This window comes from Micromonospora sp. NPDC049523, from assembly GCF_040676775.1.
In the GTDB taxonomy this organism is placed as follows: domain Bacteria; phylum Actinomycetota; class Actinomycetes; order Mycobacteriales; family Micromonosporaceae; genus Micromonospora_G.
In genome coordinates this window covers 86,556-317,241 of sequence record NZ_JBFAPP010000007.1, presented here as the reverse complement: position 1 = coordinate 317,241, position 230,686 = coordinate 86,556, and the positions used below count along the sequence as shown (strand labels likewise).

Here is a 230,686-nt window from a genome sequence, read left to right as displayed (position 1 = left end):
GCCGTCTACGACGCCGATCCGAGGGTGGTGCCGCAGGCGCGGGAACTGCCGGTGGTGCAGCCGCAGGTGATGGTGGAGATGGCGTTCGCCGGGGCGCGCGTACTGCACTCCCGGTCGGTCGAGCTGGCCGTCGCCCGGGGGATCGAGGTGCACGTACGCAGCTCGTTCCGGCCGGGCCCGGGCACGGTGATACCGGGCGGGAGCGGCTCCGAGGGGCTGGAGGACCTGGGCATCGTCGCCGTCGTACACGACCTCGACGTGGTCCGGGTGCTGGTCCGCTCCGACCGGGGGCACGGTGACCCGGCGATCGAGGTGCTGAACCTGTTCGCCCACCATCACGCGCCGGTCGACCTGGTCGCCCGCTCCGGCCCGTACGAGGACGAGTTCCGGATGGGGTTGCTGATGCGGCGCAGCGACCTGCCCGCCGTACGGCCCGACCTGACCGCCGCCGTAACCGCGGGCGGCGGCTCGGTCCGGTACGACGAGGAGGTCGCAAAGGTCTCCCTGGTCGGCACCGGGCTGCTCAACCGCCCCCATTACACGGCCCGTCTGCTGTCGGCACTCGCCGCCGCCGGCATCGCCACGAACTGGGTCTCCATGTCTCAACTGCGGACCTCGGTCGCGGTCGCGGCCGAATGGGCACTCGACGCGGTGGCCGTCCTGCACGAGGAGTTCGGGCTGGGCCGACGCCACGCCGACCCGCCCCGGCTGATCCGCAACTGAGCGCCCGACACGGGAGGACACGTGCACATCAACAGTTCCTTCGCCCGCCAGGTACGGCTGCGGCGACTCTACCGGCATCGCGACGAGCGCCTGCTTGTCGTACCGCTCGATCACTCGATCACCGACGGACCGGTCACCGGTGGCCGCCGGGTCGACCGCCTGATCGGGCAGCTGGCCGCCAACGGCGTCGACGCCGTGGTGCTGCACAAGGGCGTGCTCCGGTACGTCGACCCGCGCTGGTTCGCCGACACCTCACTCGTGGTGCACCTGAGCGCCAGCACCGTCAACGCGCCCGATCCGGACGCCAAATACCTGGTCGCGACCGTGGCGGAGGCGCTCAGTCTGGGGGCCGACGCGGTCAGCGTGCACGTCAACGTCGGGTCTCGGGAGGAGGCGCGGCAGATTGCCGACCTCGCCGTGGTGGGGGAGGCGTGCGAGCGGTGGAACGTGCCGCTGCTCGCGATGATGTACCCGCGAGGGCCGAAGATCAGCGATCCGCGCCGGCCGGACCTGGTCGCGCATGCCGTGATCCTCGCCGCCGATCTCGGCGCCGACCTGGTCAAGACCGTCTACCCGGGCTCGGTCGACGGACTGCGCGCCGTCACCCAGGACAGCCCGGTGCCGGTGATCGTCGCCGGTGGCCCGCGCCGCAGCCGCGACGACCTGGCCGATTACCTCGACGACGTGCTGCTCGGCGGCGCTGCCGGGGTAGCGATGGGACGCAACGTCTTCGAGGCGGACGACCCGGGCGCGCTCACCGCCGAACTGGCCGACCGAATCCACCCGACCCGTACTCCGTCCGCCGTCCGCGAACTGCGGGTCGCGGTCTCCTGAACCCGAAACCACCGCCCGGCCATCCGGGCCCGGAAACCACCGGTTCGCAACACCGGCGCCGGAACACGTCCGGTCGCGTACCACTCACCCGAGGAGAGACAGAGTGAAGATCTGCTGGATGGACGTCCGTGGCCTACGGGACATCCGGACCACTGTGATCGAGGAGGCGGTGCACCAACGCGTCGACGCGGTTGTCGCGGCCGACCTCTCCGACCTCGACGGCCTGCCGCCGACCGTACGCAAGGTTCTGCTACCCGGCGAGGCGCCGCTGCCGGACGACCTGACCGGTGCCGACATCGTCATCGTCGACCCGGCGGTCCACGGTCGGATCGACGAGCTGACCCACACCCATCCCGAGATCGAGTTCGGTCGGTTCGTGGAGATCGTCGACGCGGCGACCCTCGACGAGGCGTGCGCCGCCGCCCGTACCGAACGGTGGAGCGTGCTGCTGTTCCGCGACCCCACGAAGATTCCGCTGGAGATCGTCCTGGCGGCGGCGGCCGGTGCCGACGGCAGCATCATCACCGTCGCCCACGACGTCGAGGAGGCGACGATCATCTTCGGCGTGCTGGAGCACGGCTCGGACGGTGTCATGATGCGACCCCGCGCGGTCGGCGACGTGACCGCGCTGAAGGCGGCCGCGCTGGACCAGTCGCCCGATCTCGATCTGGTGGAGCTGGAGGTGACCGAGATCCGCCGGGTAGGCATGGGCGAGCGCGCCTGTGTGGACACCTGCACCCACTTCCGCGAGGACGAGGGCATCCTGGTCGGGTCCCACTCCAAGGGCATGGTCCTGTGCGTCAGCGAGACCCACCCGTTGCCGTACATGCCGACCCGGCCGTTCCGGGTCAACGCGGGCGCCATCATGTCGTACACCCTCTCCACCGAGGGCCGGACCAACTACCTGAGCGAGCTGCGCTCGGGCAGCAAGGTGCTGGCGGTCGACGTGAAGGGCCGTACCCGCGTCTCCACCGTCGGCCGAGTCAAGATCGAAACCAGGCCGTTGCTGGCGGTCGACGCGGTCGCGCCGAACGGGGTGACGGTCAACCTGATCCTCCAGGACGACTGGCACGTGCGGATCCTCGGACCCGGCGGCGCGGTGCTCAACTGCACCGAGCTCAAGCCGGGCGACAAGGTGCTGGGCTACCTGCCGACGGCCGACCGGCACGTCGGCTACCCCATCGACGAATTCTGTCGCGAGCAGTGAGCACCGACGGTCTGGATCCCCGGCAGCCGGTGTTCGACTTCCACGTCCGGCTGGCGCCGCGACCGGGCGCCGCCGAGGCGCTGCTGAGGCTGCTCGACGATGCCGGCATCACCCGCGCGATTGTCTGCGCCGGTGGGACGATGGATCGGATCACGCTGTCCCGGCAGCTCACCGACGGCGGGCACGTCGAGACCGACGCCGACAACAATGCGGTGCTGGCGGCGGCGGCCCGGTCCGGGGGACGACTCGTCCCGTTCCACTTCGCCAACCCGCACCGGGGGCCCGAGGTCTACCGGGCGGCGGCCGCGGCCGTCAGCGGGCTGGAACTGTCCCCGGTCGTGCACGGGGTGGGGCTCGGCGACCCACGGGTCACGGCGCTGGTCACCGTGGCGGGGGAGTTCCGCCACCCGGTGTACGTCGCACCGCTGAGCCGCCCCGGCAGCGGTGTGGCCGACGTGGTCGCGCTCGCCGCCACGTTCCCCGCGGTGACGTTCGTACTCGGGCACACCGGTGTCGGCAACATCGACTACCACGGTCTGGACCTGGTCGCCGGTTCGCCCAACATCATGGTCGAGACCTCCGGCGGCTATACCGACGTGCTTCGGTTCGCAGTCGACCGGCTCGGCCCGTCCCGGCTGCTGTTCGGCACCGAGGCACCGCTGCAGCACCCCCGGGTCGAACTCACCAAGTACGCGGTGCTGGGGCTGCCGGCCGATGCGTGGCGCCGGATCGCCTGGGACAACGCCGTACGGCTGCTCGCACCCGGATCGGCCGGCTCGGCACCGGACCCGGCCGCGTCGACCCACGAAAGCGAAGGAGGAGGGAATGACCTCGACCATCAACCGGCTGCCGCAGATCGGTGACTGGCGGGACGCCGCCGAACTGACCGCGCTACAGGACGCCCAACTCGGACAGACAATGGACTGGGCCTCCCGGTCGCCGTTCTACCGGTCCCGCCTCACCGGCGCGGCCCGGACCCGAGCCGGGTTGACCGCACTGCCGCCGACCACGAAACAGGACCTGCGGGGCGCGTACCCGTTCGGCATGCTCGCCGTGGGGCGGGACCAACTCGCCACCTATCACGAATCCAGTGGCACCGCCGGAGCACCGACACCGTCTTACTACACCACTGACGACTGGACCGACCTCGCCGAGCGGTACGCCCGCAAGTGGGTAGGCATCTCGGCCGCCGACACCTTCCTCGTCCGGACCCCGTACGCACTGATGATCACCGGGCACCTGGCGCACGCCGCCGCCCGCCTGCACGGCGCCACGGTGGTACCGGGAGACAACCGGTCGCTGGCGATGCCGTACTCCCGGGTGGTGCGGGTCCTGCACGACCTCGACGTCACCCTGACCTGGTCGATGCCGACCGAGACCCTGCTCTGGGCCGCGGCGGCCAAGGCGGCCGGTCACCGGCCCGGTACAGACTTTCCCCGGCTGCGCGCCCTGTTCGTGGGCGGCGAACCGCTGAGTCCGGCCCGGCGGCGGCGGATCAGCGCCATCTGGGGCGTGCCGGTCGTCGAGGAATACGGCTCGACCGAGACCGGCAGCCTGGCCGGGGAGTGCCCACAGGGCCGGCTGCACCTGTGGGCCGACCGCGCGATCTTCGAGGTCTACCACCCGCGGACCGGTGAACTCACCCCCACCGGCGACGGGCAACTCGTGGTCACGCCGCTGTTCCGGGAGGCAATGCCGCTGCTGCGTTACCACCTGGAGGACGACGTCGAGGTACGCGACGACGGGTGCGACTGCGGCTGGGCGCTGCCGACGGTCCGGGTGCTGGGACGGGCCGGGTTCGGGTACCCGGTCGCGGCTGCCACGGTCAGCCAGAGCCGCCTGGAGGAGCTGGTCTTCGGTCTGCCCGAGGCGTACGGGGTGATGTTCTGGCGGGCTCGCGCGGAGCCGGACCTGCTGCGGGTCGAGTTCGAGGCCGAAGGCGCGGCCGGTGCCGCCGCGGCCGAGGCGCTGACCACGTCGATCCGGGCGGAGTTCGACGTGCCCAGCGATGTCGCCGCGGTGCCGCCGGGGAGCCTCGTGCCCGAACACGTCCTGACCGGCGTTCACGACGTGGTCAAGCCGCGCAGCCTGTTCGGTGCCGACGAGGACTGGGACCGGGGACTGCTCTACTACTGACCGCTGCCACGGGGGAGAGGACACGAAATGGCGGGTGGACAACCGCGGGTTGCGGTCGTCGGCGCCGGAATCGGTGGCTGCACCCTGGCGGTGGCGTTGTACGCCGCCGGGATCCACTGCACGGTTTACGAACAAGCGCCGGCCCTGAAACCGGTGGGCGCCGGCATCCAGCTGGCACCGAACGCGGTCCGGCCACTGCGTCGGCTCGGACTCGGCGAACACCTGCGGGCGGTCGCGGTCGATGTCACCGCGATCCACATGCGCCGGTGGAGTGACGGCGCCACGATCTCCCGGCTGCCACTGGCCGGGTGCGTCGAGATGTTCGGGGCGCCGTATTACACGGTGCTGCGCGCGGACCTGCACGACGGGCTGGTCGGACTGCTGCCGGCAGGTTCGTTGCGGCTGGGTCGGCGGGTGGTGGCCGTACACGACGCCGCGGACCGGTCCGAACTGGAGTTCGCCGACGGTGGACGGGAAGCGGCTGACGTGATCGTCGGCGCGGACGGCATCCACTCGGTGGTCCGGGCCGGTCTGCACCGTGACCAGCCGCGTTTCTCCGGGCAGCTCATCTTCCGGGGGTTGGTGCCGGCCGAGCGGGTCCCGTTTCTCACGGACGACCCACGGGTGCAACTGTGGCTCGGACCGGACCAGCACTGCGTCAGCTACCCGGTCGCGTCCGGTCGGCTGGTCAGCTTCGGCGCGACGGTTGCCGCGGCCGAGGGTCGGGCGGAGTCGTGGTCGGCGGAGGCGGACCCGGGTGAGGTGGCGCTCGCGTACCGGGACTGGCACCCACAGGTGCGGGAACTGATCGCCGCCGCGGACGCGGTGGGGCGCTGGGCTCTGCACGACCGGGACACGGTCACCGGGTGGAGCGGCCGGCGGACGGTGCTGCTCGGCGACGCGGCGCACCCGATGCTCCCGTTCCTGGCCCAGGGGGCCAACCAGGCGATCGAGGACGCGGTGACGCTCGCCCGGTGTCTCGCCGACGCCGATCCGGACGACGTCCGGCCGGCGCTGCGCCGCTACGAGGCAGTACGTCGTCCGCGTACGGACGAGGTGCACCTTCGGTCGCGGGCGAACAACCGGACCCTGCATCTGCGCGACGGCGCACTCGCTCACGAGCGGGACGAACGGCTGTCCCGCACCGTCGACCTGCGCGATCAGGAGTGGCTGTACGGCTACGACTGTGCGGGAGCCGTGGCCTGACCGGCGGCCGCAACCCGCGACCGCCGACGACCGGAGACAGGAGCGTGACATGACCCAGACAACCCACCGGTACGGCACCGAGCCGGCCGACGGCGAGTTCGCCGGAAAGGTGGTCGTGGTGACCGGCGCCGCCCAGGGCATCGGTCAGGCCGTGGCGGAGACGTTCGGCGTACGCGGGGCCCGGGTGATGGCCCTGGACAACAACGCGGACGCGCTGCAGAAGCTCGGCTCGATGGTCGACGCGGGTATGGACGTCGTCACCATGCCGGTCGACGTGCGCGATAGCCGGGCGGTCGAGGCGGCCGTCGCGTCGATCGAGCGGGAACAGGGGCCGATCGAGGTGCTCGCGAACGTGGCCGGCGTACTCGTCCTCGGCTCGGTCACGGAACTGACCGACGCCGACTGGGCCCGGGCGTTCTCGGTGAACACCGAGGGCGTGTTCTACCTGGCCCGCTCGGTCAGCCGGCGGATGGTCGAACGCAGGCGCGGCGCCATCGTGACGGTCGGCTCCAACGCCGCCCGGGTGCCGCGTACGCGGATGGCCGCGTACGCGGCGTCGAAGGCGGCGACAAGCTCGTTCATGCACTGCCTCGGGCTCGAACTGGCCGGCTACGGGATCCGGTGCAACATCGTTTCTCCCGGCTCCACCGACACCCCGATGCTGCGCGGAATGTGGACCGACGATGCCGCGGCGCGGGCGACCCTGCACGGCTCTGCCGAGCAGTATCGGGTCGGCATTCCGCTGCGGAAGTTGGCCAGCACCGCCGACGTCGCCGAGGCGGTGCTGTTCCTCGCCTCGTCCCGCGCCGGGCACATCACCATGCAGGATCTCCAGGTCGACGGTGGCGCCGCCCTGGGCAACTGACCGCAGGCCGGTCATCCCGTACCCGGATCCACCCGATCGGAGGCCCGTGAGTATCCCGATGATCACCTCGTACGCCCTGCCCGGCCGTACCGAGGTGCCTTCCAGTGCGCCCGAGTGGACCCCACACCCCCGGAGGGCGGCGCTGCTCATCCACGACATGCAGCAGTACTTCGTCGATTTCTTCCCGTCCGCCGAGGCACCGATTCCGGCGGTGATCGGTCACATCGCCGCGCTCCGTACAGCGGCGGTCGCCGCCGGCATGCCGGTCTACTACACCGCTCAGCCCGGCGGGATGACGGTCGAGCAGCGTGGGTTGCTGCGCAGTTTCTGGGGCGGTGGCATGAGCACCGACCCGGGGCACCGACGCGTGGTCTCACCGCTAGAGCCGGGCCCCGACGACGTCGTGCTGACCAAGTGGCGCTACAGCGCCTTCGTCCGGTCGGATCTGGAGCACCTGCTCCGCGACGCCGGGCGTGACCAGTTGGTTATTTGCGGTGTGTACGCCCACCTCGGCTGCATGCTCACCGCGTTCGACGCGTTCGCCCGTGACATCGAACCTTTCCTGGTCGCCGACGCGGTGGCCGACTTCACCCGGGACGAACACCTGATGGCGCTCGACCTGGTCGCCCGGCGGTGCGGCGTGGTGACGACGACCGACGCCGTGCTCGCCGAGCTGACCGCCGATGCCTCGGTGGCCCCATGATCGGCTGGTTGGCTGGTCGTCGGGTCGGGTTCAGACGAGGTGTGGGTCGTGCGGGTGGTCGTGCGTGCGCCGGTTCGCCGCGATGCCGGCCAGCGCGACCCGGGACGTGATGCCCAGTTTGCGGAACGTGTTGCGCAGGTGGTAGTTGACCGTGTGCGGTGACAGGAACACCCGTCGGGCGATCTCCCGGTTCGTCAGGCCGTCGCTGACCAGGACCGCGATGGTCCGTTCCGTGTCGGTCAGGCCGCACCAGGGGCACGCCGATGCGGTGGCGCCGACGCGCGGCTCGGCGCCCTGACCGCGACGGGGCGGGGCGGGGCGGTCGCCCGCCCCGGAGGCTTCGCCCGTCCCGCCGGACTCCAGGATGGTCCGCAGCAGCGCCGGCATGCTGTTCCGTACGGTCAGCCAGGCCAGCATGCTCCGGAACCGGACACACGATCCGGTCCTCTTGAGCAGGATCGAGGAGCTCTCTTGGTCGAGCACGTCCCGTTCGGCATTGCTCAGCCGGGCGATCGGGCAGATCATGAGCTGGTCTGCCCGTGTGCTGAGTGCGGCGGCTACCTGGAGCAGTTGCTGGTACGGCCGGGGCAGCGCCGCGAGTCGCCGCCGGACCAGCAGTTCGACCCGCTCGGACGGTACGGCGCGCAGCATCGCCGAGCGGCGGTTCACCACCCGGACCGCCCCCTCCTCCACCAAGCCCGTGATCAGTTCGGTCACCAGCAGCGGGTTGCCCTCGGCCTGCGCCGCGAACTGGGCGAGGTCGTCGGTTGGCGGCGCGCCGATCTGGCGGGTGATCAGCTCACGTACGGCGGTCTGCGTGAGTGGCTGCAACGACACCGTGGTGCCGTCGGCCGGAAGCCAGTCCGCGGTGCCGTCGTCGCGTTGGCGACCCGCCGCTACCAGCACCACCGGCGCCTGCGTGACTTCCTGTGTCCGTGCGTGCAGCGTGGTGAGTCGACTGGCGCTGGTGAGGTGTGCCTCGTCGACCGTGAGCAGGACCGGTGCGTCCTGCGGTACGGTGCCGGGCGCCTGACGTGCCATCGTGGTCAGTGCGTCCCCGCGGTCCGCCGCCCCGACTTGGTAACCCAGCCGGCGACCGATGTCCTTGGTTTCGGCCAGGATCCGCGATGTGCCGGAACCCTCGGTGCCCGCGATCGCGATGATCGGCACGTTCCGGCAACCCGGGGTTGCTTTCGCATTCGTCAATACTTCGACAATTGTGCCTAGCTCTCGGTCGCGTTCCAACAGGTCGTTGTTCATGTGATCCCCCGTGGTACTTCGGTCCATGAGCACGTCGACTGCCGTAACGATAACGCTGCTTTCTGCGAGGACGAGGTGAGGAACTTCACATTTGGGATTTCCGTCCAGTCTGGAGGGATTTCTTGCTCCTATCGGGATAGTGCCACTCCGTGCGACGAATATTGGCTTGACTGTGTGCGCGTTCCATGTCCGAGTGAAATGCCGGGCGGCCCAGGTGATCCACACCTCGGGACTGCTGCTGGGCGTCGGTGCAGGTGTGCGTGGTGGGACGTGGCGCGGCGGGACGAACGTGGCCTGCCGGGCAAGAAGTCGTCGAAACGACAGACTGTTTGTTGACTGTCAGTTGGCTGATCGAGTGGCGCCATCTGCTCGGTCATCGGTGGCCGGCACGCGTGGAATCGAGTTCGACCGGGCGTATGGTTGTCGTCCGCAGGTCCGTGTCGCCCGCGTGCGCGTCGAGCCGCGACGGGTTCCCAAGGAGCGGGGAGTCGGCGGGGCGCCGGAGCACATCTTCGACCCTCCGGTGCCGACTGTCGGCCATCGGCAATGCACGTCCTGGTTTGCCGATCCGCAATAGCTAGGTGTCTTCTTCGGCGAAGTCCGAATTGCCGCTCCGTGCACGGTCACGAATTCCGTACCGCTGTCACTGACGTCTTCCGAAGCTCGCAGGCAGTGTGCACCGGTACCGGGTCGGTAGCCCCCCGCACGCCCACGCGGCCGGGGTGAGGCCTTCCCGTGCCGAACGGCTGATCTTGCTGCTGTACGGGGAGCGGCGATCGTCGCGGGTGTTATCGGAATTCCCTCAGACGTTCATGATCCTCGATTAGTTTGGGGAGATGCGTCCGGCTGAACGAGGGAGTCCTCCCATGCGACGAGCATTGGTGGCGGTTATCGCCACCCTGACCCTGGCCACCGTCGGCACTGTGGCCGCCGGTCCCGCGTACGCCAAGGCGCCGAGGCCGGGCGCTCCCGGCATCGGCGACAGCTACTTCCCCGACTACGGAAACGGCGGCTACGACGTCACCCACTACGACATCCGGCTGCGCTATGACCCCAGCACCGACCGGCTCACCGGCACCACCACGGTCCTTGCCAGAGCCACCGCAGACCTGTCCCGGTTCAACCTCGACTTCCTGCTGGACGTCTCGTCCGTACGGGTCAACGGCTGGACCGCGGACCACTCCCGGTCGGGCGTACACGAGCTAGTGATCACGCCGGCCCGGCCGATCGCCGCGGGCCAGCAGCTCACGGTCGTGGTGCAGTACGCGGGGATCCCGTCACAGGTGCTGGTCGACGGCTACACCGGGTGGACCCGTACCGCGGACGGGGCGCTGGCCGTCAACGAACCGGAGATCGCCTGGTGGTGGTACCCGAGCAACGACCACCCGTTGGACAAGGCCACCTTCGACGTCTCGGTCGCCGTACCGGACGGGGTGGAGGTGATCAGCAACGGCGTGCAGCCCAGACCACCTCTGCGTGAGCTGCTGGGCTGGACCCGGTGGAGTTGGCGGTCGACCAAGCCCTCCGCCACCTACCTGGCGTTCCTGGCGATCGGGCAGTACGAGATCGTCAGCGACACCGCCCCCAATGGACAACCCGTGATCAACGCCTATCACGCCGGACTCGGTGAGCTGGCCGGCGCGGCGCGGGCGAGCATCGAACGCACGGCCGAGGTGATCGACTGGGAAACCGGCATCTTCGGTCCGTACCCGTTCGAGGCACAGGGCGGGGTCGCCGGGCCGACGGACGGTATCGGCTTCGCATTGGAAACCCAGACCCGCCCGGTGTACGGAGCCGGCTTCTGGCGCCGCGGGTCGAACCCGTACGTGGTGGTGCACGAGAACGCGCACCAGTGGTTCGGTGACTCCGTCTCGGTGGCCGATTGGAGCAACATCTGGCTCAACGAGGGCTTCGCCTCGTACGCCGAGTGGCTCTGGTCGGAGGCGCAGGGCGAGGGGACCGCGCAGGAGGTCTTCGACTTCGTCTACGCCTACTACCCCGCCGAGGACCCCTTCTGGCAGGTCCTGCCTGGTAACCCCGGGGCGGACCGGGTCTTCGACGGTGCCGTCTACGACCGGGGGGCGCTGACCCTGCACCAGTTGCGGGGGGCTGTCGGCGACGACGCGTTCTTCCAACTCCTGCGCACCTGGGCGGCCACCCGGCAGTACGGCAACGGGACCATCGCGCAGTTCCGGGCCCTCGCCGAGCAGATCTCCGGCCAGGACCTCGATGTCCTCTTCGACACCTGGCTCTTCACACCTGGCCGGCCGGAACTGACCGACCGGCCCGGGGCCCGACTCGCGGCAGCCGCACCGACGGAACCGAAGTCCTGGGTCAAGCTGCGCCAGACACGTGACCTGCTGACCCACTGACCGACACCTAGGTACGCAGACGCGGGGAGGCGGTACCGGCCGCCTCCCCGCCTCGTGCCCGCCGGCAGTACGTGATCAACGCACTGTTCATGCCGCCGTTGCATGCTGATCGCCGTCCCGGACGTGCGCGTTTCCTCGCGTTCGACAGAGTCGGCGGGATCCCCTGTCGCTATGAGAGCCGGAGCACCTCCTTGTCCCCATCCGGACGTTGTCGCCGTTTCGGCGCGGCGAGAGCCCTCACCCTGGCGATGTTCACCGTCGCCGCGTCCGTCATCGCCGTACCCGCCCCGGCGGTCGCGCATCCGTTCGGTGATCCGCAGACGGTTGCCATCGCGCTCGACGAGCAGCGACCCGACGTGGTGCGCGTACGGTGGCGGGTCGGCGGCCCCGACGACCTGACGTTGCTCGGGGTCTCGCTCGGCCTGCTGCCGGCCGACCGGGTTCTGCTCGACGGTGCGGTGGACTACCGGAGCACGGACCCGGCGCTGATCGGATCGTCCACCCAACTCGTGGCTTACCTACTTCAGCAGATCACGGTGGCCGACGGCGGACGGCAGTGCGTCGGCACCGTCGAGCCGCCGATGGCCCTGGCCCGGACCGGTGCGACCGTCGACTACACGTGCCCAGGGCCGGTCGGCACGGTCACGGTCGGGGTGCGCATGCTGACCGACCTCAATCCCGCGTACCGCTCGCTGGCCACCGGTCCGGACGGCCAACGCGCGCTGTACGACTCCAGCACGGACTCCCACGACTGGGTCCTGACCGGCGCGGCGCCCTCGGTCGACACCCGTCACGGGCGCGGTGCCGTGGTCCAGGTCGCTGCCGTCACGGGCGGTGTGCTGCTAGCTGTGCTCGCGGCGCTGCTGGTGGCACGGCGGATGCGTCGACCGCGCACCGTCGCTTGACCGGGATCACCGGCTCCGCCGGGCCGCTGTTGCGCGACCCGCTCGAAGTCCTGCGGCTCCGCTGCCCCGGCGGGGCCGGTTCCGGAACCTTAATTCGCCGGGGAGATCGGACCGCACCATTTTCGACACCGCGACGCGACCGCGTCGCGTAACGAATCGTGAAACTTCTTCGTGCTGATTCCTCGTGCCCGGCCGGTCGCTTGGTAAAGGTCCGCCCCGGTCTTTGCCCATGGTACGAATATGGCAGGACCGGCGAGACGGATGAGCTGTGGTGGGGACAGGGGTAGAGCGGCTCATACGAAAGCCAGGTTCGCGAGAGGTTTCCTTCCTCGAACTCTTCTTCGACCTGGCCATCATCTTCGCGCTCATGCAGCTCTCGCAGCGATTACTGAGCGGGTTCGGCTGGGAGAACAGCGTACAGACGCTGATCCTCGTGGCGGCGGTGTGGTGGATCTGGGTGGCGGCGGTCCGGACCGCGGACTGGTTCGACCCAGGCGCGCCGTACGTGCAGTGGATCATCACCATGGTGATGTTCGCCGGGCTGGTGGTGGCCGCTGCCGTACCCGGGGCCTTCGGCGACCACGGCATCGTCTTCGCCGGTGCGTACGTCGTGATACTCCTCGGGCGGCACCTGGCGATCATCCGAGCCCTGCAGAATCATCCGTTGCAGATCCGCTCGGTACGGGCCGCGATCTGGTTCGGCGCGGGCGGGATCCTCTGGGTGGCGGGAGCGTTGGTGCCCAGCACGCCGCGCCTGGTCCTGTGGTCGGCAGCGGTGATCGTGGACTATCTCGGTGTCGTGCTCGGCTGGCCGGTGCCGGGTTTGGATCGTGTGCCCGGTGCGCACCTGAAGGTGCTCGGAGACCACATCGCCGAACGTCACCGGCAGGTCTTCATCGTCGGACTCGGTGAGTTGATCCTCGCGGGCGGGATCAGTCTCGCCCAACAGCGACCTGACGCCCTCCGTACGGTTGCCTTCGCCCTTGCCTTCGTGAACGCGGCGCTGATGCTGTGGAGCTATCTCGTGCCGCGCGGACTCGACCTCGCGGACGTGCTCAACCGGCGACCGCCCTATGTCTCGGTACTCTGCTCCTTCGCGCACGGGCTGATGATCGCCGGAATCGTCGCCACCGCGATGGCCGACGACGTCCTGATCAGGCAGCCACTCGAAGACGCCCGGGACGCGTGGTCGGTCGCCCTCGTAGCCGGGCCGTTTCTCTACCTTGCCGGACGGACGATGCTCGTCTCGGTGGTGTTCCAACGCCCTGTCTGGCGGGCGCCGGCGGGAATGGTGGTCCTGGCGGCCGTGTCACCGGTCCTGCTCAGCTTGCCACTGATTGCCGGGGCAGCCGTCGTCAACGCGGTGCTGCTCGGCGTCATCCTCAGCGCCCGAATCGGCGAGCCCGTCGTACGACGCCTGGGCAGCCTGCAGGAAAGGCTCCTCCGCAAACGGGAAAGGTCTGATGCGGTCTCCTTCCACGAGCTTTTCTTCGATCTGGGCCTGATCTTCGCGCTGATCCAGATAGCGCAGCGGCTGCTGGGCGACCTCAGCGTGACCAACGCGGCGCAGACCACGGTTCTCTTCGCCGCGATCTGGTGGATCTGGGTCGCCACCGCCTGGTCCACCGACTGGTTCAACCCGGACGAGCCATACCTGCAGCGACTCATCATCGGCGTCATGTTCGCCGGACTACTCATGGCCGTTGCCGTCCCCCGTGCCTTCGGCGCGGACGGCCTCCTGTTCGCCGGGGCGTACAGCGCGATCAACATCGGCCGAGGCCTGGCGATCGTTCCCGTCCTGCGCGGCAGCCCGCTCCAGGCGCGTTCGGGGCGGGTCCTGATCTGGTTCAGCATCTCGGCCGTGCCCTGGCTGGTGGGCGCCTTCCTGCCCGCAGGTCCGCGCCTGATCCTGTGGGCGGTAGCGATCGTCGTCGACGGCGCCATCTCCTGGTTCGGCTGGCCGGTCCCCGGACTGAGCCGCGTACCAGAAAGACAGCTACGGGTGATCGGCGAGCACATCGCGGAACGCTACCGCCAGATCTACATCGTCGCCCTGGGCGTGCCGATCCTGGTCAGCGGCTTGAGCTACAGCGCCTCGGGCTTCGACTACGTGCGTACGTTGGCCTTCGCCATCGCCTTCGTGAGTGCCGTCATGCTGGTGTGGATCTATGTCCTTCCGCTCGGGCGGAACCTCGGCACCGTGGTCAACGCCAACGCCCCACGGGCCGCCATCGCCGCTTCCTACTCACAGGGGATCATGATCGCGGGAGTGGTCGCGATAGCGGTTGGCGACGCGCTACTCATCCGGCAGCCACTCGGCGAGACCCGTACGGCGTGGTCGGTCGTCATCGTCGGCGGAGTCGCGCTGCACATCACCGGGCGGATTCTGCTCAACCTGGTGTTCGGGGCCCACCGACCGTGGCGTGCGGTCGCCGCGCTGCTCGCGGTGGGGGCCATGACACCCGGTCTGCTCGTGGCGCCGCCCCTGGTCGTGGCGAGTGCGGTCAACACCGCGCTGGTTTTCATCGTCTTCTCCTACCGACGCCTCAACCGTCCGGCCCGGCCCGCGCCGACCTGACGTGTCATACCCTCCGCCGGTCGGCCGCCACCTCGGTCTGCTGGGGGTCTTCGGCCGCGACTGACCCAAGGCCGGATGACGCGCGGGCTGTCGCCTCCAGCCAGCTACTGCACAATGGACTGTCCGATAGCCGCACCGCCGTTGGTGATGCCGGCGGTTTCTACCAGTAGAAGGCACGGTCACTGTCGGTGAGCAGGTTTCCGGGACCTCTCGGCAACACCGACCAGCTCACCGACGGCGGCGGCCCGTCCTTCCTGCCCGCGGAGAACCGCGGCCCGGACTACGCCGAACGCACCGCCCGCGGGGACGGGCTGCCGCCGGGTGAACGTCGGATGGGGCACCTGTCGACCCTCCAGCGCAGCTCCCGGGCGCCGGACGGCACGCCGATGCACCTGTGGGTGGACGGTCCCGGCTTCGACTCGTTGGACGTACCGGACGGCAGCAGCCAACCAAAGCTGCACTTCAGTCTCTTCGTGCCGACCGCCGACGTCTTCACCCGGATGCGGCACAGCCAGGCCGCGGTGGACCTGGCCCGCAAGCACCGGGTGGCCGAGCAGGACAACGGTCCGAGGACTTGCACGTTCCTGCCCCGGTCGCCCACTCCGGCAGCCGCAGCAGCGTAAACACGTTCGTCTCATCCGGCTAGGCCGTTCGGCTGGTCCGCCCGTGTCCCGGGCCTCTGGGACGGCCGTCCCTGGTGTCTGGGTCCGCCCGCTGAGCAGACTCGTCCAGCGCCGTTCGGCCAGCCACCCGACAGGAGTTCGACCATGCCGCAGAGGTGTGCCGTCGCCATGCCCGACAGCACCTGCCCGCCGGGCCGGTACCCGACCGGAGTCTCCGGCTCCGCACCGGACGCTCTGTTCCGTCCCGCCATGCGGTGCCGCTCATGACCCAGCCGGTGCAGGCGATCCTCGTACAGCACGCGGTCGCGCTGCTGCGTCCGCTGAGCGACGCGGCCGGCGACGCCCAGGCCCGGGACCGGCTGGTCGAAGGCATGGGCTGGGACCTGTCCGCGCTGACCGGCTTCGAGTTGGACCCGTTCGTCGACTCGCTGCTCGAGTGCCGCGACATCGTGGCCCGGATCGCGGAGCGGATCGCCGAGGGTCTCGACGATCTCGCCGACGCGACGTACTGCGTGGGCGAGATCCGCAAGGGCGTCTCGGTCGTCTCGGAACTGTTCGACGGGTGGCGTCCGCCGCCGGGCCCCGGCGACCCCGCCCGGCCGGCCCCACCACACCACGACGCCGATCCGTACCTGCTCTTCCTCACCGATCTGTTCGGCTACCTGCTCGACGCACACCTGGTGCTCTACGCGCCGAACCTGCGGGTCGCCCTCGACGTGCTCGGCGTACGGCGGCTGGTCGAGGCTGCCGCACCGGTGACGATCAACGGGAAACAGGCCCGGGACCGGCGGGTGCGCCCGTACTTCACGGTCGGTCCGCTGGGACGGTTGCTGGTCGACCCGCTGGGTGTGCTCCGCGACCGGCTGTTCGGGCCGGACGGGCCACCGGACCTGCCCGACGAGATCGCCGACGCGATCGGTGCACCGATGGTGGGCTGGCTGACCGATCTCGGCATCCAGGCCTCGTACGGCACCGCGGGCGCGGAGGTGCCGGGCTCGGGGCTGACCCCGGCGCAGGTCGACGCCGCCCGACACCTGCTGCACCTGTCCTGGGTGGAGCCGATCGGCGATCCGGACGCGGATCCGCCGGAACCGACCGAGCAGGCGTCCGGACGGGCGGCGCTCCAACTGGCCGTAGGGCTGGCCCGGGACCTCGGGCACCACCCGGTCGACCCGCCGCTGGCGGTGGTGCTCGCTCCACAGGGGACTCTGGAGGCTCGCCTCGACCACGGCCTCTGGGCGGTGGAGAGCAAGCTCACCGGTGTCGTCACCCCGGCAGTGGTGACCCGGCACGGCGTACGTTTCGAGCCCGCGGACGGGTCACCCCCGCCGGCTGGCGCGGAGCTGACCGGTTCGATCGAGGTGCGCTACGGCAAGCCGACCCCCGACCATCCGGCCCTGCGGCTCGGCGCACCGGGCGGAACCCGGCTGGAAGTCGACCAGCTACGGTTCACCGCCCACGGCGAGCTCAACGACGCCGGACCGACCGGCGAACTCGTGCTCAGCCTCGACGGTGCCCGGCTGCTGATCGAGCCGGGCGACGACGGCTTCCTCGCCGCGATCCTGCCCGGCAACGCGATCCGGCTCGAGCTGGACGCCGGCTTGCGCTGGTCCCCGGAGCGAGGCCTGAGCCTCACCGGCTCGGGTGGGCTGGAGATGACGATTCCGGTCGGCGCCACCTTCGGCCCGCTCAGCGTCGACCAGCTCGCCGTCGGCCTGCGCGCCGGCACCACGGCACTGCCCGGCGGCGGGGCCGTGGCCACCGCCGGGACCGCCGGGGTCGAGCTGCGGTTGACCACCGACCTCACCGTACGACTCGGCCCGGTCACCGCCTCCGCCACCGGTCTAGGGCTGCGCGCCGCGCTGACCCCGGCCGAACGCGCCGGCAGCCTCGGCCCGATCGACCTGGACCTGGCCTTCCTGCGACCCTCCGGTATCGGTGTCGCGATCGACGCCGGGGCGGTCACCGGCGGTGGGTTCCTGCTCGCCGAGGACAACGGCCGGTACGCCGGCATGGTCCAGCTCAGCTTCCTCGGCCTGGCGCTGTCCGCGATCGGCCTGGTCGACACCCGGATGCCGGACGGCTCGTCCGGGTTCTCGCTGCTCGTCCTGATCTCGGTGCGGTTCCCGCCGGTCCAACTCGGGTTCGGCTTCGCGCTCACCGGGGTCGGCGGCCTGATCGGCGTGAACCGGGCGGTGAACGCCAAGGCGATGCGCGACGGGCTCGCCGACGGCGCGCTGGACAACCTCCTGTTCCCGGCCGACCCGATCGGAAACGCCCCCCGCCTGATCCGGGACCTCAACCGGTTCTTCCCGACCACCGTCGGCCAGCACGTGGTCGGACCGACCGTCGAGATCACCTGGGGCGCGCAGGGCGTGTTCACCGCCCGACTGGGCCTGTTCATCGAGTTCCCCACGCCGGTCCGGGTGGTGCTCGCCGGCCAGTTGCGGATCGCGCTGCCGCCGGCCATGGCCGAGCCGATCGTGCTGATCCAGGTGGACCTGGTCGGCGCGCTCGACTTCGGCGAGCAGACGTTGGCCATCGACGGGGTGCTGCGCGACTCCCGGGTGGCCGGCTTCACCCTCACCGGACGCCTCGCGGTACGCGCCAACTGGGGCGACCGGCCGTCGTTCCTGGTCTCGATCGGCGGGTTCAACCCGCGCTTCCCGCAGCCCGACAACGTACCGGTGCTGCCCCGGATGACCCTGTCGCTGGGCGACGGCAACCCTCGGCTGCGGCTGTCGTCGTACCTGGCGCTGACGTCGAACACCGTCCAGTTCGGGGCCCGGCTGGACCTCTACGCCGGGATCTCGATCCCGTTCGTCGGCACCCTCGCCATCGCCGCGGTGCTCAGCTTCGACGCACTGATCATCATGGACCCGTTCTCCTTCGCCGTCGACATCTACGCGATGGTCGCGTTGACCTGGGACGGCGATCCGGTCCTCGCGGTCGAGCTGGCGGGGTCCCTGACCGGACCCGGGACCTGGCGGGCGGTCGGCAGGGCGACCTTCACGTTCCTGGGTCGGCACTCGATCCGTTTCGACATCACCGTCGGCAAGCGACTCACCGAGCCCCCGCCGCCGCAGGTGGACCTGGCCTGCCGAATCCGTAGGGAGCTGGCGGCCCCGGCGAACTGGAACGCCGAACAGCCCGCGGGGAGCCCGCCGCTGGTGACCCTCGCCGAATCGGCGACCGCCGGCGCGGCGATCCTGGTGCACCCGCTCGGGTCGCTGACCGTACGGCAGAAGGTCGCCCCACTGGACCTGACCATCGACCGGTACGGAACCGCGGCCATCGCGGGTGACGTACGCCGGTTCACCGTCGACGGGGTGGCCCTGGACGGCGAGGACGTACGGGCGTCGTCGGTCGACGACCTCTTCCCGCCCGCGGAATACCTGGACATGGACGACATGGAGAAGCTGTCCGCGCCCTCGTTCGAACGCTGGACATCCGGCTTCACCGTCACCGACACCGGACTGACCGTCGCACCGGAGACCGCCTGGCGGCAGGTCAACGCCGAGACCCAGGACGAGGTGGTGACCCGTACGCCGGACGGCGGAACCGCCGTGGAGTCCAGGATCCGGCCGATCCCGCAGGACCGGATGAACCTCCAGGCCGGGGCCGGCGCGGCGGCGGTCAACGGCGCCGCCGCCCAGGGCGCGCGGGCGTTCGCCGCGCCGCCGCTCGGCATCGCGTTGGAGGAGCCGCTTTTCGCGGTGGTCACCGCGACCCCGCCGGCGGACGGCGCGCTCGCGGTGATCACGCCGGCCCGCCCGCCGGCCCGGTTCGCCCAGGCTCGTGAGGCGCTCGCCGGCACGGGTGGCGGCAGCCCGCTCAAGCTCATCGAAAACGACGACGTCCCCCGGGAGTGACCGTGTCCTCGACCTACCATTTCCTGCCCTGGGCCCGCGAGGGGTTGGCCAACCGGCTGCGCGCCCCGCGGGACGGGGAAGACCCACGGCGCGGCCACCTCACCGTGTCGGCCGCGCTGAACAAGGAGCCCCTCGACGACATCGCCGTCGAGATGCTCGGCCCCGGCGACGTGACCGGCCTCGCCCCGCACCAGGTGGTACGCGCCGAGCCCGCACCCGGCACCATCGGGTTCGAGTCGGACTACTACCCGACGCTGGACCTCGACTCGCCGACCCTGCCCTGGCTCTTCACCCCGCTGCCACCCGCCGACCGGCTCCCCCCGTGGCTCTGCCTGGTCGCCGTACGCCAACAGCCGGGCGTACGGCTGCGCACCGACGGGGTGCGTAACACCACGGTGCTGGAGATCGGCGCGCCCGCCGACGCCAGGGAGGAACTGCCCGACCTCGCCCAGTCCTGGGCGTGGGCGCACGTGCAGGTGGTCGGTCCGCTCGTCAAGGAATCCGCCGACCGGGTGCTGCACCCCGTCGCCCAGGAATCCGTCGAACGGGTACTGCCCCCGCCGCCGGAGCGGACCGTCGCCCGGCTGGTCTGCCCGACACCACTGCAACCCGGCCACCGCTACCACGCCTGCCTGGTACCGACGTTCGCGGTCGGCCGCGCGGCCGGACTGGACCTTCCGTTGCCCGACGGAAACGAACCGGCCTGGTTGCCCGAGGACCAGGAGGTGACCCTGCCGGTCTACCACCACTGGGAGTTCAGTTGCGGCGACGGCCACAGCTTCGCCAAGCTGGTCCGGGCGCTGCGGTTCCGGCCGGCGCCGGACGGGGTCGGCCGGCGCCCGTTCGAGGTGGACGGTGGCGGCCTGACCGCCCCCGCCGGAGCACCGCCGATGCCGCCGTTCGACGGCGCGCTGGTCCGCCCCGGCAGCCGCCACACCGACCCGCCGGCCTGGGTACGGCAGGCCCTCGCACCACTCGTCGGCGCTGGAGCCGGAGCCGCCGCACCGCTGTACGGCGGCGAGCACGTCGGTCGGCGGACGGTGCCGGCCGACGAGGTGGGCTGGTTGGCCGACCTCAACCTCGACCCGCGTTACCGGGGCGTCGCGGCGCTGGCCGCCGCCGTGGTCCGGGACCGGCAGGAGGACCTGGCCGCGGCCGCGTGGAAACAGGCGGGCGACGTCCGCGCGGTCAACCGGGTGCTCGCGGCGGCGGACGTGGCGAACGCCGTCAACGGCACGCTGCACGCCCGCCGGCTCACCGCGCCGTCGACCGACGGGCTCACCCTGCTCCAGTTGGCCACGCCGCTGGGGCTCGTCTCGGGGTCCGGTGTGGTCACCACCCCGGCGTATCGGCGGGTGAACCGGCGGCGCGGGCCGATCGCCCGGCGGGCCGCCCCGCCGGCACCGGTCACGATCGCGCCGGCCGACGTGGCGACCCTGACCGCCGCGCTCGAACCCGCCCGCACGGTCAAACAACGGGTGGCGAGCCGGATCAATGGCGTGGCGGCCGTTGCCGACGCCGCCGAACCGGACCGGACCGGGGTCGCACCCACCTTCCCCACCCCGATGGTCGGTGAACTCGCCCGGATCGCGCCGCAGTTCCTGCTACCCGGCGTGGAACGCATCCCGCCGGACAGCGTGGTCGCCCTGGAGACCAACCCGCGGTTCGTCGCCGCCTTCCTCGCCGGGCTGAACGTGGAACTCGCCGGTGAGCTGCGCTGGCGGGACTTCCCGCTGGCCGAGCGGGCCACCATGTTCCAGCACTTCTGGGACCAGCGCGGGCAGGGCGGCGGCGGTTCGCCCGACGTACCCCCGATCGAACAGTGGCCGGCCGACCGCCGCCTCGACCAGGTGGTCAGCGGCCAGGCGGCCCGGCTGACCCTGGCGGTCCGCGGCGAACTGCTGCGCCGCTACCCCCGGACCGGGGTGTACGCGGTACGGGCGGCGTCGCGTACCAAGGTGGCCGACGAGACGGTCGACGGGAACGTGTCCTACCCGATCTTCGGCGGGGGCATCGGCGCGGACCTGCGCTACTTCGGCTTCGACCTGACCTACGACCAGGCGATCGGGACGACGACACCACCGGGCTGGTTCTTCGTCTTCGCCGAACAGCCCACCGAGACCCGGTTCGGCCTGCCGAAGACCGGCGACCCGCTCGAGGGCACCGAGGTGACCGCCGCCGAGGTCGCCCGACGCACCCTGCGACCGCCGTTGCGGGTGCTGATCCACGCCGCCGACCTGCTCACCGCCGACTGAGGCCGGGAGAACGAGAACTCATGCCTGACATCACCACGATCCCGACCGGTACGCCGATCGCGCTGCTGCCGTACCGGATCGAGACCCGGTACGTTCCCGGCGCGACCGTGGGGCCGGACGGCCAGCCGATCCCTCGACCCGGCAGCGACCTGCTGGTCCGGATCTACCCCGACCAGATCCACTTCGACGCGCACGAGCCGGGCCTGACACAGGTCGAGAAGCAGGCCCGGGACGAGTTCGTCGCGACCGGCGGGCACGGCCCCGATCCGGACGCACCCGAGGTGGTCACCGCCTGGGCCCGGCTCGTCGAACAGTTCGGCGAGACCCGCGCCGCCTGGATCGCCCGCCGGCTCGCCGAGGGGGAGAGCCTCGGCGAGCGTCCGGCGGCGTGGTCCGAACCGGTGCGGGCCCGGATCCTGCCGGACCGGTTCGTGGTGCTCGGCTACCGCTTCGACCGGCTGGTCTTCCAACGGGAGACCTCCGTGGTTCCGCGTACCCTGGCGGTCAGCCCACCGCCGGACCAGCACGTCACGCCCCCGCCGCCGCCCGGCCCGGACGCCTCCGGGCACCTGCCCGACGGCTTCGCCGTGCCACCGGGTATGGGCTGGATGATCGACCCGGCCGAGGGTGCGGCGAACGGCATGCTGCTGCGCATCCCGCTCGGCCCCGACCAGCTGCAACTGGACCGACTCGTCGTGCTCGGGGTACGGGTCGAGACCAGGGCCGGCGAGCCCGGCGTCGCCGACCCGACGCGGGGCGCCGCCGACCTGGCCGCCCTGCTCGCCGCACACCGGTTCACCGACGGTCTCGCCCTGCTCGCCCAGGGCACGCCGACGAACAACACCGACCGGGCCCGGTCCGGGCTGGGCGAGCCGGGGCTCGCCGCCACCACCAGCCGCCGCGAACTGAAGCCCGACCGGGTGACCGGCGGCGACGGGTCCGACGGTGCCCGGCTCGCCGCCGCGCTCGGCGTGCCCACGACCGTGTTCGGCAAGGCCGAGGGGGCCGCCGGCCGGGAGTCGCGCGACGCGCAGGCGATGAACGCCGCCCTCTGGCCCGCCACCTGGGGTTACCTGCTGGACCGCTTCCTCACCGACGTCGGCCACACCGGGTTGGAGCCGTACCGTCGGCACTTCGTGGACTGGGTCCGCGGCCGGGGGCCGCTGGCCGCGCTGCGGATCGGCAACCAGCCGTACGGGGTGCTGCCGGTCGTCTCGCTCCTGCGCTACCAGGCCGATCCGGCAGACCCGGTCGGTGCCCGGGTGGCCGACCTCATCCGCCGCGTCCGGCAGAGATGGCTGTCGAGCGCCGTCGGCCCCGGCCGTACGCCGGTGCTGGAAACCCTGCGCCGCCGCCCGGTCTCCGACGGGTACGCGGTGCGCGGGGTGTACAGCTCGATCGACTGGCTCGGCACCGCGATCAGCTTCGAAGGGCTGGACCAGGCGCAGATCGGATACCGGGTCGAGCAGGCCAGGATCGAGGGGCTCGCCTACCAGGACCCGAGCGCGCCCTCCCGTACCCGGTTCAACGACATCGGCGCCTTCACCTCCGCGTCCAGTTGGCCCGGCGCGCTGCCCATGGTGGCCGCGGACCTGACCGCGGAGCAGGTGGACTGGCTCGCCGGACTGCGCGCCCGGATGCTGGCCACCCTTCCCACGGAGATCGAGGCCGGCGGCTGGCCGGCCAAACCGGCCGACTCGGTGCTCTACCTGCTGCTGCGGCATGCGGCCCGGCTCGTCGCCACCGGTCCCGCGCCGGACGTACGCGACTACCGACCCCGGGGCAACTTCGGCGACGCCCCCGACCCGCCGCCGCTGGACCGGTACGCCGAACTGGTCGCAGCCCTCGACGACCTGGCAAAGCGGCCGGCCCGGGTGGTCGACCTGGCCGCCCGCGAGACGCTGGACCTGGCCGGTTTCCGGATCGACGCCTGGGGCACCTCGGTGGCCAGTCGGCGGCTGGCCCGGCTGCGGGGCAACCCGCAGGCCGGACTCGTCCTCGGCGGCTACGGCTTCGTGGAGAACCTCGCCCCCGGCGGCCGGGACGTGCCCGTGCCCGCCGACCAGACCCCGTCCGGCGAGACCCCCGGCCTGGTCCGACGGGACAGCAACGCCGGCTACCTACAGGCGCCGAGCGTGGCGCATGCGGCGACCGCCGCCGTGCTGCGGGCCGGGCATCTCAACCACGCCCAGGACAGTGACGGGACCGGCACCACCCCGTTCGCCCTCGACCTCTCCTCACGCCGGGTACGGCTGGGCACCGCCGTCGTCGACGGGCTGCGTCAGGGGCAGACCCTGGCGGCCCTGATCGGCTACCGGATCGAGCGGGCGCTGCACGACACCGGGCAGGCGGGCGCCGTCCTGACCATCCGCCGTACCGTCGCCGAGCTGGCCGGTCGCGGCAGCGAGCAGGAGGTGGTCGACGGGGTCGCACTGCTCACCGAGCACACCGCCGGGCGGGTGCCGTGGGGCAGTGCCGGCCTGCCGACGCTGGCGGCCGTCCGGCCGGCGATCGAGGTGGCCCGGGAGAGCCTGGACGCGGTCGGCGACCTCTCCGTCGCCGAGGGGCTGCACCACACGCTCCAGGGCAACTACCAGCGGGCCAGCGCGGCACTCGCGATCGGGAAGGTCGACGGGGTGGTGCCGCCGGAACTGGAGGTGATCCGTACTCCGCGTACCGGCGCCGGGATCACCCACCGGGTCCTGCTCATGCTGGACGCGCCCGCGCTCGGCGGCGACCCCGACGGCTGGCTGGCCGGCCCGAGGGAGACCGCCGAACCCGCCCTCGCCGGCTGGGTCGCGGCGGTGCTCGGTGCACCGGACCGGGTGGTCGCCGACATCGACCTGCGGGATCCGGCGACCGGTGACGCGCTGGTCCCGGCCACCCGGGTCGCCGTCCGCGACGCGTTGCCGTACCCGCTGGAACTGCTGGCGTACGCCGACGACCCGGCCGGGATCGAGGCCCGGCTCGCCTCGTACCACCTCGACCCGGCCCGCCGCCCGGCCGGAGTCGGCCCGGACGCCCGGTTGCGGGTGCTGCCCGACCCGGCCAGCCCGCTCGCACCCGGCCGGATCTACCTCACCGACCTGCTGGCGGTGCTGCGGTCGATCGCCACCGCCCTGACCACCGCCCGGCCGCTGGCCGGACCGGATCTGGCACCGAACAGCGCCGCCGAAGACGACCCGGCCGGGGTACTGGTCGACGAGCTGCGCCAGCGGGCGCAGGTCGCGCACCTCGGCCTGACCAACCTCCGCGCCGCGCTGGACGCCGCGATCGGCGACCGGACCGCCGAGGAGCCGGTCGACCTCGCCGCGGCGGCGGCGCACCTGCTCACCGCCACCGCCTTCGGCATCCCCGGCGTAGTGCCGGTGGCCCGACACGCCCTCGACGCCACCGACCCGGACGGGCGACCGGCGAAGGACCTGATCGCCGCCGCCACGGCCACCCTCACCAACCAGGCGTTGGCCGGCCACGCCGAGGTACGCCGCCGGGCCGCGGCGGCGGACGCGATCGCGGCCCGGGCCACCCGGGCGGACGACTGGGTCGACCTGCTCCGGGCCGTCTTCGGCGAGGGCTTCCTCGTCGTACCCCGGTTCACCCCGGTCGAGCCGGCCGTGGTCGGCCGGGCCTTCACCGGCACCTCGGTCGCCCCGGCACCGGCCGGCCAGGAGCCACTTGCCTGGTTCGCCCGGATGGCGCGGATCCGCCCGGCGGTCGCCGCGATCGAATCGGTCGGCCGGTTCAGCCAGGCGCTGGCCACCCGCCCCGGCCTGGACCTGGCGATCGGCCAGGTCCCCGCGCCAGCCGCCGGGGAACCCGCCCGGCGCTGGGTCGGCCTGCCGCCGCTGGACCCGTCCGGCGCCGTGCCGACCGGGGTCACCTCGCTCGTCGTGGTCGGCGCCGGCCCGGCCGGTACCGGCTCGCTCGCCGGGCTGCTGCTCGACGAGTGGGGCGAGGTGGTGCCGGCCCGCCGCGAGACGACCGCGGTCGCTTACCACTACGACGCACCGGGGGCACAGGCTCCACAGGCTGTCCTGCTCGCCGTGTCGCCCCGACCGGCGGGCGGCAACTGGACCCTCGACGACCTGATCGCCACCGTCAACGAGACGATCGACATGGTCAAGGCACGGTCGTCGGACCGGGTCGACCTCGGCGCCGGCCATCTACTCGGGTCGCTGGCGTACCTGCCGCTGTGGCCGGCGAGCGAGCCCGGTGCAGTGGACGTGGCCCGGGTGGCGCCGGTGCCGGCGGATTTCGGGGTGCCGCACACTGCCGGCCAGCCCTGGATCGGCACCTTCAACGCCGAGCACAGCGGGGCACCGTTCACCGCGATCCGGCAGGGTCGGACCGTACGGATCAAGGTGATCGGGCGGAACCTGCAGAGCCCGGTCCAGGACAGCCGCTGGTCTGCCACCGACCCGGCACTGCGGATCCAGGTGGTCGGACAGGACCTGACGACCGCGACCCTGGACCTGACGGCGGGAACCTACCCGGCCTATCCGGCGGTCGGCGAACAAAAGCTTCGCCTGACCAACCGGGGCGGTTGGGTCGAGCAGGCCATCACCGTGACCCCGCGGATCGGGATCACCAGGGTCGCACCGACCGTGCTCACCCAGGACCAGTACGTCACGGAGGTCGAACTCCAGGTCGAGGGGCACGAACTGGTTCCGCCCACCGATGGGAACGAACGGCGCGAGTTCGTCTTCACCGTCCCGAACTCGCCGATCACGGTCGTCGCCGTCCGGCATCTAGAGCCACCCGGCCGGATGGGCGTGCGGGTGCGGATTCCGGCGAATCCGAAGCCGCCCATCGAATACGACCACCGGGGCAGGCCGATCAAGAAGGTCAAGACGTACACGTCGAGCCAGCTCGACCTGGCGGTCCAGGGACCGCTCGACCCCGGTGAGCCGGCTGCCGCGGCCTTCTACCGACTCGCCCAGGCCTTGACGTACGAGGCCCTGCACTGGACCGAAGCGCTGTGACCACGGAGGAACGATGACCACGCAGAACGGCTGGGTCCGGCTGGAGCCGGCGCCCCGGGAACGCAGCGGGGAAGAGGGATTGCAGGCGGCCACCGCCGATCCGCTGTGGCTGCTCACCCGACAGTGGCAGCTCGGCGAGTTCGCCGGCGAGGACGCCGGCACGCCGGTCTGGGCCCGGCTGCGCGGCACCCGTACCGGCCTGACCCGGCTGCGCCCGGGACCGCCGCCCACCACGCCCGGCGGTGCCGAGGGGACGCCGTACGACGTGACGACCGTACCCCTGGAGGCCCTGGTGGAATCGGAGCCGGCGGTGGTCGGCGTCGAGCCGACCCGGGACCTGGCGCTACGCGCCGGCTCGTACTTCCTCAGCCTGCTGGAGGCCGAGCGAAGGGTCGCCGGGCTGCCCACCGGTGCGCTGGCCGGATACACCGCCGGCCTGCTGACCGAGCACCCGAACCGCGCCGACGGCCTGCCGGCCGGGGAACGGCTGCTGGCGGCGCGGGTGCCGGACGGGGCGGCCCTGTTCGCCGCCCTCGACGCGACGCTGCGGCCGGCCGGCCCGGCAACCCCGGCGCTGCCGGCCGAGCCGCCGCTTGCCGGGGCGGACCCGGCGACGGTCCGGGCCGCGGCCCTGCGGTTCCTCGCCTGGTACGACGGCGCCACCGGCCGGGCCCTGCCGGACCTGCCCACCTGGACGCCGCAGCGGCTGGAGTACCAGGCGTCGCTGGCCGCGCCCGCCGCACCCGCACCGGCGCCGGCACCGGAGTTCGTCCTCACCACCAGTGAGTACGCCTCGGGCAGCCTCGACTGGTACAGCTTCGACGCGGTGCCGGGAGCCTCGTTGAAGGCCGCACCGAGCGACCCTGGCGGAGCGGTGCGTCCGTTCCTGAAGGCCGGCATCCCGACCCCGGTCACCTTCCGGGGGATGCCGGCCGCCCGATGGTGGGAGTTCGAGAACGCCGCGGTCGACTTCGGTACGGTCCGGGCCGCCGGCGACAGCATCGCCACCATGCTGCTGGTCGAGTACGCCACCGTGTACAGCAACGACTTCTTCCTGTTCCCGGTGGCCATGGACGTCGGCTCGATCTGCCGGGTCTCGTCGCTGGTCGTGCACGACTCGTTCGGCCAGCGGATGCTCATCCCGCCCACCCGGTCGGCGGTACGCGGCGCCGAGTTCTCCATGTACGAGCACAGCGTCTACGACGTCGCGAGCGCGGGCACCCGCACCAGCCCGCTGCGCGACAGTACCTTCACCCTCTTGCCCACATTGGACGGCGGTCACGACTCGGCTCCGGTCGAGGAGGTGTGGCTGGTCCGCGACGAGACCGCCAACCAGGTGTGGGCGGTGGAGGCGACCGCCCGTGGTGCCGACGGGACCCCGGTGGACCGGGCGGAGAGCCATGCCGCCGCGGTGCGCGCCGCGACCCCCGAGGGTACGACGGTCACCCCCTCCGCCGACCTGGACCTACCCCTGCGTTACCTGCTGCGTACCCACACCCCGGACCACTGGTTCCCGCTGAACCCGTCACAAGAGGTTGCCATGATGCTCGATGTCGGATCGGTCCCGCCGCTGGACGGGGCGCCCGCCCCGGCGCCCTGGGGCCGGTTGCTCTCCGAGATGAAGCTCCACCAGTTGCACCGCGAGGAGGTGACCCAGGCCGGCACCCACGTCGCCCGCGCCTGGCAGTACGCCCGCTGGACCGACGGACGCCAGCATCTCTGGCTCGGCCGGCGGACCAGGATCGGCCGCGGCGGCGGTTCCAGCGGCCGGTACCACGACGTGCTCTGGCCCGGCCCGGTCACCGCGCTCGGCCTGCCGGGCCCGCAGGGTCCCACCGGCCCGGTCGGCCCGTCGGGACCGGTCGGCCCGTCCGGGCCCACCGGCCCCGAGGGCGGCGATGGCCCGGTCGGCCCGTTGGGCCCGGACGGTCCAACCGGTCCGACCGGGCCCGCGGGTCCGGCCGGACCCGTCGGCCCGACCGGTCCACAGGGCCCGCAGGGGTCGGAAGGCGAGTCGTACGTCGTGGCCGCCGGCCGGTTCGACGCGGACGGTGTCGACTTCCCGGCCCCGCTGTTCTCCTACAACCTGCGGGCGACTCCCCGGGCCGGGATGCCGGGCGTCTACGACCTCCAGTCCGCCGCGTTCGACCACCTCGACACCATCGTGGTGCGCGGCTCGGTGATCAGCACCCTCAGTTCCCCGCCCTGCCTGTTCGAGGTGCTGAGCGGGGGCAGGGGGGTCGCCGTCCGGATCACCACGACGGCGGGTCAGCCGGTGGCGATGCCCTTCATGGTCGTGGTGAGCCGGTTCCCGCACGTCGTGGCCCCGCCATCGCCGCCCGTTCCCCCGGTCGAGCAATCATGACCGCGCCCGTCATCGGTGCCATCGACGCGCTGCGCGAACGCACCGACGAAACGTGGCCGTTCGGGCCGACCTGTCTCGCCGGGGAGCAGCGCGGCTACCAGACCGGTTGGCGCAGCTACCGGTCCTGGCTGGAGGCCGTGGAGCGGGGGAGCCACCAGCCGCCGTGGTCGCACCGCGAGGTGGTGCGCCGGATCCGGTTGCTGGTCGACGGGGCGGAGTCGGCGGAGACCTGGTCGCCGGGGGAGCTGGTCACCCAACCCGAGCCGTGGGCCGAAACACCGTTGACCACCGCTGACCTGCTCCGCTCGGCGTTGAACGGGCTGTATCGGACCAACCGGATCCAGATCGGGGTCGGCACCGAGGGCGAGCCGTGGGTGGTGGAGGCGTACCCGATCTGGTGCCTGTTGGACCAGCGGGTGGGCGTACCGACCGCGCTGGGTGCGGCGTACGGGGTGGCTTCGGTGCTCGGCTGGCCGGGACTGCTCGCCGAGGCGTGGCTCGGCTACGAACTGCGCCGCCGCGCCGCCGAGCGGGCGGTGCTCGCCGCCGGGGGCGACTGGGTCGAGGACCCGGCCGACCTGGACCGCCCGCGGCGGTGGCTGACCGAGTCGGTCGCCGAGCGGGCCGGCGTCGAGCGGCTCCGTGGCGTCGTCGACGGGCTGAACCTCGCCGCCGCCTGGGATCCCGCGACACCAGTTGGCAAACTGCTGGCCGACTACTACGACCCGGTCCGCCCGGCGCCCACCGAGCGGCGCGCGTCAAACCGCTTCCGCCTGCTGTACGACTCGGCCACGCCACCGATCCCCCGGGAGAGCGATCCGACCCGGCTGGCCGCGGCCCTCCGCCCGCCGGTGCTGCACGCGACGAGGTACCTGGTCGTCCGGCAGCACCTGGAGCGGGGCTGGGCCACCTGGGCGGTGGGGGACGCACTCGTGGCGCTGGAGAGCGCCTGGGGGTCGGCGATGCTGACCGAGGTGATCGACCGGTTCGTCGGCGTACTCCTGGCCGGGACGACCGGCGACGGCTGGGCGTCGGGTGCCTGGCCGGCCGCCCCGACGACGTTGGCCCGGTACGGCGGATGGCCACTGAGGTACGGCGACAGCGACGCCGAGCGCCGGTTCGGCGGGCAGGTCCGCCCGGGCCCGGTTCCCGGCGGTGCGTCGGACAACCCGGTAGCGCTGCTCCAGCGCGACCTCGCCGAGCTGGGCTTCGCCGTCCCCGGCAACGGACGGTTCGACGAGTCCACCGAGAGCGCGCTGCGCGAGCTGCAACTCGTGGCGTCGCACCGGGAGGTCTCGGTGCGCCGGGCCGGCACGGCCGAGGTGACCCGCCGCCCGGCGCACCGGCGCCACCTCGGACTGCCGCACGGCCGGCTGGACGAGGAGACCGCACGCACGATCGACCTCTGGCGCCACCCCCGCCGGTACGGCCTGCCGGACGTGCAGCAGATCGTCCGACCGACGTTGACCGGTCTGCCGGAGTCGACAGTGCTGGAGCGGACGGGTCGGGAGCTGTACCCGTGGTCGACGCTGGTGGCGGCCCGGGACGCGGCGCCGCTGGACGCCGCCGCCTGGCGACAGCTCGGTGACGCCCAGAAGGCGCTCTGGCGCCGACGGCTGATGGTGCGCGGCGGGTTCGCCGTCGACGAGGGCGGGGAGCCCCCGTACGTGCTGCACCCCGCCGACGGGAACCTGTTCGAGTTGGAGGCGGTCACCGAGTACTACCTGAACCTCGACGACCCCTGGTTGCCGCGGGGCGAGGTGGAGCGGGTGGGGCGCAACCTGCCGCGTCCGCCGGACGCCGAGGACTACCACCGGGTGGACCTGCTCGACCCGACCGGGCTCGCCGCCACGCCCGCGCCGCCACACCCGGCGAACCGCTTCCGGCTCCAGTTGGACGGTGACGCCGACCTGGCCGACGTGTGGCGGGCGCACGACCAGACGGCTGACGGTTCCCACCGAGACCTGCTCTACCTCGCCGCCACCGCGCCGAACACGCGGCGCTGGTTCCGGATCACCGACGTCGACCCGGTCAGCCGGACGGTGACCGTCAACGGCGTGCCGAACCTGGTCGGGACGGACCGGTCCTGGATCCTGCGGCGACGCCCGCAACTGGTGATGGTGGACCCGGCGGGCGAACGACCGAGCCTGGTCGGCGTCGGCGCCCGGCACGGCGGCGTGGCGAACCAGATCGTGCTCGACGGCGACGCCGACCTGACCCTGCTCAATCTCAACTTCGACACCGTCCACCTGCCCGCCGACGTGGCCCGCCGGTCGCAGACGTACCGGATCGTCGGTTGTCAGCTCGCGACCCGGACGCTGACCCTGGACGGTGAGCCGGCGCTGGACGGCGAGTCGTCGGCGTGGCAGATCCCGGCCGGGCTGGGCGGGCGGTTCGAGCCGATCCCGACCAACTTCACACCCCGGCAGCGTGGCACCGACCATTACGGCGGGGCGGTCTTCGTCGTCCACGGCGGTCGGCAGCGCGCGGCGTACTCGTTCACCAGCTTCTCGGCGTGGACCTACGCCGACAACAACGGGAACCGGTCCGCGGTCCGGGGAAACACCTGGTACGACTGCCTGTCGTACCGGTCCGGGGATGCCTTCAAGAACTACTCCTTCAGGGTGGTAACGCCGGGTGACCAAGATGACCACGTGGCCCATGGCCGCTTCTACCTGCAGAACATGAGCAATCCGCGGCCGCTGCCCGGCGCCGGGCAGCCCTGGCAACCGTTCGAGCCGCTGCTCCACGTGCCCGACGACGGCAACGGCAAGGTGCACATCCGGTTCCACGACGGGCACAACAACATCGACGAGGAGGATGCACCGGCGGGCACCGGATCGGCCGGCTGCATCGTCTCACCCGCGTACTTCGACCTCCGCCGACAGCTGATCGAGATCCACCAGGAGGAACGGGGGCTGCTCGGGGCGGAGCCGGACGCGCCGCTGGCCGACCTGGCACCGCTGGGGCGGACGGATTCGCGGAATCTGTGGACGCACAGCAACAGCACGACCCCCGGGCCGCTGCCACATGTCACGGCAGCCCAATGGGTGAACAAGATCGCCGCCCGGTTGTGGCTGGTCCGGCCGGACGAACGCCCGGCCGGACCGGCTGCGCTGTGAACCGGAGCCGGGCCGCGACCGGGGCTGCCCACCCCCGATGTCCGCTACCACCGTGGTCGGTCCCGACCGAGGGAGAGCAATGAGCACCGAGACGGCCGACCCGGTCGCTGTCGTACTGTCCACGGCGGTCCGGACCCTGCCGGAGGAGGACCGCCGCTGGCCGATGGGGCCGGTCCGCCTGGGCGGCGAGAACAAGGCGTTCAGCCCGAACCTGGACCAGTACCTGGCCTGGGTGGCCGAGGTCGAGTCGCGAGTGCGCGACAGCGCGGAGACGGTGCAGCGGCTCCGGATGCTGCACTACGGCCGCCACGGAAACTTCGCGCCCTTCGACTGGATCCTGTCCTCCCGCATTGCCCTGATGGGAACGCCGCTCACCCTCGCGCAAGGGCCGCAGGAGGCGCTCGACGGGCTGCTCACCACCGGTTCGGTCACGACGTTCACCGGTGACTCCAGCACCGCGATCCGCCCCGCGGTGGAGTTGTCGCACGTCTGGGTCTGCGCCGACGCGGCGCTCAACGGCCTGGGTGTCGCCAGTACGGCCGGCCTCGCCACGATGACCGATCCGTTCGGGGCGATCAGCTGGACGGCCGACCTCGCGTCGTGGTGGCAGAAGTACAACAAGGCCCGTCGGGTGGAGATGAAGGCGGCCAAGGACGCCGGTCGGGAGTGGACCGAGCCGACCGACCCGGCCGGGCTCGCGACACCGACCGGCTGGCTGGACGCCGCCGCCGGCAACTGCGCCGTCGACGACCTGCTCGGCGACATGGACGGCATCATCCTCATGTCCGAGCTGGCGGCACTCGACCCGAAACTGACCACCCCGCTGACCGACCTGCTGCGCCGGTACTACGGCCCCGGTCCGGCGGGCACCGGTGGCGCCCCGCCGGACCGGCGGGTCCTGCACTCCGACAACCGCTTCCACCTGTTCGTGCAGCGGTCCCAGCCGGAGATCCCGCACTGGTACGACGAGCCCACCGGCACGGTCATCCTGGATCCGCAGGCCGAGGCCACCATCCAGAAGGAGGTCCGCAGTTGTGCCGCCGCCCTGATCCTGGCCCTGGATCGGAGTGACCCCGAAGACGACCTCGACAGCCCGTGGGGCCGGGCCATGCTGGAACAGATCGTCGCGCGATTCGCCCAGTTCCTGCGCAACGGGCTGGCCACCGACGGCTGGAACGTCGGCTCCTGGCAGCAGGGCAGGCAGGCCCTCGACGCGTACGGTGGCCAGGTACTGCGCATCGGCGACAGCGACGCCGACCGCCGGTACGGGGGCGTGGTCCGCGCCGACGCGCCACGGCAGACCCACGTGCGCACCCTCCAGGACCAGTTGGCCCAGGTGGGCTTCCCGACCCTGGATGATCCGTCCGGGATCTTCGGTCCGCGCACGGCATCGGCGCTGCGCGAGTTCCAGATCTCGGCGCGGTTCGCGCGCGTGCAGAACGTACGGCTGGACGACGCGGGCAATCCGGTGGGCCAGGCGCTGGAGTCGGCGGTGCTCCGCTACCACGGCCGGATCCATGGTTGTCTGGACCGGGACACCGCGACAGTTCTCGCGGCCTGGCTCGACCCGAAGCGTGACCGGACGAAACGCACTCGCAACGCCGCCACGGTCGACGCGTACCAGATGGCGGGGACGGTGCCCGGTGCGGTCGTCGTGGCGGACCTCTGGCGCCCGGACGACGTCACCGATCCCACCCTCGGCGAGTACGCCACCGACCACCTGGAGCGCCATCCGATTCCGCCGGCCCGGCGGCTGCCCGGTGAGCCCGGCCGGGTCGCACTCGGCCGGTACGCCGTCCCGGACGGCGGGGCCGGCACACCCGGCGGCCCCGTGCTGGCCGGCTCGGCGCTCTGGCCCGAGGCGGCGCTCACCCCGGACACGCTTGTCCCCGCCCCGGCGCTGCCGGTGGGGACACCGCCGCCTCCGCCCACGTCGACGGAGTTGAGCACGTACCGGGTGCTTCGGGCGGTGGCCGAGGCTGGTGGTGGAACCCATTTCGACGCGGTCGACGCCAGCGGCGCCGACCGGCTGCGGCTGGGCCCGTTGCGGTGGGCGCTCGGTGCGGACGGTTTCGGCGAACTCGCCGCCCTGCTCGCCTACTACCAGTCCTGGGATCCCACCGGCTACCAACGCGACTTCGGCCGGTACGGGATCTGGCCGGAACAGCCGTGGCAGCCCGACGGAATCTGGTCGGCCGGGGACGCCGGCCACCGCTCCCGCCACCTCGGCCGGCTCGGCATGTACGGGCTGCGGGACGCGGCGGGCCGGGTGCATCCGGGCGCACTGCTGCCGCTCGGCCCCGCCGACGGGTACCTGCTCGACCACCTGCGTGGCTGGCACGCCCTGCATCGTCTGGTGATGACGCTGCGGACGACCGACGGGCTGCGTCGGGCGATGTGGCGGTTCAGCGTGGAGCGGATCGACCGGTTACGTCGACGCAGGTGGCGGGAGCCGGCCGGTGCGAACCCACCCGGCCCGCAGGTACGGGACCCGTCGGGTGCGCTGCGGGACGCCACCCTCGGCGAGGTCTTCACCAGTGAGCAGGCGGTGGCGGCGCTGCTGCGGTGGCACACCGGCGTACCCGAGCAGGTGCTGGGGGAGCACGGGGCCGAGCCCGGACTGCGGGCGGTGTTCGAGGCGGTGCACGGTCCCGGTCCGCAGACGTTGGGCCCGCCCACCGGTGACGAGGCGGACACGGCCCAGGTGGCGCTGGTGGCGAAGCTCGTCGACCTGGCACCGAGCCAGCCGGCCGGGTTCGGCGCCAGCGTGGCCACGGCGGCGGGTTTCGACGGGCTCTCGCCCTTCGCGGGCTCGTTCCGACTGGCGCTGTGAGGCGATCAAGGCGGTGGCGATCCGGGCCGGGGCGGCTAGCGACGTCCGAGGCCGTTTTCCCGGGCTCGGACGATCGCCTGGGCCCGATCGCTCACGCCCAGCTTGACCAGGATGTTCGACAGGTGGTTCCGCACGGTCTTCGGTCTGAGGGCGAGCCGCTGCGCGATCGTGGTGTTGTCGAGGCCCTGCGCGACGTGGTCGAGGATCTCTCGTTCCCGATCGGTGAGCTGCGGGAACGGCAGCGGCTCGGCGCCGCGGGTGAGGAAACCGACCGCCCGGGCACCGATCTCCGGCCCGAGCAGCAGTTCGCCGTTGGCGACCGCCCGCACCCCGCGTTCCACCTGCTGCGGCGACGCGCCCTTGAGCAGGTAACCGGACGCCCCGGCGCGCAGCGCGCCGAACAGCGAGTCGTCGTCGTCGAACATCGTGACCACCAGTACCGCGATCTCGGGGTGCCCGGACCGGATCAGCCGGGTGGCCTCCACTCCGGAGCGTTCGCCCAGGTGCAGGTCCATCAGGATGACGTCCGGCGCGTGGGTGGCGGCCAACTCCAGCGCGGAGGCTACGTCGACCGCCTCGCCGACGCACTCGATCCCGGTCAACGTGCCGAGCAGCGCGGTCATGCCGAGCCGGAACACCGGGTGGTCGTCGACGACCGCCACCCGGATCGTCCGGTCCGCCGGATCCGGGCTCATCGGGCACCCACGGGCAGCACGAGCCGGACCCGGGTGCCGGGGCGTACCGGCCGGGCCTGGGCCGGACCGATGGTGAGGTCGGCACCGATCCCCTCCGCGCGCTCCCGCATGGACCGGGTCCCGATCCCCACGGTCGCCTCCGGGCGGATGCCCGTACCCTCGTCCACCACGCACACCTCCAAGCCGTCGGGGCCGCTCGACACGTCGATCGTGCACCGGTCCACGTCGGCGTGCCGGTGCGCGTTGCGGACCGCCTCCGCCACGATGCCGTACACCGCGGTCGCCACCGGCTCCGGGAGGGTTACCTGCGGCGAGCGGACCAGCAGGGTGAGCCCCGCCGCGGCGTACCGCTCCCGTAGTCGGTCCAGTGCCGGCCGCAGCGCCCCGTCGTCGAGCAGCGGTGGCAGCAGGTCGCGGGCGAGGTCCCGGACACCCGCCGCCTGCCGGTCGACCTCGGCGATCAACCGGTGCAGCAGGTCGTCCACCGCCGCCACCTCGGGAAGCTGCCGGTGCGAGCGAAGCATGTTGCGGCCGGCGGCGAGCGCCAGCGCCACCCCGCTGAGCGACGGTCCCAAATCGTCGTGCAGGTCCCGGCGCAACTTGCGGCGTTCTTCGTCGCGGCCCCGGGCGAGTTGGAGCCGGGAGCGTTCCAGGTCCCGCTGGGCCACCGCCAACTCGGCGAGCGCGGTCACCACCGGGGCCAGGTCGGCCAGCACCGAGGCGGCCCGCCCGCCCAGCCGTTCGCCGGCCCGCGGCCACGCCCGCAGCACCCCGACCGACCGCTCACCGTTCAGCAGGCGTACCACCAGCGGGGGACCCGAGCCGGTGGCGGTGGGCGACTCGGCCGAGCCGTGGAACCGTTGCGGCGGCGCGGGTGCGGCCGGCGGGTCACCGGTCACCGTGATCGCCACCGCGGCCAGCCGCAGCGAGTCGGCGATCCCGTCGGCCACCGCGTCGAGCATCTGGGAGCCCCGGTCGGCGCCGCGTAGCCGGTCCGCGACCTGCCGGATCAGCGGCTGACCGCCGTCGCCGTGCACCAACCGGTCGACCCGGCGCTGCACCCAATGGCGCAGCGGCTGGAACGCCGCGGCCAGCACCGCGGTCACCACCACCTCCGGCACCGCCGAGGAGGCCGGCAGGACCGTACCCAGCAGCAGCACCCCGAGGGTGTACGCGCCGATCACCAGCCCGGTCATCAGCGCCCAGACCAGGGTCCGGCGGACCGTGAGCTCCAGCCCCCACAACCGCTGTCGCAGCACGACCACCAGCACCGACGCCGGGAAGAATGCCTGCGCGCCGAGCATCAGCAGTGGAGCGAACGGCACCGGTACGCCGATCGGCAGGACCGGGTTGAGGGCGAGCGGCAGGAACGCGAGCGCGAGCAGCAGGGTGCCGACGGCGAGCCAGCCGAGGCCGTGCCGCTGCCACGGCGGCACGGTACGGCGACGCACCAGTACCCCCGCCGCGGCGGCGAACCCGAGCAGCACGAGTACGGGTTCCAGCCACGGCTCGACCGCCGCGCGTACGGCGATCAGGGCCGGTTCGGTCAGCCGGATCGCGCCCAACTCGTCGGGATAGGTCAGCACGTACGCCTGTGCCACGACGATGAACGCGGCGCCGACACCGACGGCGATCCGGATGCTCCGGTCGATCGGTCGTACCGGCAGGAGCCACGGCAGGACCACGATGAGGGCGTAGAAGCCGGGCACCCAGGCCCAGTAGGCGCTGCCCCGTGGGAGTGTCGGCGCCCAGACGTCCGGCCACCGGTAGGCGACCATCGACCAGCACGCGGCGGCCGCCGAGATCGCCCCGCCCACACCGGCAAGCGCCATGATCCAGGCGGCCAGGTGGGTCCGGCGCAGCAGGGTCAGCCAGGCGACCACCCCGTAGATGGCGCCGACCATCAGGTCGACCAGGGTGTAGAGCATCCACGGGTGCCAGGGAGGGACGGAGACCACCCAGGCGATCACCGAGCCGAGGGTGAGCGCGCCGGTGAGGACGAGTACCAGCCAGCCCGCGACCGGGCTTCGTCGGTCGGTGCCGGTGCCGGACACCACCATCGCGTCCTTCACGGTTGGGCTGTCGGCGGGATCCGGGCCGGATCCGGTGAGGTCGACCAAGCCGCGCGCATCATCGCTCACCCGTCCGCCCTTCTCGGCATCGCGAGCCCGCTGGGCGCGCCGTCCACTGGGTCCTTCCTGTCCGTCTCGCCGGGCGAGTCTGTTCGCACGCGGGACCCGGGCGCCAGGGACGGCCGTCCCGGACGGTCGGGACACCGGCGAGCCAGGAGCGCGTCACCAGCCAGGACGTCCGGCCAGGGCCGGCTGATGACCGGCGGGCGGTGCCGTCGTACGCCGAGCGGGGCGCCCTGCAGACTCGGGACCGTGGGCTCGACCTGGTCGGGTAGCGGGTTGCGGAACTCGGCACCCCGGCAGGTACTTCCGGGTCGCCCGGGCGCGGAACGCTCGCGGTGATGTCGCCACGACGGACCGGGGCTTCGTCGGCACGCTAGCGGCGGCTGGCGTAGGTGCGCACCTTGGCGCGGTTGCCGCAGACGGCCATGGTGCACCAGCGCCGTCGGCCCCGGGGATCCAGGAACAGCCAGCCGCATCCCTCACCGGGACAGGCACGGACCTGGGTGCGCGCCGTTGACGTCAGCAGGTCGGCGGCGGCGGTGGCGACGGCGAGCAGGGGGAGTGCGGGCCCGATGCCGGGCGGTGGCACCCATCGGGCCACCCCGTCCGGATTGGCTTCGAGTACGGCGAGCCCGGCGGCCCGCTGGGCTTGCGTGGCGACCAGGGCGAACGCCGCACCGTCGGCGGGATCGAGCAGTACGTCGTGCAGCGCCGCACGCAGCGACCGCACCTCGGCGAGCACCTCGTCGGCAGCGAGATTCTGTTCCCGGCCGGCCGCGCGCAGTCGGGGCACGATCGCCGGGTCGAGCAGGCCGGCGTGTCCGGCCCAGACCGCCAGGTGGTCGAAGTCGGGCAGCCATTCGCCTCGTGGGTCGGTGGGCTCGTCCCAGCCGGCCCAGGTGTTGCAGAGTTCCAGCGCCGGATGCCCGGCGAGCAGGGCGGGCATCCGGTGGTCCTCGACCTCGATCCAGTGCACGCGCTCAGTATGCCTTGACTCTCCGTCCCTTAACCAGTAATCCTCTCCACACCGGTTAATCACCATCCACTGGTTAGGAGATGTCATGGGTCCGCGTACGGTGAAGCTGCTTCTGGTCGGGTTCCTCGCCGTCGTCTCGGTTGCGGCGTCGGCTACGCCTGCCTCGGCCGGCCCGAGGGGCTACCACCCGGAGCCGTGGCGCACCTGGGTTCAGCAGGAGTGGACCAGCGAGGCCGGCCGCTACTGCTCGTTCCCGCTCGGCGTGCGAGTGGTCTCCCAGGACGTACGGGTCCGGGTCGCGGCCCGCTACCCCGACGGCGCGGTACGGCGGGAGGAGTTCACCGGTCCGCTCCTCGTCGACTTCGTCGACGTCCACAGTGGACGAGCGGTACGCCGTGACGCGGGCGGCTCCGGCGCGGCGGAATACCGACCGGACGGGACCTGGATCCGCTACACCATCCTCGGCCCGGCCGGTTTCGGCTTCCGCCCGGGCGATCACTACCCGCGCGGCTACTACATCCTCGACGGCCTGCACACCATCACGTTCGAGCCGGACGGCACCCGGAAGATGGCGATCGCCGTCGGCCGACAGGACAACGTCTGCCGCGCCCTGGGTGACCCGTCCTGACCGAGCACCGGGCTAGGGCTAGGGCGCAAAGCCGGGAAGACTGATCCGAGTCGGTCCGCTCTTGTCTGCCGGGATGCCACAGGTCGCCATCGGTCGATCTCCTAATGCCTCGAACCGCCCATCGGCCGGGCTACCACTTTGACGGGAAGCATGTCCTCTGTCGATCTTTCCTCCTGTTGTTCGTGCGAGGGGGAGACCCGCGGGTGGTGCGCGGCCATGCTCGCTCGGGCGAAGGCCAAGCAAGATCACGGACGGGGCTTCGCGTTGATAACGCTCACGCTGAGGGGATTCGTGGCGTTGGCGCTAGTGCATTACTGAGATCGGTCGGCGCTGAAACAGGGCGGTAACCGTGCGCGCCGATACTGTTGGCGGCATCGACGCGAGCTGGACGGCGCCGACTGCTTCGAGGCGGGAGGCCAGCGGTGACGGAAACGACGTTCTCGCTGTGGCGCGCCGACCTCCGGCGCCGCACACATCAGAGCGCATGGACCCGCGGTCGCGTCGCCCACGGTTGGTTATCGCGGTACTGAGCAGCACTGAGCCCTGTCCTGGGAACTGTGCTGACAAGTCGGACGCGAATGCGACCAGTTGTGCCGGCCTCTGCTTCGGTTCTGGCGAGCTGCGGCGCTGACCAGGGCTGAGCCCGGCCGCCTACCTGCCCTTTGCCGTGGCGCTACGACGCCCACTGCCTCATCGGAGGTCCGATGACCATCGCCGACACCTCTCGCACTTCCCGAATCGAACAGACCAGGATCACGATCGCCGACCCTGTCGACGAATTGCCGCGTGACTGCACCTTCGACCCGGCCGACTGGGGCATCCTGGCCGCCCACTGGTATCCGGTGGCGCTGTCCCGCGACGTCGTCGCGGCGCCGGTTGCGGCGACCCTGCTCGACGAGCCACTTGTCGTCTACCGGGCTGGCGACACCGTGGTCGTGGCCAACGACATCTGCCCCCACCGTGGGGTTCCGCTGTCGCGCGGCACCGGCGACGGTGTCACAGTCGCTTGTGCCTATCACGGGATTCGTTTCGGTACCGGTGGAAGATGCGTCGCGGTCCCGGCGCACCCGACCGCGAACATTCCCAAGCGGCTCGCCCTGCGTACCTATCCTTCGGTCGAACGATATGGCCTCGTCTGGACCTGCCTGCGTCCCGACCCGGCGGTGTCACAGGTTTCGGCGGCGCCGATTCCCGCGATGCCGGGTTGGGACGACCCCCGATACCAGGCCGTGACGTGCCCGGCGTTCGACGTCGCCGCGTTTGCCGGTCGGCAGGTCGAGGGGTTTCTCGACGTCGCGCACTTCGGGTTCGTCCACGTCGACACGTTCGGAGATCCGGACAATGCCGAGGTGCCCGACTACCACCCGGTCGCGTCTGCCACCGGGTTCAGCGTCGACTACTGGAGTACCGTCGGCAACTACCCGCATGGAACTACGACCGCCGAACCCGGGTTCCGGTGGCTACGGCGCTTCGACGTGCACCTGCCCTTCACCGCGACGCTCGTCGTGCACTTCCCTGACAACGGGCGGCTGTGCATCATGAACGCCGCCTCACCCGTGTCGGCCCGGCGCACCCGCATGTTCGCCCCGATCGCGAAGAACTTCGCCACCGACCAGCCCGAGCAGGAGATCTTCGACTTCAACCTGCGCATCTTCGAGGAAGACCGAGTGGTCGTCGAGGTGCAGAAGCCGGAGAACCTCCCACTGGATCCGCGCATCGAGGTCAACATCGCCGCGGACCGTAGTTCCGTCGCCTACCGCCGCGGGCTGCGCGCCATGGGCCTGAGCCACTTCTTCACCGCCTAGGAGGCGGCATGGACCCCAGCACCATCGCCACGAACTTCAGTGCACGACTGCCGGCCTGGGTCACCGACGAGATCGCGTCCGTCGACCCGTTACTGCCGGACGTCGAGGATCGCATGCGACTCGTCCACCGCCTCGCCGAGCGCAACCACCGCGAAGGCACCGGGGGACCGTTCGCCGCGCTGGTCACCGACCCGGCGACCGGCGAGATCCTGTCCGTGGGGGTCAACCTGGTCCTCGCCGCGAATCTGTCGGCCATGCACGCCGAGATCGTCGCCATCTCGCTCGCCCAGATCAGACTCGGAACCTGGGACCTCGGCGGGCCCGGTGGCACCCCGACCGAACTCGTCGTCAACTGGCGGCCCTGTGCCATGTGCTACGGCGCCACCCTGTGGTCCGGCATCGAACGCCTCGTCATCGCCGGCGAAGGCGACGAGGTCGAACACCTCACCGGATTCGACGAGGGCCCGATGCGTACCGACTGGAAGGAACAACTCCAGCGGCGCGGGATCGACGTGACCACCGACGTGCTCCGCGACCAGGCTCTCGACGTCTTCCGCGGCTATGGCCAGCGCACCGACGCCACGGTCTACAACGGACGCCGGCAACAGGTCACGTAGGACGGCCCCTCGCCTGGCGCCGTCGCCGTACCCGGGGTGGCGGCGCCAGGCGAGCCACGTGGGGGGTGGCCGGGGCGGGTCTATCCCGCGAGTCGGGCCGTCAACCTCTCCTTGGCCGAGGGCCAGTCGTCGTCGACCATCGCGTAGAGCACGGTGTCGCGCCAGGTGCCGTCGGCCCGTTTCCGGTGTTTGCGCAGCACCCCTTCACGGACCGCCCCCAACCGTTCGATCGCCGCCTGCGACCGCTGGTTGTGGATGTCCGTGTGCCAGGCCACCCGAACCGCACCGAGTGTCTCGAACGCGAAGGTCATCATCAGCAGCTTCGACTCGGTGTTCAGACCGGTGCGCCACCACCGTTGACCGAGCCACGTGTAGCCGATCGACAACGCACGCAGGGCGGGGTTCAGATCCGCGAACGACGTCGTCCCGGCGAACTCGCCCGTACCAAGGTCGATCTGGGCGTACGGCAGCCTGGTGCCCTTGGCCCGGGCGGCGAGTGCCATGTTGATGTGGCCGGCCGCGTCCTCGACGGTGACCGGCTGGGCCAGTGCACCCCCAGGCGGGCTCTGCCAACGGAACACCTCGGCACCCTCGGCGTCGGTTCCGGCGGCGGCGAGATACCCGGCGGCGTGCTCGACAGTCAACGGCTCCAACCGGATCCGCCGACCAGCGAGGACCGGCAGCGCGTACCAGAGATCATCGTTCGTCACACCGGGCACGGTCGCACGGCGCGGCCGCAGCTGCCTTCGATTTTCCCATCGGCGGAGCTGACGACTCGCGACGTCCGCTGACGACGGTGCCGAGGTCGGCGTGCCTTTGTACGTCAGGGCTGCAGGCGCTGGTACGACCAGGTACGGCCGTCGTGCTCGTACCGCAGCCGGCGGTGCAGGCGGTCGGGGCTGCCGTACCAGAATTCGACCGCTGCCGGACGCAGCACGTAGCCACCCCACCCCGGCGGTCGGTCGATCGGGGTTCCGGCGGCGAGGAGGTCGGCGGCACGTTGACGAAGGTGCCCCTCGTCGTCGAGCGGATCGCCCTGTCTTGACGCCGCGGTGGTCGCTTTGGCTGCTTCGGGTCGCTCCGCGAACAGGGCGTCGGATTCCGCGCTGTTCAGGGGCTGTACCGGGCCGGCGACGTTCACCTGCTGCAATCGTTCGCGCCAGTAGAACGTGGCCGACCCGTACGGACGTGCCGCCAGGTCGCGGCCCTTGCGGCTGGCGTGGTGGGTGGTGAACACCAGGCCGGACGGGCGGAGTTCCTTCAGCAGCACCACGCGGCTGGAGACCCGGCCGTCGGAGTCCGCCGTGGCCAGCACCATCGCGCCGGGCTCACGGACGGCCGCGTCCACCGCGGCGTCGAGCCATTCGCGTAGCAGTGGGAGCGGGTCAGCCGGCGGTGTGTCGAACTCCGCCAACCGGAGTGTCGCGTCACCCGTCAACGATTCGGCCATCTCGCACCTCCACGATATCCGTCTCTGATGTCACGCGGTCGCACCGCTGTCATGGCGGTCGGCGCTCATGGGTGGCCGACGATGAGCCGCAGTGAGCCGACGAACTCGGGCTGGTTGCGGAAGGTGCCGTAGCTGGCGTCCCAGGCGCCGGAGTCCAGGTCCCGTCGGAGGTTGGTGACGGCGCGGGTGGTGGCGTCCTCGTCGACGAAGCCCCACGCCGACTGGGCCGCGCGGACCTGTGGGTCGAGGAACTGTTCCGGTCGGGCGTAGTACGCCTCGGTGAAGCCGTCGACGCAGTCGATCGGAATGGGCACCGGCTGTACCTGGGTGGTGGTGCCGATCAGTTCCCGGATGGCGTCGATGGCTGGGTAGCGGCGCCGTTCGGCGGCGACGAGTTCGGGTACGTACCGCGCCAGCCACAGCAGGTCGAGCGCGTCGCCGTCGAAGGTGAGTACGACAACCGGGCCCCTGGCGACCCGTCGTAGCTCCCGTAGTCCCTGCGCGGTGTCGGACCACTGGTGGACGGTCACGGTGGCCATCGCGGCGTCGAAGCTGTTGTCGTCGAACGGCAGCCGCTCGGCGGTGGCGTCGATCGCGGGTACGGCGCTGGCGGGGCGTTGCGCCCGCATCGCCGCCGACGGTTCGATCGCGGTGACGTACCGGTCGGCTGGTTCGTAGGAGCCAGCACCCGCACCGACGTTGATCACGGTACGGGCGTCGCCGAGCGCGGCGTGCACCCGCGCCGCGATGCGCGGGTCCGGGCGACGTACCGTCGCGTACCCGTGGCCGTGGGTCTCGTAGTCGAAGTCGCCGGCCAAAGTGCCTGTCATGAGCTTCCGCCTTCCCCTGTGTCTGCCGGCCAGAGTGGCAGAAAACAGCGGCGGTGCCACCGCGACGAACAACACCTTGACCCGTACCCCGGGGTGCGGGTTTAGGGTCGGCGGATGCGAGTGGGTGAGCTGGCGCGCCGGACCGGTACGACCGTGCGCGCCCTGCGGTACTACGAGTCGGCTGGGCTGGTCGTGCCGCGGCGGCTGGGCAACGGCTACCGCGAGTACGATCCGATCGCGGTACGTCTGGTCACGCAGATCCGCGAGCTGATGTCGCTGGGCCTCAGCGTCGAGGAGACCCGCCCGTTCGTCGAGTCGATCGCCGACGGCTCCGACGACACCGACGTGTGCGCGGCGGCGTTGGCGACGTACCGGAACACCGTCACCGTGCTGCAGGAACGCATCGGCAGGTTGACCGCCCAGCGCGACGCCCTCGACGCGCGTCTCGACGCGGCCGCGAGTCAGGTGGTGACCGGTGCCCCGGCAACCGGCGCCGACCCTCGCGACCTGGTCGGGAATCCGTTGCCGTCGCTGGGTTTCTATGCCACGGACGGACGGCCGGTCGATCTCGGCGCCCTCGGGTCCGGGCGCAGCGTGATCTTCGTCTATCCGCTGACCGGGCGACCGGGCGTCGACCTGCCCAACGGCTTGTTGGAAATCCACGGCGCGCGGGGCAGCACCGAGCAGGCCACCTGGCTCCGCGACCACCACGCGGAGATCCTCACCGCGGGAGCGGCACGCGTGTACGGGCTGTCCGCGCAGTCGACCGGCTACCAGCGCGAACTGGTGCACCGGCTGCGGTTGCCGTACCCGCTGATACCCGATCCGCGGTTGACCCTGGCCGCCGCGCTCAGGCTGCCCACCTTCGCGGCGGGCGACATGACACTCTACGAACGGCTGACCCTGATCGTCACCGACGACGTGGTCGAACACGTCTTCCACCCGATCCCGGATCCCGCGTCGCACGCACTGGACCTCATGCGGTGGCTCACCAAACGACGCCGTACCACCCGATGACCCGCACACCCATCGTCAGTGGCGATCGTCCTGCCCGCCCGGTACGGCGTGCAGGGCCAACTCGACCACCCGTTCCAGGTCCTGTTGGGTGGCGCCGGCGGAGGCGTGCACGGCGAGCCCCTCGGACACGGTCATGACGTAGCGCGCAAGATCGTCCGGGCTGTTGCCGGCGGGTAGGTCGCCCTCGTCGACCGCGCGCTGGAATCGGTCACGCATGGCCAGTTCCCCTGCCTTGCGGGCGCGGGCCAGGGTCGCGGTCACGTCGGCGTTCGCCGGGCCGCAGGCCAGGCCGCCCTGGATGGAGAAGCACCCGGCGGGCCGCCCCGGTGTGGTCACCGCCTTGGCGTTTTCGCGGAGGAAGGTCTCGGCGACCTGCCGGGCCGTGGGCTCGGCGAGCGCGGTACGGGCGTACGCCATGTCGATCTCGGCGTACCGGGCGAGCGCCTTGTCGAAAAGATCCCGTTTGTTGCCGAACGCGGCGTACATGCTTGTCTTGTTGATGCCCATCGCCTCGGTGAGGTCATGCAGCGAGGCGCCCTCGTAGCCCTGCCGCCAGAAGATCTCCAGGGCGCGGTCGAGCGCCCGGTCGGCGTCGAAGCCACGGGGTCGGCCGATGGCTGTTGGCTGGGTGGTGCTCATGCATCCATGCTAGCCCGCCCCAAACCGATCGGTACACAACTCGGCCGGGGCGTGCTACGGTCTACTTCAGTACCGATCGGTACCGAATGTGTTTCTGGAAGGACCTTCGATGGGACAACTGACTGGTAAGACCGCGGTCGTGACCGGGGCAACAAGCGGGATCGGCCTCGCCGTCGCCCAACGGTTCGCCTCCGAGGGCGCACACGTCTTCATCACCGGCCGGCGCAAGGAGCAGCTCGACGCGGCCGTCGCGCAGCTCGACGGCGACGTCACCGCGGTGGCCGGCGACGTGTCGGACCTCGACGACCTGGATCGACTGTACGAAGCGGTGGCGCAGCAGGGCCGCCGGGTCGACGTACTGTTCGCCAACGCGGGTGGGGGAGCGTTCTCCTCGCTGGAGCAGGTGACCGAGGAGCACTTCGACCAGACCTTCGACATCAACGTCAAGGGCACGCTGTTCACCGTGCAGAAGGCGTTGCCGCTGCTCAACGACGGCGCGTCGATCATCCTCTCCGGCTCCACCGCCGCCACCAGCGGCGCCGAGGCGTTCGGCGTCTACGCCGCATCCAAGGCCGCCATCCGTTCGTTCGCCCGTACCTGGGCCAACGAACTGCGCGGACGCGCGGTCCGGGTCAACACGATCATCCCCGGACCGACCGACACCCCCGGCATCACCGGACTGGCCCCGGACGAGGAACAGGCCGGACAGCTCAAGGGCTACCTCGCCGGGACGGTACCGCTGGGCCGGATGGCCCAGCCGGCGGAGATCGCTAACGCGGTCCTCTTCCTCGCCTCCGACCAGGCCAGCTTCGTCACCGGCACCGAACTGTTCGCCGACGGCGGACTCAACCAGATCTGACCCGGAGGGTCGCTCATGAAGCTGGGACGAACGGGCCTCTGGAGCGTCGAGCTACGCCTCGGCGACCCGGGCGAGATCACCGAAGCCGCCGCCGAACTGGACGAACTCGGCTGGGGCACACTCTGGATCCCCGGCCTGGGCGGCGGGGACATCCTCGGTGACCTGGCCCGGCTGCTACAGGCCACCCGCAACGCCACCGTGGCGACCGGGGTCGCCAGCATCTGGCGCCACGACCCGGACGACCTGGCCGCGGGTCACGCTGAACTGCGGCACAGGTACGGCGACCGTACGCTGCTCGGCCTCGGGGTGAGCGACCCGGGCACCGCCCGCGCCGCAGGCCATCCGTTCCGTCCGTTGGCCGCGATGAACGACTATCTCGACCGTCTCGACGCCGCCGGCAACCCGGTGCCGGCGGCCGAGCGGATACTGGCCGCCCTGAGTCCGGGGCTGACCCGGTTGGCCGGTACGCGCACCGCGGGGGTGCACCCGTTCATGGTCACGCCGGAGTCCACCGCGCTCACCCGGGAACTCCTCGGCCCGGGCCCGCTGCTCGCGCCGTACCAGGCGGTTGTCCTCGATCGGGACCCGGAACGGGCACGCCGCACGGCCCGTGACTTCCTCGGTGTGTTCCTGTCGATGGGGCACTACGAACGGAGTCTGCGACGGCAGGGGTTCACCGAGGCGGACCTGAGCGACGGCGGTAGCGACCGGCTCATCGACAGCGTGGTCGCCTGGGGGGACGTGACGGCGATCGAGAACCGCCTGCGGGCACATCGCGACGCCGGGGCCGACCATGTCTGCCTGCACGTGCTGACCGGCAGCACCGGCCTACCCCGTCGCCAGTGGCGCGAGCTGGCGCCACTGGCGAACCAGGCAGCCTGATACGAGGACCGGCCTCGACGGCTCACGCTGCCTGCGCATCGCAACCGACGTGCGCAGGCAGCGGCGCTCGGGGCTCCGCCTCGATCGAGGGTGCGGACCGGGACGCCATCGCGCGTCGAGCGGCGTGACACAGCAGCAACGACCACGACTTCCTGGGCTCGCGCTGTGCCCGCCGTCGCGAGCGGGTGACGTCCCGGCTCTCCTGGTCAGATGGCGAACAGCAGTGCGGCGTCGACGAGTACGACGACCGCGGTGGCGAAGTGGATACCGAAGGCGACCGCGCGGGTTCCGCCGTGACGCAGCACGATGGCGGTGTCGCCGAGTGGTGCCAGGGCGACGACGAGCATGAACAGGGCTACGGCGCGAGCGTCGGCGAAGGCGACCAGCGCGAGCCCGAGGATGCCGTAGCTGGTGTCGCGCAGTCCCTTGACCGTCAGGTATGCGTTCGGCTGGGCGGGCACACCGTAGCCGGCTGCCGCTGCCTGTGGAACCGCGAAGAAGCGGATGCCGACCACGATGATGAACAGGTTGAGCACGATGGCCAGCCCGTAGGCGATGACGTTGAGCATGGTCTTCACCGTCCTCTTGGCGGGTCACCCGAACAACGGCGGATCTTGTACCGTTCGATAATCGTGGGGTTATGGGTGGAGGCGGCCCGGCATGGAGTTGCGGGACATCGAAATCTTCCTGGTCCTGGCCGAGGAGCTTCATTTCGGGCGTACGGCACTTCGGCTGCACGTGTCGCAGGCGCGGGTCAGTCAGGCGATCGCCAAGCAGGAACGGCGGATCGGTGCCCCGCTGTTCACCCGTACCAGCCGTCGGGTGGAGCTCACCGAGGTCGGCGCCCGGCTACGGGAGGATCTGGGTGCGGGCTACCAGCGCATCCTCGATGGTGTGGCTACCGCGACCGCCGCCGGGCGCGGGGTGGTGGGCACGCTGACGCTGGGACTGCACGGTGCCAACGCCCACGAGTACGCCTCCGTCATCGGGCTCTTCCGCAGGCGACATCCCGACGTCGAACTCCGCTTCCACGAGATCCACTTCAGTGACCCCTTCGGGCCGTTGCGGGCCGGGGCGGTGGACCTGGCAACCACCTGGCTGCCCGTACGAGAGCACGACATCACCGTCGGCCCCGTCCTGGGCAGCGAACCGCTGCTGCTCATGGTCGCCGCCGGCCACCCGCTCGCGGGGCGGGGATCGGTGCTGATGGAGGACCTCGGCGACTGGCAGATGCCGGGTACGTTGCCATCCGTTCCGGACTACTGGGCCACCGTGCTGGCACCCACCCGTACGCCGTCGGGGCGGCCGATCCGACGTGGACCGAGGGTCACCACGCTGGAGGAGACGATGGCGGTGGTGGCGTCCGGCGACGTGATCTGCCTGGTGCACGGCGAGGCGACCCGTCACTACCGGCGTCCCGGGATCGTCTTCGTTCCGATCCGGGACGCCCCGACAGGTTCGTGGGCACTGATCTGGCGCCTGGGTGGGGAAACGCCCTTGGTCCGGGCATTCGCACAGGCGGCGAAGGACAGCGGACCGGTGGGGGTGGCCGCCGAAATCAATCCGGGGACGGCGCCAATTGCCTGATCCACCTGATCTAGCTGATCCGGCTCGTCTGGCTTGTCCCGTACGAGTTCCTGCCGCGCCGGTTCGACCTGCCCTCCTTGCCACTCGAAGGGCCGCCGAACGGCACACGGTCAGCCCTTGCCGCAGGCTTTGTCCACTGCCGCCTTGTCGTCGACGAGCCCGTTCGGACCCTCGCCCGAGCCCTCCTGTGCGGCCTGGCGCTGCAGCGAGTCGGCATACGCCTCGATCGCCTGGCGTACCCCGTCACCCTCCGCCTGTTCGGCCAGGAGCATGATCTCGCGGTGCCAGCCCTCGAAATGAAGGCGTCGTAGCCGGGGCAGGTCCGCGTACGCGACGCGGTCGCCGGTGTAGGCCGCCTTCAATGCGTCGGAGTACGCCTTCGCCTCGGGCGTCTCGTTGGCCAGGTACCGATCGTTGGTCGCGGTGAACTCGGTGCAGATCTGTGCCGAGGTGCCCGGTGCGTCCCTGCTCTCCGCCAGCTCCCCGCCGCAGCCCGAGGCGATGAGGACGACCAGCGTCAGCGCCGTCAACCTGACTGTCTGCCGCACTGGTTCCCCCAACTGTGGCCGCCGGACATCCATCGTGGACGCCCGTCGGATTCTATTGGCAGAGTGCGACCGGAGCGCAGCCGAGTGCGACCGGAGCGCAGCCGAGTGCGACCGGAGCGCAGCCGTCGACCGGACCGGACAAGGCCCGGCCGACAGGACGGCATGCGATACCGTCCACGAGCACACCGAGCCGACGTCCGTAGGAGGCGACCGGTGCCGGACAGGGAGTTCTTTTCGGTCGCCGCGACCCTGGGTGCACTGCTCTGGGTGAGCCTGCTGGTGGAGAGCCACCTGCACCCCGAGGCATTCCTGCTCGAGCGGATCAAAGCGGTCGGCGAGCGGGTACGCCGGCTGGAGGTGCAACGCGACGCCCTGCGGGCAACGGCTGCGTCGGTCGCCGAGCTACAACGGCGAGTCGGGGCGTTGACCGATGTCGATCGTGCAATGGCCGAGCACCTCGAACGGGTGGAGCAGCAGCGGCGCAGCGTTTCCGACGCACTGGAGCTGACCCGCCAGCAGATCAGCGACAACATCGGGCGGAGGTTCGCGATCTTCGACGGGTCGCGGCCGGCAGCGGAGGCCGCCACGGGCGACGACGAGTCACCGGATACGACGGCAGCGGCACCGGAGAGTTCGGCCGGCGGTGGCGGCGGTTCCGAGGCGACGGACCGCGGGTTCGTCGGTTTGCAGGCGCGTACGTTGTCCCTGCTCGGCCGAGCAGGCGATTTCGAAATCGACGCCCAGTTCCTCGCCCAGAACCGGTCGCTCGTGGCGAACCAGACGACGGCTTTGTACACCGAGTTGGCCGGGCACCAGCAGACACTCGCCGAACGTACGAAGGAACTGGAAGTCGAGCAGTGGCGGCTCGGCCGGCTGCGCGGGTTGCGGGTACGGCTCTACCGCTGGCTGCCGCCGCTGGTGAGCCTGGCCGGTGGCTGGACCGAGGCGACCGCGTTGACCGCGCTCTACGGCCGACCTACCCCGCTGGGCGCGGTCCTCGTCATATCCGGCCTTGCCATGTTGGCCACGATCTTTGCCGGTGTGCTCGCGATCCGGCTGTTCGCCACCGAGGAGAACACACCAGTCGGCCCTGTCGAACGATGGCTCTCCCGGATGGTGGTGTTGATCCTGCTGGTCACGCCGCTCGCCCTTGCCACCATCTACACCTCGGCCATCCTGCGCTGACTCGGCTAGTCGGTTTCCCTGGTCACCGGCCCGGGTACCAACATGCCATGGCCGGATGTCAACGCCTCGGGGCATGTTGACCACCGCCGGCTTTCATCGACTACGAAGGGACGGCGAGGCAGATGGCGGCGACCATGGCGCTGACGCTCTCCGGCGACATCCACGCCGCCTCGCACGCCCGTAGCCTCGCCGATCTCCTGCTGAGCAGGCTCGGCGTGACCGGGCAGTCCCGCGCCGACCTCACCCTCATGATCAGCGAGGCGTGCACCAACGCCGTCTCGCACGCCCGACAGCCCGGCGACATCGAGGTGCACATCTCCGTCGGGCAGGACGAGTGCGTCATCGACGTCGGCAACAGCGACGGCACCTTCGACGATGCCCAACTGCACGCCGACCTTCCGGACCCCTGCGCCGAGGGAGGACGTGGCCTGCCCATCATCACCGCCCTGGCCGACGCCGCTCGGACGGTGCACGAGCGATCCGGCTGGGTCGTGCTTCGCATGGTCAAACGCATCGTCAGGAACCCGGACTAGGCAGCCGCCGGACCTCTCCAGAACTGACCGGTTGTCACCCGCTCGGACCAGGGACGGTGTCGAGGCGCCGGCCAATGACTGGCGTCACTGCGACGACCCGCCGGGGGCGGAGACAGCCGGTGGTCCCGCGCCGACGAGCCGACGCGGGACCACATGTACGGACTGTCGGTCAGCTCGCGCAGACGGCGTACGCGCGCACCTTCCAGTTGCTGCTGAAGCCGTCCTCGTCCTCGACGGCGCGTACGGTGACCGTGCTCGACGAGGTGGGCCGCATTTCGGTCAGGCGTACCTGGCCGTCGCCGCCGACGATCTCACCGCCCACGCCGTGCACCCGCGTGCCCACCGGGCACGTCGCGGTGACCGACCGGCTGACCGTCGAGGTCAGGACGCTGTCGACGATCACGCGTTGTTCCCCGGGCAACGGGTCGGCGCAGATGACGGCGATGTCCATCGACCAGTCGCCCGCGAAACTGTTGCCGGCCTCGACGCCCGCCACCGTGACGCTGTTCTGGTTGATTCGTACGTCCTCCAGAAGCACCTCGCTCGACCCGGAGCCGAGTGCCAGGGCGGCGCCGCCGCCACCGATCGCACGCTTGCCCACCGGGCAGGACAACTCCCGGAACTTCGGATTCACGGAGTTGATCACCGAGTGACCGGTGACCACCTGGAGGCCCTTCGGGGCCGGAGCGCAGAGCGCACTGGCGGTGACCGCCCAGTTACCGGTGACGCCGTTCGCGTCCTCGCGGCCGGTCACCGAGTAGAGGTTGGCGTCGACCAGCGGCAGCATGATGTCCATCCCGACCTGGCCGAGGCCCGATCCGGTGATCGCGCCGCCGCCGCCGATGACGCTGGTACCCGCCGGGCAGATCGCGCTCTGCGTCTTGGCGACGCTGTTGCTCGGTCCGAAGGTCGTCCTGACCACCAGGCCGGGCACCGCGGCCACCGGCCCGACGAGGGCCACCTGCCCGAGCGTGACCGCACTCAGCGCGGTCGCACCCGCGGTGACGATCCGACGTGCCCACCGGCTGCGGTTCGATCCTTCTCGCATGGTTCTCTCCTTGGTTCGTTCGACTTTTGAATTGCCTGGTTCAGGGGTGTCTTGCAGGTGGACAGCCCAGTGGTCAGGGCGTGACCTGCTGGATCTCGACCGGTACGGAATCCACGCCGACCAGTCCGGTCGAGTCGAAGACCTCCAGCCACACCGACCACGTGGTGGTGCTGGTACCGCTGGCCAGCAGGCCCAGTTCCGCGGTGAACGCGGCGCAACTCTTCGGCACGACCTTGTCGTCGAGCGGGGCGCCGGTGGGCACCGCGCTGCCCTGGCAGAGCACCTTCTTGGCGCCGCCGTCGCCGTACGCGGTCCACCGGTAGCGGGTCCCGGCGACCGCGCCGTCCTCGGCGTCCGTACCGGCTCCGACCAGCGCGACCGACTTCGGCCCGGCGCCGATCGTGGTCAGCTTCAGTGCCGACTCCGGCTGGACGACCGTGGCGGTCGGCCGGGACTGCCCGGACGGCACGGCCGTCACGGTGAAGGCCCGCTGCACACTCGCGTCACCCGCCGTGAACGTCACGGTGTACGCCCCCGGGGTGACCGCGCCCGCCGGCAGCAGCTTCTGGTGGCCGGTCTGCTGGAACACCACCGTGTCGCCGCGACGGACCGTCCAGGACGCCTCCCCGTCGGGCACCGGTCCGAAGGCGTCGGGGTCGACGGAGGTGCCGACCAGGCTGACCGACTGACCGGCGGCGAGCGTCAGCCCGGCCGGGGGCGAGATGATGGCCGCGGTCGTCGGGCTGTCCACCACCGTGACGGTCACCGCCGCCGACCCGGTACGTCCCAGGCTGTCGGTGGCGCTGGCCGTGATGACGTGGGTACCGGCCGACAGCGACGGCACAACCGTGATCGACTTGTCGCCCAGCTCACCGTCGATGCTGCTGGTCCAGGTGAGCGGGATCTCCTTGCCGAGGAAGTCGGTCGCCGTACCCCAGAGGTCGACCGTCTGGTTCACGCCGAACTGCTGCTTGGTCTTCGGCGTGCTGATGCTGACCGCTGGCTTACCGACCTTGACACCGAGCGCCTTGGCGACCGCGGCCAGTGCGTCGATCCGGCGCTGGCTGCCGGTTACCTTCGCACCGAGCCCACCGACGTGGGCGGTGCTGTTGAGGATGTCGCGGACCTGCGCGGCGGTCAGCCCCGGGTCGGCGGCCATCACCAGGGCGGCGACGCCGCCCACGAACGGCGCGGAGACGCTGGTGCCGCAGGTGGTCTTCGTCGCGTTGACCCCCGGCTCGCCGGGGTCGACGAGACCCTGGACGCACATCGGGCCGTAGATCTCCACCGAGGTGGTGACGTCGCTGGTGCCGAAGTTCGATCCGCCCGACACGGTCGCGTCCGTGTTCATGCCGCCCACGCAGAGGACATGGGTGCTCTCGCACGGCACGAAGAGCGTGTCGGCGTCGATGTTCTTGCCGTTGTTGCCGGCGGCGGCGACGATCAGCGCCCCGGTGTCCCGGACGTGCTCCATCCGCCGGTCGGTCCAGGTACGTGCCCAGGCCTTGCCGAGGTTCACATCGCGGGTGAAGCTGAGGTTGACCACGTCCGGGTGGGTCGCCTCGGCGGCCTTCTCCAACCGGCGCAGGACCGTCCAGTAGTCGATGCCGTTGCGTACGGCGACCAGTTCATCGACCACCGGCCCGGCCGGCCCGGCGGTGCCGTAGTCGTTGTCGACCCGGCCCATCCCGGCGAGCGTTACCTCCGTGCCGTGCCACGGGCAGGGCGTGCCGTTCGTGCAGTCGTTGGTGTTGGTCGCACCCCACTCCGCCTTGTGCAGGGACACCTTGCTCGGGAAGTCGGCGTTGGACTGGAAACCGCCGTCGAGCACCAGGTACCTCACCTGCTTGGTCAGCTTGCCCTTGGCCTCGAGCAGTTGCCAGGCCGGCGCGACTCCGGTGTCCATCGCACCGCCGGCACGCATGAACGACCAGTCGAAGACGTTCTTCCCGATGCCGGGGGCTTCGAAGACCTCGCCGTCGACGATGCCGGAGGGCTCCACCAGCCAGTCGAGGACCAACTCGGTCCCTGCCCGCCACTCGGCCGCGGCCAGGGCGAGCAGCCGCAGCGCCCGCTCGTCGCCGACCCGGTACGCACCGGACTGACCCGGCTCGGCGGCGAGCAGGTCGTCGACGAGTCCGGCCGGGTCGGCGCGGTCGGCGTCCACCCGTACCAGATGGTCCTGACCCTGGTCGTCCGGGGCGAAGGAGTCGAGCACCTGGCCGCCCCAGCGGGTCAAGAAGGAGTCCAACTCGGTCTGGTCGGCGACCCGCACCATCACCTCGTCGAGCACCAGGCCTGCCGGTGCACCGTCCGGTGCGGCGACCACCCCGATCTCCCGGTCGGTGCCGATCCGACCGACGGGGTCGATCGCCAGCCGGGGTGCGGACAACCCGTGGTCGACCCGGAACTCCAGTGGTTCCGCACGGGTGGTGGCGGCGAGCCCGCCGGGAGCCGGCGCGGCGGCGGCGTCCACTCCGGTGCCTGCGACGAGTCCACCGGCGAGTACCGCGACTGCGGCGGTGACCAGGAACCGGCGTGGGCCGGTGACTGTTCGGCGGGCGGGACGAGTCGAAGTCATTGGTGTCTCCTCGGTGTCGGTGGGTGCGGTGACACCGGTAGGAGTGCGGACGGGTCGGCATGCCAACAGAAAGACCCCGGAAATCTTTTTCTTCGTTCTACTTGACCCGTCGACGAGCAGTGGGGGACACGGATGGACACGGCCGCACCGGACGACCGCACGCTCGTCGAGGCGATGCGCCGGGGCGATCGGTCCGGCCTGGAAGGCATGTACCGGCGGTACGCCGACCGGCTCTACACGTACGCCCGGGTGATGGTGCGTGAGCGGGAGGCTGCCGCGGACGCCGTCCACGACGGGTTCCTCAACGCCAGCCGGCACATCGGTCAGCTCCGCGACCCCGACCGGCTGCGCCCCTGGCTGTATGCGATCGTGCGCAGCGAATGCCTCCGGCAGTTGCGGGAGCGGTCCCGCTCCTCGCCCCTGGAGGAGGCGGGTGAACCGGTGGCCGACACCGCCGACCCGGGCACCGGCGTCAACGCCGAGCAGGTGCGCGACCTGGTACACGCCGCGGTCGCCGCCCTCAACCCCGGCGATCGCGAGGTGGTCCATCTGGCGATCCGCCACGACCTGTCCGCTGCCGAGATCGGCGCGGCCCTCGGGGTACCCGCCAACCATGCGCACGCCCGCCTGTCCCGTGCCCGTTCGCAGCTCGAACGGGCACTCGGCGCATTGCTCGTCGCCCGCAGCGGGGCACGGGACTGCCCGACGCTCGCCGAAGTGCTGGACGGGTGGCAGGGCCAGCTCACCCCGAGCCTGCGTAAGCGGGTCTCCCGCCACATAGACGGGTGCGCCGCGTGCGGGGTGCTCCGGCGCGAACAGCTCAACCCGGCGGCGCTGCTGTCCGCGTACACGGCACCGGCGTTCCTCGTCGCCGTCGACACCGTGTGGGCAAGACTGGTCGAGGTCGAGGTCGAGGTCGAGGTCGAGGTCGAGGTCGAGGTCGAGGCGACCGATGGCCAGGGGCAGGTGCCCGGCGGGGATGCGGGCGGCGGTCCAGCCGATGCGCCCGGCGGCCGGGCCGAGGTCGAGCAGCCGTCCGCTCCGGTGACCGGATCGCCGGCCTCAGCGGAGCCCACCGGCCCGGGGGACGGGCCCACCGCGAAGGCGAATGACGGACCGGCTGCCGGGCCCGCAGTAGCGGATGGTGTGGCGGTGCCGCGTGCCGCGGCCCATCCCGTCCGTCCGACATCGGTGGCGGCAACCCGGGAGCGGCGCCGACGACGGTTGGCCGCGACCGCCGGCCTGTTGCTGCTCCTCGTCGTGACCGGCATCTGGGCGTTCGCGCCCAGCCAACCGGCCCCCGAGGAGGTGGCGGCGACATCCGGCACGCCGTCCGGCGGGCTGTCGGTCACCGCCGTCGCTACCGGCCCTGTGGACCAGCCTGCGTCGACGACCGGACCGGTCGACGCTGCTGGCGCGACTGCCAGCCCGGCTACTCCGGGTAGCCCGGACGGGGTCGCCTCTGCCACCGACCCGGGCTCTGCCACCGACCCTGGCTCTGCGGGCGACCCTGGCTCTGCGGGCGGCCCGCGTCCGGCCGCCGCACCGACCGCCCCGCCGACGGCTCCCCGGCCGCCGGCGCCCAGGCCGTCCGCCGCGCCACAGTTGGCCATGCCGTTCACGGTGACGGCGAGTGCGCGCGTGCGCTGCGGCCTGGACACCTACAGCCTGGTCGTGCGGGCCACCGGCAGCGCGGCGCTCGACGAGGCAGAAGTACGGTGGACCCCCGCCGAGGGCGTCACGTCGAGTCGGGCGATGTCGGTGGACGGATCGTCCGCGCAGGTAACCGTGGGGCAGTTGCGCGCCTCGGCGCTGACCTGGTCGGTACGGGTGACCGCCGACGACGGCCGTACGGCACAGAGTCCGTCGTACCCGGTTACCGACCCGTGCGTCCGGCCGGGCTAGGTTCTGTCTCGCGGATCTTGCTGTCGGGTGATGTCCTCGTCCAGGGTGCCGCGGGCAGCGAGGGAACGGCCATCTCGGTCGGCCCAGCATCGATCCTCGTCGATGACGAGCACCTGAGGGTAGGCGGCGATCTGTGTCGCTTCGAGTCGGCGTCGCTTCGATCGACGTGGCAGCGACCGGTGCCCGGCTACGGGCAGCCCCCGCTCACCTGGGCCGATGTCGAACGACTCGTCGACCATTCGCTTGGACCGCGCTGGTTGTGCCCATCAAGGATGAGCGTCGGCGGTAGGTTTGTGATGAGACACCCCTTCCGTCCGTCGATCCGGTGGAGAGCATCCGATCGAGTATCCGGCGAAGGGACCGCATCCATGAGCGTCGGCGCCACTTCCACCTCCGCCGCGGAAGCTCCGATCCGCGGCCTGATCACCGTGCCCGGCTCCGCGTTCAAGCTCGAACCCGCCAAACGCACGATCGTCCGGGTGCTACGGGATGCCCCTGGGACCGGGTCGTGACCTCGAACCTGCTCGGCGATCCGATCGACCGGGTCGACGGTCCGCTCAAGGTCACCGGCGCTGCCGCGTACCCGTCGGACATCACCTATCCGGGCCTGGTGCACGCCGCGCTCGCACAGTCCACCATCGCGCCTGTTACGTTCCGCGCCATGGTTCCCGTGTGGCGGATCGCGAACTGGCACCGGGCCGCATCGCCCGTGACCCAGCCGATCACCAAGTTCGGCGGTCAGCCCACCTGGCTCGGACGGCCGCAATGGCCGCTCAGCGCCTCCCGGGGTACGCCGATGCGCTTCGTGTGCCAGATCGTGCTCCAACCCGAACTCTTCGGCGACGGCCCGGTACGGCTCGCCTACGTCTTCGTCACGCATGGCGAGCACGGCAGGGACGCCGAGGAGTTCGACCCGGACGTCGTCCTTCCCGACGGCGGCGAGAACGCGGTGGTCGTCCAGCCCGGCGCCTTCACCGGGCCAACCGCCTCGTCGACCAGCGGCCCGACACTCTACCACGAGGACGGTTCGCCTGCGGAGTACACGGTCGACCTGGTCCGCGGCGAGGATCCCGAACCCATGGTGTCCGAGGCGTACCTGGGACTGCCGGCCGACGAACGGGACCGCTACTTCCGTACGGTCGACCACGACAAGATCGGCGGGACCGCGCTGCCGCTCGACCAGCATGACCTGCCCGCGCCCGGGTCTTGGCGGCTTCTCCTGCGCCTGGCGACGAACTGGACGCCGTTCCACCTCAATCTCGGCGCCGCGCCAGTGGTCCTCGCCTTTCTCTCCACCGACGCTCGTGAAGGCCGCCTGCTCGTCGAGGACTCGTAGGCGTCAGGGTCGAACACGCGGACGACGAAGAAGGGTGGTGGGCCGGCGTCCACGCCGACCCACCACCCGTCATCCGAAGGCGCCGCTCACAACTTCGCGCAGTCGCCGCTCTTCGAACCGTTCACCTTGTTCGGCGCACCGAAGTCCGTCACCGGCGCACTGTTGCCCGAGCAGCTCAGCGAGCCGTTGAAGCGGTTGCCCACGAACAGCGGGCCGTAGGCGCCGGCGAGCCGGCTGTACCGCTCGTTCGCCGACACCTGCGTGTTGCCCGAGAACGCCAGCGCGCCGTTGAACGTGGTGCCGGCGATGGTCACGTCACGGGTGGTGCCCGTGATCTGGGCCGCGCCGTTCAGGCTGGAGCCGAACATCTGCACCGCCTGCGCGCCAGCGGACACCAGGTTCCCGTTGATCGAGCTGTCCTTGACCACCAGCGATGCCCCGGCGCGTACGGTGACCGAACCGTTGACCTGGGCGTTGGTCAGGCAGGTCACGCCCTGCTCGACGACGACCCGTGTCTGGCGGCCGGTCAGCGTGGTGGTGCACGTCGGCGAGGATCCCGGCAGTACGGTGGCCCGGTAGCTCTGCGCCGCGCCGATGTTGCCGGCCGGGTCGATCGCCCGGTGCTCGACCAGGTGGGTGCCGAAGCCTGGCACGAACCCGCCGCTCGGGTGGTCGTCCGGCAGGGTCTGCTCGAACGTGGCCCGGGACAGGCCGCCCGTGCCGAGGTTGCCGTACGTGAGCGCCTTCACGCTCGTACCTGAGTGGCGGAACTGGAACGGCGACTCCGGCATCGGCTGCTCCGGGAACCCGAAGTAGTTGAACCAGCCGTCGTTGTCCAGGCGGAGCTGGCCGACGACGTAACGCTTCTCGTCGTAGCCGGTCTGGTCATCGCGCGGGTCGAGGCGCATGTCCCAGCCGTCGAAGTACACCGGGTGTTCGATCGCGCCGGGCAGCGTGGTCAGCGGCGTCGACAGCGTACGCGGCGCGGTCGGCAACGCGTTGTCGACGGTCCACTCGGCCCGGTCGGAGACACCCGGTGCGGCCGGGTCGGTCACCGTCGCGACCAGCTTGTGCGTACCGGGCGTCAGCCTCAGCGCACCGAGGTCCAGGGTCCGGCTGTTGTACGGGTTCGGCACCGCCTTGCCGTCGAGTGACCAGTCCACGTCGAGTACGCGGTCGGTGGGGTGGTTCGTCTCGACGAAGACGACCTCGTCACCGGCGACCGGCTGGGTGGCGATCGTCGCGGAGGTGATCTCGGCGGCGGGTGCCGACGGGGTCGTGGTCTCCTCGCCCAACACCCACTGGCGGGTCTGGACGAACCGAGGGCCGTTGTAGCCCGAGTCGGAGGCGGTGTTGTTGGTCGACGGGTTGCGTACCCAGTCGGTGCCGTCCGGTCCCACCGGGTCGCGTACCTCGACGTGCACGACCGTGCCGGCGGGCAGGTTCAGCGTGCCGAGGTCGAGGCTGCGACTGTTGTGGGTTTCGAGGACCGTGCCGTCCGGGCCGCCGACGCGCCAGGTGACCTTCAGCTCGTGGTAGCGGGGCTGCCCGGTTTCGACCCAGAGCACCTCGTCGCGGGCGACGGTGCCGAGCGGCGTCTGCCGGACGTTCATCTGGCCGGCGTTACGCATGCCGGTGATCCGGGCGACCATGTTCTCCCGGCCGATCTGGTCCAGGTCGAACCCGATCCACCGCATCATCGAGTGCTCGCTCGGGCGACGCTGACCGCACGGGTACGAGCCACCGCCCTCGTGCAGCCCGATGGTGCCGCCGGAGAGGCTTTCCTCGCCGAGCCAGCGGAACCACTTGTGCTGGTCGGCGATCATCTTCTGCTCGTCGCTGTACGTGGTGTGGTGGAAGCTGCCCGGCTCGTTGCCGGTGTAGCAGTTGCGGACCACGTCACGCGAGCTGTACGGGTACTCGTCCGCGAGCGTGCCGAGCGAGTGACCCAGCTCGTGCAGCGAGATCAGCGGACCCTGCGGCGATCCACCGGACGTCGTCGCGTTCGTGCCGCCGATGCCGCCGTACGTGAAGGTGTTGAAGATGGCCAGCGACTGCACGTTCTGCGAGGTACGCGGAATGCCGAGCACCGGAGCCACGTACGTGTCCATGATCCGGTTGTACGCCTGGTTGCCGGTCTCGCAGGGGTTCACCCCCGGCGGGTAGTAGGCGGCGAAGCTCTGGCAGTTCACCGGCGCCCCGCCGTACACGGTGCCCCGTGACAGCGGATCCCGGCAGCCGTCCTGGTAGATCATCCGCAACGCGGTGTTCTTCGCGTCGATCGGGCCCTCGCGCTCGCCCGTGTCCCGGACCGTCCCGTCCGGGTTGCGGACCCGCCCGTCCGGGTCGCACCGTACGCCGTAGTCGATGGAGGCGAGTTCGACGGCGTAGACGTTGATGTAGTCCCGGTAGGTCCGGAACGGCTCCGTGGCCCACATGACGGCCAGGTTGCGGTCCACGTCGGCGAAGAACAGGCTCTGCTGGTCGGCCTGGTAGCCGTCACCCATGATGATCAGGTTGAGCCGTTCGGTGGTCGGCCCGGTGACCTGGATCGGATGGACCTTCGGTTCCGGAAGCGGTCCCGGCGCCTGCGCCGCAAGCGACGCCGGGACGGGACCGGCGACCAGCAGACCGGCCGCCAGACCCACCACCGCGAGAGTTGCTCTCCACCGTCTCACAAGCTTCACCTCACCTCTCAGGTGCCGGTACGCGTCCGGCACTCGACCGCGTCACGCGCGGATCATGGGTGTTCAGGCCCGGGAAAGGTGCCGGGGTCCGGCTCGCCGGGGCGAGCACCGCACTGACCACGGCCGCTTCGGCTCATGGCCCGATCTCCGCTGCGATTCCCCGACATCGATCCAAGGTCGATCGACGGTATCCGCCGGCCTCGATCGGCAGCACCGGACACCTGACGGAAGATCGGCAGACATGATCCGTCCAACGTCGCAACGGGACACGGCAACGTCGGCAGGGCACGCCTCCGCCCACCGGCCGCCCCACGTCACGGCCGGGACGGGCGCGGTTCGGCGTACCCGATCTGGGTGGTCCGGTTCGGACGGACCCGCTTAGCGTGGAGTCATGCAGAAGCGGACGATCCTGGTCGTGGGCTACGACGGGGCGGAGCTGATCGACATAGCCTGCGTCACCTCCAGCCTCGACATCGCCAACCGCATCGGCGCCGACCCGCCGTACCGGGTGGTTCTCGCCTCGCCCGGTGGCCGCGACATCACCTGCGACTCCGGTCTGCGGGTGGCGGCGGAGACGTCCCTGGAGCGGTTCAACGACCCGGTGGACACCCTGCTGGTCTCCGGTGGCCTCGGTCACGAAGAGGCCGCCGCGAGCCAGCGCCTGGTCGGTCACGTACGACGCCTGGCCGCGCTGGCGCGCCGGGTCGCGTCGGTCTGCACCGGGTCCACCGTGCTCGCCGAGGCGGGTCTGCTCGCCGGCCGCCGCGCCACCACCCACTGGATGTACGCCGAGCGGCTCGCCGACCGCTACCCCGACGTGCTCGTCGACCCCGAACCGATCTACATCCGGGACGGCAACCTCGCCACCTCCGGCGGTGTCACGAGCGCGCTCGACCTGACCCTGGCCTTCATCGAGGAGGACCACGGCCCGGCCCTGGCACGCGGGGTCGCGCTGGGCACGGTGGCGTACCTGCAGCGCCCGGGCGGGCAGTCCCAGATGAGCATGTTCGTGGCTCGGCGTACCACCGGGGATCTGCTGGTCCGTCGGGTCAGCGACCACACCGTGAGCCATCTCGACGACGACCTCAGCACGGGGGCGCTGGCCCGGTTCGCCGGGGTCAGCGAGCGACACCTGTCCCGGTTGTTCCTGACACACCTGGGGCAGACACCGGCGCAGTACGTGCGCCGGGTGCGTACGGAAGCCGCGGCGCAGCTTCTGGTGTCGACCGGGCTGCCACTGACCGCGGTGGCCCGGCGGTGCGGGCTGGGCTCGACCGAGACCCTGCGGCAGGCGTTCCTCGACCGGTACGCCGTGCCACCGTCGCGGTACCGGCGTGTGCACGGATCGGCGGTTGCTGCGGTGTCTTAGCGGCCCGTCGTTCCTGGCCCGCAGCCGTGGCGCGAACCTCGCAGGATTTCGGCGAAACCGCGCAGGGATCCGGACACCGTCGGTCGCGCGGTGACGGCGAGCGCCGGTTCACCGGCCAGGATCGCCACCATGACGGATACGGCGTTACCGCAACGGGCGAGGGCGGCCGATCGGTGGCCCACCGCGTTGGCGCTCGTGGTGATCGCGGGCGCCGTCACGGTGATCACGCTGCTGGACCGCGAGGTGGAGTTCTTCGGCCCCGCCATCGCCACCATGGCGGGCATCTACCTGGTGGCGTACGCGGACGGCCGGCCGTGGACGGCGTGGCCGGCCTTCGTCGGGTTGAGCGCCGTGGTGTCGGTGCTGCACGTGCTGCGGAGCCTGCGGGTGCTGGACGTCGATCCGGCGGTCGGGATGACGGTCGTACTGCTGCCGCTGTGGCTGTGGGGGGTGCTGCGGCGCCGGTTCACCGACGCCGGGACGTTCACCTTGCAGACGGCCGGCATGGCCGGCTTCGGCGCGATCACCCTGCTGTGCGCGGCGGCGCAACCACGGCTGGGCATCGTGCTGGCCGGTGTCGGCTTCCTGGCCCACGGCGCCTGGGACGCCTACCACTTCGTCGTGGACAAGGTGGTCAACCGACCGTGGTCGGAGTTCTGCGGCGTGGTCGACCTGGCGGTCGGTACGGCCCTGGTCTTCGCCGCCGTCGGTTGACCGGCGCGGCGCGAGGGTTGTCGGTGGCTGTCGACACAATGTCGCTCATGCCCAGCGTGAAGGACCGTCATGAGACGTGGCGAACGGAACTGCTCACCCCGGTCGCACGGCAGTGCGCACATCCCGGCCTGACCACCAGCTTCGAGGATCTTCCCTCGAGGTGGCGCGATACGCCGGTCCGGACATTGCGGTGCACGGACGCGGACAACTCCTGGGCCGTCCTGGTCACGGTGGTCCGTGGCTACCGCCAGCAGCCGGGCGACTCGCTCGGCGGCAACGAGTTCGGCCGTGACCCGCACACCGCCTACGACCTGGATTCGCCCGGCGACCTGGTCTACGAGCTGCAGGTCACCGAGGACGACGGGTTCGACGAGCACGAGCTGCTGGCGTTCCGCCTCCTCGGCGACCCGGACGAGGTCCGAGCGGAGGTGCTGCGGTGGGCCGGCAAGAAGGCGGCACACTCGGTCAGCCCGCCGGTCGAGCGGGCCGAAGCGCGGCAGCGCCGGGAACGCCGCCAGTTCGACCACCGCCAGGCCGCGGCGGCATCACCCCGGGTACGGATCGGCCTCGTGTCCGACGAGGCCGCCGCCGACCTCGACGCGATCGACCGGACCGCGTTGTGCTGGCACTTCCCCCGCGGGAACACCGGCGCCTACCAGCGATCCGCGGTGGTCGCACTGGCCGGCTACAGCGAGCAGCGGCCGCACCTGCGCGGCCGGTGGCTTACCGCTCGGGCCGAGGGCGACGAGGTGGTCATCGGCACCGAAGAGCTGATCCCGGCCAACCAGCGGCACCGCTGGGACACCGCCCGCTGGCTCTGGGACCGTCGCCAGACGGACACCCCAGCAATGCTTCGCTGGCAGGTCGATCAGCCCGAGCAGGCCGCGACGGCGGTCGCGGCCGTCCGCCGTGGCGCGTTGCCCGAGGCGCTGACCGGTGCCGGGGTGCAGACGGATCCGGAGCTCGACGCGTTGCTGACCGGGGTGCCGTACCGACTTTCCGACGCCGAACTCACCCCGACCTGGGTGGCGAACCTGTACCGCGGTCTCGCCGACCTCGCGCCCTGGCGGCTGGACGCGGCGTACCGAGGTTGGCGTGACAACCGGCAGGCACAGGGGCTGCCGGTACGGGACCCGGTCGTCCTGTTCGGCCTCGGCGGGGTCGGCGCGGCCCGCAAGCCGAAGCTCGCGCTCGACCATACCGGCGACGCCCCACTGCTGTGTCTGATCCACACCGGCAGCAGCGCGGTGCTGCCGTACGCCCACTGGACGGTCCCCGCCGACCTCGGCGCCCGCCTGTACGGCTGGCAGCCGTACCCGCACTGACCGCGCCCCCTGTTCCCTCCCGCTGGAACCGTACGGCGGGAGGGAACAGGGGAAGGGCTGTGCGGCTCAGAAACTATCGGACCTGCACGAACACCGGGTTCGAGTAGAACCACAGGTCGTCCCAGGGGTTCTCCTTGCCGTCCGCGAGGGGCTCGGCCTCGTCGGTGCTGGTGCCGCGGACGCGGGCGTACATGTCGCTCTCGACCCCGCGCAGCGTGTACCGGATGACGTAGTCGCGACCCTGCTGGCGCCAGTCGCGGGGGCCGAACCGGGCCGCGACCCTGGTGGTCGGGTTGGTGTCGGCGTCGAGGTTGGCGTTCGGGCCGGTGACCTGACCGACGATCAGGTCGACGCGGCGGACCTGCGGGCGGTCGCCGTGGGCGTTCTTGCCCTCCAGCGGCCGGAACTTGATCTCGATCTCGACGTCGGTCCGGTTGCGGCGGTTCAGCGTGACGGTCTCACCCGAGGTGGCGTTGCGGCCCTGGCCGGACGCGGTGAGGTCGAGGCTGGTGATCAGGTCACCGGTGGTGACGAAGATCCGGCCGTTGCGCAGGCCGTCCATGATGTCGGCGTAGCCCTGCCGGGCGTGGACGTAGGTCTTGCTGTACTCGCCCGGCCAGAAGTCCGAGCCGCCGCGGGTCCAGTGCACGTGCGAGTCGGAGGTGGCGGTGATCCACCAGCGTCGACCCTCGCCGAGCAGCGAGTCCCAGAGGCCGCCGAGACGGGCGGTCATCTGGTCGAAGCCGCCGTGGGTCGGGTAGCTGCCGTAGCTGCCCCGGGCGCCGCCGTTGAGCGGGCCGGCCTGGTGGCCGGGGGCACCCTCGAAGCCGACGTAGATTTCCGGCGCGGCGTTGTTGCCGTTGCGGAACTCCCGGGGGGTGTCCTGTCCGTAGACGCCGAGGCCGGTCGCCGACCGGGACGCGTGGTGCGCGATGACCAGCGGGCGCTGCTCCAGCCCGCGGGCGTACTTGAGGAACTCGACCATCTTCGGCTCGGTGTCCCGGCTCGGGTCGGCGGGGAACGGGTCGAGCTTGGCGAACCGGCTCTCCAGCTCGAACAGCAGCTTCGCCTCGTCGTCGTGACGCGGGATCATCAGGGTGTGGTGGTCCAGGGCCGGCGCGTCGAACTCCATGCCCCAGAACTGCAGCACCTCGGGCACCAGTTTGCGGGAGAGCAGCAGGTCGGGGTACGCCTGCTCCAGGTTGACCTTCGAGTGCGTCGGTCCACCGTGGTCGGTGCACATCGCCCAGGTCAGGCCGAAGTTCTTCGCCATGATCGCGTTGGTGACGATCGGGTAGACCGCGTCGCCACCCTTGGTGAACTTCGGCGGGTTGACCGACGTGTCGAACGAGCCGCTGTACTCCGAGTGGATGTGGTGGTCACCGGCCCGCCAAGCCCGGCCACCGGATTCTCCGCCGCCCTGCTTGTCGTTCTTGCCATCGGCGTCGTTGTCGGCGGACGCCGGGCCGCTTCCGATCAGGGGGCTCGCGGCGGCCAGCGTCGCGCCGACGCCGGCGTACTTGACCAGTCGACGCCGCGACAGCTGCGTACGTTCGGTGTCTTCGATATCCTTGCCGTTCAAGGCGGAACCTCTCCTCGATACTGCGATGGCCGTGTCAACCGCCGAGCATCAAAGGACGTGCTGAAGATCCGGTGAACACAGGCTGCGCTGAGCACGAACAACGAACCCCGGCACGTTGAAGATCAACCGCCGGTTACCGCCTGTTGCCGGCCCGATCCTCCACGGAAACCTCGGTCTGGCCGCCAGACGCCATGGTCGGGGAGCAGTTCCGCGAGGAGGGTCTCGACGCGCTGACGGATCTCGTCGCGGACCTCGCGGACGGTGTCGATGCCCTGGCCCGCGGGGTCGGTGAGCTGCCAGTCCTCGTAGCGCTTGCCGGGGAACACGGGGCAGGCGTCCCCGCAGCCCATGGTGATGATCGCGTCGGCCGACCCGGCCAGGTCGTACTCCAGCCGGCGAGGGGTGTTGGCGGTGATGTCGATGCCGACCTCGAGCATGGCCCGGACTGCGACCGGGTTGATCCGGTCGGCGGGTGCCGATCCGGCGGAGCGGACCTCGACGCTGTCGCCAGCGAGGTGACGTAGCCAGCCGGCGGCCATCTGGGACCGGCCGGCATTGTGTACGCATACGAACAGGACAACGGGCTTTTCGGTCATCGCTGTCTCCCGGGGGTGCGGTTTCGTGGTGAGGTCGACGGTGTCGGGTACGCCCGAGCGTGCGGGTGGGAAGAAGCGTCGGCGAGCGGCGAGGCTGACGTGGACGAGGGCGACCAGGACGGGTACCTCGATGAGTGGTCCGACGACCCCGGCGAGGGCTTGGCCGCTGGTGACGCCGAAGACGCCGATCGCCACGGCGATGGCGAGTTCGAAGTTGTTGCCGGCGGCGGTGAAGGCGAGCGTGGTGGTGCGCTCGTAGTTCAGGCCGATCGCACGGCCGAGGGCGAAGGACCCGGCCCACATGATCGCGAAGTACGCGAGCAGGGGTAGGGCGATCCGGGCGACGTCCCACGGCTGGGCGGTGATCGCCTCGCCCTGCAGCGCGAAGAGCAGCACGATGGTGAACAGCAGTCCGTACAGCGCGACCGGGCCGAGGCGGGGGAGGAGCGTTTCCTCGTACCAGTCACGGCCCTTGGCGTGTTCGCCGAGTTTGCGGGTGAGGTAGCCGGCCGCGAGGGGGATGCCGAGGAAGACCAGGACGCTGCCGGCCACGTTCCAACCCGAGACGGACAGCCCGGTTTGGTCCAGGCTGAGCCAGCCGGGTAGGACGGTGAGGTAGAACCAGCCCAGGATGCCGAACGCGAGGACCTGGAAGACGGAGTTGAGGGCGACCAGGACGGCGGCGGCTTCCCGGTCGCCGCAGGCGAGGTCGTTCCAGATGATCACCATGGCGATGCAGCGGGCGAGGCCGACGATGATCAGGCCGGTGCGGTACGCGGGTTGGTCGGGCAGGAGCAGCCAGGCCAGGGCGAACATCACCGCGGGGCCGACCAGCCAGTTGATGCCCAGCGAGGAGATCAGCAGTCGTCGGTCGGAGGTGACGGTGTCGAGTCGGTCGTAGCGCACCTTGGCCAGCACCGGATACATCATGACCAGCAGACCGAGGGCGATGGGTACGGAGATCCCGCCGACCTTGACGTGCCCGAGGACGTCGTCGAGTCCAGGGAACAGCCGGCCGAGGAGCAACCCGACGACCATGGCGGCGCCGATCCAGAGCGGCAGTAGCCGGTCCAGGGTCGAGAGCCGGGCGGTCGTGGGTGCCGGTGTTGGCGGGGCGGTCATGTGTCGGGTGCCTCGTTCGGTGTTCGACGTGGGCTCGGCTGTGGGGAGCGCCGGGTTCGAGGGTGGCGGCGACTACACCGCAGTTGCCGGCTCGACCGCGAGCAGCGACGCGAGCTGGCGCAGGGCTTCGGGTCGGGGCCGGTAGTAGACCCAGGTCCCGCGGCGCTCGGAGGTGACGAGGCCGGTGTCTCGCAGGGTCTTGAGGTGGTGGGAGATCGTGGGCCCGCTGAGGTCGAATGCCGGGGTGAGGTCGCAGACGCAGATTTCCCCGTCGGGGGCGGAGGCGATCATCGACATGAGCTGAAGACGCACCGGGTCGCCGAGGGCCTTGAAGGCCGGGGCGAGCGTCGCGGCGGTCTCGGCCGGGATTCGTTGTTCGGTCATCGGTACGCAGCAGGGCTCGCCGCCGTTGAGGTCGGTGAGGTTGTTGGTTCCCTGTTGCTTCGACATCCCTCTAGGTTGACAGGTATCAAAACAAGGTGCAAGCTACGAGTACCTGATTTGAGATCTGTCTAGATAACAGACTGCGCGTTTCTCCAGCTGACGAGGGAGTCGAGATGACCATCAGTTCAACGACCCTGCCGGTCGCGGTGATCGGCGCCGGTCCGGTTGGTCTGGCCGCGGCGGCGCACCTCGCCGAGCGCAGGCTCGACTTCGTGGTCCTGGAGGCCGGTACGCAGCCAGGCAGCTCGATCAGCCAGTGGGGGCACGTCAGGGTGTTCAGCCCCTGGAGGTACAACATCGACACTGCCGCCCGGCGGCTGCTCGATCCCACCGGCTGGGCCGCACCCGAACCCCACCTGCTGCCGACCGGTGCGGATCTGGTCACCGACTACCTGCAACCGCTGGCGAAGCTGTCGGCAATCGCCCCGCAGCTGCGCTACCACGCGCGGGTTGTCGCGATCGGCCGGCTCGGTGTCGACCGGGTCCGCTCCCGAGGTCGGCAGGACGCCCCGTTCGTGATCCGGCTCGCCAACGGCGACGAGGTCCTCGCCCGCGCGGTGATCGACGCCTCCGGCACCTGGACCAGGCCCAATGCCCTCGGCGCCAGCGGACTGCCGGCGTACGGCGAGGGCGACATCGGGTACGCGGTCGAGCAGGCGCTGCCGGACGTACTCGGTGCGGACCGCACCCGGTTCGCCGGTTCCCGGGTCCTCGTCGTCGGCGCCGGACACTCGGCCGCGAACACGCTGCTCTCCCTCGCCGACCTGGCCACACAGGAGCCCGGCGCCACGGTGTACTGGGCGATTCGTGCGGCCACCGCCTCCCGGGCCTACGGTGGCGGTGACAACGACGCGTTACCCGCTCGGGGCGCCCTCGGCACCCGGCTGCACGCCCACGTCGAAGCGGGGCGGATCACGTTGCTCACCGGATTCTCCGTACACACCGTTCGCGCGGCGGTCGGTGGGGGAGCAGTGGAGGTCGTCAGCCTCGACGTCAACGGCGGTCGGCGTTCGGTGACCGTGGACCGGATCGTCTCGGCCACCGGGTTCCGCCCCGACCACACCATCAGCACCGAACTGCGCCTGGACCTCGATCCGATCATGGAATCCCCTCGTGCGCTCGCTCCGCTGATCGATCCGAACCAGCACTCCTGCGGCACCGTCCCGCCGCACGGTGCGGACCACCTCGCGCACCCCGAGCCGGGTTTCTACACCGTCGGCATGAAGAGCTACGGCCGCGCGCCCACGTTCCTCATGGCCACCGGCTACGAGCAGGTGCGCTCTGTCGTAGCCGCGCTCGCCGGGGACTGGGAGGCCGCCCGGGACGTGCAACTGGAGCTGCCCGAGACCGGAGTCTGCTCCAGCGACCTGGCCCTCGGCGAGGGCGAAGGCGAAGCCGGGTCGCAGGGCGGTTGCTGCGGGCCCGCGCCGGCCGTCCGGGCCGACGGGCGGGGGCTCGCCACCGGCATGGCCGGTGGGCTGCTCGCCGTACCGCTTCCGTTGGTCGCCATCGGCACCCAGAGCGACCCGGATACCGGGACCACCGGCGGTGGCTGCTGCGGCTGACCCATGCCGAGCGCCGCGCGCGGTCCCAGGTGGACTCGCTGCTCGCCGGCATCGGCGGGGCGACGCCCGGCGCGCGGTCACCGTCGTCGGGAGGCTTCGCCAGTCCGATCCTCATGCCCCTGACCACCGCTACGTCGGCTCGTCGTGCCGACGCCGGCCGGGTACTTGATCAACGAACTGTTCACGTCGACACCCCCTTCTGATCACTGGGCCAAGCCCCTGGGTTCTCGCAAGCGCGGCAGAGTCTCGCCCGCTCGCGTCTTCGGCGCGCCGCAGCACCTTACGAGCCTGGGGAGACGTACTTGCCCATCCTCGGACGCCGATCGCGCCGCGGCCCTGCGAGCGCCGTCGCGTTCGACCGGGACCAGCCCGAGGTGGTGCGCGTCCGGTGGAAGGTCGGCGGCCTGCGCCGATCGGCCCGTCAGCGACCTCACCGCAGTCAGTCAAAGGAGAAACCTCGCCATGACGCTCCAATTGGGCGTGGGTAGGAGACGCATGCGCGTGCTCCGGCCCGTGATGGCCGTCGTACTCGTTGCCGGGTCCGCCACGGCATTCGGCCCGTCGTCGGCCGGAGCAGGGGAAACCCCACCGCCGGTCGTCGGGAGCGCGCCGACGCTCAACCTGAACAACGGGCAGACGCTCGAAGGCAAGGTCACCGTCACCGCCCAACCCACCACCGAGAACGACTCGGTGGCGAGCATCGCGGTCGACGGCACCCGGATCGACGCCGAGCAGACCGCCGGCATCGCGCACTTCGCCTTTGACATGGGCGGCAACGGCACCGAGGCCCGCTACCACAACTACATCACCGTCAACGACCACACCGCCGAGGCGGAACGTGTCTACTTCCCCGACATCCCCGGCGGACGCGCCAGCGGCCTTGACTTTCCCGGCGAGTGGCTGCATTCCGGGGTGAACACCGTCACCGTCCACGCCGGCTGGAACTGGGTCGACTCGACCAACACGGCCGCCGTCGGCTACGAGGTGCTGCCGTACGGCGAAGGCGGCCGCTGCCCCAACTACGACGACTTCCCGCTGAGCAGCCTCAGCCTCAGCCTGCTCGGCGTTGTCGCCGACGGCGAGCAGAACCTGTTCAGCTACACCCTCGGCGACGGCACCTGCGGCAGCTCCAGCCGCCCGCTGACGCAGGACCTGACCTTCGTCGTCTCCGGCGAGCCCGGAAGCACGGCCGGTCTGACTACCGACCTGGACACCGCTGCCCTCGGCAACGGCAGGCACACCGTCAGCGCGACCACCAGGTCGGGCGCGACGGCGAGCGTCACCGTGGACGTCAACAACGCGTCGCCCGGCGCGGCGAAGCTGACCCCCGCCGACGGTGCCCTCGTCCGCGGTACCCGACCGGTGATCGCCGCGCTGCCCAACGGCAGCAAGGAGAGCGTCGACTCGCTGGCCATCGACGACCGGGCCGCCCAGAACCCGGAGACCCTCGCCGCGGGAACCGCGACCCTCGGCCTCACGGTCGAGGCCGGCAACTCGGTCGAGGCGCGGTACCACAACTTCGTACTCGTCAACGGCAACCGGGTCGACCTCGGCGGCGACTACGGCGTCAGCGGTGCCGAGAACGTCAGCCTCGGCTTCCCCACCCGGTTCCTGCACCCCGGTGACAACGTGATCGAGGTCAGGACCGGCGACTACAACGGCACCGCCAACGGCGCGACCTGCGCGAACCACGACGACTTCAAAATCACCCGCGGTACGGCGAGCCTGAGGTTGAGTACGGCGGGCACGGTGACGACCGGTACCACGTACCTCGTGACCACCAGCGGCGGGACCGTGACGAAGACGGCGACGACGGACGCCTCGCTCTCGCTGGGCGACGGGACCTGCGGCGCCAGCAAGGACGCCGAGTTCCACTTCACGATCGCGGGCGCACCGACCGCGCGGACCATCGACACCCTCGGCAGCGGCGGCGACGCCCGGCTGAAGGTGTTCATCGGCGGCAACGGCACCGACAACGGTTACGACAACAAGGTGCTGATCAACGGCATCCCGCTGGCGCTGGGCGTCTGGGAGAAGGAGGTCGCCGACCTCACCTTCCCGAACGAGTGGCTGGTGCCCGGCGTCAACGTCCTGGAGTTCGTCGCCGGCAGCGACCACGGCAGCGCCAAGCCGGGCGGCTGCGACAACTTCGACGACTTCACCCTGGGCGACTTCCAGCTCACCCCGCTCGGCGCGAAGGCGACCCAGCTGACCCGACAGATCGCGGGAACCACCGTCACGATCGGCTCGGCGAGCTACCCGGCGGGTTCGCCGGTGACCGTGTTCATCGGTGACGGCACCTGTGGCAGCAGCTACAACCCGGCGCTGGCCAAGACGATCCTGTTCGACGCGACGGCGCAGGACGGCTCCGCGCTTCGGGCGCTGGGCAAGCGGGCGGACGTCGACACCACGTCGATCGCGGACGGCGCGCACACGATCAAGGCGGTCGTCGGCGACAAGACCTCGACCCGCCAGTTCACCATCGACAACACCGCACCGGTGATCGAGAACAGTGTGCCGGCCGAGGGACAGCGGCTGACCTCCACGGTCGCGCTCAACCTCACGATCTCCGACGCGACGGGGGTCGCCGGCACGCCCACCATGACGCTGGACGGCACGGCGGTGCAGCAGGGTGACCAGATCGGCCACGGGCTGCCCGCCGGCAACCACATCATCGTGGTGACGGCGACCGACACGCTCGGCAACACGGCCACCCGGGAGGTGCGTTTCACCAGCGCGAGCATCCCGGACGTGCCGACCGAACTCGACGCGACCGTCACGGGCTCCGCGTCGCCCGCGGCCGCGCTCTCGGCCAAGATCCCGGGTCAGGAGGGCGTCGCGCTCACCGCCACGTTCACCAAGGCGGACGTCGCAACCCCGTCCGTCGGCTACCAGGGCGAGGCGGCCGGCGTACCGACCACGCTCGACGTACAGCACGACAAGCTCGTCGACGTCGGCTCGCTGCATCCGCTCGACGGCCGGACGATCGACACCCCGTCCGGCCGCGACGTGGTGTTCCAGCGCTACGACGTGCCGCTCGGGGCCACCAAAGAGGTACCGACGCTGCGCTGGGAAGGCACCATCGACCCGCAGCGGGTCGTGGCGCTGCGCGCCTGGAACCCGGCGACCAAGAAGTGGGTCGTGCTGACCAGTTCCCGGGGCCAGGCCGAGCACAACACGATTCTCACCGCCCCGCTGGGCGCGGAGTACCGGGACGGCGCCGCCGTCCATGTACTGGTCACCGGCGAGGACCCGTTCGCCGACGACCTGTCGCCGCGCGACTCGTCGGCACAGAACGACAAGGACCGCTTCGAGGACCCGGACTCGTACGACTTCTCGATCACCCACTTCACCGACACCCAGTACCTCACCGAGGGCGCGGCCGGCGGAACGTACGACGACTGGGACGGCAACGCCGAGCCGTCGGACGTCGCGACGGCAGAGGAGCAGGCGCTCTGGGCGGCGACGTACCGCGACGAGATGCAGTGGATCGCCGACAACGCAGCCGAACGCAAGATCGCGTACGCCGCGCACACCGGCGACGTCATCGAGAACGACTACTACGATCCGCTGGCCACCAAGCCGGACGGCTCGCTGCAGCGGCCCGGCCTGAACGCCGAGGTCGACAAGGAACTCGCGCTCGCATCGAGCTACCAGAAGATCCTCGACGACAACGGCGTCGTGAACCAGGTCATCGCGGGTAACCACGACAACCAGCTGGGCGCCGAGACGGGCCCCGACTCCCGGTTCAGCAAGACGTTCGGCGCCGACCGCTACTACCGGGTGGCGCAGTCCTGGCCGGCGGGCACCGAGTACCACGCGTGGGACGAGGTGACCAACCCGGACGGAACCGTCACGCCCGGCAAGGACAACCAGAACAACTACACGCTGTTCTCCGCCGGCGGTCTGGACTTCGTCGCCGTTGGCCTGTCGTACGGGGTGACGCCGCAGGAGGCCAAGTGGGCCGACTCGATCTTCAAGCGGTACAAGGACCGCAACGGGATCCTGCTGTCCCACGACTACCTGAAGCCGTCGACCAACCCCGACGGCCGGGGGGCGGACTTCTCCGCGCCGGACGGCTCGCCGCTGTACAAGCAGGTCGTCGAAAACAACCCGAACGTCTTCCTGGTCCTCGCCGGACACGAGCACGGCGTCGGCACCAACCTGAAGACCAACGTCGGTGTGACCGTGGCGCACGATGTGGTCGAACTGCTGGCGGACTACCAGTTCTACACGGTGCCCGCCGGTGAACTCTGGCCCAAGCTGGTCGACGCGGCCGGCAACATCGACATCAACGGTGACGGCACCCCGGACCACAAGTCCACCGACCGGCTGCAGTTCGGTGCGAGTTTCCTGCGCCTGCTGCAGTTCGACGTCGACCGCGCCGAGATGCGCATCGACACGTACTCGCCGTTCCTGAACAACTTCGGGGCGACCGAGTACGACATCCGGCAGGACGGCAGCCAGACCAAGCCGCGGTACAACGGTGCGGAGGACAACCTGACCCTGCCGGTCGACCTCACCACCCGGAAGACGTCGTTCACCACCGACTCACTGGCGGTGTACGTACCGTCCGGCCTGATCGGGACCGCCGGGGTGGCCGCGAACGGCACCGCCACGGTGACCTGGGCGGGCCTCGTGCCAGCCACGTCGTACGCCTGGATCGTCTCGGCCCGCAGCGCCGACGGCGGCGTTGCCGTGGCCCAGCCGGCGGTGTTCCGTACCGCCAAGGGGGACCCGACGGTGACCGCGACCTCGTCCGCGACGGCCTGGGGCACGGCGGCGACCGTGACGGTCAAGGTCACGGCCGGCACCGCGCCGGTCTCGGGCACGGTGGAACTGCGTGAGGGCACCACGATGCGCGGCTCGGCAGCACTGGCCGGCAACACCGCGACGTTCACCCTCCCGGCGGGCCTCGTCGGCGGCAGCCACACGCTCACCGCGTCGTATTCCGGCAGCGAGTACCTCAACCCGGCCCAGGGCACCGTCACCGTGACGGTGAACCTGCCGGCGGCGTGGAACGCGTCGACGGTCTACAACAACGGCGACCGGGCCGCCTACCAGGGCAAGGTCTACCTGGCCTCCTGGTACTCCCGCAACCAGCAGCCGGGTGACCCGAACGGCCCGTGGCAGGAACTGGCCATGACCGAGGAGGGAGCCACGATCTGGACGGCATCGCGGATCTTCAACAACGGCGACACCGTGATGCACGACGGCAAGAAGTTCCGTGCCCGCTGGTACACCCGCAACCAGGTGCCGGGTGACCCGAACGGCCCGTGGGAGGAGATCGCCCCGCCGTCGCCGGACAACAAACCGGCGGTCTGGACGCCCACGACCGTGTACAACACCGGGAACCGGGTCACGTACCAGGGCCACGTGTACGAGGCGAAGTGGTACACCCGCAACCAGGCACCGGGTGACACCAACGGCCCGTGGAAGTCGATCGGCTAGCCGAAGCACGTACGCCGGCCCGGGACCTGAATGGGGTCCCGGGCCGGCTACCCGGATGCGGCTGGTGTGCCGGCCCCCACACGTGAACTCTGTGATGCCAACCACCGCAATGGCTTCGTTTGGGCGGCAATGGTTCGTTCCACGTTAAGCTGGTCGACCGGTGGCCGCGACGTCCCCGTGCCACCCGAAGAACCGATGCGCCGAGTTCCTGACACGCCACAAGCGTGGCCATCGCGCGGATCGCCACGCTGACCGTGAACCGGGTCGCCGATGGGCTGGAACGGCCCTCCCCCCACGCGGTGCAGCTCACGTTCGTCGGAGGGTGTGGAGTATGCGCGCGTACCTGGCAGGCACCGATCGGATCGAGGCACCCGAGGAGGCCCCGCCGGTCGACCCGCACCACGGCGTCGCGGTGGACCCGCTCGAAGCCCTGGACTTCGTACCGCCCGCCTCCGACACACCCGGCGGGCCGCCGGCGTTGTACCCCGCACAGGCGGCCCCGCCGGCACGCACACTGCTGGACATCCTCGCCCGGACCGCGTACCGGCACCCGGCCGCGCCGGCCCTCGACGACGGCGTCACGCTGCTCAGCTACCGGGCGCTCGAGTCCGAGGTCGACGAGGTGCGCCGGCAACTCGCCACCGCGGGCATCGGTGTCGGGGACCGGGTCGGTGTACGTGTGCCGTCCGGCACCGTCGACCTGTACGTCTCGATCCTCGGCGTACTGGCCGCCGGTGCCGCGTACGTGCCGGTGGACGCCGACGACCCGGACGAGCGGGCCGAACTGGTGTTCGCCGAGGCGGACGTCTGTGCCGTACTCGGACCCGACCGGACGCTGGTGGCACGCCACGCCCCGCACGGAAGCCCCGGCCGGCCCGGTCCTGACGACGACGCGTGGATCATCTTCACCTCCGGGTCCACCGGCCGGCCCAAGGGCGTCGCGGTCACCCACCGCTCCGCGGCCGCGTTCGTCGACGCCGAGGCGAGGCTGTTCCTGGTCGACGAACCGATCGGACCCGGTGACCGGGTGCTCGCCGGGCTGTCGGTGGCGTTCGACGCGTCCTGCGAGGAGATGTGGCTGGCCTGGCGGTACGGCGCCTGCCTCGTGCCCGCGCCGCGCTCGCTGGTCCGTACCGGGATGGATCTCGGACCCTGGCTGGTCGAGCAGCGCATCACCATCGTGTCCACGGTCCCGACGCTCGCCACCCTGTGGCCGGCCGAAGCCCTCGACGAGGTGCGGCTGCTCATCTTCGGTGGCGAGGCCTGCCCGCCCGAACTCGCCGCGCGGTTGGCCGTCGACGGCCGCGAGGTGTGGAACACGTACGGCCCGACCGAGGCCACGGTCGTGGCCTGCGCCGCGCGACTGACCGGCGACGGCCCGGTGCGCATCGGGTTGCCGCTCGACGGCTGGGACCTCGCGGTCGTGGACGGTCGGGGCGACGTGGTCCCGATGGGCGAGGTCGGCGAGTTGGTCATCGGCGGCGTCGGGCTTGCGCGCTACCTGGACGCGGCCAAGGACGCGGAGAAGTTCCCGCCGCTGACCTCACTGGACTGGTCGCGTGCGTACCGCAGCGGCGACCTGGTCCGCGCCGAACCCGAAGGGCTGCTCTTCGTCGGCCGCGCCGACGAACAGATCAAACTGGGCGGACGCCGGATCGAGCTGGGTGAGGTCGACGCCGCGCTGCAGGCACTGCCGGGCGTCGCCGCCGCGGCGGCCGCGGTACGCACGGCCAGGCACGGCAACCAGCTCCTGGTCGGGTACGTCGTCCCGAGCGCGCCCGACGGGTTCGACCGGGCGGCGGCGGTGCAGCGACTGCAGACGGCATTGCCGGCCGCGCTGGTTCCGCTGATCGCCGTGGTCGACGGACTGCCCACCCGCACGTCGGGGAAGGTGGACCGGGCCGCGTTGCCGTGGCCGTTGCCCGGCCTGGACACGACCGAGGTCGTCGAGCCGCTGGACGGCACCGAGGCCTGGCTGGCCGAGTGCTGGGAGGAGATCCTCGGCGTCGCACCTTCCGGCCCGGACGACAACTTCTTCGCCTCCGGCGGCTCCAGCCTCAGCGCCGCACAGTTGCTCACCCTGCTGCGCAGCCGCTACCCGGGCGCCTCGGTCAACGACGTGTACCAGCAGCCGGTGCTGCGCGAACTGGCGCGCACGCTCGACGGGTTCGAGGCGGTGCAGGAGACCACCACCCGTGTCGTGCGCCCGACCCCTCGGCGTGCCGGTCTCGTGCAGACCGCTCTGATGCTGCCGTTGTTCGGCGTTGTCGGACTGCGCTGGGTCGTCGTCCTCGCCGCGATCAACAACGTGCTCGCCCTGTTCGGTTCCTACCCGTGGGCGCCCACCGTGTCCTGGTGGTGGGTGCTGCTCGGCTGGCTGCTGGTGATCAGCCCGCCCGGCCGGATCGCGATCGCGGCCGGCGGCGCCCGGGTGCTGCTGCGCGGTCTGCGGCCGGGTAGCTACCCGCGCGGCGGTCGGGTACACCTGCGATTGTGGGCGGCCGAGCGGTTGGCGGCGTCGAGCGGCGCGACCAGCCTCGCTGGTGTGTGGATCACCTACTATGCACGCGCGCTCGGCGCGCGGATCGCCAACGAGGTGGACCTGCACTCGCTGCCGCCGGTGACCGGCATGCTCCAACTCGGGCAGGGTGCCGCGGTCGAGCCCGAGGTCGACCTCTCCGGGCACTGGGTGGACGGCGACGTCGTCCACGTCGGGCGAATCCGAATCGACGCAGGTGCGACCGTCGGTGCCCGCAGCACGCTGATGCCGGGCGCGCGGGTCGGCAAACGGGCCGAGGTCGCCCCCGGGTCGTGCGTGACCGGGGCGGTGCCCGCCGCGCAGCGCTGGGCCGGGGTCCCGGCGAGCCGGTCCGGCAAGGCCGCGCGCCGCTGGCCGCAGCAGCGTCCCGGCCGTGTGCGCGGCTGGACCATGGCGTACGGGCTCAGCTCGCTCGTGCTCGGCTTCCTGCCCGCGATCGCGGCGGTACCGGGGCTGCTCGTACTCGGCTGGTTCCTGCACGGCAGCACCACCCTGCAAACCGCTCTCGTCCGGACACTCGTCGGAGTGCCGCTCGCCACGGTGGCGGCGATGACCGCGTACGCGCTGCTCATCCTGGTCCTCGTACGCGCGCTCAGCTTCGGCCTGCGCGCCGGCCACCACCCCGTGCACGGGCGGGTCGCGTGGCAGGCGTGGGCGACCGAGCGACTGATGGACCTGGCCCGGGTCGGCCTGTTCCCGCTGTACGCGAGCCTGTTCACCCCGGTCTGGCTACGCGCGTTGGGTATGCGGGTCGGGCGGGGTGTCGAGGCGTCGACGGTTCTCGCGCTGCCCGCGATGACCACCGTCGGTGACGGCGCGTTCCTCGCCGACGACACCCTGGTCGCCTCGTACGAGCTGGGCGGTGGTTGGCTGCGCATCGGCGCCGCCCGAGTCGGCAAGCGGGCCTTCCTCGGTAACTCGGGCATGACCGCGCCCGGCCGTGCCGTACCGAAGCGTGGGCTGGTCGGCGTGCTGTCCGCCACACCGAAGCGGGCCAAGGCGGGCAGCTCGTACCTCGGCATGCCGCCGATGAAACTGCCGCGTGCGGCGGAGCAGGGCGACCAGAGTCGTACGTTCGACCCGCCGGTACGGCTGAAGATCGCGCGTGCCGCCGTCGAACTGTGCCGGGTCGTACCGGTCATGTGTACGGCCGCGCTGGGCGTGGTCACCCTCGCCGCGTTCGAGGCGCTCGCCGCCGGGTACGGGTACGTCGCCGCGCTGGCCGCAGGCGGTGCGCTGCTGCTCGCCGCCGGCATCGTCGCCTGTGTCGTCGCAGGCCTGGCGAAATGGCTGCTGGTCGGCGCGTTCCGGGTACGCGAGCGCCCGCTGTGGAGTTCCTTCGTGTGGCGCAACGAACTCGCCGACACGTTCGTCGAGGTCCTCGCCGTGCCGTGGTTCGCCGGTGCGGTCGGCGGCACCCCGCTGATGAACCTGTGGCTGCGCGGCCTCGGGGCACGCATCGGGCGCGGTGTGTGGTGCGAGACCTACTGGCTGCCGGAGACCGACCTGATCCGCATCGGCGACGGCGCCACCGTAAATCGCGGCTGTGTCGTGCAGACCCACCTGTTCCATGATCGGATTATGCGCATGGACCGGGTGACCCTCGACGAGGGCTCGACGCTCGGCCCGCACGGCATCGTGCTGCCCGGCGTGACGGTGGGGGAGCACGCCACCATCGGGCCGGCGTCACTTGTCATGCGCGGCGAGACCCTGCCCGGCGGGGGCCGGTGGCTGGGCAACCCGATCGCCGCCTGGCCGTCGGAAAGGGCACGCCGAGGGTGAACACGAAGCGGGTCCCGTCGGGCTCCGCCGGCAACACACCGGCGGACCCGTACCTTCCCGGGCACGGCAACGCCGGCTACCGGACCACGCACTACGATCTCGACCTGGAGTACAAGACCGGTCCCGGTCGGCTCTCCGGCCGGGCGAAGATCTCCGCGACCGCCGATCGGACGCTGACCGAGTTCAGCCTCGACCTCGGCATGTTCCGGGTGGACCGGGTCCTGGTCGACGGTGCGGCGGCGAGCTACACCCACCGGGCCGGCAAACTGCGGGTCCGGCCGGCCACCCCGCTGCCCGCCGGCACGCCGTTCACGGTCACCGTGCGCTACGCCGGGGTGCCCCGACCCATCCCGAGCCGGTGGGGCGACCTCGGCTGGGAGCGGCTCGACGACGGCGCGCTCGTCGCGAGCCAGCCCACGGGGGCGCCGTCCTGGTTCCCGTGCAACGACCACCCGGCCGACAAGGCCAGCTACCGGATCGCGATCACCACCCAGTCGCGGTACGCCGTCGTCGCCAACGGCACCCTCGTCTCGCACGAGGTCGGCGCCGGCACCACCACCTGGGTGTACGAGCAACTGGCGCCGATGTCCAGTTACCTCGCCACGGTTCAAATCGGACGTTACCGCCCGATCGACCTGGCCACGGGTCCGGTGCCCCAGCGTGCCGCCGTGCCGCCCCGGCTGCTCGCGGCGGCGCAGTACGACCTCGGCCGGCAGCCGGAGATGATGACGGCGTTCGAGTGCGTCTTCGGCCCGTACCCGTTCGGCGAGTACGCGGTGGTCGTGGTTGACGAGGCGCTGGACGTGCCGGTCGAGGCGCACGGGCTGTCCATCTTCGGGTCCAACCACGTCGACGGGCGTCGTGGCTTCGAGCGGCTCGTCGCCCACGAGCTGGCGCACCAGTGGTTCGGCAACAGCCTGACCGTGGCCGACTGGCGCCACATCTGGCTCAACGAGGGTTTCGCCAAGTACGCGGAGTGGCTGTGGTCGGAGCTGTCCGGCGGCGAACCGGCCCGGGCCCACGCGGTCCGGTCCCGGGCCATGGTCGCCGCGCTGCGCCAGGACCTGCGGCTGGCCGACCCGGGGGCGCGGCGCATCTTCGACGACCGGGTGTACCAGCGTGGTGCGCTCGCCCTGCACGCGCTGCGCGAGGTCGTCGGTGATGGGCCGTTCTTCACCCTGTTGCGGGAGTGGACGCAGGTCCACCGGCACGGCACGGTGACCACCGAGGCGTTCACCGCGTTGGCCCAGCGCCACACGTCACGGCCGCTCGACGGGCTGTTCGCCGCCTGGCTGTACGAACCGGCCCTGCCGCCGTCCTGACGGGAGCGTGCCCGCCGGGCGTTCGTCCCGGGACGACCGCACGCGTACCGGCCGACGGGAACGGCCTATCCGCCCGGGGTCATGGCGGCGCCGATGCGCTTGTCCCTGGTGTTGGTCAGGAAGGTGGTCGCCGGCAGCCGGCCGTCCGGTGATCTCGGCGCCAACGCCGAGGCCGGGTCGGTGCTGAGCAGCGCGGCAGCGTTCCAGCCGTCCTGGTCCCAGGAGTTCTCCGCCGCGTCCACACCGTCGCCGAGGGTGGACTCGCGGCCGTTCCCGACGGCCAGGTTGTGGCGCAGGAGCGAGGTCGATCGCTCGAAAGCGAAGCCGGTCTTCCCGTTCCGGAAGGCCGTGTTGCCGCGAACCGTCAGTGCGCCGGAGTTACCGCTCTCGGTGAACCCGTACCCGGCGTTGTCCCATGCCGCGCTGCCGGTGATCACGTGGTCGACCGGACCGGGTCGGGTGCCGCCGCCGAGCTTGAAGCCGTAGCCGTCGCCGTCGAAGGGGGCGATGCCCCAGCGGTTCACGCCGTTGCCGTACGCCCAGGTGTGCTCGATCGTGACCGGGCTGGTGAACTCGTGCAGCCCCAGTCCGTCGTCGGCGTTCTCGTACAGCCGGCAGTTGCGCACCACGTTGCCGGTGCCGGAGCCGTACTCGATGCCCAGGCCGTCGGCGTACTCGCCGTTCGTCGGGTTGTCGTGGTTGCCGAAGAAGTCGCTGTCGACCACCAGGTTGCCGGTGGTGTCGGGGTCGCGCAGCAACAGTCCGGTCTGGCCGTTGTCGTGAAACGACAGCGCTCGGAAGACGTTGTACGAGCACGACCGGCACACGTACGCGTGCTCGGGCGCCCCCTGCACCTCCAGGCCCTGCACCGTCCAGTAGCTCGCCCGCTGATTGACGTACGGCGCTCCGGCCGGGATCCGGGCCGCGTCGACGACCGGTTTCTCGTCGCGGTAGTTGCTGAGCACGATCCGCCGATCCGCCGTGCCACTCGTGGTGATCTCGACCGATCGGCTGGGTCGGTACACACCGCCGCGCAGCGCGATCGTCTCGCCCGGACCGACCACCGCCGTCGCCTTCTCCAGGGTGGCGAAGGGGCGGTCGAGACTGCCGGGGTTGGTGTCGCTGCCCTCGGGCGCGACGTAGTACGAGGCGGTCGTGACGCCGTTGAACCCGCCCGCCGGCCGTGGGGTCGCCGGTGCCGGGGTGGCCGGACCCGCGGTGGGCGCGCCCGGTGACGCCGGGCCGGTCGCTTCCGCCGACGGAATCGCGAGTTCGGGACCGTCCTGGTACGGCGGGTAGTACACCGCGTAGACGAAAACCGTGGTCGTCGCGACCGCGACGATTCCCCCGACCGGCAGGAGGTTCGCCATGAGGTACCTGACGGCCCGCTGGACCAGGTCCCACGCTCCCCAGAGGGGCGCGGCCGCACTGCCGACGGTGGCCGCGGCACCCGCGGATCCGGCCAGTCCCGCGAGCATCGGCGCGAGGTTGGCGCCCGCGAGCAGATGTTCCGCCGGTATGAGTTCCCGCTCGTGGGCGAGACAGAGTTCGCACCGCCGTACGTGCCGGCCGAGGTGCTTCAACCAGCGTGGATCGGACGGCCCGGCCAGCTTCGCCGCCGCGGCGGTCAGCTCGGCGCATCGCGGGATCGCATGCCAGGCGCGCAGGAGCGTACGGGCGAGCACGAGCTGTGCCTTCGCCCGCTGTACGCGTACCGCCGCGTGACCGGTGCTGAGCCGGAGTTCTCTGGCGAGGTCGGCGCGGGTGAGCGTGCCGGCCGCCTCCCGCCACCACAGCCTCAGTACGCGCTGCTCCTCGGCGCTGAGCCAACGGGCGGCCTCGTGGGTCTCGCGGCGCTCACCGGACAGGTGGAGCCGGAACATGGTCGAGTCGACGAAGTCACCGGCCGGGTCGGGCCACTGGGAGACGTCGCCGACGAGGGGCCCCAGCGCGGTCGCGACCCGGATCGAACGGCCGCGGTCCTGCATCTGGCGGTACGCGATCGAGATCACCCAGGCTCGGAAGCTCTCCGGATCCTTGAGCCCGGCGATGCCCCGTACGACGCGCAGCATGGTTTCCTGGACCACGTCGTCGACGTCGGAACTGCCGTGCAGTGCCTTGCCCACCACGTTGTAGACCAGTGGCATGGCCTCGGCGACCAGGGCCGCCATCGCGTCTTCGTCACCGCTGCGGGCCGCGCTGACGAGGGCGGGATCGACCGCTGTCCTCATGCCGACCACCTCCCTTCGTACGCGATCGCAATATTTGCATGGATCGTCCTCTGGCTGGGCGGCCCGGCCTGCGCGGTCGCGGCACGTGCATCACGGCTGAGCGGGCCCTGCCTTCGTTGACGCGCGACCCGGCCCCCGGATAACAGCATTCGAGGGTTGGCCGCGCAGGGCGCGAAGATTTCCGACGTGATCTAGCAAGGACCCCAGGAACGCGCTTTCCTGTGGGAGTTCCCGACGTCACCGATCCGGTGGCGACTGCCCTCGGGTGCGCAGCGCCGTGCGCCACACGTGTGTGGACCCCACCCCACTCCACGCCACCCGTCCCAACCCTGGAGGTTCGTCATGTTCTCTCGTCCCTCGGCCCGCCGACGATGGGGTCGGTGGTCGCTGGTCACCGGCGCGGTCGCGGCGCTGATCGCCGGCACCATCGGCTTCAGCCACACGGCGCAGGCCGCCACCGTGTTCGGCGACAACTTCGAGGACGGCAACACCAGCGACTGGTCCAAGTCGGGCGGCACCTGGGCGGTTGTCGCGGACGGTTCGCAAACGGTGCGGCAGTCCAATGCCGGCAGTGAGAACGCCCGGTTCTTCAACGGTTCGACCGGCTGGACGGCCTACACCGTGCAGGCGCGGGTCAAGCCGCTGAGCCTGGGCTCCGGCGGCCACGTCGGGTTGCTCGCCCGAGCCAGCGGATCCACGACGTTCTACCGGCTGGCCCTGCTGCCCGGCAACCAGGCGCAACTGCAGGCCGTCAAGGGCAGCACGGTGACGATCATCGGCGGTGTCTCCCGTACGGTCGCCACCGGCACCTGGTACACCCTCGCGATCGAGGTCAACGGCACGACCGTACGCGCGACCGTGGACGGGGCCCAGATCGCGCAGGGATCCAGTTCGGTGTCCGCCGCCGGCCGCATCGGCCTGCAGACCGTGTACGCCAGCGCCGCGTACGACGACGTGTCCGTCACGACCTCGGGCACCACCCCGCCGACGGCGAACCCGACGACGACGCCGAACAACCCGCCCACCACCTCGGCCCCGCCGCCCACGACGACCTGGCCGACGCCGACCGGCAACGCGCCGGTCAACAACGGCACGATCCAGGTAACCGGCACCTTCGACGGCGGGATGCGCCGCTACTGCTGCATCGGCGACGGCGGCCAGGGCGAGAGCCAAGATCCCGTCTTCGAACTCGCCGCCGGCGCCACCATCCAGAACGTCATCCTCGGTGCGCCCGCCGGTGACGGGATCCACTGCGAGGGCAACTGCACCATCCGCAACGTCTGGTGGGAGGACGTGGGCGAGGACGCCGCCACCTTCCGCGGCGGTACCACCTACAACGTCATCGGCGGCGGCGCCCGAGCCGCCTCGGACAAGGTGTTCCAGCACAACGGCTCCGGAACGGTGCACATCTCCGGCTTCTACGCGGAGAACATCGGCAAGCTCTACCGCGGCTGCGGCAACTGCTCCACGTCGTACCAGCGGCACGTCGTCATGGACAACGTCACGGTACGCAACGCCGACGCGGTCGCCGGCATCAACACCAACTGGGGTGACACCGCGCGCTTCACCCGGATCACCATCTACGGCGACGCCACCGTGTGCCAGAAGTACCGCGGTGTGTCCAGCGGTAGCGAACCCGTCCTGATCGGCGAGGGCGCGGACGGCGTCAACTGCATCTACAGCAGCTCCGACATCACCTACCGCTAGCCGACGCCGGGCTGGTGGCGGTTGCCCCGCGTCCCTCATCGGGAGGGTCACCGCCACCAGCCGGCTCCGTGGACCAGGCCCGGCAGCGGGAAGTGCCTTCCTGCTGCCGTGGACCCGATGGCCGTACCGTTCGGAGGTTTTGCAATGGATCGACAGGACGTTGCGCGATCACGGCGCCGACGCTGGCAGTGGGTCGCCGCGGCGGTGGCCCTCTTCAGCGCGGTGGCGGCGATGTTCGGCCAGGTGGCATTCGCCGCCACGTTGTTCAGTGACAACTTCGAGGACGGCAACGCCGACGGGTGGTCGAAGTCCGGCGGGACCTGGGCGGTGGTGACCGACGGGTCCCGGGCGTTGCAGCAGAGCAACGTCGGCAGCGCCAACGCCCGCGAGTTCAGCGGATCGACCAGCTGGGCGGCGTACACCGTGACCGTTCGGGTGAAGCCCGGCGGCTTCGGCTCGGAAGGCCTGGTCGGCCTGCTGGCCCGGGCGAAGAGTTCGACCACGTTCTACCGGCTGGCGTTGCTGCCCGGCAACCGGGTCCAGCTCCAGGTGGTCAACAGCGGTACGGTCGCCGTCCTCGCCGAAGCCGCCCGGACCGTCTCGACCGGAACCTGGTACACCCTCGGCCTCACGGTGTCCGGCGGCAACATCACCGCCACGGTCGACGGCGCCGTGATCGGCTCGGGCACCAGCAGCGTCGCGGCCACCGGACGGATCGGCCTGCAGACCCTCTACGCGACCGCGTCGTTCGACGACGTGACGGTCGGCGACACCGGTACGACGAATCCGACCCCTACCACGGCCGGCCCGACCCCGACCCCGACCCGTACGCCGACAGCACCGCCGCCGACGAGCCCGCCGCCAACGGGTTCCCTGATCGTGGCGCCGAACGGCAACGACGCCAATCCCGGGACCCTCGCGGCGCCGCTGGCCACGCTGGGACGGGCGGTCAGCCTGGCCACGCCGGGCAGCACGATCGCACTGCGGGGCGGCACGTACCAGTTCAGCACCAACGTCCAGATCACGAAGGACGGGACCGCCGCCAACCCGTACACCATCACCAGCTACAACGGCGAGAAGGTCGTCCTCGACGGGGAGAGCCTGCCACACACCCCCGCACCACTCAACGGCAGTATTCCCAACGCCGAACGCGGCCTGCTGCACATGGAAGCCGACTACTGGCGGATCCGCGACCTGGAGATCATCCATGGGCCGTACGCCATCTTCTGCCGCGACTGCAACAACAACATCTTCGATCGCCTGATCACCCGCGACAACTACGAGTCTGGCCTGCAGATCCAGGGCGCCGCCAGCTACAACCAGGTGCTCAACCTCGACAGTTACGGCAACCGTGATCCGCGCAAGAACGGGGAGAGCGCCGACGGCCTGGCGATCAAGGAGGGCGGCGGCAGCGGCAACGTCGTACGCGGCGCCCGGCTGTGGAACAACGTCGACGACGGCTTCGACGCCTGGCTGTTCACCTCACCCATCGTGATCGAGAACTCCGTGGCCTGGGGCAACGGCGTCGACCGGTGGGGCTTCCCCGACTTCGCGGGCGACGGCAACGGCTTCAAGATGGGCGGCGGCGATCCCGATCCGCCGGCCAACCACACCATTCGCAACAGCATCGCGTTCGACAACGCCCAGGGCGGCTTCATCGACAACGGCAACCCCGGTTCCATCCGGGTCGAACGCAACACCGCCTGGCGCAACGGCGACGGTGGCTTCAAGTTCGCCAACTCCACCTCCGTACTCACCGCCAACCTGGCCGTCGCCAACGGGGCCGGTGTCTCCCTCGGATCCTCGACCGGCAGCGGCAACTCCTGGGACATCAAGAGCACCTGGAGCGCGGCCGATCTCGCCAGCACCGATCCCGCCACCATCACCGGGCCACGTAACCCCGATGGCAGCATCCGCACCTCCTCGTTCCTTCGACCGACCGCCTACCCCAACCTCGGCGCGCAGATCTGAGCACGGCTTTTCGAACCACCACCCGGCCCACAAGACGAAGGTGAGACAAGATGAGACGACCAGTCGCACTGCGACTCCAGGCGGCGCTGGCCACGGCGGCCGTCGGGGCCGCGATCGTGGTGGCCCTGCCGACACCCCAGGCCTCGGCCGCGGTGGGCAGCGCCACCGGGTACGCGACGCAGAACGGCGGGACCACCGGCGGTGCGGGCGGGCAAACGGTGCGGGCCACCACGGGGACCGCCATCCACGCGGCGCTGTGTGGCCGGGCCAGTAGCAGTACCCCGATCGTCATCGAGGTCACCGGGACCATCAACCACGGCAACACCACCAAGGTGTCCGGTGACAGCTGCAACACCGCTGCCGGCGTGATCGAACTCAAGCAGATCAGCAATGTCACGATCATCGGCGTCGGCAGTGGAGCCGTCTTCGACCAGCTGGGTATCCACATCCGCGACTCCAGCAACATCATCATCCGGAACGTGACCGTACGGAACGTCAAGAAGTCGGGCTCGCCCACGTCCAACGGTGGTGACGCCATCGGCATGGAGAGCACCGTCCGCAACGTCTGGGTCGACCACGTCACCCTGGAAGCGTCGGGTGGGGAGTCGGAGGGATTCGACGGCCTGTTCGACATGAAGGACAACACCCAGTACGTGACCCTCTCCTACAGCATCCTGCGCAATTCCGGCCGTGGCGGGCTGATCGGGTCCAGTGAGAGCGACCGCTCGAACGGCTTCGTCACGTTCCACCACAACCTGTACGAGAACATCGATTCCCGTACGCCGCTGTTGCGTGGCGGAATCGCGCACATCTACAACAACTCCTACGTGAGCCTGCACGAGTCCGGCATCAACTCCCGGGCCGGTGCCCGCGCCAAGGTGGAGAACAACCACTTCAGGAACTCCAAGGACGTCCTCGGCACCTTCTACACCGACGAGGCGGGCTTCTGGCAGGTCGCCGGCAACATCTTCGACAACGTGACCTGGTCCGCCCCCGGCACGGACAACAACCCCGCCGGACCCAATCCGCAGTCCAACACCACCGTCAGCATCCCGTACTCCTACAGCCTCGACGGGGCGAGTTGCGTACCGGACGTCGTCCGTCAGACGGCGGGCGCCAACACGGGTCTGCAGGAGTCGAACGGCAGCTGCTCACCGCAGACACCGTCGCCGACTCCGACCCGCCCTACGCCGACGCCCACCACCCCGACGACCACACCGCCGGCTCCTACGCCGACCACGCCGACTCCTACGCCCACGCAGCCCAGCGGGACCAACCTCAGCATCGGGGCCGGCTCCGACGGTTCCAGCAAGGCCAGCGGGACGGGCTACGGGGACGTGCGGGACGGCAACCTGAGCACCTACTGGTCGCCGGCGGGCTCGACCGGTGACATCTCGATCAAGTGGGGTTCCGCCACCACGGTTTCCAGGATCAACATCCGGGAGGCGGCGGGCGCCGTGGGCAGCATCGGCTCCTGGCAGGTGATCAACCACGGCACCGGTGCCGTGCTGACCTCCGGCAGCGGGGCGGGTGTCATCACCTTCCCCGCGACCGCACTGAGCAAGATCACCTTCAGGATCACCAGCGCGACCGCCACGCCGAGGGTCGCCGAGTTCGAGACCTACGCCGGGTAGCGCCACTGATTGTCCGGCCGAGGGACGGGTACCGTCGGATCCGACGACCCCGTCCCTCGGCCCCGCGCCGCCTGGTGCCGGCCGGGCCCGGTGCGGTGGCGTGGTTCGGGACCACGACACATTCTGCGGCGATACGATTTTTGTCGTGACCTACCTCGGAAGTGGTGATCCGGCCCGGCGGCGGACCGATTACCGCCCGACCTGGCTGAATGAACTGGCCGATGACGTGTCGATGGAGGGTGCGGTTCTCAACGGCATAGTCCACGGCGCCGACGCCGTACGGACACTTCTGGCGTACGCCCGCACCCTGTACGAATACCAGGAGTTCGTGTACGTCGGGGACTACGGGGAGAATGGCTTCGTCGAGGACTACTCGTCCCGGATCCAGGGCCAGCCCATAGCCAACATCGCCGTGGTCTACCGCAATGAGCGGGGACAGGTGCAGCGCCTGGTCATGAACCACCGACCGCTGCCGGCCGTCCTGTTGTTCAGCCGCCTCATGGGCGAGCACTTCAAGGACACTCCCTACGCCGGGTTCTTCGCCGTCTCCTCCGCGCAGGGCAACCCGTGACAGGAGGCGCTCGCCGCCTCGGTTCCGTCCGGGCGGTGATCGCCGCCGCGGGTGCCGTCTGGGTGGGTACGGGTGTGGGCGTGACCGCCGGACGGGTGTGACGACCAACGTATCCTGGCTCGTGTGACCAGTGAGCAGGTGAGCGGAGCCCGGCGTCCGTCGACGCCCGAGCCCGTACCTCCTCGGCGTCGTGATGCCGCCGCGACTCGCGAGGCGGTCCTACGCGCGGCGCGGGAGGTCTTCGCCGAACTCGGCTACGACCAGGCCGGGATCCGTGACATCGGCGCCCGTGCCGGTGTCGATCCGCGGCTGATCGGCCGCTACTTCGGCTCCAAGGAAGGCCTGTTCGCCGAGGTCGTCGCGCTTGCCTTCGAGAAGACACTGCTGATGGGGCCGGGGCACAACGCCGAGGCGGCCCGGGCTCTGCTGGTCGACAACAGTCCCGAGCCGGCGGACGGCATGTTGATCGCCTTGCGGTCGGCGTCCAACGAGCGTGCTGCCAAGATCATGCGCGACCACCTCGAACGCAACTACCAGCGGGCGGTGACCGACGAGCTTTCCGGCCCGGACGCGGCCGGGCGGGCCGTCCTGTTGATCGCGATCTGCTCCGGGGTGCAGCTCATGCGCGACGTGCTCGGAAACACCGCCTTCACCACCGCGGACGTGGGCTCGCTGGTGCCCTACCTCGAGGCGGCGCTCGACGCCGTCTCGGCGACGCCAGAGGCCGCGAAGCGGCACGCGGCGGGACCCCTCGAACCTCCGTCGGCCCCGTAGCCCCCCAACGCGCAGGGCTCGGCCACCGTGTCGGGGAACCTCCGACCTGTCCGGTGGTGCTCGGCCCACTGTGCGTGGCGGTTTCGAGCCGCTCGTCACTATTTCCCGAATCGAATGCCTCGGACTTGCATGTCCCCAGTTGAGGACATAGCTTTGTCTTCAGTTGAGGACATCGCGTCCTCGTGGGCATCTGCCCAGGAAGCACCTATCTACCAGGAGAGGCTGGGTCCGCCCGATGTCTATCCCAGTGCGCCATCTCGGCCCGGACAAGCTGCCCGTCGGTGCCGTCGGCTACGGAGCGATGAGCTTCGCCAACCCCTACGGCCAGGCAGGCTACGACGGCGATCGGGCAGCACGAGAAATCGTCGACCGCGCGGTGGAGTTGGGCGTGACCCTGCTCGACACCGCCGACGGTTACGGCGACAGCGAGGAGATCCTCGGCAGGGCAATCGCCGGTCGGCGCGACAAGGTGGTGCTCGCCACGAAGTTCGGCATCGTCGCCGCCCCGTTCGGCGGCGCCACGGCAGAGATCAACGGGACGCGCGGCTACGTCCGCCAGGCCGTCGACCGGTCGCTGAAGCGGCTGCGTACGGACCATATCGACCTCTATTACCAGCACCGGGTCGACCCGAACACCCCGATCGAGGAGACGGTCGGCGCGATGGCCGAACTCGTCACGGAGGGGAAGGTTCGGCACCTGGGTCTGTCCGAGGCGGCGCCGGACACGCTGCGCCGGGCCGTCGCCGTACACCCGATCACGGCCCTGCAGACCGAATGGTCGCTGTGGGCCCGTGAGATCGAAGACGAGATCCTGCCGGTCTGCCGAGAACTCGGCATCAGCGTCGTGCCCTACAGCCCGCTCGGTCGCGGTGCCCTCACCGGAACCCTGACCTCCCGCGACGACCTGGGCGAGAACGACCATCGCCGAGGCATGCCGTGGTACTCCGACGAGAACATCAGCAGGAACCTGAGCACCCTGGACGTCGTCCGGCGGATCGCCGCGCAGCACGCGGCCACGCCCGGTCAGGTGGCGCTGGCCTGGCTGCTCGCCAAGGCGCCGGACGTGGTGCCGATTCCCGGCACCCGCCGGGTCACCTACCTTGAGGAGAACACCGCCGCCGCCGACCTGACGCTGACCCCCGAGGAGTTGGCGACCCTGGACGTCATCCGGGTGACCGGTGACCGGGAGGGCGCCTCCGCCCGAGCGGCCCGGAACTGGTTCGACGGTCTCACCCCGCCCCTCAAGGCCTGAACCGTCGTCCGGGGCGATCGGTCACCGGCACCCCGTGCCGTACGCGCGGAGGACCGCCGCCGCAACGGCGGTCCTCCGGTAGCGGCCAGGTTCAGCCCTGCGGGTTGAACGGGATCTCGGCGGGCTTGGACACGTTCAGCAGGTACTCGAACGAACCGTCCTTGATCTTGATGCTCGCGGAGCCGAAGTTCGCGTTCATCAGCCTGTCTCGCAACTGCGTGCTGGGCCACCCGTTCCAGTCCACGATGGGCGGCTGACGCCAGTTGTGGTAGTGGTTCTCCGGCGGGTCGTCGTTGCCGTTGGCGAGCCGGAAGAAGTGCGTCGACGCGCCGTCCTTGTGGTAGACGACCTTGGGGTGCGATCCGTCGAATCGCACCTGCGAGCGCGGGTAGGTCCGCTGGCTGCTGTGCTGCGTGGTGGTCACGTACTCGACCTGGTTGGACGCCTGGTTGACCCAGGAGATGACGTGCTCCCAGTCGTGCCGGTGGCCGCCGAGGCCGCTGCCGTGCACCGCCTGGTCCTTCTCGAAGTAGCTGGCGTAGACGATCGCGCACCACCCGTTGTTGCACTTCGACCGGGCGTACGTCTGCGAGTTGTCCAGGTCGGACTGGTCCCGGCAGCTGCCGTTGATGGCGCCGGTGGTGTTCAGGCCGGGGTTGATCGTGCCGTCCGGGCTGATGGCCGCGACGGCGTAACAACCGTCACCGTCGTAGTCGTAGGCGGGGGAGAACGATGCTTCGTACCCTCCGGCGTTCGCCGGCAGGTTCTGTAGCGGATCGGCGAAGGCCGGCGCCGCGGGGAGCAGGATCCCGAGGGTGGCCATCGCGGCCAGGATCCGGAGCAGGGGACGGCGATGACGCCTGACGAACGTGCCGGGGGACCGGGCCGTGGAGGGCCTCGGCGGCGCAGCTGACGGGGGTGACACAGGTTCCATTGCTCGCCTCTCCTGGAATCGACGCGCCCCGGTCGGTTGACCCGCCGACGCGTGATCACCTGTATTTCACGAAGTGGACCTGGGGTCAATGTCCAGATAAGAGAAGAAAGCATGAACTGCGGGCATGGAACCTCCCGCGGCCACCGGGCCGGCCGGGCGCGCGACGTACGCCGCCCGGCCGACAACCACGATCAATGCGTCTCCGCTGCCTCCTTGCGTGTCTCCGGCCGGACCGTGGTCACCTGGCCGTTGCCTTGGCGAGTTTCGCGGCCTGCTTGGTGACCCGGCTGTGTTCGGTCGACCTGACGCCGACGATGGTGCTCACGACATCGCGCGGCGCCCCCTTGCGCAGTGCGATCGCCTGGCCCTGCAGTCGGCGTACGGTGGCCTCGGCGGTCTTGCGGAGGTTGTCCTTCGTCCCCCAGTCCTCCTTCGCGAGCGCACTCGCGGCATCCTCCAGCGCCTGTACGGCTTTGGCCCGGTTCGTCGGGTCGGCGAGATCGTCCTGGATGAGCCCGGCGGCGTCGTTGAGCGAATCGCCGTCGAAGTTCTTGCTCTTCGGCCCGCCGGAACGCTCGCCGTGACCGCTGCGGTCGCCCGCGTCGAGGGTGGCGAACGGCAACAGGTTGCGGAAGCTGAGGAAAGCGGTGGCGGCCCGGGCCACGTCGGTGGCGCTGAGCACCGCCGCCGCCTGGGTGAAGATGTCCAGCAGTTGGCCGCCCTCCAGTTGGTCGGCGGGCAGCAGCCGGTCCAGCTTCATCACCTCCGACCCGAGGTCGCGCAGCGTCTCCTTGGACAGCGCCTCGAGCGCCGCCGCCTCACCCTTCGCGCCGGCGACCATCGCCTTGAGCGCATCGACCTCCACGGTCCACGCCGTGGTGTGCGAGCCCATGCCCGCGACACCGGTCGGCGCGGCAGCCCGACCGTTGACCGACAGCGGATCGGCGGCGCTGCTGTCGTACGTGACGACCAGGTCCTCGTTCGAGGAGTCGTTGATCCAGCTGTTCCGCGTTGCCGGCGTCGGGATGGAGTCGATCTCGGCGTACCGGTCGGCGACCGCCCGGGTCAGCTCGATCATCGGAGGGGTGCCGGTCGCCTTCGGTTCCCCGTCCTTGGGCAGCGGAGGCGGGAAGGCCTTTGCCATCTCCATGGTGAGCCGGTCGAGTGCGGCCTTGCCGGCATTGGCGGCGGCCTCGGCGTCCGTGTCGGCGGCCGGCCCGAGGAAGCCCGAGACGGTCACCGCCCGGGGGTACGAGGTGGCCACCGTCCGCTGGTGTTCGTGCAGGAGGTTGGCCAGGATGAGGGAGGCGCGGGGTACCGCGTCGCGGGCCCGTTCGACGAAGGCGTCAACCGCGGTGGCCGCCTCGTTCATCGCCGGTCCGAGGGCGATCCGCCCCTTGACGATGCTTTTCTGCCGGGTGCTCAGTCGGGCCTGGTTGTCGCTCCAGAGCAGGTTGGCGCTGCCCCTGATCTTCAGCGCCGCACGCATGATCGCCGGTTCCGTGGTGGACAGCCGGAGTTCCTCGGCGAGCTTCTCGATCGCCCGGGCCTCGTCCTGCGCCTGGGAGCCACCGGAGTGTCTGGTCATCTCCGCGTCGAGCCGGACCCACAGCGCCTTGAGCTTGTCGTGGTCGGCCTTCACGGTGTCGACCAGGGTGGGGTTGAGCACCAGCCAGGCGTCCGACTCCCGGAGCGCGGCGTCGAACGCGAACATGCCCCACAGGTCGTCACGCAGGCTCTTCGCCTGGTCGGGGTCGGTCGCCAAGGTCGCGCCCGACAACGGCCCGGCGCCCTCGACGGCGAGGATCCGCTTACGTTTCGCCGATTCCGCCGACCCCTTCGATCCCCGCTCCGATGCCGCGGGCACCGTGGCGAACGGGAGGTAGTTGAGGTAGGCGAGGTGGTGGGCGATCGCCTGTTGGAGCGCGGTGGCCGCCGCCCTGTCGTCGCCGCTCTCGGCCGCCGACGTCGCCTTGTCGAGTTGGGCCGTCGTCTGCCAGGCCCAGTGTTCGAGCGGGCCGACGCGCCGGTCCCGGTCGGGCAGCATGTCGAGCAGCCGCATGCCGGCCGAGTCCGGGTCGGCCATCCACGCCTCGGCGTGCTCCTGCGCCGTCCGGAGCACCTCGACCGCCTCGTCGACCGGAAGGCCGTGCACGCTGGCCCGTACGGCGTCGACCAGGGCCGACCAGGCGACCGTGTGGTCGCCCATCGGGCCCCCGAACGGGGAGGGGGTGCGCTGCTGGGAACTGATCAACAGGTTCTTGACGTTGCCGTCGTCGTCGAGTACGACCAGCGGCTTCATCCGTACGGTCGCCATCGCGGGCAGGTCGTGGTGCGGTCGCGGCGTCAGGGACGCGTCCGGCAGATCCTCCACGTCGGACTCGTCGCCGGAACGGTCGAGGCCGGAGGGTGCCCGGGTGAGCGTCAGGGTCTTCGATCGTTTGGTCGGCTGTGACGAGGAATCCGACCCGGTATCGGTGTCGCTGTCGGAGAGGTCGACGCCGGACAGGGACAGGGACAGGGACAGGTCGGAGGTCAGCGATCGGTTCAACCGGGTGGGGGTGCTCGTCCGGCGCAGCGTACCGCCGGTGTCCATCAGGTCGGGCTTGCGGGCGGAGCCCGAATCGCTGTCCTTCAGCGGGGTACGGCTGGGGGTCTTGCGCTTGCCCTTGGTGGTCGTATTCCGTTTCAGGGGCACCGCCGTCTCCTCTCGGATCGGTCCGCGCTCAGGCGGTGGCTCGGTAATTGACGATGAGGACGAGGTTGGCCAGTCCCGTGCGGTCGCCGTCCACGGCGAGGCTCAGCCCCGACCCGTCGGCGGGCAGCGTGAGGCCGGGCGTCGGCAGCAGCCGCCCGTCGGCCAGCGGCAGGTTGCGGTTGTCGTTGAGCAGGAACCGGGCGCCGCCGCCCTCCTCGTAGGTGTAGGCCGCGTAGATGCCGGTGACCTGCCGGCCGGACATGCCCGGGAACCAGTCCGGGGTGAGCGGGAGGATCATCCACCGGTCCTCGCCGGTGAGGAACCGTTCCCACTCCTGCGGGAACTCCGTGGCGACGTCGAGGTAACGCGACGCCGGGTACGGCTTGAGCAAACCCCGCACCGCGCTGGTGAAGACCTCGCCGCCGTTGTCGGCCGTGTACCGCACGGTGAGCTCGACGTCGCCCGGCTCCTGCGGCGTACGCCCGCCGGTCAGCGTCAACCGCCAGGTGGAGACGGCGCCCGTACCCTCGAACGGCAGGTACCGGTCGTCGTCGTAACGCAGCTCGAACAGCCCGTTGTTGTCGTAGCCCTCCGGCACATCCGACAGCGCTATCTGCTGGTCGGCGCGCCAGTCGAAACGCAGCGACGCCGGTGGCGTGCCCTGCGGGTCGAGCAGATGCTTGACCGCTCGGGGATCAGGTTCGAGGACGGTCTTGTGCCCGGTCTGGGTCAGCACCGCGTTGTGCCGGGTCACCGACCCCTCGGCGTCGGTGAAGGTGACGGCGACGGTACGGAGCTGACGCCGGTAGTGCCCGGGGAAGTCGCGGTCGAAGAGCTCCTCGGTGAGCGCGAACTCGCACACCCCCTCGGTGCGTAGGCGAAGCAGTGCCACCGCGTCGAGATCGCGCAACGACACCCGCTTGGTGATCTCCATGCCCCGGCTGTGGCTGTCCGCGTACGCCTTGCCCAGCCGGTCCAGGTCGAGCGTGAGGCTCTCCCCGGCGAGCAGGCCGTTGCGTCGGTTCTCCCAGTACGCGGCCTTGACGTACGCCACCGCGCTCTCGGGCACGCCACGCTCGAACTGGAAGGCGCGTTCGGCCGACCGGGCGGTCTCCTCGGCCAGCCCGTACGCCTGGAAGTACAGGGCACCGAGGCGGGTGGCGGTCCACTGGTACAACTCGGCGCCGGTGAACTTGTCCCGCAGGAACGCGGCGACCTCCTCCTGGTGGGCGGTCTGCCGACCCAGGATCTCCAGTTCGCGCTGGATCACGGCGAGCTGGTACTCGGCGGCGGCGACCTCCGGCTCCAGTTGGGCCAGGTCGTTGCGGGCCATGTCGAGCTGGAACTGCCAGTCCTGCTGGGCCTGCTCCTGGTCGGAACGTACGCCCAGCAGCTCGCCGACGACGCTGAGCCCTTCGCCGAGCGACTCGGCGATCTCGGCCGCGTTCTCCAGCGAGTCGCCGACCTGCTTGCCGCCGTACTCCGTGCCGAGGATGAACGGGCCGACGAGGACCTGCGGGGTGGCGTGGGCGACGGAGGCGTAGATCTTCAGGCCGCTGGCGACCATGTGCGCGGTCGCGGCCGCCGCCATCGAGGTGAGCTGGGCGATCTGCAGCGCCGACAGCCCGTCGTCGAGCACCTTCTCGTAGTGGGCGATCCGGGCCAGGGCGGAGTCGCGGGCGGCCCGGGCGGCACGCAGTCCCGCCTCGGCGGCGCCGACCTGCGCCTCACGGGCCCCTCGGGTGAGGGTGAGGATCTCCCCCTCCTGCCGGGTCTGCAACAGGTTGAGCTGCTCGGCGTCGCGTCGGTCCAGGGCGCCCAGCAGGTCCTGCCCGAACTGGCGCAGCCGGTCGGCCAGTTCCTGCGCCCGGCGGAACACGACCGCGAAACGCTGGTGCGGTACGGGCACTGCGGTGCCGTGTAACGCCGCCTCCACCCCGACCCCGGAGGCGACGCTGCGGACCAGTAGCGCCGGGTCGATCGGCGGCGCGAACAGCGGCACCGGCCGGCTGATCCCCATGATGTCCAGCGAGAGCCGGATCTTGCGGAGGCGGTCCGCCACCAGGTCCCAGTAGTCGCCGAGGGCGGTGTTGCCGGGCACGTGGAAGTAGGGATCGGCGACGCTGGCGTGCACCGCTCCGGCGCCGTCGAGCATCGCCCCACCGGCGGTCAGCGCGGCCAGCGGCCCCTCCGGCGACCAGTGGCCGTCGAGCGTGCCGTAGCTGCGGGCCGGCGTCAGCGGCCGGGGACCGGCCACGTCCGGGCGTACGCCGAGCAGGTCGTGGGCGAGGATGTACAGCATCCGCGCCTCGTCGATGCTCTCCGGCGTGTACTGGCGGAACAGCAGGTCCGCCCAGTCGAGCAGGTTGTCGATGTAGCCCATGACGGTGGCCCGCCGATAGGCGATCGGGCGCAGCTCGGCGATGGCGTGCGGGTCGAACGGATCGTCGCGGTAGGCGTCGAGCATCCGACCCCGGTCGCCCATCAGGTCGTACTGGCGTTGGAGTTCCTTCGCCACCGCCAGCGCCTCGTTCAACGGGGTGAGATCGTCAGGGGAGGGCAGGCCGGGCGGCGGCGTCACGGTCACCGCGGCCACCTCGGCCAGCGCCCGCCGGTCGGCGGCGGTCAGCTCGCGTACGCCGTGGAACACCGGCGCCACCGACCGGAGCGTCTCCAGCGTCGCAGCGAGCCGCCCCTCCAGCGCACCGGTGTCGGCGCCGATGCGCCCCAGTTCGGCCAGCGCCCCGGTGATGTCGTCGGCGAGCGCGACCGGATCCACGGCGAGGAAGGGCAGGAACCGCCAGTACCGGTCCGGCCGGGTCGGGTCGAAGACGTACTCGTACCAGACCCGCGCGTCCTCGAACCGCTGGGCGCCATTCAGGGCCTGTGCGATGAGCAGCGGGGCGTGGAAGAAGATCTCCCAGTAGTAGATGCCGTTGGCGCTCTGGAAGTCCAGGTGCGCGCTGCCGGGCAGCCAGGCCGGGTTGACCCTGCCCGGCCGGACCCGCACGGTCGTCGCGTCGGACAGGTCGGTACGGAACGCCGGCAGCTCGTCGGTTTCCTGGGTGGCGGTGTCCAACAGTGCCGCCACTCCGCCGGCCAGCAGCCGCTGGTTCAGTTTGTACGCGGTGCTCGTGGTCAGCCGGACGATCTCGTGCTGCAGGGAGGCGAACTCGTACGGCCGGGTCACGGTCGCCGAGCGCGGATAGGTGACGTAGGTGGTGTCGAGGAACAGGAAGAGGTCGGTCGCCGTGTCGAGGGCACCGGTGATCCCGGTCGGCAGGTCGCCCCAGTGGCCGGCGATCCGGGTAAAGGCACCGGGCGCGTCGAGTTCCCGACCGGCGGGTACCACGGCGTAGACGTCGCCGCTGAAGGCGTACCTGCGGTCGCCCTGCTGGAAGATCGCGTCGAGCGGACGCGCCAGCACACGCGGGTAGCCGTCGTCGACCAGTTCGGGAATCGTGCCGTCGGCGCCGAGCGTGTAGCGGACGTACTCGGTGCCGTTGGTGAGGTAGAGCCGGCCGCCGTCGACGTAGCCGGCGTCGACCGACCACCAGCGGGCGAGCAGGTCGACCTGCGGCGGCGGTTCCAGCGTGCCCTTGCCAGGCTTGTGACCCGCCTTGACCGCGCCCTCCAGGAAGGACGCGCCGAGCTTGCCGAGCAGTCCACCGGCGAACCGGGTCAGCAGCGCGACCCGATCGGCCTCCGGCAGCACGCCGGCCTCCCAGCCCCGGTCGACAGGGCGCAGGGTGTTGAGGTCGGTGGAGCTCACCCAGCCCTTCAGCTCGGCGGAGAAGAAGTACTCGACGCCGTTGGTGCCGGTGTACGCGTAGTCCACCTTGTTCCAGCGCGGCAGCCGCTCGGTGTTCGTCTGCAGGTCCCTGGGATATCCGGCGTCGGCCGGGGCGGTGAGACCGTTGGAGTAGCGCAGGTACTGGTTGGCGGAGAAGACGAAGACCTGCTCGCCGCGGGTGAGCCCCGCGTCGACCACGCCGCTTCGGGTGATCGGCCGTCCGGTCCGGCCCCAGCGACCCGAGATGGGCGAACTGGGTCCGGAGCGGCTGCGGCCGGGGCGGATCAGGACGTACTTCTGGGTGGTGTTGTCGAAGAAGTAGCGGGAACCGTCGGGCAGCTCCACGGCCGCGTCGATCCGGTCCCAGGCGGGCAGGATCTCGGCGCTGCCCCGGATCGGCGCCGGTGTCGGCGGCTCGGCCGGCGCCGGCACGACCGGCCGGCAGAGGAAGCTGCCGCCCTTGTGGTCGACGCTGAACCAGGCACCCTCGGTGAACGACGCGGGGGAGCTGAACCAGACCACGCCGAACGGGTCGACGCCGCCGGGCTCGTCGAGGATCAGGCTGAGGTCACCGGTACGGGTCGGCTCGCTCGGGATCCCCTCGACCGGGACGGTGTACAGCTCGGGAGTGAGCGCGTACGCCGCCCCGGTGATCTCACCGCCCCCGGTCGTCGCGGTGTAGGTCACCACGATCGCCTGGTGGTCGCCCGACCCCGACTGGCCGGGCAGCGGCCCGGAGCGGACCGACAGGACCGCGTTGCTCAGTCCGTCCGGGCGCGGCGCGCCGGTGGCGAGGACCTGCGCCGGCACCCACTCCTGGTTCAGGTTCCGGAACGAGAAGTAGATCTTGACGCTCTGCTGTACGTCCGGCGCGCTGACCTGCTGGGTGTCGCCGGTCTTCTTCGCGATGATGGTGGTGGAACCGGTGCCGTCCGGGGTGGCCGTCTCGATCGTCGCCCAGAAGACGAACACCCGGTCGAACGCGTGCACCGGGTAGACCTTCTCGGCGTCGATCTGTACGTCGACCTTCAGCCACGGCCCCCAGGTGGCGGAGAGCCGGTCCCCGTCACGGAACGTCGCGCCCCGGTAGTAGTAGCGCCGGGGGCTGGTCCGGGTCCGTCCGAACAGGACCAGTGAACGGCTGCCCTCGGCCGCGTCCCGCGCCGCGTAGACGTAACCACCCGCGATCGCGAGCCGGGACACCTCGGTGTACTCGTCGAGGTAACGCTTGTACGCCGCCTGCGCGGCGGCGGTGGTGACGCCGGCCTGCAGCAGGTCGCTCTCCAACTGGAGGAACGCCGGTGTCTTGGTGTCGCGCAGCTCGGGCCGAAGGTAGTTCTCCGGGTAGAGGAAGACCTTCCGGTTCGCCTCCCAGGTCCGGTAGTTCTTCATCCAGGCCCACCACCGCTTGACCCGCAGCCGGGCCTCGTCCTCACCACGGCGGGTCGGCGTACCCACCGGCTCCAGGTCGAGCAGGTAGCGATGCAGGTAGAGCTGCGCGGCGGCGATCGCCTCCCGTACCCGGGAGGTGGTGCCCTGCGCGCCCATGTCGACGTCGATCAGCAGCCGCTCGAACAGCGCGCCGGGGGTCGGCGCCGACACCGGGGCGAGCACCGCCGAGGCGAGCGCGTTCCGGCGTACCTCCGCCAGTTCGTCGTGCAGCCGGTCGGTGAGCACCGCGAGGTCGGTCGCGGGCAGCGTCTCGGCGAGCAGGCCGTGCAGCGCGACGACCGCCTGGTCCAGCGCGGCGGCGCGTTCCGGTCCGCCGACGGCAGCGGCCAGGCCGTGGACCTGCGACCAGATGTCGGTGTGCAGGCGGGACGGACCGGTGCCCAAGCGGCGGGCGAGCGCGAACAACTCGCCCAGCTTCAGCACCAGCTCCAGTTCGAAGTGGTCCTCCTCGCCGGGCGCGGCGGGCAGGAAGCCACCGTGCCGCTTCACCCACCGGATCTCGTCGACGTCCCAGCCCAGCAACTCGGCGAGCCGCTGGTACGGGTCCTCCACCGCCGGACCGGCGGCGAGTACGGCGGCCAGGCTGCCGTCGCCGCTCGTGTGCGCCAGCCGCGCGAACCGGGCGATCGTGTGTACGTCACCGAGCCGGTAGTCGGCCGCTTCCGAGAACCGGTGCCGGATCTCCTGCGGGAAGGTACGGTCGACCGCCTCGTACCAGCCGGTCGAGTAGCGGACGTACTCGTCGCCCCTGAGCAGGTAGGTGGCGTCGTCGAGGCTGAACGCGCCGTCGATGCCGGCCTCGAACGCGGCGGGCAGGTCACCCCAGTCGTCCCTGATCGTGCGCGGGTGGCCCGGGTCCACGTACCGCAGGTCGGTGCCGCTGTAGCGGACGAACTGGCCGCCGCGGAAGGCGTACAGGGCGCCGTCGGGGGCGACGAAGGCGGCGTCGACCGGTGTTCCGGGCGCTTCGAACTCGTTGCGTACCCGGCCCCACAGTTCGGCGGCCGGTCGCACGACCGGGGTGGCGGCGTCGGCGCGCAGGTAGTCGGCACCCCGGAAGAGGTGTACGCCGCCGTCGACGTCCCGGAACGCGGCGTCGACACCGTCCCGGAACTGCACCGGCAATTCCACCAGCCCCGGCCGACCGGGCTGGCTGAACTCCTCGGTGAGGGAGGACTCGATGGTCCGCGGGTAGCCCTCGTCGACGAGGGTGTAATCGGTGCCGCTGTAGCGCACGTACTGGTCGCCGGAGAACAGGTACGTCTGCGTCCCGACCACCATCGCCGCGTCGACCTTGCCGGTGTCGACGACGGTGTTGCGGACCCGGCCGAGCGCGGCCAGTTCGTACGTCGCGTACGCGGACCGGGACACCACCTGGCAGCCGCCCCCGGCGAACAGGTAGACGTGCCGACCGTTCGCCACCACCGCGTCCACACCCCGTGCCGCCGGGGTGTCCTCGAAGGACTCCGGTAGGTTGCGGAACGCCTCCTCGGTGCGCAGGTTCGCGGCGATCGGCCGGGGGTAGCCCGGATCGGCGTCCCGGTAGTCGGTGCCGGTGTAGCGGGCGTACCGGTCGCCGCTGAACAGGAACGTGGCCCCGCCGACCGGGTCCACCACGGCGGCGTCGACCCGCTCGAACGCGGGCAGGCCCCAGGCCGTACGCACCTCGACCGGGGCGGTGAAGGCACGGTCGGTGTACCGGGTGTACCGCTCGCCGAAGAAGAAGTGGGCGACGCCGTCACGGCCGACGAACACGGTCCGTAGGGTTTCGTCCGGCTCCAGGTCACGGCCGTACCCACGCCACAGCAGGCCGATCGGCTGCGGCGCGGACCAGGCTCCGGTCGGGCCGGTGCGCTGCACGTAGCGCTCGCCGCGCAGCAGCAGCATGGTGTCGCCCTCGACGACCACGGCGGCGGGCGGGCCGAAGCCCGCTCCGGCCGCCCAGAAGCCGGCGTCGGCGGTGCCCGGTTCCCCGTCGGGTGTCGTGTAGTCCGTGCCGGAGTAGGTCAGGTAACGCATCCGACCGCTGTGGTCGGCCGGCTCGAACAGGTAGGTCGTGCCGTCGTACACGTAGGCGAGGGCCACCGAACTCAGGCCACCCCAGTGGTCCGCGACCGGTCGCGGACCGCCGTCCGGCTCCCGCGTGGGGTAACCCGCCCCGGCGTACGTGACGAACTGGTCGCCGCTGAACAGGTAGGTCTTGCCGTCCCGGCCCACGAGGACCGCGTCGACCACACCGTCGCGGGTGACGTTGTCGCGCGGCAACCCCCACGTCTCGGCGATCGGGTAGTCGCGGCGCAGCCGTACGTCGTAACAGCCGGTGCCCTTGAACAGGTAGGTGGCGCCGTCCGGCGCGGCGAGTACGGCGTCCAGGCCGGTCGCGAAGCCTTCCGGCACCCCGCGCAGGGTACGGGGACGGACCGGGACCGAGGTCGGAACCTTCGCCTCGACCGCACCGAGCCGGTGCCAGTCGTCGCCCTCTCCGACCAGCAGCGCACCGTCCTCGACGAAACCACAGCCCACGTCCGCCGGTCCGGCGTACTGGCGGTAGAGCACGTCGGAGACGACGTGGCAGCGGGCTCCCTCGAACAGGTAGACGTTGCCCCGGTCGGCGAAGGCCGCGTCGACCCGGGTCAGGGCGACCGGCAGCTTGCCGAGCCGTGGCTCTCCGGCGAGCGCGCTCAGCGGCCGGGGGTAACCGTCCTGCACCGTCGTGTAGGCACTGCCCTCGTAGCGGACGTACTGGTCGCCGGAGAAGAGGTAGGTGTAGGCGCGGGTGACGTCGACGCCGTCGACGGTCTCGACCACGTCCATCACCAGGGTGGCGTCCACCCGCCCGGTCCGGGCCAGGTTGTTCGGCACCCGCCCCCAGGCGGTCGCGACCGTCGCCGGGTAGCGGTCGTCGACCCGGGTGTAGTCGGCCGTGGAGTATCGGACGTGACGGTCGCCGGAGAAGACGTACGTGCGGCCGTCTCGGCCCAGGAACGCGGCGTCGACCCGGTCGAACGGGATGCTGTCCCAGTGTTCCCGCAGCGTGCGGGGTTCGGACCACCAGCGCCGCCGGGCGTCGAAGACCACGAACCGGTCGCCGACGAACAGGTACGTCAGCCCGTCCCGCCCGGTCAGCACCGCGTCCACGTCGGCGAGGCCGGCGCCGAGCGCGGCCGGCAGGTTCCACCAGCCGTCGCTGAGCGGACGGGGGTAGCCGGCGTCGGGGGTCGCGTAGTCCCGGGTGGAGTAGCGCACATAGTACGGGGTGTCGTCGTCGCTGGCGACGGTGAGCCGGTCCGGCCTGGTCCGTACGGTGAACCGGGCACCGCGCTCGTCGGTCAGCCGCCACACCAGCGGCGTCCCGGTCGCGTCCACCCGGGCGTCGGCGGCGAAGGACACACCGTGGTCGGCGAACCGGCGGCGCAGCAGCGGCGACAGCCGACCACTGTCGAGCCCGGACCGCCAGTCCGCGGGTACGTCGAACAGGTCGCCCGCCGCCCCGAAGAGGTACGTTCGCCCGTCCAGCACGAACGACGTGCCCACCCTGCGCAATCCTCCCCAGTCCCCGGCGATGCTCCGGGGGTAGCCGAGGTCCGCCATGGCGTAGTCGGGGCCCGAGTAGCGCAGGTAACGCCCGCCGCTGAACAGGTAGGTGTGCCCGTCCAGGCCGGTGAAGGCGGCATCGACCGTCCCGTTCACCAGCACCGGCCCGAGCACACCCCAGCGCTGCGCCGTCGGCACCGGTTGGGTGTCCCGCCCGAGTGCCACGGTCCGGTCGCCCTTGAACAGGTTCGTCACGCCGGCCGCGTCGACGAACGCCGCGTCCAGACCGCTGTCGAACCCCGCCGGTACGCCGGGGAAGTGCGAGGCGATCCGCCGGGGATAGCCGTCGTCGGCGCGCAGCCCGTCGTTCTCCAGCCCGTCGCGGTGCCTGACCACCAGGTCGCCGGCGAGCAGGTAGGTGGCCGAACCGTCGGTGTAGGCGGCGTCGACCCGGTCGGCGAACGGCGCCGCGGTGTGTCCCCACACCTCGGCGATCGGGCGGGCCTCGATCTCGCTTGCGCCCGAGGTGCCGATCGTCAGGGTGTGGTCACCGGAGAAGAGGTGCACCCGCCCGTCGCGGTCGTGGAACGCGGCGTCGATAGCGTCGGTGAACGGCGCCGGCAGTTCGGCCTCACCCGCCCACCACTCGGTCACGGGGCGGGGAAAGCCCTCGTCGACGACGGAGTGGTCGGCGCCCGAGTAGCGGACGTACTGGTCGCCGGAGAACAGGTACGTCCGGCCGTCCGCGTCGACGTAGGCGGCGTCGATCCGTTCCGGCGCGGCGAAGGTGTTCCGTACCGTGCCCCAGGTCTGCTCGGTCGCCACCCACCGGGTGCTGCCCGGCTGCCGTACGAAGGCACGGGAGGCGCCCGCGGTGTCCCGGCCGATGATCCATTCGGCGCCGTCCGGGCGGGTGAGCGCGGCGTCGACCCGGCTGAGCGCGCCCAGGGCGGGGGAGAGTTCGGTGAGCGCGGCGGGCAACTCGTCGAGCAGCGCCCGGCTGGCCGCGGCGTACCGGTAGTAGCCGCCGTCGACGAAGAGGTAGATGAAGCCGTCCACACCCTGCAACAGGGCGTCGAACCGGTCGACGCCGGGCGGCAGCGCCAGTGGCTCGGGGAACTTCCCCGCGAGGTCCTGGTCCCGGAACACGACCTCGACCTCGGTCGGATCGAGGTCGAGTTTTGCCGCGAGCCGGGCGAAGCCGCGGATGCGACGGTAGGTCAGCCGGGCGCGGGGGTCGTCGGTCGCCGTACCGGGAGGAACCTGTTCCGCCGGTTGCCCCAACAGCGTTTCCAGGGCGTCCACCGAGTCGCCGGCCACCGCGCGGGCGATGCCGTCGACGGTCTCCACCGGTACGCCGAACGCGTCCCGCAGTACGGCGAGCAGTTCGGCGGACTGGTCCTGGGCGTGCCCGTCGAGCGTGGCGGTGATCTCCCGGATGCCGGCGGCGAGTTCCAGCGCGATCCCGTGCAGCAGGAGGAATACGTCTTTGCTGTAGTCGCCCATCTCGGTCAGGGCGAAGTCCAGGGCGTTGCTGGCGGTTCCGAACCAGCCGATGCGTGCCAGCGGGACGGTTAGCCATTCCTCCAGGTCACCGGCTTCCACCAGGAGCCGGATCAGCCGGTCACGCTCGTCGGCGTCCAGTCCGAGGCCGGTCAGCGCCTCCGGGTCGAGCACGTACGGGCGCTCGTCGCGCTGGATCGCCGCGAGCCGGTCGACGATCATCGTCTGTTCGGCGGCCGGGAACGTCCCGGGCAGCGGCGGGAGCTGTTCTGGCGTACCGAGCAGGGGCTTGATCTCCGGCATGATCATGGCCTGGTCGAGGTAGACACCGTCGAGCGCGTTGACGATTCGGGCCGCGACCGCGGCGTCGGCGATCGGCCGGAAGTCGTCGACGGTGAACGTGCACAGCTCGGCGCGTACGGTGTCGACCTGCGCCTGCATGGCGGCCAGGATGTCCTCGCGGTAGGCGTAGAAGTCCAGCGAGATGTCCAACTCGTCGCGGCGCAGCCCGGCCAGGGCCTGCTTGTCGCGGTACTGCCCGAACTCGTCGAGGTAGCCGTTGAACCGCAGGCTGGTCAGCAGATCGGCGATCCGGCCCTCGTCGAGCGGCAGCTCGCTGAAGGTGTCCGGGCCCAGCTCGATCGGGACGGTGCGGAACCGGTCGATCCGTTCGCGCAGCGCGTCCAGCACGGCCGGCGCGACATCGTCGAGGTCGGCGTTGACCACGAAGTCAGCGACGGTGTCCCCGTCGGCGAAGCGGTCCCGGTCGACGATCTCGCCGCCCGGCTCCAGGTAGCCGTGGTGGACGAGGTTGTCGTACAACTCGTCGCGCGCGGTCTGGTCCAGGTCGGGAAGTTCCTGAAGGTCCGACGGGTAGAGGAAGGCGGCGCCGTCGTCGGCCGGATCGACGGCACCTCGCCCCAGGTCGCGGAGCAGGGTGAAGAGGTGCTCGCGCTGCTTCTCGAAGTCGCGGGCCAGCGGCGGCGGGTCCTCGGTCAGCGCGGCCCCGTCCAGCGTGCCGTCGGCCCGCAGATATCCGGCCAGCACCAGATTCGTGAAGATCTTCGTGGCCAGCCGCTCCTCCAGGCCGAGGCCGAGAAAGTCCTCCGTGGTGACCGCGCCGAGCTCGGTCACCGCGTCGTACGCCGCCACCTCGACGGCCTCGGCGTCGAGCCGCAGCAGCCGTGGATCCCGGTCGGAGACCACACCCTCGTACGACGTCAGCACCTCGTGTACGACCCGCGCGGCCCGGTCGCCGAACCGAGCCGAGACGAACAGTTCCGGGGTGAGTGCGACCTCGTCCAGCCGTGCCCGTAGGCCGGTGAGCACCGACGTCCGCTCCGACTCCTGTGCGTCGGCGGATCCCCCGGAGAGGAAGTCGGCGAGGTCGGTCGTGGTGAGGCCGCTTTCCCGTAGCCATCCGACGACCGCGGTCAGGGTCTGCGCCAGCCACAGGCTCGACGCCGCGTCCGGTGCGTCCAGGATGCGGTGGCTGTCCCGTACGGTCGGGCCGGTGTCGAGCAGGATCGGGAAGGTGGTGTGCCGCCACAGGGACGGGTCCCGGTCCAGGACCGACAGCAGCTCGAACAGTTCGTCCACCGAGATGCCGAGCGCCGTGCTCAGCCGGCTCACCCGGTGCAGCAGCGAGAGCGCACCGAGCCCGATCTCGCCCTGGTCGAACGGGCTCGGCTCCCGCGGGGTCAGCGCGTAGTGCTGGCGCAGGTCGTCGACGGCGGTCACGAGGTCCGCCTCGGCCATCGCCAGCGCGCCGGCCACCCGGCGGCGGTACTCACGGTTCGCCGGGGCCAGCAGGTCGCCGGTGCAGATCAGCTCCGTCCGTCCGGTCGGTGCGTCACCCGGCCAGGGCCAGATCAGGCTCCGCTCGACCCCCTCCGGGCCGGCGTCGAAGGTGCGACCGAACAGGTCCGGCGAGTCGCCGTCGGCGCTGATCCCGATGGTGTCCATCGGCGCCGCCAGGCTGCACACCACGTCGACGGGCAGGCTCAGTTGGTCGCGCAGCCGCAGGACGACGGCGAGAATCCGCAGTGCGTTGCCGTCGAGCCGGTTGCCGCAGCAGCTACGCAGCACCAGGTCGAGTTCGGTCAGGGTCAGCCCGATTCGGCGCGCCAGCCGGACGAACCGGCTCACCCGTTCGAACCACTCGACCGGCACACCGCCATCGCCGACCAGCCGCGTTTCGTCGGCGTCCGACGACACCGGGCTACCGCCGTGGTGGACGAAAAATGCCGACACCTCGGCCTGGCCCGGTGTCAGGCGCCCGAACAGCAGTTCGCGTACCTCGGCGGCGGTGAGATCGGTGGCCCGGCGGAAGCGGTCGAGCGTCTCCAGGTCGGCGAGCGACTCCTGCTCGGTGAGCCCGTAGTACGCCCGCACGTCGGCCTCGGTCGGCCGCGCCACGGTGATCACCTCGACCTCCTCCGGCGTCAGGCCCAGATACTCGCGAGCCACGATGTCCGGGTCGGCCGGCACGGCGAAGCGCCGGTAGAGCTCGGCCGGGGCGACGCCGAGTCGGGTCAGGTACCGACGGAGCCGCTCGTCGGCGAGGGAGAACGGCTTGTCGAACGGGAAGCGCATGGTCCGCAGCCGCTCGTACGGCTCGTCGCCGACGAGGCTTTCCAGGATCTCGTTGACGATGTCCAGGTAGGACCGCTCGGTGAGGGTGTTGTCGGCGTCGAGCAGGATGTCCTTGATGTCCGGCCGGCGGGCGAGCAGCGAGGCGCCCTCGACGTTCTCCTCCAGGAGCCGGAGCAGGTCGGCCAGGTAGGCCGCGGGGGAGTAGACCGCCCGCGACTCGTCCGCCGGCCGTAGATCCAACTCGCCGAACAGCAGCTCGTAGTTCGGCAGGGAACCATCCCTCGACATGACGTACCTTTCGTCCACGGCGTTAGCCGTCCCGGGGCGCGGGATGGCCCCGCGCAATTACAGGAATGTGCCTCGGGGCGGAGCTGTGCCGCCGTTTACCACCCGGTTGCCGCCCATGCCGATGGGGCGCCGACGAACTGCGCTCAAGCAGCTCACCTGCGCCAATGGACCGTTGGGGTGACCGGTAGGACCGGTAGGGCCAGCATGCCGACGCCGCTTCACCGTCGTCAATGGAGAGTCGGTTATCTGCGCGCCGGCTGTGACGTGCGGCGCAGGAAAGTGCGGCTGTCCCGGCAATCACGGCGATTCCCGACCCGGCGAATTCCGACAATCAGTTGGGTGCGCGCTGGGCAGGGGCGCGGCGCGCGCGGTACGGCAGGTTCGGTGACCGGGTCGGTCCGGTCGCGCGGCGGCTCCCCGTCGTCGACGCCGCACCCGGTCCGTAGAAAGTTGCCGAGCGCGCCCGAAACTTTCGGGGACTTCCGCACCTGACGGCGAGCCGAATGACGCAGTTGCGACGGTGAATGCGCCGATCAGGACGGTTATCTCGGGTTCGTGGCAACCGCGCGACCACAGTGGACGGCAATTTGGGCCCCTTGACACACCTTGGCGGTGCCTTTAGGTTGCCGAAAAAGGTTACCGAGTTTACCGAAACTTCCGGAGCGCATATCGATCGCCCGACCCGTCCCGGTCGGGCGCGAGGACAGGGTCGGAGCTGAGGGGTCGCATGAGAAGTCAGTTACCCGTGGACACCCCTCGACCGCAGACGCGTACCCGAAACGCCCCCGCGCCGACCACCACCCGCGCGGCACCCCCGCGTCGTCACCGCCGTACCTGGCGGCGGGCCCTGCGCCGGGACTGGCAGCTCTACTCCCTGGCGCTGCTGCCGCTGCTGTTCTTCCTGGTCTTCCGCTACCTGCCGATGGTCGGCAACGTGATCGCGTTCCGCCGGTTCCAGCCCGGCGGCAACCTGTTCGGCGAGTACTGGGTGGGCCTGCGGTATTTCCGGATGTTCCTCAACGACCCGACGTTCTGGGAGGTCTTCACCAACACCCTGGTGCTGGGGACGCTGACCCTGCTGTTCTGCTTCCCGCTGCCGATCGTGCTGGCGTTGCTGCTCAACGAGGTCCGCACCCGCAGGCTCAAGCGCTTCGTCCAGTCCGTGTCCTACCTGCCGCACTTCCTGTCGATCGTGATCGTGGCGGCCATGGTGATGCAGCTGCTCGCGATGGACGGGACGGTGAACCAACTCGTCCGCGCGGTCGGCGGTGACGCCGTGCCGTTCCTGCAGCAGCCGGGGTGGTTCCGGACCATCTACGTCTCGTCCGAGGTCTGGCAGACCGTCGGCTGGGGAACGATCCTCTACCTCGCCGCGCTCACCACCATCGACGACAACCTGTACGAGGCGGCCCGGATCGACGGGGCCAACCGGTGGCGGCAGACCTGGCATGTCACGTTGCCCGGCATCCGGCCGACGATGGTGACCCTCCTGATCCTCAACATCGGCACGTTCATGGCGGTCGGTTTCGAGAAGGTCCTGTTGCTCTACAACCCGCTGACGTATCCGACCGCGGACGTGATCTCCACGTACCTGTACCGGATGGGCTTCGAGTCCAGCAACTTCAGCTACGCCGCCGCGATCGGGCTGTTCGAGGCCGTGATCGGACTGATCCTGGTCCTGTCGGCGAACACGATCTCGCGTCGCACGGTCGGGACGAGCCTGTGGTGACCATCGGGACCGGCGCAGCCGCGCCAAAGGCCGACCGGCGACGGGGCGTACGGCCGACCCGGGGTTACCGGGTGTTCCAGGCCGTGAACGCGGTGATCCTGACCGGCGTCGTGATCGTGACGCTGTACCCCTTCGTCAACATCGTCGCCCGTTCGCTCAGCGACGAGGCGTACCTCATCGCCGGGAAGGTCAACCTCGTTCCGCGCGGGTTCGACCTGACCGCGTACAAGCTCGTGATGTCCGACTCGATGTTCTGGACGAACTACCGCAACACCCTCGTCTACACCGTCGTCGGCACGCTCATCGCCGTCGTGCTGACCACCTGCTACGCGTACGTGCTGTCGAAACCCCAGCTCAAGGGGCGCGGGGCACTGGTCGGCATCGCGGTGTTCACCATGTTCTTCTCCGGCGGCCTGATTCCCAACTACGTACTGATCACCAGCCTGGGCATGAAGAACACCCTCTGGGCCGTTGTCGTGCCCAATGCCATCAACGTGTTCAACCTGCTGGTCATGAAGGCGTTCTTCGAGAGCCTGCCGGTGGAACTCGAGGAGGCGGCCGCCGTCGACGGGCTCAACACGTACGGCACGCTGCTGCGGATCGTACTGCCGCTGTCGAAGGCCATCATCGCCACGATGGTGCTGTTCTACGCGGTGTCCTTCTGGAACTCGTGGTTCAGCGCGTTCCTCTACATGGACCGGCTGGACCTCTTCCCGGTGACGGTCTACCTGCGCAACCTCATCTCGGGAGCCACCGGCGCGCAGTCCGCCGGTGGCGTGGCCGACGGGGACGCGGTCCAGGCCGCGGCCACCCTCCAGGCCGTGACCATCGTGCTCACCACCCTGCCGATCCTGGCGGTCTACCCGTTCATCCAGCGGTTCTTCGTGTCCGGCGTGATGCTCGGCGCGGTCAAGGGGTAGCCCGCCCGACCTGCAACCGTCCCACCCCGCACCGCCCCATCCACCCACACCACCACCGCCCCGAAAGGACGGGCCATGCTCGACAGAACGTGGCGCCGCGTAGCGATAGCCGCTGCCGGTCTGCTCACCCTCAGCCTCGTCGCGTGCTCCGAGGAATCCCCGCAGACGACGGACCTCTCCGCCAACCGGGCCGGTGCCATGGCCGACTACGGCGTCGGGGACCAGTTCAAGGCCACCGAGCCGCTTTCCTTTTCCACCCTCTACAACAACCACTCGTTCTACCCGTTGAAGAACGACTGGCTGTTCTGGTCGGAACTCACCAAACGCACCAACGTGAAGATCGACCCGGTGGCGGTGCCGCTGAGCGACTACGAGCAGAAGCGCAGTCTGCTGATCGGCGCCGGCGACGCACCGCTGATCATCCCGAAGACCTACCACCCGCAGGAGAACGCCTTCGTCTCCTCCGGGGCGATCCTTCCGGTGAGCGACTACATCGACCTGATGCCGAACCTCAAGGACAAGATCGCCAGGTGGAAGCTCGAGCCCGAGATCGACACGCTGCGACAGTCGGACGGCAAGTACTACCTGCTGCCCGGGGTGCACGAGAAGCCGATGCACGACTACTCGCTCGCCGTACGGGTCGACATCCTCGACCAGCTCGGCCTCCAGATCCCGAAGACCTGGGACGAGCTGTACACCGTGCTGAAGGCGATGAAGGCCAGGTACCCGGACACCTACCCGTTCTCCGAGCGGTGGGGCAAGCCCACCCCCGGCGGCAGCCTGCTGAACATCATCGGCGTCTCCTACGGCACCCAGGCCGGCTGGAACTACCAGCACGCCACCTGGGATCCGAACGCCAAGAAGTTCGTCTACACCGGTGCCACCGAGCAGTACAAGCAGATGCTGCAGTACGTCAACAAGCTCGTGGCCGAGGGGCTGCTCGATCCGGAGAGCTTCACCCAGACCGATGACCAGGCGCGCCAGAAACTGGCCAACGGCAAGTCGTTCGTCATCGGCGCCAACGCGCAGACCCTGGTCAACGAGAACCGGCCGGACCTGGTGAAGACCCAGCCGAACGCGAAGCTGATCAAGATCCCGCTGTTGGTGGGCCCGGCCGGGGAGATCAACCCCACCTCGCGCCTGGAGAACGGCATCATGATCTCCACGAAGGCCAAGGAGAGCAAGAACTTCGTGGCCATGATGCAGTTCATCGACTGGTTGTGGTACTCCGACGCGGGCCAGGAGTTCGCCAAGTGGGGTGTCGAGGGGACGACGTACACCAAGGACGCCTCCGGTAAGCGCACTCTCACCGCCGACGTGAACGTCCTCGGGCTCAACCCGAACGGGAGCAAGCACCTGCAGAAGGAGTTCGGCTTCTACAACGGCGTGTTCACCTACGGTGGCAACCCCGAACTGGTCCAGTCCTTCTTCTCCCCGGAGGAGCAGGAGTTCCAGAAGGTGATGAACGCGCGCAAGCCGTTGGCGGTGCCGCCGCCGTACCCGTTCACCGACGCCGAGCGCGAGCAGGTGTCGCTGTGGGAGACGCCGCTGAAGGACTTCGTCACCCAGAACGGGTTGCGTTTCATCCTCGGGCAGCGGCCCTTCACCGAGTGGGACGCCTACGTGGGCGAGCTGAAGGCGAAGAACTCGGAGCAGTACATCACGCAGGTCAACAAGGCGTACGAGCGCTACCAGAAGGAAAACGGCTGACCGCGCGGTCCGGTCGGGTCCATCGGCGGGCCCGGCCGGACCGACAGGAAGGAGCACACGTGAGCGACACCGCCCGGGCCGGGCGACAGGTCGGGGACGGGCCCCTGTCCCGGGCCGCCGCGTTCGTCTACACCCTGCTGGCCGTCGAGCTGCTGCTCCTGCTCACCACCCTGCCGGGCCTGGCCGCGCTCGTCCTGCTCGACCGTGACGCCAGCAACCTCCCGCTGGTGGCGGCCTGCCTGCTCCCGGTCGGCCCGGCGATCTCCGCCGCCCTGTACGCGCTGCGTCACCAACGCCCCGACCTGACCGACCTACGGCCCGCCGCCATGTTCTGGCGGGCATACCGGAACAACCTCGCCGGTGTGCTCCGGGTCTGGGTGCCGACGGTGCTCTGGCTGACCATCATCGCGATGAACCTCGCGAACCTCACCGCGGCCGCCGTCCCGGCGTGGTGGGCGGTGCTGCTGGTCCTCGTCGGGGCCGGGGTGGCCCTCTGCGGGGCCAATGCCCTGCTGGTCGCCTCCCTGTTCAGCTTCCGCACCCGCGACGTGGTCCGGCTGGCCCTGTACTTCCTCGTGCACACCCCGAGCGTCACGTTCGGCAACGCCGTCCTGATCGCGGCGGCGGCAGGGCTCACCGCGGTTTTCTCGGAGGCGGTGCTCGCGCTGCTGGGCGCGGCTTTCGTACTGGTATTCCTGCGGATCGGTGAACCGATGATCCGCGGGATCCGGAAGGAGTTCACCGAATGACCCTGCCCATCACCTCGAAGGTCGCATTCGGTGGGGACTACAACCCCGAGCAGTGGCCCGAGGACGTGTGGAAGGAGGACTACCGGCTCTTCGACGCCGCCCGGATCGACACCGTGACGCTGGGGGTTTTCGACTGGGCGCTCGTCCAACCCGCCGAGGACGTCTACGAGTTCTCGCTGCTGGACCGGATCGTCGAGCGGGCCGGGGCACAGGGACGCCGGATCTGCCTGGCCACCGGGACCGCCGCACACCCGGCCTGGCTGGCGCGGGCGTACCCGGAGGTGACCCGGACCGACTTCGAGGGCCGCCGGCACCGGTACGGGCAGCGGCACAACTCCTGCCCCAGTTCCCCGGTGTTCCGCCGGTTCTCCGCGGAGCTTGCCCGCCGGGTCGCCCGGCGGTACTGCGCGCACCCGGCGGTCGTCGCCTGGCACGTCGGCAACGAGTACGGTGGCGCCTGTTACTGCGATCGGTGCGCCGCCGGTTTCCGCGGCTGGCTGCGACGTCGGTACGGCGACCTCGACGGCCTCAATGCCGCCTGGTACACGACGTTCTGGTCACACACCTTCACGGACTGGGACGAGATCGAGCCACCGTCGGCGTTGACCGAGCACTGGCGCGGCCCCGACCACACCGCCTTCCAGGGCATCACCCTGGACTACCAGCGGTTCATCTCGGACGCCATGCTCGGCAACTTCCTCGACGAGCGGGCAGCCATCCGCGAGTCCAGCCCCGACGTGCCGGTCACCACGAACTTCATGGGCATGTACCGGCCCCTCGACTACCACCGCTGGGCACCGCACCTGGACTTCGCCTCCTGGGACAACTACCCACCGGACGACCGTTCGGCGGCCCGGATGGCCCTCACCCACGACCTGATGCGCGGACTCAAGGACGGCCAACCGTTCTGGCTGATGGAGCAGACCCCGAGCGTCACCGCGTCCCGGGACGTCAACCCGCTCAAGCGCCCCGGGGTGATGCGACTGTGGAGCTGGCAGGCGGTCGCGCACGGCGCCGATGCCGTGCTCTTCTTCCAACTGCGAGCGTCCCGCGGGGCCTGCGAGAAGTACCACGGGGCGGTGATCGGGCACGCCGGTCGGTCCGACACCCGGGTGTTCCGCGAGGTCGTGGAACTCGGTGCCGAACTGGACCGGCTCGGTTCGGCGGCGCTCGGCGCGAGAACCCCGGCCCGGGTCGCGCTGCTGTTCGACTGGGATAGCTGGTGGGCCCTGGAGATCTCCGACGGTCCGTCCCGGCTGGTCCGCTACCAACAGGTCGTGCAGGCGTACCACCGGGCGCTGTGGGACGCGGGCGTCGACCTGGACGTGCTCGCGGTGACGGCTGACCTGTCCCGCTACGACGTCGTCGTGGCGCCGGCCCTGCACATGCTCAAGGGGGACCTGCCGCAACGGCTGGAGGCGGTGGCCGCGCGCGGAGGCTCGGTGCTGACCACGTACCTGTCGGGACGGGTGGACGAGCACGACAACGCCTTCCTGATGGACGTACCCGGTCCGCTGGGCCCCCTGATGGGCGTACGTGTCGACGAGTGGGACGCCCGGGGGCCGGAGGTGGTCAATTCGGTACGGCTCGACGCCGGTGACGGCCCGCTCGACGTCGAGTCGAGACTGCTGTTCGAACTGGTGATCCCGCAGGGGGCAGAGGTGGTCGGCAGGTACCGGGCCGACTTCTACGCCGGCACCCCGGCGGTGACCCGCAACTCCTTCGGCGCCGGCCACGGCTGGTACGTCGCCGCCGGCCTGGACCAGGCGGGGGTCTCCTGGGTGGTCCGGCAGGCGCTGGTACGGCACGACCTGCTCGGACCGTACCCGGACGTGCCGGACCTGGAGTCGGCTGTGCGGGTCACCGCGGACGGGACGCGGCTGCTGTTCCTGCTCAATCACCGCGACGAGCCGGTCGAGCTGACCGCCCGTACCGGTGGTGTCGATCTGCTGACCGGTGATCGGGTCGAGGCTGGACGCCCGCTCCGGCTACCACCGGTGGGGGTTGTCGTGCTGCGAGAGGACCGGTGATCAGCATGCGGCCCGCCGTGCACGCCGCCTGGCTGCCACCGGAGGCGTTCGGTGCGCTCGGCTCGCGCCGCGTCCTGGTGCACGGTGCGGGGCCGATCGTCGACACGGTGTTCGACGAGGTCGCGACCGCGTGCGCCGGGCACGGCGGCAGGGCGTGGCGCTCGGGCAGCAACCCACCTACGTCCGGCAACCCACCTACGTCCGGCAACCCAGCTACGTCCGGCAACCCGCCCACGTCCGGTGACGCGTCGAGTGTCGGCGACGCACCGGCCGGCGATGCCGTCGACCTGGTGCTCGCGCTGGGTGGCTCCGGGCCGCCGCCGGGACCGGCGGCAAAGGCTGTGGCGGCGGCGGGGGAGATCCAGTCCGCCGCGCTCGGTGACGAGGGTTTCCTACTGGCTCGCGCCGCGGGGGTGACGGTGGTGCTCGCCGACGCACCGGCCGGTCTGCTGTACGGGCTGTTCCACGTGGTCCGGCTCGGTACGGCGGCCTTCGACGCCGTCCTCGCGCCGCAACGGCACCGGCCCGCGATGCGCCTGCGCATGCTCGACCACTGGGACAACGTGGCTGTGCACCCGGTGATGGGGCAGGTCGAGCGGGGGTACGCGGGCGGCTCGATCTTCTGGCACGACGGCGAAGCCCGCCGTGACCGGACCCGGATCCGGGAGTACGCGCGGCTGCTCGCCGCCTGCGGGGTCAACGCCGTCTCGGTGAACAACGTCAACGTCCACGCCACCGAGGCGAAACTGCTCACCGAGCGGCTCGGCGACGTGGCCGCGATCGCCGACGTCCTGCGCCCGTACGGCATCCGGGTGCACCTGTCGGTCACCTTCGCCGCCCCGGTGGTCCTCGGCGGCCTGCCGACCGCCGACCCGTCCCACGAGCGGGTACGGGACTGGTGGGCCACCACCACCGAGAAGGTGTACGAGCGCATCCCCGACTTCGGTGGTTACGTGGTGAAGGCCGACTCCGAGGGGCAACCCGGCCCGTTCACGTACGGTCGCGATCACGCCGAGGGTGCGAACCTGCTAGCGGAGGCGCTCGCCCCGTACGGGGCGGTGGTGCACTGGCGCGCGTTCGTCTACAACCACCGCCAGGACTGGCGGGACCGGGCGACCGACCGGGCCCGAGCCGCGTACGACCACTTCGCCCCGCTCGACGGACGGTTCCGGGAAAACGTGATCCTCCAGGTGAAGTTCGGGCCGGTGGACTTCCAGGTGCGCGAGCCGGTCTCGCCGGTGATCGCGGCGATGCCGGCGACCCGGCTGGCCGTGGAGTTGCAGGTGACGCAGGAGTACACCGGCCAGCAGCGACACGTCTGTTACCTCGGTCCCTGGTGGAGCGAGGTGTTGCGGTTCACGCCGGGGGAGCCGTGCGGGCCGGCGGTCGCCGACATCGCCGCGGGCGGGTCGGGAGCGGGAGGCGGGCTGGTCGCGGTCTCGAACGCGGGCGACGACCTGTTCTGGACCGGACATCCCCTGGCGCAGGCCAACCTGTACGCCTTCGGCCGGCTCGCCTGGGATCCCCGGCTGGACCCGCTGGCCGTCCTCGACGAGTGGATCGAGCTGACCTTCCCACCGTCCACGACGACCGACCCGGAGCTGGTACGGCGCACGCTGCACGCGGTGATGGACGATTCGTGGCGCACCTACGAGCGGTACAGCGCGCCGCTCGGGGTCGGCTTCATGGTGCGGCCCGGGCACCACTACGGCCCCGACGTGGACGGATACGAGTACACGCCGTGGGGGACGTACCACTTCGCCGACCGGGACGGCGTCGGCGTGGACCGTACCCGCGCGACGGGGACCGGTTTCACCGGCCAGTACCTGCCGCCCTGGAACACGGTGTACGAGTCGCGCGAGCGGTGCCCCGACGAGCTGCTGCTCTTCTTCCACCATGTGCCCTACGGTCACGTCCTGCACAGCGGATCGACCGTCGTCCAGCACATCTACGACACCCACTTCGCCGGCGTCGAGCAGGTGGAGGTGATGCGGCAGCGGTGGCGGTTGCTCGACGGGGTGATCGACCCGGCCGTGCACGACCGGGTCACCGAGCGACTCGACGAGCAGCTGCGCAGCGCCACGGAATGGCGCGACCAGCTCAACACCTACTTCTTCCGGAAATCGGGTGTGCCGGACGCGCGGGGTCGCCGGATCCACTGATCCGCGGCCGGTCCACGGCCCATCGGGGTGCGCGTGGTCCGATTCCGATCCGTTGCCGGAGCTACCGGGGGTCTCGCTGGTAAGCGGCGGCCAGTCGGGCGAATCCCTCCTCCAGGGTGACCCGTGGCGCCCAACGAAGTGCCGCTCGGGTGTGGCGTTGGTCGAACCAGTGCGCGGTGGACAGTTGCTCGGCCAGGAACCGGGTCATCGGCGGTTCCTCGGTCCGCCGCAGCGCGGACCAGACCCGCTCCACCGCGCCGCCGCCGATCTTCGCCGCGGCCACCGGAACCCGAAGCCGCGGCGGTGTCACCCCGGCGGCGACGCAGATCCGCTCGACCAGCTCGGCGACCGTCCGCGGCTCGCCGTTGGTCACCACGAAAGCCCGCCCGTGTACGGCCGCGTCGCCGGCCCGGTCGAGCGCGGCGACCATCGCCTCGGCGGCGTTGCTCACGTACGTCGTGTCGATCAGGGCGGTACCCCGACCGACCATGGCCAGCCGGCCCGACCGGGCCCGCTCGACGATCCGGGCCACCAACTGGGTGTCACCCGGTCCCCAGACCAGATGCGGACGGACCGCCACGACGGCGAAGTCGGGCGAGTCGGCGGCCAGGGCGAGCAACTCGGCCGAGGCTTTGCTGCGCGCGTAGTCGCCCCTGGCCCGGTCCGGGTCGGCCCGGTCGGCACCGACACCGACGAGGTCGGTGCCGTGGTGGGCGACCGACGGCGAGGAGACCTGCACGAACCGCGTCACACCGGCGGCCCGGGCGGCGTCGAGCAGCGCCGCGGTGGCGTCGATGTTGATCTGCTGGAACAGGGGCCACGAGCCGGTCATCGACACCTTCGCGGCCAGGTGCACCACCGCGTCCACGCCGTCGACGGCCTCGCGTACGGCGGCCGGATCGGTGATGTCGCCGCGCCGCTCGTCCACCCCGGCCAGTCCGCTGGGCCGGCGCTGCAGCACGCGGACCCGGTCGCCGCGCAGCGCCAGCGCGGTGGCGACAGCACCGCCGAGCATGCCGCTGGCACCGGTGACGAGGACTCTCACAGTCCGCCGAACCTCCCGCCGGCGAGTACCCGTTCCGCCCATCGACGCAGCCGGGAACGGTCGATCTTCGAGTTGTGCCGGATGTCCGTGGGCAGGGCCGGGACGACCAGTACGGCCGCGACCGGTGGTGCCGCCACCGCCCGTACCGCGTCGGTCAGTTCCCGGCTCGCCAGCCTGGCCCGGCGCACCGGGGGCAGGGTCTCGGCGATGACCACGACCTGCGCCGCGCCGCGCGGACCGACGCCGACCACGGCGGCCCGCGCGATCTGCGGCAACGACTCCACCTGTTGCTCGATCCCGACCGGAGTGAGCACACCGTCCGATGTGATCAACACATGGGTCAGCCGGCCCTGCACCCACAGCCGACCGTCCTGGTCCAGGTAGCCGACGTCCCCGGTACGGTGCCAGCCCGGGTTGCGCGAGCTGATTCGCTCGGTGAGCCACAGGGCGTCGTACCGGTCCTTGGTGTGCGCGGCCCGGACCATGATCTCGCCGGTGTGCCCGGGAGCGTCGCCCGGCTGCTCGGCGGGTGTGCCGGTCGGGTCCAGGGCGGCGATCGCCACCTGCACACCGGGCAGCGGCCGGCCGACGCAGACGCCGTCACCCGGCCCGGCGTCGACGATCTGGTCGAGGGTGATGTCCGTGACCGGGAGGACCTCTGTCATCCCGTACGGGGTGTGCGGCTGCGCCTTGGGCATCAGCGCCTGCGCCTGCGCGAGCAGTACGGCGGGTACCGGTGCGCCCGCACTGAGCAGCAGCGTGACCCCCTCCAACGCGGCGCGTTGCCGGGCGTCCAATCCGTTGCCGGTGTCGACCACGTTGCGTAGCGCCGCCGGTGAGGCGAACACCGCCGAGGCGTCGACCGCGGCCGTCGCCTCGGCGAGCGCGGTGGCGGTCAACGTCCTGGGCGCGGTCACCCGCATGTCCGGGATCGCCGAGGCGGCGCCGAGAGCCGGCCCGAACAGCGCGAACGGCGCGAACGCAGCCACGATCCCGGATTCGGCGCCCAGGCCGAGTTCGGACAGCGCGTCGCGCATCGCGGCGAGCTGACGGTGGGTGTAGACCGCGCCCTTCGCCGGCCCGGTGGAGCCGGAGGTGAACAACACCGCCGCGTCGTCGTCCGGTTCGGGCGCGGCGGGCAGCTTCCGGTCACCGGCACCGAGGCGGGCGAGCCGGCCCAGGGTCAGGGCGCCGAGCGCAGCGGCCCCGGGTCCGGCCCCGAACCGGCGTCCGGGCCAGCGCAGAGCCCGGGCGACGGCCAGTCCCTGACCGACGGCGATGAGGTGTGCGGGGGCGGCCCCACGCAGTGCCCGGTTCATGCCGGCCAGTCCCAGCCCGGGATCGGCTACCACGATCACCGCGCCGATGCGCAGGCACGCGTAGACGGCGGCGGTCAGGTCGGCGCCGGGCGGGACGAGCAGCGCCACCCGGTCGCCCCGACGTACTCCGGAGGCGGACAGTCCCGCGGCGATCTCCCGGATCCGTCGCCACAGCAGCGACCAGCTGACCTGCCGACCACCCTGGGCCATCTCGACCAGTGCCACGGACCGGTCGTCGGCGCGCTCGGCCAACGCGGCCCAGAGCGGACGCCACAGCACCACGGGTTCCGGTATCGCGGCCGGGGCGGGGGCCGACCGGTCCAGGTCGGCCACCCACCGGGCGACCGCACCGGCGACGTCGGCGTCCTCGGCGAGCAGGTGACCCGCGCCCTCGAACCGGTGCACCTGTGCGTGCGGCAGGCGGGTACGCAGGTCCCGCAGGTGCGCGGCACCGAAGACCGGGTCCCGCGGCCCCCACAGCAGCAGTGCCGGTACGTCCGCGAGCGTGTCGAGGTGCTGCGCGACCCCCTGCAGCGCCGACCAGCTCGGATGTTCGGGGCCGAGCGGAATGTCCGCGACGAAATCGCCGATCGCCGCGCGCCGCCCGGGCGTCCGGTACGGGGCGAGGTAGCCGTCCCGGACCGCTGTCGACAGCCACGGGTTCGCCAGTGCGAGGGTGGCCTGCAGGAACGTGGGAGTCCGCACGGTGACCGTCGGCAGGATGCCGGGCAGTCCGGCCAGCCGGATCAGCGCGGGTGCCGGTGAGTCGCTCGGCTGGTGCACCGCCGTGTTGGTGAGCACCACCCCGCGGAGTTGGTCGCGGTGACGCAGTGACCAGCCCAACGAGATGGACCCACCCCAGTCGTGGCCGATCGTGACCACCGGTCCGGTCAGGCCCAACGCGTCGGTGACCGTACCGAGGTCGTCGATTCGCTGCGCCAGCCGGCGTACGGTGCCGGTGCGCTCCGAGAAGCCCATGTCCAGGTGGTCGACCGCGACCACCCGCCACCGTGGTGCGTCGGGTCGGCTGAACCGGGCCAACACGTGCCGCCACAGGTACGACCAGGTGGGGTTGCCGTGCACGCACAGCAGCGTGCCGGCGTACCCGGTGCCGTCGGCGTCGGCCGCGGCGGTGTCCAGGACATGCCAGGTGCGCTCCACGCCCTGGCTGTCCACTGCGGTGACGGATCGGGACCAGGCCGGATCCAGGCCCGGCGGTACGGTCGGCGGCAGCCCTTGACGATCGTTCACCACACGATTTCCAGCGCGCAGGTGTTCAGGCCGGAGCCGACGCCCATGCACAGCACCCGGTCGCCGGAGCTGAGTGAGTCGCCGTGGTGCGCCAGGGTCAGCGGCAGCGACGCCGGTCCGACGTTGCCCAGCAGCGGGAACGTCGTCGGGACCCGGCGCGGGTCGAGGCCGAGCCGGTTGACGACTCCGCGCGTGTGGGCGGCCGAGACCTGGTGCATCACGTACAGGTCCATGTTCTGCCAGTCCCACGGTCCGGCGTGTGCCCAGGTCGCCTCGGCCAGGTCCAGACCGGCGTCGAGCAGGCCCTTCGCGTCCGTGCTCATCCGGGTGTTGTCCCCGACGCACAGCTCGTGGTGCTGGGTTGCGGCCCGGCCCACACCGCCGACCAACCGGTGGCCGGCCGGGTGCGTGTCCGCCCGGCCCAGCACCATCGCTGCCGCGCCCGAACCGAGGGTCAACGTGGCGAACTGCTCCCGGACCTCGTCGCGGGTGGCGTCGGGGCGGCGCAGCCGGTCGATGGTCGCCTGCTGGGCCTCGCGGGAACTCTCGCCGGCCACGACCAACGCGTACCGGATCTGCCCGGCGTCGATCATGTTGGCGGCGACCTGGATCCCGTTGACGAAACCGAGGCACGCGTTGGCGATGTCGAAGTTCAACGCCGAGTGCGGCAGTTCCAGCGTGTGATGGATGGCAACCGCGGTCGACGGTTCGAGATGAGCGCGGGACACCGACGTGTTGATCATCAGGCCGACATCACGGGCGTCGACCCCGGCCTCCGACAGTGCTTTCGCTCCGGCCATCGCCGCTCCGTCGGCGAAGCTGAAGCCCTCCGGCCACCAGCGTCGCTCCCGGATGCCGGCGATCCGCTGGAGCATTCCCCGGCGCATCCGCAACCGTTGGAGGGTGTCGCCCAACTCCTCGTCGATTTGTTCAGAGGTGACGATGACCGGCGCCTCCAAGGCCGCCACTGACAGTACCGCTGTGTTCGTGTAGCGATACTCAGCATTGCCGTCGGTCATCCAGCCTCCGTCCGTCGCCCGTACCTCGGGGCTCGAAGTTATCCACTCCGGCCTCCATTCACCAATGATCAATTGGCTAGGCGGTGAACATCACCCCGCATTCCGGGTCGACGCTTAGCTTGCGTCGACTTTGGGTGGTCGTTTGGCGACCATGAGTAGCCGCAATTGGTTTCCTGGATCGGCTTCCATGGCGGGTCCGTGTGCGTACGCCGGGCTGTCGGTGATGGTGCGGGCGCTCGCCGCGGATGGGGTCGAGTTCGACCTATTGAACCAGGTTCCTAGGATGGTTTAGGGAGTGTGGCCCGGACGACAGAAAGCTCGGCCCGAGCCGCCGCCGAAGCAGTGTCCGCAAGAGACCCGGATGGGGGATGCCGGTTAGCATTGCCCGGTTCTTAGCGGCTGCTGAAACGAGGCGACATGCGGTGGTTCCGGTCTTTGCTGGGTGGGAAGAAGGTCCAGCAGGATCCGAGCCGGCAGGAGGCTTTGCTCCAGGAGGTCCGGCGGTTCGGAGCCCGGGCGGAGGTCCGGTTCGCCGACCAGGCCGACGCCGTCGCGCGGTTGCTCGACGGTGACGACGGGTTGTCGGTCGCAGCCCGGATCTTGCACGAGTTCGCCGACGAGGCCCATGCGGAACTCCACGCCCAGGCCGCCGAGCTGTACCGGCGTCGTGGTTATCGGCTCGTGGTCGACCGCCGGAACTATCGACCGCTGTGGCAGGCGGCCGGGCCGGAGTTGCGTTGGCCGCTGTTCGCCCTGCCGGGCGGCTTGCACCCGTACGTGCAGGTGGCGGCGGCTGTCACCGTGGTCGGCGTGCAGGCGCCCCGGCGGGTACGGGTGACCGACCCGTACCCGCTGCTGGCGCACGTGTTCGAGGTGTTCGACCTCACCGCCGCGGGCTGGGAGTACGGCCGGGTCCGGGTGGACGCCGACGGTGCGTCCCTGGCCCACGGGCTGATCTCGACCGCCCAGCAGATCCGTGGGGCCATGGACGACCCACCTCCGCTGCCGCCCCCGGTCCGGGAACTGATGCGACGCAACAACACCATCGACGTCTACCACCCCGCTGGCAACGGGGTGGTCGGCGCGATCAACCTGGGTGCGGAGCTGAGACCGGCCCTACTGGTCTGACCCGGTCGGGGTGGATCTCCCTACCGAGCCGGGGCCGGGCGGGTCAGCGGCGGCGTGCCGCGGTCAACGCGACCACGAACTGGCCGCCACCGGGCTCGATACTCGTTTCGACGGGAAGCGCGGGCGCCAGCCGGGAGAAACGGTCCACCAACCAGTCTGCCGCCCGCTCGGCGTCTGCCCGGTCGGCGCATCGGACCACGATTTCCCTGCCACCCTTGCGATCGAGCCGGTCGGCGACCGTGAGCAGCACCGCCGGCTCCATCAGGATGAGGACCGCCGGCCAGGGAATGACCGGAGTGACCGCACCCTTCTTCGTGTTGCAGGCCCGGTGGGCCAAGCGTTCCCCACCGGCGAAATCCCCGCCGGACTTCTTGGACGACGCTCGCTGACCGGTCGTCCTGCTGTCGACACTGGGACCGCGCGGGTCGTTCACCGACGTGGCCCGGTCGACCGGTTCGTCACAGACCCAGCAGCGCCAGCCGTCGCGGTCTGCAATGTCTTCGAGCTGGCTCATGCCGGGCTGCCGATCGTCGCGGGGATGTGGGCATCGCACACGGTAGTCTGCCGAGCCGTCGGGCGATCACCGGCTGCAGCAGCCGGGCGCCGAGCTGACCGGCGATCCAGTGGGCCCGGCCGCGGCCCTGCCGGTGGTCGAAGCGCTGACCGGCCTCGACCACCACCATGTCTTCCCCGCGGTACGCGCCGACCATGTCTTCCACGCGGTACGCGCCGACCTGCTCCGCGGCGTCGGATGTACCGAGCAGGCGGCGGCGGCCTACCGGCGTGCCGCCGCGCTGACCGACAGCAACGCCGGGCGCCGTTTCCTCGACGCCCGCCGCGCCGCCCTGCACGGCTGACGTCGACCCGATCGCACCGACCGGGTAGGGGACCCGACGCCCGGTACCCGCCTCGGCCGGTAATGCGGGACCGGTGGGTACATCCCTAAGGTGATCCCATGCCTGCCACAGTGAGTGCCACCAAGACCCGAGCTGCACTGCGTACGTCGGCGAGCATCTCGCTGCAGCTGCTGCTGGTCCTGCTGATGACGTGGGTGGCGCTGTGGGTGCTGGGCCGTACCTGGTCGGTGGTCTGGCCGCTGGTGGTCGCCCTGCTCCTGACGACGCTGACCTGGCCGATGGCCCGCTTCCTGCGGCGGCACGGGTGGCGTCCCGCGCTGGCCGCGTCGGCGGTGACCGTGCTTTTCCTGCTGGTCGCCGCGGGGACCGTGGTGTTGATCGCGGTGCCGGTGGCGTCGCAGTCGGGGGACCTGGTCAGCGGTGTCGAGGACGGCATCGCGCAGGTGCGCGAGTGGGCGGCCGGTCCGCCGCTGAACATCGGCGACGACCAGGTCACCCAGGCCTTCGACGCCGCGATCGCCCGCGTCCAGGACAGCGTCGGCAGCATCATCACCGTCACCCTCTCCGGGGTGGGCACGCTGGTCAACGGGGTGGTCACCACCGTCCTGGCGGTTTTCCTGATGTTCTTCTTCCTCAAGGACGGCCCGAGGTTCCTGCCCTGGCTGACCCGGCAGTTGCCCGGCCGGCTCGCCACCGACGTCCCGGTGGTGGCTGAGCGGGGCTGGGACGCACTCGGCGCGTTCGTACGCTCGCAGGCGTTCGTCGGGCTGCTGGACGCGGTCTTCATCGGCCTCGGCCTGTGGATCGTCGGCGTGCCGTTGGTGCTGCCGCTGGCGGTGCTGACCTTCGTGTCGGCGTTCGTGCCGATCGTCGGTGCCCTGTTCGCCGGCTTCGTCGCGGTGCTCATCGCGCTGGTGTCGAACGGCCCGACGGATGCGCTGATCGTGCTGGCCATCATCATCGCGGTCCAGCAGCTCGAGGGGAACGTGTTCCAGCCGATCATCCAGAGTCGCGGCCTTGGCCTGCACGCGGCGGTGGTCCTGCTGGCGGTCACCCTGGGCGGCAGCCTCGCGGGCATCGTGGGCAGCCTGCTCGCCGTCCCGGTAGCCGCGCTGATCTCCGTGGTGTGGAACTACGTACGCGAACAACTCGTCGACACGCCCCCGGAGCCGGAGCCGGAGGCCGGTGAACAGGAACCGGACGCGGTGGTGCCTACGGGGGAGCCGACCTGATCGGCGAGCGGGGCATTGGTGGGTTCGGCCTCGTCGATCGGGCGGGGTTAATGGCTTGCCGATCAACGTGGCGGGTTCCACGATCGATGCCATGCTCCGATCAGAGGTCATGGACTATTACCGGCGTGGCGGCGAGCGGGACCGGCTCGCCGACGGGCAGGGTCCGCTGGAGTACCTGCGTACCTGGGACGTGCTGACCAGGGTGCTGCCGAGCGCGCCGGCGGAGGTGCTGGACGTCGGCGGCGCGACCGGGGTGTACGCCGGACCGCTCGCCGCCGCGGGCTACCGGGTGCATGTGGTGGATCCCGTGCCGGAGCACGTTGCCGAGGCGGCGTCGCGTCCCGGTGTGACCGCGGAGGTCGGGGACGCGCGTGAGCTGCCCGCACCGGACCGGAGCGCCGATGCGGTGATGCTGCTCGGACCGCTCTACCACCTGCTCGATCGAGCGCAGCGGGTGTCGGCGTGGCGGGAGGCCGGCCGGGTGGTCCGTCCCGGTGGCGTGGTGGTGGCCGCGATGATCTCCCGGTGGGCGTCGATGTTCGACGGTTTTGTACACGCCTACTACGACGATCCGACGTTCCAGGGCTTGGTCGAGGGTGTCCTGGTCGGTGGGGTGCACGACAACGTCGATCCGGAGAAGAGCTTCTTCACCAGCGCGTACTTCCATCATCCGGAGGAGGTGGCCGGCGAGGTGAGCGACGCGGGCCTGGTGGTGGAGCGGGTGGTCGCGGTCGAGGGTCCGCTCTGGCAGGCCGGCCCTCGGCTGGCGGAGATCCTGGCCGATCCCGAGCGGACGGAGTTGATGCTGGACATGCTGCGGCGGGTCGAGGAGGAGCCGAGCCTGCTCGGCGCCAGCAGCCACTTCCTGGCGGTCGCCCGCCACCCGTAGCCGCTGGTTCGCGTACGTCCCGGGCCCGCCGTCCATGACGGCGGGCCTGTCCGTTTGCTACGCCGGCAGTAAAACCACACAACCAAAGATCGGTACGGCATCCCCGTCCGACCCGGCCCGGTCGGTCGCCGGAGCCGGCCCTTCGCAGGTCGCGCACCACTCTGGTAGGGGTGATATGTCCTGGATCACCCTGGATCGAGTCAAGGAGATGACAAGAAAGTTACGACCACGTGTTGACTGCCCACAGAAACGGGCGTAAACAAAAGCAAAGCCAACACGAGCAAGCGGGTGAAAGACATGTACGCCGAGGAACGCCAGCAGGAAATCCTGCGCACCGCCAGGGCGGACGGGCGCGTGGACGTGATGGCGCTGGCCGAGGGCATGAACGTGACGGCCGAGACGATTCGCCGGGACCTGACCGTGCTGGAGCGGGCCGGCATGCTCCGCCGGGTCCATGGCGGCGCGATCCCGGTGGAACGCATCGGCTTCGAGCCCGCGCTCGCCACCCGGGACGCCGTACTGATCGCGGAGAAGGAGCGGATCGCCAAGGCCGCCCTGGCCGAGGTGCCGGAGGAGGGGGCGATCATCCTCGACGCCGGCACCACCACCGCGCGGCTGGCCCAACTGCTCCCCACCGACCGGGAGCTGACTGTGGTGGTCAACTCACCGGTGCTCGCCGCGACGCTCGGCACTCGAAGCAATCTCAGTGTGCTGCTGCTCGGCGGCCGGGTCCGCGGCAAGACCCTGGCCACGGTGGACGACTGGGCGCTGCGTCCGCTCGCCGAGATGTACGTCGACCTCGCCTTCATGGGCACCAACGGCTGTTCGGTCGAGCGGGGGATGACCACTCCGGACCCGGCGGAGGCGGCGGTGAAGCGCGCCATGATCGCCGCGGCCCGCCGGGTGGTGCTGCTCGCCGACCACACGAAGATCGGCAACGACTACCTGGCCCGGTTCGGCACACTTGCCGACCTGGACCTGTTGATCACCGACAGCAGACTCGACGAGGAACTGGCCGACGAGGTCGAGGCCGCGGGCGTACGGGTGGTCCGGGCATGATCGTCACCGTCACCCTCAACCCCAGCCTGGACCGGGCGATGGAGATCGGTGCGCTGGTCCGCGGCGAGGTGATCCGGGCCGCGTCCGCGCACCTCGATCCCGGTGGCAAGGGGGTCAACGTCTCCCGGGCGCTGCTGGCGAACGGGGTGGCGTCGCGGGCCGTGGTGCCGTGCGGCGGCGACGAGGGCGCCCAGCTCGTCTCGCTGCTCAGGGCGGAGGGCGTCGACCTGATCGCGGTGCCGATCGCGGGGCGTACCCGGTCGAACATCACCCTCGCGGAGCCGGACGGCACCGTGACGAAGATCAACGAGTCTGGGCCGGTGCTCGCGGCGGACGAGTTCGCCGCGGTGACCGAGGCGGTACTGGCCGCGGCCGACACCGCGCGTTGGGTGGTGGCCTGCGGCAGCGTGCCGCCGGGCCTGCCGGCGCGGGCGTTCGGCGAACTCTGCGCCCGGCTGGTCGCCGCCGGCGTACGGCTCGCGGTCGACACCAGCGGGCCGGCGCTGCGGGCCGCCGCGCAGGCCGGCGCGGCCCTGGTCAAACCGAACCGGGAGGAACTGGCCGAGGCGGTCGGTACGCCGCTGCGTTCGCTCGGCGACGTGGTCGACGCCGCCGAACGGTTGCGCGGCTGGGGAGCCGGCGCGGTACTGGCGAGCCTCGGTGCCGACGGCGCGGTGCTCGTCGACGACAACGGGGTGGTCACCGGTGAGTCACCGGTCGAGTTCCCGCGCAGCACCGTCGGTGCCGGCGACGCGCTGCTGGCCGGCTTCCTCGCGGCCGGGGCGCACGGACCGGAGGCGTTGGCCGAGGGCCTGGCCTGGGGCGCGGCGGCGGTCAGCCTGCCCGGCAGCCGGATGCCCGGCCCGGAGGACCTGAACCGGCGCACCGTACGACTGCACGCCCGGCCGGACCCGGTCCGGCCGCTGATCGCGGGGGGATGACGGCCATGGCGGCAAAGTCACCACCCGAGGCAAAGACCACGGGGTACGGCGACAGACCCGGAACCTCCGGGATGACAGACGAACACACCTGCGCGCAGGCGCGAGCCACCCTCTGCGAAGGAGTCCCCTCATGGCCGTCTCATACACCCCCGAGGTCCAGGGAGCGGGGTTCAAGGCCCAGGTCCAACGGATCGGTGGCCATCTGGCCGGCATGGTCATGCCCAACATCGGCGCGTTCATCGCCTGGGGTCTGATCACGGCACTGTTCATTCCCACCGGTTGGCTGCCCAACGAGCACCTGGCCCAGCTCGTCGACCCGATGATCGGGGTGCTGCTGCCGGTCCTGATCGGATACACCGGCGGCCGGCTCGTGCACGGCCAGCGGGGCGCGGTGGTCGGTGCGGTCGCCACGATGGGCGTCGTCGTCGGCGCTGACGTGCCGATGTTCCTCGGCGCGATGATCATCGGTCCGCTCGCCGCGTACGTGCTCAAGCTCTTCGACGGGCTGGTGCAGGACCGGATCCGGCCCGGTTTCGAGATGCTGGTCGACAACTTCTCCGCCGGCATCATCGGCGGTGGCATCGCACTGGTCGGCGTCTGGGTGATCGGCCCGGTGGTCGAGCAGCTCACCACCTGGGCCGGTGACGCCGTCGACTGGTTGATCAGCAACAACCTGCTGCCGCTCGCCTCGGTCCTGGTCGAGCCGGCCAAGGTGCTCTTCCTCAACAACGCGATCAACCACGGCGTGCTCAGCCCCCTCGCGGTGGCCGAGGCACAGGAGACCGGCAAGTCCATCCTGTTCATGATCGAGTCGAACCCTGGCCCCGGTATCGGCCTGCTCACGGCGTTCCTGCTCTTCGGACCCCGCAGCCTGCGGCCGAGCGTGCCGGCCGCCATGATCATCCAGTTCCTCGGCGGCATCCACGAGATCTACTTCCCGTACGTGCTGATGAAGCCACGGCTGATCCTCGCCGCCATCGCCGGCGGCGCGACCGGTGTCGGCACCTTCATGATCACCGGAGCCGGACTGGTCGCCACCCCGTCGCCGGGCAGCATCTTCGCCTACGCGGCGGTCACACCCAAGGGCGGCTGGTTCGGGGTCTTCCTCGGCGTCCTGCTCGCCGCCGCCGTCTCCTTCGTGGTCGCCTCCGCGCTGCTCGGCTTCGGTCGGCTCAAGAGCGACCAGGAAGCCGCAGAGGAGATCGACGAGGCCGCGGCCGAGGGCCAACTGCCCGAACCGCGCCAGCCGGCCACCGACGGCAGCCCGGCCGCGACCCGTACGGCGAACGCAGAAGGCTGACCCACCACCGTACGAACGAGAGGGGTGCCCGCCATGGGCAGCATCAACGGCAAGGACGTACGCAAGATCGTGGTCGCCTGCGACGCCGGCATGGGCAGCAGCGTCATGCTCGCCAGCCAGCTCCGTAAGCAACTGAAGAAGTTCGAGGTCACGGTCGAGCACACACCGGTCAACTCCATCCCGGCCGACGCCGACGTGGTGGTCACCCACAGCGGACTGGCCGCGCGGGCCCGGGCCAGCGCCCCGGACAAGATCGTTGTGCCGTTCCAGGTGTTCATCGGCGACCCGGCCGTGACCAGGGTGGTCAAGGCGATCGAGAAGGGCGACGAGATCAGTGGCTGACAACCTGGCCGAACTGCTCGACCCCGCGGCACTGCGCCTGCACGAGACCGCGGTCGACCGCGACGACGCGATCCGCCGCTGCGGGCAGGTACTGGTCGACATCGGCGCGGCCGACCCCGCGTACGTGGAGACCATGCTCGCCCGCGAACGCTCCGTCCCCACCTACATCGGCGAGGGGGTGGCCATCCCGCACGGCACCCTCGCCGGCAAGGACCTCGTCCACCGCGACGCGCTCGCCGTGCTGCGGTTCCCCGAGCCGGTGGACTGGGACGGCCAGCCGGTCACCGTCTGCGTGGCGATCGCCGCCCGCGGCGACGGGCACGTCGAGATCCTGGCCCGCCTCGCCGACATCCTGCTCGACCCAGACCAGGCCCGCGAACTACGCGAGGCCTCCCAACCCGACGACGTGCTGCGCCTGTTCGCGGCGGCACGGGAGGACAGCAACTCATGAAGGTCGTTCGTTTCCACGCCCCCGGTGACGTACGGATCGAGGACGTACCGGAGCCCACCCCGGGCCCCGGCGACGTCAAGATCCGGGTACGCAACTGCTCCACCTGCGGCACCGACGTAAAGATCTCCAAATTCGGCCACCACCACATCCACCCGCCACGGGTGATGGGGCACGAGATCGCCGGTGAGGTGGTCGAGGCCGGTGCCGACGTCACCGGCTGGGCGCCCGGCGACCGGGTCCAGGTCATCGCGGCGATTCCCTGTGGGCAGTGCGCCGAATGCCGGCGGGGTCGGATGACCGTCTGCCCGAACCAGGAGTCGATGGGCTACCACTACGAGGGCGGGTTCGCCCAGTACCTGGTCGTACCGGCCAAGGTGCTCGCGGTCGACGGGCTCAACCGGATCCCGGACGGGGTCGACTTCGCCGAAGCGTCGGTCGCCGAACCCCTCGCCTGCGTCCTCAACGGACAGGAACTCGCCCGGGTCGGCACCGGCGACGACGTGGTGGTCATCGGCTCCGGCCCGATCGGCTGCCTGCACGTACGACTGGCGCGCGCCCGCGGCGCCGCCCGGGTGTTCCTGGTCGACCTCAACCGGGCCCGGCTGGACCTGGCCGCCGACCTGGTCGCCCCGGACGCGGCGATCTGCGGCGCCGAGGTCGACCCGGTCGACGAGATCCTGAAACTCACCGACGGCCGCGGCGCCGACGTCATCATCACCGCCGCCGCCTCGGGCGCCGCCCAGGAGCAGGCGATCCAGATGGCCGCCCGGCAGGGCCGGATCAGCTTCTTCGGCGGCCTGCCGAAGAACAACCCGATCATCGCCTGCGACTCCAACCTGGTGCACTACCGGGAGCTGACCATCGTCGGCGCCAACGGTTCCAGCCCCGCGCACAACGCCGAGGCACTGCGTCTCATCGCCACCGGGGCGGTGCCGGTCGCCGACCTGATCACCCACCGGCTTCCGCTGGACCGGGCGATCGACGCGTTCGGCATCGTCGCCCGCGGCGAGGCCATCAAGGTCACCATCGAGCCCTGAGCAGTAGCGGGCCGAGCTGAAGAGGGAGGGCCACCCATGCCCACGCGTACCGTCTCCGTTGGATCCGCCAGCGGTCTGCACGCCCGCCCGGCGGCGCTGTTCGTCGCCGCCGCCGCGGCACAGCCGGTCCGGGTCACCATCCGGGTCGGCGACAAGCGGCCGGTACCGGCCAACAGCATGCTCTCGGTGCTCTCCCTCGGCGCCAAACGCGGCACCGAGGTGGTCATCGAAGCCGAGGGGCAGGGGGCCGAGGCCGCCCTGGACACCCTCGCCGACCTGCTGGTACGGGACCTCGACGCGGAGGAGGCGGCCGATGCCTGAGCCGTCGGCCCCGCAACCGCTGCGCGGCATCGGGGTCAGCCGGGGGGTGGCCGGCGGCCCGCTGCTGCGGGTCGGTGCGGTCCCCACCCTGCCGGCACCGGCACCGGTCGCCGACCAGGCGGCCGAAGCCGACCGGGCGGTGGCGGCGCTGGCCGAGGTCGTCGCCGAACTCGGCCGGCGCGCCGACCGGGCCCGTGAGCAGACCGTCGCCGACGTGCTCCGGGCCCAGGCGATGATGGCCGACGACCCGGTGCTCGCCGACGGCGTACGCGACGAGGTGACCGCCGGGCAGGACGCGCCGCACGCCGTCGACGCCGCCTTCGCCACCTACCGGACGGCGTTCGAGGCGGCCGGCGGTTACCTCGCCGAACGGGTCGCCGACCTGGACGACCTGCGTGATCGGGCGGTCGCGGTCTGCCTGGGACTGCCGATGCCGGGCGTGCCCGCACCCGGACACCGGTACGTGCTCGCCGCCCGCGACCTCGCCCCCGCCGACACCGTCGACCTGGACCCGGAGCAGGTCGTCGCGCTCGTCACCGAGGTCGGCGGCCCGACCAGCCACACCGCGATCCTGGCCCGCGCGCTCGGGCTGCCCGCGGTCGTCGGCGTCGGCGGGCTGCAGGACCTGGACGAGGGGACCCTGGTGCTGGTCGACGGCACCACCGGCCTGGTCGAGACCGGTCTCGACGCCACCGCCCTGGCCGCCCGCCAATCCGTCGCGACGGCCACCGCCGGTACGGCAACCGGTACCGGGCCGGGGCGCACCTCAGACGGGCACCCGGTCGCGCTGCTGGCCAACGTCGGCGCCGCACGGGAGGTGCCACCCGTCGACGGGGCGGAGGGCGTCGGCCTGTTCCGGACCGAACTTCTCTTCCTCGACCGGACCCGCGAGCCCGGGGTGGACGAGCAGGCGGCCGCGTACCGGGAGGTGTTCGACCGGATGGACGGACGCCGGGTGGTGATCCGTACGCTCGACGCGGGTGCGGACAAGCCGCTGCCGTTCCTGCGTCAGGCGGAGGAGCCGAACCCGGCGCTCGGGGTTCGCGGGCTGCGGGTGGCCCGGCGGCAGCCGGCGGTGCTGCGTACGCAGCTCGAGGCGATCGCGCGCGCGGCGGCTGACACGGGCGCGGACGTGTGGGTGATGGCCCCGATGGTCGCCACCCGGGCCGAGGCTGCCGGTTTCGCCGAGGCGGTACACGCCGCCGGGCTACCGAAGGCCGGAGTGATGATCGAGGTGCCGGCGGCGGCGCTGCGTGCCGGTCAGCTCCTCGAGGCTGTCGACTTCCTCAGCATCGGCACCAACGACCTGAGCCAGTACACGTTCGCCGCCGACCGGCAGTGCGGCGACCTGGCCGAACTGCTCGACCCGTGGCAGCCCGCGCTGCTGCAGCTCATCGCCGTTGTCGCGGCCGCCGGGCGGGCCGCGGGGAAACCGGTCGGGGTCTGCGGGGAGGCGGCCGCCGACCCGCTGCTCGCACCCGTCCTGGCCGGTCTCGGCGTCACCAGCCTCTCCATGTCCGGACCCGCCCTGCCGTGGGTACGGGCGGCGCTCGCCGAACACACCTTCGCCGACTGCGAGCGGTTGGCGAAGCTCGCACTCGACGCCGACGACGCCCGCCACGCCAGGGCACTCGTCGGCGTCGCCTGACGCGGCAGCCTGCGACGGCCCCGAGCCTGCCGCGTCACGTGGCCCGGGCGTGCGTGGACGACTCCGCCGCGCGCCCGGGCCACCGAAGGCGCCGAACTCAACCGCAGGAGGTCTCCCGTTCGAGTCTCGCCGGGAGCATGCGGGTACCGCGGGCGTGGTCGTAGTAGGTGGCGTCCCGATCGGTGGCCGGTGCGAGGTCGATCGGCCCGTCCTGCTCGACGAGGGCGTCGTCGATCGCGCGGGTCCCGGCGTCGGACTTGACCCAGGCGCCGATCGGGTCGCTGAACAGCACACCCCCGACGTTCCACGCCACGTGTTCCAGGGCGGCGGCGTCGAGCGTGATCGCGATGGTCGAGCAGGGCGGCACCACGGCGAGGAGGAAGTACCCACCGTAGCGGCGTCGTTCGCCGAGCGGCGGACCGCCGATGGAGAAGTTCAGCAGATGTACGTGGCGCAGGGGGGCCGCCGAACGGTTCTGTAGCCGGGTGATGACGGTGCCATTGCCGTCGTCCCGCTCGTCCCAGTACGCCACCAGATCGGCGTTGCGGCGACTGTCCTGCTCCTGCTGCTCCCTGGTGAGATCCTGTTGCTCCGCGATGACCTGTCGCTGGCTGTCGAACGCGAGGTACGCCACGATCCCTCCCGCAATCGCCACCACGCAGGTCAGCACGCTCGCCGTCGCCTGGATCCAGAGTGCCCACAGTTCCGTACGGCGGTACCGGTTGTCGTCGTTGTCCGCCACGTCGGCGTCCTCCTTCGCGTTTTCGTCGGGTCCGATTCCGGGCAGCACAAGGGTAGGGGTGCTGGGCGAGCCGGTACCGGTTCGCCGGGTGCTGACAGAGACAGGAAAGCGAGCACTCTGGCGAACCCCCGCCGCTCAGGGTCGTACGATTGCCGCTCGGGATAGATGCTTGACGATCTTCGGGGGAAACCAGTGGTCGATCAGCCGGTACGTCGTGTCTTCACCCCACCGCCGCAGCCCGGCCTGTCCGGATCGGACGGTCCGACCACGCCACCGCCGCCGGACCCGGTACGCATCACCGGTGTGGCATCCGGCTTCATGACGGCGAAGGCGCTCTTCGTCGCCGCCGAGGTCGGCCTCTTCGCCGCGGTCCCCGGTGAGGGGGCGTCCGCCCGCACGATCGCCGAGCGGTGCGAACTGCCGGAGCGAAGCGCCCGCGCCCTCGCCGACCTGATGGTGGCGACGGGCCTGCTCGAACACGACGGGCAGCGCTACCGCAACGCGCCCGACGCCGAGGCGTTCCTCGCCGGCCGTGGACCCCTCGACCTGCGCTCGATGCTGCGTTACTGGGACACGGTCAGCTATCCCACCTGGACCAGGGCGTCCACCGCCTTCCGCACCCGCGAGGGCGTACGCGCCGAACTCGACGGGGCACAGACCCAGGCGTACGAGTCGGCGGTGGCCCTGGTGACGGCGGAGACGGCGGCGGACGTCGCGGCGGCGTACGACTTCGGCACGCATCGGCGGGTGCTCGACGTCGGCGGCGGGATCGGCACCTTCGCCAGGCCGATCCTGCGCGCCTTCCCGCAGCTGACCGCGACCCTGCTCGACCTGCCCGAGGTCGTGGAGGTCGCCCGCGAGGAGGTCTCCGGTGACCCCCTCGCGGACCGGATCGAGCTACGTGGCGCCGACGTCTTCGTCGACCCGCTGCCGGAGGGGCACGATGCGGTGGTCGTGGCGAACTTCCTGCACCTTTTCTCTCCGGAGCGCAACATCGAGTTGCTGACCCGGCTGCGTGCGGCGGTCGCACCCGAGGGCCGGCTGCTGCTGGTCGACTGGTGGCGGGACCCGGTCGCACCCCATCCGGCGACCCGGCTCGGGGCGGGGGAGTTCCTCATGATCAGCGGTGGGGACACGTACGAGGCGGCGGACGTGGCCCGGTGGCTTGAGGTGAGTGGCTGGCGGTTCGTCGCCCACCTGCCGCTGCCACCGCCGTCCGGACTGATCGTCGCGGAGCCGGTGCCGGAGCCGGAGCGGTGAGCGGGGACGGCTCGCCCGTTCCACCGCCGCAGCCGGGCGAGTCATCGGGCCCTTCCGCGGCCGATGATCGGCGTGTTCCGGCGAAGGCCTCCGGTGCTGCGGCGGCGCGTCCCCGGGATCGACTTCGCGGGATGAGGGGCTTTGCCGGTAGGTTCTTCGCCGTGGAGGAAGTCGACCGTGCCATCATCGCCGCGCTGACCGCCGACGGCCGCTTGTCGTACACCGACCTGGCCGAGAAGGTGGGACTGTCGGTGTCCGCGGTGCACCAGCGGGTACGCCGGCTGGAGCAGCGCGGTGTCATCACCGGCTACACCGCGAAGGTGTCGTTCGACGCGTTGGAGCTGCCGCTGACGGCCTTCGTGGCGGTGCGGCCATTCGACCCGTCGCAGCCGGACGACGCGCCGGAGCGGCTGGCCCATCTGCCGGAGATCGAGTCGTGCTACTCGGTGGCGGGGGAGGACTTCTACCTGCTGCTGGTGCGGGTGGCCGGCCCGGTCGACCTGGAGCGGGTGCTGCAGGAGATCCGTACCTCCGCCAACGTGACCACCCGGACCACGGTGGTGCTCTCCACCCCGTACGAGGGCCGGCCGCCGAGGGTCAGCCGCGCTCCGCAGTGACCGGCAGGCCGGCCGTACCGCCGGTGTTCCAGCGCAGGATCACCCGGCGTTCGTGCTCGTAGCCGAGCGCGGAGAGGGTGGCGGTGTCCAGCCGGAGCAGCCCGCCGCCGCTGGCGGGTAGGCCGATCCAGCGGGCACCGGCGACCCGGAGGCTGTGCCCGTGTGCGACCAGGGCGACGTCGCCCTGGTCGAGCAGCTCGGTGGCCCGGTCCAGGACCAGGTCGAGCCGGCCCCCGACCTGCTCGGGGGACTCACCGTCCGGGCATCCGTCGGTCCACAGGTTCCAGTCGGGGCGCTCCTGCTGGATCTCCTTGGTGGTGCGTCCCTCGTAGTCGCCGTAGTTCCACTCGGCGAGGTTGTCATCGACCGAGGTGACGCTCAGGCCCGCCAGTTCGGCGGTGCGCAGCGCCCGGGTGCGGGGGCTGGAGATGACGGCGGCGAATCGCCGGCCGGCGAGCTGGTCGCGGGCCGCGCGGGCCTGGCGCTCCCCGTCTGCGGTGAGGGCCAGATCGGTGTACGAGGTGTGCCGGTGTGCGGCACTCCACTCGGTTTCGCCGTGCCGGATGAGAACGATCTCTGCCACCTGGTTAGTTAAGCACGCCGCCTGACACCTAGCTTCCTAGGATGCCGTACACGATGTGGGCCCACCCACCGAAGCCGCGAAGGTTTTCACCGACCCCGGACCGGGGACTCACAAGAAGGCCGAACACCGGACTAGTCACGAGGAGTCGAGATGAGCCTCACCGATAAGGCCAAGCAGAAGGCCGAACAGATGACGGGCGCCGCCAAGGAGAAGTACGGCGACGCGACCGACAACGAGCAGATGCGCGCCGAGGGATCCCGGCAGCAGGCGGGCGCCAAGGCCAAGCAGGCCGGCGAGAACGCCAAGGACGCCGGCAAGAACATGAAGGACGCCTTCAACAAGTAGTCGCGCATACGGCAGTGGGGCCACCGGTGATCACCGGTGGCCCCACTGGTCGTACGGGGGAGATCAGGCGAGGGCGCTCGGCTCGTGGGTCGCCCACCACGCCTGCCCCGATTCGGGCAGCGTGTCGATCGGGTCGTAGTAGGCGTATCGCCGGCCGACCGCGGCCAGGTCGGCCGACTCGATGGAGGTGCGGTAGTTCTTGGTCCAGTAGGAGATGCCGCGTTCGCGGTCGTACTCGGTGAGCATGTGCACCCAGCGCTTGCCGACGAACGGCACGTCGCAGACGATCCGGGGGGTGGCGTAACCGGGTAGGTAGCCCATCATGTCGTGCTGGAGTTGTTGGGCGTGCCAGACCGGTACCCGCCAGTGTTCGGCGTTGGGGATCATGTCGCACATGTAGAAGTAGTACGGCAGGATGCCCGCCTCGCCTTGGAGCGCGAAGCAGAGGTCGAGCAGGTCCGGCGCGGTGGCGTTCACGCCGCGCATGAGGACGCCCTGGTTGCGTACGTCGCGTACGCCGACCTCGAGTGCGGTCTGTGCCGCTCGGGCGACGAGCGGGGTGAGTGACTGGGCGTGGTTGACGTGGGTGTGGATGGCGAGGTTGACGCCTCGGCGGGCGGCGGTGCGTGCGACGCGTTCGAGGCCCTCGACGACGTCGGGTTGCAGCCAGTGCTGGGGGAGTCCCATCAGGGCTTTGGTGGCGAGCCGGATGTCGCGGATGGTTTCGATTTCGAGTAGGCGCATCAGGTACGACTCGAGGTTGCGCCAGGGGACGTTGGCCACGTCGCCGCCGGAGACGACGACGTCGCGTACGCCGGGGTGGGCGCGGAGGTAGTTGATGTGGCCGTCGTAGCGCTCGACCGGCTTGAGGCTGAGTTTGAGCTTGTCGACGGTGGGGGTGGAGTTGCCGACGAGGTCCATCCGGGTGCAGTGCCCGCAGTACTGAGGGCAGGTGGAGAGCAGTTCGGCGAGGACCTTGGTGGGGTAGCGGTGGGTGAGGCCCTCGGCGACCCACATGTCGTGTTCGTGGAGTGAGTCGCGGGTCGCGTACGGGTGTGAGGGCCAGTCGGTGCGCCGGTCCGAGGCGACCGGGATCATGTAGCGCCGGATCGGGTCGGCCAGGAACGCCTCGGTGGTCATCGGCGCGTCCGGCACCATCGTGTTGATCATCTGTGGTGGGACCAGCATCGACATGGTGGCGAGTGCGGCCTGGTCGGCGGCGAGGTCGGTGTAGAAGCTGTCGTCGACGAGGTCGCCGAGTACGCCACGGAGCTGTTTGGCGTTCTTGACGCAGTTGACGCGTTGCCACTGGGCCGATTCCCACTGTTCGCGGGTGACGTGGCGCCAGCCGGGGAAGCGGGTCCAGTCGGGTTCGACGAGTGGTCGGCGGCGGTATTCGTACGGTTGGCCGGCGAGTGGTGTGGTGGTGTCGGTCGGCCGCGGCTGCGGGATGGCCTCAACTGGGTGTGTTTGCGTCACGGACCCTCCTCGGGCTGCGCGGTACCGGTGACGGTCCGAAGGCTACTGGAAAATATCCTGTGCAGGAATTATTCTGCCGTAAGTTTTCCCGCAACGCGATCTGTTGGCAACGTGACTGACTTTGGAAGGGGCGCTTCGATGACCTCACCCGTGGGGCTGCACCGTGTGCTCGAACCGGTCGGCGTGTTGCCTCAGGCGGCGTGGCGGCTGGATCCGGCTGGCCCGGTGGGCGTGGACGAGGTGCGGATCCGGGTGGAGCGGCTGAACCTGGACGCGGCGAGCTTCCGGCAGTTGTCGGAGAAGCACGGCGGTGACGGGGCGGCGGTGCGGGCCGAGGTCCTGGAGATCATTTCTTCTCGGGGCAAGATGCATAATCCGGTCACGGGTTCGGGCGGGATGCTGATCGGTGTGGTGGACGAGGTCGGGCCGTCCTCGCCGCTGCGGTTGAAGCCCGGCGACCGGGTGGCGACGCTGGTGTCGCTGACGCTGACCCCGCTGGTGGTCACGGACGCCCTGGCGGGCTGGGACGGGCTCGGCGAGCAGGTGCCGTGTGCCGGGTACGCGGTGTTGTTCGCGCGGTCGGTGGTCGCGGTGCTGCCCGACGATCTCGACGCGCGGTTGAGTCTGGCGGTGCTGGACGTGTGTGGGGCGCCGGCGCTGACCGCCCGGGTGGTGTCGGGGTACGTGTCGCCGTCGGTGGCGGTGCTGGGTGGGGGCGGTAAGAGCGGGGCGTTGGCGTTGGCTGCCGCGCGGCGGGCGGGTGCCGGTCGTACGGTGGGGGTGGTTCCGGTGGCGGCGGAGCGCGACCGGCTGCTCGCGGCCGGGCTGGCGTCGGAGGTCGCGTTGGCCGACGCTCGTGACCCGGTGGCGTTGGCGGCGGCGGTGTCCGGTGCGTTGGGTGGTCCGGCGGACGTGACGGTGGTCTGCGTGGACGTGCCGGGGTGTGAGCACGGGGCGATCCTGGCGACCGCGGACGGCGGTACGGTGATCTTCTTCTCGATGGCGACGAGTTTCGCGGCGGCGGCGTTGGGCGCGGAGGGGTTGGCCGCGGACGTGACCATGCTGGTCGGGAACGGGTATGTGCCCGGGCACGCCGAGCTGGCGTTGGATCTGGTGCGGTCCGAGCCCGGGGTGCGTGCGTTGTTCCAGGCCCGGGTCGCGGCAGACTGATCACATGACTTCCCCCTCGACTCTGTACCGCGGTGGCCACCTCTACTGCCCTGGTGATCCGACGGCGACCGCGTTGTTGGTCCGCGGCGACCGGATTGCCTGGATCGGCGCTGATGCGGACGCGCCGGCCGCCGATGTGGTGGTGGATCTGGCGGGTGCGCTGGTGACGCCGGCGTTCGTGGATTCGCACGTGCACGCGACCGACACCGGGCTGGCGTTGTCCGGGCTGGATCTGTCGTCGACCCGGTCGGGAGCGGAGGTGACCGCGGCGGTGGCGGCGTTCGCGGCGGCCCTGCCGGTGGACGCGGTGGTGTTGGGGCATGGTTGGGACGAGTCGTCCTGGTCGGATCAGCGGCCGCCGTCGGCGGCAGAGTTGGATCGGGCGGCAGGTGGGCGGCGGGTGTACCTGTCGCAGGCGTCGATCCATTCGGCGTTGTGTTCGTCGGCGTTGTTGGCGGCGGCGCCGGAGGTGGTGTCGGCGGCGGGGTACGACGCGTCGGGTTGGTTGCGGCGCGACGCGCACCATGTGGTGCGGGCGTTGGCGTTCGGGTCGGTGACCCGGGAGCAGCGGGTGGCGGCGCAGCGGGTGGCGTTGGCGCGGGCGGCGTCGTTGGGGATCGCGGCGGTGCACGAGTGCGGTGGCCCGGACATTTCCGACGAGGTGGATTTCGCGGGTGTGTTGGCGCTGTCCGGTGACGGTGGGCCGGAGGTGTTCGGCTACTGGGGTGAGTTGATGGGGGCGGCGCGGGCGCGGGAGTTGGGCGCGGTGGGTGCCGGTGGGGATCTGTTCGCCGACGGGGCGTTGGGTTCGCGTACGGCGCATCTTTCGTCGGCGTACCTGGATGGTGACGAGGGTGCGTGTGGGCACGGGTACGTGTCGGCGGAGCAGGTCCGTGACCATCTGTTGGATTGTGCGCGGCACGGGATGCAGGGCGGGTTCCATGCGATCGGGGACGCGGCGATCGGGACGGTGCTGGACGGGTTCGCGCAGGCGGCGGGGACGTTGGGGGTGGACCGGTTGCGGGCGGCCCGGCACCGGGTGGAGCACGCGGAGATCATGAGCAAGCGGCTGATTGCCGGTTTTGTGGAGTACGGGATCGTGGCGAGCATGCAGCCGGCGTTCGACCGGTTGTGGGGTGGCGAGGATCGGATGTACGCCCAGCGTCTGGGGGTGGCGCGGTCGTTGGATTCGAATCCGATGGGTGCGATGCACGGGGTGGGTGTGACGTTGGCGTTCGGGTCGGATTCGCCGGTGACGCCGTTGGATCCGTGGGGTTCGGTGCGGGCGGCGGTGGCGCATTTCAATCCGGCGCAGCGGATGAGTGCGCGGGCGGCGTTCGCGGCGCACACCCGTGGTGGGTGGCGGGCGGTGTTCCGGGACGACGAGGGTGTGTTGGCGCCGGGTGCGCCGGCGACGTTCGCGGTGTGGTCGGTGCCGGCGGGGGTGGAGCGGGGGCTGCCGGTGCTGGTGGCCTCGGATGTGGAGTTGCGGGGGCCGGAGGATCCGACGCCGTTGCCGGTGTGTCGGCGTACGGTGCGGCGCGGTCAGGTGATCTACGAGGCGCTCGATTGAGCCGCCCCGGCGGGTTTCGAGAAGGGGACGTCGTGACGAGCAAGCTCGCGTTGGACGCGGCGGTGGTGGCCCGGGCGCGGGAGTTGGCGCGCCGGGCCGGGCAGCCGGTGGTGGATCTGGCCCGTGGTCATACGACGGTGTCGGTGGAGCGGGCCGTGTTGCGGCTGGCGGGGGTGACGGGTGCGGATCCGGACGGGATTCCGTGGGTGAACCGGTTGGTCGACGCGGTGGTCGGCGAGGTCGGGTTGGCGCACGGGGTGTCGTTGCCGGTGTTCGACGCGTTGGCGCGGGAGGGTCTGGCCGGTGGTGAGGTGGGGCCTGCGTTGACGTTGTTGGCGCAGAAGGCGGCGGCCGGGTCGGTGGGTTTCGCGGTGCCGTCGGGTCGGGCGGCGACGGCGGCGCGGTCGGCGGCGCGGCGGGCGACGGGTGCGGGGTTGCGGTTGGTCGATCGGCGGCGGGTCGAGCGGGAGCGCCTGGTGCGGCGGTACGGGGATCCGGTGCGGCGGCCGTGGATCTATCTGATCGTGGCGACGGGGGACATCTACGAGGACATTCCGCAGGCGCAGGCGGCGGCGCGGGCGGGTGCGGATGTGATCGCGGTGATCCGGTCGACGGGGCAGTCCCTGTTGGACTATGTGCCGGAGGGGGCGACCCGGGAGGGTTTCGCGGGGACGTACGCGACGCAGGAGAATTTCCGGTTGATGCGGGCGGCGTTGGACGAGTCGTCGCGGGAGTTGGGCCGGTATGTGCGGTTGACGAATTACGCGTCTGGGTTGTGTATGCCGGAGATGGCGGCGTTGGCCGGCCTGGAGCGGCTGGACATGATGCTGAACGATTCGATGTACGGGATTTTGTTCCGTGACATCAACCCGATCCGTACGTTCGTCGACCAGCGGTTTTCGCGGCAGGTGCACGCCCGGGCGGGGATCATCATCAACACCGGTGAGGACAACTACCTGACCACTGCGGACGCGGTGGACGAGGCGCACACGGTGACGGTGTCGCAGTTGTTGAACGAGTTCTTCGCGCACGAGGCGGGGTTGGCAGACTGGCAGTTGGGGCTGGGCCACGCGTTCGAGATCAATCCGGATGTGCCGGAGTCGTTCCGGTTGGAGCTGGCGCACGCGTTGCTGGCGCGGGAGTTGTTCCCGGATGCGCCGCTGAAGTGGATGCCGCCGACGAAGCACATGACCGGGGACGTGTTCCGGGGGAATCTGTTGGACGGGTTCTTCAACCTGGCGGGTGCGATGACCGGGCAGGGGATCCTGCTGGTGGGGATGATGACCGAGGCGGTGGTGACGCCGTGGTTGTCCGATCGGGACATCGCTTTGCAGAACGTGCGGTACGTGTTGGGTGCGGCCGGTGGGTTGCACGAGGATTTCGTGCCGGCGCCGGGTGGGTTCATCCAGCAGCGGGCGTCGCGGGTGTTGGACGAGGCGGTGGGGTTGTTGTCCCGGATCGCCGACGACACGTTGTTGAACGCGATCGCGGAGGGCACGTTCGGGATCATGAAGCGTCCGGCGGACCGGGGTAAGGGTCTGGACGGGGTGGCGGCGCACGCGCCGGGTTACTACAACCCGGCGACGGAGTTGCTGGAGCGCGATCAGGTGTCGGCGGCCGGCCGGGGGGTGGCGGCGTGACCGGGTCGGTGGTGCGGCCGTACGGGGACACGACCGGTGACGGCATGGTGCAGGTGTCGTTCACGTTGCCGGTGGCGCACGACAAGCGGGCCGAGGGTGCGGCCTTGCAGTTGGCCGGGAAGATGGGCCTGGATCCGGCGATGCTGGTGCACGCGAAGCAGATGGGTGACGGGTTCACGTTCTTCGTCGTGTACGGGCGGGTGAACCATCTGGTGGACCTCGACGCCGTACGGGTGGTGGAGCGGGATTTCCCGCTGTTGTCGGCGAAGGATGTCAACGCGTTGGTGAAGTCCCGGCTGCGGCGCAAGTTGTCGGTGGTGGGGGCGTGTATCGGCTCGGACGCGCACACGGTCGGCATCGACGCGATCCTGAACGTGAAGGGTGTGGCGGGTGAGAAGGGCCTGGAGTACTACCGGGAGTTGAAGGTGACGAACCTGGGCGCGCAGGTGAGTGTGCCGGAGTTGGTCGAGGCGGCCCGGGTGGAGAAGGCGGACGCGGTGCTGGTGTCGCAGGTGGTGACGCAGCGGGACGCGCATCTGCACAACACCCGGGAGATGTCGGCGGCGTTCCGGGAGGCGATGCCGGCGGGGCGGCGGCCGTTGCTGATCGTCGGTGGGCCGCGGTTCGACGAGTTGATGACCGCGGAGCTCGGGGTGGATCGGATTTTCGGTCGGGGGACGACGCCTCGGGAGGTGGCCAGTTATCTGGTGCACGAGTTGGTGGTCAACCGGGAGGCCCGGGTCGGTGCGGCAAAGGGGACGCGGTGATGGGTGACGAGCGGGTCGGGTTGACGGTGGTCCACCGGCGGTATGTGCCGTACGGGCATGCGCACTATGCGGGGGATCTGGTCGACGGGGCGTACGCGTTGGGGTTGTTCGGGGACGTGGCGACCGAGGTGTGTATCCGTACCGACGGGGACGAGGGGTTGTTCGCCTCGTACGGCGAGGTGCAGTTCCGGGCGCCGGTGCGGGCCGGTGACGTGCTGGAGGTGGTGGCGACGGTGACCCGGGTCGGTACCCGCAGTCGGACGATCGACTTCGAGTGCCGGGTGGTGTGTCGGGGTGTGCCGGAACGGGGGGCTTCGGCGGCGGCGGTGTTGGATCCGCCGTTGGTGGCGGTGACGGCGACCGGGACGGTGGTGGTGCCGGCGCCACCACCGGGTGGGGCGCCGGGCGCGGTGCCGCGGCTGTTGTGAGCGGGTACGCGGTCTGCGCCGATGTCGGTTCGACGTTCACGAAGGTCGCGGTGGTGGAGTTGGCCACCGGGGTGTTGGTGGGGTCGGCGGCGCGGCCGACGACGGTCGGTACCGATGTGCTGCACGGCCTGGACGCCGCGGTCGCGCAGGCGGCGGGCCCGGATGCGACGGCGATGCCGTGGTACGTGTGCTCGTCGGCCGGTGGCGGGTTGCGCCTGGCGGTGGTCGGTTACGAGGAGTTGGTGACGGCGCGGGCGGGCCAGCAGGTGGGGTTGTCGGCCGGGGCGCGGGTGGTGCACGTCGGTGCGGGCCGGTTGGACCGGGCGGGGTTGGCCGGATTGCGGGCGGCGCGTCCGGATGTGGTGTTGTTGGTCGGGGGGACCGACGGCGGTGACGGTGAGGTGTTGCTGCACAACGCGGCCCGGTTGGCGGCGGCCCGGTGGCGGGTGCCGGTGGTGGTGGCCGGGAACGTGGAGGTCCGCGCGGAGGTTGCCGGGGTGTTGGCCGACCGGGGCGTGCCCGTGACGCTGGCTGGGAACGTGTTGCCGCGGATCGGGGTGTTGGCGCCGTTGTCGGCGCGGGCGGCGATCCGGGACGTGTTCCTGCGGCATGTGATCGGCGGGAAGCGGTTGTCGCGCGGTACGCGGTTCGCCGGGTTGGTTCGGGCGGCTACCCCGGAGGCGGTGCTGACCGGGGTGGAGGTGCTCGCCGACGAGCTTTCCGGTGACCTGGTGGTCGTCGACGTCGGTGGTGCGACGACGGATGTGTATTCGGTGCTGACGCCGGACGAACGGGAGATGGGGCCGGCGCGGGCGGCCGCGGGCACGTTGTGGCGGGCCCGGACGGTCGAGGGTGACCTGGGTATGCGGTGGAGCGCGCCGGGGGTGGTGGCGGCGGCGCAGGCGGAGCGGATGCTGGCCCCGGGTGAGGTGGAGTCGTTGACGGCGTTGGCCGCGGACCGGGCCGCTGATCCTGGGTTCCTGGCGGTTGACGTGGCGGCGCTGGCGGTGGACCGGCGGATCGCGGGGTTGGCGGCGACGGTGGCGTTGCGGCGGCACGCGCGGGGCGCGTCGGTCGGTGACGGTGGGGGTCGTGATCTGCGAGACGTCCGGTTGGTCATCGGTTCGGGGGGTGTCCTTCGCCACGCCGGTACGCCCGAGGCGGTGGCGGTGCTCGATGCGGTGCTGGCCGACCACGGCGGTGGGTGGGCGTTGCCACGGGCGGCGACACCGGTGGTCGATGATCAGTATGTGCTGGCCGCCGCGGGGTTGTTGGCGGCGGAGCATCCGGGTACGGCGGTGGCGTTGCTGCGCCGGTATCTGCTCGCCGGGGATTGATCGGCGACTCGCGGGGTCCGACACGCCGAATTGATCGCGCCGACTTGGCCGGTGGCGGTTGACAGGGCCGGGGGTCCACCACGTACCGTCTTTGAGTCCTACTACGGGAAGCGGCTGTTGTTCGCTTCGTCCCTTCGTCCGCTGGCCGAGCGACTGTTTTCGATGTCGCAGCGGCCAGGTCCAGCGGGCGGGGGTCGGCGGGGCGGCGCGAACCGGCCGCGGTTACCGGTGTAAGGGCAGGATGATGTGCACGGCCAGTAGACAACGGCCTGACGGGGACAGCCAGTCCTCCTCCGGTCGGTCCGAAGGTCGTGACGGGTCATCTCTGCCACACCGGCCGGGAAGGGCCTGGGAGCATCGGGGCGCGGCCATTGGTCGCGCCCCGATTTTGTCTTCCCGGACGGTATCGGTGGTGGGTGTCGTTTCCTGCCGGTCGGTGGTGTCGTGGGCCGGACGTGGTGGTGGGTGCGGGTCGGGCCGGTAGCCTTTCGCCGGGAAGATCCGCCGCCGGTCGGTGCGGTGGTGGCCGGACTGGTGGTGAGGCGCAGGTGGCGATGGTGGAGTCGGCGGGCACGCGGGTCGGTACGGGTCACGATCCGGTGGTGTCGGCCGGTGAGCGGCCCCGGCCGCTGCCGTTGTGGGTCGCGGTGCTCGCGGCCCTGGCCGGTGGTGGGGCGCTGCTGGTCGCTTTCCCGCCGTACGGGCTGTGGTGGCTGGCGCCGGTCGGGGTGGCGTTGCTCGCCGCCGCGGCGCACCGGCGCCGGTTACGGGCTGGCGCCGGATTGGGCGCGTTGACCGGGCTGGCCCTGTTTGTGCCGATGTTGGCGTGGACGAACCTGCACACCGGTTACCTGCCGTGGCTGCTGCTGTCCGGGTTGCAGGCCGGTTATCTGGCCCTACTGGGGTTGGCCATCGCCCTGGTGAGCCCGGTCGTGGACCGGTGGCGCTGGTCGTGGCCGGTGGTGACCGGGGTGCTGTGGGTGGCCCAGGAGGCGCTGCGGGACCGGACCCCGTTCGGTGGGTTCCCATGGGGGCGGCTGGCGTTCAGCCAGGCGGATTCGCCGCTGGTGCGGTGGGCGGTCCTCGGTGGGGCACCGCTGGTGACGTTCGTGACCGCGCTCGTCGGCGGCTTCCTGGTCGCGGCCGGCTGGTGGGCGTTGGCCGCATGGCGCCGTCCCGGCCCCGTGGAGGTCGGTGCCGCCCCGGCACGGGTCGGCCTGCCGGCGCTCGGCGCCGCGGTGGCGGCGGTGGCCGTGGTCCTGGTCGGGCTGCTGGTGCCGCTGGGTTCCGGCTCCGGTTCCGGCGCCGCCACGGTGGCGATCGTGCAGGGCAACGTGCCCCGGCTCGGGTTGGACTTCAACGCCCAGCGGCGGGCGGTGCTGGAGAACCACGCCAACGCCACCATCGACCTCGCCGCCCGGGTCGCCGCCGGTACGGCGACCCAACCGGACCTGGTGGTGTGGCCGGAGAACGCCAGCGACGTCGACCCGTTGCGCGACCAGACGGCGGCGGCCGAGATCACCGCCGCGGCGGATGCGATCAAGGCGCCGATCCTGGTCGGCGCGGTCCTGCTCGGCCCCGGCCAGGGTCAGGTACGCAACACGGGGCTGCTGTGGCTGCCGGGAACCGGTCCGGACCTGGACCAGATGTACTTCAAACGGCATCCGGTGCCGTTCGCGGAGTACATCCCGTTGCGCAGCATCGCCCGGAAGGTCAGCTCCGAGGTCGACCGGGTCCGGTCGGATTTTGTCGCCGGCACCCGCCCCGGTGTCATCACCGCCGGTGGGCTGACCCTCGGCGACGTCATCTGCTTCGAGGTCGCCTACGACGAGGTGGTCCGGGACACCGTCACCGGTGGGGCGCAGTTGCTGGTGGTGCAGACGAACAACGCGACCTTCGACGTGGCCGAGGCGCGCCAGCAGATGGCGATGGTGCAGTTACGGGCGGTCGAGCACGGTCGTGAGGCACTCATGGCCTCCACGGTCGGGGTGTCCGGGTTCGTCGGGGCCGATGGGCGGGTAACCGGTGCGACCGGGTTCAACACCCCAGCGGTGGTGGTCCGGGAAGTGCACCTCGGGGACGCCCGTACGGTCGCCACCCGGGTCGGTTTCTGGCCCGAGGTGGTGCTGGTGGGTCTGGCCGTCGCGGCGCTCGTGACGGCCGTGGTGACCCGCCGACGCCGGGTGGTCCCCGCAGACGGTCCGTCGGTGGCAGGGGGTGATGTCGACCCCGCCACCGCGGCAGATGCGGAGGAGCGGTGAGTGGTACAACCGGTGCGGTCGAGCGCATGACGGGATATCCGGGCGTGGGACGCGTCCTGGTCGTCATTCCCACGTACAACGAGGCGGACAACGTCGTCGTCATCACCGAGCGGCTGCGCCAGGCGGTCCCGGCGGTGGAGGTCCTGATCGCCGACGACAACAGCCCGGACGGGACCGGGGCGGTCGCCGACCGGTTGGCGGCCGCGGACGAGTTCGTCCACGTGCTGCACCGGCCCGGTAAACAGGGCCTGGGGGCGGCGTACGTGGCCGGGTTCGGGTGGGCGCGCGAACACGGGTACGACGCGGTCGCGGAGATGGACGCCGACGGCTCCCACGCCCCGGAGGAACTGCCCCGGCTGCTCGACGCGGCCCGTGACGCCGACGTCGTCATCGGTTCCCGGTGGACCTCCGGCGGTGAGGTGGTCAACTGGCCGTGGCACCGCCAGCTGCTCTCCCGTGGCGGGAACCTGTACACCCGGCTGGCGTTGGGGATGCCGATGTCCGACGCCACCGGCGGGTACCGGATCTACCGGCTGCCGGCGTTGGACAAGATGGACTTCGAGTCGGTCGCCTCCCAGGGGTACTCGTTCCAGGTGGAACTGTCCTGGCGGGCGCACCGGGCCGGATTGCGGACCGTGGAGGTCCCGATCACCTTCGCCGAGCGGGAACACGGCGCGAGCAAGATGAGCCCGCTGATCATCGCCGAGGCGCTGTGGCGGGTGACGCTGTGGTGCCTGCAGGAACGCCGGGTCGGGTTCGGCCGACGACGTGCCCTGTTCGGCGACAGTACGTCGCGGTGGCCGTAGAACCGACCCGTGTCATGCTTGAGGGGCGGGATTCCGCTGCCGTTCATCATCCGGATGGGGTGACATGCGCCGAGGGCTGAGACTGGTGCCGTTGGCACTACTGCTCGCCGTGGTCATCGAGATCGTGGTTTTTGTCCTGGTCGGCCACGCGATCGGGTTCGGTTGGGCGATCCTGCTCGTGCTCGCCGCCTCGATGCTGGGCCTGGTGCTGCTGCGTCGCGAGGGCATGCGGGCCTGGCGTGGCTTCCGTAGCGCCGCCGAGGCCGGCAGCCCACCGGGCAAGCAGGTCGTCGACGGCCTCGTCGGGCTCGGTGCGGGTCTGCTGCTGGCGATACCGGGCCTGGTCAGCGGGATCATCGGCCTGCTGCTGGTGATACCGCCGGTCCGCGTGCTGGCCCGCCGGGGCGTGCAGGTGGCAACGGAGCGCCGGGTGTCGGCGATGGTCGCCGGTGACCTGTTCGGGCCCCGTCGGGTACGGGTGCGTCGGGGGGCGCCGCAGCCGACTCCGCAGCCCGCCGAGCAGCGGCCACCGGCCGCCGCCGGGCCGGCGATCGAGGGCGAGATCGTCGATCACCGCCCGAACTGACCCCGGCCCCACACCGCGTACGCAAAACCGCCCCACGGCCGACGGCCGCGGGGCGGTGGTGGTTGTGGTGTGCGGTGGTGGTCAGACGCGACCGCGTCGGGTCCGTACCTCTTCGAGTCGTTCGGCGAGGATGTCCTCGAGTTCGGCGATCGAACGGCGCTCCAGCAGCATGTCCCAGTGGGTACGCGGCGGCTTCGCCTTCTTCTGCTCGGGCTCGGTGCCATCCACCAGCCGCGCGACGCTGCCGTCGAACTTGCACTCCCAGGTGATCGGAACCTCGGCGTCAACGGCGAAGGGCACCTCGAACTGGTGGCCCTTGGCGCAGAGGTACTCGCGGGTCTGGCGCGGCGCGAGCTCCGTGTTCCGGTCGGACTCGTAGCTGACTGCTCCCAGACGGCTTCCGCGCAGCATGCGCTCGCCCATGATCGGCATTCCCCTCGGTCGTGGTGCTGGTCTTATCGGTGTAACGATGGGTACCGGGTCGGCGATTCCCGACACCTTCGGCAAACGTACTTCTGATCAAACATTCCGAGCGTAGCCGGACACCGCAAGCCGTGATCCGGCCCACCACCGTACCCGATCGGTTCTGGGCCTTTTATGTAGTTTCGCCGCTTTGTGTCGGTCTGGAGTCAGGCGGGGGAAGCGGGTGCCGGTGGCAGCGTCCGGCTGCTCAGGCTCGCCAGCGCCGCCGCCAGGTCGCTGACCTGTACCGACAACCGGGCCACCCGGTCGGCCGCCGCGTCCCGTTCAACCTGCGCCGCGTCGAGCCGGGCCACCAGCTCACCGACCCGTGCCTGCGCCGCAGCCGTCTCCTCCCGAGCCACCCGCACCTGCTCACCCATCCGGTCCCGGTCCTGTTCGGCCCGCTGGGCCGCCGCCCGGGCCTGGTCCGCAGCGGCGGCGTCGCGCTGCGCCTGCTCCCCGGCCCGTACGGCGTCACGCGTCGCCTGTGTCGCCCGCGCCTGCGCCCGGTCGGCCAGGGTCTGCGCCTGCTGCGCCGCCACCTGTGACTCCTCGGCCGCCCGTACCGCCTGCGCCGCGGTAGCCTCGGCGCGGGCCGCGTCGGCGCGGGCGGCATCCCGCTCACGGGTCAGGTCGGTGATCGACCGCCGGTCCGACTCCGCCTGCGTCCGCAGCAACCGCAGGTCGGCGCGGGCCGCGTCCCGGTCCGACTCCGCCTGGGTACGCAGCGCCTGCGCGGCGCTCGCCGCCCGCTGCGCCTCGTCGCGTTCGGTGGCCGCGGCGGTTGCCCGCTGCCCGGCCGCTTCGGCCAGTTGCTCGGCCTGCCGGGCCCGGTCGAGCGCGGTGGTCCGGTCCGCGACCGCCGTCGCCGCCGCCTGGTGCGCGACCGTCGCCGCCGCAGCGGCTGCTTCCGCCTCCCGGCGCGCGTCGTCGCGTTCGGCCTGCGCGGCCGCGACCTCGGTCGCGGCGTCCGCGCGTGCCTGGGCCAGCTGGCGTTCCACCCCGACCGGCGACAACTCGGCGTGCAGTGCCTCGGTCAGGGTCTCGACCACCTGGTCCAACCGGTCGACCGCCTCCCAGGTCCTGGCCACCTGACCGGCGAGCCCGGGAGCGTTACGGTGGCGCATCCTGCTGTTACGGGAAGCACGCTGGCAGGCGCCGTCGTTGTCCCGGCAGTAGCGAAACGGTCGACCCGCGGCGGTGCGCTGGGGGACCGGCCGGCCACAGTGGGCGCAGGGTCGGGTGTCGGCCAGGGCATCCCCGGCGGTCTCATGCTCGCTCATCGCCGGGCAAGTCTAGGCGGGTCGCACCTCCCGGACGTCGGTTGTGGTCGGCGCAGCGGACGCGGACCAAAACTGGCGCGGGGCGTACCCATCGCGGCGCAGCCAGTGCTCGGTGTACACGACCCGCCGCACCTCGATCCGCACCAGCGGACCGCGCGGCGCGTCCAGCACCGAGCGGCCGCGTTCGACAGCGTCGGACTGCCACCGGTACACCGCCATCCCGTCGTCGAAACCGTCGTCGCCGGGCAGCAGCACCCGCGCGGTCCCGAACAGCTGCGCACCCCGGGAACTCGCCTGACCCACCAGCGGGGCGAACACCCCCACCGACACCCGCGGGTCGCCGGCGATGTTGCGCAGCTTGGGCGTGCCGGCCTGCGCGGTCACGTACAACGTCAGCTCGTGGTGGTAGTAGCGCACCGGGGTGGCGAGCGGGCCGTCCGGGCCCGTGGTGGCCAGCACACACATGTTCTGCGACGACAGCAGGTTCAGGATCCGTTCCCGCAACCGTTCGCGGGGCAGCGCCGCGGTCGGTGCCGGACCGGCCAACCAGGAATTCGCGATCATGGGGGACCCTACCCCGTGGCAGGCCGATGCCTTCGTCACCCACGCCGGCATGGGTGGAAGCAGCGAGGGCCTGTTCACCGGCACCCCGATGATTGCCGTACCGCAGGCCGTCGACCAGTTCACCAACGCCGACCGTCTCGTCGAACTCGGCGTGGCCCGGCGGGTCCACACCGCCGACGCCACCGCCGAGGCACTGCGGACCGCCCTGCTCGACCTCACCACCGACGCGGAGGTCGCCCGCCGCTGCGCCGCGCTGCGCGCCGACGCCCGGGCCGAGGGCGGCACCACCCGGGCCGTCGACATCATCGAGGGCCTGCTCGGCTGACCCATCCGCGAACCGTGACCGGCAACCGTGCGGAAGCCGGTCACGGGTTGCCGGTCCACACGTGCCCGGGCGGCGCACCACCGGTCCGTTGGCGCTCCCGGTTCGGAGTGGCAAACTTCGATCATGACTTCGGAGGCGATCACCGCCGCGTCGGCGGGGACCTGGCAGCTCGGCGACCTCACCGTCAACCGGATCGGTTTCGGTGCGATGCGCCTGACCCAGGACGGTGCGGTGTTCGGGGCCGACGCCGTGGCGAGCGACCGTGACCGGGCGATACGCGTACTGCGACGAGCGGTCGAACTCGGCGTGAACCACATCGACACCGCTGCGTTCTACTTCTCACCCCTGCGTTCCGCCAACGAACTGATCAACCGCGCGTTGGCCCCGTACCCGGACGACCTGGTCATCACCACGAAGGTCGGACCGGGCCGGGACCCGTCGGGGGAGTGGCTGCAGGCGCGCCCGGATCAGCTACGCGGGCAGGTCGAGGAAAACCTGCGCCAGCTCGGCCGCGATCACCTCGACGTGGTCAACCTGCGGGTCCACGGCACCGATTCGATCGCGGAACGGTTCGGCGCCCTGGCGCAGCTACGTGACGCCGGCCTGATCCGTCATCTCGGCATCTCGAACGTTCGCCCCGAACACCTCACCGAGGCCCAGGCGATCGCACCGGTCGTCTGCGTGCAGAACCGGTACGGGATCGGCGCCCGCCCCGAAGCCGACGACTTCCTGCGTACCTGCGGTGAACGGGGCGTCGCGTTCGTGCCGTTCTTCGCGATCGCCGGCGACGCCCGGGAAGCGGGCGCGGGCCACACCGAACACGACGTGGTCCAGCAGGTGGCGGACGCGCACGGGGTGTCGTCGGCGCAGATCCGGCTGGCGTGGACGCTGCATCGTGGGCCGCATGTGCTGGCCATCCCCGGCACCGGCAACCCGGACCACCTCGTCGCCAACGTCGCCGCAGGCGCGCTGCGGCTGACGCCGGACGAACTCGCCCGCCTCGACTCCGTACCCCGGCAGACCTGACCGACGACGCACCCGCCGCTCAGGTCACCGTGACCGCCCGGGTGCGGCGTCCGTCGACAGCCGGGCAGGCAGGTGTACGTCATGCCACCCTCCGCATGCCGGCCCATCTACCCGTTCCCCCGCGAGCGGGGCGACGACACACCCCCGCGGCAGGTCAGAGCGTTGCGTACTCCACGCCGGCCAGTCGCTCGGAGACGTCCCAGAGCCGCGCCGCGTCGGCGGCGTCCCGGGCGGGTTTGTAGACGGCCAACTCGGTCGGTCCGCCGGTGAACTGACCGAATCCGTCCGGGCCGTAGAAGCGGCCGCCGCGCGCTTCTGGGCTGGTGGCGGCGTACAGGGCCGGAAGCAGGCCGGCGTCGACGGTCTGCACCATCACACCCACGCCCGCCAGGCGCCGCATGATCCACTCGTAGGGTGAGGGGCGTTTGCGGCCCAGGTTCGGGCCGGAGGCGTACAGGTTGGTCAGGGTCGTCCCGGGGTGGGCGACGTTGCTGACGATGCCCCAGCCCGCAGCCCTGCTGCGACGATCCAACTCCAGCCCGAACATCAGGTTCGCAAGCTTCGACATGCCGTACGCGCGCACCGCCGAATACCTCTGCTCGGCCTGCAGATCCGCCCACTCGATCTTGCCTGATCGGGCGGCGCTGCTCGACATCGTGGTGACCCGCGCCCGGCCGGCGCGCAGCAGCGGCAGCAGTCGCCCGGTGAGCGCGACGTGACCGATGTGGTTCGTACCGAACTGCAGCTCAAGGCCCTCGACGGTGCTGTGCCGGACCGCCGGCATCATCAGCCCGGCGTTGTTGACCAGGATGTTGACCGGCCGGCCCTCCCGGTTCAGGATCTCGGCGAGCGCCGTCACCGAGTCCAACGACGCCAGGTCGAGCTCCCGGGTGGAAACCACCGCCCCCGGCACGGACGCGTGGATCCGCTCGACCGCCGCGGCACCCTTCGCCAGATTGCGGACCGGCAGCACGACCTCGGCACCCGCACCGGCCAGGCGTACGGCCAGGCCCAGACCGATGCCATCGCTGCCGCCGGTCACCACGGCAAGCTTTCCGGTCAGATCGGGTACGGACACGTCCTTCACGACAACTCCCTGGTCAGTGGTACTTCCTCGGACTTGCGTCAACGGTCGCACCGGGAGCGGGGTGAGAGCCATGGCGCGCTTGTCCAGGGATCGACAGTGCCTGGACAAGCGGACGCCAAACGCGGACGCCGTGTCCGGTTCATGTCCTGGCGCCCTGCTTCGGCCAGTTCTCGACGGCCCCGAACACACCGACCGGCCCGCTGTGTCACCTGGTGAACCGTCGGGTCGGTGTCCGGCTATCGTGCCCGGGTGCGGCAGCTCGCGTTGTTCGACCTGGACGACACTCTCGTCGACCGCCGGGCGGCGTTCAACGCCTGGGCCGAGGAGTTTGTCGTCACCCACCGGCTCGACGACGAGGCGCTCGCCTTTCTCCGCCTGGCCGACACACACCACTCCGGCCCGATGGACAGCTTCTTCGTCACCGTAAGCGAGACGTTCGACCTGGGCCAGCCGCCGGAGCGGCTGTGGGCGCAGTACCGCCGACGCATGCCCGAGTTGGCATCGTGCGACCCGGGGGATGTCGACGCGCTCGGACAACTGCGTCAGGCCGGATGGCGGATCGGGATCGTCACCAACGGCATGACCGACAACCAGCTCGGGAAGATCCGAAACACCGGGCTCGATCGTCTGGTCGACGGGTGGTGCATCTCCGGCGAGGTCGGCGTACGCAAGCCCGATCCCGAGATCTTCCGGCTCGCCGCGCAGCGGTGCGGCACCAGCCTCGACCGGGGCGGCGCGATGATCGGCGACAACCTGGTCCTCGACGTGGCCGGCGGTCGGGCCGCCGGGCTGCGGACGATCTGGTTGCGGCCTCGACACCGGCCCGCATCGCGGTCGTTCGCCGGCCCCGCACCCGACTTCACGGTCGACTCGGTGGCCGAGGCCGTCGAGGTGCTCCTCCGAGGCCATCAGCCCGAGCAGTCACCGTCCCGAATCGGCGGCCCGAGTCGTCACCGTCCCGAATCGGCGGATCAGTGACGTCAGGGCGCGGTCGTCCGGGTTGATCCGAAGTCCTGCCGCCGTGGGTATGATTCGGGTATGACCAAGCGCGTGACCGTGAGCCTGCCGGATGACGTCGCGGCCTACCTCGACCGCGAGGAGAACGCCTCCGCCGCCGTTGCCGACGCGCTCCGCGCGCGGATGGACCGGGCGGCCGCCACCGTCGAGATGCTCCGGGCGGTCGGCATCGAGGTCACCGAGGAGGGTCGGGACCGGGTGCGGGGGAGTCTGCCCCGGCTGACCGCGGGGCAGCGGGCCGAGAACAAACGGCGACGCGACATGGTACGCGCGGGGACGTGGCCAGCAGACGAGTCCGCCCCCGCCTGATGCCGCACGACGACGAGATCGAGATCCGGGCCGTACTGGACACCTCCGCGATGCTGTCCTACGCCCGCGGGCACCTCCACGTCGGCGAACTGCTGGTCGACATCGCCGACGAAGGCGCGTACGCGGGCCTGCCGGCGGTGACGCTGCTGGATGCGTACGCCAGGGTCGGTGGTGATGCTCCCGCCCGAGCCCGACTCGGCGTGCTGGCCGCGCTGCCGAGCGTCGCGGTGCTTCCCCTCGGATCCGGCGAGGCGGGCGACACGGCCGCTTTCGTCCGCCTGGTCAAAGGCGACCTCGCCCGCGCTCACGCGGTATGGGCGGCTCTGCAACACGACGCGTACTACCTCACCAGTGAGCCGTACCTGACCCCGTCGGCCATCCCCGCCGACCAGGTGCACCACATCCCGGCCGACGACGCCTGACGCCGACGTCCCGGCATGACACCGCGGCGGACCAGATCCAACTCAGCTGGCGGCAGCGCCGAACCACCTTGGCAGATGGCTGTGCAGATCCTGGCGATCGTCGCCGACCCAGGCGACGTGGCCGTCCGGCCGCAGCAGCACCGCGGGTACGTCCAGTTCGTCACTGACGTCCACGACGTGGTCGACCCGATCCGACCAGCCCGCTACCGAGAGCCGGCCGGTCTGGTCGAGCAGTAGCCCGCGGCCGCCGTGCATCAGCTCGTAGAGGCGGCCCCGCTTCAGCGCCACATCCCTCATCCGCCGGCCAAGCAGCTCATGTCCCGGGCCGAAGTCGTAACGGATTCCGATCGCGATGATCTTCTCGATCAGGTACCGGTTCACGTCCTCGAATTCCATCAGCTCCGACATCAGCCGGCGGACCGCTTGGGGACCTGGATCGAGGGACATCAGCTCTGTCTGGGCGCGGGTGTTGTCCAACACCGCGTCGGCCACCGGTCGCCGCTCGGCCTGGTAGCTGTCCAGCAGCCCCTCCGGCGCCCAGCCGGCGACCTCGGCGGCCAGTTTCCAGCCCAGGTTGAACGCGTCCTGGATGCCGAGGTTGAGCCCCTGCCCGCCCAGCGGTGGGTGGACGTGCGCCGCGTCGCCGGCCAGCAGCACCCGGCCGACCCGGTAGCGCTCGGCCAGGCGGGTGGCGTCGCCGAAGCGGGACAGCCAACGCGGTGAGTGCACGCCGAAGTCGGTGCCGGCGGTCACCCGCAGTTGCTGCTTGAACTCCTCCAGGGTCGGCGGGACAGCACGGTCCTCGGCGACCCGCTCGGCAGGTACGACGACGCGGTACAACCCGTCGCCGAGCGGCCCGGCGCCGAACCGGAGCTGGGTCTTGCGGACCTCGGCCATCACGGCGGCCACCTCCTCCGGCGGCGCGGTCAGCGCCATCTCGCCCAGCAGCGTCTCCACCCTGGTGGGCTCGCCGGGGAAGCCGACGCCCAGCAGCCGGCGCACCGTGCTGCGGCCCCCGTCGCAGCCGACGAGGTAGCGCGAACGCAGCTCCGTGCCGTCGGCCAGCGCGGCGGTCACCCCGTGCTGGTCCTGACTCAGGTCGACCAGCTCACTACCGCGCTGGATGTCGACGCCGACCTCGATGGCGTGCCCGGTCAACAGCCGGTCGGTGACGGGTTGCGGGATGCCGAGGACATACCCGTGTGCCGTGTCCATCCGTTCGGGCCACGGCTTGGTGATGCCGGCGAAGTAACCCCCGAGCTTGTACGGCTTGCCGAGCGCGAGAAAGCGCCCGAGCATGCCCCGCTGGTCCATCACTTCGATACTGCGGGCGTGCAGGCCGAGTGAGCGGACTACTTTGGTCGGCTCCGCGTCCCGCTCCAGCACGACCACGTGCACGTCGTGCAGCCGCAGCTCAGAGGCCAGCATCAAGCCGGTCGGTCCGCCGCCGGCAACGATCACGTCAATCAAGGAGAACCCCCATTTCCACCAAAGCGCGAACCCCGATTCGCAGAGGTTTTGGCTTCGGCTGGAGATTCTGCGGCACACCCCGGGTCTTGCCGCAAGACCCGGGGTGTGTTATAGATTAGAAGTGGCAAGGAGTGGTCGTCCTCCTTGCTTTTTCTTTGTCGTCCGCTGTCGCCGGACAAGAACCCGTTATCGTGTCTCGCGTAGCGTCAGAATGTACGCCGCGGTTAGCGCAACAGCGCGGTCTTCATCACGTGACAGATCCGCGAGGGCACGTGACGTCGTGATCCCCGGGATATCCGCGAGTGCCTGCGTCAGCCGTCGCCGCGCGGACGAATCAACGGTGTCGTGGGTGAGGCAATCAACGAGCCTGGTGGCGATCTGGTCAGCCAACGCGGGGTCACTCGCCAACGCGCTCAACGCATCGGCTGCGTCAACGTCGTTCGCCTCTTCGACGATCATGTCGATGAGCGTCGGGACCGCGGCGGCTATTCCACGTACGCCGAGCGCCAGAGCCGCATACCTGCGGACCACGATGTCGGGGTTCGCGAGGGCGTCCTGCAGCAGTGCGGTCGCGTCACCGTTCGGAATCTCGGCGATGGACTGGACGGCACGTTTGCGTACCTCGGCTGCGGGTGAGTCGAGGCCCTCCGCCAGCAGTTCCGCTCCGCCAGCGCCCGATTGCACCAGCGCCCATCGAAGGGCTCCGGCGACGATCGGGTCCGTCTCACTCAGCACCGCCTCGACCAGCGCTTCCACTGGCACCGGAGCCTCCTCGACCGAGGACAACGCCGCGCGCTGGCGCTTCCCAGCGCTCTCCGACCCCAGCGCCTGAAGAAGTGCGACGATCTGGAGGACGTCCTCCCAGCCGGCGGGTTCCGCGGCACCGATCCGGCGGAGTCGCGTCAGCAGCTCCGTCTCACTCGTTATCCGTTCTCGCGTCTGGCGCATGAGGTCGTCGACGAGCTGTGCCGGCGTGAAGCCGGGATCATCGAGCGCCCGCCCGACTTCACGCAGCGACAACCCCAGCGACCGCAGGCTCTCGATATGGAAGATCCGCCGGATGTCCTCACTTGCGTACTCGCGATAGCCAGACTCGGTACGCCCCGTCGGCCGTACCAGACCGAGCGACTCGTAATGCCTGAGCATCCGGGCGCTGACTCCGGATCGTCGTGCCACATCACCGATCAACACTGCCTGCTACCCCTCCTGGCTTCTACCACCGAGGGCCACGATGCGCTTCGCCTCCTCGATCGCGAACTCGAATCCGGCATCCGGGTCGCGCAACAACCGTTTCGTGGCGATCGCGTGCTCGCGCACGCGTGGGTCGAGATCCGTCATCGCCGCGCGGAGAGTCGGCATGATCAGCTCACCGAGGGCGATCAGCGCCCGACTGAGACTCAACTGCGTCGCGCGGTCGCCCCGCCCGAGCTGTGCCACCAGCACCCCGGCCAGCTCGGGCTCTTCACCTTCGGGCACGAGTACGACCGCTGCCCGCCAGGCACTCCGCGCCACCTCGTCGTCGGCGTCGGTCAGCAGCGCCCGGGTGATCGCCGGCCACGCCTGCCGATCTCCGATCTTGGACAGCGTGTGCAACGCCTGGCTTCGTGCCTGCGGATTCTCCGAGCGGAGTTCGCCGACGAGCTTCGGAACCGTCGTCGACGACGAGTGGCGGGTGAGTGCCCACGTGAGCATCTCGCGTACGTAAAATTCGGGCTCGACCGCGCATCGTTCGACGAGCTTGTCGACGAGCCGTGCGTCAGGGGTCGTGCCGACCGCCAGCGCCGCCCGCAGCCGTACCGACGAGCTGCTGCTTTCCAGCGCTCGGAGAGCGCGCGTCGCGTCCGTGTCCTCTTCTGTCGTCGTCATCAGTACCACCTCCTTGACCCAGTGAAGACCTTGTCACTGTGTCAAGGTCAAGTGGGCCGGAGGCGCCGAGCGGCGGAGGTCCCGTGAATAAATCTTTTGGCATAGCGTCGGATCCGGGGCGAGTCGTTCGTAGCACAGGTGAGAGGCGGCCGGACCGGGGCCGCCGGGACAAGGGAGTGTTGGGATGCCGCAGTACCTGGTGTCGTTCAATGACGGCGCGATGGACCACATCCCCGCCGAGGACTTCCCCGACGTGGGCAAGGCCTCGCACGCGGTGGTCCAGGAGGCCGTGGACGCCGGCGTGTTCGTGTTCGGCGCCGGACTGGAACGGCAGAGGGCGAGCGTCGTGGCCACCGACGGGATGGTCACCGACGGCCCGTACCCGGAGACCAAGGAGGTCATCGGCGGGTTCGTGGTAGTCGACGTGGCCTCACGCGAGGAGGCGCTGGCGTGGGCTGCCAAGATCGCCGCCAGTTGCCGCTGTGCACAGGAGGTCCGGGAGCTCATGCCCGACCCCGAAACAGACGCGATGCTCCGCCAGGCTGGCAGGCGATGACGACATCCCTCGTCGAGGACGACCTGCCAGGTTAGAGGCAAGACTAACGTCGCAGCGGTTGACGACGCGGGTCTGCGGATCGGCCTGAACTGCGTGCGGCGGTGACCCCGGGGACCGGGCGTGGGACGGGGCCCGGTCCCCGAAGCAGACAACCGCACTCCCATCTCGATGGCGACGTGCACCATAACTGTCATTATGGTGCACGTCCTTTTGTCCCGTTTTGCCGATCCGCATCACGGCGGCCAATTGTTGGATTGCATTAACCAGTAATCCAGTAATCAACGTCAGGACAGGTCGAAAAAGAACTGCCGTACGTCGGCGGCGAACAGGTCGGGTACTTCGAGTGCGGCGAAGTGTCCGCCTCGGTCGAACTCGCTCCAGTGCGTCACGCTGTACGTCCGCTCCGCGAGAGGGCGTACGGGCAGGGTGATGTCATGGGCGAAGACGGCCACGCCCACGGGCGGTGGGCAGGGCAGCGGGCCACCGAACGCGCTTTCGCGGGTCAGTCGGGCCGAGGACCCCGCCGTGCCGGTCAGCCAGTAGAGCATGACGTTGGTGAGGATGCGGTCGTCGCTGACCGTGGATCGTGGGTCGGTCCACTCGGTGAACTTCTCGGCGATCCAGGCGAGCTGCCCGACGGGGGAGTCGGTCAGCGCGTACGCCAGGGTCTGTGGCCGGGTGGCCTGGAGGACCATGTAGCCGGGGCGTTGGGCGACGAACTGCTTGATCCGTGCCAGCCGCTCGCGGTCCGGGTCGGTCAGGTCCTGCTCTCCCCTGCCGTCCGGCGGCGGCGGTGTGGGCAGATAGTTGAGGTGCACGCCGACGACACGATCGGGCGCGACCGCGCCGAGCGCACGGGAGATCGCCGAGCCCCAGTCCCCGCCCTGCGCGCCGTACCGGTGGTATCCGAGTCGCTGCATCAGCGTCGCCCACGCACGGGCGACCCGGTGTACGTCCCAGCCGCGTTGCCTGGTCGGGCCGGAGAGACCGAAGCCGGGGATCGACGGTATGACGAGGTGGAACTGCTCGGACAGTGGGCCGATCACGTCGAGGAACTCCACCACCGAACCGGGCCAGCCATGGGTCAGGACCAGCGCCAGCGCGTCCGGGTCGGCGGAGCGTACGTGTAGGAAGTGGACGTTCTGGCCGTCGATCTCGGTGGTGAACTGCGGGTACCGGTTCAGTTCGGCCTCGTGTCGGCGCCAGTCGTACCCGGTGCGCCAGTGCTCGGCCAGCTCCCGTACGCGGCGTACCGGGATGCCGTAGTCCCATTCGGCGTCGGGCAGCTCGTCGGGCCACCTGGTACGGCTCAGCCGGGCGCCGAGGTCGTCCAGGTCGGCCTGCGGGATGTCGAGGCGGAAAGGCTTGATCATGTTGTCGTCTCCCAGCGGGTTCCGTCGCCGACCTGCTCCGATCGGCCATGGAGGAAATCATTTGGCTGACTAACGTTCGTGCGGCCAACGATAATCGCCCAGATGAGAGTCGTACCGTTAGTCGCACCAACGAAATTTGTTAGGCTGCCCACATGCAGACGCCGTCCGACGACGCGCCACCGGCCAGGCTGACCACCCTGCCGAGTTGGCTGTTGACCCAGACCGCCACGCACGCCCACCGTCTGGTCAGTGAGGGCTTCACCGCGGTCCACGCGCGCGGCTACCACTACCGCCTGCTCGCGGCGCTGGACGAGTACGGGCCGGCGAGCCAGGCCGCGCTGGGCCGCCGCAGCGGCATCCATCTCAGTGACATGGTCGCCACGATCAACGAGCTCAGCGAACGGCAGCTGGTCGAACGCGAACCGGATCCGACCGATCGGCGACGCAACGTCATCACCATCACCCCGGACGGACGACGGCAACTCCGGCTGCTGGACAAGCAGCTGACCCGGATCCAGGACAACCTGCTCGCGCCCCTTTCCCCGGAGGAACGCGATGAGCTGACCCGGCTGTTGGCCCGGGTCCTCGACCACCACGACCGGCGGTCGACCCGGTCGGACGGCTGACCGGCCGAACCCGGTACGCACAACTCGCGAGCTTCGTACGGATGCCGGACGATGGCGGTGTGCGGGTCGGGTGGGCGCGGGAGGCAGCCAAGGACTGGGTGCTGGGCCACGCCCGTGACGAGGCCGGGTTCGTGGGGGCGTTCTTCAGCGGCTCGACGACCGGGCTACCGGCAGACGCCGAGTTGCCGTCGACCTCCGATGTCGACGTCGTCGTGGTCACGGCGGGGGATCCGCCAGCACTCAAGCTGGGCAAGTTCCGCTACCGTGGCGTGCTGCTGGAGGTCACCCACCTGTCCCGGGACGAGTTCGTCTCACCCGAGCGGGTCCTGGCGACGTTCTACCTCGCCAGCAGTTTCCGTACCGACACGATCATCGCCGACGACACAGGGGAGCTGCGCCGGCTGCAGTCGCTGGTGTCGGCGCGATTCGCCGAGCCCGCATGGGTGCGGGCCCGCTGCGCGCATGCCCACCGCAGGATCGAGACCGGGCTGGCGGCGGTCGACGTGTCGACGCCACTGCACGAACGGGTACTGGCCTGGATGTTCCCCGCCAGTGTGACCACGCAGGTGCTGCTCGTCGCGGCGTTGCGCAACCCGACCGTACGGCTGCGTTACCTGGCGGCCCGTGACGTGCTCGCCGACTACGGGCACCTCGATCGCTACCCCGACCTGCTGGAACTGCTCGGCTGTGCCCGGATGACCGGGCGACGGGTGGCGTATCACCTGCGCCGGCTCGCCCACACCTTCGACGCGACCGCCGAGGTGTCCCGTACACCGTTCTTCTTCAGTGCCGACATCACCTCCGCGGCCCGACCGGTCGCCATCGACGGCAGTCGGGTGCTCGTCGACCGTGGCGACCACCGGGAGGCGGTCTTCTGGATCGCCGTCACCTTTGCCCGCTGCCACCAGATTCTCGCCGTCGACGCCCCGCCCCGGCTGTGGGATTCGCTCGCCCCGGCGTTCGAGGAGCTGGTCGCCGATCTCGGTCTGACCACGGGCGTCGACCTGCGCCGCCGGACCGCGGACGTCCTCGGTTTCCTGCCGGAACTCGACCGCATCACCGAGGCGATCCTGGCCGCGAACCCCGGGATCCGTCGCCGGTAGCACGCGGCCGTGCTCGGTGACCGGTTCGTGCGATGGCGTGGCCTGCGCCGATCGAGACCCGTCCCCGGTACGCCCAGCGGTCGATCCGATTGTCCGGCGAGTCGCTTGACCGGCACCGGCTCACGCTCTATGTTTAACACATCAGTTAATTAGCAGCGAGGTTAAATACATGGCGACTGACCGGCTCAGCGTGATCTTCGCAGCGCTGGCGGATCCCACCCGGCGAGCGATCCTGACCCGTCTCGCGGAGGGCGATGCCACCGTCTCGGAGCTTGCCGAGCCGTTCTCCATCAGCCTCCCGGCGATCTCACGGCACCTGAAGGTGCTCGAGCACGCCGGACTCATCTCCCGTAGCCGCGCGGCCCAGTGGCGGTCCAGCAGCCTGAACGCCGAGCCGCTGCAGGAGGCGACGGCATGGATGGAGCGCTACCGGCAGTTCTGGGACGCCAACTTCAACCGACTCGACGCGCACCTGCGCCGTATCCAACAAGCACGGTCGGCAGAGCAGACCGACCGCGAACCCGAGAGGGAAGAACCATGACGGATACCGTCCCCAACAAGGAATTGGTCATCACCAGGATCTTCGACGCGCCCCGCGAACTGGTCTACCAGGCCTTCGTCGATCCCGACCAGATCGCGCAGTGGTTCGGCCCGGTGGGCTACTCGGTGCCCCGCGAACACCGTCGACGTCGACGCTCGCACGGGCGGCCATCAGCGTCTGGTGATGGTCAGCGACGAGGACCCGAACATGACCTCACCGATCGACGCCAAGTTCACCGAGGTCATCGAGAACGAGTTGCTGGTCGGTTCCGAGGAATGGGACCAGATGCCGGGCCAGTCGGAGCCCGTCGCCATGTACATGCGGCTCGAGTTCCACGACGAGGGCGGCAAGACCCGGCTGGTGTTGCGGCAGGGTCCGTTCACCGAGGAGGTCGAGGCCATGTCGCGCGAGGGCTGGAACAGCTCCTTCACCAAGCTCGACACCCTGCTCGGATCCTGATCCCGGCCCCCGTACCGCCCTTGGCTTAGGCGGTACGGGGTCGGTCGTACCGCTCAGGTGTTCGCGGTCTGCGCCACGGTGAAGACCTCGCCGTTGCGCGGCACACCGATTCCGCGCCAGACGAACGGCACTCCACGGGCGACGTCCAGGTCCGGGTCGTCCATCAGCTGGAAGTGCAGGTGCGGCTCGGTGGTGTTGCCCGAGTTCCCGCACCGCGCCAGCAGCTGACCGGTGTGGACCCGGTCCCCGGCGCGTACGGTGAGCGAGTCGCGCCGCAGGTGGGCGTACGCGGCGTAGCTGCCGTTGCCGAGGTCGAGGACGATGTGGTTGCCGAGTAGGCGACCGGGGCCGGAGAGGTCCCGCAGCATCGACTCGACCAGCAGGTAGAGCAGGGCCGGGTACGAGTTGCGACTGAGGTGGTCACGGTGATGGCCGACCGCGGATACGACGGTGGCGTCCGCGACGGCCAGGATCGGGCTGTCGAAGGCCGGGAAGTGCCGGTTGGCGCGTACGAGTGGCCACCAGCCGAAGCGGGGCCGGGCGGTGTGCTCCGGCTCCGCCACGATGTCGATCGCGTACGCCTGCCCGTAGCCGCGGGTGCCGTGGCTGGGCACCCGGTCGGCGGGACTGTTGAGCGCGGACCAGCGTCCGGTCACCGGTGGTTCGACCTGGACCGCGGGCCGGGTGCCGGAGACGGCGGGTTGCCGGTTCACGGCGAGTTGCAGCGCGAAGGCCAGGCCCAGCGGGAGCCAGCCCCACAGCCAGGAGAAGTCGAAGTAGTACCCGGCCACGAGCAGCGCGAAGAACGCCGCCCAGCAACCGCGGTAGAGGATCATCGACAGCTTGCGCACGGTACGTCTCCTGTTCGGGCTCACGGTCGGGCGGCGGCGAACATCACCAGCAGTGGCACGACCCGACCGGGTGGCACCTCGTAGCGGCCCCGGGCCGCGGTGTGCAGCCAGCCGGCGGCGGTCAGTTGCCGCAGGTGGTGGTAGATCTGCCCGGTGGTGCCGAGGTCTTCGAGCGCGGCTAGTTCGGCCGCCGTGCGGCGGCCACCGAGGATTTCGTGGAGCAGGCGCATCCGTACGGGATGGCCGAGTGCGGCGAACGAGTCGGCTGCCTGCGACCAGTCCTCGTCGAGTAGCTCGTCGGTCGGGCGGGCGTACTGCCACGCGTAGTGCTCGTCGGTGGGTAGCTGGACCTTGCCGGTGAACAGCACGCCGCCGTGTGCGATGTGGTGCTCGGCGAGCATCGTGGTGAGCCCGTCGAGGGCCCAGAGGTCACCCCCGGCCGTACGGGTGCCCGGGTGGTCGGTCCGTTCCAGTGCGGCGAGCCGGCGCTCCAACTCGGTGATCCGCTCCTCGATCTCCATGTGTCGAGTTTACGTACTTACGTAAAAGATCGGTAGAAGGGTCGGGTCCCCGATCGCGACCCGACCCTTCCCGGCCGGTCAGCCCCGGTAGGGGGAGCGGGTACGGGCGTCACGCAGCGCGTCGCCCCACCAGACAAGCTGGTCGAGCATGGCGGTGGCCGCCGTGGTGCAGCCGTCCGGATCCTTCGGCTGGCCGTCGGGGCCGAACCGCGCCCACGCGCCGTGGAAGCTGACCGTCTCGCGCACCGTGACGGCGTGCAGCTCGGCGAAGACCTGACGCAGGTGCTCCACCGCGCGCAGCCCGCCGGACAGGCCGCCGTAGGAGACGAACCCGACCGGCTTGGCCTGCCACTGGGTGAAGTGCCAGTCGATCGCGGTCTTGAGTGAGGCCGGGTAGCTGTGGTTGTACTCCGGCGTCACGACGACAAAGGCGTCGGCGAGGTCGAGGCGCCCGGTCAGCCCTCCCAGCGCCTGCGCCAGTTCGGCCGTCGGCTCGCTGGTGAGCGCGGTCGGCAGTGGGGTGTCCGCCAGGTCGACAAGGTCGACGGTCAGGTCGTCGCGAAGCTCCGCATGGGAGGCGAACCACCGGGCCGCGGTCGGCCCGAACCGCCCTTGCCGGTTGCTGCCGATGATGACCGCCACCCGCAGCGGCGGCCGGGAGGCGGTGGTTGCCGCGTCAACGTTCATGGTGTCATTCCCTCGGTCGCTGTGCTGTCGTCGGTTGACGACAGAATGGACGGTAAGACCTCAACATTTGTTAAGGTCAAGGCTCAGCGGAGGAAGGAGCACGACCATGGGTGAATCGATCGCCGGTGAACTCACCGTCGGCGAACTCGCCGCACGCAGCGGCGTCGCCGTATCGGCGCTGCACTTCTTCGAGCGGCAGAACCTGATCACCAGTCGCCGTACCGCCGGTAACCAGCGTCGCTACCGGCGGGACACGCTGCGCCGGGTGGCGCTGATCAGGATCGCCCAGCGTGTCGGCATCCCGCTGGCGAAGGTCGCCGAGGTGCTGGCCGTCCTGCCCGGCAGTCGTACGCCCACCCGGGAGGACTGGGCGCGGCTGGCCCTGTGCTGGCAGGACGAGTTGGATCGGCGGATGCGTCACCTCCAGCAGCTGCGCGACGAGTTCACCGACTGCGTCGGCTGCGGCTGCCTGTCGCTGGACCGCTGCCCGTTGGTCAACCCGTACGACCGGATGGGTGCGGAGGGTCCGGGGCCGCGACGGCTGCTCGGCGGTGGCGATGCGGTGGCGGCCGCCGCACGGTGCGAGTCGCCCGTCGACGGCTCGTCGGTCTGCCTGGCTCCGGCCGGCGTGGACGACCGGACGTGATTTGGACGGGCGTCCGGATTGGCTAGGGCGCGCCTCGGACGAGGAGCCCGACCCGGCTGAGAAACTTTTTCACATGCCTCGCACCGCCGCACCCGCTCCGCGTTCGTCGGCCCGCGCCGCCCTGGCCACCGGTCCGCTCGACTTCACCGAGGCCTGGCTGCGCAACCGCCGCCTGTCCGAGCACACCCGGGCGGCGTACCGGCGGGACATCACGGGGTGGCTCGCCTGGTGCACCGGGCGGGACCTCGACCCGCTGCGGGTGACCTTCCTCGACGTCAACTCCTACGCGCGTGACCTGGAGTCGACCGTGGACCCGCGCAGCGGCCGCCCGCTCACCCCGGCGACCGTGGCCCGCAAGCTCTCGGCGCTGTCAAGCTGGTACGACTTCCTGGTCCGGTTGCGGGCGGTCGAGGCGAACCCGGTCTCCGGTGCCGACCGACCGCGGGTCAGCCGGGACCACTCCGCCACCGTCGGCATGACCCCGGACGAGGTGGATGCGCTGCTCGCCGCGGCCGAAACCGACACCGGCCCGACCGCCGCCCGCAACCGGGTCGCGCTGGCGTTCCTGGCCGACCTCGGGCTGCGGGTCGGGGAACTGGTGTCGCTGGACCTGAGCGACCTCGGCTACGAACGCGGACACCGCAGCATCCGATTCGTCGGCAAGGGCGGCCGGGCCCGCCGACGGGCTCTCACTCCGGGTACGGCGTTCGCCGTCGACGCGTACCTGCGGACCCGGGCGGCGGCCGAACGAGTCCCGGTCGAACAACTCGCCGGCCCGCTGCTGGTGACCGGTACCGGTGGCCGACTCGACCGGCACGCCGTGTTCCGGCTGGTACGCCGCTTGGCCCGGCTAGCCGGCATCCCGGCCTGGGCCAAGCTCTCACCGCACTCGCTGCGGCACGCGTTCGCCACCACCGCACGCTCCGAGGGGGTGCCGCTGGAGGACGTCCAGGACGCGATGGGACACGCGGATCCCCGTACCACCCGCCGCTACGACCGTGACCGGCACAACCTCGACCGGGACCCGGCGTACGCGATCTGGGCCGCCCGCGCCCGACGCCAGCCGGGCGACCCGGCCTGACCGTGTCACCGGCCGGGTACGGACATCCGCCACAGGCCCAGCCGGGTGCTGCCGGTACGGCACACGAGGTCCACGTCGCCGGCCCGGCAGTCCGACACCCGCGGCGGTAGGGCACCGAGGATGCGCAGGTCCTCGCCCTCCTCCACGGCGAGCAGTGGCCGGTCGGGGGAAGGGCGCAGCAGCACCCGGGCGCCGGTGCCGGTGCCCCACGGCAGTCGCCCCCAGCCCCGGTGGGTGCCGCCGCTCCAGAGGGGGACACCGGTGGCCGGGTCGAGGGCGACGACTTGCCGCCAGTCCTCCAGGCAGACCAGACCGGCGCATTCGCGCAGGCCACCGCTGATCCGCTGGACCGGCCGGCTCCACCGCACACCGAGGTCGGTCAGGTCGTAGCCGCTGATCGCGGATTCGCCGCCACTGGTCGGATGCCGCAGGATCAGCCGGCCACCGACGATGACCGGGTTGTCCGGCGCGTAGTCCGCCGGTGGCAGCCGTCCCTCGCCGACCACGGCACCGGTGCGCAGGTCGTGCAGGTTCACCGCGCCGTTGTCGTGCACCACGAGCAGCCGGTCCGGGCCGCCGGGCACCAGTTCGCCGACCGCTGTCGACGGGACCGGCACCGTCCACCGGGTCCGCCCGGTGGCGAGGTCGACCGCCTCGATGGTCCCCTCGATCCGGCGTCCGGCGCCGGACGCGCTGCGTACCTCGGAGATCGCCACCCCGGTGTCGGAGTCACCGCCCACCAGCAGCAGACTGGGGCGTTGCCACCGGATCTGCCCGGTGCGTGCCGACCGGGCGGTGGTGGCGATCCGGCGGCCCAGACTGTCCACCTCGGCGACCAACACCAGGTCACCGACGAGGTCGGCGGCGAAGGACGCCGCAGTGGTGGCGGGGACCCGCCAGAGCCGTCGGCCGCCGGGCAGGTCGTACCCGGACAGTGTCATCGGCTCGCTGGTCGGGTCGGCGACCAGGAGCAGGTCCCCGGCGAGGAAAAACGTGGCCCGGGCGGAAATCTGCAACTCGCCCGTGCGGCGCAGGTCCCGCGCGAGCGGCTGCGCCGCCGTGACCGACAGCAGCACCAGCAGCGCGGTCAGGCAGAGGGCCGGCCACCGGACCGCGATCCGGCGGGCACGCACGGACGTCGGCCGGTCCTGCTCCGGGATCCCGCGTTCGGTGCCGAGCTCGATCAGCACCGCCGGGTGCGTGTCCATCACATCTCCCGCTTGCCGGCGTCGCCGCCCCACCCGGAGAGTCGTCCGGTTACCGGTCGAGCGTAGCCACCAGCACCGCGCCTGGCTGCCGGTCCGGTCCGATCGGTCGCGCGACGCACCGGTGCCGGGCGCGTGTCACCGACCGTCGCGCCCCCTTGGTCTGCTAGCAGAGCACGTCCAGGTGGTGGTGGGCGTCGGCGGCTATCTCCTCGCCGCGCAGCCATCGCCGGGCCCAGAGCCGGGCGGCGACCTCGGCGAGTTCGTCACCGCTGGCGGCCTGTTCGACCAGTACGGCGGCGGCCAGCGCGTACGCCAGCCGCAGGGCGAACCCGCGCGCACCGGCGACGACCGCCACCGCGTCCGGGTCGGCGGTCACCTCCGCGACCGTGGTACGCAGCTGACGTGCCGCCGTGGCGAGCGCGTCGGCGAGCGCCGGGTTCAGCCTGCGGGCGATGTCCGTGGCCAGGTCGAGGCGACGCAGCAGCGGTGGTGCGGCGTCCTCCCGTACGGTGGCGCGCAGCACGTCGAGGGCCAGGACGTTGGTGGTGCCCTCCCAGATCGGCAGCACCTGGGCGTCGCGGAGCAGGCGGGGCACCCCGGTGTCCTCGACGTAGCCGGCGCCGCCGAAGCTCTCCACGTACTCGGCGGCGGAGGCGACCGCGAGGCGGCCGGTGGCGAGCTTGGCCAACGGGGCGACGATCCGCAGTTCGGCGGCGGCGGCCGGGTCGGCCCCCACCTCCACCCGGCCGAGCAGGAAGAACGCGTGTCCGGCCAGGGCGAACGCGCCGGCCGCGTCGACCGCGAGGGTGCCCAGCGTGGCCCGGTGCAGTGGTGAGGTGGCGAGCAGTCCGCCGGCCACCTGCCGGGTGTCGGCGTACGCCCGGGCGTAGGCCAGGCCACGACGCATTCCGGCGGCCGCCGCGGCGGCGTTGTGCAGCCGGGTCACCACGACCAGGGTCATCGCCCGGGTCAGGCCCGGTTGGGCCGGGTCGCCCAGCGGCAGCGCCCACGCGTCGTGCAGACCGATCTCGGCCGTGGGTAGCGCACGGGTGCCGAGCTTGTCCTTGAGCCGGTGCACGGTCACGCCCGGTGCCGGGTATCCCGGGTCGGCACCGACGCTGGCCAGTGGCGAGTCGACGGCGTAGCGGGGCACCAGGAACGGGGCCAGGACCCGGCTACCGCGTACCTTCCCATCCGGGCGGACCAGTGCCACCGCCATCGCCGAGTCGGCGGCGGAACAGAACCACTTCTCGCCGGTCAGCCGCCAGGAGCCGTCGCTGGCGGGCCGGCCGGCCGTGGACGAGCGGGCCAGGTCGGAGCCGCCCTGCGACTCGGTCATCCACTGCCCGCTGGTGATCGCCTTCGCCGGGTCGGTCGAGGTCAACCGGGGCAGCCAGGCGTCGCGTACGGCCGGGTCGACCTCGGGTCGGTTCAGCAGGGCGGCTGCGCCGTCGCTCATCGCGACCGGGCAGGAGAACGTGGCCGACTCGGGGCCGTACAGGTGCAGTAGTGCGTGCTGGACCACCCGCGCCGCCGCTCCCCATTCGCCGCGGGCCTGCGCCTGGTAGGGCAGGGCGACCACGGCGTGCCGGGCGGCGGCGGCCCGCTGGGTCTGCCAGCCGGCGGAGGTGTCGATCCGGTCGATCCTGGCCCCCCACCCGTCGTAGCGCACCAGCGTGGGTGGGTGTGCCTCGGCGTCGGCGTGCGCGGCCCGCAGCGGCCCGGTGACCTCGGCGGCGAGCGCGCTGAGCCGGCCCTTGGCGGCGGCGTGTCCGGCGAGGCCCAGTTGCCGGTCGAGCCAGGAGCGCAGCAGGCGGTCTTCGGTGTAAGGATCACCCGGTGCGGTCACCGGTTGCACGTAACGGCCCATGGTCTCTGCTCCTCCGCCGATCGGGGGTGGTTGGCGGGATGCGCTGACGGTAGACCACACCGAACGGTGGCGACAGGCCACCGAATGTCAACAATCTATTACCGCACGGTGGAGCGGGGGCTTGCGTACGGGACGCCGTGATCATCACCATGACGCTGGCGCCGGCAGGCTCTCCGTCGTACGGCAGAATGCCGCCCGCGACCACCCGCCCGGCCCGAGGAGCCCGATGCCGTCTCCAGCCCCCGCCATCCTGTACGTCACCGACCTCGGCTACCAGGCACGTGGGCGCAGGTACTGCGACGAGGACATCTTCCTGTCGGGGCGGCTGCGCGCGGACTTCACCGTCGCGCTGTGCCACCCGTTGCAGGCGACCGCGCTGATGGACGACTTCGACGCGGTGGTGGTCCGCAACAGCGGCCCGGTGATGCAGTATCAGGCCGAGTACGACGCGTTCCGGTCCGCGGCCCTGTCCCGGGGAACCCGGGTCTACAACCCGCTGACCGGCCGGGCCGACATGATCGGCAAGCAGTACCTGGTCGACCTGACGCTCGACGGGTATCCGGTGATCCCGACCGTGGACCGGTACGCCGACCTGCACCGGCTGCCCGACGTCGCCGAGTACGTGGTCAAGCCGGCCGCCGGTGCCGACTCGATCGGACTGCGGACGGTGTCACGCGAACAACTCGACCGGGTCGACTTCGACGGCTTGCTGGCCCAACCGAAGATCGACTTCCGGTACGAGGTGTCGTTCTACTTCGTCGACCGCGAGTTGCAGTACGCCCTGCACGCCCCCGACCCGGAGCAGCGCTGGCTGTTGCGGCGATACGACCCGAGCCCCGCCGACCGGGAGTTCGCCCAGCGGTTCGTCGACTGGAACGGCCTGGGTCACGGCATCCAACGGGTCGACGGGTGCCGTACCGCCGACGGGGGACTGCTGCTGGTCGAGCTGGAGGACCTCAACCCGTACCTGTCGTTGGACCTGGTCGACGAGGACACCCGTACGGCGTTCGTGGCGAGCATGGGCGCGTCGATCAAGGATCTGCTCGGTCGTTGACCGGCAGGTCCAGGGCCGCCCGGACCAGCGCCAACGCCTGCGCAGGCGGTACGCCGATCCGCCGGCTCTGTTCGGCGTAACGCTGGGCGAGCAGTTGCGCCTCGGCCGGCACCTTCGCCGCCCTGGCGGTGATCACCGTGCCGTGCCGGCCGCGGGTCTGGACCAGCCCGGCCTGCTCCAACTCCCGGTAGGCACGGGCGACGGTGTTGGCCGCCAGGCCGAGTTCCTCGGCGAGCTGCCGTACCGCCGGTAGCCGGGTGCCGGCGGTCAGCTCACCGTCGCTGGCCAGGGCGGCGATCCGCGCCCGGACCTGCTCGTACGGCGGGACCGGCGAGTGTGGGTCCAGTTCGATGAACACGATTCGCCGAGGGTAGCAACACCGTGAGTTCCTGCGGTGGGCGCCGGAGGGTATCTACCGTCCTAGGCATGGTCTACGAGAGCGCGCGGCCCCGGACCAGGCCCCGGCGGGGTTTGCGCGGGGCGCTGGTCGTGGCCGCGTTGACGCTCTTCGTGTGCTGCGTCGGCGCGGCCGGCTTGGCCGCCTGGAACTTCCAGGCTGTCCGGCAGGCCACCGGCCCGGCCAAGCGGGCGGCCGGGACCTTTCTCGACAAGGTCACCGCCGGTGACCACACGGGCGCGTACGACCGGCTCTGTGCCGCGACCCGCAAGCAGTGGAGCCTGCCGCGGTTCGCGTTGCGGATCGAGACCCCACCGACGATCAGCCGCTACACGATCGAGGACGTCAAGATCGCCAGTAAGGGCGGGCGGCGCAGCGCCACGGTGACCGTCGCGCTGACCCGCACGAGCGGTGCGGTGGACAACCACCAGGTGCCGGTGGTCGACGGCGACGACGGTTGGCAGGTCTGCGGTGACCCGTTCTGAGCCCGTACGACCTGGGGTTTTCAGCCCCGCGGGCCGAGGTCGCCGGTACGGTGGTGCCGCCGGCAGAGCACCTGGTAACGCACCTCGGCGCTGACCACGGTGTCGCCGATCACCACCTGCTGTCCCTCTCGGGCCACCGCGCCGTCGACGACCCGCGCGTTGAGCAACCCCTCCCGACCACACCAGCAGAGCACCTCGACCTGGATGCGGGCCACCTCGTCGGCGAGTTCGAACAGTCGCTGCGCCGCCGGGAACAGGCAGGAGCGGAAGTCGGAGGCCAGACCGAACGCGAACACGTCCACGTCGTAGTCGTCGACCAGTTCGGCCATCTGTTCGACGTGTTCCACGGTGTAGAAGCAGGCCTCGTCGCAGATCAGGTAGTCGACCTTGAGCCCCTCGGCGCGCCGGCCTCGGACCAGGGCGCGCAGGTCCAGGTCCTCGGTGACCTCGATCGCCTCGTGCGCGAGCCCGATCCGGGTGGTGACCTGCGGGCCGAGCGAGCGGTCGATCCGGGTGGTGACCAGTCCCCGTCGTCCCTGCCGGGCGTGGTTGTAGTTCATCTGCAGCGCCATGGTCGACTTGCCACAGTCCATCGGTCCCCAGAAGAACTTCAGCGCGGCGGCGTGCAGCGGCCGACCGTCGCGGGCCGGCCGCGCCGGGTGGTTCTGCGGGGCGTCGGGTCCGCCGGATGGCGAGTACACCAGGGGGGCGGAGGAGGTCGCGGCGTCGTCGGTCACGGTCGGGCAGCCTAACGCATGGTCAGCCCCAGCCCCCGCCCGTACGAGCCGCGACCCGTGTGCCTCACAGCACCCGTGGCGGCGTGTTTCCCGCGGCCACGATGGCGCGCCGGATCGGCACCGCGAGCAGCAGCACGAAGCCGACCACGAAGAAGATCAGTAGCGAGACCAAGCCCACCCGGTAGCTGTTGGTGAGTTGGAACACCAGCCCGAACGCGAGCGGCCCGAGCCAACTGGTGCCCTTGTCGCTGATCTCGTAGAAGCCGTAGTACTCGCCTTCCTTGCCGGCCGGGATGAGCTGGCTGAACAGCGACCGGCTCAGTGCCTGGCTGCCGCCGAGCACCAGGCCGATGCCGGCGCCGAGGATCATGAACGGCACCGGTGCCTCGGCCGGAAGCCGGAACGCGGCCAGGATCACCACCGTCCACAGGATCAGGCTGAGCAGCACCGTCTTCCAGGCGCCGATCCGCTTGGCCAGCGCGCCAAGCAGCAGCGCCCCGCCGAACGCGAGGAACTGCACCAGCAGGATGGTCACGATCAGGGTGGTCTGCTCCAGCCGCAGTTCCTCGGTGCCGTACTGGCTGGCCAGGGCGATCACGGTCTGGATGCCGTCGTTGAAGACCAGGAACGCGAGCAGGAAGAACAACGTCAACGGGTACGCCTTGAGTCCGCGTACGGTTCGGATGAGTTGCCGGAACCCGTCGGTGAGCAGGTTGCCGCCGACGCTGGCCTCGGCCGCCGGTCGTTCGCGCAACCAGCGCAGCGGCACCAGGGTGAACAGCGCCCACCACACGCCGGCCGAGACGATCGACCAGCGGGCCAGGTCCAGGGTGCGCTGGTGGTCACCCTCCACGCTGAACATCGTCACCACGACCAGGTTCAGGGCCAGCAGCAGCCCACCGCCGAGGTAGCCCAGCGCCCAACCGCGGCTGGATATCCCGTCCCGGTCGTCGGGGCCGCCGAGCTGCGGCAGGAACGAGTTGTAGACCACCACGCTCGCACCGAAGGCGATGTTCGCGACCAGGAACAGGGCGCCGCCGAGCAGGTACCGGTCGCCGGTGACGAAGACCATCCCGATGGTGGCGAGCGCGCCGATGAACGCCGCCCCGGCCAGGAGCCGCTTCTTGTGCGCCGACCGGTCCGCGATCGCGCCCGTCACCGGCAGCACGAACACGGTCAGGAACACCGACAGTGACACCAGGTACGGGAAATAGGAGCCGGCCGCGATCGTGATCCCGAACGGGTGCACGTCACCGTCGCAGGCGTTCGGGCCAAGTTCGCAGCCGGCGGCCAGTTCGGTGACCGTGGTGAGGAACGGGCCGAGGAACACGGTGATGACCGTGGTGGAGAACGCCGACATCGCCCAGTCGTAGAAGTACCAGCCGGTCCGTTCCCGGCGGGTACTGGGCGGCGGCGCGCTGGTCACGGGGACGGAGACGGTTTCGGCCATCGGTGGTCCTTCGACGGTGCTCGGGCGGGGCGGGACCCGGTCGACTAGGGGGTTCGGTCGGCGGGCCAGTGACCGCGGCTGAGGTACGTGTCGCGCAGCACGTCCACGCGATCGGTCATGATGCCATCCACACCCAGGTCGAGTAACTCGTGCATCTCGGTGGATTCGTCGATCGTCCAGACATGCACCTGAAGTCCCAGGCTGTGGGCGTAGCGGACGAACCGCCGGTCGACCACCGGGATCCGCCCGTAGCGGACCGGCACCTGGGCGGCGACCACCGACGGCGGCAGCACCAGACGTCTGCCGGTCAGCGAGGCCAGCCGCAGCCGGGCCACCCCGCGCATGCCGAGCGAGGTCGCCACGGTCGGCCCGGCCAGGGCCCGCAGCCGGGTGAGTCGGGCGTCGCTGAACGAGGCGAGCAGCACCCGGTCCTGCGCGGCGGTGCGGCGTACGGAGGCGATGGTCGGCTCGATGCCACCGTCGGCCTTCACGTCGATGTTGAACCGCACCTGCGGCCAGCTGCCGAGCACGTCGTCCAGCCGCGGTACGGCAGCCGCCCCGCCGATCCGTACGCTGGTCAGATCGGCCCAGGTCAGGGCTGAGATGCGGCCGCGTTCACCGGTGAGCCGCTCCAAGGTCGAGTCGTGGAACACCACGGCCACCCCGTCCGAGGTGCCGTGTACGTCCGTCTCGACGTACCGGTAGCCGAGTTCGATCGCGCGACTGAACGCCTCGGCGGTGTTCTCGTCGCCTTCGGCCGCGCCGCCCCGGTGGGCGAAGGCCAGTGGCGTCGGCGCGTCGAGGTAAGCGAAGTGCGCTGTCACGCAGCGCAGTATGCCGCTCGGAGGTGGCCGTCGGGTGTCCGGTGGACGAGAAGAAGCTGGCCGGGATCCGGGGTGGTACGTCCTCGACAACCTCCGGGCCGGTAACTACCCTACTGGCTATGACTCCTTACGCACTGGATCCGGTGGCCTGGCAGGAGAGTTGGGACCGTCAGCAGGAGGCGTACCTGCCCGATCGGGAGGAACGCTTCGCCGCGCTGCTCGACACGGTTGCTGCCACCGCGGACGGACCCGCACCCGCGGTACTCGATCTGGCCGGCGGCACCGGCAGCATCTCACTGCGGGTGCTGCGCCGGTTCCCGTACGCGACCACGACGCTGCTCGATGTGGACCCGGTGCTGATGACGATCGCCCGGGAGTCCCTGGACCAGCGGTCCACCGTGGTCGCCGCCGACCTGCGCGCCCCGGACTGGGCGGCCGGATTGCCCCGCCAGGACTACGACGCCGTGCTGACCGCGACCGCGCTGCACTGGCTTCCCCGGGAACGTCTCGGCGCGCTCTACGCCGAGATCCGGCAGGTGCTACGCCCAGGTGGGGTGTTCGTCAACGTCGACACCATGCCCGACGACGGCCTGCCGGACCTGACGACCAGGCTCGGTGACCTGGCCCGGGGCCGCCGCCAGGCGCGCTACGCCGCCGGTGCGGTGCTGTCGTGGGAGGCGTGGTGGGATCACGTGGCGAAGGATCCGGTGCTGGGGCCGCTGCTCGAACAGCGGCGAGAGGTGTTCGCCGACCGGCACGCCACGGAGTGGACCCCGCCGATGTCGTGGCACCTCGACGCGCTGCGCGCGGCCGGCTTCACCCAGACCGGTCTGGTCTGGCGGGGTGCCCGGGACGCGGCCGTGGCCGGGGTCCGCTGAATCCCGCGCGGTCACGTGCCGCCTGCACGGTTTGCGCGGCGGTCGCCGCCTCGGCGGGAACCCGGCGTTGGTGAGCGCCGTCGAACGGTTCGTGAGGAACCTTCGCGGCGCCCACCCGGCAGGCGCGGTCACCGTGTCGCTCGGGCTCGTGGCGGTACTCGCCGGCTGCGGATCGGGCGGCTCGGTCGTGTCGCCGTTCCCGGCCCCGACGGCACCGGTGGTGGTCGCCGCGACCTGCCCGGCGCCGGTGACCGGCTCCGCGTCGCCGGGGCTGACGCTCGACCCGGGGCCGGCGGGCAACGTGCCGGCGGACTTCGTCGCGGTCGCCGCGCTGCGTTGCACCGTCGTCACCCCCGAACCGGCGGGCCCGACCGTGATCCGGGAGGAGCGGGTCGACGGCGCCGGACTCGACGGGCTGCTCGCCGCGCTGGCCACCCCGTGGGCGACGCGACGGGCCGAGGCGTGTCTGCTGGCGTTGCGGGTGTCCCCGTACGTTGCCCTGGTCGCCGCCGACGGCACCGCGATCCGCCCGGCGCTGCCCGTCGACGGGTGCGGTCAGCCGCAGGTCGAGGTGGTCGACGCCATCTCCGGCCTGCCGTGGCGGACGGTCCGCGAGAAGCAACGGTGACCGCGGCGGGGCGACCTGCGGGTCAGCCGCCCTGCGGTCCCCAGAAGCGGGCCAGGGCGCTGGTCGCCGGGTCGTCGGAGGCGGCGAGCGCGGTCCACGGGTCTTCCCCCGGTGGCACCTCCTCGGCCGCGTAACCGGCCAGTTCCGCGGGTTCCGGTGCACCGGTCCAGGCCGTCGTCGCGGGGTCGGGCGGGGTGTCGGCGTCGCCCAGGGTGGCCGGGTCGGCCCAGGGAAAGCCGTCGACCGGTTCCGGTACGGCTCCGGCGTCGAACGCGTCCGGGAACACCGGTTGCGGCCACGTGTCGGTGTCGGCGTACGGGTCGAGGTCGGGGTCGGCACCCACCGGCGCTTCGGCGGCGCCGAAACCGGTCCGGGTGTCGCCGTCGACCGGTTCCGACCCGGTGTCGGCGTCCGATGGACCGAGCCCCGCGTCCGCGTCGGTCACCGGGTCGGCGGGACCGAAACCGGTGTCGGCTTCGTGGTCGGCAGAGCCGAAACCGGTGTCGTAGTCGGGGGAGCCGGATCCGGTGTCGGGGTCTGCGGGGCCGAACCCGGTCTCGGCCGGGTAGTCGACGTCGGCGGTGAAGGGCTCGTCGCCGTACCCGATCGGCGCGGTGTCCGACGCGGCGCCGCCGAGGTCCTCCTCGCCGGCCCCGCCACCACCGGTGTGCTGGTCGTCAGCCGGGCCGAAGCCCTCGATCGGGTAGCCGTCGTCGGTGCCGTCGAAGTCCAGTTCCCCGGCCGGCTCCCCGCCGGGCTCGGTGTCGAACTCCGGCCCGTCGTCGATCCACCCTTCCCAGTGGTCGCCCATCCTGGTCACCCCCGCCCGTCACTGGCCGGCACCGGCGACAACGCCCGGGTCCGGGAAAGTACCTCGTCGACCTGCTTGATCCGGGCCCGCAGCGTTTCCCGTTCGGCCTGCAGCGCGGTGCGGCGACGGGCCCGGGTCGACTTGTCCTCGGCCATCGCCTTGTCGATTTCCGCGATGTGCGCGTCGAGTTCCCGCAGTCGCCGTTCGATCGCGTCGTCGAGGGCGAGGGTCAGCGCGTACTGCAGGTCGGTGAACCGGTGGGTGACCTCGTCGGAGAGTGCGGCGCGGGCCTCGGCGAGCACCTCCCGCAACCACACCCGGGCCTGCTGCCGGTCAGACTGCACCCGCCGCCGGTAGAGGATGAACGCCCCGGCGGCCAGCCCGAGGCCGAGGCCGGCGAACGGCACCAGCAGGCCGCCGCCGATGAGGGTTCCGGCGCCCAGGGCCGAGGCACCGGCCATCGCCCCCCGCCCGGCCATGAACGCCATCCCACCGGCGGACATGGCGATCATGACGTTGTCGGCGCCGCCGCCGTCACGCCGGGGCTTGCTGGCCAGCGCGTGCCGCAGGGTGGCGTTGAGCCGGCGCAGCACGAACTGCAACTCGTGCGGCGCGAACACCTGCGCCAGGGCCCGCTCGGCGACCTTGGCGAACCGGGACTCCAGGTCCCGCGACAGGCGTACGGACAGCGCCTGCAGGGACTCGTCGACCTTCCCCGGCAGGTTCTTGATCTCCTCACCCCGGCCGTGGTCGATGGTGTTGAGCAGTTCCTCCTGCAGGGCGCTCAGGTAGCCGCGCAGCAAACCGGTCACCTCGACCCGGGCCCGCTGGGTTTCGGTGCTCAGCGCCAGCGACCACTGTCGGGACTCGGTGCGTTTGCGGGCGCCGAGGGCGGCACGTTCGTCCTTGGCCCGGGTCACGTCCGCCGGTTCCGGGTCGGTGGCGCTCAGCCGCGCACCGATGCCCAGGTCCAGCCGGACCAGTTCGCTGCGGACCGTACGCAGCGCGTTCGCCCGGGCCAGCAGGTGTCCTTTGCCGGCGAGGTCGACGAGTGCGTGTTGCAGTTCGCCGATCCGGGATTCGCGCAGCAGTTCGGTGGCCGCGTCCGGTGGCAGCGTCGCGGCGAGTTCGGCGAGCCGGGCCGAGACGGGGAACCAGGCGGCAGTTCCGAACCGGGCGGCGTGTGCCTGCAACTGGGCCCGGTTGTCCGCCCAGATGGTCCGCCACCCCGGGTACGCGTCGGTTTTCGTCAACGCGAACACCACCAGGTTGACCCGTTTGCTGGCCTCGATGAGGAAGTCGAGTTCGGGTTTGCCGAACGGGGCGGAGGCGTCCACGACGAACAGCAGCGCGGTGGCCCGTTCGACCGCGTCCAGGGCGATCTCGGCGTGCACCGGGTCCAGCCCTCCGGTGCCCGGGGTGTCGACCAGGGTCAGGTGTTCCAGCAGCGGCGCCGGGTGCCGTACCTCGATCCGCCGCGGCGGGCGCATCCCGTCCGGCAGCATCCCGCCCGCGGTGCCCCAGTCGCGCAGGTCGGCCAGGCCGAGTTCGACCGGGTCCGTACGACCGGGCAGGAAGGCTCGGGCACCGGCGTCCGTCGACGGCACGAACTCCAGGTAGGTGCTGGTCGCCACCGCCACGTCGACCGGCGACAGCCCGGGCGCCCCGATGAGCGCGTTGACCAGCGAACTCTTGCCGCGTTTGGTTTCACCGACGACCACGATCGCCGGTCGGGTCACCTCCCGGCGCAAGGCGACGTCGACCTCGGCGGCCGCGTCCGGGTCGGCTTTGCGCAGGTACGCCAGCGACGTCTGCACCGCCCCGGCCAGCAGCTTGCCCAGCGCCTCCGGTCTTGCCTCCGCCGCCGCCGTCACCGTGCCTGCCCTTCGTAGCCGACCGCGGGTGGTACGGGCTGTGGTCGCGTACCGGCGCGGATTCGTTGCGAGAGTAAATAGAAACCGCGGTGGACGACCAGTGCCACCCGGGACTGGGCCGGACCGGACCCGGCGACCGCGTACACCCGCCACCGGGTCGCGGCGGCGAGCGCCGCGTCGGCCAGTTCCGGTGCCGTGGCGCCGGGGCGGTCGAGGATCCATTCCGGATCGGTGGACAGCGCCAGCCGGTTCAGTTCCCGTTCCATCGGTTCGGGCAGCTCGACCGTGCCGGTGCCGACGAGTTGGGCCACCTCCAGCAGCCGCAGCCGGTGGTAGTCCGGCTGTTGCAGCACCCGCTCGATCCCGTCGCGGAGCAGTTCCCGGTCCGCTGCCGCGGTGGCGTGGCTGGCTATCTTCTCCAGCGCCGACAGTGCCCAGCCGGCCTTGATCGCATCGGTACGCCACCGGAACGCCTGGTCGAGGGTGTTACGCAGGCGCGGCAGGCCGGACGCCCGGAACAGTGCCCGTACCAGGTCGCCGCTGGCCAGGTCCGGTACGGCGGCGAGCTGGGCGAGGGCGAACCCGATGCCGTACAGGTCCAGCAGGCGCAGCAGCCGCTCCCGTTGCGCCCGTGGCACGGCGCAGTCGCGGGTGGTGAACAGGTCGACCGAGGCGAGCAGGACGAGCCGTTCGGTGGCGGGCAGGCGCGACAGCGTACGCAGGGCCTCGCAGTCGGCGGCGGTCAGCCGCCCGGCTTCGGTGGTCTCGGCCAGCAGCCCGACCACCGGTACCACGTCGGACACCACCCGGCGCAGCACCCGGGCCTGGTCGGCGGCGAGTGGCCCGGCGACGGGCCACGGGTCACCGGTGCCGACGAGTTTGTCCACCTTGTTGAACAGGCCGAGGGAGTTGATCGGGTTGCTGGCCAGCCGGGCGGACACCGAACGGAACGCGGCCAGGGCCCGCACGTCGTCGTCGCGTACCGCCTGGGTGAACACGTAGACGATCGCCTCGGCGCCGGAGATCGCCCCGGTGGAGTCGTCGTCGATGTCGTCGTCGAACGGTGCGGCGTCGGTGTGCAGGAACCGGTTTGCGCCGTCGCTGACCGACGTGTTCGTCGAGGCCAGGCCGGGGGTGTCGACCACGGTCAGGTCCCGCAGGTGGTCGCTGGTCAGCGTCACGTCGACGTAGCCGATTTCGGCGCGCGGGACCCCGAGCCGGGACGGGATCATGCCGGATTCGTCCAACGGCAGACTGGTACGGCTGCCGTCGCGGCGGACCACGTCGACCCGGTCGGCGGTGCCGTAGCGGAACTGGGTGACGACCCTGGTGCACTCGCCGACTTCGGTCGGCGCGACCCGGCGGCCGATGAGCGCGTTGACAAGTGTCGACTTTCCGGCTTTGAGTCGGCCGGCGATCGCGACCCGCAACGGTTCGTCGAGCCGCCGCCGTACGCCGAACACCTGTCCCTGCAGGGAAACACCGAGCCGGGGACCCACCTCGTCGCAGAGCGCGGCGACGCGGGCGCCGAGCGGACCTGACCCCATGACTCGTCAGCCGGCGGTACGGTCGGCGACAATGGCATGGTCACGGCGGTCTTGCTCGCTCATATCGTTGGACGTCCCTCCGACGCGGCGACAGGGCGGGGGCGCCCCTGCCGGACCTCACACTACGAATATCCTGCCGGCGCAGGATCCCATGTTCGTGCCACCGCCCCCTGCGGTGGTGGCCGCGAGCCCTGGCGGGAGGACCCAGTGCGGCACGCACTCGGCGGCGTACCCGACGGCCGTGTCCACGGACACGAGCCGATCGACTCATCCGTGCGCGCCCTGCTCGACCGGGCGGCGGCGTTGCTGACCTCGCCCGGCCTGGTGGTGGTCCACGGTGGCCCCGGCAGTGGGCGCAGCACCGTGCTGTCCCGGCTCGGTGCCGCGTTCCACGGACCGGTGTTCGCCGCCGGTGGCCTGGCCACGCTGCAGTCGGTGCCGGCGTTCGCGCTCAGTCACGCGCTGCGGGTGCGGCTGCCGACCGGTGACCCGGCGCTGCTGGCCGAGGCGGTCCGGTCCCGGGTGCGTGGCGGGTTACTGCTCCTCGACGATCTGCAGTGGGCCGATCCGGCGACGCTCGCTGCCCTGGTGCCGTTGGCGGTGCACTGCCGGGTGGTGGTGGCGTTGCGTACCCCGCACCGGCTGCCGGTGTCGGCGGTGGCCGCGTTGCGTGCCGCGGCGGCGGGGTGGTTGGCCGTACCGGCGATGGATCCGGTCACGGCGGCGGAGTTGGTCCGGACCACCGCACCCGGTCTGGATCCGGGCACGGTCACCGACGTGGTCCGCCGGGCCGGTGGGGCGCCGCTGGCGGTGACGGTGCTGGCCCGGCAGGCGGCGGGCGGCCGTCCCGGTGCCGCCGACGTCGACCAGATCGGGTACGTCGTCGCGGCCGCCCTGGCCGACCTGACCCGCCCGGCTCGTACGGCGTTGGCCGCGCTCGGTCTGCTGGGGCGCCCGGCGTCCGCCGCGCTGCTGGGCTCCGGTGCCGACGAACTCGTCGCCGCCGCCCTGGTCACCGATCTGGGGGACGGGTCCGTCGGACCGGTGTCGGCGTACGTGGCGGAGGTCGCGGCCGGGATGCTCGACCCCGATGGGCGGGCGGCGTTGCACCGGCGGCTGGCGGACCTGGTTCCGGCCGGTGAGTCGGCCCGGCACCTGGCCGCGGCGGGGGACCACGCTGCCGCGTACGCCCGGGCTGTCGCCGCGGCCGGGGACGCGGGCAGCGCCGGGGAGCGGGCGGACCTGCTGCTGTTCGCGTGTGCCCTGCCGGACGTCCACCCGGACCCGGCGGTACGGGTCGACGCGGCCCGGGCCGCGCTGGCCTGCGGCCGTCCCCGGGCCGCCGTCCGGGTCCTGACCGCCGCCGCCCCGCTCGGCGTGGCCGCGTCGGTGCTGCGCGCCGAGGCGCTGGTGCAGCTCGGTGACCTGCCGGCGGCGTGGTCGGCGGCGGCACCGGTACCCGACTCGGCCGCCCCGGATCTCGTCGCCGCCCGTGACCGGGTGCTGCTCCTGGCCCGGCTCGGCGACGGCCCCGGCTCGGCGGTCGAGGCGCTGGCCGGGGTCGCCGCCCGGCACGGGGCACGACCGGCGCATCCGGGTCTGCGGGCGGCCTTCGCGGCGGTGCGTGCCGCGTCCCGGATCCCCGGCTGGGAGGAGTCACTGCGCGACGCGGTCGACGTGGCGTCGGCCGCCGGTGACGTGCTCGCCGCGAGGTGGAGCGCGTGGCTGCTGGTGGAGACGCTGCTCGCCGACGCCCGGCTGGTCGAGGCCGAGCGGACCGCCGCCTGGGCTGCCGCCGAATGCGCCTCCGACCTCGCCTACAGCTGGCAGACCCGGTTCCTCACCGTTTCGCTGTGGTGCGCGGCGCTGCGCCGCACGGGTACGGACCCGGACGAGGTGCTGCGCCGCGCCGGTGACCTGACCGACCGCACCCTGCCGACGCTGGCCCGGGTGTACGCGGTCGCGGCGGCGAGCCTGGTCGAGGCCGACGGCGGGCTGCTCGCCCCGGCCCGGGCCCGGTTGGCCGCCGCGGCGGTATCGCCGGGTGGGTTGCTGGACTGGGTCGGCCGGGAGGCCGCGTGGCTTGACGGGCAGCCGGAGCGGGCGGTGCCGGACGGCCCCGTGTCCGGTTCGCCGTTGCTCGACGGGCTGCGCCGGATCACCGCACGCTGGGCGGCGTACGACGCCGCCGTCGACCGCACCCCGGCACCGGTCGTGGTGGCGACGTTGCCGGTGGTGGACCAGACCCTGACGGCCTGGGACCGGGCGCCGCACGATCCGGCCGGTTTCACCCTGGCCGCCGCCGCCTGGCACGACGTGGCGGTCCGGGAGGAGGTGCGGTGCCTGCTGGCACACGGTCTGCATGATCCGGATCCGGGGCGGGCGGTGCCCGCGTTGCTGCGGGCCGAGCGGTTGGCGACCGACGCCGCCCTGGTGGTCCTGTCGGGGCGGATCCGGCGGGCGTTGCGGCGGCACTCGGTGCGCCGCGACAGCCGGGGACCGCGTACGGGCAACGCGCTCACCGACCGGGAACGCGAGGTGTTGCGTCTGGTCGCCGAGGGTGAGCCGACCCGCCGCGTCGCGGGTCAGTTGGGGGTGTCGGCGGAGACGGTGGAGACGCACATCCGTTCCGGTATGCGCAAGCTCGGGGCGCGTACGCGTACCGAGGCGGCGGCGTTGGTGCTGACCGGTGCGGTCGAGGTGCCGGGGCCGCGGGCCGCCGGTACGACCCGTCCGGTGTCGGAGGTGGGCCGGTGAGCGAGACCGATTCGCCGCGGTACGTGGTGTCCTCGGCGGTCGACGCCACGGCGGTGCTGCGCCGGCTCGCCCGCGCGGGCTGGTCGACCCGGGAGGGTTTCGCGTTGCCGGAGGGCGGGTGGGACCTGACGGCGGCGCGGGTGCTGTTGTACGGCCGGGTGCCGGATCTGGAGACCGCGCGTCTGGTGGTGCTCGCCGCCGCCCGGGGCGCGGGTGTGGTGGCGATCGTCGACGCGGGTGGTGACGTCGGCCGGGCCCTGCTGGCCGACCTGGACCGGCTCGGCGCGGTCTACCGGACCCCGGACGGCGGCCCCGAGGACGATTCCCCGGCTGCGGTGGTGCAACTCGTCCCCGAGCAGCGGGCACTGCTGGAGCGTCTGGCGAACGGGGAGACGATCGCCGCGGCGGCGGCGGCGGAGTTCCTGTCGCTGCGTACGGCGAATCGGCGCATCGCCCAGGCCCGTGACGTACTCGGCGTACGCAGCACCCGTGAGGCGGTGCTGGTGTACCTGCGCCAACGCCGCCCGGAGTAGCCGCGGGCTCCTATCCCGGGGGTGGGGTGCGCCGGTGCGCGCGGGTGGTCTCGGTGGGCCGGGTCGGGTCGCGGTAGCGGGGGCCGTCGGGTTCGTCGGGGCGCAGCGGCACCAGGGTGGCGGTGAGCGCGTCGATGATCCGGTCGGTGGCCCGCCTGGCCGCTCCGGGTACGGTCGGGTCGAGCCCGCCCAGGTCGACGGGTTCGCCGAAGTGCACCCGGATCACCGGGCGGCGTACGAGCGCCCGACCGACGGCGCGCAGCAGTCCCTTCGGCGTGCCGTACGGCAGCACCTCGTGGGCGCCCCACTGTGCGACCGGTACGACGACGCAGCCGCTGGCGAAGGCGAGCCGGGCGGCGCCGGTCTTGCCGCGTTCGGGCCACATGCCGGGGTCGAGGCCCATGCGTCCCTCGGGGTAGAGCAGTACCACCGATCCGTCGGTGACGGCGCTGGTGGCGGTGTGCAGGGACTCGCCGACCTCGGCGGTGCGTCGGTCGACGCGGATGTGGCCGCTGCGGCGCATGACGGTCCCGACGACCGGGGTGCGGAACAGCCCGCCGGTGGCCATGATCCGCGGTGCGATCCGGCGGACCTGGCAGGCGGCGGTGAGGACCACCGGGTCGAACGGGCTGATGTGGTTGGCGGCGAGGATCAGTGGCCCGTCGCGCAGTTGCTCGGGGACGTCGCCGGTGACCCGCAGGCGGGCGACCACGGCGACCAGGGCCCGGGCCACCACTTGCAGGAATCGCCAGAGCCGGGGTGCCCGCCAGCGGGGTTCGGTCGCGGTGTCCATCAGCCGCCGATCCTCGCACAGTCGGGGCCGGTGGGGGTCGCGGCTATCCGTGGCGGGGGAGTGTGGTCGAGCGCACGCCGCCGCCCCCCACCCTCATCTACGACGGTCGGTAGTATTTACTACAGGCCGTCGTAGAACCTGGGGGGTTCCCGTGGACGCGTTGGACGTCGCCCGCTGGCAGTTCGGTGTCACCACCGTCTACCACTTCCTGTTCGTACCGCTGACCATCGGGCTGTCGCTGCTCGTCGCCATCCTGCAGACCCTCTGGTACCGCACCGGCAACGAGCGCTACCTCAAACTCACCAAGTTCTACGGCAAGCTCTTCCTGATCAACTTCGCGATGGGGGTCGTCACCGGCATCGTGCAGGAATTCCAGTTCGGTATGAACTGGAGCGACTACTCCCGCTTCGTCGGCGACGTCTTCGGCGCCCCCCTGGCGATCGAGGCACTGCTCGCCTTCTTCCTCGAATCCACCTTCCTCGGCCTGTGGATCTTCGGCTGGGACCGGCTGCCCCGGCGCATACACCTCGCCACCATCTGGGCCGCCGCGATCGGCTCCACCCTCAGCGCCTACTTCATCCTCGCCGCGAACTCCTGGATGCAGCACCCGGTCGGCTACCGGATCAACCCCGACACCGGACGTGCCGAACTCACCGACATCTGGGCCGTACTCACCAACAAGGTCACCCTGGCCACGTTCCCGCACACCCTCGCCGGATGCTTCCTCGTCGCCGGCGCCCTGATGGTCTCGGTCGCCCTCTGGCACCTCATGCGCCACCGCAACACCACCGACGAGTCCTTGACCGCCGACCCCGCCGACACCCCGGCCACCACGGGAACGCCCGTGCACCGGATCCGCCGGTGGCGCAACCGGCGGCCCACCGCCACCCTCGCCGCGCACTCCGCGACCGACACCAGCGCGTTCCGGTTCGCCGCCAAGTTCGGCGCCATCGTCACCCTGGTCGCTGCCGTCGGCGTCCTGATCAGCGGCGACTTCCAAGGCAAGATCATGACGGATGTGCAGCCGATGAAGATGGCCGCCGCCGAAGGGCTCTACCACACCGAACAACCCGCCGCGTTCTCCGTACTGACCATCGGCAGCCTCGACGGCACCCGCGAGCTGTACGCCCTCAAGATCCCGTACCTGCTCAGCTTCCTCGGCACCGGCGACCCCCACGGCCAGGTCCAGGGCATCAACGACCTACAGGCCCAGTACGTCTCCGAATACGGCCCCGGCAGCTACACCCCGGTCATCCCGATCACCTACTGGAGCTTCCGCTTCATGATCGCCTTCGGGATGGCGGCAGCCGCGATCGCCCTGTGGGCGCTGTGGGCCACCCGCCGCGGCCGCACCCCCACCTCCCGCTGGCTGCTGCGCGCCGCGATCATCATGCCGATCCTGCCCCTGGCCGCGAACTGCTTCGGCTGGATCTTCACCGAGATGGGCCGCCAACCCTGGGTCGTCTTCGGGGAAATGCTCACCCGCGACGGCGTCTCCCGCAGCGTCTCGATGACCGAGGTCATCACCTCGTTCACCACCTTCACCCTGATCTACGCCACCCTCGCCGTGATCGAGGTCCGGCTGCTGCTGCGCTACGCCCGCGCCGGACTACCCGACGTCACCCCGCCACCCGAACCCGACGACGACACCGCCGACGAAGACCGGCCCCTCGCCTTCGCCTACTGACCCCGGAGCCCACAGTGGACCTCACCACCGTCTGGTTTCTGCTCATCGCCGTCCTGTTCACCGGATACTTCATCCTCGAAGGCTTCGACTTCGGCGTCGGCGCACTCCTACCCGTACTCGGCCGCGACGACCGCGAACGCCGCGTACTGATCAACACCATCGGGCCCGTCTGGGACGGCAACGAGGTCTGGCTGATCACCGCCGCCGGAGCGCTCTTCGCCGCCTTCCCCGAGTGGTACGCCACCCTCCTGTCCGGCTTCTACCTGCCATTCCTACTCATCCTCGTCGCCCTCATCGGCCGCGGCGTCGCCTTCGAGTACCGCCACAAGCGCCCCGACGCCCGCTGGAAACAACGCTGGGACGCCGTCATCACCGCCGGTTCGGTCATCCCCGCCGTCGGCTGGGGCATCATCTTCGCCAACATCGTCCGAGGCGTACCCCTGGACGCCAACCACGACTACACCGGCGGCCTCACCGACCTGCTCAACCCGTACGCCCTGCTCGGCGGCGCGACCACCGCGGCCCTGTTCCTCACCCACGGCGCCGTCTTCCTCGCCCTCAAGACCAACGGCGACATCCGCACCCGCGCCGGCAACCTCGCCGCCCGCATCACCCCGGCCGCGCTCGCCCTCAGCGCCGCCTTCCTCACCTGGACCCTCACCCAACGACACACCCCCACCGCCGTCGCCCTCGCCGTCGCCGCGGCCCTCGCCCTCACCGGCGCGTTCGCCGCCACCCTCGTACGCCGCGAAGGCTGGGCCTTCGCCGGCACCGCCACCGCCATCGGCCTGACCGTGGCGACCCTGTTCGCCGCCCTCCACCCGAACGTGCTGCCCTCCACCACCGACCCCGCCGGCACCCTCACCGTGCTCAACGCCGCATCCAACCCCTACACCCTCAAGATCATGACCTGGGTGGCGGTCATCTTCACCCCCGTCGTCCTCGCCTACCAGGGCTGGACCTACTGGGTCTTCCGCCGCCGCATCAGCGTCACCAACATCCCGCACTGACCACCCACACGAAACAACGCGCCCCCGGAATCGTCTCGGATTCCGGGGGCGCGTTGTTTCGTGTCGCACTCAGCCGACGTCGCGCAGCTCCGCCAACCGGGCCTCGATCTCGGCCAGCTCCGCCCGCAACTTCTCCGCCTGCTGCTCGGCCTCGCTGCGCTCCACCGACATGATCTGCTCGACCGCCTCGTGAACCCCCGGCACGTCGATCAACGACACCATCTTCAACGCCTCGACCGGCTTGATCACGTACGGCTTCGCCAGCGCCTTCGTGCCCTGCGTCGCCGCCAATGTCCACTCCCCGTCGGCGTACGCGAGCGTCACCGTCAACCCCGCCGGACCCTTCGGCCGGGCCGGCTTCGCCACCGCCCGCCGGGCCGGCTTCGCGTCCGCCTCCACCGGCGCCGCCACAGAACTGTCCACCGCGGTCACAACAACCTCCTCGCGTGGCGCCGGCACCGGCGACCTGACAACCATGAACTCCGGCTCCGGTGCACTCTCCACCGGCTCCGCCGCCTCCGCCTTCGGCTCGGCCCGACGACCCGTCGCCCCACGCGGCGGAATACTCAAATCGGTGGGGGAGAAGGGCAGCTCGTCACGACCGAACCGCACCACCACCCACTCGTCGGACGTCGCCGGGTCGGTCAACTCCACCACCTGACCGATCTGCCCGGCGATCTGCCCCGCCGCCTCGGTGAACATCACCTTCGGCTTACGACCACCGGCCAACGTGTCCCGGATGCTCTGCAACTCCTCGGTGGACAACCCTCGGACAGCGGTATGCGCGGCAGCCATCAGATCCTTCTTCCGTACACCTGTTTGATTTCCTGCCTTCCTACCAGCCCGATCCGACAACGTCGAACCGACCCCACCCCCCGGACACTCACCGGTCCACCCGCGACGCCAACACCCGCAGCGCCCGATCCGCGTGCCCGTTCATGTCCAACTCACCCCGAATCACCTCGACCACCCGACGATCGACACCGATCACGAACGTCATCCGCCGGGTCACCAACGACCCCGGAGCCAACCGCCGCCGCACCCCGAACCGCCGCGCCACCGCCCCGTCGACATCCGACAACAACGGATAGTCGAACCCGTGCAGGTCCGCGAACTCCCGCTGCCGGTCCACCGAATCCGGGCTGATCCCCACCCGGTGCGCACCCAGGCGGGTGAACTCCGCACCCAGATCCCGGAAATGACAACTCTGCGCCGTACAACCCCGACTCAACGCCGCCGGATAGAAGAACACCACCACCGGACCGGTGGCCAGGAAGTCGGACAAACGCCGGGGCGTACCCGTCTCGTCCGGCAACACGAAGTCGTCGACCAGATCACCAACACGCAGACCCTCGGCCACCCGCCCACCTCCCGCGACACCACACCGCCGCGCGGAACGCCCGACAGTGCGCGAAGCGTACGCCGTGCCCCACGTCACCACGATCACCCCGCACCGGGGCACCCACCACCGGTTAACCTCACCCCACACCCAGGGGAGGCCACGATGAACCCGGTAACGGTCGTCACCGGCGGCAGCCGCGGCATCGGCGCCGCCACCGTACGACAACTCGCCCGCGCCGGACACCACATCGCCCTCTGCTACCGCGCCGACGCCGACGCCGCGGCCGCCGTCCTACGCGACGTCCACGAAGCCGGCGTACGCGGCATCGCCGTCCAAGCCGACACCACCGAACCCGAACAGGTCGCCCACCTCTTCGACGCCGCCACCGAACTCGGCGACCTCACCGGCCTGGTCAACAACGCCGGCGTCACCAGCCAGATCGGCCCGTTCGTCGACCTCACCCTGACCGACCTGCGTCGCGTCGTCGACGTCAACCTGATCGGCTACATCCTCTGCGCCCAGCAGGCCGCCCGCCGGATGACCGGCGCGGGCGCCATCGTCAACGTCTCCTCAGCCGCGGCGACCATCGGCAGCCCCGGCGAATACATCCACTACGCCGCCGTGAAAGCCGCCATCGACACCCTCACCATCGGGCTCGCCAAGGAACTCGGCCCCCGCCAGATCCGGGTCAACACCGTCTCACCCGGCACCATCTGGACCGACCTGCACACCGTCTCCGGCGCACCCGACCGACCCGCCCGGGTCGCCGAACGGGTCCCGCTCGGCCGCGCCGGCCAGGCCGACGAGATCGCCGCCGCGATCGTCTGGCTGCTCAGCGACGCCGCCTCCTACACCACCGGGGCGACACTCCGGGTCGCCGGCGGCCTCTGAACCACGTCCGCACCCTCCGCCGCACCCCGGCAACGCCGAACGTCGTCGTCGCGGTGACGCTCACCGCCCTGGGGCGCGCTCGCCCGCGTCCCGCCCGTCGCCACCGACCTGATCTCCCGACCCGCCGTGACACCGGTGTAATTCCGCCCGCCGCCGCCACGATCGCCGCCGCCACCCTGGGCAACGTCGGACCGACGTGGCACCATCACGCAGGTGACCAGCAGATCCACCGCGGCCCAGCAGCTCCTCGACCTCGCGCGGCTGCGTCGCGTCCGCGACCGGATCGACCGGGAGTACGCCCAACCGCTCGACGTCGAAGCCCTCGCCCGCGGCGTGAACATGTCCGCCGGACACCTCAGCCGCGAGTTCCGCCGCGCCTACGGCGAGTCACCGTACGCCTACCTGATGACCCGACGCATCGAACGCGCGATGGCACTGCTGCGCCGAGGCGACCTCAGCGTCACCGAAGTCTGTTTCGCGGTCGGCTGCGCGTCGCTGGGCACCTTCAGCACCCGCTTCACCGAGCTGGTCGGTATGCCGCCCAGCACCTATCGCAGCGAGGCGGCACGCGCGACGGTGGGGCTGCCGTCGTGCCTGGCCAAACAGGTGACCAGACCGATCAGGAATCGAGAAGCCCCGGTCACGCAGCCACAGCTAGCGTGACTGCCATGGACATCAGCATTCACGCGAGCTTCCTCCCACACGACGACCCCGACGCCGCCCTGGCCTTCTACCGCGACACCCTCGGCTTCGAGGTCCGCAACGACGTCGGGTACGGCGGGATGCGCTGGATCACGGTCGGACCCGTCGACCAGCCCGGCACCTCCATCGTCCTGCACCCACCGGCCGCCGACCCCGGCATCACCGACGACGAGCGCCGCACCATCACCGAGATGATGGCAAAGGGCACCTACGGCGGCATCCTTCTCGCCACCAAGGACCTCGACGCCACCTTCGAGCGACTGCAGGCCAGCGACGCCGACATCGTCCAGGAGCCGACCGAACAGCCGTACGGCGTACGCGACTGCGCCGTACGCGATCACGCGGGCAACCTGATCCGCATCCAGCAGCTACGCTGAGCTGCCCGGCGGTACGGCAGCTCCCCACGTCGCATCTAGGCTTACGCGGGTGCCCCGCGGACACCCGAGCGGCAGCGCAGGGGCCGGTGCGACGCGCCCTTCGGGCGGACGAGCCATGATCGGGCCGACGACCCCAACCTTCACAAATAGCCCAAAACAGATCGAATCGTGGTCAGGCGGCGTCGACGGGGGACCGCACGGCAGCCCCGCCCAACAGATGGAGACACCATGAGCATGGCCACGAGGCCGGACACGCAGTCGCCTGCGCCGCACGCCGCCGACAGCCATGACCTGATCCGCGTACACGGCGCCCGCGTGAACAACCTCAAGGACGTCAGCATCGAGATCCCCAAACGCCGACTGACGGTGTTCACCGGCGTCTCCGGCTCGGGCAAGAGCTCCCTGGTGTTCGGCACCATCGCCGCCGAGTCACAACGGATGATCAACGAAACCTACAGCGCCTTCCTGCAGGGCTTCATGCCGACGCTGGCCCGACCCGAGGTCGACGTACTCGACGGGCTGACCACCGCGATCATCGTCGACCAGCAGCGAATGGGCACCGACCCGCGCTCCACCGTCGGCACCGCCACCGACGCCAACGCGATGCTCCGCATCCTGTTCAGCCGACTCGGCCAACCCCACATCGGCTCACCCCAAGCGTTCTCCTTCAACGTCGCCTCGATCAGCGGAGCGGGCGCGGTCACCCTCGAACGCGGCGGCCAGACCGTCAAAGAACGACGCAGCTTCACCATCACCGGCGGCATGTGCCCGCGCTGCGAAGGCAGAGGCTCGGTCAACGACATCGACCTGTCCGCCCTCTACGACGACACCAAGTCACTCAACGAGGGCGCACTCACCATCCCCGGCTACAGCATGGACGGCTGGTACGGCCGCATCTTCGGCGGCTGCGGCTACTTCGACCCGGACAAACCAATCAAGAAATTCACCAAGCGCGAACTCCACGACCTGCTCCACAAGGAACCAACCAAGATCAAAGTTGACGGCATCAACCTGACCTACGAAGGCCTGATCCCGAAAATCCAGAAGTCGATGCTGTCCAAGGACATCGACTCCCTCCAGGCACACATCCGCGCCTTCGTGGAACGCGCCGTCACCTTCACCACCTGCCCCGAATGCCACGGCACCCGCCTCAGCGAAGCCGCCCGCTCATCGAAGATCAACGGAATCAACATCGCCGACGCCTGCGCCATGCAGATCAGCGACCTCGCCACCTGGGTACACGAACTCGACGAACCATCGGTGGCGCCACTGCTCACCACACTGCGACACACCCTCGACTCGTTCGTACAGATCGGCCTGGGCTACCTGTCACTCGACCGGCCCGCCGGCACACTCTCCGGCGGCGAGGCACAACGCACCAAGATGATCCGCCACCTCGGCTCCTCACTCACCGACGTCACCTACGTCTTCGACGAACCCACCATCGGCCTGCACCCCCACGACATCCAGCGCATGAACAACCTGCTGCTGCAACTGCGCGACAAGGGCAACACCGTACTCGTCGTGGAACACAAGCCGGAGGCGATCGCGATCGCCGACCACGTCGTCGACCTCGGCCCCGGCGCCGGCACGGCCGGCGGCACCATCTGCTTCGAGGGAACCATCGAGGGACTACGCGCCAGCGGCACCCTCACCGGCCGACACCTCGATGACCGAGCCACCCTCAAGGAAACCGTACGCAAACCCACCGGCACCCTGGAGATCCGAGGCGCCACCGCCCACAACCTCCAAGACGTCGACGTCGACATCCCACTCGGAGTGCTCTGCGTCGTCACCGGCGTAGCGGGCTCCGGCAAAAGCTCACTCGTCCACGGTTCGATCCCCGCCAGCGAGGACGTGGTGTCGATCGGCCAAGGCGCGATCCGCGGCTCACGACGCAGCAACCCGGCGACGTACACCGGGCTGCTCGACCCCATCCGCAAGGCATTCGCCAAGGCCAACGGCGTCAAACCGGCCCTGTTCAGCGCCAACTCCGAGGGCGCCTGCCCCAACTGCAACGGCGCCGGGGTCATCTACACCGACCTGGGAATGATGGCCGGCGTCGCCACCACCTGCGAGGAGTGCGAGGGCAAACGCTTCCAGGCATCGGTGCTCGAATACCACCTCGGCGGCCGGGACATCAGCGAGGTACTCGCGATGTCGGTCACCGAGGCCGAGAAGTTCTTCGGCACCGGCGACGCGCGTACGCCGGCCGCCCACGCCATCCTCGACCGGCTCGCCGACGTCGGGCTCGGTTACCTCAGCCTCGGCCAACCGCTCACCACGCTGTCCGGTGGCGAGCGGCAGCGGCTCAAGCTGGCCACCCACATGTCCGACAAGGGCGGCGTCTACGTCCTCGACGAGCCGACCACAGGCCTGCACCTCGCCGACGTCGAGCAACTGCTCGGCCTGCTCGACCGGCTCGTCGACTCCGGCAAGTCGATCATCGTCGTGGAGCACCACCAGGCCGTCATGGCGCACGCGGACTGGATCATCGACCTGGGCCCCGGCGCAGGTCACGACGGCGGCCGGATCGTCTTCGAGGGCACACCCGCCGACCTCGTCGCCGCCCGCTCCACCCTCACCGGCGAACACCTCGCCGCCTACGTGGGCGCCTGAACGGGAGCCTTCAGCCCGATCATGGCGGGGGAGTACCCCGTCCACTCCCGACGACGATGGCCGTGGGCTCCAGTCCGTCCCGGGTGCTCGCGGCCGGGCCGATCGGGAACCGCCGGGCGTGGTGTGCCCGCCGGATCGAACGTGGTCGGGCCAGCCCGGCAACGTCGGCGCGACGGCGATGATCTGGCGGTCTGACACGTCGGTGATGCGAGATCGGGCGTTGTCGGCGAGAGCCGCAACCCTGACGCGTCCGGGGGTCCAACACCGTCCCACCAGCCCAGGGCTGGAAGTTCGATAATGTACATTATGTCAAGTAACGTGGGTTGAGGTCCCGGCCGGCCCACCCGGAAGGGGTAGGACGGCCCTGGGAACAGTCCACTACCCGCCACGACCGCCCCGCTCGGACCGGGCCAAGATCCGCCAGCCTCGCCGTCCACCTTGGCGCGGACCGGATCGGGCTGGTTGGACGGTTCGGGCTTCATGCCGCACGGCACGCGCGCACTGCGACGGTCGCTCGCGCCGACTCCCGGCTTGGTCGGACTTCCGCACGCACCGCGGGGCTTCCCCGCCCCCACGGGTCGACCGGTTTCCACCCCCTACAGATTCAAGATCGGCCACCGGTACCCCGTTCCGCTGTACCGGTAAAACATGCATAATATTCCTTATGCAGGACAAAAATGACTTACCGCTACTTGAGTTGGTGGAGGAGTTCCTGACCGCGCGGGGCACCCGCAAGCCATCCCCCCACACCCTGCAGGCGTACCGCCGGGACCTGCTCGCCATCGGGCGTCTGGTCGCCGAGGACAACACCCCTCCCCTCCCCCTGGCCGAGCTACCACTGTCCGCGCTCACCGCCCGTACGCTCAGGGCGGCATTCGCCCGCTTCGCCGCGCCCAGGGCGGTGGCGTCCATCTATCGCGCCTGGTCGACCTGGAACAGTTTTTTCACCTTCCTGGTCACCGACCAGGTGGTGGCCGGTAATCCGATGTCCGCGGTGGACAAACCGGCGGCGCCTCTCCCCCTGCCCAAGCCGCTGCGGGGTGAGGACACTCCGGAGCAACTCCTGCAGGCAGTTGCCCGCGAGGACCACCGGCAGCGTCACCCGTGGCCCGAGCGGGACCTGGCGGTCATCGCGCTGGCACTCTGTGCGGGGCTGCGTCTGTCGGAACTGCTGGCCATGCAGGTGGGTTCGTTGGCCGGTCGGGCCGGTGAGCGGCGGGTCGAGGTGAGCGGCAAGGGCGGCCGGCCGCGGGTGATTCCGATCGAGCCGGAACTCGATGCGGTGGTGTCGAGTTATCTCGACAGCCGTCGGCGTCGGTTCGGGGCGCGTACGGTGCGTCGGGAGTCGGTGCTGCTGGTGGATCGGCACGGTGAGCCGCTGCGTCGGGGTGGGCTGCAGTATCTGGTCGAGTCGTGTTACCGCCGTGCGGGTATCACCGATCGGGTGCCCCGTGGCGCGCAGTTGCACGCGTTGCGGCACACGTTCGCGACCCGGTTGGCCGAGGACGGTGCGACCGCTTCGGAGATCATGTGGTTGTTGGGTCATGCGAGTTTGACGACGAGTCAGAACTACATCGACGTGACGGCGGGTCAGCAGCGGGCGGCGGTGCGGGCGAACCGTACGAACCGGGCGTTGACCGGGTTGGCCGGCGAGCTCCCGTAGCCCGGTTCGCCGGTGCGAGTCATTTGGCGAGGTCGGTGACGGCGAAGGTGAGGGCGCGGCGGTCGGCGGTGAGTACGGCGACGAGGTTCTTGTCGATGGTGACGTGTTCGGGTGGTTCGGCGCCGACGTCGGCGCTGCCGGTGGTGCGGCCGGTGGTGATCTCCTGGACGGCGATCTGCCATTGTTTCGTGACGCCGTTGTATTCCTGGAGCACCAGGTTGGTCCCGTCGGTGGCGGTGACGTTGGTGAACTGGGGAATTTGGCGCAGTTGTCTGCCGTCTTCGTGGCCGATGATCCGGGCTTCGGAGATGCGGTCGAAGGTGCTGTCGCCGCTGACGATGACGGTGGTGCCGGCGTACCAGTTTTCGTCGTCGGCTGATTCGGTGGGTGTGTTCCAGGTTTGTCGGCCGGTACGGGTGTCGATGGCGATGGTGCGGTTGTTGCGGGCTTCGTCGATGGCGGCGCAGATGAGGTGCGGGCCGCAGGGTTTGACGTTTTCGATGTCGACGCCGGCGGGGAGTTCCTGTTTCCACTTCTGTTTGAGGTCGGTGGCGTTGTAGGCGGCGAGTACGTCGCGGGCGGGTGATGCGGTGTTGTTGAGTTTGCCGATGACGAGGTTGTCGTAGGCGACCCAGCGTTCCTCGTCGAGGGGTAGGTTTCCGCTGCTCTTGACCTTGCCGGTGGCGGCGTCGAGGGTGTAGCCCTTGCCGGTGCTGGTGTTGAGTTCGACGATGGTCGGGCTGGTGGTGGTGGTGTCGCGCAGTGCGCCTGCGGTGGCGGGCAGGGTGCCGGCGGTGGGGTCGGGTGTGGTGGGCCATTGGCGCATGGGTTCGATGCGGTGGCGTTCGAGGATGAGTAGGCCGGTGTTGCCGGCGCGGTTCCAGCCTTGTTTGCCGGTGCGCAGGTCGATGCTGAGTACGGCGTTGCCGTCGATGGAGCCGCGGGCTTCGACGATGGCGTTGGTGCCGTAGTAGGCGACGTCGTGGCGGTCGGTCCAGGTGTTGCGCCAGAGGAGTTTGCCGTTGGTGGCGTTGAGGACGGCGCGTACGGGTTTGCCGGCGTCGGTGGCGGAGTCTTTTCCGTCGATGATGATGAGGTCGTCGGCGGGTGTGGGTGCGTCGATGGTGGTGAGGGTGAGTTCGGCGGGTTCGATCGGGACCTTGACGGTCCAGTGTGCTGCTCCTCCGGTGCCGGGGAGGGCGGTGATTTCGGTGTTGCCGCTGCTGGTGGTGGCGGAGATGACGTTTTGGCCGGCGATGGTGACGGCGGCGGCGCCGCTGGTGGTGGCGGGGCGCGTTTGGCCGGGTTTCAGGGTGCCGTCGGTGGGTTGGTTGTTGTCCGTCAGGCCGGGGATGCGGTTGGCCTGGTTCAGTGCGCTGTTGAGGCGGTCGGTGAGCCAGGTGCTGCTGGTGATGCTGGTGCCGATGACGGCGGCGACGGCGGTGAGTGTGGTGGCGGTGATGAGGGCGCGGCGGGTGCGGTGGCGTACGGGTGTGGGTGTCGGGGGTTGGGCGTGTGGTGGTGTGGGTGGCGTCGCCGCTGGTGGGCGTGGTGGCGCGGGCGGTGGTGGCGGGGGTGGTGCGGGGTGTGGTGGTGCGGGGTGGCGTAGCGCGCCGTAGGCGACGGGTAGTTCGGGTTGTTCGGGTACGGCGGGGGCGATGCCGAGGCGGGCGTGTAGGCGGCTGGCGACCAGGGGCATGCGGCTGGAGCCGCCGACGAGTAGGAGTGCGGCGAGGGTGGTGGGTTCGGTGCCGGCGCGTTGTAGGACGCGGCGGGTTTCGTCGACGGCTCGGGCGATGAGTGGGGCGGCGATGCGGTCGAGTTCTTCGCGGGTGAGGTGTAGGGGTTCGGTGCGGCCGGGCACGGTGACGGGTGCGGTGGCGGTGCGGGAGAGCATTTCTTTGGCGGCGCGTACTTCGGTCCAGAGGGTTTGGCGGTCGCGGCGGTCGACGGGGGTGGTGGGGTGGTGGAGTCGTTGCCACAGGTCGGGGTCGCGTAGGGCGATGAGTTGGCCGAGGTGGGCGACGAGTGCGTCGTCGATGTCGACGCCGCCGAGGTCGTCGAGTCCGCCGGTGGCGAGTACGCGTGGGCCGGTGGGTTCGCGGCGGATGACGGTGACGTCGAGGGTGCCGCCGCCGAAGTCGAAGATGGCGAGGGTGGCGCCGGGTGGGAGTTGGGGGCCGAGGAGGTCGAGGCAGTAGTGGGCGGCGGCGACGGGTTCGTCGATGAGGGTGACGTCGCCGAGGCCGGCTTGGTGGGCGGCGGTGCGTAGGAGGTTGCGGCGGGGTTGGGCCCAGTCGGCGGGGCAGGTGAGGACGGTGGCGGTGGTGGGGTCGATGCCGGTGAGGCGGGCTTCGTCGGCTACGCGGCGGAGGCTGGCGGCGAGGAGTTGTGCGATGGGGATGTCGTTGTCGCCGAGCAGGATGGTGCCGTCGTCGATGCGGCGTTTGGGGTGTGGTTCGAAGCGGTCGGGTTGGTTGCTGGCGAGGCGGTGTGCGTCGCGGCCGGTGTGGGTGGTGCCGGTGGGGTCGAGGTAGACGCCGCTGGGCAGGAGTGGGGTGCCGTCGAACAGGAGTGGGCGGGGTGGTTGGCCGGGGCGGTGGATGACCGCGACGGTGTGGGTGGTGCCGAGGTCGACGGCGAGCCGGGCCGTTGTGTTCACCGTGTGTCCGCCTTCTGGCGGTCGCGGGGGTTGCCGCCGGGGGGCGATGTTACTGCCCGGGTACGACGTGTTGTCGGGGGTGGGTGGTTCGGTCTCGGCTGCCGGTTTCGGGTTGGTGGTGGTGGGTGGGTCAGCCGAGGTCTACGACGAGGGGGCGGTGGTCGGAGATGGTGGCTGCGGGGGTGGTTACTGCGGTGACGGCGGGTAGGCGTTGGCGGCCTCGGGGGTCGGCGAGGATGTGGTCGAGTTGGACTCGGGGTGCGGTGGAGGGGTAGGTGGGTTCGCAGCCGAGGGTGTGCCAGCGGGAGGTGAGGGTGGCGAGTCGGGCGGGGAGGTTGAGGTCGCCGAGGAGGAGTCGGGGGGCGGGGAGGGTGCGTAGGGCGCGGACGACTTGGCGGAGTTGGCGGAGGTTCCAGCCGGGGACGAAGGAGAGGTGGGTGGCGGCTGCGGTGATGGGGCCGTAGGGGGTGTCGAGTACGGCGGCGAGTAGTACGCGGGGTTCGTCGTTGAGGAGGGTGAGTCCGCCGCCGGGGCCGGGGATGTAGAGGGGGGCTCGGATGGGTGCGGGGGTGAGTCGGGTGACTTGCCAGGAGTGGGCTGGGTAGCGGCTGATGAGGCCGACTCCGTAGAGGGGTTCGCCGTGGCCGTCGTCGTCGTGGTTGAGGGGGCGGAATCCTTCGCCGGGGGTGCCGACGACGGCGGCGGCGAAGCGGTGGGTGGGTGCGTCGAGGGCTTGGGCGGCGATGGCGGTGAGGTCGAGGTTGCCGCTGCGGCTTTGGTCGCGGTCGACTTCTTGGAGGGCGAGGATGTCGGCGTCGAGGGCGGTGACGGTGTCGTGCAGTCGGGTCTGGTCCACCATGCCGTCGTGCAGGGATCGGCCGTGGAGGAGGTTGAAGGTGACCAGTCGCACCTCTGCACCTTACGGGGTGGTGTGGGAGAGTTTCTGGGTGATCTTCAAGGTGCTGCTTTGTTCGGTGTTGGTCTTTGTGTTGTTGGGGGCGTTGGGGATCGGGTTGCGTCGGCGGCGGGGGCGTTGATGTTGCCCGGGTGAGGCTGCCCACAGGGTTTGTCGGGTTCGGTGGTCGCGGCGGAATAATGCCGCGTCGTGGATCATGGCGCGTTGGTGGGTTTGTTGGTGGCTGCGGCGGCGGCGGGGTGGGTTGATGCCGTGGTCGGTGGTGGTGGGTTGCTGTTGTTGCCGGCGTTGTTGATCGCCGCGCCGGGGTTGGCGTTGCCGGTGGCGTTGGGGACGAACAAGTTCGCGGCGATCGCGGGTACGGCTACGGCGGCGGTGACGTATGCCCGGCGTACGAAGATCGATTGGTGGTTGGCGGGGCCGGCGGGGGTGTTGGCGGTGGTGACCGCCGGGGTGGGTGCGTTGTTGGCGGGTGTGGTGCCGGCTGGGGCGTACCGGCCGGTGGTGTTGGCGGTGTTGGTTGGGGTGGCGTTGTTCGTGACGTTGCGGCCTCGGCTGGGTGTGGTCGCGGAGCCGGGGAAACGTACGCGGGGTCGGGTTGTCGTGGCGGTCGCGGTGGCTGGTGGGCTGATCGCGTTGTACGACGGTTTGATTGGTCCGGGTACGGGCACGTTTCTGGTGTTGACGTTCACGGCGGTGGTGGGCGCCGATTTCGTGCACGGGTCGGCGATGGCGAAGTTGGTCAACGCGGGGACGAATTTGGGCGCGTTGCTGGTTTTCGGTTCCGCCGGTCAGGTGTGGTGGTCGTTGGGTGCGGCGATGGCGGTGTGCAACGTGGTGGGTGCGGCGTTGGGTGCGCGGATGGCGTTGCGGCGGGGTTCGGGTTTCGTCCGGCTGGTGTTGCTGGTGGTGGTGCTGGCTTTGGTGGCGAAGCTCGGTTTTGACCAGTGGGTCGCCTGAGTTTTCCCGGGTGGGGTTGGTCAGGTGGTGCGGCCGGGTGCGGCGAAGCGGCCGTCGCGGATTTCGCGCAGCGCCCGGCGGCGGGTGTCGCCGCGCAGGGTGTCGACGTAGAGGCGGCCGTTGAGGTGGTCGGTTTCGTGTTGGAGGGCGCGGGCGAGGAAGCCGCTGCCGGTGATGGTGCTGGGTTCGCCGTGTTGGTCGACGCCGTGGGCGGTGGCGTGCATGGCGCGTGGGGTCGGGAAGTACAGCTCGGGGATGGACAGGCAGCCTTCGTCGTCGTCCTGGAGTTCGGTGGAGAGTTCGAGGGTGGGGTTGATCAGGTGGCCGCGGTGTCCGTCGGCGTCGTAGACGAAGACGCGGGCGCTGACGCCGATCTGTGGTGCGGCGACGCCGGCTCGGCCGGGGGCGCCGAGGAGGGTGTCCATCAGGTCGGTGACCAGGGCGCGTAGTTCGGCGTCGAAGGTGGTGACCGGTTCGCAGGGGGTGCGGAGTACGGCGTCGCCGATGATCCTGATGGGCCGCATCGTCATGGGGTGAGGTTATCGCCGCGTGGTCGGGGGCGGTGAGCGGGCTGCCTACCGGTGGTGGGTCGACGATTCCTTCAGAGTGGTGACCGTCGATTTAATATTCTATAAGCCAGGTGGGTTTTGCGGGTCATGTCATCGCAGGCCAGCTCGTGTTTGTCGCCCGGTGGTATCACTGATTCTCAACATATGGTCGATGCGTTGACCTTATGTGGTGCGGGTTGGAGCATGGTCTGCATGCGACAGCGACACGTACTCCTGCTCGTCGCTCGCGTGCACGTCGACCTGGTCCGGCACGCCAGCGCCCTCTGTCCGCGCTGACCCTCGCGCGTGGCGCGGCCCGACGACGGGCCCTGCCCGCCCCTCCCCCATCACCCGGTTCGGGTATCGGGCTCACCCTGACCCGCCCACGAACAGCCGGGCCACTCTCATCGCGCCATGCGCCCGACGCCGACGTCGGGGTCGTGGCCCCGCGGCGCGCCAGGGTACGGCTGCCGTCCGCGCGATCCATCCGTGCCCGCCGTTGCGGGACGACCCCGCGTGCTCCACCCCCTTGAGGAGGAGAAGATGACGATCACCGAGCTCGACCCGGTCGGCACCGGTCAGTTCCGGGCGTTGCTGCGCCGGCAGGCCGCGACGGTCACCGTGGTGACCGCGCCAGCGGACCCGGACAGCGGCCTGCCCGCCGCCGGGTTCACCGCCACCTCGTTCACGTCCGTGTCCCTGGAACCGCCGCTGGTGTCGTTCTGCCTCGACCGGGGCTCGTCGTCCTGGCCGACGGTGGCCCGGGCGGGGTACGTCGCCGTGCACCTGCTCGCGGAGACGCAGCAGGACGTGGCGCGGACCTTCGCCGTCAGCGGCATCGACCGGTTCGCCGCCCACACCGGTTGGCAGCCGGGTCCGTACGGCGTACCGCTGCTGCACGGGGTGCTCACCTGGCTGCTCTGCCGGGTCGTCGACCGGCTCACCGCCGGTGACCACAGCATCGTGCTCGCCCAGCCACTCACCGGCAGCCACGGCGACGACGGGGCGCCGCTGCTGTACCACCAGGGCGCGTACGCCGGTCTGCGGACACAGCCTGCTGGGGCGATCCGATGACCCGGACCCCGTTGCACGCGTACGGCACCCCGTTGCACGCGTACGGCACCCCGTTGCGGCGGCGTACGGTGCTGTCCTCGATCGTCGGCGCGGCAGCCCTGGGACTGACCGGGTGCGCTGCCGACGCACCGGCGCGGGGCGCGCTCGGGCTCGGTGACCCGCTGCCGAGTGCGGTGCCGCCCGACACCGCGCTGACGATCTCCATCCACACCTCGCACCTGCAACTGCAGGCCGCCGGGCTCCTCGACGACCTGCCGTTCGTGGTCCGGGACTGGCCGAACATCAGCGCCGGGCCGGACGTCATCCAGGGTTTCCGGGCCAACTCCATCGACCTGGCCTCGAACGCCGGCATCCCACCGATCCAGGCCCGGGCGATCGGTTTCGACGCGCGGATCGTCGCGGTGCAGGCCCGGACGAAACCGAACTACCAGCTCGCCACCGCACCGGGTTCGTCGATCGGTGGGCTGTCCGACCTGCGCGGCAAGAAGATCGGGTTCTCCCAGGGGCAGGCGCAGGGTGTGGTGGTGCTGCGTACGCTCAAGCAGCTCGGCCTGGGTACCGGTGACGTCACCCTGGTGCCGCTCAACAGCCCGCAGTTCCTCACTGCGCTGCAGGCCCGGCAGGTCGACGCGGCACCGCTGGGTGAGCCGACCCTGACGAAGTACCTGCGCCAGTACGGCAGCGACGGTGCCCGGGCAGTCGAGATCACCGCGCTGGACTACCTGACGGTCCTCTGGGCCCCGACGTCGGTGCTGACCGACCCGGCCAGGGCGGCGGCGGTCGCCGCGTTCATTCCCCTGTGGGCCAGGGCGAAGACGTGGGCGTACGAGAACCCCGACGCCTGGATCGACCATTACTACGTCAAGGACCAGGGCGTCACCGCCGAGGACGGCAGGCGGATCGTGGCCGTCGACGACCGGCCCGTCTTCCCTGCCAACTGGGACAAGGCCATCGGGTGGGAGCAGGAGACGATCGACCTGATGGCGCAGGGCGGTTTCGTGCCGACCGCGACCGCCGGGGAGCTGTTCGACCGCCGGTTCGAACCGATCGCGGCGCGGGCCGTGGCCGCCGCCTACCGGGAGTGAGAGCATGGCCGACACGTACCCGGCGACGGTGACCCGTACCGTTGCCGCGCCGCACTCCCCCACGACCGCGACCGTCGCGGCGCCGCCGGTGCGCCGTCGGCGTCTCGGTCCGGGCCGACCGATCCCGTACGGGCGGGCGATCGGCCCGGTCCTGCTGCTCGCGGTCTGGGTGGTCGCCTCCGCGACCGCGGTCCTCGACCCGCGGATCCTGTCCGCGCCGTGGACGGTGGTGGCCACCGCCGCGGACCTGATCGAGAGCGGCAAACTGCAGGACAGTGTGGCGACGTCGTTGCAGCGCGCTGCCCTCGGGTTCCTGTTCGGCGGGGTCGCCGGGGTGACGCTGGCGGTCGCCGCCGGACTGAGCCGCGTCGGTGAGGCGGTCATCGACGGGCCGGTCCAGATCAAACGGGCGATTCCGTCGCTGGGTCTGATTCCGCTGCTGATCCTCTGGCTCGGCATCGGCGAGACGTTCAAGGTCGTGGTGATCGCCCTCGGGGTCGCGGTCACCATGTACGTCCAGACCCACGCCGCGCTCACCGGCATCGACAGCCGCTTCGTGGAACTGGCGCAGGTGCAGGGCTACAGCCGGTGGCAGTTCCTGCGGCACGTCGTCGTCCCCGGTGCCCTGCCCGGGTTCTTCATCGGCCTGCGGCTGGGTGTCACCGGGTCGTGGCTGTCGCTGATCGTCCTGGAGCAGATCAACGCCACCAGCGGCATCGGCTACCTGATGTACCAGGCCCAGAACTACGCCCAGACGGAGATCATCGTGGTCGGGTTGGCGGTGTACGGGCTGTTCGGGTTCTTCTCCGACGCCGCCCTGCGGCTCGTCGAACGGAGGGTGCTGTCATGGCGCCGTACGCTGACGAGCTGACCACCGACCCCGCCGTACGGGTCACCGGGCTGGTCCGCCGGTTCGGGACCCGGACCGTACTGGATCACCTCGACCTGGACATCGCCCCCGGCCAGTTCGTGGCCCTGCTCGGGCGCAGCGGCTCCGGGAAGAGCACCCTGCTGCGGGCCCTGGCCGGGCTCGACCACGACGTCGCCGGTGGCGGCGAGCTGCGGATCCCCCGGCAGGTGTCGGTGGTGTTCCAGGACTCCCGACTGCTGCCGTGGCGTCGGGTGATCGACAACGTGGTCCTCGGGTTACGTGGCCCGGACCGGTTCGCCCGGGCCCGTGCCGCGTTGGCCGAGGTCGGGCTCGCCGGCCGGGAGCGGGCCTGGCCCAACCAGCTCTCCGGTGGTGAGCAGCAGCGGGTCGCGTTGGCCCGGTCGCTGGTCACCGAACCGCAGCTGCTGCTGGCCGACGAACCGTTCGGCGCTCTCGACGCACTGACCCGGATCCGGATGCACGGCCTGCTGCGGGACCTGTGCGCCCGGCACCGGCCGGCGGTGCTGCTGGTCACCCACGACGTCGACGAGGCGGTCCTGCTCGCCGACCGGGTGGTGGTGATCGACGACGGGGTGTTCACCGTCGACCTCGACCTGGACCTGCCGACCCCGCGTACGTCTCGCGATCCGCGGTTCCAGGAGTACCGGGAACTGCTGCTCGCCGCCCTCGGCGTCCCCGACGCCGCCATCTGATCCCTGATCCCCGTGAAGGAGCCGTCGCCATGACCGGTCGACCCGGGAAGCTGCACCTGAACGCGTTCCTGATGAGCGTCGGGCACCACGAGGCCGCCTGGCGGCTGCCGGAGAGCGACCCGTTCGCCCACACCGACGTCGCCCACTACCAACACCTGGCCCGGACCGCCGAACGTGGCAAACTCGACTCGTTGTTCCTCGCCGACTCCCCGGTGCTGTGGAACAGCATCGGCCGCCGCCCGGCGGGAGCGCTGGAACCGACGGTGCTGCTCACCGCCCTGGCCGGGGTCACCACCCACATCGGGCTGATCGCGACCGCGTCGACGACGTACAACGAGCCGTACAACCTGGCCCGCCGGTTCGCCTCGGTCGACCACATCAGCGGCGGCCGAGCCGGCTGGAACATCGTGACGACCGCCGGCGCCGACGCCGCCCGCAACTTCAACCTCGACGACCTGCCGGCGCACGCCGACCGGTACGCCAGGGCCGCCGAGTTCATCGACGTGGCCCGCAAACTCTGGGACAGTTGGCAGGACGACGCCCCGCTCGGCGACAAGGCCACCGGGATCTGGGGTGACGACACCCGGGTGCACCCGCCGGGGCACCGCGGCCGGTACTTCCGGGTCGCCGGGGCGCTGAACCTGCCCCGGTCACCGCAGGGGCACCCGCTGCTGGTCCAGGCCGGCTCGTCCGACGACGGCAAGGCGCTCGCCGCCCGGTACGCCGAGGCGGTCTTCACCGCGCAGCAGACCCTCGCCGACGCGCAGGCGTTCTACACCGACCTGAAGGCCCGGGCGGGGGCGTTGGGGCGGGACCCGGACACGGTGAAGATCCTGCCCGGGATCGTGCCGGTGATCGGCTCCACCGAAGCCGAGGCGCGGCGCCTCGACGCCGACCTCGACGAACTGATCCGACCCGAGTACGCGCTGCGTCAGCTCGCCGAACGGCTCCGGGTGGCGCCGGAGGACCTGCACCTGGACGCCGAACTTCCCGCCGACCTGCCCGGCGAGGACGAGATCGAGGGCGCGAAGAGCCGGTACACCCTCGTGGTGAACCTCGCCCGCCGGGAACGGTTGACCGTCCGTCAGCTCATCGGGCGCCTCGGCGGCGGTCGCGGGCACCGTACCTTCGCCGGCACCCCGGAGCAGGTCGCCGACGCGATCGAGCACTGGTGGGACAACGGTGCCGCGGACGGGTTCAACATCATGCCGGCGGTGCTGCCGTCGGGGCTGGTCGCGTTCGTCGACCACGTGGTGCCGATCCTGCAACGACGTGGCCTGTTCCGGACCGAGTACACCGGGACGACGCTGCGGGACAACTACGGGCTGCCCCGCCCCGCGGGTGTACGCGCCGACGACCGGGCAGCCGTACCGGCCTGACCCGCACCAGGAAGGGAAGACACCGTGACGCAGTACCGTCTCTTCGGCAACACCGGGGTACGGGTCAGCCCGCTGACCCTCGGCGCGATGAACTTCGGCCAGCGCGGCAACCCCGACCACGACGAGGGTGTACGGATTATCCACCGGGCGTTGGACGAGGGCATCAACGTCGTCGACACCGCCGACGTCTACTCCCAGGGCGAGTCGGAGGAGATTGTCGGCAAGGCCCTTGACGGCGGTCGCCGCGACGACGTGTTCCTGGCGACGAAGTTCCACGGCCAGATCGGTGACAACGTCAACCAGTTCGGCAACTCCCGGCGTTGGATCTTCCAGGAGGTGGAGCGGAGCCTGCGCCGGTTGCGGACCGACTGGATCGACCTGTACCAGGTGCACCGCCCGGAACCGGACACGGACTTCGACGAGACCCTCGGCGCGCTCAGCGACCTGGTCCACCAGGGCAAGATCCGCTACATCGGCACGTCGACGTTCCCGGCGTCGGCGATCGTCGAGGGGCAGTGGATCGCGCAGCGGCGGGGCCGGGAACGGGTGGTCAGCGAACAGCCGCCGTACTCGATCCTGGCCCGGGGTGTGGAACGAGAGGTGCTGCCGGTCGCCCAGCGGTACGGCCTCGCGGTGATCTCGTGGAGTCCGCTGGCCGGCGGTTGGTTGTCCGGGCGTTACCACCGGGGGCTGACCGAGCCGATCTCGTTGCGAGCGGGGCGGCAACCCGGCCGGTTCGACCCGGCCCTGCCGGCGAACGCCGCCAAACTCGTCGCGGTCGAGCAGCTCGCCGACCTCGCCGAACAGGCCGGGCTGTCGCTGATCCACCTGGCGATCGGTTTCGTGCTGCGGCACCCGGCGGTGACCTCGGCGATCATCGGCCCCCGCACCCTGGAACACCTCGACAGCCAGCTCGGCGCGGCGAAGGTGACCCTGAGCGACGACGTGCTGAACCGCATCGACGAGATCGTGCCCCCGGGTACGACCCTGAACCCGGCCGACGCCGGCTACCAGCCGCCGGAGCTGACCGATCCGCGGCGGCGCCGCCGGCCCGTGTCCTGACCGGCACGGCAACAACCACCGGAGGTGCCGACCGGTGGTTGTTGCCCAACACTCGCGGTTACCGCGTTGTCGCATACCGGTAGCGGCGCATATCCTGCCGACCGGCGAGCACCGTCGTGACCCGCCGGCCGGGAGGAAACGATGAGCCACGACCACGCGCACGGCCACGACCACGGGCCGGGGCGGACGCACCGGATCCGGCACCTGCTGACCCCGCACTCGCACGACACCGCCGACAAGGTCGACCGGGCGTTGGCCACCTCCCGAGACGGCATCCGCGCACTGTGGATCTCCCTGGTGATCCTCGGGGTGACCGCCGCCGGGCAGGCCGCGGTGGTGTTCTGGTCCGGGTCGGTGGCGCTGCTTGGCGACACCCTGCACAACGTCGCCGACGCGCTCACCGCCGTACCGCTCGGGGTGGCGTTCCTGCTCGGCCGCCGGGCGGCGAACCGCCGCTACACCTACGGGTACGGGCGGGCCGAGGACCTCGCCGGGATCGCGATCGTCGCGACCATCGCCGCGTCGGCGGTCTTCGCCGGCTACCAGGCCGTGGTACGGCTGCTCGACCCGCGCGACATCGACCACCTGCCGTACGTCGCCGCCGCCGGGCTGATCGGGTTCGCCGGCAACGAACTCGTCGCCCGGTACCGGATCGGGGTCGGGCGGCGGATCGGTTCGGCCGCCCTGGTCGCCGACGGGCTGCACGCCCGTACCGATGGGTTCACCTCGCTCGCGGTGCTGCTCGGTGCCGGCGGCGTCGCGATGGGCTGGTGGTGGGCGGACCCCGCGGTCGGTTTGCTGATCACCGTCGCGATCCTGGTCGTGCTCGTCGACGCCGGTCGGGCGGTGTACCGGCGGCTGATGGACGCCGTCGACCCGACCCTGGTCGACACCGCCGAGGCGGTCCTGCTCGCCACCCCGGGTGTCACCGACGTCGGTACGCTGCGGCTGCGGTGGATCGGTCACCACCTGCACGCCGAGTGCGCGATCACCATCGACGGGAACCTCACCGTCGCGCAGGGGCACGTGATCGCGGTGGCGGCCGAACACCGGCTGATCCACGCCGTGCCCCGACTCAGTGCCGCGCTGGTGCACGCCGACCCCGACCACCGTGGCGTCGGCGACCCGCATGCACCACTGGCCCACCACCGGTAGCACCGATTAGGATCGCTGTCATGACTGCCGGGTCGGCCTTGGGCCACAACCGAGTGGGGCACCCGGCGCAGGCGTGATCGCCGGGCGGCCGAGAGGCCCGCCGCACCCGCGCACCGCGCGACTCTCACGACGTGTACGGCCGCTGTCGTACACGTCCCCCGTGACCCGGCCCGGTTGGTGTCGTCACCGACCCGCTGGCCGTCCGGGCGATTTCCTCACCGCATTGTGTGGTCGTTTTTCGTCCCGCCCATCGGGCGGGTTCCTCTGCATGCCCGCGAACGGTTCGCGGGCCACTCCGGACGGGAGAAACAAGCAGCGTATGGCGAATGATTTCAACCAGCAGGTCATCGACGAGTTTCGGGCCAACGGCGGGCGGGTCGGCGGCTACTTCGAGGGCGCCCGGCTGATCCTGCTGACCACCACCGGGGCCCGGTCCGGCGCCCCGCACACGACCCCGCTCGGCTACCTGCCCGACGGCGGGGAGCGGATCCTGGTCATCGGCTCGGCCGGCGGCGCCCCGAAACCCCCGGCCTGGTTCCACAACCTGGTGGCCGACCCGCGGGTGACGGTCGAGGACGGTGTGTTCGTCTACGACGCCACCGCCACCGTCCTGACCGGTACCGAGCGGGACCAGGTGTTCGCCCGGGCGGTCGAGGCCGACCACGGGTGGGCCGACTACCAGGCACGGACCGGACGGGTCCTGCCGGTCGTGGCGCTGCGGCAGGTGCCGGGCCCGCCCCGGTTCGCCGCCGCCGGTCAACCGTCGTGGGGTACGGCGCTGAAGCTGGTCCACGACGCGTTCCGGCGGGAACTCGCCCTGATCCGCGCCGAGGTCGCCGGGTCGGGGGCCGGGCTCGGTGCCCAGTTGCGGATGAACTGCCTCGCCGTCTGCCAGGGCCTGGGGTTGCACCACACCGGTGAGGACACCGTTATGTTCCCCGGCCTCGCCGAGCACCACCCGGCGCTCGCCCCGACGATGACCCGGCTGCGCCGCGAACACGAGACGATCGCCGCCCTCGTCGAGGACCTGCGTGTGGTCGTCTCCGCCGACGGGGTCGCCGCCGCGCTGGTGCTGGCCGAGGTCGACCGGCTGGTCGACGAACTGGAACGGCACCTGATGTACGAGGAGGAGCAGTTGGTCCCGATCCTGGACGCCCCGGCGGCGGTGCCGGCCGACCAGGGCTGACGGGTTCCGGCGGGCGGGGTCTGGTGACTCAGGTCCCGCCCGTGTGCCGGTCCGGTTCGGGGCCGGCGAGCGCGGCGCGGACCGGGCCGGCTTTCGCCGCCGCCTCGGCGACCTCCGCGTCCGGGTCGCTGTCCCAGGTGATCCCGCCGCCGGCCCAGACGTGCAACCGGTCACCGTCGGCGGCCGCGGTGCGGATGGTCAGGCCGAGGTCGAGATGGTTCGGGCCGACCCAGCCGAGCCCGCCCATGCCGGCGCCGCGGCCGACGGGTTCGAGGACGGCGATGCGGCCCAGTGCGGAAACCTTGGGGGTGCCGGTGACCGAACCGCCGGGGCAGACCGCGCGCAGCAGGTCGGCCAGTCGTAGGCCGTCGGCGGCGCGGGCGGAGATCGTCGACTCGGCCTGCCACAGGTCGCACCAGCGGCGGATGGCGTATAGCTCGTCGACCCGTACCGATCCGGTGGCGGCGACCCGGGCCAGGTCGTTGCGTTCCAGGTCGACGATCATGATGTGTTCGGCTCGTTCCTTGGCCGAGGTGAGCAGTGCGACGCGGCCGGGTCCGGTGGCCGGCCGGGTGCCCTTGATCGGGCGGGTGACCAGTCGCCCGCCGGTGACCTCGATCAGGGTTTCCGGGGAGGCGCAGCCGATCGCCCAGGTGTCGCCGGTGAGGACGCCGCCGTAGCGGGCGCCGGGCAGCCGGCCGAGTCGGGCCAGGGCGGGTACCGGGTCGCCGGTGTACCGGGCGCTGCTGTGGCCGACGACGTTGACCTGGTAGATGTCGCCGCGGCCGATGGCGTCACGGGCCGCGGCGACGGCGGCGGCGTGGGCGGCCGGGGTCCAGCTCGGCTGCCACGGGCCGAGCCACCACGGCGCCGGGTGCTGTGGTGGCCGGTGGGCCCGTCGGGTGGTGCGGGCGTAGACGACCACGGCCACGTCGGGTACGCCGGCCGCGGGGCTGGGTGCCCCGGTCGGGGCGCCGATCATGGCCGCCCCCGCGGCGGCGGAGACGAACAGGGCCGCGCCGACGGGATGGCCGTGGTCGGTGCCCGGGTGGGTCCCGGAATCGGTACCGGTCGGTGGGCGCAGCGCGCCGGCGCCGAGCCCGTGACCGGTCAGGTACGCGTCGATCAACTCGGCCGGGTCGCCAGGCTGGCCGACGTACCATTCAAATCGGTCGAGCTCAGTCAGCGAATCGAGGTATGCCGATGGCATTGCCGGGGTGACCCCGGCCCCGTATGGGAGCGTTTCCACGACGAGTGGCCCAATCTCCATCATCCGTTGGGTGGATTCTCCCCGGTTAGTGCCAATCCCTGCTCGATGTAGCACCGTTGCGCTTGGTACCGTGCGTCACTGGTCATGTGAACCATGACACAGCACCCCCACAGTCCGGAGAACCCGATGTGCCAGCACCAACCCACCTGTCCCTCCGCCGAGGCAACCGACCGGGACGCCGCCCGGGTCGTCGCCTGTTTCCGTGAGCAGGGCTGGAGCCTGCTCTGCAACGGTGTGATCGTCTTCGAGGACACCGGCGAGCTGCTGCCCGACGGCAGCACGATCGCACCGCACCGCGGACCCGCCCGGCACGTACTGGTCGCCTGAGTCGACCCACGCCTTGACCATCCCGGTGGGCAGTGCAGCCCGCCGATCAAGGCTATCCCCGCCGATCAACGACCACCCCGCCCCGGTCAGGTGACCGGGGCCCGGATGTTCCGTCCTTGATCGGCGCGGATTTCCTTGATCGACCCGGACGTGTTCAGTCCTCGAACGCGTCCGGCGGCGGGCAGGCGCAGACCAGGTTCCGGTCGCCGTACGCGCCGTCGATGCGACGCACCGGCGGCCAGTACTTCGCCGCCCGGTCCACCCCGGCCGGGTACGCCGCCACCGACCGCGGGTACGGGTGCGTCCACTCGTCCCCGGTGACCATCGCCGCCGTGTGCGGGGCGTTCGACAGCGGGTTGTCACCCGCCGGCCACTGCCCCGCACCGACCAGGTCGATCTCCTCCCGGATCGCGATCATCGCCGCGCAGAACCGGTCGAGCTCGGCCAGGTCCTCACTCTCAGTCGGCTCCACCATCAACGTGCCGGCCACCGGGAACGACATCGTCGGCGCGTGGAACCCGTAGTCGATCAGCCGCTTCGCGACGTCGTCGACACTCACCCCGGTCGCCTTCGTCAGCGCCCGCAGGTCGAGGATGCACTCGTGCGCCACCAGGCCCTTGTTGCCGGTGTAGAGCACCGGGTAGTGGGCGCGCAGCCGGGCCGCGACGTAGTTCGCCGCCAGCACCGCCGTCCCGGTCGCCCGGGTCAGCCCCTCGGCGCCCATCATCCGCAGGTACGCCCACGGGATCGGCAGGATCCCCGCCGAACCGTGCCGGGCCGCCGAGATCACCGGCTGGGCACCGGCGACCGCCCCGGTCCCGGTCAGCGGGTCACCGGGCAGGAACGGCGCCAGGTGCGCGCGCACGGCGACCGGGCCGACACCGGGGCCACCGCCGCCGTGCGGGATGCAGAACGTCTTGTGCAGGTTCAGGTGCGACACGTCGGCGCCGAACTTGCCCGGGCGGGCGAACCCGACCAGGGCGTTGAGGTTCGCCCCGTCGACGTACACCTGACCACCGGCGTCGTGGACCTTCGCGCACAGCGACGCGATCCCGGTCTCGTACACCCCGTGCGTCGACGGGTACGTCACCATGATCGCCGCGAGCGCGTCCCGGTGCGTGTCGATCTTCCGGTCGAGGTCGACCAGGTCCACGTCACCGTTGTCGTCACACGCCACGACCACGACCCGCATACCGGCCATCACCGCGCTGGCCGCGTTCGTACCGTGCGCCGACGACGGGATCAGGCACACGTCCCGGTGCGCCTGCCCACGTTCGCGGTGGTAACCCCGGATGGCCAGCAGACCGGCGAGTTCACCCTGGGACCCGGCGTTCGGCTGCACACTGACCGCGTCGTACCCGGTCACCTCGGCCAGCCACCCCTCCAGGGAGGTGACCAGTTCCCGGTAACCGGCGGTCTGCTCCGCCGGCGCGAACGGGTGCATGTTCGCGAACTCCGGCCAGCTCACCGGTTCCATCTCGGTGGTCGCGTTGAGCTTCATCGTGCACGAACCGAGCGGGATCATGCCCCGGTCCAGGGCGTAGTCGGAGTCCGACAGCCGGCGCAGGTAGCGCAGCATCGCGGTCTCGGAACGGTGCCGGTGGAACACCGGGTGGGTCAGGTAGTCGCTGGTCCGCAGCAACGCCGCCGGCAGCGCCTCGGTGACCTCACCGGTGAACTCCGCCACCCCGAACGCCGCCCAGACCGCGCCCAGGTGCGCCGCCGTGGTCGTCTCGTCGCACGCCACCCCGACCCGGTCGGCGTCGACCAGCCGCAGGTTCACCCCGCGGGCGGCGGCGTCGGCGACCACCTGCGCAGCCCGACCCGGAACCACCGCGGTGACGGTGTCGAAGAACGCCGGACCCTCGGTCGACACCCCGCCGGCCCGCAGCCCGGCCGCGAGCCGGGCCGCCGACCGGTGCGTACGCGCCGCGATCTCCCGCAGCCCGTCCGGACCGTGGTAGACGGCGTACATGCTGGCCATCACGGCGAGCAGCACCTGCGCGGTGCAGATGTTGCTGGTCGCCTTCTCCCGCCGGATGTGCTGCTCGCGGGTCTGCAACGCCAACCGGTAGGCCGGGTTGCCGTCGGTGTCACGCGACACCCCGACCAGCCGGCCGGGCAGCATCCGCTCCAGGCCGGCGCGGACCGCCAGGTAACCGGCGTGCGGCCCACCGAAGCCCATCGGTACGCCGAACCGCTGCGTCGTCCCGGCGGCGATGTCGGCACCGATCTCCCCCGGCGGCCGCAGCAGCGTCAGGGCGAGCAGGTCCGCGGCGACCGCGACCAGCGCCCCGGCACCGTGCGCCGCCTCGACCAGCGCGGCGTGGTCACGGACCAGCCCCGACGCGCCCGGGTACTGCAGGTGCAGGCCGAAGAACTCCGCCGGGAGTTCGTCGGCGTCAAGGTCGACGATGCGTACGTCGATGCCGAGCGGCTCCGCCCGGGTGACGATCACCGAGATCGTCTGCGGGAGGGTGTCGGCGTCGACGACGTACACCGGGCTCTTGCTCTTCGACGCGCGGCGGGCGAGCGTCATCGCCTCCGCCGCCGCGGTCCCCTCGTCGAGCATCGACGCGTTCGCGGTCGCCAACCCGGTCAGGTCGGTCACCATGGTCTGGAAGTTCAGCAGCGCCTCCAGCCGGCCCTGGCTGATCTCCGGCTGGTACGGCGTGTACGCGGTATACCAGGCCGGGCTCTCCAGCACGTTGCGGCGGATCACCGCCGGGGTGTGGGTGCCGTGGTACCCGAGCCCGATCATCGACACCGCGACCGTGTTACGGGACGCGATCTCCCGCAGTTCGGCGATCACCTCGGCCTCGGTCGCCGGGGCCGGCAGGTCGAGCGTGCCGTGCCAGCGGATCACCTCGGGAATCGCGGCGTCCATCAGCTCGTCGATCGAGCCGTAGCCAACGGTGTCCAACATCCGGCGCTCACCATCGGCATCCGGGCCGATGTGGCGTACGGCGAACTGGTCTGCGGTCATGGCGGCTCCCGGGCGAGGTCGACGATGCGGCCTCCCCCTCTGTCGCACCCACGCGCGTAGCGGGGGCGCTCCACAGTCGCCTGCCCACGAGGTCCTTTTGCCTGAGAGGTTCCGGGGAGGATTTGCCCCTTCGGCGCCGCCCTGACAAGCCGGGCGGTCTCTCCCACGTGGGTGTTACCGGCATGGTCAACGCTACCAGCGGGTCTGTTTCAGGCGGGTATCGGGCAACAACTGGCGGAGCACCCGCCCCCATTCGCCACCAACACCAAACAGGGGCAAAACCCCCACCCGGGTCTCGACCGGGCGGCACCTGGACGGCCGGAACGGCTCTCAGGGCGGCGGCGATAGTGTTCGTCACAGCGGCCATGTCCTGTTACCGGCACCCCGCGTGACCATGATCACCGCAGACGGAGGACGGCGCATGGCACCCGGAGCACCCGACGGGTCGGCACCAACCACCCGCGCCGACGACTGCACCGTCCGTCACGTCCTGGACCGGGTCGGCGGCAAATGGAGCATCGCGATCATCGTCGCCGCCACCCACGGCCCCGTCCGGTTCACCGAACTCGAGCGCGGCATCGAAGGCATCAGCCGCCGCATGCTCACCCTCACCCTGCGCAACCTCGAACGCGACGGGCTGCTCATCCGCACCGCCCATCCCACCGTGCCCCCGAGGGTCGAGTACACCGCCACCGAGATGGCCCGCGAACTGCACGACACCCTGCTCACCCTCACCCGGTGGGCGGAACACCACCGCGCCACCATCGCCGCCGCCCGGATCAACTACGACCGCACCCACCAACCGACCGGCACACCCGACGACCCGACCGGCTGCTGACCCGCCCCACCGCCCCCGGAACCCAGCCGATCAATAGGCTGGAGCCCGTGACCGTCACCTACACCGCAGCCCCCGGCCGCTACGACTCAATGACCTACAACCGCGCCGGCCGAAGCGGTCTGCGCCTACCTCCGATCTCCCTGGGCCTGTGGCACAACTTCGGCCACGAACGCCCCTGGCAACGCCAACGCGACATCGTCCGACGCGCCTTCGACCTCGGCGTCATCCACTTCGACCTGGCCAACAACTACGGCCCACCGCCCGGCTCCGCCGAGGAGAACTTCGGCCGCATCCTGGCCACCGACTTCGCGCCCTACCGCGACGAACTCGTCATCTCCACCAAGGCCGGGTACGACATGTGGCCCGGCCCGTACGGCGAATGGGGCTCCCGCAAGTACCTCGTCGCCTCACTGGACCAGTCGCTGCGCCGGATGGGCCTGGACTACGTCGACGTCTTCTACCACCACCGGCCCGACCCGGACACCCCGCTGGAGGAGACGATGGGCGCCCTCGACGCCGTCGTACGCGCCGGCAAAGCCCAGTACGTCGGCATCTCCAACTACAACTCCGAGCAGACCGCGAAAGCCGCCGCGATCCTGCGCGACCTCGGCACCCCCCTGGTGCTGCACCAACCGTCGTACTCGATGGTGAACCGGTGGATCGAGCGGGACAACCTGCTCGACACCCTGGAGAACGTCGGCGCCGGGTGCATCGCCTTCAGCCCCCTCGCCCAGGGCCTGCTGACCGACCGCTACCTGCACGGGGTCCCCGCCGACTCCCGCGTCGCGACCAGCGTCTTCCTCAACGAGAGCCACCTCAGCGACACCACCATGGCCAAGGTCCGGGCACTCAACGAGATCGCCGCCCGACGCGGTCAGACCCTCGCCCAGCTCGCCCTCGCCTGGGCGCTGCGGGACAAGCGGATGACCAGCCTGATCATCGGCGCCAGCAGCGTCACCCAACTAGAGGACAACATCGCCGCCCTCGACAACGTCGACCTCAGCGACGCCGAACTCGCCGAGATCGAACCGTACGCCACCGAGGAATAGCCGACCCGCTGGTGCTGCGCCCACCCAGGCGGACGCAGCACCAGCCCCGGCCCACTCACCCCGCCGGCCGACTCCGCGGCGCCACCACCTGCGACTCCACCTGGCCCAACGTCTCCCTGATGTGGTCCACCACATCCGCCGGCACGTCCAACCACATCAACGTCGCCAACAGGTGCGCACCCACCCGCGCATAATGCGCCGACGAGATACCGAGCCCCTGGTGCGCCTGCGCCAGACCACGACCGGTGTACGTGTCCGGCCCGCCGAGCAGCACGGTCAGCATCGCCGCCAGATGACGCCGCTGCCCGGCCATCTCCACCGACTCGAAATAACCGGCGAGGTCCGGCTCCGCCAACACCCGCTCGTAGAAGATCCGTACCGCCGCCTGGACCGCGACCGCCCCACCGATCCGCTCGTACGCCGACCCAGCACCCTCACCACCGTCACCCGGTACGGCCTGCTCCGGCAACTCGACCGTGTCCTCGGTCGAGAGATCCCTTGTCGACGACCTGTTGGCTTCCGTTTCCGTCACGGCATGTCCTTCCGGCGGCTGACTGAGCGGCCGCTCCGACCCGGCAATCGGCACCGACGAACACGTGGTGACACCGAACCGTCACATCAGGACAACCGCAGTCGGACGATAGCGCACAACACACACACTGTCACGCACCAGTCACTGAACGAAACGGGATCTGTCGCTGACCCTTCGGTCAACCACCCAAGGCGTCGTCCACACCGGACTCACGCGGACCGAGGAACACCGGATCCCGACCACTCACCACGTCGACAACAGCCTTCACCGCCGCGAACCGCTCCCGGAAACTCCCCCACCGCCACGCCCGCCCGAACCGGCTCACCGAATCGTCCCCCACCCCGACCGCGTCCAACCCCACCTCCCGGCAGACCGCCACCGCCCGATCCACATGGAAGGTCTGCGTCACCACGATCACCCGCCGCACCCCGAAAATCCGCGACGCCCGCGAACACGAGTCGTAGGTGTCGAAACCCGCGTGATCCTGCACCACCCGCGACGCCGGCACACCACGGTCCACCAACCACCGACGCATCGCCCCAGGCTCGTCGTACGCCCACTCGCGGTGATCCCCCGACACCAACACCACCCGGGCCTTACCCGCGTCGTACAACTCCTTCGCCAACCCCAACCGGGCCGCCAGAAACGGCGACGGCGTCCCATCCGGCCCCACCTGCGCACCGAGCACCAACACCACCGGCGCAGCCGGCACCGCCGCCACATCGAACACGAAGTCCCGCGCCGACCGATCCACCCAGATCGCGCTACCGACGACCGTCGACGCCCCCAACAACACCAGCACCACGGCAGCGACCAACAACCGTCGCCGCCACCGGCGAAGCCAGACGAACACCGAGCCCAGAAGAAGAACAAACCGACGAGAGCGCCCCACCACAGCCGACATCAGCCCAGTGTGACCGGCACCACCAACAACCGGTCAGCCGGCCCGCCGCCGGGCCCGCCGGGCAGCCAACTCGTCACCAGAGGCCTCCGGCTCCGCCGGCACACCGATCGGCTGCACACCCCCGGCCGGCTCAGCCGGCAGATGCGACAACGAACCCTGGATCTCCTTGAACGCACCACCGATGGCGATCCCGAACACACCCTGGCCACCCTGAAGCAGGTCGACCACCTCTTCCGGGGAACGACACTCGTACACCGTCGTGCCATCCGAAATCAACGTGATGCCGGCAAGGTCCCCGACCCCACGCGAACGCAACGCCTCGATCGCCTTCCGGATGTTCTGCAACGACACCCCGGCATCAAGCAACCGCTTGACCACCTTGAGCACCACCAGATCCCGGAACGAGTAAAGCCGCTGCGTACCAGACCCGGACGCATCCCGGATACTCGGCACCACCAGCGTGGTACGCGCCCAATAGTCCAACTGCCGGTAACTGATACCCACCGCGGAACAGGCAGTCACCCCGCGGTACCCGACCGCACCGTCACCCTCCACGAAGGGATCGACAGGCGTGCCGCCGTCAGTGTGGCGATGATCTGATGTCCCCGGATCAGGGTCCTGTGGCTCGTGCATCCGGACAACCTCCCCGCCAGTGCGGTGACACGTCGTTTCCGGGACGTGCACCCCTCGACAAGGCAACCCTATAGCGACCACCAACCGAACAGCCGCAGGATTCAGCGCGACACGCCGCACACAAGGCGACACACGCCGCACCCGGCACGTCACCGTACGACCGGACCCCCACGGGCCCGGCACGATCAACCCGCGAAATCCTCCGGCTGAACCTGCTCCAGGAACTCCCGGAACTTCTCGACCTCGTCCTCCTGCTCATCAGGAATAACGATCCCGGCCTCGGTCAGCACCTGCTCCGTGCACCTGATCGGCGCACCAACCCGCAACGCCAACGCGATCGAGTCACTCGGCCGGGCCGAAACCCGCAAACCATCCCCGATCAGCAGGTCAGCGTAGAAGACATTCTCCTTCAGCTCGGTGATCTCCACCGCACGCAACGGCGCCTCAAGCGCCGCCAGGATGTCCCGCAACAGATCATGGGTCAACGGCCGCGCCGGCTTGACCCCCTGCTGCTCGTACGCGATCGCGGTCGCCTCCACCGCACCGATCCAGATCGGCAGGTAACGGTCACCCTCGACCTCCCTGAGCAGGACGATCGGCTGGTTGCTGGGCAGCTCCACCCGAACCCCGACCACGCTCAGCTCGCGCACCGCCGCCTCCGTGTCGTTGTGTCTTCCCCAGCGCCGTGACCCGGCGACCAAACCCCTCAGCCACCGCAACCGGCCCCTTCACCTGCACGGTACACGGGCCGCGAGACGGTCGTCCCACGCGCGCCGCCCGCACCATCGCACGCCCCACAGGGTTACCCCGCGAAGCCTACGGCACGCCCGCGACCGCAGATCTTTCCCACCACACGAGCACGGATCAACGACCCAGCATCGACCGCAACCCCACCCGCACCAAAGCCGCATGCAACTGCTGAGACAACCCGACCAACTCCCGCGCCGCCTCCGCCGCCCGAGCCCGCGCCGCCGGATCATTCTGCCTGGCCAACGGCGCAATCAACTGCTCGAACAAACCCACCTCGCGATCCGCGGCCGTCCGAAACGCCCGCAGATGACGCGGCTCCAACCCATACGCGGCCAACCCCGCCACCGCCTGAGCGATCGCCAACGCATCCGAGTCGTACCACCCCGGCGGCCGGGACACGATCAACCCCAGCCGCTCCAACTCGGTCAACGTCACATCATCGACACCCGTACGCGCGACCAGATCCGACCGGGTCACCCGCGCATCCGCCGACTCCACCGGCCCCGCAGCAGCACCATCCCGGCCCGGAACCTCACCCGCCGGACCAACCGCGACCAACGCCGGCCGCTGCCGCCCCGGACTCTCCGGCTCCTGCTCCAGACCCTCCAGCTGCTCCCGGATCACCCGCAACGGCAAATACTGATCCCGCTGCGCAGTCAGCACGAACCGCAGCCGCGCCACATCCTCCCAGCTGTACTTCCGGTAGCCGGCCGGCGTGCGCTGCGGCTCGACCAGACCCTCCGCCTCCAAGAACCGCAGCTTGGAAATCGTCGTATCGGGAAACTCCACCCGCAGCTGAGCCAGCACCTCACCGATGCTCATCAGCGGCTGGGCCCGGCCGGCCGAAGCCGTGGGCGCAGCCGCTGCCGCACGCTCATTCACCCCCGGCCGGCCTCCTCCTCCGGGCGCGGACCGGCGATAAAGACCAACCGGAACTTGCCGATCTGCACCTCGTCGCCATTGCTCAGAGTGGCCGCCTCGACCCGCTCCCGATTGACGTAGGTGCCGTTCAAACTCCCCACATCGCGGACGGTGAACGTACCCCCGTCCCGGTGGAACTCCGCGTGCCGCCGCGACACCGTCACGTCGTCGAGGAAGATGTCACTGTCGGGATGCCGACCACTGGTGGTCACGTCGTGGTCCAACAGGAACCGGGCCCCGGCATTCGGACCCCGCCGAACGACGAGCAACGCCATGCCCGGCGGCAACGAACCCGACATCCGGCTCGGCACAACATCGGCATCCGGTCCCTCCAGCACTTCGTCCAGTGCACCGAGGTTGAGCGTCGATGTGACGTCGAGTGGGGGGAACTCGTCGTCTGGGCGCGTCATGGGACCACCTCACGGATCTGTTCGGTCGGCGTCGGGGGTGGCGGGTCTGGCCGCCGGGCTGTAAAGCCCAGCGGCTGGCTCACCCGTGCCTGGGAAGGCAATTCCGCAACGCGCAACTATTGGATTCTCGGTCGACTGAGCGAGCCTAGCCAGCGCCGAAATACAGGGCAACCAGACGCGCGGGCACAACCCGGCCCGAGCGCGCCCAACTCAGCTTTCGGTCAATTCCCGGTACGCAGCCGCGGTCAACAACCCCTCGACCGCCGCCGGCCCACCCGGAGTGATCTCCAGCAACCAACCCGCACCGTACGGATCACTGTTGATCAGCTCCGGCGTATCGCCGAGATCGGCGTTACGCGCCACCACCGTGCCACTCACCGGGGCGTAGATCTCCGAAACACTCTTCGTCGACTCGATCTCACCCAACGACTCACCCGCCTCGACCGTGGCGCCCTCGTCCGGAAGCTGAACATAGACGATGTCACCCAAAGCGTCCTGGGCGAAGTGGGTGATGCCCACCCGCACCGATCCGCTACCGTCGCCCGCCACCCACTCGTGCTCGGCCGTGTAACGCAGGTCCTCAGGAATCACCAGCCGCGTCCTTCGTCGTCGCTCTGATCGGTACCGCACCACGGAAGGTACGGCCGCGCCCGGTCAGGAGACCGGGCGCGCGTGCTTCAGGTCCAGCGGAGCGCTCAGGGTCGTCACGTCGACCACCTCCCGCTCTTGGACGGTCACGTTACCGCCGTCCCCACTCACCGACGCCACCACCCCGCCCGGAATGTTCAACGCGGTCCGCATCGTCGATGGATCACCGATCACCGTGATCGTGTACGGACCCACCAACCTCCGCCCACTGACCGCGATACCGCCATCGTCCTTCAGGAAGAAAGTGCTGGCCACGATCCGTACCGTCACACCACCACCGGCGATCTGCATCGCCTCCGCGCCCGCACCCCGCAACTCCTGCACCGCATCCAGCACCGTCGCCGCCTCGATCGGCTCCGACCCCGCCGAGAACGTCACAGTCAACCCCGGCCCCCGCGCCGGCAACGTACCCGCCAGGATGCCCAACTCGTCCGCACGCCGCGTCGCCTCGTCCAACGCCGCCTGCCGCCCCTGCGCACCCGAGGCAAGCTGCCGCTGACTGTCCTCCAGACCCGCGATGTCCTGACGCAGCCGCTCCTCCTGCGACTCCAGATCCGACAGGATCCGCACCAGGTCCTCCTGCCGCGTCGCTGCCAGCTCCGGATCCGCCGAATTCGTCTTCAACTGCACCACCAGCGTGAACCCGAGCAGAGCCAACAACACCGCGATGATCACACTCGCGCCGGACCACCGGGACCGCAACGACAAACCCCGCACCGGCCCACCCGCCACGACCGGCTCCCGCAGCTCCTCAGCCACGGAATCCGGCTCGTCGACCCCGACCGCACGATCCCCGCCGACCACCGACCGGCGCGCCGCACCCAGGTCCACCGTCGGCCCGTCACCGACCCCGTCACCCGCGTCCGACTCCGACCGGCCCGCCACATCACCCCCGGACACAGCCGCCGGACCCGGATCGGCGCCACCCGTCGACGGCCGCTCCACCGGCTCGGACCCGCCCGGGGACGCGTCGGACTCGGACCCGCCCTGCCGCTGCTCGTCACTCATCGCCGCAAACCTACGCCCGGAACAGGTGCCGGCGAATCGCCGCCACGTTGCCGAAGATCCGGACACCGAGCACCACGACCACGCCCGTGGACAACTGACCACCCACACCGAGCTGATCACCCAGGTAGACGATCACCCCCGCGACCAGCACGTTCGAAATGAACGAAATCACGAACTGCTTGTCGTCGAAGATCCCGTCCAGCTTCGCCCGTACCCCACCGAACACCGCGTCCAGCGCCGCGACCACCGCGATCGGCAGATACGGCAGCAACGCCGCCGGCACCGTCGGGTCCAGCACCACGCCGAGCACCACGCCGGCGAGCAACGCGAGTACGGGGATCATCGGCCGCCTCCGGAGGGGCTGAGGGATGACCCGGCGCCAGGCGACGCCGGACTGTTGGAACGCGCCGCCCCGGAAGGCGACGGCGACGGCGACACGGAGGGAACCGCGTACCGCAGTTGGGGTTCACTGGCCGCCGGCAGCGTCAGATCATCGGCCCCACGCACACCGAACGACATGCCATGCTCAGCCGCCACCTGACGCAACAGGTTCGCCGCAGCACTGTCCCGGAACCGGCGCTCCAACTGACCCGGGCCGATCGCCGACACCTCGTACGGGCCGGTCACCGGCCGGAAGTCGACCAGGATCGCACCGCCGGCGGCCCGGATCGTCGACGTCGCCGTCAACCGCTGACCATTGATCGAAACCGCCTCGGCGCCAGCGCTCCACAGGGCATTCGCGATGTCCTGAAGATCACGGTCCAACACCTTGCCGAGGTTAGTACCGCCGACGCCGGTCACCGCATCCGCCTCCGACGGCCCATCGGCGACCCGCACCACGACACCGTCGCCCTTGACCCGACCCAGACCGGTGGCCGCCTCCAGATCACGCAACCGCGCCGCGTCACTGCCGGACAGCGCCGCATCCCGCTGCCGGTTCACGTCCTCACGCAACTCGTCCGCCCGGCGGGTCAACTGGTCGGCCTCGCTCTCCCGCTGCTTGATCTGCGTCACCAGGCCGGCCCGAGCCTGAGCACGCCCTGGCTCGCCCTCGATCGTCTGCCGGTACGCGATCGCCAACAGGAAGCCGAGCGCCGCCAGGGTGATCACGGTCACCACCCGGATCGTGGACCGCCGCCACCCCGTCGGCCGGCGACCCGCACGCCGGCTCGCCGCCGCATCCGAGTAACCGGGATCAAGCGGATTCTGGAACAGCTCGGTCAGGAAGTCGGGGGCATAGGTGCGCTCCGGTCCACGCCCGGTGCTCATCTGGCCTCCCGACGGGCCGTACGGATCAGCCGGGCGGCCTGGATCAGGTAGAACACCCCGGCAGCCCAGTAGAGAACCAGCCCCCACCAGGCCAGCCCCCACCCGATCGCACCGGCCGCCGTCGCCGCGCTCGGCACCGCGTCGGCGAGCAGCAGCGTCGGGAACGCGGCGAGCAGGATGAACGTGGCGGTCTTGCCGAGGTAGTGCACTGGCGGCGGACCGTACCCGTACCGGCGCAGGACCAGCAGCGAGCCGAAGAGCAGCAGTTCGCGGGCGAGCAGCGCGGCGGTGAACTCCCACGGCACGATCTCGCGGGCGGTGAACCCGGCCAGGGTGGCCAGGATGTAGAGCCGGTCGGCGGTCGGGTCGAGCAACTCCCCCAGCCGGCTGACCTGGCGCAACCGGCGGGCGACGTAACCGTCGACCCAGTCGGTGGTTCCACCGACGGCGAGCACCACCAGGGCGGCGACGTCCGCGTGTGGCCCCAGCAACAGGTAGAGGAACAGGGGTACGCCGAGCAGGCGGGCGAAGCTGATCAAGTTGGGAATGGTGAGCACCCGGGTCGCCGCGTCCTCGGACTGGGCGGCGGTGCCCCCGGTTGGCTGGGCATCGTCTGCCCGCGCCGGCCGACGCGACACCGAACCTCCCTCTGCGGCTGGTCCGGCGCCCGCTTACACGGGTCGTTCCGGGACCGTGCGCGCTCCGGCCGGTGCTCCCGGGCCCCCTCTCGGTGGCCTCGTGATCATGCCGGCTCCTGGCACAGTCGCCGTGGCCCGCAGATGAGCGGACGTCCGGGGCTGCTGATTTGCGGTGTCACTATATCCGCCCCCTGCTGGCAGGCCGTTGGCCCCGAGGCGGGTCGTTGTCGCGTGACGAGCGACACAACCTGTAGTGCATCCTAGGATGCTAGTTGGATACGGGCAACGGGTCGGCACTGGGCTGAGCGGTCTATTTGTAGGATTCGGGGGTGGAAACAACCGATCCTGTGGACATCGCGGCCGAGGCGTGGATGGCCTCGCTCGCCATGTTCTCGGTCACCCAGCCGCTCGGCTTCTACCGCATGGGCACGCACGGGACCTCGGAACTCGTCACCGGAGCGCCGATGTCACTGCTCAACGGTGTGATCAACATCGACCGCGAACCCGACGCAGCAGAGATCGCGGCGTTCTCCACCTCCCCGAAGCTGGCATCGGTCGCCTGGAGCATCCAGGTCCGCGGCGACGAGCCCGGCCCCGGAGTCGAACGGACCGCCGCCGAGCACGGGCTGACCAAGCGGACCACGTTGCCGTTCATGCTCAAGAACCTCACGGCGGCCGACGCACAGCTGCCGGCGACCGACGCGCCGCCGGTACGCGGACTCACCGGCACCGAAGGCGAGCTCTACCAGACCGTGATGGCCGCCGGGTACGAAGGCCCGCGGGAGATCTTCGCGGTGTTCAGCTCGCCCGCCGTACTCGACCACTCCGCGATGCGCGGATACGTCGCCGAGGTGGACGGCGTACCGGTCGCCACGTCCTTCGGCGTCGTGGTGGACGACCACGTGGGGGTGTTCAACATCGCCGTACCACCGGAGCACCGGCGACGCGGTTACGGCCGGGCGGCGACCGCGCAGGTGCTGCGGGAGGCGTACGCGGCGGGAGCACGCATCGCATTCCTGCACGCCAGCCCGATGGGCGTCGGGCTGTACCGGGACATGGGGTTCCGGGTCGCGGAGAACTGGACCATCTTCACCTCGTGACCCTGCCCCGCTCCCCCGGGTCGAATTGGCCGGAGCGGCAGCGTCACGGTGGTGACCCGCCGACGGGCCACCACCGTGACGACGGTCAGCTCGGCGAACTGGTGGCCGGCTCGGGGGCCGCGAACGGCACCGCGGCGGCGACCGGCTCCGGCTCCCCCACCGGGTGCCGCCACAGCCCGCGCTGACGCAGGATGGGCAGTACGCCCTCACCGAACCAGTACGCCTCCTCCACGTGCGGATGCCCGGAGAGGATGAACTCGGTGATGCCGAGGGCGTGGTACTCGGCGATCCGGTCGGCGATCTCGGTGTGGCTGCCGACCAGCGCCGTACCGGCGCCGCCTCGGACCAGGCCCACACCGGCCCAGAGGTTGGGGGCGATCTCCAGCCCGTCGCGTGAACCGCCGTGCAGCGCGATCATCCGGCGCTGCCCCTCGGACTCGCTGCGTGCCAGCCCGGCCTGCACCGCCTTGATGTCCGCCTCCGGGATGCCGTCGAGCAGCCGCTGGGCCTGCGCCCACGCCTGCTCGGAGGTGTCCCGGGCGATCACGTGCAACCGGATGCCGAAGCGGAGTTCGCGCCCGGCCTCGGCGGCGAGGCCGCGGATCCAGGCCAGCTTCTCGGCCACCTGGGCAGGCGGCTCGCCCCAGGTGAGGTAGACGTCGGAGTGCGCCACCGCGACCGGGCCCGCCGCCTTCGACGACCCACCGAAGTAGATCGGCGGGACCGGGTCCGGCAAGCGGCCGAGCTTCGCCTGCTCGACGCGTACGTGCGGGCCGTCGTGGGTCACCGTCTCGCCGCGCCACAGCGCCCGCACCACGTGCAGGAACTCGTCCGTACGGGCGTAGCGGGCGTCCTTGTCGAGGAAGTCCCCGTACGCCCGCTGCTCGTGACTCTCGCCGCCGGTCACCACGTTGAGCAGCAGCCGACCGTTGGACAGGCGCTGGAAGGTGGACGCCATCTGGGCGGCGAGCGTGGGCGAGAGCATGCCGGGGCGGAACGCGACCAGGAACTTCAGCCGCTCGGTGACCTCCGACAGCATCGCGGTGGCCAGCCAGGCGTCCTCGCACCAGGCACCGGTCGGGGTGAGGGCGCCCTCGAACCCGAGTTGTTCCGCGGTACGGGCGATCTGCCCGAGGTAGGCGACCGTCGCCGGCCGGGCGCCGCCGGCCGTACCCGCGGCCAGCCCGTGCCCGCCGCCGACGATGTCGCGGCTGTCGCCGTAGGTGGGTAGGAACCAGTGGAAGGTCAGGGCCATGGTGCTCTCTTTCGATCCGGGTGGAGCGTTTCGGTACGGAGGGTCCGGGGTTCAGGCCGCGATCGGCAGCGCGCGGGGCACCAGGGCCGCGGCGAAGGTGTCCACCACCGCGTGCAGTGCCGGGGCGGCGGTCGCCTCGACCACGGTCGCGCCGTCGGTCCCGGTCAGGATCAGCTGGTCCAGCAGGAAGTAGCCGGGCACGATGTGCGCCGCGCCCATGGCGTTGAGCACCGGTCGCATCGCGTAGTCGATCGCCAGTACGTGCGCGAGCGTCCCGCCGGTGGCCAGCGGCAGCACCACCTTGCCGGCGAGCGCGTACTGCGGTAGGAGGTCGAGCAGTGCCTTCAGGGCGCCGCTGTAGGACGCCTTGTAGACCGGGGTCGCCACGAGCAGGCCGTCGGCGGCGGCCAGTGCGTCCGCCACCGCGACGATCGCCGGGTGGCCCGGGTCGGCGCCGAGCAGCGCGTCCGGCGGCAGGTCCCGGATCGACAGGGAGCGGACCTGGTGCCCGCCCTCGACGAGCCGGCCGGCGAGCAGTTCGACCAGCCGCGCGGTCCGCGAGGTGGCCGACGGCGAGCCGGAGATGGCGAGGATGGTGGGCATGCGCTCTCCTCGGGTCGTGGCAGCACGCCGTGCCGATGCCGGGACGCCGGGTGGCGGCGCCGGAGGGTGGATCTTCCGCAGCTTATCTATAATTCCTATCGGTTGAGTAGACCTCTCCGCGAAGTTGATCAAGTTGGGCCGGGTGATGCGCGGCACCCGGTCGGCGACCGCCGTCGCGAATACCGATTTTCTCTATCGGTCGAATAGGACAAGCCACCGCGAGTGAGACCTACTTCGGCACCTACCGGCCGCTCATATCACCAGCTCAGAGGGCCTTCTGCTCGACTCGCGGGAGGATCACCGAACAGGGGTCACAGGCACGCAGGAGTGCGGAGTGACCTGCATCACAGGACATTGACGGGGTTGGGTGACCGCCCAAAGCATGGTCGCCGGCAGCCACCGCCGCACTTCCACCCACTGTGGAACGTCAACCGTCCTCGATGCTCGGGAGTCACTGATGTCGATCGGCACGCGTACCGGCAGCCGAGGCTGGCGAAGAATCCTGGCCATCGCCCTCGGCGCGGGGCTACTGGCCACGGTCGGCCTCGTCGCCGGCTGCGGCAACGACGACGACGCCTCGGGCGCGGAGGCACCGCTGCGCGTGGGCTACCAGCGATTCGGCGGACTGAGCCTGGTCAAGGCCCGCGACGCGGCGGCCGGCACCAGCTGGTCGCTGTTCGAGAGCGGCCCGGCGCTGACCGAGGCGTTCAAGGCCGACGCGATCGACATCGGCCAGGTGGGCGAGGCCCCGCCGATCTTCGCTGCCGCAGGGAAGATCCCGTTCAAGATCATCGGAACCTCGGCCGAGATCCCCGAGGGCGAGGCGGTGCTGGTCAAGGAGGGCAGCGGGATCAACAGCTTCGCCGACCTCAAGGGCCGGACGGTCGCGCTGAACAAGGGTTCGAACGTGCACTGGCTGCTGGTGCGACTGCTCGAGGCCAACCAGATGACGCTCGACGACATCCAGGTCAAGTACCTCAAGCCGGCCGAGGGCCGGCCGGCGTTCGACGCCGGGCAGGTCGACGCGTGGATCATCTGGGACCCGTACTTCGCGCTCGCCGAGCAGCCGGGGGTGAAGATCCTGGCCAATGCGACCGGCCTGGCCGGCAACCGGGAGTACCTGCTGGTCTCCCCCGACGCGTTGAAGAACAAGCCCGAACAGATCCGGGCGTTCCTCGAGACCTACCGCGAGGTCACCGACTGGGGCATCGCCAACCCGGCCGACCGGGCCAAGATCCTCGCCCCCGAGCTGAAGATCCCTGAGGACGTCACCACCCGCGCACTCGCCCGCAGCGCCCGCCCGCTGGCCCCGGTCACCCCCGCGATCGGTGACGAACTCCAGGCCATCGCGGACGGCTTCACCAAGCTCGAACTCATCCCGACGTCGATCGACATGCGAGACCGGGTCGACGCCCGGTTCGCCGAGGTACTCGGGTGACCCGACCAACGCTGGTGCCGACACCCGGCCCGGACGGTCCCACCGCGGCGCGTCTACCGGCCGTGACGGGACCGTCCGGGCCGAGGCGCCGCCGCCGTACGGGCGCACGCTGGCGACGGGTGATCAGCCCGGTGGTGCTCGTGCTGGCCTGGGAACTGGCCTCGCGTACGGGCCTGCTGGCACCCGAAAAGCTCTCCGCACCCAGCGAGGTGCTGCGCACCGGCTGGCGGCTGGCCGTCGACGGGATCCTGTGGACCCACCTGACCGACTCGCTCACCCGGGCGGCAGTCGGGCTGGCCATCGGCGGCACCCTCGGGGTCGTGCTGGGCGCCCTGGCCGGACTGCTGCGGATCGGCGACGACCTGGTCGACCCGCCGGTCCAGATGGCCCGGATGCTGCCCCACCTCGGCCTGGTCCCGCTGCTCATCATCTGGGTCGGCATCGGCGAGTCACTGAAGATCACCCTGGTCTGCCTCGGCGCGTTCTTCCCGATCTACTTCAACATGTACGCCGGCATCCGCGACATCGACGTACGGCTGGTCGAGGCGGCCCGGACCTGCGGCTTGAACGCGTGGCAACGAATCCGGCACGTGATCCTGCCCGGCGCACTGCCCGCCCTCTTCCTCGGCCTGCGGCTGGCCATCGGCGCCGCGTGGCTGAGCCTGGTGGTCGGCGAACAGGTCAACGCCCAGACCGGCATCGGCTTCCTGATGATGGAGGCCCGGGAGTTCAGCCAGACCGACGTGGTCGTACTCGGCCTGCTCATCTACGCGCTGCTCGGCCTGCTGTCGGACGTCGCGCTGCGGATCCTGGAGAGGAGGGCGTTGACGTGGCGGACCGGCGTACACATCCAGGCGAGCTGAACAACGCCGACGACCCGTCGCCGGTGGTGACCGCGACCGGGGTCCGCCGGGACTTCGACGGCACGGTGGTGCTCGACGGCGTGGACCTGCGCATCCGGCCGGGTGAGGTGGTGGCGCTGCTCGGCGGCTCTGGCTCCGGCAAGAGCACCCTGCTGCGGGCGCTGGCCGGACTCGACCCCGAAGCCGGCGGCACCATCGCCGTCCGGGGCCGGGCGGCGGTCGTGTTCCAGGAACACCGCCTGCTGCCCTGGAAACGCGTCGGCGACAACGTCGCGCTCGGCCTGACCGGTCCCGACGTACGCGACCGGGTCCGGGCGGCGCTGACCGAGGTCGGGCTCGCCGATCGGGACCGGGCCTGGCCGGCGCAGCTCTCCGGTGGCCAGGCACAGCGGGTCGCAGTCGCCCGCGCCCTGGTACGGGAACCCGAGGTGCTGCTGCTGGACGAACCGTTCGGCGCCCTCGACGCACTCACCCGGCTGCGGATGCAGGGCCTGCTCGGCCGGCTCCGGGCCGAACACGGCTTCGCCGCCCTGCTGGTCACCCACGACGTGGACGAGGCACTGCTGCTCGCCGACCGGACGCTGGTGCTGGAACACGGCCGGATCGTCGAAGACGCTCCCGTACCGCTGCCCCGTCCCCGCACGCACGACGCGCCCGGCTTCGGTGGGCTGCGCCGGCACCTGCTCGACCGGCTCGGGGTGCCGGCGAACTGAAACCGGGGGTCCGGTCAGGAGTGGCCGGCCCCGGCGGCCCAGGTGGCGTACATCCGGGCGTACGGGCCGTCGCGGGTGAGCAACTCCCGGTGGGAGCCGGACTCGGCGATGCCGTGGTCGTCGACCACGATGATCCGGTCCGCCCGCGCGGCAGTGGAAAGCCGGTGCGCGACCAGGATCGCGGTGCGCCCCTGCAGCAGCACGTCCAGCGCCGCCTCCACCCGCAGCTCGGACTGGAGGTCCAGGTTCGCGGTGGCCTCGTCGAGCAGCACCACCCGGGGCTGGGCCAGGAAGGCACGGGCCAGCGCGAGCAGTTGCCGCTCACCGGAGGAAACCGACTGGCCGCGTTCGTGCAGTGGGGTCGCCAGACCCTGCGGTGAGCGTTCGACCAGGTCCCGCAGGCCGACCGCGTCCACCGCCGCCCACACCTCGTCGTCGGTCGCCTCCGGTCGGGCGAACGCCACGTTGTCCCGGATCGAGCCGGCGAACAGGAAAGGCTCCTGCGGCACCACACCGATCTGGCGACGCAGCGAGGCGAGGGTGACGCCACGCAGGTCGTGCCCGTCGATCAGCACCCGGCCGGCGTCCGGGTCGTACAGCCGGGTGACCAACTTCGCCAGGGTCGACTTGCCCGCACCGGTCGGCCCCACGCAGGCCACGGTCTCGCCCGCGGCGATCCGCAGGCTGATCCCGCGCAGCACCGGTCGGGCCGGGTCGTAGCCGAAGGTCACGTCGTCGAACTCGATCTCACCACTGACCGGGGGCAACACCGCCGCGTCCGGCGCCTCGACCACGCTCGGTGGGGTCTGCAGCAGCTCCCGCAGCTTGCTCACGGCCGCCCGTCCCTGCTGATAGCTGGTGTAGAGCTGGACGAGCTGCTGCACCGGCTGGAAGAACGCGTTGAGGTAGAGCACGAACGCGGTCAGCTCACCGATGCTCAGCTCGCCACGCAGCACCATCCGGCCGCCGACGAACAGTAGCGCGGCCAGTCCGAGCAGGCCGATCGCCGAGCTGCCCGGACCGTAGACGGCGCTGATGTGCCCGGTGAAGTCGTTGGCGTCCCGGTAGCGGCCGACCACCTCGCGGTGGGCCAGGACGTTGCGCTCCTGCCGGTTGTGCGCGGTCACCACCCGTACGCCGTGCAGGCCCTCGGCGAGGTCGGAGAACATCGCCGCGACCGCGTCACGCTGCCGCCGGTAGCCGCGGTCGGAGGCGACCCGGAACCAGATCGAGGCGGCGGCCAGCGGCGGCAGGACCAGCAACAGCATGATCAGTGCGAGTTCCGGGTCGTAACCGATCAGCACCGCGACGATCACCAGCATGGTGAGCGCGTGCCCGGCGAACTGGGCCAGGCCGTCCTGGAGCAACTGTTGCAGCGACTCGATGTCGGACGTCATCCGGGTCATCGTGACCCCGGCCTTCTCCCGGGTGAAGTAGTCCATGGACAGGCGCTGAAGCTGGGCGAAGACGCGTACGCGCAAATCACGCATGGCGTACGCGGCCAGCCGGCCGGTCTGCCGGGTACGGGCGGCCGCCGCCAGCCCGCCGAGCAGCACGGTCGCCGCGAACGCGCCGGTCGCCAGCAACAGCACCGACGGGTCGCGGGCCACGATGCCATGGTCGATACCGACCTGCACCAGGTACGGCCCAGCCTGCAACAGCAACGTCTCCAGCACCACCAGCAGGCAGGCGACCAGCAGGGTGCCCCGGTAACGGGCGACGATGGTGGACAGGGTCAGCGGCGGCTCGTCCGGCGGCCGAGCGGAGAAGGTGTGACGCTCCGGCTCGGGTTCGGGCTCGCTCGCCTCCAGCCGGGCGACCCCGGCGAGCAGTTCCTCCGGGATCCCGGCGAAGGGCAACCCGTTGCCGTGGCTGGCCGACTTGCCGCTGCCCCGGCCGGCGCCGATCCCACCGAGCCCGCCCATCGGACCACCGGCCGACCCGCCACCGGGGCCGCCGAAGCCGCCGCCGAACATGCTCATCGCGACACCTCGACCGCCGGTCCGAAGCCCTGGCGGGGCGGCGTGCCGACGCCAGGCCCGTCAGGCGACGACTGCTCGGGCAGCCCGTCGACCGACTCGCCGCGGTACGGGCCGTCGCAGGGCTCGCCCTCGTCGTCGACCTCGATCGGGTCGGCCGGGTTCCGCTCGGCCGGGTTCCGCTCGGCCGGGTTCCGCTCGGCCGGGTTCCGCTCGGCCGGGTTCCGCTCGGCCGGGTTCCGCTCGGCCGGGTTCCGCTCGGCC

Annotated in this window: 183 protein-coding genes, 2 pseudogenes and 1 riboswitch (1 of these 186 running past the window's edge); of the genes and pseudogenes, 114 read left to right on the top strand and 71 right to left on the bottom strand. The window is 70.8% G+C overall.

Annotation, left to right across the window (positions count from 1 at the left end):
- The 8 genes from AB0J90_RS13680 to AB0J90_RS13645 all read left to right on the top strand — a co-directional run.
- Positions 1 to 723 carry the 3' portion of an aspartate kinase gene (locus AB0J90_RS13680; protein WP_363595555.1) on the top strand. 534 nt of this gene lie to the left of the window's left edge, so 723 of the gene's 1,257 nt are visible here — the last part of the coding sequence; its start codon lies off the left edge, out of view; it ends in the stop codon at positions 721 to 723.
- Positions 724 to 744: 21 nt separating this feature from the next.
- On the top strand, positions 745 to 1,557 hold the full coding sequence (locus AB0J90_RS13675; protein ID WP_363595553.1) for a 2-amino-3,7-dideoxy-D-threo-hept-6-ulosonate synthase: 813 nt from the start codon (positions 745 to 747) through the stop codon (positions 1,555 to 1,557).
- Between the two features lie 103 nt (positions 1,558 to 1,660).
- Positions 1,661 to 2,764 carry a 3-dehydroquinate synthase II gene (locus AB0J90_RS13670; RefSeq protein WP_363595551.1) on the top strand — a complete coding sequence of 368 codons (1,104 nt, stop codon included), beginning with the start codon at positions 1,661 to 1,663 and terminating at the stop codon, positions 2,762 to 2,764.
- Positions 2,761 to 3,627, top strand: a complete 867-nt coding sequence (locus tag AB0J90_RS13665; RefSeq protein WP_363595549.1) for an amidohydrolase family protein — start codon at positions 2,761 to 2,763, stop codon at positions 3,625 to 3,627. The genes AB0J90_RS13670 and AB0J90_RS13665 overlap by 4 nt, the downstream gene beginning before the upstream one ends.
- The gene (locus tag AB0J90_RS13660) at positions 3,590 to 4,900 is read left to right on the top strand and encodes an AMP-binding protein (RefSeq protein WP_363595547.1); all 1,311 of its coding nucleotides are present in this window, start codon (positions 3,590 to 3,592) and stop codon (positions 4,898 to 4,900) included. The genes AB0J90_RS13665 and AB0J90_RS13660 overlap by 38 nt, the downstream gene beginning before the upstream one ends.
- 27 nt (positions 4,901 to 4,927) lie before the next feature.
- Entirely contained in the window at positions 4,928 to 6,106 is a 1,179-nt protein-coding gene (locus tag AB0J90_RS13655; protein WP_363595545.1) for an FAD-dependent monooxygenase, read from the top strand.
- Between the two features lie 49 nt (positions 6,107 to 6,155).
- Complete coding sequence (locus AB0J90_RS13650) at positions 6,156 to 6,971, top strand: 2,3-dihydro-2,3-dihydroxybenzoate dehydrogenase (protein ID WP_363595543.1); 816 nt, start codon at positions 6,156 to 6,158, stop codon at positions 6,969 to 6,971.
- A 46-nt stretch (positions 6,972 to 7,017) separates the two neighbouring features.
- Positions 7,018 to 7,674, top strand: coding sequence for an isochorismatase family protein (locus tag AB0J90_RS13645; protein ID WP_363595541.1), 657 nt, complete (start codon positions 7,018 to 7,020; stop codon positions 7,672 to 7,674).
- A gap of 30 nt (positions 7,675 to 7,704) precedes the next feature.
- Here AB0J90_RS13645 and AB0J90_RS13640 read toward each other — a convergent pair.
- Positions 7,705 to 7,917 (bottom strand): annotated as a pseudogene (locus AB0J90_RS13640) (helix-turn-helix transcriptional regulator); the annotation flags it as partial.
- Positions 7,918 to 9,800: 1,883 nt separating this feature from the next.
- Between AB0J90_RS13640 and AB0J90_RS13635 the strand changes: the two are divergent.
- From AB0J90_RS13635 to AB0J90_RS13590, 10 genes are all read left to right on the top strand, one after another.
- Entirely contained in the window at positions 9,801 to 11,306 is a 1,506-nt protein-coding gene (locus AB0J90_RS13635; RefSeq protein WP_363595539.1) for a M1 family metallopeptidase, read from the top strand.
- A gap of 248 nt (positions 11,307 to 11,554) precedes the next feature.
- Positions 11,555 to 12,211, top strand: a complete 657-nt coding sequence (locus AB0J90_RS13630; RefSeq protein ID WP_363595537.1) for a hypothetical protein — start codon at positions 11,555 to 11,557, stop codon at positions 12,209 to 12,211.
- A gap of 271 nt (positions 12,212 to 12,482) precedes the next feature.
- Positions 12,483 to 14,789 (top strand): low temperature requirement protein A, encoded by a 2,307-nt coding sequence (locus AB0J90_RS13625; protein WP_363595535.1) that lies wholly within the window; start codon positions 12,483 to 12,485, stop codon positions 14,787 to 14,789.
- A 188-nt stretch (positions 14,790 to 14,977) separates the two neighbouring features.
- Positions 14,978 to 15,412: a hypothetical protein gene (locus AB0J90_RS13620; protein ID WP_363595533.1), complete on the top strand. Its 435-nt coding sequence runs from the start codon at positions 14,978 to 14,980 to the stop codon at positions 15,410 to 15,412.
- A 263-nt stretch (positions 15,413 to 15,675) separates the two neighbouring features.
- Positions 15,676 to 19,284 carry a DUF6603 domain-containing protein gene (locus AB0J90_RS13615; protein ID WP_363595531.1) on the top strand — a complete coding sequence of 1,203 codons (3,609 nt, stop codon included), beginning with the start codon at positions 15,676 to 15,678 and terminating at the stop codon, positions 19,282 to 19,284.
- A 2-nt stretch (positions 19,285 to 19,286) separates the two neighbouring features.
- Complete coding sequence (locus tag AB0J90_RS13610; RefSeq protein WP_363595529.1) at positions 19,287 to 21,539, top strand: hypothetical protein; 2,253 nt, start codon at positions 19,287 to 19,289, stop codon at positions 21,537 to 21,539.
- Between the two features lie 20 nt (positions 21,540 to 21,559).
- Positions 21,560 to 26,521 (top strand): hypothetical protein, encoded by a 4,962-nt coding sequence (locus tag AB0J90_RS13605; protein ID WP_363595527.1) that lies wholly within the window; start codon positions 21,560 to 21,562, stop codon positions 26,519 to 26,521.
- Positions 26,522 to 26,534: 13 nt separating this feature from the next.
- A complete protein-coding gene (locus tag AB0J90_RS13600; RefSeq protein WP_363595525.1) occupies positions 26,535 to 28,886 on the top strand; it encodes a hypothetical protein in 2,352 nt (783 codons plus the stop codon).
- On the top strand, positions 28,883 to 32,008 hold the full coding sequence (locus tag AB0J90_RS13595; protein ID WP_363595523.1) for a peptidoglycan-binding domain-containing protein: 3,126 nt from the start codon (positions 28,883 to 28,885) through the stop codon (positions 32,006 to 32,008). Before AB0J90_RS13600 ends, AB0J90_RS13595 begins: the two co-directional genes overlap by 4 nt.
- Positions 32,009 to 32,087: 79 nt before the next feature.
- Complete coding sequence (locus tag AB0J90_RS13590; protein ID WP_363595521.1) at positions 32,088 to 34,841, top strand: peptidoglycan-binding domain-containing protein; 2,754 nt, start codon at positions 32,088 to 32,090, stop codon at positions 34,839 to 34,841.
- A gap of 35 nt (positions 34,842 to 34,876) precedes the next feature.
- On the opposite strand, the gene AB0J90_RS13585 is transcribed toward AB0J90_RS13590, so the two are convergent.
- The 3 genes from AB0J90_RS13585 to AB0J90_RS13575 form a co-directional block, all read right to left on the bottom strand.
- Positions 34,877 to 35,536, bottom strand: coding sequence for a response regulator transcription factor (locus AB0J90_RS13585; RefSeq protein WP_363595519.1), 660 nt, complete (start codon positions 35,534 to 35,536; stop codon positions 34,877 to 34,879).
- On the bottom strand, positions 35,533 to 37,677 hold the full coding sequence (locus AB0J90_RS13580; protein WP_363595517.1) for an ATP-binding protein: 2,145 nt from the start codon (positions 37,675 to 37,677) through the stop codon (positions 35,533 to 35,535). Before AB0J90_RS13580 ends, AB0J90_RS13585 begins: the two co-directional genes overlap by 4 nt.
- A gap of 367 nt (positions 37,678 to 38,044) precedes the next feature.
- Positions 38,045 to 38,647, bottom strand: a complete 603-nt coding sequence (locus tag AB0J90_RS13575) for an ABATE domain-containing protein (RefSeq protein WP_363595515.1) — start codon at positions 38,645 to 38,647, stop codon at positions 38,045 to 38,047.
- Between the two features lie 85 nt (positions 38,648 to 38,732).
- Here AB0J90_RS13575 and AB0J90_RS13570 point away from each other — a divergent pair, with 85 nt between their 5' ends.
- The 3 genes from AB0J90_RS13570 (at position 38,733) to AB0J90_RS13560 (ending at position 41,697) form a co-directional block, all read left to right on the top strand.
- Positions 38,733 to 39,275 (top strand): hypothetical protein, encoded by a 543-nt coding sequence (locus AB0J90_RS13570; RefSeq protein WP_363595513.1) that lies wholly within the window; start codon positions 38,733 to 38,735, stop codon positions 39,273 to 39,275.
- A 704-nt stretch (positions 39,276 to 39,979) separates the two neighbouring features.
- Positions 39,980 to 41,080: an aromatic ring-hydroxylating dioxygenase subunit alpha gene (locus AB0J90_RS13565; RefSeq protein ID WP_363595511.1), complete on the top strand. Its 1,101-nt coding sequence runs from the start codon at positions 39,980 to 39,982 to the stop codon at positions 41,078 to 41,080.
- Between the two features lie 8 nt (positions 41,081 to 41,088).
- Positions 41,089 to 41,697, top strand: coding sequence for a nucleoside deaminase (locus AB0J90_RS13560; protein ID WP_363595509.1), 609 nt, complete (start codon positions 41,089 to 41,091; stop codon positions 41,695 to 41,697).
- A gap of 80 nt (positions 41,698 to 41,777) precedes the next feature.
- Here the strand turns inward: AB0J90_RS13560 and AB0J90_RS13555 are convergent, their stop codons facing one another.
- The 3 genes from AB0J90_RS13555 to AB0J90_RS13545 all read right to left on the bottom strand — a co-directional run bounded on the left by AB0J90_RS13555 (position 41,778) and on the right by AB0J90_RS13545 (position 43,977).
- Complete coding sequence (locus AB0J90_RS13555) at positions 41,778 to 42,407, bottom strand: GNAT family protein (RefSeq protein WP_363595507.1); 630 nt, start codon at positions 42,405 to 42,407, stop codon at positions 41,778 to 41,780.
- Positions 42,408 to 42,520: 113 nt separating this feature from the next.
- A complete protein-coding gene (gene phzG / locus AB0J90_RS13550) occupies positions 42,521 to 43,147 on the bottom strand; it encodes a phenazine biosynthesis FMN-dependent oxidase PhzG (protein ID WP_363595505.1) in 627 nt (208 codons plus the stop codon).
- Between the two features lie 65 nt (positions 43,148 to 43,212).
- Complete coding sequence (locus AB0J90_RS13545) at positions 43,213 to 43,977, bottom strand: class I SAM-dependent methyltransferase (protein WP_363595503.1); 765 nt, start codon at positions 43,975 to 43,977, stop codon at positions 43,213 to 43,215.
- 114 nt (positions 43,978 to 44,091) lie between these two features.
- On the opposite strand from AB0J90_RS13545, the gene AB0J90_RS13540 reads away from it, so the two are divergent.
- Positions 44,092 to 44,994: a MerR family transcriptional regulator gene (locus AB0J90_RS13540; RefSeq protein WP_363595501.1), complete on the top strand. Its 903-nt coding sequence runs from the start codon at positions 44,092 to 44,094 to the stop codon at positions 44,992 to 44,994.
- A gap of 15 nt (positions 44,995 to 45,009) precedes the next feature.
- On the opposite strand, the gene AB0J90_RS13535 is transcribed toward AB0J90_RS13540, so the two are convergent.
- The gene (locus AB0J90_RS13535) at positions 45,010 to 45,633 is read right to left on the bottom strand and encodes a TetR/AcrR family transcriptional regulator (protein ID WP_363595499.1); all 624 of its coding nucleotides are present in this window, start codon (positions 45,631 to 45,633) and stop codon (positions 45,010 to 45,012) included.
- 109 nt (positions 45,634 to 45,742) lie between these two features.
- Between AB0J90_RS13535 and AB0J90_RS13530 the strand changes: the two genes are divergently transcribed.
- Positions 45,743 to 46,492, top strand: a complete 750-nt coding sequence (locus AB0J90_RS13530) for a glucose 1-dehydrogenase (protein ID WP_363595497.1) — start codon at positions 45,743 to 45,745, stop codon at positions 46,490 to 46,492.
- Between the two features lie 15 nt (positions 46,493 to 46,507).
- Positions 46,508 to 47,374, top strand: coding sequence for a TIGR03620 family F420-dependent LLM class oxidoreductase (locus tag AB0J90_RS13525; RefSeq protein ID WP_363595495.1), 867 nt, complete (start codon positions 46,508 to 46,510; stop codon positions 47,372 to 47,374).
- A 206-nt stretch (positions 47,375 to 47,580) separates the two neighbouring features.
- On the opposite strand, the gene AB0J90_RS13520 is transcribed toward AB0J90_RS13525, so the two are convergent.
- The gene (locus AB0J90_RS13520) at positions 47,581 to 47,943 is read right to left on the bottom strand and encodes a DUF4267 domain-containing protein (RefSeq protein ID WP_363595493.1); all 363 of its coding nucleotides are present in this window, start codon (positions 47,941 to 47,943) and stop codon (positions 47,581 to 47,583) included.
- Between the two features lie 91 nt (positions 47,944 to 48,034).
- Here AB0J90_RS13520 and AB0J90_RS13515 point away from each other — a divergent pair, with 91 nt between their 5' ends.
- Positions 48,035 to 48,961 (top strand): LysR family transcriptional regulator, encoded by a 927-nt coding sequence (locus AB0J90_RS13515; protein WP_363595491.1) that lies wholly within the window; start codon positions 48,035 to 48,037, stop codon positions 48,959 to 48,961.
- A 110-nt stretch (positions 48,962 to 49,071) separates the two neighbouring features.
- Here the strand turns inward: AB0J90_RS13515 and AB0J90_RS13510 are convergent, their stop codons facing one another.
- Positions 49,072 to 49,491: a hypothetical protein gene (locus AB0J90_RS13510; protein WP_363595490.1), complete on the bottom strand. Its 420-nt coding sequence runs from the start codon at positions 49,489 to 49,491 to the stop codon at positions 49,072 to 49,074.
- Positions 49,492 to 49,722: 231 nt separating this feature from the next.
- On the opposite strand from AB0J90_RS13510, the gene AB0J90_RS13505 reads away from it, so the two are divergent.
- Positions 49,723 to 50,694, top strand: coding sequence for a hypothetical protein (locus tag AB0J90_RS13505; RefSeq protein WP_363595488.1), 972 nt, complete (start codon positions 49,723 to 49,725; stop codon positions 50,692 to 50,694).
- Positions 50,695 to 50,816: 122 nt separating this feature from the next.
- The gene (locus AB0J90_RS13500; RefSeq protein WP_363595486.1) at positions 50,817 to 51,227 is read left to right on the top strand and encodes an ATP-binding protein; all 411 of its coding nucleotides are present in this window, start codon (positions 50,817 to 50,819) and stop codon (positions 51,225 to 51,227) included.
- A gap of 169 nt (positions 51,228 to 51,396) precedes the next feature.
- Here AB0J90_RS13500 and AB0J90_RS13495 read toward each other — a convergent pair whose 3' ends face one another.
- On the bottom strand, positions 51,397 to 52,275 hold the full coding sequence (locus AB0J90_RS13495) for a hypothetical protein (RefSeq protein WP_363595484.1): 879 nt from the start codon (positions 52,273 to 52,275) through the stop codon (positions 51,397 to 51,399).
- 73 nt (positions 52,276 to 52,348) lie between these two features.
- Complete coding sequence (locus tag AB0J90_RS13490) at positions 52,349 to 54,856, bottom strand: S8 family serine peptidase (RefSeq protein WP_363595482.1); 2,508 nt, start codon at positions 54,854 to 54,856, stop codon at positions 52,349 to 52,351.
- Positions 54,857 to 54,988: 132 nt separating this feature from the next.
- Between AB0J90_RS13490 and AB0J90_RS13485 the strand changes: the two genes are divergently transcribed.
- Both AB0J90_RS13485 and AB0J90_RS13480 read left to right on the top strand, forming a co-directional pair.
- Positions 54,989 to 56,761 (top strand): sigma-70 family RNA polymerase sigma factor, encoded by a 1,773-nt coding sequence (locus AB0J90_RS13485; RefSeq protein WP_363595480.1) that lies wholly within the window; start codon positions 54,989 to 54,991, stop codon positions 56,759 to 56,761.
- 508 nt (positions 56,762 to 57,269) lie between these two features.
- Positions 57,270 to 58,097 carry a hypothetical protein gene (locus AB0J90_RS13480; protein WP_363595478.1) on the top strand — a complete coding sequence of 276 codons (828 nt, stop codon included), beginning with the start codon at positions 57,270 to 57,272 and terminating at the stop codon, positions 58,095 to 58,097.
- An 86-nt stretch (positions 58,098 to 58,183) separates the two neighbouring features.
- Here AB0J90_RS13480 and AB0J90_RS13475 read toward each other — a convergent pair whose 3' ends face one another.
- Complete coding sequence (locus AB0J90_RS13475; protein WP_363595476.1) at positions 58,184 to 60,745, bottom strand: M64 family metallopeptidase; 2,562 nt, start codon at positions 60,743 to 60,745, stop codon at positions 58,184 to 58,186.
- Positions 60,746 to 61,175: 430 nt separating this feature from the next.
- Between AB0J90_RS13475 and AB0J90_RS13470 the strand changes: the two genes are divergently transcribed.
- From AB0J90_RS13470 to AB0J90_RS13460, 3 genes are all read left to right on the top strand, one after another.
- Complete coding sequence (locus tag AB0J90_RS13470; RefSeq protein ID WP_363595474.1) at positions 61,176 to 62,153, top strand: GlxA family transcriptional regulator; 978 nt, start codon at positions 61,176 to 61,178, stop codon at positions 62,151 to 62,153.
- Between the two features lie 129 nt (positions 62,154 to 62,282).
- Entirely contained in the window at positions 62,283 to 62,867 is a 585-nt protein-coding gene (locus AB0J90_RS13465) for a hypothetical protein (RefSeq protein WP_363595472.1), read from the top strand.
- Positions 62,868 to 62,914: 47 nt separating this feature from the next.
- Positions 62,915 to 64,192, top strand: a complete 1,278-nt coding sequence (locus AB0J90_RS13460) for a hypothetical protein (RefSeq protein WP_363595470.1) — start codon at positions 62,915 to 62,917, stop codon at positions 64,190 to 64,192.
- Positions 64,193 to 64,265: 73 nt separating this feature from the next.
- On the opposite strand, the gene AB0J90_RS13455 is transcribed toward AB0J90_RS13460, so the two are convergent.
- The 4 genes and pseudogenes from AB0J90_RS13455 to AB0J90_RS13440 all read right to left on the bottom strand — a co-directional run bounded on the left by AB0J90_RS13455 (position 64,266) and on the right by AB0J90_RS13440 (position 67,942).
- Positions 64,266 to 65,774 carry a phosphoesterase gene (locus tag AB0J90_RS13455; protein WP_363595468.1) on the bottom strand — a complete coding sequence of 503 codons (1,509 nt, stop codon included), beginning with the start codon at positions 65,772 to 65,774 and terminating at the stop codon, positions 64,266 to 64,268.
- Between the two features lie 122 nt (positions 65,775 to 65,896).
- The gene (locus AB0J90_RS13450) at positions 65,897 to 66,370 is read right to left on the bottom strand and encodes an arsenate reductase ArsC (protein WP_363595683.1); all 474 of its coding nucleotides are present in this window, start codon (positions 66,368 to 66,370) and stop codon (positions 65,897 to 65,899) included.
- A gap of 66 nt (positions 66,371 to 66,436) precedes the next feature.
- Positions 66,437 to 67,492, bottom strand: a pseudogene (arsB, locus tag AB0J90_RS13445) (ACR3 family arsenite efflux transporter); the annotation flags it as partial.
- Between the two features lie 72 nt (positions 67,493 to 67,564).
- Positions 67,565 to 67,942 carry a metalloregulator ArsR/SmtB family transcription factor gene (locus tag AB0J90_RS13440; RefSeq protein WP_363595466.1) on the bottom strand — a complete coding sequence of 126 codons (378 nt, stop codon included), beginning with the start codon at positions 67,940 to 67,942 and terminating at the stop codon, positions 67,565 to 67,567.
- Positions 67,943 to 68,049: 107 nt separating this feature from the next.
- Between AB0J90_RS13440 and AB0J90_RS13435 the strand changes: the two genes are divergently transcribed.
- From AB0J90_RS13435 to AB0J90_RS13420, 4 genes are all read left to right on the top strand, one after another.
- Positions 68,050 to 69,501: an FAD-dependent oxidoreductase gene (locus AB0J90_RS13435; RefSeq protein WP_363595464.1), complete on the top strand. Its 1,452-nt coding sequence runs from the start codon at positions 68,050 to 68,052 to the stop codon at positions 69,499 to 69,501.
- A 495-nt stretch (positions 69,502 to 69,996) separates the two neighbouring features.
- Positions 69,997 to 74,952 (top strand): carbohydrate-binding protein, encoded by a 4,956-nt coding sequence (locus AB0J90_RS13430; RefSeq protein WP_363595462.1) that lies wholly within the window; start codon positions 69,997 to 69,999, stop codon positions 74,950 to 74,952.
- Positions 74,953 to 75,283: 331 nt separating this feature from the next.
- Positions 75,284 to 79,273, top strand: a complete 3,990-nt coding sequence (locus AB0J90_RS13425; RefSeq protein WP_363595460.1) for a Pls/PosA family non-ribosomal peptide synthetase — start codon at positions 75,284 to 75,286, stop codon at positions 79,271 to 79,273.
- On the top strand, positions 79,270 to 80,595 hold the full coding sequence (locus tag AB0J90_RS13420; protein ID WP_363595458.1) for a M1 family metallopeptidase: 1,326 nt from the start codon (positions 79,270 to 79,272) through the stop codon (positions 80,593 to 80,595). Before AB0J90_RS13425 ends, AB0J90_RS13420 begins: the two co-directional genes overlap by 4 nt.
- 65 nt (positions 80,596 to 80,660) lie before the next feature.
- Here the strand turns inward: AB0J90_RS13420 and AB0J90_RS13415 are convergent, their stop codons facing one another.
- Positions 80,661 to 82,826, bottom strand: coding sequence for a sigma-70 family RNA polymerase sigma factor (locus AB0J90_RS13415; protein ID WP_363595456.1), 2,166 nt, complete (start codon positions 82,824 to 82,826; stop codon positions 80,661 to 80,663).
- A gap of 342 nt (positions 82,827 to 83,168) precedes the next feature.
- Here AB0J90_RS13415 and AB0J90_RS13410 point away from each other — a divergent pair, with 342 nt between their 5' ends.
- The 6 genes from AB0J90_RS13410 (at position 83,169) to AB0J90_RS13385 (ending at position 90,735) form a co-directional block, all read left to right on the top strand.
- Positions 83,169 to 84,533 (top strand): pectate lyase, encoded by a 1,365-nt coding sequence (locus tag AB0J90_RS13410; protein WP_363595454.1) that lies wholly within the window; start codon positions 83,169 to 83,171, stop codon positions 84,531 to 84,533.
- A 144-nt stretch (positions 84,534 to 84,677) separates the two neighbouring features.
- Positions 84,678 to 86,504 carry a right-handed parallel beta-helix repeat-containing protein gene (locus AB0J90_RS13405; protein WP_363595452.1) on the top strand — a complete coding sequence of 609 codons (1,827 nt, stop codon included), beginning with the start codon at positions 84,678 to 84,680 and terminating at the stop codon, positions 86,502 to 86,504.
- 50 nt (positions 86,505 to 86,554) lie between these two features.
- Positions 86,555 to 88,138, top strand: a complete 1,584-nt coding sequence (locus tag AB0J90_RS13400; RefSeq protein WP_363595450.1) for a polysaccharide lyase family 1 protein — start codon at positions 86,555 to 86,557, stop codon at positions 88,136 to 88,138.
- A gap of 145 nt (positions 88,139 to 88,283) precedes the next feature.
- Positions 88,284 to 88,709, top strand: coding sequence for a hypothetical protein (locus tag AB0J90_RS13395; RefSeq protein WP_363595448.1), 426 nt, complete (start codon positions 88,284 to 88,286; stop codon positions 88,707 to 88,709).
- 123 nt (positions 88,710 to 88,832) lie between these two features.
- A complete protein-coding gene (locus AB0J90_RS13390) occupies positions 88,833 to 89,483 on the top strand; it encodes a TetR family transcriptional regulator (protein ID WP_363595446.1) in 651 nt (216 codons plus the stop codon).
- Between the two features lie 235 nt (positions 89,484 to 89,718).
- Positions 89,719 to 90,735 (top strand): aldo/keto reductase, encoded by a 1,017-nt coding sequence (locus AB0J90_RS13385; RefSeq protein WP_363595444.1) that lies wholly within the window; start codon positions 89,719 to 89,721, stop codon positions 90,733 to 90,735.
- Positions 90,736 to 90,826: 91 nt separating this feature from the next.
- On the opposite strand, the gene AB0J90_RS13380 is transcribed toward AB0J90_RS13385, so the two are convergent.
- The 3 genes from AB0J90_RS13380 to AB0J90_RS13370 form a co-directional block, all read right to left on the bottom strand.
- Positions 90,827 to 91,558: an NPP1 family protein gene (locus AB0J90_RS13380; RefSeq protein ID WP_363595442.1), complete on the bottom strand. Its 732-nt coding sequence runs from the start codon at positions 91,556 to 91,558 to the stop codon at positions 90,827 to 90,829.
- Positions 91,559 to 91,907: 349 nt separating this feature from the next.
- Positions 91,908 to 94,367, bottom strand: a complete 2,460-nt coding sequence (locus tag AB0J90_RS13375) for a hypothetical protein (protein WP_363595440.1) — start codon at positions 94,365 to 94,367, stop codon at positions 91,908 to 91,910.
- Between the two features lie 28 nt (positions 94,368 to 94,395).
- On the bottom strand, positions 94,396 to 107,532 hold the full coding sequence (locus AB0J90_RS13370; RefSeq protein WP_363595438.1) for a hemopexin repeat-containing protein: 13,137 nt from the start codon (positions 107,530 to 107,532) through the stop codon (positions 94,396 to 94,398).
- Positions 107,533 to 108,277: 745 nt separating this feature from the next.
- On the opposite strand from AB0J90_RS13370, the gene AB0J90_RS13365 reads away from it, so the two are divergent.
- From AB0J90_RS13365 to AB0J90_RS13340, 6 genes are all read left to right on the top strand, one after another.
- On the top strand, positions 108,278 to 109,261 hold the full coding sequence (locus AB0J90_RS13365; RefSeq protein ID WP_363595436.1) for an ABC transporter permease subunit: 984 nt from the start codon (positions 108,278 to 108,280) through the stop codon (positions 109,259 to 109,261).
- The gene (locus AB0J90_RS13360; RefSeq protein WP_363595434.1) at positions 109,258 to 110,181 is read left to right on the top strand and encodes a carbohydrate ABC transporter permease; all 924 of its coding nucleotides are present in this window, start codon (positions 109,258 to 109,260) and stop codon (positions 110,179 to 110,181) included. Before AB0J90_RS13365 ends, AB0J90_RS13360 begins: the two co-directional genes overlap by 4 nt.
- 75 nt (positions 110,182 to 110,256) lie before the next feature.
- Positions 110,257 to 111,891: an extracellular solute-binding protein gene (locus tag AB0J90_RS13355; protein ID WP_363595432.1), complete on the top strand. Its 1,635-nt coding sequence runs from the start codon at positions 110,257 to 110,259 to the stop codon at positions 111,889 to 111,891.
- Positions 111,892 to 111,950: 59 nt separating this feature from the next.
- Entirely contained in the window at positions 111,951 to 112,640 is a 690-nt protein-coding gene (locus AB0J90_RS13350; protein ID WP_363595430.1) for a DUF624 domain-containing protein, read from the top strand.
- Complete coding sequence (locus AB0J90_RS13345) at positions 112,637 to 114,670, top strand: beta-galactosidase (protein WP_363595428.1); 2,034 nt, start codon at positions 112,637 to 112,639, stop codon at positions 114,668 to 114,670. Before AB0J90_RS13350 ends, AB0J90_RS13345 begins: the two co-directional genes overlap by 4 nt.
- Positions 114,671 to 114,675: 5 nt before the next feature.
- Positions 114,676 to 116,832, top strand: a complete 2,157-nt coding sequence (locus tag AB0J90_RS13340) for an alpha-glucuronidase (RefSeq protein WP_363595681.1) — start codon at positions 114,676 to 114,678, stop codon at positions 116,830 to 116,832.
- A gap of 61 nt (positions 116,833 to 116,893) precedes the next feature.
- On the opposite strand, the gene AB0J90_RS13335 is transcribed toward AB0J90_RS13340, so the two are convergent.
- The 3 genes from AB0J90_RS13335 to AB0J90_RS13325 are packed head-to-tail and all read right to left on the bottom strand — an operon-like array spanning position 116,894 to position 121,415.
- Positions 116,894 to 117,877 carry an NAD-dependent epimerase/dehydratase family protein gene (locus tag AB0J90_RS13335; protein ID WP_363595426.1) on the bottom strand — a complete coding sequence of 328 codons (984 nt, stop codon included), beginning with the start codon at positions 117,875 to 117,877 and terminating at the stop codon, positions 116,894 to 116,896.
- Entirely contained in the window at positions 117,874 to 120,447 is a 2,574-nt protein-coding gene (locus tag AB0J90_RS13330; RefSeq protein ID WP_363595424.1) for an alpha/beta fold hydrolase, read from the bottom strand. The genes AB0J90_RS13335 and AB0J90_RS13330 overlap by 4 nt, the downstream gene beginning before the upstream one ends.
- On the bottom strand, positions 120,444 to 121,415 hold the full coding sequence (locus AB0J90_RS13325; protein ID WP_363595422.1) for a 3-oxoacyl-ACP synthase III: 972 nt from the start codon (positions 121,413 to 121,415) through the stop codon (positions 120,444 to 120,446). The genes AB0J90_RS13330 and AB0J90_RS13325 overlap by 4 nt, the downstream gene beginning before the upstream one ends.
- 468 nt (positions 121,416 to 121,883) lie before the next feature.
- Between AB0J90_RS13325 and AB0J90_RS13320 the strand changes: the two genes are divergently transcribed.
- Complete coding sequence (locus tag AB0J90_RS13320) at positions 121,884 to 122,594, top strand: hypothetical protein (protein ID WP_363595420.1); 711 nt, start codon at positions 121,884 to 121,886, stop codon at positions 122,592 to 122,594.
- Between the two features lie 43 nt (positions 122,595 to 122,637).
- On the opposite strand, the gene AB0J90_RS13315 is transcribed toward AB0J90_RS13320, so the two are convergent.
- Positions 122,638 to 123,108, bottom strand: coding sequence for a hypothetical protein (locus AB0J90_RS13315; protein WP_363595418.1), 471 nt, complete (start codon positions 123,106 to 123,108; stop codon positions 122,638 to 122,640).
- 109 nt (positions 123,109 to 123,217) lie between these two features.
- Between AB0J90_RS13315 and AB0J90_RS13310 the strand changes: the two genes are divergently transcribed.
- The 11 genes from AB0J90_RS13310 (at position 123,218) to ptsP (ending at position 132,671) form a co-directional block, all read left to right on the top strand.
- Positions 123,218 to 123,451: a hypothetical protein gene (locus tag AB0J90_RS13310; protein WP_363595416.1), complete on the top strand. Its 234-nt coding sequence runs from the start codon at positions 123,218 to 123,220 to the stop codon at positions 123,449 to 123,451.
- A gap of 98 nt (positions 123,452 to 123,549) precedes the next feature.
- Entirely contained in the window at positions 123,550 to 124,683 is a 1,134-nt protein-coding gene (locus tag AB0J90_RS13305) for an AI-2E family transporter (protein ID WP_363595414.1), read from the top strand.
- 91 nt (positions 124,684 to 124,774) lie between these two features.
- Positions 124,775 to 125,572, top strand: a complete 798-nt coding sequence (locus AB0J90_RS13300) for a class I SAM-dependent methyltransferase (RefSeq protein ID WP_363595412.1) — start codon at positions 124,775 to 124,777, stop codon at positions 125,570 to 125,572.
- A gap of 297 nt (positions 125,573 to 125,869) precedes the next feature.
- The gene (locus tag AB0J90_RS13295; protein ID WP_363595679.1) at positions 125,870 to 126,631 is read left to right on the top strand and encodes a DeoR/GlpR family DNA-binding transcription regulator; all 762 of its coding nucleotides are present in this window, start codon (positions 125,870 to 125,872) and stop codon (positions 126,629 to 126,631) included.
- The gene (pfkB, locus tag AB0J90_RS13290) at positions 126,628 to 127,572 is read left to right on the top strand and encodes a 1-phosphofructokinase (protein ID WP_363595410.1); all 945 of its coding nucleotides are present in this window, start codon (positions 126,628 to 126,630) and stop codon (positions 127,570 to 127,572) included. Before AB0J90_RS13295 ends, pfkB begins: the two co-directional genes overlap by 4 nt.
- A gap of 130 nt (positions 127,573 to 127,702) precedes the next feature.
- Complete coding sequence (locus AB0J90_RS13285) at positions 127,703 to 128,872, top strand: PTS mannitol transporter subunit IICB (protein ID WP_363595408.1); 1,170 nt, start codon at positions 127,703 to 127,705, stop codon at positions 128,870 to 128,872.
- A gap of 33 nt (positions 128,873 to 128,905) precedes the next feature.
- The gene (locus AB0J90_RS13280; RefSeq protein WP_363595406.1) at positions 128,906 to 129,214 is read left to right on the top strand and encodes a PTS lactose transporter subunit IIB; all 309 of its coding nucleotides are present in this window, start codon (positions 128,906 to 128,908) and stop codon (positions 129,212 to 129,214) included.
- Positions 129,207 to 129,665, top strand: coding sequence for a PTS sugar transporter subunit IIA (locus AB0J90_RS13275; protein WP_363595404.1), 459 nt, complete (start codon positions 129,207 to 129,209; stop codon positions 129,663 to 129,665). Before AB0J90_RS13280 ends, AB0J90_RS13275 begins: the two co-directional genes overlap by 8 nt.
- Positions 129,662 to 130,702: a zinc-dependent dehydrogenase gene (locus AB0J90_RS13270; RefSeq protein WP_363595402.1), complete on the top strand. Its 1,041-nt coding sequence runs from the start codon at positions 129,662 to 129,664 to the stop codon at positions 130,700 to 130,702. Before AB0J90_RS13275 ends, AB0J90_RS13270 begins: the two co-directional genes overlap by 4 nt.
- Positions 130,703 to 130,738: 36 nt before the next feature.
- A complete protein-coding gene (locus tag AB0J90_RS13265; RefSeq protein WP_363595400.1) occupies positions 130,739 to 131,023 on the top strand; it encodes an HPr family phosphocarrier protein in 285 nt (94 codons plus the stop codon).
- Positions 131,016 to 132,671: a phosphoenolpyruvate--protein phosphotransferase gene (ptsP, locus tag AB0J90_RS13260; protein ID WP_363595398.1), complete on the top strand. Its 1,656-nt coding sequence runs from the start codon at positions 131,016 to 131,018 to the stop codon at positions 132,669 to 132,671. The genes AB0J90_RS13265 and ptsP overlap by 8 nt, the downstream gene beginning before the upstream one ends.
- A 97-nt stretch (positions 132,672 to 132,768) precedes the next feature.
- On the opposite strand, the gene AB0J90_RS13255 is transcribed toward ptsP, so the two are convergent.
- Entirely contained in the window at positions 132,769 to 133,413 is a 645-nt protein-coding gene (locus AB0J90_RS13255; protein WP_363595396.1) for a hypothetical protein, read from the bottom strand.
- A 192-nt stretch (positions 133,414 to 133,605) separates the two neighbouring features.
- Between AB0J90_RS13255 and AB0J90_RS13250 the strand changes: the two genes are divergently transcribed.
- Positions 133,606 to 134,673 carry a methyltransferase gene (locus tag AB0J90_RS13250; RefSeq protein WP_363595394.1) on the top strand — a complete coding sequence of 356 codons (1,068 nt, stop codon included), beginning with the start codon at positions 133,606 to 133,608 and terminating at the stop codon, positions 134,671 to 134,673.
- Between the two features lie 161 nt (positions 134,674 to 134,834).
- Positions 134,835 to 135,290, top strand: a complete 456-nt coding sequence (locus AB0J90_RS13245; protein WP_363595392.1) for an Lrp/AsnC family transcriptional regulator — start codon at positions 134,835 to 134,837, stop codon at positions 135,288 to 135,290.
- Here AB0J90_RS13245 and AB0J90_RS13240 read toward each other — a convergent pair.
- Positions 135,271 to 135,873, bottom strand: a complete 603-nt coding sequence (locus AB0J90_RS13240; RefSeq protein WP_363595390.1) for a histidine phosphatase family protein — start codon at positions 135,871 to 135,873, stop codon at positions 135,271 to 135,273. The genes AB0J90_RS13245 and AB0J90_RS13240 overlap by 20 nt on opposite strands.
- Before the next feature lie 150 nt (positions 135,874 to 136,023).
- Between AB0J90_RS13240 and AB0J90_RS13235 the strand changes: the two genes are divergently transcribed.
- Positions 136,024 to 136,218, top strand: coding sequence for a CsbD family protein (locus tag AB0J90_RS13235; protein ID WP_363595388.1), 195 nt, complete (start codon positions 136,024 to 136,026; stop codon positions 136,216 to 136,218).
- A gap of 63 nt (positions 136,219 to 136,281) precedes the next feature.
- Here the strand turns inward: AB0J90_RS13235 and AB0J90_RS13230 are convergent, their stop codons facing one another.
- Positions 136,282 to 137,670: a lysine 2,3-aminomutase gene (locus AB0J90_RS13230; RefSeq protein WP_363595677.1), complete on the bottom strand. Its 1,389-nt coding sequence runs from the start codon at positions 137,668 to 137,670 to the stop codon at positions 136,282 to 136,284.
- 165 nt (positions 137,671 to 137,835) lie between these two features.
- Between AB0J90_RS13230 and AB0J90_RS13225 the strand changes: the two genes are divergently transcribed.
- The 9 genes from AB0J90_RS13225 to AB0J90_RS13185 all read left to right on the top strand — a co-directional run bounded on the left by AB0J90_RS13225 (position 137,836) and on the right by AB0J90_RS13185 (position 148,265).
- A complete protein-coding gene (locus tag AB0J90_RS13225; RefSeq protein WP_363595386.1) occupies positions 137,836 to 138,867 on the top strand; it encodes a zinc-binding alcohol dehydrogenase in 1,032 nt (343 codons plus the stop codon).
- 4 nt (positions 138,868 to 138,871) lie between these two features.
- Entirely contained in the window at positions 138,872 to 140,440 is a 1,569-nt protein-coding gene (locus AB0J90_RS13220; protein ID WP_363595384.1) for an amidohydrolase family protein, read from the top strand.
- A gap of 32 nt (positions 140,441 to 140,472) precedes the next feature.
- Positions 140,473 to 142,080, top strand: coding sequence for a lysine 5,6-aminomutase subunit alpha (locus AB0J90_RS13215; protein WP_363595382.1), 1,608 nt, complete (start codon positions 140,473 to 140,475; stop codon positions 142,078 to 142,080).
- Positions 142,077 to 142,847: an OAM dimerization domain-containing protein gene (locus tag AB0J90_RS13210; protein WP_363595380.1), complete on the top strand. Its 771-nt coding sequence runs from the start codon at positions 142,077 to 142,079 to the stop codon at positions 142,845 to 142,847. The genes AB0J90_RS13215 and AB0J90_RS13210 overlap by 4 nt, the downstream gene beginning before the upstream one ends.
- On the top strand, positions 142,847 to 143,275 hold the full coding sequence (locus tag AB0J90_RS13205) for a hotdog domain-containing protein (protein ID WP_363595378.1): 429 nt from the start codon (positions 142,847 to 142,849) through the stop codon (positions 143,273 to 143,275). Before AB0J90_RS13210 ends, AB0J90_RS13205 begins: the two co-directional genes overlap by 1 nt.
- Positions 143,272 to 144,612 carry a glutamate mutase L gene (locus tag AB0J90_RS13200; protein ID WP_363595376.1) on the top strand — a complete coding sequence of 447 codons (1,341 nt, stop codon included), beginning with the start codon at positions 143,272 to 143,274 and terminating at the stop codon, positions 144,610 to 144,612. Before AB0J90_RS13205 ends, AB0J90_RS13200 begins: the two co-directional genes overlap by 4 nt.
- Positions 144,613 to 145,166: 554 nt before the next feature.
- The gene (gene lnt / locus AB0J90_RS13195; RefSeq protein WP_363595675.1) at positions 145,167 to 146,873 is read left to right on the top strand and encodes an apolipoprotein N-acyltransferase; all 1,707 of its coding nucleotides are present in this window, start codon (positions 145,167 to 145,169) and stop codon (positions 146,871 to 146,873) included.
- A gap of 26 nt (positions 146,874 to 146,899) precedes the next feature.
- Positions 146,900 to 147,679 carry a polyprenol monophosphomannose synthase gene (locus AB0J90_RS13190; RefSeq protein ID WP_363595673.1) on the top strand — a complete coding sequence of 260 codons (780 nt, stop codon included), beginning with the start codon at positions 146,900 to 146,902 and terminating at the stop codon, positions 147,677 to 147,679.
- A gap of 64 nt (positions 147,680 to 147,743) precedes the next feature.
- The gene (locus AB0J90_RS13185; RefSeq protein WP_363595374.1) at positions 147,744 to 148,265 is read left to right on the top strand and encodes an FxsA family protein; all 522 of its coding nucleotides are present in this window, start codon (positions 147,744 to 147,746) and stop codon (positions 148,263 to 148,265) included.
- Between the two features lie 81 nt (positions 148,266 to 148,346).
- Here the strand turns inward: AB0J90_RS13185 and AB0J90_RS13180 are convergent, their stop codons facing one another.
- The 3 genes from AB0J90_RS13180 to AB0J90_RS13170 all read right to left on the bottom strand — a co-directional run bounded on the left by AB0J90_RS13180 (position 148,347) and on the right by AB0J90_RS13170 (position 150,574).
- A complete protein-coding gene (locus AB0J90_RS13180; protein WP_326558423.1) occupies positions 148,347 to 148,688 on the bottom strand; it encodes an RNA polymerase-binding protein RbpA in 342 nt (113 codons plus the stop codon).
- A 206-nt stretch (positions 148,689 to 148,894) separates the two neighbouring features.
- Entirely contained in the window at positions 148,895 to 150,010 is a 1,116-nt protein-coding gene (locus AB0J90_RS13175) for a hypothetical protein (protein ID WP_363595372.1), read from the bottom strand.
- Between the two features lie 12 nt (positions 150,011 to 150,022).
- A complete protein-coding gene (locus AB0J90_RS13170) occupies positions 150,023 to 150,574 on the bottom strand; it encodes a pyridoxamine 5'-phosphate oxidase family protein (RefSeq protein ID WP_363595370.1) in 552 nt (183 codons plus the stop codon).
- Between AB0J90_RS13170 and AB0J90_RS13165 the strand changes: the two genes are divergently transcribed.
- Complete coding sequence (locus AB0J90_RS13165) at positions 150,573 to 150,899, top strand: nucleotide disphospho-sugar-binding domain-containing protein (RefSeq protein WP_363595368.1); 327 nt, start codon at positions 150,573 to 150,575, stop codon at positions 150,897 to 150,899. The genes AB0J90_RS13170 and AB0J90_RS13165 overlap by 2 nt on opposite strands.
- A 123-nt stretch (positions 150,900 to 151,022) precedes the next feature.
- Positions 151,023 to 151,925: an aldo/keto reductase gene (locus tag AB0J90_RS13160; RefSeq protein ID WP_363595366.1), complete on the top strand. Its 903-nt coding sequence runs from the start codon at positions 151,023 to 151,025 to the stop codon at positions 151,923 to 151,925.
- A gap of 154 nt (positions 151,926 to 152,079) precedes the next feature.
- Here AB0J90_RS13160 and AB0J90_RS13155 read toward each other — a convergent pair whose 3' ends face one another.
- Complete coding sequence (locus tag AB0J90_RS13155; RefSeq protein WP_363595364.1) at positions 152,080 to 153,012, bottom strand: SDR family oxidoreductase; 933 nt, start codon at positions 153,010 to 153,012, stop codon at positions 152,080 to 152,082.
- A 249-nt stretch (positions 153,013 to 153,261) separates the two neighbouring features.
- Between AB0J90_RS13155 and AB0J90_RS13150 the strand changes: the two genes are divergently transcribed.
- Genes AB0J90_RS13150 through AB0J90_RS13140 form a run of 3 tightly spaced genes read left to right on the top strand, consistent with a single transcriptional unit; the run spans position 153,262 to position 154,760 of the window.
- Positions 153,262 to 153,990, top strand: coding sequence for an HAD family hydrolase (locus tag AB0J90_RS13150; protein WP_363595362.1), 729 nt, complete (start codon positions 153,262 to 153,264; stop codon positions 153,988 to 153,990).
- A gap of 60 nt (positions 153,991 to 154,050) precedes the next feature.
- A complete protein-coding gene (locus tag AB0J90_RS13145; RefSeq protein ID WP_363595360.1) occupies positions 154,051 to 154,338 on the top strand; it encodes a hypothetical protein in 288 nt (95 codons plus the stop codon).
- The gene (locus AB0J90_RS13140) at positions 154,308 to 154,760 is read left to right on the top strand and encodes a hypothetical protein (protein ID WP_363595358.1); all 453 of its coding nucleotides are present in this window, start codon (positions 154,308 to 154,310) and stop codon (positions 154,758 to 154,760) included. The genes AB0J90_RS13145 and AB0J90_RS13140 overlap by 31 nt, the downstream gene beginning before the upstream one ends.
- 42 nt (positions 154,761 to 154,802) lie before the next feature.
- Here AB0J90_RS13140 and rox read toward each other — a convergent pair whose 3' ends face one another.
- From rox to AB0J90_RS13125, 3 genes are all read right to left on the bottom strand, one after another.
- Complete coding sequence (rox, locus tag AB0J90_RS13135; RefSeq protein ID WP_363595356.1) at positions 154,803 to 156,230, bottom strand: rifampin monooxygenase; 1,428 nt, start codon at positions 156,228 to 156,230, stop codon at positions 154,803 to 154,805.
- Between the two features lie 186 nt (positions 156,231 to 156,416).
- Positions 156,417 to 157,421: a MerR family transcriptional regulator gene (locus AB0J90_RS13130; protein ID WP_363595354.1), complete on the bottom strand. Its 1,005-nt coding sequence runs from the start codon at positions 157,419 to 157,421 to the stop codon at positions 156,417 to 156,419.
- Positions 157,422 to 157,427: 6 nt separating this feature from the next.
- Positions 157,428 to 158,096 (bottom strand): HEAT repeat domain-containing protein, encoded by a 669-nt coding sequence (locus tag AB0J90_RS13125; RefSeq protein WP_363595352.1) that lies wholly within the window; start codon positions 158,094 to 158,096, stop codon positions 157,428 to 157,430.
- Positions 158,097 to 158,280: 184 nt separating this feature from the next.
- Between AB0J90_RS13125 and AB0J90_RS13120 the strand changes: the two genes are divergently transcribed.
- Positions 158,281 to 158,652: a YciI family protein gene (locus tag AB0J90_RS13120; protein ID WP_363595350.1), complete on the top strand. Its 372-nt coding sequence runs from the start codon at positions 158,281 to 158,283 to the stop codon at positions 158,650 to 158,652.
- A 284-nt stretch (positions 158,653 to 158,936) separates the two neighbouring features.
- On the opposite strand, the gene AB0J90_RS13115 is transcribed toward AB0J90_RS13120, so the two are convergent.
- Positions 158,937 to 160,025, bottom strand: coding sequence for an epoxide hydrolase family protein (locus AB0J90_RS13115; RefSeq protein ID WP_363595348.1), 1,089 nt, complete (start codon positions 160,023 to 160,025; stop codon positions 158,937 to 158,939).
- Between the two features lie 152 nt (positions 160,026 to 160,177).
- Here AB0J90_RS13115 and AB0J90_RS13110 point away from each other — a divergent pair, with 152 nt between their 5' ends.
- From AB0J90_RS13110 to AB0J90_RS13095, 4 genes are all read left to right on the top strand, one after another.
- On the top strand, positions 160,178 to 160,651 hold the full coding sequence (locus tag AB0J90_RS13110; protein WP_363595346.1) for a MarR family winged helix-turn-helix transcriptional regulator: 474 nt from the start codon (positions 160,178 to 160,180) through the stop codon (positions 160,649 to 160,651).
- A 41-nt stretch (positions 160,652 to 160,692) separates the two neighbouring features.
- A complete protein-coding gene (locus AB0J90_RS13105; protein WP_363595344.1) occupies positions 160,693 to 161,754 on the top strand; it encodes a hypothetical protein in 1,062 nt (353 codons plus the stop codon).
- Between the two features lie 169 nt (positions 161,755 to 161,923).
- Positions 161,924 to 162,295 carry a metalloregulator ArsR/SmtB family transcription factor gene (locus AB0J90_RS13100; RefSeq protein ID WP_363595342.1) on the top strand — a complete coding sequence of 124 codons (372 nt, stop codon included), beginning with the start codon at positions 161,924 to 161,926 and terminating at the stop codon, positions 162,293 to 162,295.
- 3 nt (positions 162,296 to 162,298) lie between these two features.
- Positions 162,299 to 162,754 (top strand): SRPBCC domain-containing protein, encoded by a 456-nt coding sequence (locus AB0J90_RS13095; RefSeq protein WP_363595671.1) that lies wholly within the window; start codon positions 162,299 to 162,301, stop codon positions 162,752 to 162,754.
- Positions 162,755 to 162,807: 53 nt separating this feature from the next.
- Here AB0J90_RS13095 and AB0J90_RS13090 read toward each other — a convergent pair whose 3' ends face one another.
- From AB0J90_RS13090 to AB0J90_RS13080, 3 genes are all read right to left on the bottom strand, one after another.
- Positions 162,808 to 163,605: a M23 family metallopeptidase gene (locus AB0J90_RS13090; protein WP_363595340.1), complete on the bottom strand. Its 798-nt coding sequence runs from the start codon at positions 163,603 to 163,605 to the stop codon at positions 162,808 to 162,810.
- 20 nt (positions 163,606 to 163,625) lie between these two features.
- A complete protein-coding gene (locus AB0J90_RS13085) occupies positions 163,626 to 164,126 on the bottom strand; it encodes a winged helix-turn-helix domain-containing protein (protein ID WP_363595338.1) in 501 nt (166 codons plus the stop codon).
- 78 nt (positions 164,127 to 164,204) lie between these two features.
- On the bottom strand, positions 164,205 to 164,813 hold the full coding sequence (locus AB0J90_RS13080; protein WP_363595336.1) for an NAD(P)H-dependent oxidoreductase: 609 nt from the start codon (positions 164,811 to 164,813) through the stop codon (positions 164,205 to 164,207).
- 106 nt (positions 164,814 to 164,919) lie between these two features.
- Between AB0J90_RS13080 and soxR the strand changes: the two genes are divergently transcribed.
- Positions 164,920 to 165,459: a redox-sensitive transcriptional activator SoxR gene (soxR, locus tag AB0J90_RS13075; protein WP_363595334.1), complete on the top strand. Its 540-nt coding sequence runs from the start codon at positions 164,920 to 164,922 to the stop codon at positions 165,457 to 165,459.
- Positions 165,460 to 165,532: 73 nt separating this feature from the next.
- On the top strand, positions 165,533 to 166,540 hold the full coding sequence (locus tag AB0J90_RS13070) for a tyrosine-type recombinase/integrase (RefSeq protein WP_363595332.1): 1,008 nt from the start codon (positions 165,533 to 165,535) through the stop codon (positions 166,538 to 166,540).
- 5 nt (positions 166,541 to 166,545) lie between these two features.
- Here the strand turns inward: AB0J90_RS13070 and AB0J90_RS13065 are convergent, their stop codons facing one another.
- Both AB0J90_RS13065 and AB0J90_RS13060 read right to left on the bottom strand, forming a co-directional pair.
- The gene (locus AB0J90_RS13065; RefSeq protein ID WP_363595330.1) at positions 166,546 to 167,748 is read right to left on the bottom strand and encodes a PQQ-binding-like beta-propeller repeat protein; all 1,203 of its coding nucleotides are present in this window, start codon (positions 167,746 to 167,748) and stop codon (positions 166,546 to 166,548) included.
- A 163-nt stretch (positions 167,749 to 167,911) separates the two neighbouring features.
- Positions 167,912 to 169,618: an acyl-CoA dehydrogenase family protein gene (locus AB0J90_RS13060; protein ID WP_363595328.1), complete on the bottom strand. Its 1,707-nt coding sequence runs from the start codon at positions 169,616 to 169,618 to the stop codon at positions 167,912 to 167,914.
- Positions 169,619 to 169,844: 226 nt separating this feature from the next.
- On the opposite strand from AB0J90_RS13060, the gene AB0J90_RS13055 reads away from it, so the two are divergent.
- Positions 169,845 to 170,672, top strand: a complete 828-nt coding sequence (locus AB0J90_RS13055) for a hypothetical protein (RefSeq protein ID WP_363595326.1) — start codon at positions 169,845 to 169,847, stop codon at positions 170,670 to 170,672.
- Here the strand turns inward: AB0J90_RS13055 and AB0J90_RS13050 are convergent.
- On the bottom strand, positions 170,650 to 171,030 hold the full coding sequence (locus AB0J90_RS13050) for a GntR family transcriptional regulator (protein ID WP_363595324.1): 381 nt from the start codon (positions 171,028 to 171,030) through the stop codon (positions 170,650 to 170,652). The two genes, AB0J90_RS13055 and AB0J90_RS13050, sit on opposite strands and share 23 nt — an antisense overlap.
- Positions 171,031 to 171,098: 68 nt before the next feature.
- Between AB0J90_RS13050 and AB0J90_RS13045 the strand changes: the two genes are divergently transcribed.
- Positions 171,099 to 171,554 carry a hypothetical protein gene (locus tag AB0J90_RS13045; RefSeq protein ID WP_363595322.1) on the top strand — a complete coding sequence of 152 codons (456 nt, stop codon included), beginning with the start codon at positions 171,099 to 171,101 and terminating at the stop codon, positions 171,552 to 171,554.
- A 20-nt stretch (positions 171,555 to 171,574) separates the two neighbouring features.
- Here AB0J90_RS13045 and AB0J90_RS13040 read toward each other — a convergent pair whose 3' ends face one another.
- The 3 genes from AB0J90_RS13040 to AB0J90_RS13030 all read right to left on the bottom strand — a co-directional run bounded on the left by AB0J90_RS13040 (position 171,575) and on the right by AB0J90_RS13030 (position 174,565).
- The gene (locus AB0J90_RS13040) at positions 171,575 to 172,255 is read right to left on the bottom strand and encodes a thymidine kinase (RefSeq protein WP_363595669.1); all 681 of its coding nucleotides are present in this window, start codon (positions 172,253 to 172,255) and stop codon (positions 171,575 to 171,577) included.
- Positions 172,256 to 172,355: 100 nt separating this feature from the next.
- A complete protein-coding gene (locus tag AB0J90_RS13035; protein ID WP_363595320.1) occupies positions 172,356 to 173,741 on the bottom strand; it encodes an MFS transporter in 1,386 nt (461 codons plus the stop codon).
- Positions 173,742 to 173,785: 44 nt separating this feature from the next.
- Positions 173,786 to 174,565 carry a glycerophosphodiester phosphodiesterase gene (locus AB0J90_RS13030; RefSeq protein WP_363595318.1) on the bottom strand — a complete coding sequence of 260 codons (780 nt, stop codon included), beginning with the start codon at positions 174,563 to 174,565 and terminating at the stop codon, positions 173,786 to 173,788.
- Between the two features lie 119 nt (positions 174,566 to 174,684).
- Between AB0J90_RS13030 and AB0J90_RS13025 the strand changes: the two genes are divergently transcribed.
- Positions 174,685 to 175,443 carry a class I SAM-dependent methyltransferase gene (locus AB0J90_RS13025; protein ID WP_363595316.1) on the top strand — a complete coding sequence of 253 codons (759 nt, stop codon included), beginning with the start codon at positions 174,685 to 174,687 and terminating at the stop codon, positions 175,441 to 175,443.
- A gap of 91 nt (positions 175,444 to 175,534) precedes the next feature.
- Positions 175,535 to 176,071, top strand: coding sequence for a hypothetical protein (locus AB0J90_RS13020; RefSeq protein WP_363595314.1), 537 nt, complete (start codon positions 175,535 to 175,537; stop codon positions 176,069 to 176,071).
- Positions 176,072 to 176,093: 22 nt separating this feature from the next.
- On the opposite strand, the gene AB0J90_RS13015 is transcribed toward AB0J90_RS13020, so the two are convergent.
- The 3 genes from AB0J90_RS13015 to AB0J90_RS13005 are packed head-to-tail and all read right to left on the bottom strand — an operon-like array spanning position 176,094 to position 180,303.
- Entirely contained in the window at positions 176,094 to 176,882 is a 789-nt protein-coding gene (locus tag AB0J90_RS13015; RefSeq protein WP_363595312.1) for a hypothetical protein, read from the bottom strand.
- A gap of 5 nt (positions 176,883 to 176,887) precedes the next feature.
- Positions 176,888 to 178,756, bottom strand: coding sequence for a dynamin family protein (locus tag AB0J90_RS13010; protein ID WP_363595310.1), 1,869 nt, complete (start codon positions 178,754 to 178,756; stop codon positions 176,888 to 176,890).
- On the bottom strand, positions 178,753 to 180,303 hold the full coding sequence (locus tag AB0J90_RS13005) for a dynamin family protein (RefSeq protein ID WP_363595308.1): 1,551 nt from the start codon (positions 180,301 to 180,303) through the stop codon (positions 178,753 to 178,755). The genes AB0J90_RS13010 and AB0J90_RS13005 overlap by 4 nt, the downstream gene beginning before the upstream one ends.
- A 207-nt stretch (positions 180,304 to 180,510) precedes the next feature.
- Between AB0J90_RS13005 and AB0J90_RS13000 the strand changes: the two genes are divergently transcribed.
- The gene (locus AB0J90_RS13000) at positions 180,511 to 183,060 is read left to right on the top strand and encodes a helix-turn-helix transcriptional regulator (protein WP_363595306.1); all 2,550 of its coding nucleotides are present in this window, start codon (positions 180,511 to 180,513) and stop codon (positions 183,058 to 183,060) included.
- On the top strand, positions 183,057 to 183,593 hold the full coding sequence (locus AB0J90_RS12995; protein WP_363595304.1) for a LuxR family transcriptional regulator: 537 nt from the start codon (positions 183,057 to 183,059) through the stop codon (positions 183,591 to 183,593). Before AB0J90_RS13000 ends, AB0J90_RS12995 begins: the two co-directional genes overlap by 4 nt.
- A 10-nt stretch (positions 183,594 to 183,603) precedes the next feature.
- Here the strand turns inward: AB0J90_RS12995 and AB0J90_RS12990 are convergent, their stop codons facing one another.
- Positions 183,604 to 184,386, bottom strand: coding sequence for a lysophospholipid acyltransferase family protein (locus tag AB0J90_RS12990; protein ID WP_363595302.1), 783 nt, complete (start codon positions 184,384 to 184,386; stop codon positions 183,604 to 183,606).
- On the opposite strand from AB0J90_RS12990, the gene AB0J90_RS12985 reads away from it, so the two are divergent.
- Positions 184,283 to 186,073, top strand: a complete 1,791-nt coding sequence (locus AB0J90_RS12985) for a cytochrome ubiquinol oxidase subunit I (protein ID WP_363595300.1) — start codon at positions 184,283 to 184,285, stop codon at positions 186,071 to 186,073. The two genes, AB0J90_RS12990 and AB0J90_RS12985, sit on opposite strands and share 104 nt — an antisense overlap.
- A 14-nt stretch (positions 186,074 to 186,087) precedes the next feature.
- Positions 186,088 to 187,083 (top strand): cytochrome d ubiquinol oxidase subunit II, encoded by a 996-nt coding sequence (gene cydB / locus AB0J90_RS12980; protein WP_363595298.1) that lies wholly within the window; start codon positions 186,088 to 186,090, stop codon positions 187,081 to 187,083.
- A 69-nt stretch (positions 187,084 to 187,152) separates the two neighbouring features.
- Here cydB and AB0J90_RS12975 read toward each other — a convergent pair whose 3' ends face one another.
- Together AB0J90_RS12975 and AB0J90_RS12970 are read right to left on the bottom strand one after the other, a co-directional pair.
- Positions 187,153 to 187,878, bottom strand: coding sequence for a hypothetical protein (locus tag AB0J90_RS12975; RefSeq protein ID WP_363595296.1), 726 nt, complete (start codon positions 187,876 to 187,878; stop codon positions 187,153 to 187,155).
- A gap of 88 nt (positions 187,879 to 187,966) precedes the next feature.
- Positions 187,967 to 188,443, bottom strand: coding sequence for a peroxiredoxin (locus AB0J90_RS12970; RefSeq protein WP_363595294.1), 477 nt, complete (start codon positions 188,441 to 188,443; stop codon positions 187,967 to 187,969).
- 144 nt (positions 188,444 to 188,587) lie between these two features.
- On the opposite strand from AB0J90_RS12970, the gene AB0J90_RS12965 reads away from it, so the two are divergent.
- From AB0J90_RS12965 to AB0J90_RS12945, 5 genes are all read left to right on the top strand, one after another.
- Positions 188,588 to 189,316: an SDR family oxidoreductase gene (locus tag AB0J90_RS12965; RefSeq protein ID WP_363595292.1), complete on the top strand. Its 729-nt coding sequence runs from the start codon at positions 188,588 to 188,590 to the stop codon at positions 189,314 to 189,316.
- A 213-nt stretch (positions 189,317 to 189,529) separates the two neighbouring features.
- Positions 189,530 to 189,979, top strand: coding sequence for a helix-turn-helix transcriptional regulator (locus AB0J90_RS12960; protein ID WP_363595290.1), 450 nt, complete (start codon positions 189,530 to 189,532; stop codon positions 189,977 to 189,979).
- A 5-nt stretch (positions 189,980 to 189,984) separates the two neighbouring features.
- A complete protein-coding gene (locus tag AB0J90_RS12955; RefSeq protein ID WP_363595288.1) occupies positions 189,985 to 190,395 on the top strand; it encodes a VOC family protein in 411 nt (136 codons plus the stop codon).
- Positions 190,396 to 190,623: 228 nt separating this feature from the next.
- Positions 190,624 to 193,014 (top strand): excinuclease ABC subunit UvrA, encoded by a 2,391-nt coding sequence (locus AB0J90_RS12950; RefSeq protein WP_363595286.1) that lies wholly within the window; start codon positions 190,624 to 190,626, stop codon positions 193,012 to 193,014.
- A gap of 664 nt (positions 193,015 to 193,678) precedes the next feature.
- On the top strand, positions 193,679 to 194,677 hold the full coding sequence (locus AB0J90_RS12945) for a tyrosine-type recombinase/integrase (protein ID WP_363595284.1): 999 nt from the start codon (positions 193,679 to 193,681) through the stop codon (positions 194,675 to 194,677).
- A gap of 19 nt (positions 194,678 to 194,696) precedes the next feature.
- Here AB0J90_RS12945 and AB0J90_RS12940 read toward each other — a convergent pair whose 3' ends face one another.
- Positions 194,697 to 197,339, bottom strand: coding sequence for an Hsp70 family protein (locus AB0J90_RS12940; protein WP_363595282.1), 2,643 nt, complete (start codon positions 197,337 to 197,339; stop codon positions 194,697 to 194,699).
- Between the two features lie 130 nt (positions 197,340 to 197,469).
- Positions 197,470 to 198,249 (bottom strand): endonuclease/exonuclease/phosphatase family protein, encoded by a 780-nt coding sequence (locus tag AB0J90_RS12935; protein WP_363595280.1) that lies wholly within the window; start codon positions 198,247 to 198,249, stop codon positions 197,470 to 197,472.
- A 195-nt stretch (positions 198,250 to 198,444) separates the two neighbouring features.
- On the opposite strand from AB0J90_RS12935, the gene AB0J90_RS12930 reads away from it, so the two are divergent.
- Positions 198,445 to 199,215 carry a TSUP family transporter gene (locus AB0J90_RS12930; RefSeq protein WP_363595279.1) on the top strand — a complete coding sequence of 257 codons (771 nt, stop codon included), beginning with the start codon at positions 198,445 to 198,447 and terminating at the stop codon, positions 199,213 to 199,215.
- Between the two features lie 20 nt (positions 199,216 to 199,235).
- On the opposite strand, the gene def is transcribed toward AB0J90_RS12930, so the two are convergent.
- Complete coding sequence (gene def / locus AB0J90_RS12925) at positions 199,236 to 199,745, bottom strand: peptide deformylase (RefSeq protein WP_363595277.1); 510 nt, start codon at positions 199,743 to 199,745, stop codon at positions 199,236 to 199,238.
- 126 nt (positions 199,746 to 199,871) lie between these two features.
- On the opposite strand from def, the gene AB0J90_RS12920 reads away from it, so the two are divergent.
- The 9 genes from AB0J90_RS12920 to AB0J90_RS12880 all read left to right on the top strand — a co-directional run bounded on the left by AB0J90_RS12920 (position 199,872) and on the right by AB0J90_RS12880 (position 208,288).
- Positions 199,872 to 200,060, top strand: coding sequence for a putative leader peptide (locus AB0J90_RS12920; protein ID WP_363595275.1), 189 nt, complete (start codon positions 199,872 to 199,874; stop codon positions 200,058 to 200,060).
- A 246-nt stretch (positions 200,061 to 200,306) separates the two neighbouring features.
- The gene (locus AB0J90_RS12915; RefSeq protein WP_363595273.1) at positions 200,307 to 200,837 is read left to right on the top strand and encodes a flavin reductase family protein; all 531 of its coding nucleotides are present in this window, start codon (positions 200,307 to 200,309) and stop codon (positions 200,835 to 200,837) included.
- Positions 200,834 to 201,922, top strand: a complete 1,089-nt coding sequence (locus AB0J90_RS12910) for an ABC transporter substrate-binding protein (RefSeq protein ID WP_363595271.1) — start codon at positions 200,834 to 200,836, stop codon at positions 201,920 to 201,922. Before AB0J90_RS12915 ends, AB0J90_RS12910 begins: the two co-directional genes overlap by 4 nt.
- A 4-nt stretch (positions 201,923 to 201,926) precedes the next feature.
- Complete coding sequence (locus AB0J90_RS12905) at positions 201,927 to 202,793, top strand: ABC transporter permease (protein ID WP_363595269.1); 867 nt, start codon at positions 201,927 to 201,929, stop codon at positions 202,791 to 202,793.
- Positions 202,769 to 203,506, top strand: coding sequence for an ABC transporter ATP-binding protein (locus AB0J90_RS12900; protein ID WP_363595267.1), 738 nt, complete (start codon positions 202,769 to 202,771; stop codon positions 203,504 to 203,506). Before AB0J90_RS12905 ends, AB0J90_RS12900 begins: the two co-directional genes overlap by 25 nt.
- A gap of 29 nt (positions 203,507 to 203,535) precedes the next feature.
- Entirely contained in the window at positions 203,536 to 204,885 is a 1,350-nt protein-coding gene (locus tag AB0J90_RS12895) for an LLM class flavin-dependent oxidoreductase (RefSeq protein ID WP_363595265.1), read from the top strand.
- A 24-nt stretch (positions 204,886 to 204,909) separates the two neighbouring features.
- Positions 204,910 to 205,947, top strand: a complete 1,038-nt coding sequence (locus AB0J90_RS12890; protein WP_363595263.1) for an aldo/keto reductase — start codon at positions 204,910 to 204,912, stop codon at positions 205,945 to 205,947.
- Between the two features lie 141 nt (positions 205,948 to 206,088).
- A complete protein-coding gene (locus AB0J90_RS12885; RefSeq protein WP_363595261.1) occupies positions 206,089 to 207,102 on the top strand; it encodes a cation diffusion facilitator family transporter in 1,014 nt (337 codons plus the stop codon).
- Between the two features lie 319 nt (positions 207,103 to 207,421).
- Positions 207,422 to 208,288 carry a nitroreductase/quinone reductase family protein gene (locus tag AB0J90_RS12880; protein ID WP_363595259.1) on the top strand — a complete coding sequence of 289 codons (867 nt, stop codon included), beginning with the start codon at positions 207,422 to 207,424 and terminating at the stop codon, positions 208,286 to 208,288.
- 28 nt (positions 208,289 to 208,316) lie between these two features.
- Here AB0J90_RS12880 and AB0J90_RS12875 read toward each other — a convergent pair whose 3' ends face one another.
- Positions 208,317 to 209,498, bottom strand: a complete 1,182-nt coding sequence (locus AB0J90_RS12875) for a chorismate-binding protein (protein WP_363595257.1) — start codon at positions 209,496 to 209,498, stop codon at positions 208,317 to 208,319.
- 186 nt (positions 209,499 to 209,684) lie between these two features.
- Here AB0J90_RS12875 and AB0J90_RS12870 point away from each other — a divergent pair, with 186 nt between their 5' ends.
- Complete coding sequence (locus AB0J90_RS12870; RefSeq protein WP_326563301.1) at positions 209,685 to 209,885, top strand: DUF5999 family protein; 201 nt, start codon at positions 209,685 to 209,687, stop codon at positions 209,883 to 209,885.
- A gap of 154 nt (positions 209,886 to 210,039) precedes the next feature.
- Here AB0J90_RS12870 and gcvP read toward each other — a convergent pair whose 3' ends face one another.
- The gene (gene gcvP, locus AB0J90_RS12865; protein ID WP_363595255.1) at positions 210,040 to 212,871 is read right to left on the bottom strand and encodes an aminomethyl-transferring glycine dehydrogenase; all 2,832 of its coding nucleotides are present in this window, start codon (positions 212,869 to 212,871) and stop codon (positions 210,040 to 210,042) included.
- A 79-nt stretch (positions 212,872 to 212,950) separates the two neighbouring features.
- A riboswitch (glycine riboswitch) is annotated at positions 212,951 to 213,047 on the bottom strand.
- Between the two features lie 245 nt (positions 213,048 to 213,292).
- Here gcvP and AB0J90_RS12860 point away from each other — a divergent pair.
- Together AB0J90_RS12860 and mgrA are read left to right on the top strand one after the other, a co-directional pair.
- Positions 213,293 to 213,709 carry a helix-turn-helix domain-containing protein gene (locus AB0J90_RS12860; RefSeq protein ID WP_363595253.1) on the top strand — a complete coding sequence of 139 codons (417 nt, stop codon included), beginning with the start codon at positions 213,293 to 213,295 and terminating at the stop codon, positions 213,707 to 213,709.
- Between the two features lie 47 nt (positions 213,710 to 213,756).
- Complete coding sequence (gene mgrA, locus AB0J90_RS12855; RefSeq protein ID WP_363595251.1) at positions 213,757 to 214,758, top strand: L-glyceraldehyde 3-phosphate reductase; 1,002 nt, start codon at positions 213,757 to 213,759, stop codon at positions 214,756 to 214,758.
- A 55-nt stretch (positions 214,759 to 214,813) separates the two neighbouring features.
- Here the strand turns inward: mgrA and AB0J90_RS12850 are convergent, their stop codons facing one another.
- The 11 genes from AB0J90_RS12850 to AB0J90_RS12800 all read right to left on the bottom strand — a co-directional run bounded on the left by AB0J90_RS12850 (position 214,814) and on the right by AB0J90_RS12800 (position 222,390).
- Positions 214,814 to 215,290 (bottom strand): group 1 truncated hemoglobin, encoded by a 477-nt coding sequence (locus AB0J90_RS12850; RefSeq protein ID WP_363595249.1) that lies wholly within the window; start codon positions 215,288 to 215,290, stop codon positions 214,814 to 214,816.
- A gap of 178 nt (positions 215,291 to 215,468) precedes the next feature.
- On the bottom strand, positions 215,469 to 216,143 hold the full coding sequence (locus AB0J90_RS12845; RefSeq protein ID WP_363595247.1) for an ElyC/SanA/YdcF family protein: 675 nt from the start codon (positions 216,141 to 216,143) through the stop codon (positions 215,469 to 215,471).
- Positions 216,144 to 216,227: 84 nt separating this feature from the next.
- Positions 216,228 to 216,827, bottom strand: a complete 600-nt coding sequence (locus AB0J90_RS12840; protein ID WP_363595245.1) for a MerR family transcriptional regulator — start codon at positions 216,825 to 216,827, stop codon at positions 216,228 to 216,230.
- A 185-nt stretch (positions 216,828 to 217,012) separates the two neighbouring features.
- The gene (locus AB0J90_RS12835) at positions 217,013 to 217,477 is read right to left on the bottom strand and encodes a bifunctional nuclease family protein (RefSeq protein ID WP_363595244.1); all 465 of its coding nucleotides are present in this window, start codon (positions 217,475 to 217,477) and stop codon (positions 217,013 to 217,015) included.
- A 214-nt stretch (positions 217,478 to 217,691) separates the two neighbouring features.
- The gene (locus AB0J90_RS12830) at positions 217,692 to 218,399 is read right to left on the bottom strand and encodes a MerR family transcriptional regulator (RefSeq protein ID WP_363595667.1); all 708 of its coding nucleotides are present in this window, start codon (positions 218,397 to 218,399) and stop codon (positions 217,692 to 217,694) included.
- A gap of 56 nt (positions 218,400 to 218,455) precedes the next feature.
- The gene (locus AB0J90_RS12825) at positions 218,456 to 218,908 is read right to left on the bottom strand and encodes an FHA domain-containing protein (RefSeq protein ID WP_121161321.1); all 453 of its coding nucleotides are present in this window, start codon (positions 218,906 to 218,908) and stop codon (positions 218,456 to 218,458) included.
- A gap of 210 nt (positions 218,909 to 219,118) precedes the next feature.
- A complete protein-coding gene (gene gcvH, locus AB0J90_RS12820; protein WP_363595242.1) occupies positions 219,119 to 219,499 on the bottom strand; it encodes a glycine cleavage system protein GcvH in 381 nt (126 codons plus the stop codon).
- A 63-nt stretch (positions 219,500 to 219,562) separates the two neighbouring features.
- Complete coding sequence (locus tag AB0J90_RS12815) at positions 219,563 to 220,564, bottom strand: DUF881 domain-containing protein (RefSeq protein WP_363595240.1); 1,002 nt, start codon at positions 220,562 to 220,564, stop codon at positions 219,563 to 219,565.
- 10 nt (positions 220,565 to 220,574) lie between these two features.
- Positions 220,575 to 220,907 (bottom strand): small basic family protein, encoded by a 333-nt coding sequence (locus AB0J90_RS12810; RefSeq protein ID WP_121161327.1) that lies wholly within the window; start codon positions 220,905 to 220,907, stop codon positions 220,575 to 220,577.
- Entirely contained in the window at positions 220,904 to 221,833 is a 930-nt protein-coding gene (locus AB0J90_RS12805; protein WP_363595238.1) for a DUF881 domain-containing protein, read from the bottom strand. The genes AB0J90_RS12810 and AB0J90_RS12805 overlap by 4 nt, the downstream gene beginning before the upstream one ends.
- Positions 221,830 to 222,390 carry a CDP-alcohol phosphatidyltransferase family protein gene (locus tag AB0J90_RS12800; protein WP_363595665.1) on the bottom strand — a complete coding sequence of 187 codons (561 nt, stop codon included), beginning with the start codon at positions 222,388 to 222,390 and terminating at the stop codon, positions 221,830 to 221,832. Before AB0J90_RS12800 ends, AB0J90_RS12805 begins: the two co-directional genes overlap by 4 nt.
- Before the next feature lie 410 nt (positions 222,391 to 222,800).
- Here AB0J90_RS12800 and AB0J90_RS12795 point away from each other — a divergent pair, with 410 nt between their 5' ends.
- The gene (locus tag AB0J90_RS12795; protein ID WP_363595236.1) at positions 222,801 to 223,571 is read left to right on the top strand and encodes a GNAT family N-acetyltransferase; all 771 of its coding nucleotides are present in this window, start codon (positions 222,801 to 222,803) and stop codon (positions 223,569 to 223,571) included.
- An 85-nt stretch (positions 223,572 to 223,656) separates the two neighbouring features.
- Here AB0J90_RS12795 and AB0J90_RS12790 read toward each other — a convergent pair whose 3' ends face one another.
- Both AB0J90_RS12790 and ssuE read right to left on the bottom strand, forming a co-directional pair.
- Positions 223,657 to 224,826, bottom strand: coding sequence for an LLM class flavin-dependent oxidoreductase (locus tag AB0J90_RS12790; protein WP_363595234.1), 1,170 nt, complete (start codon positions 224,824 to 224,826; stop codon positions 223,657 to 223,659).
- A gap of 51 nt (positions 224,827 to 224,877) precedes the next feature.
- A complete protein-coding gene (ssuE, locus tag AB0J90_RS12785; protein WP_363595232.1) occupies positions 224,878 to 225,429 on the bottom strand; it encodes an NADPH-dependent FMN reductase in 552 nt (183 codons plus the stop codon).
- A gap of 457 nt (positions 225,430 to 225,886) precedes the next feature.
- On the opposite strand from ssuE, the gene AB0J90_RS12780 reads away from it, so the two are divergent.
- Genes AB0J90_RS12780 through AB0J90_RS12770 form a run of 3 tightly spaced genes read left to right on the top strand, consistent with a single transcriptional unit; the run spans position 225,887 to position 228,443 of the window.
- Entirely contained in the window at positions 225,887 to 226,867 is a 981-nt protein-coding gene (locus AB0J90_RS12780; protein WP_363595230.1) for an aliphatic sulfonate ABC transporter substrate-binding protein, read from the top strand.
- Positions 226,864 to 227,730: an ABC transporter permease subunit gene (locus tag AB0J90_RS12775; protein ID WP_363595228.1), complete on the top strand. Its 867-nt coding sequence runs from the start codon at positions 226,864 to 226,866 to the stop codon at positions 227,728 to 227,730. Before AB0J90_RS12780 ends, AB0J90_RS12775 begins: the two co-directional genes overlap by 4 nt.
- Before the next feature lie 23 nt (positions 227,731 to 227,753).
- Entirely contained in the window at positions 227,754 to 228,443 is a 690-nt protein-coding gene (locus AB0J90_RS12770; RefSeq protein WP_363595663.1) for an ABC transporter ATP-binding protein, read from the top strand.
- 14 nt (positions 228,444 to 228,457) lie between these two features.
- On the opposite strand, the gene AB0J90_RS12765 is transcribed toward AB0J90_RS12770, so the two are convergent.
- Together AB0J90_RS12765 and AB0J90_RS12760 are read right to left on the bottom strand one after the other, a co-directional pair.
- Positions 228,458 to 230,425 (bottom strand): ABC transporter ATP-binding protein, encoded by a 1,968-nt coding sequence (locus tag AB0J90_RS12765; protein WP_363595226.1) that lies wholly within the window; start codon positions 230,423 to 230,425, stop codon positions 228,458 to 228,460.
- A partial coding sequence (locus AB0J90_RS12760) for a hypothetical protein (RefSeq protein WP_363595224.1) occupies positions 230,422 to 230,686 on the bottom strand: 265 nt, incomplete at its 5' end. The genes AB0J90_RS12760 and AB0J90_RS12765, both read right to left, overlap by 4 nt.

Coding starts and splice junctions, on each gene's coding strand:
- AB0J90_RS13070 (WP_363595332.1), top strand. CDS start 165,533: ATGCCTCGCACCGCCGCACCCGCTCCGCGTTCGTCGGCCCGCGCCGCC.
- AB0J90_RS13080 (WP_363595336.1), bottom strand. CDS start 164,813: ATGAACGTTGACGCGGCAACCACCGCCTCCCGGCCGCCGCTGCGGGTG.
- AB0J90_RS13180 (WP_326558423.1), bottom strand. CDS start 148,688: ATGGGCGAGCGCATGCTGCGCGGAAGCCGTCTGGGAGCAGTCAGCTAC.
- AB0J90_RS13430 (WP_363595462.1), top strand. CDS start 69,997: ATGCGCGTGCTCCGGCCCGTGATGGCCGTCGTACTCGTTGCCGGGTCC.
- AB0J90_RS12885 (WP_363595261.1), top strand. CDS start 206,089: ATGAGCCACGACCACGCGCACGGCCACGACCACGGGCCGGGGCGGACG.
- AB0J90_RS13520 (WP_363595493.1), bottom strand. CDS start 47,943: ATGCTCAACGTCATCGCCTACGGGCTGGCCATCGTGCTCAACCTGTTC.
- AB0J90_RS13565 (WP_363595511.1), top strand. CDS start 39,980: ATGACCATCGCCGACACCTCTCGCACTTCCCGAATCGAACAGACCAGG.
- AB0J90_RS12825 (WP_121161321.1), bottom strand. CDS start 218,908: ATGACGCGCCCAGACGACGAGTTCCCCCCACTCGACGTCACATCGACG.
- AB0J90_RS13305 (WP_363595414.1), top strand. CDS start 123,550: ATGCCTGCCACAGTGAGTGCCACCAAGACCCGAGCTGCACTGCGTACG.
- AB0J90_RS12765 (WP_363595226.1), bottom strand. CDS start 230,425: ATGAGCATGTTCGGCGGCGGCTTCGGCGGCCCCGGTGGCGGGTCGGCC.
- AB0J90_RS13190 (WP_363595673.1), top strand. CDS start 146,900: ATGACGGGATATCCGGGCGTGGGACGCGTCCTGGTCGTCATTCCCACG.
- AB0J90_RS13515 (WP_363595491.1), top strand. CDS start 48,035: ATGGAGTTGCGGGACATCGAAATCTTCCTGGTCCTGGCCGAGGAGCTT.
- AB0J90_RS12790 (WP_363595234.1), bottom strand. CDS start 224,826: ATGGCCCTGACCTTCCACTGGTTCCTACCCACCTACGGCGACAGCCGC.
- AB0J90_RS13370 (WP_363595438.1), bottom strand. CDS start 107,532: ATGTCGAGGGATGGTTCCCTGCCGAACTACGAGCTGCTGTTCGGCGAG.
- AB0J90_RS12880 (WP_363595259.1), top strand. CDS start 207,422: ATGGCGAATGATTTCAACCAGCAGGTCATCGACGAGTTTCGGGCCAAC.
- AB0J90_RS12895 (WP_363595265.1), top strand. CDS start 203,536: ATGACCGGTCGACCCGGGAAGCTGCACCTGAACGCGTTCCTGATGAGC.
- AB0J90_RS13160 (WP_363595366.1), top strand. CDS start 151,023: ATGACTTCGGAGGCGATCACCGCCGCGTCGGCGGGGACCTGGCAGCTC.
- AB0J90_RS13380 (WP_363595442.1), bottom strand. CDS start 91,558: ATGGCCACCCTCGGGATCCTGCTCCCCGCGGCGCCGGCCTTCGCCGAT.
- AB0J90_RS12950 (WP_363595286.1), top strand. CDS start 190,624: ATGAGCATGGCCACGAGGCCGGACACGCAGTCGCCTGCGCCGCACGCC.
- AB0J90_RS13540 (WP_363595501.1), top strand. CDS start 44,092: ATGCGAGTGGGTGAGCTGGCGCGCCGGACCGGTACGACCGTGCGCGCC.
- AB0J90_RS13600 (WP_363595525.1), top strand. CDS start 26,535: ATGACCACGCAGAACGGCTGGGTCCGGCTGGAGCCGGCGCCCCGGGAA.
- AB0J90_RS12990 (WP_363595302.1), bottom strand. CDS start 184,386: ATGGACACCGCGACCGAACCCCGCTGGCGGGCACCCCGGCTCTGGCGA.
- AB0J90_RS13265 (WP_363595400.1), top strand. CDS start 130,739: ATGCCCACGCGTACCGTCTCCGTTGGATCCGCCAGCGGTCTGCACGCC.
- soxR (WP_363595334.1), top strand. CDS start 164,920: ATGGGTGAATCGATCGCCGGTGAACTCACCGTCGGCGAACTCGCCGCA.
- AB0J90_RS13165 (WP_363595368.1), top strand. CDS start 150,573: ATGGGGGACCCTACCCCGTGGCAGGCCGATGCCTTCGTCACCCACGCC.
- phzG (WP_363595505.1), bottom strand. CDS start 43,147: ATGGCCGAATCGTTGACGGGTGACGCGACACTCCGGTTGGCGGAGTTC.
- AB0J90_RS12905 (WP_363595269.1), top strand. CDS start 201,927: ATGGCCGACACGTACCCGGCGACGGTGACCCGTACCGTTGCCGCGCCG.
- AB0J90_RS13465 (WP_363595472.1), top strand. CDS start 62,283: ATGACGGATACGGCGTTACCGCAACGGGCGAGGGCGGCCGATCGGTGG.
- ssuE (WP_363595232.1), bottom strand. CDS start 225,429: ATGCCCACCATCCTCGCCATCTCCGGCTCGCCGTCGGCCACCTCGCGG.
- AB0J90_RS13660 (WP_363595547.1), top strand. CDS start 3,590: ATGACCTCGACCATCAACCGGCTGCCGCAGATCGGTGACTGGCGGGAC.
- AB0J90_RS13300 (WP_363595412.1), top strand. CDS start 124,775: ATGCTCCGATCAGAGGTCATGGACTATTACCGGCGTGGCGGCGAGCGG.
- AB0J90_RS13595 (WP_363595523.1), top strand. CDS start 28,883: ATGACCGCGCCCGTCATCGGTGCCATCGACGCGCTGCGCGAACGCACC.
- AB0J90_RS13560 (WP_363595509.1), top strand. CDS start 41,089: ATGGACCCCAGCACCATCGCCACGAACTTCAGTGCACGACTGCCGGCC.
- AB0J90_RS13185 (WP_363595374.1), top strand. CDS start 147,744: ATGCGCCGAGGGCTGAGACTGGTGCCGTTGGCACTACTGCTCGCCGTG.
- AB0J90_RS13280 (WP_363595406.1), top strand. CDS start 128,906: ATGGGCAGCATCAACGGCAAGGACGTACGCAAGATCGTGGTCGCCTGC.
- AB0J90_RS12915 (WP_363595273.1), top strand. CDS start 200,307: ATGACGATCACCGAGCTCGACCCGGTCGGCACCGGTCAGTTCCGGGCG.
- AB0J90_RS13085 (WP_363595338.1), bottom strand. CDS start 164,126: ATGGAGATCGAGGAGCGGATCACCGAGTTGGAGCGCCGGCTCGCCGCA.
- AB0J90_RS13015 (WP_363595312.1), bottom strand. CDS start 176,882: ATGGGCGACCACTGGGAAGGGTGGATCGACGACGGGCCGGAGTTCGAC.
- AB0J90_RS12900 (WP_363595267.1), top strand. CDS start 202,769: ATGGCGCCGTACGCTGACGAGCTGACCACCGACCCCGCCGTACGGGTC.
- AB0J90_RS13295 (WP_363595679.1), top strand. CDS start 125,870: ATGTACGCCGAGGAACGCCAGCAGGAAATCCTGCGCACCGCCAGGGCG.
- AB0J90_RS13035 (WP_363595320.1), bottom strand. CDS start 173,741: ATGGCCGAAACCGTCTCCGTCCCCGTGACCAGCGCGCCGCCGCCCAGT.
- def (WP_363595277.1), bottom strand. CDS start 199,745: ATGACGATGCGGCCCATCAGGATCATCGGCGACGCCGTACTCCGCACC.
- AB0J90_RS12860 (WP_363595253.1), top strand. CDS start 213,293: ATGGCACCCGGAGCACCCGACGGGTCGGCACCAACCACCCGCGCCGAC.
- AB0J90_RS13425 (WP_363595460.1), top strand. CDS start 75,284: ATGCGCGCGTACCTGGCAGGCACCGATCGGATCGAGGCACCCGAGGAG.
- AB0J90_RS12875 (WP_363595257.1), bottom strand. CDS start 209,498: ATGCCATCGGCATACCTCGATTCGCTGACTGAGCTCGACCGATTTGAA.
- AB0J90_RS13065 (WP_363595330.1), bottom strand. CDS start 167,748: ATGGACACGCACCCGGCGGTGCTGATCGAGCTCGGCACCGAACGCGGG.
- gcvP (WP_363595255.1), bottom strand. CDS start 212,871: ATGACCGCAGACCAGTTCGCCGTACGCCACATCGGCCCGGATGCCGAT.
- AB0J90_RS13590 (WP_363595521.1), top strand. CDS start 32,088: ATGAGCACCGAGACGGCCGACCCGGTCGCTGTCGTACTGTCCACGGCG.
- AB0J90_RS12780 (WP_363595230.1), top strand. CDS start 225,887: ATGTCGATCGGCACGCGTACCGGCAGCCGAGGCTGGCGAAGAATCCTG.
- AB0J90_RS13570 (WP_363595513.1), top strand. CDS start 38,733: ATGGGTCCGCGTACGGTGAAGCTGCTTCTGGTCGGGTTCCTCGCCGTC.
- AB0J90_RS12810 (WP_121161327.1), bottom strand. CDS start 220,907: ATGATCCCCGTACTCGCGTTGCTCGCCGGCGTGGTGCTCGGCGTGGTG.
- AB0J90_RS12975 (WP_363595296.1), bottom strand. CDS start 187,878: ATGGCTGCCGCGCATACCGCTGTCCGAGGGTTGTCCACCGAGGAGTTG.
- AB0J90_RS13105 (WP_363595344.1), top strand. CDS start 160,693: ATGCCGGACGATGGCGGTGTGCGGGTCGGGTGGGCGCGGGAGGCAGCC.
- AB0J90_RS13615 (WP_363595531.1), top strand. CDS start 15,676: ATGACCCAGCCGGTGCAGGCGATCCTCGTACAGCACGCGGTCGCGCTG.
- AB0J90_RS13175 (WP_363595372.1), bottom strand. CDS start 150,010: ATGAGCGAGCATGAGACCGCCGGGGATGCCCTGGCCGACACCCGACCC.
- AB0J90_RS13585 (WP_363595519.1), bottom strand. CDS start 35,536: ATGAGCCCGGATCCGGCGGACCGGACGATCCGGGTGGCGGTCGTCGAC.
- AB0J90_RS12805 (WP_363595238.1), bottom strand. CDS start 221,833: ATGAGCACCGGGCGTGGACCGGAGCGCACCTATGCCCCCGACTTCCTG.
- AB0J90_RS13650 (WP_363595543.1), top strand. CDS start 6,156: ATGACCCAGACAACCCACCGGTACGGCACCGAGCCGGCCGACGGCGAG.
- AB0J90_RS13315 (WP_363595418.1), bottom strand. CDS start 123,108: ATGAGCCAGCTCGAAGACATTGCAGACCGCGACGGCTGGCGCTGCTGG.
- AB0J90_RS13450 (WP_363595683.1), bottom strand. CDS start 66,370: ATGACCGAAAAGCCCGTTGTCCTGTTCGTATGCGTACACAATGCCGGC.
- AB0J90_RS13120 (WP_363595350.1), top strand. CDS start 158,281: ATGCCGCAGTACCTGGTGTCGTTCAATGACGGCGCGATGGACCACATC.
- AB0J90_RS13630 (WP_363595537.1), top strand. CDS start 11,555: ATGTTCACCGTCGCCGCGTCCGTCATCGCCGTACCCGCCCCGGCGGTC.
- AB0J90_RS13525 (WP_363595495.1), top strand. CDS start 46,508: ATGAAGCTGGGACGAACGGGCCTCTGGAGCGTCGAGCTACGCCTCGGC.
- AB0J90_RS13170 (WP_363595370.1), bottom strand. CDS start 150,574: ATGATCGCGAATTCCTGGTTGGCCGGTCCGGCACCGACCGCGGCGCTG.
- pfkB (WP_363595410.1), top strand. CDS start 126,628: ATGATCGTCACCGTCACCCTCAACCCCAGCCTGGACCGGGCGATGGAG.
- AB0J90_RS13485 (WP_363595480.1), top strand. CDS start 54,989: ATGGACACGGCCGCACCGGACGACCGCACGCTCGTCGAGGCGATGCGC.
- AB0J90_RS13535 (WP_363595499.1), bottom strand. CDS start 45,633: ATGAGCACCACCCAGCCAACAGCCATCGGCCGACCCCGTGGCTTCGAC.
- AB0J90_RS13125 (WP_363595352.1), bottom strand. CDS start 158,096: ATGACGACGACAGAAGAGGACACGGACGCGACGCGCGCTCTCCGAGCG.
- AB0J90_RS13410 (WP_363595454.1), top strand. CDS start 83,169: ATGTTCTCTCGTCCCTCGGCCCGCCGACGATGGGGTCGGTGGTCGCTG.
- AB0J90_RS12830 (WP_363595667.1), bottom strand. CDS start 218,399: ATGAGCATCGGTGAGGTGCTGGCTCAGCTGCGGGTGGAGTTTCCCGAT.
- AB0J90_RS12815 (WP_363595240.1), bottom strand. CDS start 220,564: ATGAGTGACGAGCAGCGGCAGGGCGGGTCCGAGTCCGACGCGTCCCCG.
- AB0J90_RS13545 (WP_363595503.1), bottom strand. CDS start 43,977: ATGACAGGCACTTTGGCCGGCGACTTCGACTACGAGACCCACGGCCAC.
- lnt (WP_363595675.1), top strand. CDS start 145,167: ATGGTGGAGTCGGCGGGCACGCGGGTCGGTACGGGTCACGATCCGGTG.
- AB0J90_RS13225 (WP_363595386.1), top strand. CDS start 137,836: ATGACCTCACCCGTGGGGCTGCACCGTGTGCTCGAACCGGTCGGCGTG.
- AB0J90_RS13500 (WP_363595486.1), top strand. CDS start 50,817: ATGGCGGCGACCATGGCGCTGACGCTCTCCGGCGACATCCACGCCGCC.
- AB0J90_RS13655 (WP_363595545.1), top strand. CDS start 4,928: ATGGCGGGTGGACAACCGCGGGTTGCGGTCGTCGGCGCCGGAATCGGT.
- AB0J90_RS13355 (WP_363595432.1), top strand. CDS start 110,257: ATGCTCGACAGAACGTGGCGCCGCGTAGCGATAGCCGCTGCCGGTCTG.
- AB0J90_RS13340 (WP_363595681.1), top strand. CDS start 114,676: ATGCGGCCCGCCGTGCACGCCGCCTGGCTGCCACCGGAGGCGTTCGGT.
- AB0J90_RS12965 (WP_363595292.1), top strand. CDS start 188,588: ATGAACCCGGTAACGGTCGTCACCGGCGGCAGCCGCGGCATCGGCGCC.
- ptsP (WP_363595398.1), top strand. CDS start 131,016: ATGCCTGAGCCGTCGGCCCCGCAACCGCTGCGCGGCATCGGGGTCAGC.
- AB0J90_RS12955 (WP_363595288.1), top strand. CDS start 189,985: ATGGACATCAGCATTCACGCGAGCTTCCTCCCACACGACGACCCCGAC.
- AB0J90_RS13320 (WP_363595420.1), top strand. CDS start 121,884: ATGCGGTGGTTCCGGTCTTTGCTGGGTGGGAAGAAGGTCCAGCAGGAT.
- AB0J90_RS13635 (WP_363595539.1), top strand. CDS start 9,801: ATGCGACGAGCATTGGTGGCGGTTATCGCCACCCTGACCCTGGCCACC.
- AB0J90_RS13060 (WP_363595328.1), bottom strand. CDS start 169,618: ATGGGCCGTTACGTGCAACCGGTGACCGCACCGGGTGATCCTTACACC.
- AB0J90_RS13045 (WP_363595322.1), top strand. CDS start 171,099: ATGGTCTACGAGAGCGCGCGGCCCCGGACCAGGCCCCGGCGGGGTTTG.
- AB0J90_RS13530 (WP_363595497.1), top strand. CDS start 45,743: ATGGGACAACTGACTGGTAAGACCGCGGTCGTGACCGGGGCAACAAGC.
- AB0J90_RS13145 (WP_363595360.1), top strand. CDS start 154,051: ATGACCAAGCGCGTGACCGTGAGCCTGCCGGATGACGTCGCGGCCTAC.
- AB0J90_RS13440 (WP_363595466.1), bottom strand. CDS start 67,942: ATGTCGAAGCAACAGGGAACCAACAACCTCACCGACCTCAACGGCGGC.
- AB0J90_RS13235 (WP_363595388.1), top strand. CDS start 136,024: ATGAGCCTCACCGATAAGGCCAAGCAGAAGGCCGAACAGATGACGGGC.
- AB0J90_RS12945 (WP_363595284.1), top strand. CDS start 193,679: ATGCAGGACAAAAATGACTTACCGCTACTTGAGTTGGTGGAGGAGTTC.
- AB0J90_RS12920 (WP_363595275.1), top strand. CDS start 199,872: ATGTCATCGCAGGCCAGCTCGTGTTTGTCGCCCGGTGGTATCACTGAT.
- AB0J90_RS13055 (WP_363595326.1), top strand. CDS start 169,845: ATGCCGTCTCCAGCCCCCGCCATCCTGTACGTCACCGACCTCGGCTAC.
- AB0J90_RS13495 (WP_363595484.1), bottom strand. CDS start 52,275: ATGCGAGAAGGATCGAACCGCAGCCGGTGGGCACGTCGGATCGTCACC.
- AB0J90_RS13100 (WP_363595342.1), top strand. CDS start 161,924: ATGGCGACTGACCGGCTCAGCGTGATCTTCGCAGCGCTGGCGGATCCC.
- AB0J90_RS13470 (WP_363595474.1), top strand. CDS start 61,176: ATGCAGAAGCGGACGATCCTGGTCGTGGGCTACGACGGGGCGGAGCTG.
- AB0J90_RS12910 (WP_363595271.1), top strand. CDS start 200,834: ATGACCCGGACCCCGTTGCACGCGTACGGCACCCCGTTGCACGCGTAC.
- AB0J90_RS13460 (WP_363595470.1), top strand. CDS start 62,915: ATGCCCAGCGTGAAGGACCGTCATGAGACGTGGCGAACGGAACTGCTC.
- AB0J90_RS13490 (WP_363595482.1), bottom strand. CDS start 54,856: ATGACTTCGACTCGTCCCGCCCGCCGAACAGTCACCGGCCCACGCCGG.
- AB0J90_RS13005 (WP_363595308.1), bottom strand. CDS start 180,303: ATGGGGTCAGGTCCGCTCGGCGCCCGCGTCGCCGCGCTCTGCGACGAG.
- AB0J90_RS13435 (WP_363595464.1), top strand. CDS start 68,050: ATGACCATCAGTTCAACGACCCTGCCGGTCGCGGTGATCGGCGCCGGT.
- AB0J90_RS12840 (WP_363595245.1), bottom strand. CDS start 216,827: ATGCACGAGCCACAGGACCCTGATCCGGGGACATCAGATCATCGCCAC.
- AB0J90_RS13025 (WP_363595316.1), top strand. CDS start 174,685: ATGACTCCTTACGCACTGGATCCGGTGGCCTGGCAGGAGAGTTGGGAC.
- AB0J90_RS12870 (WP_326563301.1), top strand. CDS start 209,685: ATGTGCCAGCACCAACCCACCTGTCCCTCCGCCGAGGCAACCGACCGG.
- AB0J90_RS13205 (WP_363595378.1), top strand. CDS start 142,847: ATGGGTGACGAGCGGGTCGGGTTGACGGTGGTCCACCGGCGGTATGTG.
- AB0J90_RS13400 (WP_363595450.1), top strand. CDS start 86,555: ATGAGACGACCAGTCGCACTGCGACTCCAGGCGGCGCTGGCCACGGCG.
- AB0J90_RS13115 (WP_363595348.1), bottom strand. CDS start 160,025: ATGATCAAGCCTTTCCGCCTCGACATCCCGCAGGCCGACCTGGACGAC.
- AB0J90_RS13220 (WP_363595384.1), top strand. CDS start 138,872: ATGACTTCCCCCTCGACTCTGTACCGCGGTGGCCACCTCTACTGCCCT.
- AB0J90_RS13405 (WP_363595452.1), top strand. CDS start 84,678: ATGGATCGACAGGACGTTGCGCGATCACGGCGCCGACGCTGGCAGTGG.
- AB0J90_RS13605 (WP_363595527.1), top strand. CDS start 21,560: ATGCCTGACATCACCACGATCCCGACCGGTACGCCGATCGCGCTGCTG.
- AB0J90_RS13285 (WP_363595408.1), top strand. CDS start 127,703: ATGGCCGTCTCATACACCCCCGAGGTCCAGGGAGCGGGGTTCAAGGCC.
- AB0J90_RS13270 (WP_363595402.1), top strand. CDS start 129,662: ATGAAGGTCGTTCGTTTCCACGCCCCCGGTGACGTACGGATCGAGGAC.
- AB0J90_RS13415 (WP_363595456.1), bottom strand. CDS start 82,826: ATGAGGACAGCGGTCGATCCCGCCCTCGTCAGCGCGGCCCGCAGCGGT.
- AB0J90_RS13345 (WP_363595428.1), top strand. CDS start 112,637: ATGACCCTGCCCATCACCTCGAAGGTCGCATTCGGTGGGGACTACAAC.
- AB0J90_RS13110 (WP_363595346.1), top strand. CDS start 160,178: ATGCAGACGCCGTCCGACGACGCGCCACCGGCCAGGCTGACCACCCTG.
- AB0J90_RS13385 (WP_363595444.1), top strand. CDS start 89,719: ATGTCTATCCCAGTGCGCCATCTCGGCCCGGACAAGCTGCCCGTCGGT.